The organism is Photobacterium angustum, from assembly GCF_002954615.1.
GTDB classification, from domain to species: domain Bacteria; phylum Pseudomonadota; class Gammaproteobacteria; order Enterobacterales; family Vibrionaceae; genus Photobacterium; species Photobacterium angustum_A.
Window position 1 is genome coordinate 1,211,103 of sequence record NZ_MSCJ01000001.1, and the last position, 230,686, is coordinate 1,441,788.

Annotated in this window: 193 protein-coding genes and 8 pseudogenes (1 of these 201 running past the window's edge); 105 read left to right on the plus strand and 96 right to left on the minus strand. The window is 38.3% G+C overall.

The features are described 5' to 3' along the window. Positions 1–25 precede the first annotated feature (25 nt). From BTO08_RS05240 to BTO08_RS05250, 3 genes are all read right to left on the minus strand, one after another. Positions 26–328, minus strand: a complete 303-nt coding sequence (locus tag BTO08_RS05240) for an antibiotic biosynthesis monooxygenase family protein (RefSeq protein ID WP_008987102.1) — start codon at positions 326–328, stop codon at positions 26–28. 114 nt (positions 329–442) lie between these two features. Then, positions 443–1,477 carry a HupE/UreJ family protein gene (locus tag BTO08_RS05245; RefSeq protein ID WP_105060178.1) on the minus strand — a complete coding sequence of 345 codons (1,035 nt, stop codon included), beginning with the start codon at positions 1,475–1,477 and terminating at the stop codon, positions 443–445. Then, positions 1,470–2,279: a peptidyl-prolyl cis-trans isomerase gene (locus BTO08_RS05250; RefSeq protein ID WP_105060179.1), complete on the minus strand. Its 810-nt coding sequence runs from the start codon at positions 2,277–2,279 to the stop codon at positions 1,470–1,472. The genes BTO08_RS05245 and BTO08_RS05250 overlap by 8 nt, the downstream gene beginning before the upstream one ends. 203 nt (positions 2,280–2,482) lie before the next feature. Between BTO08_RS05250 and BTO08_RS05255 the strand changes: the two genes are divergently transcribed. Then, entirely contained in the window at positions 2,483–2,890 is a 408-nt protein-coding gene (locus tag BTO08_RS05255) for a GNAT family N-acetyltransferase (protein WP_105060180.1), read from the plus strand. Positions 2,891–3,262: 372 nt separating this feature from the next. Here the strand turns inward: BTO08_RS05255 and BTO08_RS05265 are convergent, their stop codons facing one another. Then, positions 3,263–3,499: a hypothetical protein gene (locus tag BTO08_RS05265; RefSeq protein ID WP_105060181.1), complete on the minus strand. Its 237-nt coding sequence runs from the start codon at positions 3,497–3,499 to the stop codon at positions 3,263–3,265. 248 nt (positions 3,500–3,747) lie between these two features. Between BTO08_RS05265 and BTO08_RS05270 the strand changes: the two genes are divergently transcribed. After that, complete coding sequence (locus BTO08_RS05270) at positions 3,748–4,638, plus strand: LysR family transcriptional regulator (RefSeq protein ID WP_105060182.1); 891 nt, start codon at positions 3,748–3,750, stop codon at positions 4,636–4,638. Positions 4,639–4,809: 171 nt separating this feature from the next. Here the strand turns inward: BTO08_RS05270 and BTO08_RS05275 are convergent, their stop codons facing one another. Beyond that, entirely contained in the window at positions 4,810–5,379 is a 570-nt protein-coding gene (locus BTO08_RS05275) for a DUF2938 family protein (protein WP_105060183.1), read from the minus strand. 202 nt (positions 5,380–5,581) lie between these two features. On the opposite strand from BTO08_RS05275, the gene BTO08_RS05280 reads away from it, so the two are divergent. Continuing rightward, positions 5,582–6,472 (plus strand): LysR family transcriptional regulator, encoded by an 891-nt coding sequence (locus BTO08_RS05280; RefSeq protein WP_105060184.1) that lies wholly within the window; start codon positions 5,582–5,584, stop codon positions 6,470–6,472. A gap of 228 nt (positions 6,473–6,700) precedes the next feature. Here BTO08_RS05280 and BTO08_RS05285 read toward each other — a convergent pair whose 3' ends face one another. Then, entirely contained in the window at positions 6,701–7,177 is a 477-nt protein-coding gene (locus BTO08_RS05285) for a peroxiredoxin (RefSeq protein WP_105060185.1), read from the minus strand. Between the two features lie 530 nt (positions 7,178–7,707). Between BTO08_RS05285 and BTO08_RS05290 the strand changes: the two genes are divergently transcribed. Next, positions 7,708–7,968 (plus strand): hypothetical protein, encoded by a 261-nt coding sequence (locus BTO08_RS05290; RefSeq protein ID WP_105060186.1) that lies wholly within the window; start codon positions 7,708–7,710, stop codon positions 7,966–7,968. A gap of 200 nt (positions 7,969–8,168) precedes the next feature. Next, entirely contained in the window at positions 8,169–8,582 is a 414-nt protein-coding gene (locus tag BTO08_RS05295; RefSeq protein ID WP_105060187.1) for a GNAT family N-acetyltransferase, read from the plus strand. Between the two features lie 218 nt (positions 8,583–8,800). Here BTO08_RS05295 and BTO08_RS05300 read toward each other — a convergent pair. Then, positions 8,801–8,995: pseudogene (locus BTO08_RS05300) on the minus strand (redoxin family protein); the annotation flags it as partial. A 528-nt stretch (positions 8,996–9,523) separates the two neighbouring features. Here BTO08_RS05300 and BTO08_RS05305 point away from each other — a divergent pair. Then, the gene (locus BTO08_RS05305) at positions 9,524–9,889 is read left to right on the plus strand and encodes a cupin domain-containing protein (protein WP_105060188.1); all 366 of its coding nucleotides are present in this window, start codon (positions 9,524–9,526) and stop codon (positions 9,887–9,889) included. 260 nt (positions 9,890–10,149) lie between these two features. Here BTO08_RS05305 and BTO08_RS05310 read toward each other — a convergent pair whose 3' ends face one another. Next, entirely contained in the window at positions 10,150–10,440 is a 291-nt protein-coding gene (locus tag BTO08_RS05310; RefSeq protein ID WP_105060189.1) for a hypothetical protein, read from the minus strand. A gap of 394 nt (positions 10,441–10,834) precedes the next feature. Between BTO08_RS05310 and BTO08_RS05315 the strand changes: the two genes are divergently transcribed. The 5 genes and pseudogenes from BTO08_RS05315 to BTO08_RS05335 all read left to right on the plus strand — a co-directional run bounded on the left by BTO08_RS05315 (position 10,835) and on the right by BTO08_RS05335 (position 16,470). After that, a complete protein-coding gene (locus BTO08_RS05315) occupies positions 10,835–11,437 on the plus strand; it encodes a LysE/ArgO family amino acid transporter (RefSeq protein WP_105060190.1) in 603 nt (200 codons plus the stop codon). A 978-nt stretch (positions 11,438–12,415) separates the two neighbouring features. After that, positions 12,416–13,120 (plus strand): response regulator, encoded by a 705-nt coding sequence (locus BTO08_RS05320; RefSeq protein ID WP_105060191.1) that lies wholly within the window; start codon positions 12,416–12,418, stop codon positions 13,118–13,120. Between the two features lie 35 nt (positions 13,121–13,155). Further along, on the plus strand, positions 13,156–14,454 hold the full coding sequence (locus BTO08_RS05325; RefSeq protein ID WP_105060192.1) for an ATP-binding protein: 1,299 nt from the start codon (positions 13,156–13,158) through the stop codon (positions 14,452–14,454). A 103-nt stretch (positions 14,455–14,557) separates the two neighbouring features. Next, positions 14,558–14,837: pseudogene (locus BTO08_RS22520) on the plus strand (hypothetical protein). Between the two features lie 313 nt (positions 14,838–15,150). Then, positions 15,151–16,470, plus strand: coding sequence for a sensor histidine kinase (locus tag BTO08_RS05335; protein ID WP_105060193.1), 1,320 nt, complete (start codon positions 15,151–15,153; stop codon positions 16,468–16,470). An 893-nt stretch (positions 16,471–17,363) separates the two neighbouring features. Here BTO08_RS05335 and BTO08_RS05340 read toward each other — a convergent pair. The 3 genes from BTO08_RS05340 to BTO08_RS05350 form a co-directional block, all read right to left on the minus strand. Next, the gene (locus BTO08_RS05340; RefSeq protein WP_105060194.1) at positions 17,364–17,699 is read right to left on the minus strand and encodes a DMT family transporter; all 336 of its coding nucleotides are present in this window, start codon (positions 17,697–17,699) and stop codon (positions 17,364–17,366) included. 29 nt (positions 17,700–17,728) lie between these two features. Next, positions 17,729–19,027, minus strand: coding sequence for a hypothetical protein (locus BTO08_RS05345; RefSeq protein WP_105060195.1), 1,299 nt, complete (start codon positions 19,025–19,027; stop codon positions 17,729–17,731). Positions 19,028–19,386: 359 nt separating this feature from the next. Continuing rightward, a complete protein-coding gene (locus BTO08_RS05350) occupies positions 19,387–19,575 on the minus strand; it encodes a hypothetical protein (RefSeq protein WP_105060196.1) in 189 nt (62 codons plus the stop codon). Between the two features lie 551 nt (positions 19,576–20,126). Here BTO08_RS05350 and efpL point away from each other — a divergent pair. Further along, entirely contained in the window at positions 20,127–20,699 is a 573-nt protein-coding gene (gene efpL / locus BTO08_RS05355; protein WP_005367920.1) for an elongation factor P-like protein EfpL, read from the plus strand. 107 nt (positions 20,700–20,806) lie between these two features. Next, complete coding sequence (locus tag BTO08_RS05360; protein ID WP_105060197.1) at positions 20,807–21,286, plus strand: GNAT family N-acetyltransferase; 480 nt, start codon at positions 20,807–20,809, stop codon at positions 21,284–21,286. A gap of 79 nt (positions 21,287–21,365) precedes the next feature. On the opposite strand, the gene cspE (BTO08_RS05365) is transcribed toward BTO08_RS05360, so the two are convergent. Both cspE (BTO08_RS05365) and cspE (BTO08_RS05370) read right to left on the minus strand, forming a co-directional pair. After that, complete coding sequence (cspE, locus tag BTO08_RS05365) at positions 21,366–21,575, minus strand: transcription antiterminator/RNA stability regulator CspE (RefSeq protein ID WP_005367917.1); 210 nt, start codon at positions 21,573–21,575, stop codon at positions 21,366–21,368. A 483-nt stretch (positions 21,576–22,058) separates the two neighbouring features. Beyond that, positions 22,059–22,268, minus strand: a complete 210-nt coding sequence (cspE, locus tag BTO08_RS05370) for a transcription antiterminator/RNA stability regulator CspE (protein ID WP_005367915.1) — start codon at positions 22,266–22,268, stop codon at positions 22,059–22,061. Between the two features lie 518 nt (positions 22,269–22,786). Between cspE (BTO08_RS05370) and BTO08_RS05375 the strand changes: the two genes are divergently transcribed. Next, on the plus strand, positions 22,787–23,095 hold the full coding sequence (locus BTO08_RS05375; protein ID WP_105060198.1) for a DUF496 family protein: 309 nt from the start codon (positions 22,787–22,789) through the stop codon (positions 23,093–23,095). A gap of 357 nt (positions 23,096–23,452) precedes the next feature. On the opposite strand, the gene rsmF is transcribed toward BTO08_RS05375, so the two are convergent. The 4 genes from rsmF to BTO08_RS05395 all read right to left on the minus strand — a co-directional run bounded on the left by rsmF (position 23,453) and on the right by BTO08_RS05395 (position 30,787). After that, positions 23,453–24,883, minus strand: a complete 1,431-nt coding sequence (gene rsmF, locus BTO08_RS05380) for a 16S rRNA (cytosine(1407)-C(5))-methyltransferase RsmF (protein ID WP_105060199.1) — start codon at positions 24,881–24,883, stop codon at positions 23,453–23,455. 149 nt (positions 24,884–25,032) lie between these two features. After that, on the minus strand, positions 25,033–27,660 hold the full coding sequence (locus tag BTO08_RS05385; protein WP_105060200.1) for a PqiB family protein: 2,628 nt from the start codon (positions 27,658–27,660) through the stop codon (positions 25,033–25,035). Then, on the minus strand, positions 27,641–28,837 hold the full coding sequence (locus tag BTO08_RS05390; RefSeq protein ID WP_105060201.1) for a paraquat-inducible protein A: 1,197 nt from the start codon (positions 28,835–28,837) through the stop codon (positions 27,641–27,643). Before BTO08_RS05390 ends, BTO08_RS05385 begins: the two co-directional genes overlap by 20 nt. A gap of 117 nt (positions 28,838–28,954) precedes the next feature. Continuing rightward, positions 28,955–30,787, minus strand: a complete 1,833-nt coding sequence (locus tag BTO08_RS05395) for an ABC transporter ATP-binding protein (RefSeq protein ID WP_105060202.1) — start codon at positions 30,785–30,787, stop codon at positions 28,955–28,957. Between the two features lie 84 nt (positions 30,788–30,871). On the opposite strand from BTO08_RS05395, the gene BTO08_RS05400 reads away from it, so the two are divergent. The 4 genes from BTO08_RS05400 to BTO08_RS05415 all read left to right on the plus strand — a co-directional run bounded on the left by BTO08_RS05400 (position 30,872) and on the right by BTO08_RS05415 (position 34,968). After that, a complete protein-coding gene (locus BTO08_RS05400) occupies positions 30,872–31,330 on the plus strand; it encodes a GAF domain-containing protein (RefSeq protein WP_045084083.1) in 459 nt (152 codons plus the stop codon). Between the two features lie 109 nt (positions 31,331–31,439). Next, the gene (gene proQ, locus BTO08_RS05405) at positions 31,440–32,072 is read left to right on the plus strand and encodes an RNA chaperone ProQ (RefSeq protein ID WP_005367900.1); all 633 of its coding nucleotides are present in this window, start codon (positions 31,440–31,442) and stop codon (positions 32,070–32,072) included. A gap of 18 nt (positions 32,073–32,090) precedes the next feature. Beyond that, positions 32,091–34,094, plus strand: a complete 2,004-nt coding sequence (prc, locus tag BTO08_RS05410) for a carboxy terminal-processing peptidase (RefSeq protein WP_105060203.1) — start codon at positions 32,091–32,093, stop codon at positions 34,092–34,094. A 208-nt stretch (positions 34,095–34,302) separates the two neighbouring features. Beyond that, on the plus strand, positions 34,303–34,968 hold the full coding sequence (locus BTO08_RS05415) for a lipocalin family protein (protein WP_045129194.1): 666 nt from the start codon (positions 34,303–34,305) through the stop codon (positions 34,966–34,968). A gap of 143 nt (positions 34,969–35,111) precedes the next feature. On the opposite strand, the gene pncB is transcribed toward BTO08_RS05415, so the two are convergent. Then, a complete protein-coding gene (gene pncB, locus BTO08_RS05420) occupies positions 35,112–36,311 on the minus strand; it encodes a nicotinate phosphoribosyltransferase (protein WP_105060204.1) in 1,200 nt (399 codons plus the stop codon). Between the two features lie 651 nt (positions 36,312–36,962). Between pncB and BTO08_RS05425 the strand changes: the two genes are divergently transcribed. From BTO08_RS05425 to rmf, 11 genes are all read left to right on the plus strand, one after another. Then, the gene (locus tag BTO08_RS05425; protein WP_105060205.1) at positions 36,963–40,091 is read left to right on the plus strand and encodes an HD domain-containing phosphohydrolase; all 3,129 of its coding nucleotides are present in this window, start codon (positions 36,963–36,965) and stop codon (positions 40,089–40,091) included. 172 nt (positions 40,092–40,263) lie between these two features. After that, positions 40,264–42,888 (plus strand): aminopeptidase N, encoded by a 2,625-nt coding sequence (pepN, locus tag BTO08_RS05430; protein ID WP_105060206.1) that lies wholly within the window; start codon positions 40,264–40,266, stop codon positions 42,886–42,888. Between the two features lie 125 nt (positions 42,889–43,013). Next, a complete protein-coding gene (locus BTO08_RS05435) occupies positions 43,014–43,238 on the plus strand; it encodes a DUF2835 domain-containing protein (protein ID WP_105060207.1) in 225 nt (74 codons plus the stop codon). A gap of 112 nt (positions 43,239–43,350) precedes the next feature. Next, the gene (locus BTO08_RS05440; RefSeq protein WP_105060208.1) at positions 43,351–48,174 is read left to right on the plus strand and encodes an NAD-glutamate dehydrogenase; all 4,824 of its coding nucleotides are present in this window, start codon (positions 43,351–43,353) and stop codon (positions 48,172–48,174) included. Positions 48,175–48,520: 346 nt separating this feature from the next. Then, on the plus strand, positions 48,521–49,531 hold the full coding sequence (gene pyrD, locus BTO08_RS05445; RefSeq protein WP_105060209.1) for a quinone-dependent dihydroorotate dehydrogenase: 1,011 nt from the start codon (positions 48,521–48,523) through the stop codon (positions 49,529–49,531). 254 nt (positions 49,532–49,785) lie between these two features. Next, positions 49,786–50,325 carry a cell division protein ZapC gene (locus BTO08_RS05450; protein WP_105060210.1) on the plus strand — a complete coding sequence of 180 codons (540 nt, stop codon included), beginning with the start codon at positions 49,786–49,788 and terminating at the stop codon, positions 50,323–50,325. A 980-nt stretch (positions 50,326–51,305) separates the two neighbouring features. Then, positions 51,306–53,444: a bifunctional 23S rRNA (guanine(2069)-N(7))-methyltransferase RlmK/23S rRNA (guanine(2445)-N(2))-methyltransferase RlmL gene (gene rlmKL, locus BTO08_RS05455; RefSeq protein WP_105060211.1), complete on the plus strand. Its 2,139-nt coding sequence runs from the start codon at positions 51,306–51,308 to the stop codon at positions 53,442–53,444. Then, complete coding sequence (locus tag BTO08_RS05460) at positions 53,444–53,695, plus strand: glutaredoxin family protein (RefSeq protein WP_105060212.1); 252 nt, start codon at positions 53,444–53,446, stop codon at positions 53,693–53,695. The genes rlmKL and BTO08_RS05460 overlap by 1 nt, the downstream gene beginning before the upstream one ends. A gap of 5 nt (positions 53,696–53,700) precedes the next feature. Further along, positions 53,701–55,635: an ATP-binding cassette ATPase Uup gene (uup, locus tag BTO08_RS05465; protein ID WP_105060213.1), complete on the plus strand. Its 1,935-nt coding sequence runs from the start codon at positions 53,701–53,703 to the stop codon at positions 55,633–55,635. Next, on the plus strand, positions 55,635–57,608 hold the full coding sequence (locus tag BTO08_RS05470) for a DUF3466 family protein (RefSeq protein WP_105060214.1): 1,974 nt from the start codon (positions 55,635–55,637) through the stop codon (positions 57,606–57,608). Before uup ends, BTO08_RS05470 begins: the two co-directional genes overlap by 1 nt. Before the next feature lie 172 nt (positions 57,609–57,780). Further along, the gene (gene rmf / locus BTO08_RS05475) at positions 57,781–57,954 is read left to right on the plus strand and encodes a ribosome modulation factor (protein ID WP_005367875.1); all 174 of its coding nucleotides are present in this window, start codon (positions 57,781–57,783) and stop codon (positions 57,952–57,954) included. A 308-nt stretch (positions 57,955–58,262) separates the two neighbouring features. Here the strand turns inward: rmf and fabA are convergent, their stop codons facing one another. Continuing rightward, on the minus strand, positions 58,263–58,778 hold the full coding sequence (fabA, locus tag BTO08_RS05480) for a bifunctional 3-hydroxydecanoyl-ACP dehydratase/trans-2-decenoyl-ACP isomerase (RefSeq protein WP_005367874.1): 516 nt from the start codon (positions 58,776–58,778) through the stop codon (positions 58,263–58,265). A gap of 68 nt (positions 58,779–58,846) precedes the next feature. Further along, positions 58,847–60,580, minus strand: a complete 1,734-nt coding sequence (locus BTO08_RS05485; RefSeq protein ID WP_105060215.1) for an AAA family ATPase — start codon at positions 60,578–60,580, stop codon at positions 58,847–58,849. A 193-nt stretch (positions 60,581–60,773) separates the two neighbouring features. Between BTO08_RS05485 and matP the strand changes: the two genes are divergently transcribed. Genes matP through BTO08_RS05500 form a run of 3 tightly spaced genes read left to right on the plus strand, consistent with a single transcriptional unit; the run spans position 60,774 to position 62,051 of the window. Then, complete coding sequence (gene matP, locus BTO08_RS05490; RefSeq protein ID WP_105060216.1) at positions 60,774–61,238, plus strand: macrodomain Ter protein MatP; 465 nt, start codon at positions 60,774–60,776, stop codon at positions 61,236–61,238. A 53-nt stretch (positions 61,239–61,291) separates the two neighbouring features. Beyond that, positions 61,292–61,597 (plus strand): DUF3634 family protein, encoded by a 306-nt coding sequence (locus BTO08_RS05495; RefSeq protein ID WP_105060217.1) that lies wholly within the window; start codon positions 61,292–61,294, stop codon positions 61,595–61,597. A 55-nt stretch (positions 61,598–61,652) separates the two neighbouring features. After that, on the plus strand, positions 61,653–62,051 hold the full coding sequence (locus BTO08_RS05500; protein ID WP_105060218.1) for a PPC domain-containing DNA-binding protein: 399 nt from the start codon (positions 61,653–61,655) through the stop codon (positions 62,049–62,051). Between the two features lie 45 nt (positions 62,052–62,096). Here the strand turns inward: BTO08_RS05500 and BTO08_RS05505 are convergent, their stop codons facing one another. From BTO08_RS05505 to BTO08_RS05515, 3 genes are all read right to left on the minus strand, one after another. Further along, entirely contained in the window at positions 62,097–62,342 is a 246-nt protein-coding gene (locus BTO08_RS05505) for a hypothetical protein (protein ID WP_105060219.1), read from the minus strand. 114 nt (positions 62,343–62,456) lie between these two features. Then, positions 62,457–62,894, minus strand: coding sequence for a hypothetical protein (locus tag BTO08_RS05510; RefSeq protein ID WP_105060220.1), 438 nt, complete (start codon positions 62,892–62,894; stop codon positions 62,457–62,459). Then, complete coding sequence (locus BTO08_RS05515) at positions 62,887–63,678, minus strand: transcriptional regulator (RefSeq protein ID WP_105060221.1); 792 nt, start codon at positions 63,676–63,678, stop codon at positions 62,887–62,889. The genes BTO08_RS05510 and BTO08_RS05515 overlap by 8 nt, the downstream gene beginning before the upstream one ends. Positions 63,679–64,289: 611 nt before the next feature. Here BTO08_RS05515 and BTO08_RS22540 point away from each other — a divergent pair. Continuing rightward, entirely contained in the window at positions 64,290–64,400 is a 111-nt protein-coding gene (locus BTO08_RS22540) for a single-stranded DNA-binding protein (RefSeq protein WP_105060222.1), read from the plus strand. Positions 64,401–65,105: 705 nt separating this feature from the next. On the opposite strand, the gene BTO08_RS05525 is transcribed toward BTO08_RS22540, so the two are convergent. Further along, on the minus strand, positions 65,106–67,208 hold the full coding sequence (locus BTO08_RS05525; RefSeq protein WP_105060223.1) for a hybrid sensor histidine kinase/response regulator: 2,103 nt from the start codon (positions 67,206–67,208) through the stop codon (positions 65,106–65,108). A 12-nt stretch (positions 67,209–67,220) separates the two neighbouring features. Next, positions 67,221–68,384, minus strand: coding sequence for an FIST signal transduction protein (locus BTO08_RS05530; RefSeq protein WP_105060224.1), 1,164 nt, complete (start codon positions 68,382–68,384; stop codon positions 67,221–67,223). Between the two features lie 145 nt (positions 68,385–68,529). On the opposite strand from BTO08_RS05530, the gene BTO08_RS05535 reads away from it, so the two are divergent. After that, complete coding sequence (locus tag BTO08_RS05535; RefSeq protein WP_105060225.1) at positions 68,530–69,261, plus strand: SDR family oxidoreductase; 732 nt, start codon at positions 68,530–68,532, stop codon at positions 69,259–69,261. A 46-nt stretch (positions 69,262–69,307) separates the two neighbouring features. On the opposite strand, the gene BTO08_RS05540 is transcribed toward BTO08_RS05535, so the two are convergent. Further along, a complete protein-coding gene (locus tag BTO08_RS05540; protein WP_105060226.1) occupies positions 69,308–69,763 on the minus strand; it encodes a hypothetical protein in 456 nt (151 codons plus the stop codon). A 563-nt stretch (positions 69,764–70,326) separates the two neighbouring features. Here BTO08_RS05540 and BTO08_RS05545 point away from each other — a divergent pair. The 5 genes from BTO08_RS05545 (at position 70,327) to uspE (ending at position 75,672) form a co-directional block, all read left to right on the plus strand. Beyond that, positions 70,327–72,723, plus strand: a complete 2,397-nt coding sequence (locus tag BTO08_RS05545) for a heavy metal translocating P-type ATPase (protein WP_105060227.1) — start codon at positions 70,327–70,329, stop codon at positions 72,721–72,723. Next, complete coding sequence (gene ccoS / locus BTO08_RS05550) at positions 72,724–72,945, plus strand: cbb3-type cytochrome oxidase assembly protein CcoS (RefSeq protein ID WP_005367844.1); 222 nt, start codon at positions 72,724–72,726, stop codon at positions 72,943–72,945. Beyond that, complete coding sequence (locus tag BTO08_RS05555) at positions 72,938–73,621, plus strand: sulfite exporter TauE/SafE family protein (RefSeq protein ID WP_105060228.1); 684 nt, start codon at positions 72,938–72,940, stop codon at positions 73,619–73,621. The genes ccoS and BTO08_RS05555 overlap by 8 nt, the downstream gene beginning before the upstream one ends. 74 nt (positions 73,622–73,695) lie before the next feature. After that, positions 73,696–74,460, plus strand: coding sequence for an FNR family transcription factor (locus BTO08_RS05560; protein WP_105060229.1), 765 nt, complete (start codon positions 73,696–73,698; stop codon positions 74,458–74,460). A 270-nt stretch (positions 74,461–74,730) separates the two neighbouring features. Continuing rightward, a complete protein-coding gene (uspE, locus tag BTO08_RS05565) occupies positions 74,731–75,672 on the plus strand; it encodes a universal stress protein UspE (protein ID WP_105060230.1) in 942 nt (313 codons plus the stop codon). Between the two features lie 44 nt (positions 75,673–75,716). On the opposite strand, the gene BTO08_RS05570 is transcribed toward uspE, so the two are convergent. Continuing rightward, entirely contained in the window at positions 75,717–76,049 is a 333-nt protein-coding gene (locus tag BTO08_RS05570) for a hypothetical protein (RefSeq protein ID WP_242446235.1), read from the minus strand. Positions 76,050–76,182: 133 nt separating this feature from the next. On the opposite strand from BTO08_RS05570, the gene BTO08_RS05575 reads away from it, so the two are divergent. Continuing rightward, complete coding sequence (locus BTO08_RS05575; protein ID WP_105060232.1) at positions 76,183–77,913, plus strand: trypsin-like serine protease; 1,731 nt, start codon at positions 76,183–76,185, stop codon at positions 77,911–77,913. Between the two features lie 3 nt (positions 77,914–77,916). Further along, positions 77,917–78,675, plus strand: a complete 759-nt coding sequence (locus BTO08_RS05580; protein ID WP_105060233.1) for a hypothetical protein — start codon at positions 77,917–77,919, stop codon at positions 78,673–78,675. Positions 78,676–78,738: 63 nt separating this feature from the next. Here the strand turns inward: BTO08_RS05580 and ttcA are convergent, their stop codons facing one another. Both ttcA and BTO08_RS05590 read right to left on the minus strand, forming a co-directional pair. Next, positions 78,739–79,632 carry a tRNA 2-thiocytidine(32) synthetase TtcA gene (gene ttcA, locus BTO08_RS05585; protein WP_105060234.1) on the minus strand — a complete coding sequence of 298 codons (894 nt, stop codon included), beginning with the start codon at positions 79,630–79,632 and terminating at the stop codon, positions 78,739–78,741. A 198-nt stretch (positions 79,633–79,830) separates the two neighbouring features. Continuing rightward, on the minus strand, positions 79,831–81,006 hold the full coding sequence (locus BTO08_RS05590; RefSeq protein ID WP_105060235.1) for a D-alanyl-D-alanine carboxypeptidase family protein: 1,176 nt from the start codon (positions 81,004–81,006) through the stop codon (positions 79,831–79,833). A 358-nt stretch (positions 81,007–81,364) separates the two neighbouring features. Here BTO08_RS05590 and BTO08_RS05595 point away from each other — a divergent pair, with 358 nt between their 5' ends. Continuing rightward, on the plus strand, positions 81,365–82,849 hold the full coding sequence (locus BTO08_RS05595; RefSeq protein WP_105060236.1) for a carboxypeptidase M32: 1,485 nt from the start codon (positions 81,365–81,367) through the stop codon (positions 82,847–82,849). Positions 82,850–83,002: 153 nt separating this feature from the next. Continuing rightward, positions 83,003–83,674 carry a flavin reductase family protein gene (locus tag BTO08_RS05600; protein ID WP_105060237.1) on the plus strand — a complete coding sequence of 224 codons (672 nt, stop codon included), beginning with the start codon at positions 83,003–83,005 and terminating at the stop codon, positions 83,672–83,674. 65 nt (positions 83,675–83,739) lie between these two features. Here BTO08_RS05600 and BTO08_RS05605 read toward each other — a convergent pair whose 3' ends face one another. Then, positions 83,740–84,534 (minus strand): Cof-type HAD-IIB family hydrolase, encoded by a 795-nt coding sequence (locus tag BTO08_RS05605; protein WP_105060238.1) that lies wholly within the window; start codon positions 84,532–84,534, stop codon positions 83,740–83,742. Positions 84,535–84,793: 259 nt separating this feature from the next. On the opposite strand from BTO08_RS05605, the gene BTO08_RS05610 reads away from it, so the two are divergent. Further along, on the plus strand, positions 84,794–85,039 hold the full coding sequence (locus tag BTO08_RS05610; RefSeq protein WP_005367818.1) for a hypothetical protein: 246 nt from the start codon (positions 84,794–84,796) through the stop codon (positions 85,037–85,039). Positions 85,040–85,075: 36 nt separating this feature from the next. On the opposite strand, the gene BTO08_RS05615 is transcribed toward BTO08_RS05610, so the two are convergent. Then, positions 85,076–86,002, minus strand: coding sequence for a LysR substrate-binding domain-containing protein (locus BTO08_RS05615; RefSeq protein WP_105060239.1), 927 nt, complete (start codon positions 86,000–86,002; stop codon positions 85,076–85,078). Between the two features lie 218 nt (positions 86,003–86,220). On the opposite strand from BTO08_RS05615, the gene BTO08_RS05620 reads away from it, so the two are divergent. Both BTO08_RS05620 and BTO08_RS05625 read left to right on the plus strand, forming a co-directional pair. After that, complete coding sequence (locus tag BTO08_RS05620) at positions 86,221–87,396, plus strand: MFS transporter (protein ID WP_105060240.1); 1,176 nt, start codon at positions 86,221–86,223, stop codon at positions 87,394–87,396. Positions 87,397–87,655: 259 nt separating this feature from the next. Continuing rightward, positions 87,656–87,892 (plus strand): response regulator, encoded by a 237-nt coding sequence (locus BTO08_RS05625; protein WP_277949267.1) that lies wholly within the window; start codon positions 87,656–87,658, stop codon positions 87,890–87,892. 14 nt (positions 87,893–87,906) lie between these two features. Here the strand turns inward: BTO08_RS05625 and BTO08_RS05630 are convergent, their stop codons facing one another. From BTO08_RS05630 to BTO08_RS05640, 3 genes are all read right to left on the minus strand, one after another. After that, entirely contained in the window at positions 87,907–88,344 is a 438-nt protein-coding gene (locus BTO08_RS05630; protein ID WP_105060242.1) for a DUF4174 domain-containing protein, read from the minus strand. Between the two features lie 143 nt (positions 88,345–88,487). Further along, complete coding sequence (gene pepT / locus BTO08_RS05635) at positions 88,488–89,717, minus strand: peptidase T (protein WP_105060243.1); 1,230 nt, start codon at positions 89,715–89,717, stop codon at positions 88,488–88,490. 274 nt (positions 89,718–89,991) lie between these two features. Next, entirely contained in the window at positions 89,992–90,822 is an 831-nt protein-coding gene (locus tag BTO08_RS05640; protein WP_105060244.1) for a hypothetical protein, read from the minus strand. Between the two features lie 444 nt (positions 90,823–91,266). Between BTO08_RS05640 and potA the strand changes: the two genes are divergently transcribed. The 6 genes from potA (at position 91,267) to BTO08_RS05670 (ending at position 97,210) form a co-directional block, all read left to right on the plus strand. Next, on the plus strand, positions 91,267–92,385 hold the full coding sequence (gene potA, locus BTO08_RS05645) for a spermidine/putrescine ABC transporter ATP-binding protein PotA (protein WP_105060245.1): 1,119 nt from the start codon (positions 91,267–91,269) through the stop codon (positions 92,383–92,385). Then, complete coding sequence (gene potB, locus BTO08_RS05650) at positions 92,369–93,226, plus strand: spermidine/putrescine ABC transporter permease PotB (RefSeq protein ID WP_045128969.1); 858 nt, start codon at positions 92,369–92,371, stop codon at positions 93,224–93,226. The genes potA and potB overlap by 17 nt, the downstream gene beginning before the upstream one ends. Beyond that, the gene (gene potC, locus BTO08_RS05655) at positions 93,226–93,996 is read left to right on the plus strand and encodes a spermidine/putrescine ABC transporter permease PotC (protein ID WP_045084112.1); all 771 of its coding nucleotides are present in this window, start codon (positions 93,226–93,228) and stop codon (positions 93,994–93,996) included. Before potB ends, potC begins: the two co-directional genes overlap by 1 nt. 184 nt (positions 93,997–94,180) lie before the next feature. Then, the gene (locus tag BTO08_RS05660; protein ID WP_005367799.1) at positions 94,181–95,218 is read left to right on the plus strand and encodes an extracellular solute-binding protein; all 1,038 of its coding nucleotides are present in this window, start codon (positions 94,181–94,183) and stop codon (positions 95,216–95,218) included. A 304-nt stretch (positions 95,219–95,522) separates the two neighbouring features. Then, entirely contained in the window at positions 95,523–96,578 is a 1,056-nt protein-coding gene (potD, locus tag BTO08_RS05665; protein ID WP_105060246.1) for a spermidine/putrescine ABC transporter substrate-binding protein PotD, read from the plus strand. A gap of 185 nt (positions 96,579–96,763) precedes the next feature. Continuing rightward, complete coding sequence (locus BTO08_RS05670) at positions 96,764–97,210, plus strand: glycine zipper family protein (protein WP_105060247.1); 447 nt, start codon at positions 96,764–96,766, stop codon at positions 97,208–97,210. Between the two features lie 66 nt (positions 97,211–97,276). On the opposite strand, the pseudogene BTO08_RS05675 reads toward BTO08_RS05670, so the two are convergent. Continuing rightward, positions 97,277–97,725: pseudogene (locus tag BTO08_RS05675) on the minus strand (Sir2 family NAD-dependent protein deacetylase). A gap of 31 nt (positions 97,726–97,756) precedes the next feature. Here BTO08_RS05675 and potD (BTO08_RS22545) point away from each other — a divergent pair. Further along, positions 97,757–97,879 (plus strand): annotated as a pseudogene (gene potD, locus BTO08_RS22545) (spermidine/putrescine ABC transporter substrate-binding protein PotD); the annotation flags it as partial. A 138-nt stretch (positions 97,880–98,017) separates the two neighbouring features. Next, positions 98,018–98,488, plus strand: coding sequence for a glycine zipper family protein (locus BTO08_RS05685; RefSeq protein WP_105060248.1), 471 nt, complete (start codon positions 98,018–98,020; stop codon positions 98,486–98,488). A gap of 66 nt (positions 98,489–98,554) precedes the next feature. Here the strand turns inward: BTO08_RS05685 and cobB are convergent, their stop codons facing one another. The 10 genes and pseudogenes from cobB to BTO08_RS05735 form a co-directional block, all read right to left on the minus strand. Further along, complete coding sequence (cobB, locus tag BTO08_RS05690; protein WP_105060249.1) at positions 98,555–99,268, minus strand: Sir2 family NAD+-dependent deacetylase; 714 nt, start codon at positions 99,266–99,268, stop codon at positions 98,555–98,557. A gap of 549 nt (positions 99,269–99,817) precedes the next feature. Next, positions 99,818–99,911: pseudogene (locus BTO08_RS22550) on the minus strand (type IV pilin protein); the annotation flags it as partial. Between the two features lie 175 nt (positions 99,912–100,086). Further along, positions 100,087–101,157: a formate dehydrogenase subunit gamma gene (locus tag BTO08_RS05700; RefSeq protein WP_045128974.1), complete on the minus strand. Its 1,071-nt coding sequence runs from the start codon at positions 101,155–101,157 to the stop codon at positions 100,087–100,089. A gap of 95 nt (positions 101,158–101,252) precedes the next feature. Continuing rightward, a complete protein-coding gene (fdh3B, locus tag BTO08_RS05705; RefSeq protein WP_005367779.1) occupies positions 101,253–101,870 on the minus strand; it encodes a formate dehydrogenase FDH3 subunit beta in 618 nt (205 codons plus the stop codon). A gap of 11 nt (positions 101,871–101,881) precedes the next feature. Further along, the gene (locus tag BTO08_RS05710; RefSeq protein WP_105060251.1) at positions 101,882–104,740 is read right to left on the minus strand and encodes a formate dehydrogenase subunit alpha; all 2,859 of its coding nucleotides are present in this window, start codon (positions 104,738–104,740) and stop codon (positions 101,882–101,884) included. Positions 104,741–104,753: 13 nt separating this feature from the next. Next, positions 104,754–104,948 (minus strand): twin-arginine translocation signal domain-containing protein, encoded by a 195-nt coding sequence (locus BTO08_RS05715; RefSeq protein ID WP_005367776.1) that lies wholly within the window; start codon positions 104,946–104,948, stop codon positions 104,754–104,756. Between the two features lie 97 nt (positions 104,949–105,045). Next, positions 105,046–105,663 (minus strand): TorD/DmsD family molecular chaperone, encoded by a 618-nt coding sequence (locus tag BTO08_RS05720; RefSeq protein WP_005367775.1) that lies wholly within the window; start codon positions 105,661–105,663, stop codon positions 105,046–105,048. A 9-nt stretch (positions 105,664–105,672) separates the two neighbouring features. After that, the gene (locus BTO08_RS05725) at positions 105,673–107,328 is read right to left on the minus strand and encodes a 4Fe-4S binding protein (protein WP_105060252.1); all 1,656 of its coding nucleotides are present in this window, start codon (positions 107,326–107,328) and stop codon (positions 105,673–105,675) included. Positions 107,329–107,629: 301 nt separating this feature from the next. After that, entirely contained in the window at positions 107,630–108,325 is a 696-nt protein-coding gene (locus tag BTO08_RS05730) for a DUF3306 domain-containing protein (RefSeq protein ID WP_105060253.1), read from the minus strand. Continuing rightward, positions 108,315–108,809 carry a DUF3305 domain-containing protein gene (locus tag BTO08_RS05735; RefSeq protein WP_105060254.1) on the minus strand — a complete coding sequence of 165 codons (495 nt, stop codon included), beginning with the start codon at positions 108,807–108,809 and terminating at the stop codon, positions 108,315–108,317. The genes BTO08_RS05730 and BTO08_RS05735 overlap by 11 nt, the downstream gene beginning before the upstream one ends. Positions 108,810–109,119: 310 nt before the next feature. Between BTO08_RS05735 and fdhD the strand changes: the two genes are divergently transcribed. Together fdhD and BTO08_RS05745 are read left to right on the plus strand one after the other, a co-directional pair. Continuing rightward, positions 109,120–110,001: a formate dehydrogenase accessory sulfurtransferase FdhD gene (fdhD, locus tag BTO08_RS05740; RefSeq protein ID WP_105060255.1), complete on the plus strand. Its 882-nt coding sequence runs from the start codon at positions 109,120–109,122 to the stop codon at positions 109,999–110,001. After that, a complete protein-coding gene (locus BTO08_RS05745; RefSeq protein ID WP_105060256.1) occupies positions 110,001–110,912 on the plus strand; it encodes a helix-turn-helix transcriptional regulator in 912 nt (303 codons plus the stop codon). Before fdhD ends, BTO08_RS05745 begins: the two co-directional genes overlap by 1 nt. A gap of 125 nt (positions 110,913–111,037) precedes the next feature. On the opposite strand, the gene BTO08_RS05750 is transcribed toward BTO08_RS05745, so the two are convergent. Further along, on the minus strand, positions 111,038–111,496 hold the full coding sequence (locus tag BTO08_RS05750) for a hypothetical protein (protein ID WP_105060257.1): 459 nt from the start codon (positions 111,494–111,496) through the stop codon (positions 111,038–111,040). 595 nt (positions 111,497–112,091) lie between these two features. Here BTO08_RS05750 and pbpG point away from each other — a divergent pair. Further along, positions 112,092–112,988: a D-alanyl-D-alanine endopeptidase gene (gene pbpG, locus BTO08_RS05755; protein ID WP_105060258.1), complete on the plus strand. Its 897-nt coding sequence runs from the start codon at positions 112,092–112,094 to the stop codon at positions 112,986–112,988. Positions 112,989–113,412: 424 nt separating this feature from the next. On the opposite strand, the gene BTO08_RS05760 is transcribed toward pbpG, so the two are convergent. Then, positions 113,413–115,407 (minus strand): sensor histidine kinase, encoded by a 1,995-nt coding sequence (locus BTO08_RS05760; protein ID WP_105060259.1) that lies wholly within the window; start codon positions 115,405–115,407, stop codon positions 113,413–113,415. A gap of 59 nt (positions 115,408–115,466) precedes the next feature. Next, complete coding sequence (locus tag BTO08_RS05765; RefSeq protein ID WP_105060260.1) at positions 115,467–116,918, minus strand: sigma-54-dependent transcriptional regulator; 1,452 nt, start codon at positions 116,916–116,918, stop codon at positions 115,467–115,469. Positions 116,919–117,192: 274 nt separating this feature from the next. Here BTO08_RS05765 and BTO08_RS05770 point away from each other — a divergent pair, with 274 nt between their 5' ends. The 6 genes from BTO08_RS05770 to BTO08_RS05795 all read left to right on the plus strand — a co-directional run bounded on the left by BTO08_RS05770 (position 117,193) and on the right by BTO08_RS05795 (position 123,140). Beyond that, on the plus strand, positions 117,193–118,017 hold the full coding sequence (locus BTO08_RS05770) for a substrate-binding domain-containing protein (RefSeq protein ID WP_105060261.1): 825 nt from the start codon (positions 117,193–117,195) through the stop codon (positions 118,015–118,017). Positions 118,018–118,144: 127 nt separating this feature from the next. Further along, on the plus strand, positions 118,145–118,846 hold the full coding sequence (locus BTO08_RS05775) for an ABC transporter permease (protein ID WP_105060262.1): 702 nt from the start codon (positions 118,145–118,147) through the stop codon (positions 118,844–118,846). A 15-nt stretch (positions 118,847–118,861) separates the two neighbouring features. Then, positions 118,862–119,563: an energy-coupling factor ABC transporter ATP-binding protein gene (locus BTO08_RS05780; RefSeq protein WP_105060263.1), complete on the plus strand. Its 702-nt coding sequence runs from the start codon at positions 118,862–118,864 to the stop codon at positions 119,561–119,563. Next, positions 119,550–120,143: a molybdenum cofactor guanylyltransferase MobA gene (gene mobA / locus BTO08_RS05785; RefSeq protein WP_105060264.1), complete on the plus strand. Its 594-nt coding sequence runs from the start codon at positions 119,550–119,552 to the stop codon at positions 120,141–120,143. The genes BTO08_RS05780 and mobA overlap by 14 nt, the downstream gene beginning before the upstream one ends. Further along, on the plus strand, positions 120,130–121,908 hold the full coding sequence (locus tag BTO08_RS05790) for a bifunctional molybdopterin-guanine dinucleotide biosynthesis adaptor protein MobB/molybdopterin molybdotransferase MoeA (protein WP_105060265.1): 1,779 nt from the start codon (positions 120,130–120,132) through the stop codon (positions 121,906–121,908). The genes mobA and BTO08_RS05790 overlap by 14 nt, the downstream gene beginning before the upstream one ends. Before the next feature lie 506 nt (positions 121,909–122,414). Further along, the gene (locus tag BTO08_RS05795) at positions 122,415–123,140 is read left to right on the plus strand and encodes a DUF3581 domain-containing protein (protein WP_105060266.1); all 726 of its coding nucleotides are present in this window, start codon (positions 122,415–122,417) and stop codon (positions 123,138–123,140) included. A 54-nt stretch (positions 123,141–123,194) separates the two neighbouring features. On the opposite strand, the gene BTO08_RS05800 is transcribed toward BTO08_RS05795, so the two are convergent. From BTO08_RS05800 to nagE, 3 genes are all read right to left on the minus strand, one after another. Continuing rightward, the gene (locus BTO08_RS05800; protein WP_105060267.1) at positions 123,195–124,523 is read right to left on the minus strand and encodes a sensor histidine kinase; all 1,329 of its coding nucleotides are present in this window, start codon (positions 124,521–124,523) and stop codon (positions 123,195–123,197) included. Then, positions 124,504–125,181, minus strand: a complete 678-nt coding sequence (locus BTO08_RS05805) for a response regulator transcription factor (protein ID WP_005367748.1) — start codon at positions 125,179–125,181, stop codon at positions 124,504–124,506. The genes BTO08_RS05800 and BTO08_RS05805 overlap by 20 nt, the downstream gene beginning before the upstream one ends. A 184-nt stretch (positions 125,182–125,365) precedes the next feature. Beyond that, positions 125,366–126,751, minus strand: coding sequence for an N-acetylglucosamine-specific PTS transporter subunit IIBC (nagE, locus tag BTO08_RS05810; RefSeq protein WP_105060268.1), 1,386 nt, complete (start codon positions 126,749–126,751; stop codon positions 125,366–125,368). Positions 126,752–127,094: 343 nt separating this feature from the next. Here nagE and BTO08_RS05815 point away from each other — a divergent pair, with 343 nt between their 5' ends. Next, entirely contained in the window at positions 127,095–127,808 is a 714-nt protein-coding gene (locus BTO08_RS05815; protein WP_105060269.1) for a phosphatase PAP2 family protein, read from the plus strand. Positions 127,809–127,855: 47 nt separating this feature from the next. Here the strand turns inward: BTO08_RS05815 and BTO08_RS05820 are convergent, their stop codons facing one another. After that, the gene (locus tag BTO08_RS05820; RefSeq protein ID WP_105060270.1) at positions 127,856–128,215 is read right to left on the minus strand and encodes a helix-turn-helix domain-containing protein; all 360 of its coding nucleotides are present in this window, start codon (positions 128,213–128,215) and stop codon (positions 127,856–127,858) included. A 222-nt stretch (positions 128,216–128,437) separates the two neighbouring features. On the opposite strand from BTO08_RS05820, the gene BTO08_RS05825 reads away from it, so the two are divergent. Together BTO08_RS05825 and BTO08_RS05830 are read left to right on the plus strand one after the other, a co-directional pair. After that, entirely contained in the window at positions 128,438–128,875 is a 438-nt protein-coding gene (locus tag BTO08_RS05825) for a hypothetical protein (RefSeq protein ID WP_105060271.1), read from the plus strand. An 83-nt stretch (positions 128,876–128,958) separates the two neighbouring features. After that, complete coding sequence (locus tag BTO08_RS05830; protein ID WP_105060272.1) at positions 128,959–129,405, plus strand: DUF411 domain-containing protein; 447 nt, start codon at positions 128,959–128,961, stop codon at positions 129,403–129,405. A gap of 117 nt (positions 129,406–129,522) precedes the next feature. On the opposite strand, the gene BTO08_RS05835 is transcribed toward BTO08_RS05830, so the two are convergent. The 3 genes from BTO08_RS05835 to BTO08_RS05845 all read right to left on the minus strand — a co-directional run bounded on the left by BTO08_RS05835 (position 129,523) and on the right by BTO08_RS05845 (position 131,549). After that, positions 129,523–129,882 carry a hypothetical protein gene (locus BTO08_RS05835; protein ID WP_105060273.1) on the minus strand — a complete coding sequence of 120 codons (360 nt, stop codon included), beginning with the start codon at positions 129,880–129,882 and terminating at the stop codon, positions 129,523–129,525. Between the two features lie 439 nt (positions 129,883–130,321). After that, a complete protein-coding gene (locus BTO08_RS05840; protein WP_105060274.1) occupies positions 130,322–131,098 on the minus strand; it encodes an aminoglycoside phosphotransferase family protein in 777 nt (258 codons plus the stop codon). A gap of 133 nt (positions 131,099–131,231) precedes the next feature. Next, positions 131,232–131,549: a heavy metal-binding domain-containing protein gene (locus BTO08_RS05845; protein ID WP_105060275.1), complete on the minus strand. Its 318-nt coding sequence runs from the start codon at positions 131,547–131,549 to the stop codon at positions 131,232–131,234. 209 nt (positions 131,550–131,758) lie between these two features. On the opposite strand from BTO08_RS05845, the gene BTO08_RS05850 reads away from it, so the two are divergent. The 3 genes from BTO08_RS05850 to BTO08_RS05860 all read left to right on the plus strand — a co-directional run bounded on the left by BTO08_RS05850 (position 131,759) and on the right by BTO08_RS05860 (position 134,085). After that, entirely contained in the window at positions 131,759–132,028 is a 270-nt protein-coding gene (locus BTO08_RS05850; RefSeq protein ID WP_105060276.1) for a DUF3081 domain-containing protein, read from the plus strand. Positions 132,029–132,149: 121 nt separating this feature from the next. Further along, on the plus strand, positions 132,150–132,638 hold the full coding sequence (locus BTO08_RS05855) for a CIA30 family protein (protein WP_105060277.1): 489 nt from the start codon (positions 132,150–132,152) through the stop codon (positions 132,636–132,638). Positions 132,639–132,999: 361 nt separating this feature from the next. Beyond that, a complete protein-coding gene (locus BTO08_RS05860; protein ID WP_105060278.1) occupies positions 133,000–134,085 on the plus strand; it encodes a methyl-accepting chemotaxis protein in 1,086 nt (361 codons plus the stop codon). Positions 134,086–134,305: 220 nt separating this feature from the next. Here BTO08_RS05860 and BTO08_RS05865 read toward each other — a convergent pair whose 3' ends face one another. Continuing rightward, on the minus strand, positions 134,306–135,271 hold the full coding sequence (locus tag BTO08_RS05865) for a hypothetical protein (RefSeq protein WP_105060279.1): 966 nt from the start codon (positions 135,269–135,271) through the stop codon (positions 134,306–134,308). A 206-nt stretch (positions 135,272–135,477) separates the two neighbouring features. Between BTO08_RS05865 and BTO08_RS05870 the strand changes: the two genes are divergently transcribed. The 3 genes from BTO08_RS05870 to BTO08_RS05880 all read left to right on the plus strand — a co-directional run bounded on the left by BTO08_RS05870 (position 135,478) and on the right by BTO08_RS05880 (position 139,251). Further along, entirely contained in the window at positions 135,478–136,722 is a 1,245-nt protein-coding gene (locus tag BTO08_RS05870) for an NADH:ubiquinone reductase (Na(+)-transporting) subunit B (RefSeq protein ID WP_105060280.1), read from the plus strand. A 228-nt stretch (positions 136,723–136,950) separates the two neighbouring features. Further along, positions 136,951–137,649 (plus strand): DUF2786 domain-containing protein, encoded by a 699-nt coding sequence (locus BTO08_RS05875; RefSeq protein ID WP_045084145.1) that lies wholly within the window; start codon positions 136,951–136,953, stop codon positions 137,647–137,649. A gap of 297 nt (positions 137,650–137,946) precedes the next feature. Then, on the plus strand, positions 137,947–139,251 hold the full coding sequence (locus BTO08_RS05880; protein ID WP_045128996.1) for an inosine/guanosine kinase: 1,305 nt from the start codon (positions 137,947–137,949) through the stop codon (positions 139,249–139,251). A gap of 64 nt (positions 139,252–139,315) precedes the next feature. On the opposite strand, the gene BTO08_RS05885 is transcribed toward BTO08_RS05880, so the two are convergent. From BTO08_RS05885 to hrpA, 7 genes are all read right to left on the minus strand, one after another. Further along, entirely contained in the window at positions 139,316–139,747 is a 432-nt protein-coding gene (locus BTO08_RS05885; protein ID WP_105060281.1) for a PaaI family thioesterase, read from the minus strand. A 167-nt stretch (positions 139,748–139,914) separates the two neighbouring features. Then, a complete protein-coding gene (locus BTO08_RS05890; RefSeq protein ID WP_105060282.1) occupies positions 139,915–140,523 on the minus strand; it encodes an OmpA family protein in 609 nt (202 codons plus the stop codon). Beyond that, positions 140,523–141,893, minus strand: coding sequence for a TolC family outer membrane protein (locus tag BTO08_RS05895; protein WP_105060283.1), 1,371 nt, complete (start codon positions 141,891–141,893; stop codon positions 140,523–140,525). The genes BTO08_RS05890 and BTO08_RS05895 overlap by 1 nt, the downstream gene beginning before the upstream one ends. Before the next feature lie 26 nt (positions 141,894–141,919). After that, positions 141,920–143,302 (minus strand): HlyD family type I secretion periplasmic adaptor subunit, encoded by a 1,383-nt coding sequence (locus tag BTO08_RS05900; protein ID WP_105060284.1) that lies wholly within the window; start codon positions 143,300–143,302, stop codon positions 141,920–141,922. Then, the gene (locus BTO08_RS05905; protein ID WP_105060285.1) at positions 143,295–145,469 is read right to left on the minus strand and encodes a type I secretion system permease/ATPase; all 2,175 of its coding nucleotides are present in this window, start codon (positions 145,467–145,469) and stop codon (positions 143,295–143,297) included. The genes BTO08_RS05900 and BTO08_RS05905 overlap by 8 nt, the downstream gene beginning before the upstream one ends. 64 nt (positions 145,470–145,533) lie before the next feature. Next, positions 145,534–154,509, minus strand: coding sequence for a tandem-95 repeat protein (locus tag BTO08_RS05910; protein ID WP_105060286.1), 8,976 nt, complete (start codon positions 154,507–154,509; stop codon positions 145,534–145,536). A gap of 260 nt (positions 154,510–154,769) precedes the next feature. Then, complete coding sequence (gene hrpA, locus BTO08_RS05915) at positions 154,770–158,684, minus strand: ATP-dependent RNA helicase HrpA (protein ID WP_105060287.1); 3,915 nt, start codon at positions 158,682–158,684, stop codon at positions 154,770–154,772. A 291-nt stretch (positions 158,685–158,975) separates the two neighbouring features. Here hrpA and BTO08_RS05920 point away from each other — a divergent pair, with 291 nt between their 5' ends. From BTO08_RS05920 to BTO08_RS05930, 3 genes are read left to right on the plus strand one after another with little or no spacing between them, the layout of a single operon-like run. After that, positions 158,976–159,812, plus strand: a complete 837-nt coding sequence (locus BTO08_RS05920; protein WP_043128659.1) for an AraC family transcriptional regulator — start codon at positions 158,976–158,978, stop codon at positions 159,810–159,812. Positions 159,813–159,861: 49 nt separating this feature from the next. Next, positions 159,862–160,584: an AzlC family ABC transporter permease gene (locus BTO08_RS05925; protein ID WP_105060288.1), complete on the plus strand. Its 723-nt coding sequence runs from the start codon at positions 159,862–159,864 to the stop codon at positions 160,582–160,584. Next, a complete protein-coding gene (locus BTO08_RS05930; protein WP_105060289.1) occupies positions 160,574–160,897 on the plus strand; it encodes an AzlD domain-containing protein in 324 nt (107 codons plus the stop codon). The genes BTO08_RS05925 and BTO08_RS05930 overlap by 11 nt, the downstream gene beginning before the upstream one ends. Before the next feature lie 82 nt (positions 160,898–160,979). On the opposite strand, the gene BTO08_RS05935 is transcribed toward BTO08_RS05930, so the two are convergent. Then, complete coding sequence (locus BTO08_RS05935; RefSeq protein WP_105060290.1) at positions 160,980–162,377, minus strand: MATE family efflux transporter; 1,398 nt, start codon at positions 162,375–162,377, stop codon at positions 160,980–160,982. A gap of 124 nt (positions 162,378–162,501) precedes the next feature. Here BTO08_RS05935 and BTO08_RS05940 point away from each other — a divergent pair, with 124 nt between their 5' ends. From BTO08_RS05940 to BTO08_RS22300, 6 genes are all read left to right on the plus strand, one after another. Further along, positions 162,502–163,362, plus strand: a complete 861-nt coding sequence (locus tag BTO08_RS05940) for a helix-turn-helix transcriptional regulator (protein WP_105061312.1) — start codon at positions 162,502–162,504, stop codon at positions 163,360–163,362. A 128-nt stretch (positions 163,363–163,490) separates the two neighbouring features. Next, entirely contained in the window at positions 163,491–164,465 is a 975-nt protein-coding gene (locus BTO08_RS05945; protein ID WP_105060291.1) for a zinc transporter ZntB, read from the plus strand. Between the two features lie 120 nt (positions 164,466–164,585). Beyond that, positions 164,586–165,041, plus strand: a complete 456-nt coding sequence (locus BTO08_RS05950; RefSeq protein ID WP_105060292.1) for a TerB family tellurite resistance protein — start codon at positions 164,586–164,588, stop codon at positions 165,039–165,041. A gap of 493 nt (positions 165,042–165,534) precedes the next feature. After that, positions 165,535–167,721: an LruC domain-containing protein gene (locus BTO08_RS05955; RefSeq protein ID WP_105060293.1), complete on the plus strand. Its 2,187-nt coding sequence runs from the start codon at positions 165,535–165,537 to the stop codon at positions 167,719–167,721. Positions 167,722–167,736: 15 nt separating this feature from the next. Next, a complete protein-coding gene (locus tag BTO08_RS05960; protein ID WP_242446237.1) occupies positions 167,737–168,225 on the plus strand; it encodes a hypothetical protein in 489 nt (162 codons plus the stop codon). An 80-nt stretch (positions 168,226–168,305) separates the two neighbouring features. Beyond that, a complete protein-coding gene (locus BTO08_RS22300) occupies positions 168,306–169,019 on the plus strand; it encodes a hypothetical protein (protein WP_242446238.1) in 714 nt (237 codons plus the stop codon). A 40-nt stretch (positions 169,020–169,059) separates the two neighbouring features. On the opposite strand, the gene BTO08_RS05975 is transcribed toward BTO08_RS22300, so the two are convergent. Further along, positions 169,060–171,543: an ATP-dependent RNA helicase gene (locus tag BTO08_RS05975; protein WP_105060296.1), complete on the minus strand. Its 2,484-nt coding sequence runs from the start codon at positions 171,541–171,543 to the stop codon at positions 169,060–169,062. Between the two features lie 149 nt (positions 171,544–171,692). On the opposite strand from BTO08_RS05975, the gene BTO08_RS05980 reads away from it, so the two are divergent. After that, the gene (locus tag BTO08_RS05980) at positions 171,693–172,589 is read left to right on the plus strand and encodes a 1,4-dihydroxy-2-naphthoyl-CoA synthase (RefSeq protein WP_105060297.1); all 897 of its coding nucleotides are present in this window, start codon (positions 171,693–171,695) and stop codon (positions 172,587–172,589) included. 67 nt (positions 172,590–172,656) lie between these two features. Here BTO08_RS05980 and BTO08_RS05985 read toward each other — a convergent pair whose 3' ends face one another. Next, positions 172,657–172,842: a hypothetical protein gene (locus tag BTO08_RS05985; RefSeq protein ID WP_105060298.1), complete on the minus strand. Its 186-nt coding sequence runs from the start codon at positions 172,840–172,842 to the stop codon at positions 172,657–172,659. Between the two features lie 346 nt (positions 172,843–173,188). On the opposite strand from BTO08_RS05985, the gene BTO08_RS05990 reads away from it, so the two are divergent. From BTO08_RS05990 to BTO08_RS06000, 3 genes are all read left to right on the plus strand, one after another. Continuing rightward, positions 173,189–174,877, plus strand: coding sequence for an NAD-dependent malic enzyme (locus BTO08_RS05990; RefSeq protein WP_105060299.1), 1,689 nt, complete (start codon positions 173,189–173,191; stop codon positions 174,875–174,877). A 201-nt stretch (positions 174,878–175,078) separates the two neighbouring features. Next, on the plus strand, positions 175,079–175,825 hold the full coding sequence (locus BTO08_RS05995) for a SanA/YdcF family protein (protein ID WP_105060300.1): 747 nt from the start codon (positions 175,079–175,081) through the stop codon (positions 175,823–175,825). Between the two features lie 552 nt (positions 175,826–176,377). Then, positions 176,378–177,748 carry an SLC13 family permease gene (locus BTO08_RS06000; RefSeq protein WP_105060301.1) on the plus strand — a complete coding sequence of 457 codons (1,371 nt, stop codon included), beginning with the start codon at positions 176,378–176,380 and terminating at the stop codon, positions 177,746–177,748. 58 nt (positions 177,749–177,806) lie between these two features. On the opposite strand, the gene BTO08_RS06005 is transcribed toward BTO08_RS06000, so the two are convergent. Beyond that, positions 177,807–178,205: a hypothetical protein gene (locus tag BTO08_RS06005; RefSeq protein WP_105060302.1), complete on the minus strand. Its 399-nt coding sequence runs from the start codon at positions 178,203–178,205 to the stop codon at positions 177,807–177,809. Between the two features lie 816 nt (positions 178,206–179,021). Here BTO08_RS06005 and BTO08_RS06010 point away from each other — a divergent pair. Next, positions 179,022–179,981, plus strand: a complete 960-nt coding sequence (locus BTO08_RS06010; RefSeq protein ID WP_105060303.1) for a TerC family protein — start codon at positions 179,022–179,024, stop codon at positions 179,979–179,981. A gap of 48 nt (positions 179,982–180,029) precedes the next feature. Here the strand turns inward: BTO08_RS06010 and BTO08_RS06015 are convergent, their stop codons facing one another. The 3 genes from BTO08_RS06015 to BTO08_RS06025 all read right to left on the minus strand — a co-directional run bounded on the left by BTO08_RS06015 (position 180,030) and on the right by BTO08_RS06025 (position 183,325). Next, on the minus strand, positions 180,030–180,758 hold the full coding sequence (locus BTO08_RS06015; protein WP_105060304.1) for an HAD family hydrolase: 729 nt from the start codon (positions 180,756–180,758) through the stop codon (positions 180,030–180,032). Positions 180,759–180,921: 163 nt separating this feature from the next. Continuing rightward, positions 180,922–182,688, minus strand: a complete 1,767-nt coding sequence (locus BTO08_RS06020; RefSeq protein WP_105060305.1) for a L,D-transpeptidase family protein — start codon at positions 182,686–182,688, stop codon at positions 180,922–180,924. A 379-nt stretch (positions 182,689–183,067) separates the two neighbouring features. Further along, a complete protein-coding gene (locus BTO08_RS06025; protein WP_105060306.1) occupies positions 183,068–183,325 on the minus strand; it encodes a putative hemolysin in 258 nt (85 codons plus the stop codon). A 123-nt stretch (positions 183,326–183,448) separates the two neighbouring features. Between BTO08_RS06025 and BTO08_RS06030 the strand changes: the two genes are divergently transcribed. Both BTO08_RS06030 and BTO08_RS06035 read left to right on the plus strand, forming a co-directional pair. Continuing rightward, the gene (locus BTO08_RS06030; protein ID WP_105060307.1) at positions 183,449–184,993 is read left to right on the plus strand and encodes a YjjI family glycine radical enzyme; all 1,545 of its coding nucleotides are present in this window, start codon (positions 183,449–183,451) and stop codon (positions 184,991–184,993) included. A 14-nt stretch (positions 184,994–185,007) separates the two neighbouring features. After that, complete coding sequence (locus tag BTO08_RS06035; RefSeq protein ID WP_277949257.1) at positions 185,008–185,880, plus strand: YjjW family glycine radical enzyme activase; 873 nt, start codon at positions 185,008–185,010, stop codon at positions 185,878–185,880. A gap of 116 nt (positions 185,881–185,996) precedes the next feature. Here BTO08_RS06035 and BTO08_RS06040 read toward each other — a convergent pair whose 3' ends face one another. Next, the gene (locus BTO08_RS06040; protein WP_105060308.1) at positions 185,997–186,941 is read right to left on the minus strand and encodes a LysR family transcriptional regulator; all 945 of its coding nucleotides are present in this window, start codon (positions 186,939–186,941) and stop codon (positions 185,997–185,999) included. Positions 186,942–187,090: 149 nt separating this feature from the next. After that, entirely contained in the window at positions 187,091–187,744 is a 654-nt protein-coding gene (gene folE / locus BTO08_RS06045; RefSeq protein WP_006645734.1) for a GTP cyclohydrolase I FolE, read from the minus strand. A gap of 305 nt (positions 187,745–188,049) precedes the next feature. Between folE and moeA the strand changes: the two genes are divergently transcribed. The 3 genes from moeA (at position 188,050) to BTO08_RS06065 (ending at position 190,765) form a co-directional block, all read left to right on the plus strand. Continuing rightward, positions 188,050–189,285, plus strand: coding sequence for a molybdopterin molybdotransferase MoeA (gene moeA, locus BTO08_RS06055; protein WP_105060310.1), 1,236 nt, complete (start codon positions 188,050–188,052; stop codon positions 189,283–189,285). Between the two features lie 16 nt (positions 189,286–189,301). Continuing rightward, positions 189,302–190,072 carry a molybdopterin-synthase adenylyltransferase MoeB gene (moeB, locus tag BTO08_RS06060; RefSeq protein WP_105060311.1) on the plus strand — a complete coding sequence of 257 codons (771 nt, stop codon included), beginning with the start codon at positions 189,302–189,304 and terminating at the stop codon, positions 190,070–190,072. A 186-nt stretch (positions 190,073–190,258) separates the two neighbouring features. Further along, a complete protein-coding gene (locus tag BTO08_RS06065) occupies positions 190,259–190,765 on the plus strand; it encodes a DUF2059 domain-containing protein (protein WP_105060312.1) in 507 nt (168 codons plus the stop codon). A gap of 93 nt (positions 190,766–190,858) precedes the next feature. On the opposite strand, the gene BTO08_RS06070 is transcribed toward BTO08_RS06065, so the two are convergent. From BTO08_RS06070 to BTO08_RS06095, 5 genes are all read right to left on the minus strand, one after another. Beyond that, positions 190,859–192,067: a NupC/NupG family nucleoside CNT transporter gene (locus BTO08_RS06070; protein WP_105060313.1), complete on the minus strand. Its 1,209-nt coding sequence runs from the start codon at positions 192,065–192,067 to the stop codon at positions 190,859–190,861. A 654-nt stretch (positions 192,068–192,721) separates the two neighbouring features. Then, positions 192,722–193,252: a phage holin family protein gene (locus BTO08_RS06075; protein WP_105060314.1), complete on the minus strand. Its 531-nt coding sequence runs from the start codon at positions 193,250–193,252 to the stop codon at positions 192,722–192,724. A 647-nt stretch (positions 193,253–193,899) separates the two neighbouring features. Further along, positions 193,900–194,727 carry an NAD-dependent epimerase/dehydratase family protein gene (locus BTO08_RS06085; protein WP_105060316.1) on the minus strand — a complete coding sequence of 276 codons (828 nt, stop codon included), beginning with the start codon at positions 194,725–194,727 and terminating at the stop codon, positions 193,900–193,902. A 114-nt stretch (positions 194,728–194,841) separates the two neighbouring features. Then, the gene (locus BTO08_RS06090; RefSeq protein ID WP_105060317.1) at positions 194,842–195,420 is read right to left on the minus strand and encodes a hypothetical protein; all 579 of its coding nucleotides are present in this window, start codon (positions 195,418–195,420) and stop codon (positions 194,842–194,844) included. A gap of 142 nt (positions 195,421–195,562) precedes the next feature. Beyond that, on the minus strand, positions 195,563–196,036 hold the full coding sequence (locus tag BTO08_RS06095) for an AAA family ATPase (RefSeq protein WP_105060318.1): 474 nt from the start codon (positions 196,034–196,036) through the stop codon (positions 195,563–195,565). A gap of 802 nt (positions 196,037–196,838) precedes the next feature. Here BTO08_RS06095 and BTO08_RS06105 point away from each other — a divergent pair. Next, entirely contained in the window at positions 196,839–197,072 is a 234-nt protein-coding gene (locus tag BTO08_RS06105; protein WP_105061315.1) for a glutaredoxin family protein, read from the plus strand. 101 nt (positions 197,073–197,173) lie between these two features. Here the strand turns inward: BTO08_RS06105 and BTO08_RS06110 are convergent, their stop codons facing one another. Further along, complete coding sequence (locus BTO08_RS06110) at positions 197,174–198,016, minus strand: CvfB family protein (protein WP_005367598.1); 843 nt, start codon at positions 198,014–198,016, stop codon at positions 197,174–197,176. Positions 198,017–198,328: 312 nt separating this feature from the next. On the opposite strand from BTO08_RS06110, the gene BTO08_RS06115 reads away from it, so the two are divergent. Then, positions 198,329–199,738, plus strand: coding sequence for a hypothetical protein (locus BTO08_RS06115; RefSeq protein WP_105060320.1), 1,410 nt, complete (start codon positions 198,329–198,331; stop codon positions 199,736–199,738). 68 nt (positions 199,739–199,806) lie between these two features. Here BTO08_RS06115 and cfa read toward each other — a convergent pair whose 3' ends face one another. Then, on the minus strand, positions 199,807–200,949 hold the full coding sequence (gene cfa, locus BTO08_RS06120; protein ID WP_105060321.1) for a cyclopropane fatty acyl phospholipid synthase: 1,143 nt from the start codon (positions 200,947–200,949) through the stop codon (positions 199,807–199,809). A 263-nt stretch (positions 200,950–201,212) separates the two neighbouring features. Here cfa and BTO08_RS06125 point away from each other — a divergent pair, with 263 nt between their 5' ends. Together BTO08_RS06125 and BTO08_RS06130 are read left to right on the plus strand one after the other, a co-directional pair. Next, entirely contained in the window at positions 201,213–202,061 is an 849-nt protein-coding gene (locus tag BTO08_RS06125) for a hypothetical protein (protein ID WP_105060322.1), read from the plus strand. 51 nt (positions 202,062–202,112) lie between these two features. Further along, positions 202,113–202,622, plus strand: a complete 510-nt coding sequence (locus tag BTO08_RS06130) for a beta/gamma crystallin-related protein (protein WP_105060323.1) — start codon at positions 202,113–202,115, stop codon at positions 202,620–202,622. Between the two features lie 42 nt (positions 202,623–202,664). Here BTO08_RS06130 and BTO08_RS06135 read toward each other — a convergent pair whose 3' ends face one another. Then, positions 202,665–203,066 carry a hypothetical protein gene (locus BTO08_RS06135; RefSeq protein WP_105060324.1) on the minus strand — a complete coding sequence of 134 codons (402 nt, stop codon included), beginning with the start codon at positions 203,064–203,066 and terminating at the stop codon, positions 202,665–202,667. 16 nt (positions 203,067–203,082) lie between these two features. After that, positions 203,083–205,683, minus strand: coding sequence for a PKD domain-containing protein (locus BTO08_RS06140; RefSeq protein WP_105060325.1), 2,601 nt, complete (start codon positions 205,681–205,683; stop codon positions 203,083–203,085). 187 nt (positions 205,684–205,870) lie between these two features. Here BTO08_RS06140 and BTO08_RS06145 point away from each other — a divergent pair, with 187 nt between their 5' ends. Beyond that, complete coding sequence (locus BTO08_RS06145; RefSeq protein ID WP_105060326.1) at positions 205,871–207,334, plus strand: protein adenylyltransferase SelO; 1,464 nt, start codon at positions 205,871–205,873, stop codon at positions 207,332–207,334. 73 nt (positions 207,335–207,407) lie between these two features. Here the strand turns inward: BTO08_RS06145 and gpmA are convergent, their stop codons facing one another. The 3 genes from gpmA to BTO08_RS06160 form a co-directional block, all read right to left on the minus strand. Next, positions 207,408–208,100: a 2,3-diphosphoglycerate-dependent phosphoglycerate mutase gene (gene gpmA / locus BTO08_RS06150; RefSeq protein WP_105060327.1), complete on the minus strand. Its 693-nt coding sequence runs from the start codon at positions 208,098–208,100 to the stop codon at positions 207,408–207,410. 405 nt (positions 208,101–208,505) lie between these two features. Further along, entirely contained in the window at positions 208,506–209,693 is a 1,188-nt protein-coding gene (gene metC / locus BTO08_RS06155; RefSeq protein ID WP_105060328.1) for a cystathionine beta-lyase, read from the minus strand. Positions 209,694–209,808: 115 nt separating this feature from the next. Then, positions 209,809–211,707 carry an LTA synthase family protein gene (locus BTO08_RS06160; protein WP_105060329.1) on the minus strand — a complete coding sequence of 633 codons (1,899 nt, stop codon included), beginning with the start codon at positions 211,705–211,707 and terminating at the stop codon, positions 209,809–209,811. A gap of 266 nt (positions 211,708–211,973) precedes the next feature. Here BTO08_RS06160 and BTO08_RS06165 point away from each other — a divergent pair, with 266 nt between their 5' ends. The 3 genes from BTO08_RS06165 to BTO08_RS06175 all read left to right on the plus strand — a co-directional run bounded on the left by BTO08_RS06165 (position 211,974) and on the right by BTO08_RS06175 (position 215,745). Then, the gene (locus tag BTO08_RS06165; protein WP_105060330.1) at positions 211,974–213,590 is read left to right on the plus strand and encodes a phosphoethanolamine transferase; all 1,617 of its coding nucleotides are present in this window, start codon (positions 211,974–211,976) and stop codon (positions 213,588–213,590) included. 77 nt (positions 213,591–213,667) lie between these two features. Beyond that, entirely contained in the window at positions 213,668–214,339 is a 672-nt protein-coding gene (locus BTO08_RS06170; RefSeq protein WP_105060331.1) for a response regulator transcription factor, read from the plus strand. Positions 214,340–214,341: 2 nt separating this feature from the next. Next, entirely contained in the window at positions 214,342–215,745 is a 1,404-nt protein-coding gene (locus tag BTO08_RS06175; RefSeq protein WP_105060332.1) for a sensor histidine kinase, read from the plus strand. A 244-nt stretch (positions 215,746–215,989) separates the two neighbouring features. Here BTO08_RS06175 and BTO08_RS22305 read toward each other — a convergent pair whose 3' ends face one another. The 3 genes from BTO08_RS22305 to BTO08_RS06190 all read right to left on the minus strand — a co-directional run bounded on the left by BTO08_RS22305 (position 215,990) and on the right by BTO08_RS06190 (position 217,952). Next, positions 215,990–216,280: a hypothetical protein gene (locus BTO08_RS22305; RefSeq protein WP_198038417.1), complete on the minus strand. Its 291-nt coding sequence runs from the start codon at positions 216,278–216,280 to the stop codon at positions 215,990–215,992. 464 nt (positions 216,281–216,744) lie between these two features. After that, complete coding sequence (locus BTO08_RS06185; protein WP_105060333.1) at positions 216,745–217,518, minus strand: GNAT family N-acetyltransferase; 774 nt, start codon at positions 217,516–217,518, stop codon at positions 216,745–216,747. A gap of 116 nt (positions 217,519–217,634) precedes the next feature. Further along, positions 217,635–217,952 (minus strand): antibiotic biosynthesis monooxygenase family protein, encoded by a 318-nt coding sequence (locus BTO08_RS06190; RefSeq protein ID WP_105060334.1) that lies wholly within the window; start codon positions 217,950–217,952, stop codon positions 217,635–217,637. A gap of 430 nt (positions 217,953–218,382) precedes the next feature. On the opposite strand from BTO08_RS06190, the gene BTO08_RS06200 reads away from it, so the two are divergent. From BTO08_RS06200 to BTO08_RS22555, 3 genes and pseudogenes are all read left to right on the plus strand, one after another. Next, positions 218,383–218,511: a hypothetical protein gene (locus BTO08_RS06200; RefSeq protein WP_347337941.1), complete on the plus strand. Its 129-nt coding sequence runs from the start codon at positions 218,383–218,385 to the stop codon at positions 218,509–218,511. 390 nt (positions 218,512–218,901) lie between these two features. Further along, positions 218,902–219,693 (plus strand): 3-methyl-2-oxobutanoate hydroxymethyltransferase, encoded by a 792-nt coding sequence (gene panB, locus BTO08_RS06205; RefSeq protein ID WP_045147779.1) that lies wholly within the window; start codon positions 218,902–218,904, stop codon positions 219,691–219,693. A gap of 81 nt (positions 219,694–219,774) precedes the next feature. Then, positions 219,775–219,945: pseudogene (locus BTO08_RS22555) on the plus strand (IS91 family transposase); the annotation flags it as partial. Between the two features lie 222 nt (positions 219,946–220,167). Here the strand turns inward: BTO08_RS22555 and BTO08_RS06215 are convergent. The 3 genes from BTO08_RS06215 to BTO08_RS22310 all read right to left on the minus strand — a co-directional run bounded on the left by BTO08_RS06215 (position 220,168) and on the right by BTO08_RS22310 (position 222,180). Then, positions 220,168–220,416, minus strand: coding sequence for a DUF1272 domain-containing protein (locus BTO08_RS06215; RefSeq protein ID WP_045131763.1), 249 nt, complete (start codon positions 220,414–220,416; stop codon positions 220,168–220,170). 139 nt (positions 220,417–220,555) lie between these two features. After that, positions 220,556–221,407, minus strand: a complete 852-nt coding sequence (locus BTO08_RS06220; RefSeq protein WP_005367558.1) for a PhzF family phenazine biosynthesis protein — start codon at positions 221,405–221,407, stop codon at positions 220,556–220,558. 167 nt (positions 221,408–221,574) lie between these two features. Further along, a complete protein-coding gene (locus BTO08_RS22310) occupies positions 221,575–222,180 on the minus strand; it encodes a hypothetical protein (protein ID WP_198038468.1) in 606 nt (201 codons plus the stop codon). On the opposite strand from BTO08_RS22310, the pseudogene BTO08_RS06230 reads away from it, so the two are divergent. After that, positions 222,157–222,389, plus strand: a pseudogene (locus tag BTO08_RS06230) (site-specific integrase); the annotation flags it as partial. The gene BTO08_RS22310 and the pseudogene BTO08_RS06230 sit on opposite strands and share 24 nt — an antisense overlap. Before the next feature lie 30 nt (positions 222,390–222,419). Next, positions 222,420–222,624: pseudogene (locus tag BTO08_RS22560) on the plus strand (IS91 family transposase); the annotation flags it as partial. Positions 222,625–222,845: 221 nt separating this feature from the next. Here BTO08_RS22560 and BTO08_RS06240 read toward each other — a convergent pair. From BTO08_RS06240 to BTO08_RS06250, 3 genes are all read right to left on the minus strand, one after another. Then, on the minus strand, positions 222,846–223,031 hold the full coding sequence (locus tag BTO08_RS06240) for a hypothetical protein (RefSeq protein WP_105060336.1): 186 nt from the start codon (positions 223,029–223,031) through the stop codon (positions 222,846–222,848). Positions 223,032–223,784: 753 nt separating this feature from the next. Continuing rightward, positions 223,785–224,240, minus strand: a complete 456-nt coding sequence (locus BTO08_RS06245; RefSeq protein WP_045082884.1) for a YaiI/YqxD family protein — start codon at positions 224,238–224,240, stop codon at positions 223,785–223,787. A 126-nt stretch (positions 224,241–224,366) separates the two neighbouring features. Beyond that, the gene (locus BTO08_RS06250; protein WP_105060337.1) at positions 224,367–225,962 is read right to left on the minus strand and encodes an ABC-F family ATPase; all 1,596 of its coding nucleotides are present in this window, start codon (positions 225,960–225,962) and stop codon (positions 224,367–224,369) included. 331 nt (positions 225,963–226,293) lie between these two features. Between BTO08_RS06250 and BTO08_RS06255 the strand changes: the two genes are divergently transcribed. Beyond that, entirely contained in the window at positions 226,294–227,646 is a 1,353-nt protein-coding gene (locus BTO08_RS06255) for a phosphatidylserine decarboxylase family protein (protein WP_105060338.1), read from the plus strand. Between the two features lie 123 nt (positions 227,647–227,769). Here BTO08_RS06255 and BTO08_RS06260 read toward each other — a convergent pair whose 3' ends face one another. From BTO08_RS06260 to BTO08_RS06270, 3 genes are all read right to left on the minus strand, one after another. After that, positions 227,770–228,243, minus strand: a complete 474-nt coding sequence (locus BTO08_RS06260; RefSeq protein WP_005367537.1) for a VF530 family DNA-binding protein — start codon at positions 228,241–228,243, stop codon at positions 227,770–227,772. Between the two features lie 251 nt (positions 228,244–228,494). Then, the gene (gene tdh / locus BTO08_RS06265) at positions 228,495–229,526 is read right to left on the minus strand and encodes an L-threonine 3-dehydrogenase (RefSeq protein WP_105060339.1); all 1,032 of its coding nucleotides are present in this window, start codon (positions 229,524–229,526) and stop codon (positions 228,495–228,497) included. Between the two features lie 135 nt (positions 229,527–229,661). Further along, a protein-coding gene (locus BTO08_RS06270) for a glycine C-acetyltransferase (protein ID WP_105060340.1) crosses the window boundary here: on the minus strand, positions 229,662–230,686 show its 3' portion. It continues 169 nt past the right edge of the window; the window shows 1,025 of its 1,194 coding nt (coding positions 170–1,194); its start codon lies off the right edge, out of view; the stop codon is at positions 229,662–229,664.

Consider the following 230,686-nt stretch of genomic DNA (forward strand, 5'->3'; position numbering starts at 1 on the left):
GGAAGGTTAAGCTATTTATTACCCATTACAGGCAGCTTTCAAACCCTTCAAAGTTTGGTGCGCCTAAATAAATGTCTTTATTACCGCGAGCATTAGCATGAGCTTTACGGAATGCTTCTGATTGTGTCCAGTCTTCGAACGCTTGGCGAGAATCCCATACTGAGTGCGATGCAAACAGGGTGTACTCATCGTTTGATGTACCTTGAAGCAAGTTGAATGATTGAAAACCCGGTACGGTATCTAGGTAGGTATCGCGGTTCTTCCAAATATCGATAAATTCTTGCTCAGAGCCTAAACGGATTTTAAAACGATTCATTGCTATATACATGATGACTTCCTTTATTAACTTCAGTTTTTATTTTTGTTTTACCACTATTACAGTATTGGCTAATGCAAGCTAGCAGCAAAAATACAATATTTGTTTACGTATTATTAATGACCACTATAAAACATGGAACATAATGTACGCCCGTTGAATAAACCAAAAAGACGCCATGATCCCCATGGTATATAAAGGCACTTTTTGAAAGAACTTATGATGAAATACAGGCACTTTAGCGCACAACTTCAATAGCACGATAAGAAACGATAAGAAGATCAATTGCCCGATCTCAACACCAATATTAAAACAGGCGAGGGCTAATGGAATGCTGGTTTGGCTTAATCCTACTTCTTTTAATGCGCTGGCAAACCCCAAGCCATGTAACAAACCAAAGGAAAATGAAATTATCCACGGAAATTTTCGGCTTAATGTTGGATGTTCTTTGTCATAAGGGCGAGTAAGCTCATAACACAAAAACAAAATACTCAGTGCAATTCCCGTTTCTACTGGCGGCTCTGGAATGTGTACCAGATTAAGCGCAGATAAACTTAACGTAATACTGTGGGCTAAGGTAAAACAGGTAATGGCCTTTAAGAAGGTTTTAAAATCGCGCGTAAATAACAATAAGCCCGCCACAAACATTAGGTGATCAATCCCCGTTAATATATGGGTGATACCTAAGGTGACAAATAGCTTTATCGTTGTCCAAATCGAGATCTTATCGGTTAAATGAAGGCGGTTATGCCCTTTATACAGCGCAAGCGTACTGACTTGTCCGTCTTTTTGCGTTAACTGCGTGAGTAGCTGGCCTGTTTTTAGCCCGTTAAATACAAGAGTCGGTGATGATGTATTTGCTTTAAGTTGCAGCAAATAATCTTGTTCATCCATTCCGAAACCATTGTCACTTCGTTGTGATGACAATAAACGTATCGTACCGCCATTAGTTAAGGTTGGTGTTATTTGAGTATGTTCACCTGCAATTACTGGTAGTTTTAACGCCAACTTATATTGTTGATTATCTAGCTGTGTGATCAAACCCACTGAGGGCTGATAAGGATGCGCCATTGCTAGTGGTGCCATTACTACCGAAAGCAGAGCGCCAACGATTGTGCCAACAACTAAGCGCCACATAAAATAAGAGATGTGCTTATACATTGTTTAATAGTGTCTTTGTGTTAACAGTAAAGTCTGAGCCTGCGGGTAGTGCAATGTGATATTGCTTAATAACGGCGGCTATTTTGTTATTAACATCATCACGGGCAAAATCTTGTGCTAATTGTTGCTTGGCCTGTTTAAAACTCAGAAGGCCTGCTTTTTGATAATCGAGTACCTTTACTGCTATCGCGCCAAAGGGAGTATCAATCGGTGTTGACCATTGGTTTGGTGCCAGTGCGGCTAATGCGTCTACTGTTTTTGTACCCAACTTCGCCAGTAATGCCTGCTTACTTACATCACTTAAACATTGCTGAGAATCCATCGTAGAAATGGGGTGTTGCACTTCTTGTGGCGTTAAAAAGTGATAGCACAATGAGTACATATCGGGATGCTTATAACGCGCTTGATGCGTTAAATAGTATTGATGTAATAAGGTTGTGTTGGTGGCATTGATCTTAGCTAACTGTGAAACATAAGACAGGTAACGTTGCATCAACATTTCATTCAAGTTTGGATCGCCTTTCTCCAAGCCTAATTTTAATGCTTGTTGAGATAGCATCTGTTTTAACACTACATGGTTAATGTCTTTGTTTAGTGCAGTGCTCGACGGGGGGGAACCAAAATAAAGCGTATCGTCTTTTTTCTGTTGCTCAACTTGTGACGGTGTCACTGAAATAGTATTCACAGAAGTAGACGAGTAATACTGTGAATAACCAATAAACAGCACAGTGCCAGCGATAAGGAAATGCGAGAAGGGATCTTGAATGAACCGCTTAAGCCAATAGCAGACTTTTTTAAACATGTTACGGGATCTTTTTATATTAAATAATGCCCTATAAGAATACCCACGCTAACTGTATGAGTGTTGAATGTTTACTGCCTGTAGATTTTTACCTTTGGTGATGTTACGTTTTTTATCAATTGGATAAGGATGTTTTTAAAGCCGCATTCATATTGAATACGTTGATACAAACGGTTGGCATACAAGAAATTAGGAATACAGAGATGGATATTCAAGTCGAACTTAATGGAGAGATTGAAGAAACCGAAGTTATCGCATTGTACCGTGCGAATGAATGGTCTTCAGCAGATAAACCAAAACAACTCTTAGCTGCATTACGTAATTCTCATACCTTGGTTACTGCTCGTGCTAACGGTAAGTTAGTCGGAGTGGGGAACGCCATCACTGACGGTCATCTTGTTGTGTATTATCCTCATATGCTTGTCCACCCTTTACATCAGGGTAAGGGCATTGGTCGTAAAATGATGGAAGCAATGTTGTCTGTATACAGTGGATTTCATCAACAAATGCTGACTGCTGATGGTGAAGCCATTGATTTTTATCAAGCGCTTGGCTTTGAACGAGCAGGTAAAACAGAATCAATGTGGGTGTATGAAGGCACAGAGCATTAAATTTTAAGAGTGTCATTTCTACAACGGGAGAAACATGGAAGTACAGCTTAAACAAATCGAAGCCGGTTCTCGTCATATTTTGGAAAACACCTCTTCCAAATACCATGTTTCCATATTACTTGTATGACATGTTTGAGTTTATGGGGTGGAATCCAAACGCAGATAGCGTATACACGTTGGGCTTAGATTCTGGCTTTCAGCGGTAAAAAATATCATCGGTGTTAACTTCAATCTGGGGTTAGATATAGATATTGATTTAGAAATGCACTTCATACGGTTTGAAACAAAGAGCCAATAAGCGTCATTTATAGACGTTATAGAAATAAAGCCGCTATTACAGCGGCTTTATTTATTAAATGTATCGTGAGTTTATTAGCCATTAGAAGCTAACTTTTCAGCGAATGATGCCTGAGATGTTTTTTGTGTAAATACAATTTTTGAATCATGGTCGCCTGCAATTTCATTTTGTACGACACGTTGAGCATTGGTGGCATGCATGTGTGGCGCTTGAAAGGATACATTACCAGTAAAGTCACCATCTGCTGCAGCTACACCATAAGACGTTGATAAGATAAGAGCCATAGTGATAGTTTTTAGTGTCTTTTTCATTACTTAATACCTTTATTGATATCTGTACTGTTAGCCACGTGATAGTTATGCTAATTATCAATAAATACGTTACTACACGTACTTCTTACATAAGGTAAATCCATCTATTCATTTGGTTAACAGTAATTAAAATTAATTTGAGAAGGTGAATGCCTTTTCAGTATGTGTAGTCTATGGCAATGACACATAAGAATATATAAAGTATATTTTAGTTAAAATATCACTATTACTTATGTGTTGGGCGAGCTATGAAGTCAAAACTAGATTTGAATTTATTGGTGGTTTTCCTCGAAGTGTATCGGCTTCGTTCCATTACGTTAGCGTCAGAATCATTAGGTTTAACGCAACCTGGAGTAAGTGGTGCATTAAAGCGATTACAGTCTCAGTTAGATACGCCGCTTTTCATTAGGGAAGGGAGAGGAATTAGTCCGACGCATGCAGCAATACAATTAGCGAACGAGGTTGAACCTGCGTTAACTCAGGTAGAGAGTGCATTAGGAAATGTGTCGGGGTTTGATATTCAATCACACCGTTCTTTTACGGTATATGTAAATGAAATCATTATGCATATTGTGCGTTCTAAAATTGAAGCTGATACAACATTGGGTAATTGTTCGATTCACCTTCATATGACGCCCAATAGCGAAGATGAACTATTGCACCAGCTAAGTTTACATAAAGCCGATTTAGCGATTGATGTCGGTGTAAGGTCTAATTCGGCTTTCTTCTATCAGCCATTTGCTGATGATGATGTTGTGGTTGTTTGTCGTAAAGGGCATCCAAGAATTCATCAATCCATTTCTCGAGAACAATTTGAGTCTGAGAAAAGAATTTCGATCCAGCAAAGGCGATTGGACTTACTCGAAATGAATTACTTCACTGATGAAAGCTTAATGCCGAAAGAAATAACCTGTGAGGGAGCATCAACATTATCAATGTTGGCGTTGGTTTCAGAAAGTGATTCGATAGCGACGGTGAGCGCATTAATGGCGAAAAAATACGCGAAGCTTTTTAACCTACAAACAATGCCTCTTCCTTTTGTTTCAAAACCATTTAAACATTTTATGGTATGGCATAAGCGCAGTGATAATAACCCTGCAAATAAGTGGTTGAGAAATAAACTCAGCGAAATATTGTGACATTATATAGCAGCAAACAAGCGGCGTATTAAGCACTCAACATTCTTACTTTAGTTGCTGATGTTTGCTTTTTAGATAAACAACAATCACGCGACGCTATATAAAATATATCGCGTGATTGGCAATGCATTTAATCGAACAACTCAATGATTAAATTAGCTTTTCTTAATGTTATGTCGCATTGTTGACGATTATTGCATGATGTTCTTTCGCTTCTTTGAAAATCTCTAATCGACTAGCGTAAAGCACTTTCGTAGTGATATACAAACCAATACCGTAGCAAGAATGACAAAAAGTAGAGAACAAAATCGCATGGATCATATTGGGACTATTCACGTGGAAAAAGCCTTCGCCAAAGGCATAACTCACTACAACTAATGGAAAAAATAACAATGACCATGCATAAAAAAGTGATTTTTTAAGACTTGGTTTTAGAAACAACCCTTTCTCAACAAAGCTAATATAAATCACGGTATAAACTAAGCTAACGCTAAAGTGCACAATCCAACCGATAAGAACATCATGGGGAACGGCTGGCACTTGTTGTATAGCTTCAACCAGTGGATGCCCTTGAGTGATATAAACCAAATAACGGCCTAAACTCGCAAAGTTATTTAGTGGGTGATCACTGAATAATAGATATAAGTTGCTGCCTAAATCTAAACAAAGACCACTAAATACACTAATAAACAGAAGGTGAAGAAGGTAGGATGAACGTTGGTGATGGGGGTAATAGAACATAGAGCATCTCCTGATTAATTACGCTTTCATTGTGATAATGAAAAGGGTTTGTCATAGTCAGGTGTGGTTTATTAACACCGTGGCAATGGCTTTCATAAGTTCAATGATTTGCTGATGTTTATAGTCTAAGGCAATGAAAAATTGGGATATATAAAGTATGCTTTATGCCAAGCATTATGAATAGTTATGGGTGGGCTCAAGGATGAAACCAAATTTAGATTTGAATTTGCTGGTGGTTTTTTTAGAAGTATATCGTCTTCGTTCCATCACATTAGCATCAGAATCACTAGGTTTAACACAACCAGGGGTAAGTGGTGTATTAAAGCGATTACAATCTCAGCTAGGGACGCCTCTTTTTGTAAGAGAAGGGCGTGGGATTAGTCCAACACATGCCGCAATTAAATTAGTGAATGAAATAGAACCTGCGCTAACGACAGTACAAAGCGCGTTAGGTAATATCGCAGAGTTTGATGTGCAAAATCACCACACGTTTACGGTTTATGTAAATGAGGTGGTTATGCACACGATTAGAAATAAAATTGAGCTCGACCCAACAATGGGGAATTGTAAAATAAACCTCTATATGACGCCTAATACAGAAGAAGAGTTGTTATCCCAGCTGAGTTTACAGAAAGCAGATTTAGCCATTGATATTGGTTTACGCAGTAATCCGTCTTTTTTCTATAAATCATTTATCGATGATGAAATTGTCGTAGTCTGTCGGAAAGATCATCCCAATATCCAACAGACAATCACGCAAGCGCAGTTTTATGCTGAAAAAATAATCTTCATGCAGAAAAGGCGAATAGACTTACTTGAAATGAATTATTTCTCTGATGAACGCTTTCTGCCAAGAGATTTAGACTGTGAAACCGCATCTATTGTTTCAATCTTAGCATTAGTGTCAGAGAGCAACGCCGTTGCGCCAGTTAGCCGACTCATAGCTGAAAAATATGCCTCATTATTTAACTTACAAATACTGCCATTGCCATTTTCTTCCAAACCTTTCAAACACATTATGATGTGGCATAAGCGTGATGAACATAACTCAGCTAACCAATGGTTGAGAAATAAACTCAGCGAAATATTGTGACATTGTCACTAATTTAGTGAGCATTTCTTATTATTAGCAAATGTATGAAGACGTTCATATTCTTTGAAAATACAGCTACTCTTGATTTGGTTGATGCTATACACCCTCCCAAACCGAGCTATTAATCGTAGGGTGTCGCTTTCAAAGTTGGAAAGGTTGGGTAAGTATAAAATGGTTCAGTGAACACAGCACTGAACCATATCATTGATGTTTAAAGCCTCATTGCGGTTACTTCAAGCTGGCTAAAATCGTTTCCGCTTTACTCGCTTCAAATTGTTTTGGCTCTTCAACGTTTAGTTGAGTTACCACGCCATTATCAACAACCATTGCATAACGTTGAGAACGTATACCACCGAAGTTCTCGGTATCCATTTCAAGCCCTAATGCTTTAGTAAAGCTACCATCACCATCGCCCAACATCATAATTTCAGATGCGTTTTGCGCTTCGCCCCAAGCCTGCATTACAAAGGCATCATTAACAGATACACAAGCGATAATGTCGACACCTGTTGCCTTAATATCATCTGCTAGCACTACATAACCCGGTAAATGAGCTTCAGAGCAAGTAGGAGTAAATGCTCCTGGTACAGCAAACAGCACAACACGTTTGTTGGCAAAAAGCTCTGCGGTATCGTGTTTTACCATACCGTCATGTGTGAGTTCACTGAGCACTGCGGCTGGTAATGTTTGGCCTTTTTCGATCATCGTTTACTTTCCTTGTTGTATTAGTTTGCAACAGTGTAGCGAGGAATTTATCTCACGGCTAATTTTGCTGGTGGAATAGGGGGCTTAATTAGAACTGTTAGTGAAAAAAGTTATGTTGAAACACATGCCATATAACAAGGCAAATTAAAAAGGGTGGACAAAAACAGTTGGCTTTGTTCGTGACTAGCAAGTTTAGCCAACTAATCTTTGCCGTTTATTCTCAGCGTCATGGCTAGGTAGTATTTTGAACTCCATCGAAATATATCCTTATCGTTTTGCATAGGAAAATAGTCGGTGTTAGCTTGTTATTTATATGTGATCCAATTAAGAAAGCAAACTGAGAACAAGGCAGTAAATGGGATGCTTTGTTACTGAGGCTGCTTTTCAAAGTGTTGTGAATATAAAGAACTCAATATGTTTTTGGTGGTTTGATATACGCCCCTTATTGAGACGTTATATAGATTTGCAGTTGAGTACGTGTTTGTAGACTTTTGTATACGGCGCTTTAATTAAAACAATGGAATTTCGTAATGGATAATTTTGAGTATCAATTGAACTGCGATAATTGTGGAAAAATAACACGTCATACCCATCAAGCCTTAGGTGAAACCAATCAGGTTCAAAAGGCTAAAAGCGGCTTTATTTCTGGAGTTAAGCGGTTTCTCAATCTATGTTTCGGAGAGCCTTTAGAAAAAGCAGTGTTTGAAAAAAGCGAATACATTTGCTCCACCTGTGGGGCTTCATTCAATGAATCGACTGATATGCCGGATTTTTCTGGGCATGATGATTAGTAGTTCTTAATTCAGGAATAAATTAGAGCGAAAGTAATGTCGCAAAGTATTGGAGTTACGATATAACAAGGCTTTTTAAGGCGGATAAAAAACGTGGGCGAATTTTTTAAACCAGTCTCACTGATTATGGCTTTAATTTCGCTGAGGCGTGCGTTTATATGCTATAAAAATAACGTAATACAACTAAATGGAGTTAAGTATTGAATTTTGAAATTCTAAATGATGAAAATGCCTTAATTTTAGAAACACTTATTTCTGGTGTACGAAAGCATAATGAATCCACTTTAGGTTATGAGAAAAAGCAGTCATTATCTGTAATCTATCGTGATGAAGATAATAATCTCATTGGTGGCATTACAGGCTTTACTATTTATAAACATTTTTTAATTAATGTACTTTGGGTTGATGAAAAAGAAAGAAATAAAGGGATAGCTCGTAAGTTGATGGAACACTCAGAAATTGAAGCAAAGATGAGAGGGTGTATTGCTGCACAAGTTGATACTCTATCAATACAGGCTCCTAACTTTTATCAAAAAATGGGATTTGAGATTAAAGGTAAAATTCCTGGTTTTACAGAGAGTCATGATCGATATTTTCTAATGAAGAAATATTAGTTTAAACGGTGTTATCCTTAATTTTTCTAATACTTACAACCTTAATAAAGTAACCTGCTAACGCACTTCTATCTACAAATGAGCTTGCTATTTAATTAACTCAAATTCAGTTAGTTCACAATTGTCCTAATTATTTATTAGGTAGTAACTCTTGCACAAAAATACCGACCTACATCAGGTCGGTATTTTTATCAGGGTTTATTGCCCTGCATAATCGTTGCTTTGATCTCATCAGCTAACACCACATAACCCGGTAAATGGGCTTCAGAGCAAGTAGGAGTAAATGCTCCTGGTACAGCAAACAGCACAACACGTTTGTTGGCAAAAAGCTCTGCGGTATCGTGTTTTACCATACCGTCATGTGTGGGTTCACTGAGCACTGCGGCTGGTAATGTTTGGCCTTTCTCGATCATTGTTTACTTTCCTTGTTGTATTAGTTTGGAATAGTTTAGCCCTGAGATTTTATCTCAGGGCTAATTTTGCTGGTGGAATAGAAGACGTAAATGAGGATTGTTAGTGAAAAAAGTGATGATGAATAAACGAGGCTGGTTTGGGGGGTAATGAAGCAAGATGCCAAGAGCTCATTATGGAGCGTTTAGAAAGCATCATCAAAGAGTTAGGTTTGAGTTATAAGCTTTATAAAAGAATGAATCAAAGATTTAGGCTTTAAGGAAAGCAGGTGACTTTTTGTAAAAGTCGTTTACTCGTGGCACTGTCTCGCTCGAAAATGCCCCAAAGTTACTTAAAATTAATACTCATTTATATCGTCTTACCGTGATTTTTGATTTGTATTTAATACAAATTATTGCATGTAAAAATATGCTGGCAAGATCATAATATATAGAATTTATATTGATTATGATAAAGCTTCTTATGAGTATATTTTTGCGTGAAAGTAAGAATGCTTATTAATATAACTGTTATACGCTAAGCAGGGTTATATGAATAAAATTAATATTGCTGAAAAATTTACATTATTCACCGAAGAGTGGACTCCAAAGGTTATAGCCGAATCTAATGGTCAATTGGTAAAAATAGCTAAAGGAAGTGGCGAATTGGTTTGGCACAAACATGATCATGAAGATGAACTCTTTATCGTATTCAAAGGGCAACTTACTCTACAGTTAAGAACAGAAGATATAGTTCTTAACGCCGGTGAAATGTATGTTGTAACAAAAGGGATCGAACATTGCCCCAAAGCAGAGCCAGATACTCACTTTATGATGATTGAGCCTTCATCAACAGCACATACAGGTGAAACTGTAAGTGAAATTACTGTTTCATCAGAACAGCAGGAGAGGATTTAGCATATAACAGCAAATCAACTAGGATTAAAACAGTTGTTTATTGCTCTTGCTTCGCGATTTTAACCATTAATTTTTGGCCTGTTACTTGGGGGCTGTCTTTACTCATGCTAATACCAAAATATCTCAATCTACCTAAGAAGCTTTATATCCACAATGAGTTAGCAATTCAGTTAGTTCAGAATTAACCTTATCATTTACTAGCCAGCGACTCACATAAAAAAATACCGACCTGTCAGGTCGGTATTTTTATTTGTATTAGGTTATTGGCCTACACAATCAAGCGACATTTTACCATCAGCATCGCGAGATAGGGTGATAGTAGTACTTGCTTTTGATGCACCTTTAGGCAAGTAAACCGCACATTTGTCAAAGCTTGGTACAAGTGCTTTATTGATTGTTTTAACCGCTTGTTTTTGGCTATCAACATTGTCACCCGAATAAACGGTAATGCTATCTACTTGTGCCAGCATTTGCTCAGAATGTTTAGCTGGAGCTGCATGTGCGAAAACAGAAACAGAGCTAAGTGCAAGTAACAGTAAAACTTTTTTCATTATATACCTCTATAAATTTAATGAATCTTGTGCGTTGGTTCGGTTGCTAATATAGCCATAAAACAAAACTAAATAAATAAAAAATTATCGTAAAACGATAATTAATTGTTGTTAAGTTTGTTTTTGATTATGGCGGGATTAACTAATATCTTGATTATTATCAATAAATAGTGAATTAGAGTTTTTGAAGATAAAAATTAAAGAGGCATTTTTTTACATGTGTTTTTGCTTAAAAAGCATACTGATTTCTGTTTGAGTGTGATTGAAAGGTGATTATTGCTGTTATTTATGGGTAAAATTGATCATTCTTTGCTGAGTGATTAACTACTTTGTAACTTATGCAGACAAATGGTATTAACCTGATATTCGTCACTTTTTATATGGATGTGCTGTAATGACTACCTTTCTTGCTGGTTTTTCGCTTGGTTTGTCTTTGATACTGGCAATAGGCTCTCAAAATGCGTTTGTATTGAAACAAGGGCTTAAGAATCAATATGTGTTTATCATCTGTATTGTTTGTGCATTATCAGATGCATTATTGATTAGCTTTGGTATCGCCGGCTTTGGCGTTATTGTCAGTAAGTATCCGGATATTGAAACAGTGGCGCGTTACGGTGGCGCAATTTTTTTAACGGTTTATGGGTTATTGAGTTTTAAATCGGCATTGATGACGGATCATGCTTTGCTTACCGATCAAAAAACATCAGGTTCATTATTAAAAACGATACTGACTTGTTTGGCATTTACGTGGTTAAACCCACATGTGTATTTAGATACAGTTGTACTACTTGGATCTATTTCTACCCAATACCAACCTCATGTGTGGCAATTCGGTCTGGGGGCAATCACGGCATCTTTTGTGTTTTTCTTTTCACTGGGCTATGGATCGCGTTTATTAGCTCCATTATTTCAGCAGCCTAAAGCATGGAAGGTGTTAGAAATACTGGTAGGGGTAATTATGTTATCTATTGCAGCATCGTTGGTTCTTGGTATTTGAGTCGTTTGGCGCCATTCAAATCATAACGATAACAGTAACGGGAATAATGGTCGGGTATCAACGAGCCATATAAGTTCATGCTTGTTATGGCTGCTACTTTGATGTAGATGCGTTAAATTGAATAAATTTATTTTAATATTGGATTCATACGATTCCGTAGCTTTGTTCTGTAATCCGTTTTAAATTCCCCGTTTATATCTGTAGTTGCGATATAGCGGTTGATACTGGGACGATGAACATATGGTTTTTTCTGAACCCTATGGGGCTCATATATGTATTTTTAAAGGTTGCGTACTATTTCAATTTTCTGTGCTATTTGTCGATTATACATTTTAATTTATGGATATATATTAATTTTCAGTATTATTTAATAATCAGAAATAGGGCTGCTATTTTTAATTTGATAAAAATAATACTTCGCAGATTTCCTGTAATCATAATTAATCCAATAAAGGAAGAGGTAACATAAAGTCAACTTTTTCTGAAATATTATTTTTGTATATAAAGCAGGGGTATAAGGGATATTCATTGGTTTCTAATGTAGTCTTTTTTTTGTGCCAACTAGCTGATTTTTAGAGCTAAAGAAAGTACAACTCGTTTTGATTTATCTGCACTCTTAGTTATGGTGCTATTTAAGTAAGAAATTGAGTTACACCAAGACATCAAAATCGAGACAATCACAAGTATGGTATTTCTGTATATATCTATTTTGTATTACTATGATTAATGATGTTCACAATTAAAATTTTTGTGTTGGTATACACCCTCGTTACTCTGTAAGAGTATGTATTTATTTTTGGTTCTGATTTTGAAATTAACATTCAATTGTTAAAATTAACTATCAAAGTGCTTTTTAAATATACAAATAAATTGTTTTTTGTGAACTATCTTAATTAAATATGTAACAATAGTTGTCAGCAAGGTAAGACAAACTAAATCAGTCTTGATTGGTAAGAATACTGTAGGGCAGGTAATTGCATGACAAAACCAAAAATGATCATTGTAGAAGATGATTCAAAACTTCAAAAAATGTTGCAAGAGTACTTCGTATCACAAGATTTTGATGTCAAAACACTTGATGATGGTAGTAACGCAACACAAACCATTCTTGAAGATCAGCCTGATATTGTTTTGTTAGATCTTATGTTGCCTGTAACCGATGGTCTTACAATTTGTCGACAGACTCGTGCCCATTACAGAGGTAAAATTTTAATGCTCACTGCTAGCGATGATGATTTCGATCAAGTTGCGGGCTTAGAGACTGGTGCTGATGACTATGTTACTAAACCTATTAAACCAAGAGTGTTATTAGCAAGAGTTCGTTCACTGTTACGTCGGCAAGAGGCCATTGTTATTCCTGATGAGGATGCAAACAACCTACATTTTGGCCAACTTACATTGAAAAATACGTATAAGAAATGTGAGTTAGCAGGTCAGGTTTTAGCTCTTACAGACAGTGAGTTTGAACTCTTATGGCTATTAGCAAGTACACCGGATACAGCATTATCTCGCGATTATTTGACACAGACATTGCGAGGTATTGAGTATGATGGAATTGACCGTACCATTGATAACAAAGTCGTGCGGTTAAGAAAGTTACTAGGCGATGATAAAGTGCCAGCAGAAAAGATTCAAACCATTCGGGGTAAGGGCTATTTATTTGTTTCTAGTGCTTGGTCATAACTACGCTCAAACAATTATAATGAAAGAGATTAATTATGAGACGTATCTACTTAGAGTCCTTATTTGGACTTGTACTTTGTTTTATTCTTGGCGTCGTCGCTAATGAAACAATTGTTTATGGTCTGAATACTGATTATGAATTTGTACTAGAAGATAGTCAGGCAAGTGCCCATCAGAAATTAATGGCGTTCATTGCAGAGAACCAAGGGCTTGATGCTGCTCATAAGGCGATGAAGCAATATGTAGATACTTCACTACAAAAACTGACTATTTATAATCATGCGGATAAGATACCGACGACAGTTTCTGACTTTTTTAACACTCATCCAGAAAGTTTAATTTTTCATGATGAAGAAAGAGATCTTTGGTTTCGTTTAGCCGGTATCGATAATACATATTATTATGCGGCAGATTATGGCACGCTGGTTAGGCAAAAAGTTGATTTAGAAGATGACCTTGTTTGGCTATTTATTTTACTTAGTTTTATTGTATACACGCTAGGTTACCTCATGATTATTTTCCGTCGAGTCAAAAAACTTGAGGCTGCGACGTTACGTTTTGCTGAAGGTGACCTATCTTCAAGAGCTGATACTAAAAGTGGTAGTGCTTTAGGAACTTTGAATAAGTCATTTAATCTCATGGCTGATCGTATTCATAATCTTATTGAAAGCAATCGTTCGTTGACTAATGCAGTAGCACATGAATTGAGAACGCCAATATTTCGTATCCAGTGGCAAGCCGAAGTACTAAAAGATACCCCGTTAAATAATGAACAAAAATCAACCGTTGAAAGTATCGTGGACGATACGGAAGAAATGGAAAAAATGGTTGATGAGCTTTTGTATTATGCCAAACTCGATTGTATTGATTTAGAGCAAGCATACTCACCAATAGAAGTCTGTAGTTTTTTAGATTCTGCGGTGAAACGTTGGAAGAAAGAAACTGACATCAAAATTAAGCGTATATCGAAAAATCAACCATACATGATACTGGCAGATGAAACACTACTAAATCGCGCGCTAGATAATTTAGTACGTAACGCCATGAAATTCGCTTACTCACAAATTTTGATTATTGTAAAACAAGATCAAGAACAACTTCTAATAACGGTACATGATGATGGTGATGGAGTGGCAAAAGAACATCAATCCCGTTTATTTGAACCTTTCTATGTAGGGGACAAAGCCCGTAATAAAGCAAAAAGTGGGCATGGCTTGGGGCTCTCTATAGTTGATAAGATTTGTACACAACATGGCGCTGTAGTAAATGTTGGCGATAGCGAAATCTTAAAGGGGGCGGTGTTCACAATCACTTTTCCACTTTGTAATGATTAATCAGACAAACACTTACAGTAATGATAATTAAACTTTGTGATAATTTTCTGCGTGCTTATAGGCAATCTCTATTTAATAAATAAAAATTACTTTAAGGTGTATCATGAGAAGATTATTAACCTTGCTTGGTTTCGGTTTTGTTATACTGAGTTGTTTCGGTATTACTCACAATAAGGATGTTTATAAAGCCCATGCCGAAAGTTTTAATATAATTAGTTTTTTTAATTACCTGGAAATACAAATGAACGTGTGATGGAGCTTGTACCTGAAGGTGCAACTGTTGAAAATGTTCAATCAACAAACTCTTATATAACTTCTGTCTTAGGGGGCTTAATCGAATCATCTGTATTGATTACGTTCAAATTGGTGGAAAAATAATATAAAATAGCTTGTAAGTTATATATTCTTTGAAAGTTTAATTTTTCTTAAAACATGTCTATCTGTATCTCTCCCTTTTTCTAAAATAATAGCCTTAAGTTATTGTACTTAAGGTCTTTTATATATTATTTAAAGTATAAAAGATTGTTATCTGAAAATTATATACATATAAGAATTCGTTCGCTAATACGTCGGCTAGAAGTCATTGTTGATAAAGTGACTGTATAAAAATTCAACCATTCGAAGTAAGAGCAATGTATGTGCTTTTATTACTCGGTTCTAACTACGCTCAAACTACAATAATGAAAGAGATAAATTATGCGTCGTATTTATTTAGAGTCCTTATTTGGACTTTTACTTTGTTTTGTTCTTGGTGTTGTCGCTAATCATACAATTGTTTATGACCTTAATACTGATTATGAGTATTTACTTGAAGATTACGAGGCAAGTGCCCATCAAAAATTAATGGCGTTCATTGCAGAGAATCAAGGTCTTGATGCTGCTCATAAGGCGATGAAGCAATATGTAGATACTTCTCTACAAAAACTGACTATTTATAATCATGCGGATAAAATACCGAGCACAGTTTCGAAATATTTTGACACTCATCCAGATAGTTTAATTTTTCATGATGAGGAAAGAGATCTTTGGTTTCGTTTAGCAGGTAGCGATAATACATATTATTATGCGGCAGATTATGACACGCTGGTTAGGCAAAAAGTTGATTTAGAAGATGACCTTGTTTGGCTTTTTATTTTACTTAGTTTTATTGTATACACGCTAGGTTACCTCATGATTATTTTCCGTCGAGTCAAAAAACTTGAGGCAGCGACGTTACGTTTTGCTGAAGGTGACCTATCTTCAAGAGCTGATACTAAAAGTGGTAGTGCTTTAGGAACAATGAATAAGTCATTCAATCTCATGGCTGATCGTATTCATAATCTTATTGAAAGCAACCGTTCACTGACTAATGCAGTCGCGCACGAATTACGCACGCCCATATTCCGTATCCAGTGGCAAGCCGAAATACTTAAAGATACTCCGCTAAACAATGAACAAAAAGCAACTGTTGAAAGTATTGTAGATGATACGGAAGAAATGGAAAAAATGGTTGATGAGCTTTTGTATTATGCCAAACTCGATTGTATTGATTTAGAGAAATCATACTTACCAATCGAAGTCAGTGGTTTTTTAGACTGTGCAGCAAAACGTTGGAAGAAAGAGACTGATATCAACATTAAGCTTATATTGAAAAATCAATCATACATGATACTAGCAGATGAAACGCTACTAAATCGCGCGTTGGATAATTTAGTACGTAACGCCATGAAATTCGCTTACTCACAAATTTTGATTATTGTAAAACTAGAACAAGAACAACTTCAAATAACGGTACATGATGATGGTGATGGCGTAAAAAAAGAGCATCAATCTCGTTTATTTGAACCTTTCTATGTAGGGGACAAAGCACGTAATAAAACAAAAAGTGGGCATGGCTTGGGGCTTTCTATTGTTGATAAGATCTGTACACAACATGGCGCTTTGGTAAATGTTGGCGATAGCGAAATCTTAAAAGGGGCGGTGTTCACAATCACTTTTGCATTATGTAATGATAAAGAAGACAAACACTTAAAGTAATGTTTGTCGTTCGTTGCAAAAGGAGTGTGAATACACAAGACTAAAAGTAAACAGTGCTGGTGTTGCTGAAAGCGAGTTAAGGTCAAATAAGTTAGTCAAAAGGAAATGTTAGAAAGTACATTATTGGAAAAGGAATATCATCAAAGAGAATTAAATTTATCAAGATCAATACCTGATTAAAAAAACATAATGATTGATATTTCAAATACAATGCTAAAGAACAATTAAAAATAGATTTATAATACAATGCGGCCCATAATGATAAGAATAAATTACATTTTTATCATTGTGGGCTTTTTTAATTTACTAACTTATTTTCGTATAATACGTTATATTAAGGAATATTATATAGGTAATACTAAAATTAAATATGTGATGATGTAAGAGAATGTGTAGAGAAATTAGAGTCAGCAGGTCTGACTGTCGAAAGTTTTTAATATAACATCGGCCTTAGCTATTATTGAACGAATAAATGGTATTGATTGTATTTAATAGGATGATATTAATGACTATTATTTAGCTGGGGTATATGGCTTTATTAATGATAACGAATGTGAGTTTTAGTTTTATTACATGATTATAATTCTCAGTTTATATATACTTTTTTAGTAAGTTGAAGTCATTTAAGATGATTTAAATACTCTTCAATTAATAAAAGCTAATGTTTTATGAGTTAATATTTAATATGGTTTTAATTGATTTTTGAATTTATATTTAATGACGCTTGTGTTGATTATTAATCACTTGTGGTATGAGAAGTGTAATAGTATTTTGTAGAGGGATTATAAACTTAATTTTAAGTTGTAGATGATTTTTTCGATAGATAGAATATGTTTTATGAAAAAGCCGCACTCAGTTGTTAACTAAGTACGGCTATCAAATCGACTTTTTAATTAATGTACAACAGACTTAGAAAAAAGTTGAATAGTAATAATTCCAGCAGCAATAAGTACTAAACCAATCATTGCTGGAAGATCAAGTTTTTGCTGATATACAAAATATGAGAGTGCCGAGACTAAAAATATACCACTACCAGCCCAAAGCGCGTAAGCAATACCTACATTCATCGCCTTAACTACTTGAGATAAGCCATAAAAAGAAATTGCATAACCAACTAGAACGACAAGGCTTGGGACGGTTCGGGTAAAACCTTCAGACGCTTTCATCATGGTGGTTGCTAATGTTTCAGCAATAACAGAAATAAATAATATAAGATATACTTTAGTCATAAGATTGCTCGATAATTGTTTGATTTTAATTAATTACTTGCAAAGAAATCTCTAATTGTAATTTTTTCTAAAATACTTAATTTGTGCCATGGTTTTGATGTTGGTTGAACAATAGAGTGTAATGCTCGGGTATAATCCATCACTAAACCGGGTGTCCATGCCATCATGATTGCACGGTTTCGAATTTGCGCGGCAAGCCACACTTCAGGTTTTGTAATAAATTTAAAAAATGTAAATATGTTTGAATTTTCATTATGTAATACACCTTCCAGTGCAGCTTCTAATGCATAAGCAGTATTACTTGAGCAATTATTTGAAGTTAAATTATAAATTGGATTGTGATAATTTTTTTCCCAGAACTGCTTTAAAGCTTGTACATTATATTTTGTGAAGTTCATTTTTATATTTGATTCACACCATTCAGAAACCTCTGATTGATAGTCAGGTAAGTAGCGTCCTAAAACATTATTTTCTGGTGTTGCTTTTAAAGTACGAATAAACTCTTTAGGTGAACGATCAATTTCATGTTTTGGATATAAACTCATATATAGCTCATTACCTAGCTCGATTGCAGCATGCCCTGTTGAAATTATTCCTTTAATGTCTGTCGCAGCAATATAACGGTTGATAACTGGTCTAGGGATATAAGGGTTTTCGGCTGAACCTTCGGGTGTCCAAATATGAACAGTTAAAGGAATACTCACATTTTTACTTGAGCCTTGAATCTCTGTATCAAAATTATTTTTTGATTCATTATCTTCGCAAGAAAATTGGCTTGTTCTTGTTAAATAATTACAATTACTTTGATTTTTTTTGGTGAGCACAATAATACTTCTAACACTACTGGTCATCATAATAAAACCTAAAACATATGAAATAACATAGTTATAATTAAGTATTAAAAATAAAGAATATCCTATTTGAATAGATCCCCAAAGTATAACTCTTCGCCACATTACGAAACGTACTACAATAGCAGATGCAATATTAAATACACCGATAGAAAGATAAATTAAACCAAACGCTAAGGATAGTATGAAATTACTTCCTTTTACATCAATAAAGGCTAGTGTGATACTAAAAAGAAATAATAAGCCTTTTAATAAAAGTACTTTACGGTGAATGCCATGCCGATTGGGTGCAATAACTAATGTAGCAATACTTTCAAGAATTACAAAGTAGCAAAAAGCGTCAAAAACCTTTCCATCAAGACCATCAATAAAAGTAAAAAATCCAATGATGCCCCAGAACAATGAGAGTAATAATAGGTATGACCGTGTTTTTTTTACGAACTCTGTACCTAAAAGATGTAATGTTATTTGTAACATTTAAAAACCGTAATAAGCTATTAGTTATTAAGACGTTCAAATTAATAATTTAATTAAGATGCTAAATTATCATTTGAGGTTAAATGTCCTTAATTTTTACCATTGATGTCCATAATCAAATTGATTAGTTTTGATAAAAAGGTATCACTGTATTTTTGTATAAAATTATTTCAACTTATTAGTTTTTTTGAAATTTAATTTTATTTTCAAAAAACACCTTCTTTCTGATGTTGGGAATTATCACATACAAGTTTTGTAATTACTGTATGAGTTTGTAAGTGTACTCACTACATTATTGAGGAAAAACTTTTCATTATCGGATAACTACTTTAATAGAGAGTTAGCAATTAATATAACGATTATCTATTAAGATAGTCTTTTATAAATGGTGATGTCTCTATCATTTTTTCATGAGCTGTTATTTCAAAATCCTGCACATTATCTTGTAAGTCGTCATCAGGTTGGTTTTCATAAACTTCAACAGCCGTAAAGACCAGAAATAAGCAAACTAACACCGTAAAAAGTGTATCTAAAATTGTATCTCGCAAATTTATTCCTCTGTTTAGTTAGATAACAGCTATTTAACTAAGTGAAGTAATCTAAAGAATCCTACCAGTTCGTGTGGTTGAAACTATACATTTATAAAATGTATACGTCTGTCGACAAAGTGTCAGTGTTTTGATTACAGTAAAACTTAAAACTGTTCATAATGAGAGCAATAGCTTCTATAAGTAGGTGACTTGATGACTGATCTTTCGCTTGAAAATAAGGGAAAGAACTAAGTAATCTTGCTATACACTGACCCGTAAGACGTTAATATTTTGAGTGTTTATTGTTTTAATGTATGTAAAGTTAGTGGTTTAATCATTTACTAAAACTTATTAGTAATCATTGTTTAACTTCAGAGTTCATCGAACCTGATTTACAGGACATTTGAGTATAAAGCCGCGAATTAGCCGAAAGTTGAATGTTCTTGTTTAAGCCTTGAGCAAAGCTATGAGTAAACGCAAAAAAATAGGATTTGTACTACTATAACACTTGCTATAAATCTGTATCTTGGTGTAATTTCTCACAACTATTTTTATTTGGAATTATGATCATGCCAAAGGCTAGTGACATTAAAAAATTTGCTGCTGTTGAAATCAACGGTAAAGTAGGTCTTGTTAAAGAAATTAGTAAGCTAACGCCTAGTGGTCGTGCTGGCGCAAGTCTTTACAGAATGCGTATTTATGATGTAGCTACTGGTACTAAATCAGACGTAAGCTTCAAAGCTGATGAAATGGTTAACTTAGCTGATTTCCGTCGTACTAAAGCATCATTCTCTTACATCGATGGTGAAGAGTATGTGTTTATGGATGATGAAGATTACACACCATACTCATTCAACAAAGAAGCAATCGCAGAAGAACTACTATTCATCACTGAAGATACGAAAGGTATCGAAGTTCTTACTGTTGATGGCGCGCCTGTTGCAATCGAACTTCCAGCGACAGTTGAACTAACTATCGTTGAAACTGATCCATCAATCAAAGGTGCTTCTGCAAGTGCACGTACTAAGCCTGCAACACTTTCAACTGGCTTAGTTGTTCAAGTTCCAGAATACATCGCGAATGGCGAAAAAATTAAAGTTAACACGGCTGAACAAAAGTTCATGAGCCGCGCTGACAAGTAATAGATTACTCAAAATCTGTACTGCATAAAACCAGCTTTTATCTTGCTTACTTTTGTTAAGCAGGTGGGCTGGTTTTTTATTGGGTACAAGATGTCACGGAGCAATGGATGGTGCTATATCAAATACGACAAGCAGAAAAATCAGATATTAATGCAATATACCAATTAGAGCGTGAGCTATTTGGCGAGCATTGTTATCCCGATTTTTTCTTTCGCCAAGCATATGATTGTTGGACAAGTGGGTTATTGGTTGCCGTCTCAGAGTGTGAACATGTAGTAGGGTATGTATTATCAAGCCCTAGCTTTAATGCGCAAGCTGAAACAGAGCGTGAAGCGTGGATATTAGGTATTGCGGTTGCGAATAAGATGCAAGGGAAAGGTGTTGGAAAAGCGTTACTGCGTGAGACGTTAGCGCAGCTAGCTAATTACAATCGAATTCTATTAACTGTGCATCCAGAAAACAATGCAATGAAGCTATATCAGGCGCTAGGCTTTGTAGAAATGGAGCAAGAAGACGATTATTTTGGTTGTAGTTCACCAAGAATCAAAATGTGCTTGAACAGCAAAGAGCAGGCATATATTGCTTAAGTAGATTAATATTATTTTTCAGCGGAAATAAAAAAGGGCATCATAAGATACCCTTACTTCTTCAACTGATCGTTGTAGATTAGATGCGCTCAACGTTAGCAGCTTGAGGACCTTTTTGGCCTTGCTCAACGTCAAAAGAAACCTTTTGACCTTCTGCTAGAGATTTAAAGCCTTCACCAGCGATAGCACGGAAGTGAACGAATACGTCAGCACCGCCATTGTCTTGAGTGATGAAACCGAAACCTTTCTCATCGTTGAACCACTTAACGATACCAGTTGCTTTAGACATGTTATGTCTCCTGAAAATAAATTAATGTGTTACTTATGTACAAAAGAATATTGAAGCGCTTCAGGACAACTGTGTACGTTTGAACAGTGTAACGAAGTTTTTCTTTCACTTTGTTTCATAAATAGCCCTGTTATACAGGACGTTGATATTAAGCCATTTTCGATTTTAAAGAGCAAGTGAGTTACTTATTTATCGCGTTATAATGTGAGCCGTATTACAAAAAAAAAGCAAAGAATATTATGAAATAGGTGGCTTATTGGGCGGAGTGGTTAATTCTTATCAGGAATTTGAATAATAATAGGTCTATCAATATCTATAAGCGCGCTCTAATCTTGCACTTTTAACTGATAAAGTACTGGTATGCAGTCGATTTTGTGTGTTTAGTGTAAGGTGGGGAGATGAATCGTTGGCAAAAAAAAGGGCCGTGAAGACCCTTTTATCAAGTGCTATGTGAACTAACGCAAGCATTAGATAAGCTAGTACTTATGCTTTTTCAACATTTGCAGCTTGTAGACCTTTAGGACCTTGCTCTGTTTCGTAAGAAACTTTTTGTCCTTCAGTTAGGGTTTTGAAACCGTCGCCAGTAATCGCACGGAAGTGTACAAATACGTCAGCACCGCCGTTATCCTGAGTGATAAAACCAAAACCTTTCTCTTCGTTAAACCACTTAACGGTACCTGTTGCTTTTGACATGTTCTCTCCTGATAAACTTTACATCAAACACTGTGTTGCCAATATCGGGTTACTACGCTATTTGAGCTTGAACACTTCTAGGAAGCTATCCTTGTCCAGATTGCATTGTTGTAAACGAGTACTGGTCTATTTCAAGAGTAGGCGTTGATATGCCATTTGCAAATACAGGAAGGTTTTTTTTGTGGGAGAATTCACAAAAGATACCATTTTGTTATTGCACATTACATCTATTGTCTAATTGTCATAATTATTAATAAAAATAAGACGATTTATTGTAAAATATCAAAAAGTTGTTGAGCGGTTTGTGCGATATTTAAGCGAGAAACATAAGTTGATGTTCATAGAATCATCATTGAGCATTTAATCATGAGTATTGCTTGAGTTTACGAATGACTTTCTGATATAACGATTTCAGTAATAAACTGAGACTCGACGGTTATGTACTAGGAAGTGCATTATTTCTATCCCTTGCATTAAATCAGTTTCACAAGGTTTTATTTTCAGACTAAGGACTACACATGAACAACATCCTTGAACTCGTACGTCAAACACGTCGTAAAAACAAACTAAAACGCGAAATTCTAGACAACGATCGTAAGATTCGTGATAACCGTAAGCGTGTTGAGTTGTTAGAGAACTTGATGGATTACATTAAGGCCGATATGAGCCATGATCAAATCGTTGAAATCGTTGAAAACATGAAAGGCGACTACGAAGATCGTGTTGATGATCATATCATTATCAGTGCAGAGCTTTCGAAAGAGCGTCGTGAAGTAAGCAAAGCAGTAAAAGAGCTGAAAAAAGCTGAAATTGCACATAAACACTAATTCTCAGCACTAGAAAGTTGAGAGTGTGCAAAAGACATAGCATGCTTATATTAGTTAAATTAAACCGAGCGTAATGCTCGGTTTTTTTATATCTATCGTAAGTAATAACAATATCTATAGTGCTAAGTTTTTAAATTTTAGCGCTGAATGGAAATAGTACTTGAGGCAAAAAATAGCCCGAAACGACTCCTGTCTCGGGCCTAGGGGAATGGCTCTCGTAAGAGCCTTGCGCTAACTGGTTAGTAAATGGAGTTTGATTACACTTTCAATGTTAGTTGAATAATGTTTATTTTCCAGTTATTGCATTTAATAAAATTAACATTAATGAAGTTATAAGACATTAACGATATTTTTATCTTAAATATCAAATAGGTTCGTGTCGCGAACTAATTCACGAGGTAAACCGTTTTTAATACGGTTGCTTACCCATTTACCAATACCAACAGGGTAATCACGGTAAGTAACAATGACTTCGCCTTTACCTGCTGGTATTTCTGGACGAATATCGCGTCCCATGAACCATTCTTTAGCTTGTTCAACATTAAGTTCAATAGCTGTAGATTCTTTGCCTGTTGCCAATGTCATCACTGCTTCATGCTGCCAGCGATAGCCTTTCTTATGTTGTTCTGCGAGCTTAATGCCAATACGTTGGAAACGAATTTCACCAATTAACGTGCGCAGTTGAGAAGGGAATAGCCAAACTTCTTTATCACGTAACCAAACATCATGCTGTTCAGGTAAGGTTATATCTAAATCTTGTTTAAGCTGTTGGGCGATCTCTTGCTGCTCTTTTTCTTTAAGCAGAGTAAATGGGAATTTACCCATACGTTTTTTTACACTGTCGGTTTCAACGGGCGCAAGCTTACGAATACGTGCGACAAAGAACCCTTCGCTATCAAAAATCTGAGGGTAAACGTGTAGGAAACCGTCTTCAGTAAGTGATTTCTCTGCACCATCAAATAAGGTATTGAGTGGTTCAAATTCTACAGCTTCGCCAAACTTATCTTTTAAGAAATGACAAACGGCTTGGTTTTCACTTTGGTTTAACGTACATGTCGAATACACCATAACGCCGCCAGTTTTCAGAGCTTGGAAGGCGCTAACAATAAGGTTGCGTTGTACTTCGGCAATTTCATCAATAGAAGCTAGGCTCCAATTAGCCATAGCATCTTCATCTTTACGAATTGCACCCTCACCAGAACATGGCGCATCCAATAAGATCGAATCAAAAGATTCTGGTGCCCATGTGCCAAATACACAGCCATCAAAATGGGTCAGTGCCGCATTGTGAACACCACAGCGTTGTAAGTTTGAATGGAGTACTTTAATTCGGCTCGCGGCTAACTCGTTGGCAACCAGTGCGCCACGGTTTTGCATTGCAGATGCAATTTGGGTGGTTTTAGAACCTGGCGCTGATGCCATATCTAATACACAGTCTAATGCATCATTATCTTGTAACAATGCGGTTACTGGCATCATAGAGCTGGCTTCTTGAATATAGAAAAGTCCTGCCATGTGCTCTGCGGTATTGCCAAGAGAAACAGTATCTTCGTTTTCTCGTTCAATCCAAAAGCCAGTATCACACCAAGGAACAGGCGTTAATGTCCACCCTCGATTTGCAACACGCGCTAAGAAATCCTCAACACTAATTTTAAGTGTATTGACGCGAATGCTGCGACGAAGAGGTGTTTTACAACAAGCAATAAATTCATCGATATCTAAATGCTCAGGCATGGTTTGCTTGATTAAATCGATAAATGCGTCAGGGATGTGAATATTCGGATGCAAAGGAAGGATCTCTATTAACTAGCTAATGATGCTGATTTTATAACAGTTTGGTATGAATTGCAGTTTTTGCTAATACAAAGCGTAATAAAGGTTTTTTCTGAATAAAAAAAGAGCACCGAAGTGCTCTTTATTTTGTTTGATTTTAACTGTTAACGCTCAGGAATTGCAGTACGCCATGCTAACCATTTAGGGTTTGCTTCTTTGTGTAGTAAGAAGTGTGTCCCTGCTTTAACTTGTGGTTCAAGTGGTTGCTTTTCGGGTGTTGCAAAGGCAATTCCGCCACGTAATAGGCTATCAAATGTACCTGCTTTTATGTTGGCACCTGTAATACCGATATCAACATTCACACCAGAGGTATTCCAAAATACGGTATTTTTACGCACTAGATGGCGGTATTGCTTTTCAAGTTGGGCTTTTATAATAACGCGGTCTGCTAAGTCACCGAGTGAAACATCAACTACTTGTCCAACTTGAATATCACGGTAGAGAAGTGGTGTTCCTTCGCTAATCGAATCACGCTCTTCACTTTCTAACACGATCGTGACGCGGGAATTAAACAACTCTGCAGAGCCTAGCTTAAAGGTATCAGAAAAGTGACCTTTACCCGGTTGAACGGCAATGTAAGAGCTTAGTAACGAGTCCAAGTTTTCACTACCGCTTAAGCTGATTTTTGGTTTAACAACCCAAAAGTAGCTATCTGACTTTGCGATTTTTTGAGCGTATTTCGGGTACAAACGAGCCTGTATTTTCACGTTGTTTGTATGAAAATCGGGTTCGATGTTAATGATTTTACCAATGGTTACGCCTTGGAATTTAATTTCTGTATTGTTAGAGACAGACCTTGCATCATCGGCTGTTAAGGTGATCAACTGTCCGAAATGCTGCGCGGAACTTAAGCTTGGGTAAAGCTTGTATTTAGAGCCAATACGGTTGGTCACTTGCTCTATGTTATCAAATGCAATACCACCTTTGATAAGTGTGGATAGGGGGTCCGTGACTAATTTTACACCATTTAATCCTGCTTCTACTTCAATACCTGAACGGTTCCAAAAAACGGTGTGGTTAGTGATCAAATGACGGTATTTTTTCTCGATATTTAATTTAATGCTTACACCGTTATCTTTTAAGGAAAAATCACTCACTTCACCTACTTGTAAGTTACGGTAAAGTACTGGGCTACCCTCTGATACAGGAGGTAACTTATCAGCAAATAAGCTAATACTGCTATAGCCTTTCAGCTTTTCATCTGCAAGATCGGCAAGACTTCGGCTTTTAAATAGGGTATAGCTTTTGTTTATTTTTTTACTACCAATAGAGGTGAAGCTAATCGCACTGCTGATCAATTGATCAGCTGGCGGAATAGAAACATCAATACCTTTACTTGAAATGTTGGCATCGACACCACCATCAACGAAAAAGCGGCTGCCGCTTCGGATTAAACTGGTGTACTCAGGTTGTACTAGTACATCAAAGCTTACACGCTCACCAGATAACTCAACATTAGTGATTCGTCCAACGTCCAGTCCCTTAAAGCGTAATTTGGTGCCACGTTTAATACCAAAACTTTTATCAGCATATAGTTTGAAGGTTGCTACGCCGGGTTGCTGCTCTTCTAATGTGTCACGAGTTATTGCTGTAAATTGGCGTGAAGTTTCGCCTTTACCCGGTATTAAACGTAAGAAATTGCCTCGTACAAGATTGCCGATATTCTTAACACCATTAAGTGATACTTCAGCTTCTTCGAGTAATAAACGAGAGCCGCTATTTAAGTACTCACGCATGCTAGGTTCAATCGCTGCATGTGCGATAATCTTGTTGGTTTTTTCATCAAGGCTTACATCGGTGATTTTACCGATCTGTAAGCCACGATACATGATTGGTGAACCTGAATCGCTAATATCATTGTTATCTGGCAAGGTTATCGTGATAGCAATACCACGACCTGCCGTATTGATATCAGGGTAGAGCTTAAACAGATGATTTGCTTCAATGACTTTACCTTTATCTGGCGAATCAAATGCAATAGCACCTGCGATTAATGCTGATAGGCTTTCAAACTGCACATCAACACCATTAAAGCCGATATCTGCACGCATGCCACTAACATTCCAGAAACGGCTTTTATCAGTAACAAGGTTGGCATACTTGGGTTTGATTAGTGCATCAATAAGGACTTCTTTTTTGTTATCACTAAGGGTGTAATTGAAAACCTCACCGACTGGGATCTTCTTATAAAAAATTTGCGAACCAATACTGATCGATCCAAGATTCGGTGCTTTTAATTGCAGCTTTAAGCCATCTTCTAATGGCGTATCTGCAGGTTGGTTTTCTAATGCTGTAAATTTCGTAGCTTCAGGACCATCACCGGGTAATAACGCAATGTAGTTACCAGAAACAAGAGTATCTAAGCCTGATATACCCGTTATAGATGCCTTAGGTTTGACTAGCCAGAATCGGGTATTTTTACGAAGAATGTTTACCGCTTCAGGATAAATGTCGGCAGTAACGTAAATACTCTTAAGATCTTTTGATAGGCTGACATCACGTACAATACCGACTTCAAGTCCTTGATAACGAATAGTTGTTCGTCCAGCGACTAAACCCACGGCGTCGTTAAAGTGAATTTGAATACGTTCACCAGCTTCGTTAACTGATTTATACAGTAACCAACCAGCAAGTATTAATGCTAATAGCGGCAACAGCCACAGCGGTGATAGCCCTCGATCACGGCGAATTTTCACCTTCTTGGGTTGTTCGTTATTTGGATCGTTGTTCATAATTGTCCCATATCAGGCGAGAATCTAAACTTTCTGCTGCTAACATTGTTAATACTACCACGACGGCAAAGGCGATTGCCCCAGGTCCCGGCGTGAAATCAAGAACTTGTCCACGGTCGATTAATGTGACCATGATGGCGATAACAAAAAGATCCATTACCGACCATTTACCTATCCAGTGCACGGCACGAAATACTCGCATACGTAGTAGGTGGTGTGTTTTTCGTTTGAACTGTATGGCTAAAAGGATATAAGCCAAACTTAGAATTTTCGCTACAGGGACAACAATACTGGCAATAAAGATGATTGCTGCGATACCTGTCATTCCCGTTTTGACGAGCTCAGCGACACCTGAAAAGATAGTATCTTCAATACGCTTACCGTTATTCATAAAAATTGAAATGGGATAAAGGTTAGCAGGTAAGATAAAAATACTCGCTGAAATTAAATACGCCCATGTTTTTTGAATAGAATGTGGAATACGATCGTGTAATGGACTATTACAGCGGCGGCAATGGGTCAGGTGTTCTTGCGTTAAATGACATGTCGTACAAAGTGTGTCTAAGTCATCACTAATATGTTCATTTTCAGGTTGCCATGCATCCCAATAACGACGAACACTGATACGAGTTAGTAACACGAGAAACAATATCTGTAAGGTAATGAGACAGTACAGCCCGAGACCGATATTAATTTCAGCAACTTCTTGGACTTTAAAACATGCAATGGCGAGACTGACTAAAAAGACATCGAGCATCACCCATTGCTTTAAATGGTGAAGAATCCATGTTGATGTTTTAAAGAGGGCGAAATGACGAAATTTCAGTGAAAATTGGGCGCTAAAAACCGTCCCTATTACTAATAGAGGGGCAATAACGCTACAAAATAAGATCAATGCGGCAACGCCAGGGAAATTTTCAGAAAGTGTGATAGCGCCAGATGGAAGTGTCGCTGGGATCATCTGTCCGAATAATCGTATTGTGATTAACGGTAAAGTAATGGTTGGAATAAAAAGGATTAAACCAGCTGCGGCTATCGCTAGTTCCGCATTAAATCTTGCTGTACCCCCACGATATAAACGTGTTTGGCAACGGGGACAGTAAGCACTGTGTCCTTGTTGAGCCACCTCAGGGAGCACGAGTAAATTGCAACCGGGGCAGCGTCTGGCCGTCGACATAGTACGTTGTTTCCTTTGCAAAAGAGCGAGATATAAGAACGCTCACGAAATTAAAATTCACACGTTTGTTAAAACATAGTGAATGATAGCCCATGAGCGTCAAGGAGGGATACTATATTATTTTGTGCCGATTCTTGCTACTGGAAGTTGCTGATCTGTTTCTTCAATATCATTATTAGGTGATTGAATTGAACCGTAAAGTGTTTGATATAACCCATGTTGGCTCACTAACTCAGTATGTGTACCTGATTGACTCACTAATCCATCCTCTAAGACATAGATTAAATCAGCTTGTTTAACGGCAGATAAACGGTGGGCAACAATTAAGGTGGTTTTATCTTTTAAAAAACCATTCAGCGCTTTATGAAGTGCAGCCTCTGTTGAAGTATCTAACGCTGATGTTGCTTCATCTAAAATAACAAAGTCAGGGTTAGATAAGATCATACGGGCAATCGCCAAACGTTGACGCTGACCACCGGATAAACGAATACCTTGTCGACCAATTTCAGTTTCTAGGCCATGAGTTAAACGCTCTGTCATGTCTGTAAGTTGAGCAATGTTTAACGCATTCCAGAGTTCATCATCAGTAAAGTCACCACCTAATGTTAAGTTATGACGTAACGTATCATTAAATAAAACGGGCTGCTGGAGCACGACAGACATACGTTCACGAAGAGATTCATAACTAACCGCTTCAATCGGATGACCATTAATATAAATATCACCTGATTGTTTTTGATAGATACCAAGCAGTAATTGAATTAAGGTTGATTTACCACCACCTGATGCCCCTACAAGAGCAACACGTTTTCCTGCAGGAATATCAATATTTAAACCTCGTAGTACTTCTTTATCGTTATCATAAGAAAAATGGACATTTCTTACTTTAATATCCAGTGCTTCATTGTGATTAAAGGGATAAACGGTAGCGGTAGGGCGAATTTCTTCTTCTAAAGCTAACAGCGTATTTAAACGTTGCATGGCAGCAGACGCACTGTACCAAGAAAATTGAATCCCCAATAACTCTTGTACAGGCCCCAGCATGAACCATAAGTAACTAAAGACAGCTAGCATTTCACCGATAGATAAGCCACTGAAAAGCACCATTAGCATTGCAGCGGCGCGAAACACTTCAAAACCCGCTAAGAATAATAAGAAAGAGATGCGCCCTGCAGCTTCTGATTGCCATGCAAACTTATCAGCACTGTGGCGTATGTCATTCGCTTGTGATTTTAGTTGGGATAAAAATTCACGCTCACGATTAGATGCGCGTAATTGGTATATGCCATCTAATACTTCGACTAAACGTTGCTGGAATTTCTCATAAGATTGATTTTCTTGGCGCTTGAGGTTTTTAACACGGTTGCCCATCATCTTAGATGCGTAAACAACAATAGGGTTAATCACGAGAATAAATAACCCAAGTCGCCAATCTAACCATAATAAAACACCTGCCGTACCAACAACAGTGAGCAAACCGATAATAAAACGACTTAAGGTATCTCCGACAAATTTATCGATAGTCTCAACATCAGTGACAAGATGCGAAGTAATGCCACCGCTGCCTTTTTCTTCATATTGGCGCATACTAATACGCCCTAATTTATCCAATAAATGCTGACGTAAATTAAAGGTGATCTCTTTTGATACAAGCGTGAACTGGCGGCTTTGTAAAATGTTTAATGCTTGGCTTACGGTACGCATTAAGACAACTAAAAATAACACTAATAGGATATAGCCAGTTGGCGATTGCCATTGTTCGGGAAGAAGGTGGTTTAAATATTGGATCCCTTCAGCTGGCTTGTGCAGTAATACTTCATCAACCATTAATGGCATCAGCAAAGGAATTGGTACGCTAATCAAGGTGGCAATAACAGCAATGATATTCGCGGTGATAAGACGAGGACGATGTTTTTTAGCTTGAATAAAAAGCCAAGACCAATTAATCATAGTGGGGAATGAATGCTTCACAGTGATAATGATTCCTATTATTGTTAAGTGTTTTCATTTTAACGATTATGTAAGGCGTATGCTATGGAAAATACAGGTTCTTTTTATAACCGTCTGACACTTCAAGCTTTAGCGATAGTTGAAGGTGAATCAGATCTTATTGCCAATCTCTCCAATATTAGTGCGTTGTTGAATATGGAGTTAGAGAACATAAATTGGGTTGGCTTTTATTTATTAAAAAATGATGAGCTTGTACTCGGACCATTTCAGGGAAAACCTGCTTGTGTTCGTATTCCTGTTGGTAAAGGGGTATGCGGCACAGCGGTAAAAGATAACCGAGTAATGCGTGTTGATGATGTTCATGCCTTTCCTGGACACATTGCTTGTGACGCAGTTAGTCAGTCTGAAATCGTTATCCCATTAAATATAGGGGAAAAATGTATTGGTGTACTGGATATTGATAGCCCAGATTTGTCAAGATTTGACCAAAATGATGAACAAGGTCTAGTTTCTTTTGTTACAGAGCTACAAAAAGTACTCTAATTTCATGCTTTCGGTGGTTTTTCCTTATTAGGTAATTATAATAGCCCCACTATTTCTTTTTGAACAAAGCACTAATAACGAGCAAATCTCGTTTATGTCAGGAAAGTCCATGGAAAACTCTGAAAAGTTAACGAACAGTAAAGAAGTTATTGCATATATTGCTGAGCGTTTCCCAAAATGTTTTACTATTGAGGGTGAAGCTAAACCACTTAAGATCGGTATCTTTCAAGATCTTGCCGAACGCTTAAGTGATGATCCAAAAGTAAGTAAGACTCAACTACGTACAGCATTACGTCAATACACATCTTCCTGGCGTTACCTTCACGGCGTTAAAGCTGGTGTAAGTCGTGTTGATCTTGATGGTAATGAGTGTGATGTACTAGAGCAAGAACACGTTGATCACGCACTAAAAGCTTTAGAAGAAAGCAAAGCAAAAGTACGTACTCGTCGTAAAGAGCAGGCTATTGCTAAAGCTGCTAAAGAAGGCGATGCGAAAAAAACTCGCGCAAAAACTGCTAAACCTAAGAACATTAAGCCAAAAACGGCTAAAGTTAATAAGAAGCCAGTTGAGACTACACCTGTACTAAAAGCTGACGAAGTTATTGTTGGTAAGAACGTACAAGTGAATATGGGCTCAGGTAACATGCCGGCAACTATTGTCGAAATTAACAAGGACGATGTGCGTGTTCGCTTAAATAACGGCTTAGTAATGGCTGTTAAAGCGGAGCACCTGCGTTCATAAAGGGAGAATGCGCGACGCATGAATTGTCGATTCCGTTTCTCACTGATAGCTGCCGGCATGATGCTGGCAGCTTCAGCACAAGCCTTAGAGGCTAAATATTCATTAAGTGATTTGCCGCAACTTGCACCAGAGCAACAACATGCAACTGCGAGTAAGAGGGTAGCATCACGTTTTACCCGTTCTCACTACAAGCATTTTTCACTTGATGATAAATTCTCTAGTCAGGTATTCGATCGTTATATCGAAATGCTCGACTATAATAAAAGCTTTCTAACTGCTTCTGATGTAAAGCAATTCGAACGCTGGCGAAATCAGTTTGATGATCAATTGAAATCTGGTGATACATCGGGTGCATTTGATATCTTTAATAAAGTCCTTCAACGTCGTTTTGACCGTTATCAGTTTGCGATCTCGCAATTAGATACGGAGATTAAATTCGATAAAGATGAAGACTTTATAATTGATCGCTCTGAACTTGAGTGGCCAAAAAATCAAGCTGAGTTAAATGAAATTTGGCGTAAGCGTGTGAAATACGATGCGTTAAATTTAAAGCTGGCTGGTAAAGACTGGAAAGAAATACAAGAAACACTAGGTAAACGTTATAACAACGCAGTTAAACGTTTAACGCAAACCCATAGTGAAGATGTATTCCAGTTGTACATGAATGCTTTCTCGCGTGAAGTTGATCCTCACACTAGTTATCTATCTCCTCGAAATGCTGAGCAATTCCAATCAGAAATGAACCTTTCTTTGGAAGGGATTGGAGCAGTGCTGCAAGTGAAAGATGATTATACGACGATTCAATCCCTTGTTGCTGGTGGACCTGCGGCGAGCTCTAAAAAGCTAGCAGCGGGTGACCGTATCATTGGTGTTGGTCAAGATGGCGAAAAAATTGTTGATATTATTGGTTGGCGTTTAGATGATGTTGTCCAATTAATCAAAGGTCCGAAAGGCAGTAAAGTGATTCTTGATATATTACCAGAAGGTAAGAATAGCAAGAGTTACACTGTCACTATTGTTCGAGACAAAATTCGTTTAGAAGATCGTGCTGTTAAATCGGAAGTTAAAACTTTTGAAGGCAAGAAAATTGGTGTAATTGAAGTGCCAAGTTTCTATGTCGGTTTATCTGAAGATACCAAGAAAGAATTGGTTAAGCTAAACGATCAAAAAGTTGATGGTGTCGTTATTGATCTTCGTAACAATGGCGGTGGTGCATTAACTGAAGCAACAGCATTAAGTGGTTTATTTATTTCAAGCGGACCTGTTGTTCAAGTTCGTGATAGTTATGGTCGCGTAAAAGTAAACAGTGATTCAGATAATCAAGTTTTCTTTAATGGTCCGTTAACTGTTTTAATTAACCGTTATAGTGCATCGGCATCTGAAATATTTGCTGCGGCAATGCAAGATTATGGTCGAGCTGTGGTACTTGGTGAGCAATCATTTGGTAAAGGTACTGTGCAACAGCACCGTTCTTTAAACCATTTATATGATTTATTCGATAAGCCACTTGGCCATGTACAATATACAATTCAAAAGTTCTACCGTATTAATGGTGGTAGTACTCAGAATTTAGGTGTTGTGCCTGATATCTCTTTCCCAACAGCGGTTGATCCGTCTGAAACCGGTGAAAGTGTAGAAGATAATGCATTACCGTGGGATAGTATTAAACCGGCTAAATACCAACAACTTCATAATTATTCGTCAATTCTTCCTAAGTTAAATGAAGAGCACCTTGCACGAATTAAGAATGATATGGAGTTTGGTTTCATTAATGAAGATATCAAAACCTATAAAAAGGAAAAGGATATCAACAGTATTTCATTAAATGAAAAAACACGTTTAGCTGAGCAAGATAAAGAAGATGCTGATCGATTGGTACGTTTGAATAAGCGTCAAAAAGCATTAGGTAAAAAACCGTTTGCTGATTTAGATGCAGTACCAAAAGATTATGAAGCACCTGATGCCTATTTGGATGAAGCCATTGGTATTACGGCCGACTTAACTAAGATTAAATCATCGTAATTTGCTAATAGTATCCAGTATCCAGCAACACATAAATAAGCGCTCCTTCATGGGGCGCTTTTTTTATTTCTCTCTGTTACTGTAACAATCTCACAACTAAGACTTGTTGCATATTCAAGTGTGATCTACCGCATATTTTTCATCGCAAAATAGCTTTACCAACTAGTTTTAAAGTACATGCACTTTGTTCTAGTAACAGGGGAAGCCTATGAAAAAGCTATTCTTTATTATTGTGCTATTCTTTTTTAGCGCATTTAGCCGCCCAATTATTGCCGATGATATTACGGAGTTTGATTATCCATTTTTACTAGGTAATTGGTATTGGTTTAGTTCAACAGAAGCGGGCGTTGAAAGTGAAGGTGAAAGTTATCGTGCGATGCATGTAATGTTTAAATCCGACTATGCATTTGCAATGCGCTTGCTACGTACTGATGGAAAAATAGAACAATGGTCTGGCGAGTATAATATTGACGAAACCAATATTACTTTTGTCACTGAAGGCGAAGAAGATCAAATGCATACTTATATGCTTAGTTATAACCAGTTCGTGTTAGATGGCGCAAGATTTACGAAGCTAGCACCTGAAAATCTACCGGGTAATTGGAAAACTTCAACGATATCAGGTTCTGATGTTGATCACAGTATTTCAGAGCTTTCGCTCACGTTACGTCCTGATTTTTTATTCTCCGCTGAAGTTTCAAATGATAAGGGAAAATCAAAAGAGCATCGCGGTATTTATTACATTGAAGATAATCAACTGGTTTTACTATATGAAGATGGGCAACATGATTCTGAATTTGAATTAAGTAGCAATGACACGCTAACGTTAACTAATACTCATTTTGGAATGGAAGCGATATTGCAACGAGAATAATTAATGTAGAGACAATGCTAGTTATGAAAGGGAAGGTCATCCCATAATTTTATGATATCAAAAATTAGCATTGGTTATGATATACAACAAAAAGGCGAACAAGATAACTTGTTCGCCTTTCTAATTTGAATATAGATGAAGCTTTATTCGTTAGCTAGATTAAATGCAGTACGAAGTTGATCTAAATAGTCTTCATCTCGACAGATGCTTTTACCTGGTTCATCTGAAATTTTTGCTACAGGACGACCTTCACATTCTGTTAGTTTCAACACAACGTTTAATGTTTTTACATTTGGTAGATCACAGGTTAGTTGTGTACCAATACCAAAACTTACGTTTATTTGATGATTGAAATGCTTAAAGATATTTAGTGCTTTATCGAGTGTAAGGCTATCAGAAAACACCAGTGATTTTGTTTTTGGATCAATGCCTAACGATTTGTAATGTGCGATGGCTTTTTCACCCCACGAAATAGGATCACCACTATCATGGCGTAAACCGATGAAACGCTGAGATAAACGTTTATCAAAATCACGTAAGAATGCATCCATATTGATACAGTCGGTGAGCGCAATACCTAAATCATTAGGGTACTCTTGTAGCCAACGGTTCAATGCTAATTGTTGAGAATCAGCGAGTTCACCCGCTAATTGCTGATGCCCTTGGAACCATTCGTGAGCTTGTGTTCCAACCGGTGTTAAATTACGAGCATATGCAAGATAGTAGTTCGAAGTACCTTTGAACTCTGGCATGTTTTCTTTTAAGTAATCAACAACTTTATGATGAACGGCTTTAGAAAAACGGCGGCGAGTACCAAAATCTACCAGCGCAAACTCACTTAGATCTGTGTCTTGTGCATTGTGGTAGAAACGTGCAATTTTTTCTTGTAATTGTTTGATAGCATCTTCAGGCGTAGCATTTGGGTATAAGTGTGCACAGCGCACTTCACAAATAATCGCTAGAAGAGGAACTTCCCATAAGATCACATCCAACCATTTACCACGAATGGTAATAGATAGTTGTTCACCAGAATCATCAACACAAACATCATCTGCATTTAGTTGAAAATTGCGTAAATACTCAAGATAGTCAGCACTGAAAAAAGTTAATGTTGATAGATAATTGATTTCATCGTCAGCAAAAGAAAGCGCTGCGAGTTTTGCGATTTGATCTTTAATCTCTTGAGAGTACGGGCGTAGATCTTCTTCGCTTCGGCAGTGGAATTCAGCCACGGCTTCAACGTCTGGGTATTGATGAAAAATTGCCTGTTGCATATGCAATTTATACGCATCAGTATCAAGCAGGGAGTTGATAACCCCAATATTGTGTTGGTTATTATTCATATCTGACTGTAGATACTTAATTAGGATAAAAATGAATAAAAGAAAACATTCATTAATATGTAAGTTTTAGTAATTACTATATAAGTAAGTAACTGTAATGTTGATATATTGGACTAATACATGATTTTCGTCAAGATTTTACGAACTTATCGATTAAAATAACAACTATATCACGCATGAGTTCTATGATATTAATCATCTTATTTTTAGTGTTTCATGGAATTTAATTGTAACTATAAAGGTTAAATATCATTAGGTATGTATTTCTAATGATAATTATCTGAAATAAGAAACAAGTTAATTTAGTTGTTGTTTTTTTTCATAAATACAATATTGTTGTTGTATTTATGTAACAATCCTTGATCTAATAATTTTATTTATATTCTATTTTGATATTTCTTATTCATAAAATATAGTTTTATTACGATAAAAAATTAAAATATAAGTGAAAAAATGACGTTTATTTTAATAAATACATGTAAAGTTAAAAGTTAAATCTTAATAGAAGTTACTGTGCTTATCTTTTTTTATTAAATATTTCTCAGGTGAATGTTAATAAGTTTTATTACTTATGCGTGTTTTCTTGAATTAGTTGTTATATACAATACAACCAATTAATATTGAATATTAATTGAATAGGTTGGAGGGTTAATGAAGGCATCGTTTTCGTTAAGAAAAATTATTATAGGAACATTTTTAGCTACTTCTACATTAACAGCTTTACTAGCAATATTTTTACAGTATCAAAATTCTAAAGAAATAGTAAAAAACAATGTATTGATTCAATATAATCAAGCGGCTAACTCTATTTCTAATAAAGTGTCTGAGCTTCATTTAAAAGCGCAAAATAGTATTGATTTAATCTCTCATTATGCTGAGTTAACTGAAAGTATATCACCAAAAAAACTACTTCCTTTTTTTAGGAAAATGTTAGAACAGAATAAATATTTTTATCAGGTATACATAGCAAATAAAGATGCTGATTTTATGTTGATAAATTTAAAATCTTCTCAAGAGAATAGTGATGATTTTAGACTTGCTTATTGGAAAAGTGTATTAAGATATACAGGTAATAATAGATTTCAAATAGTTACTTATTACGATGAAAATATGAGAGTTATTGATTCTAGACATTCTATTATTAATGCAATGGATGCTGAAAATAGAGTTTGGTTTAAAAATGCCAATAAGAGTAAAGTTTTTAAAAGTGACCCATATTTATTTCTACCTATGCAACAACCGGGAATAACGTACGCTAGAGAAGTGAAAAATAAAAACACAAAAACAGTCGTTGGCATTGATATACTTGTTGCACGTTTATCAAATATGATTAAACAAGAAAATATGTTACATGGAATAGAAACCTACTTATTTAGTGATGCTAAAGTCATAGCTTCTAATAATAGTAAATATTTAGATCATGCCGATAAGTACTCTAATGTAAAAAAAATTGAATTTACAGAAAAAGAAAAAAAATACCTTAGATCTCATCCTATATTAAGAGTTTCTAATGAGGATGACTGGGCTCCTTATGATTATATACGGTCAGGGATACCAAGAGGGTATAGCATTGATTATATTAATATATTATCAAAGTTAATTGGAGTTGAAATCAACTACATCAATGGCAATAGTTGGAGTGAATTGGTCGCGCTTTTTAAACAGAATAAGATTGATGTACTTAACTCAGTTTCTAAAACAGAGCATAATAAAAATGTTGCCTTGTTTAGTGATCCTATTGGTATGACCCATCTTGGTTTAGCTTCACTTAAGAGTAATAATTATAAATCTATAGATGAAATTTTGAAAAATACTAAAAATGTAAATATTGCAATTCTTGAAGATTCATCTCTGCATAATATTTTAACTGATAAATACGCAAATATAAGTATTAAAGAGTATACCGATGTTAATGTTGCAATGGACTCCTTACTAAGAGATGAAATAGATGCTTATTTAGACGATATAAGTGTTCTAACATATGTTAAACAACAATATCATTTCTATGATATTACTAATAATAAAACAGATTTAGTCGGTTACTCTGGGGATAAGATAAGATTAGCAGTATCAAATAATAATGAGGTATTGCATGGTATTTTAAATAAGGCGATCAAAAGTTTTCCCATAACTATATTAGACAGGATTAATAAAGAATGGTTGTCCATGGATGCAACTGTTGGTAAAGATAGCGTTTTACCGTATAAAGAATTATCAGAGATGGCTTACAATAAATCATATTATGATCATTTAGAACCAAGGTTCATTGATGGAGAAAAATTATATTTTTATGTTACGCCGATAACTAATAAAAAAAATGACACATTTCTTGGTGTTGTCGCTCCTGCTGATGTTCTTTATTCAGAAGCTATTCATGATTTAAAAATGTCGGTATTAGTTATTTTAGGGTTATTGATATCAATCATATTACCAGTGGTTATGTTGATAGGATTTTATTTAACTAATTCATTAAATCAATTAAGGAATGAAACTAAAAAAATCACGCAAAAAAAATATGATGATGTGAAGTTAGTTCATTCTTACACAAAAGAAATTAGTGAATTGTCATCCTCGATATATTCGCTTGCACATGATGTAAAAAAGCATGAAAAAGAAATGAACTCTTTCGTTGATTCATTTATTCATGTAATAGCAAGTGCTATCGATGATAAGTCTCCTTATACAGCAGGGCATTGTAACCGAGTTCCTGAAATTGCAATACTTATTGCAGAGGCTGCTCATAATTATCCATCAGGATTATTTGCAGATTTTAAATTTAAAAATGATCAAGAAAAGCGTGAATTTAGCATTGCAGCTTGGTTACATGACTGCGGTAAGATCACCACTCCAGAATATATTGTTGATAAAGGCACAAAACTAGAGTCAGTTAATAATAGGATTCATGAGATACGTACGAGATTTGAGGTGCTTTGGCGAGATGCGGAAATTCAATACCTAAAAAACGTATTGTCGGATAGCTCACAAGAGAAAACGTTTGCTCAAGAGTTAAAATTGAAACGCCAACAATTACATGATGATTTTGCCTTCATTGCTCAATCAAATGTTGGCTCTGAGTTTATGTCGGATGAAGATATAGAGAGAATTTATCAGTTAGCTGAAATTTCATGGATGAGAAATTTTGACGATACTATTGGCTTATCTCCAGTAGAAGAACTTCGTGTTGGAAAGGTAAATTGTAATGTATATCCAATAGAAGAGAAATTATTGATGGATCGTCCAGATCACCGTATTGAGCGTATTCAAGAATTCTATGTTGATCCTGCTTTTGCAATTAAAATGGATGTCCCTGAATTACAATATGATCTCGGTGAGATACATAATCTGACAATTAGACGAGGAACATTAACCGCAGAAGATAGGTTCAAAATTAATGAACATATGATAAGTACAATCAAAATCTTAGAGAAAATTCCATTCCCTAAATCTTTAGCTAATGTGCCAAGGTATGCTTCCACTCACCATGAAACAATGAAAGGATCGGGTTATCCACGTAAATTATCAGCGGAAGATTTGTCTATACCTGAACGCATCATTGCAGTTGCCGATGTATTTGAAGCGTTAACTGCGGCTGATAGACCTTATAAGAAAGCGAAGCCGGTGAGTGTAGCGATTGATATCTTGCATAAAATGGCATTAGACAATTTGCTAGATCTTGCAGTGTTCAAGCTATTTGTAAAATCAGGCGTTTATAAAGTTTATGCTGATAAGTATTTACCTGAAGAACAAAATGATCTGGTTGATATAAGCAAGTATTTATAAATAAAAAAGCTGCATTCATTGCAGCTTTTTATATTTGCTCGTTATAGCACCAAACAGTCTATTTTCTTTTATTTTTGCGCGCATTCTTGCTACTGTAATATTTCATTACTAGGCGATATATTATTATATTTACTTAAAAAAATTATTAAAAATAGCACATGTAGGTGGAATAATGACGGAACAAAAGCACTCAGAACCAACAGCAAAACACCGTTCTGATTACCGTAAGCCAGATTATACGATAACAGATATCGATTTAACGTTTGATCTTCATGACACCAATACAACGGTGACAGCACAAAGCAAGGTTATTCGTGTTAGTGATAATAATGATGCCCAACTTGTACTTGATGGTGATGAACTTGCCATTGTGAGTATTTCTGTCAATGGCAAAGCATGGACGTCATACACCCAAGAAGGTAACCTCCTAACATTATCAGATCTGCCTGCTCAATTTGATTTGACGATCGTTACAACTGTGAATCCAGAAGCAAATACTGCATTAGAAGGGTTGTATAAGTCAGGTGGTGGTTTCTGTACTCAATGTGAAGCAGAAGGTTTCCGTCGTATTACTTATTATCTCGATCGTCCAGATGTACTGGCTCGTTTCACAACTAAGATCATTGCGGATAAAGCAGCATTTCCTTTCTTATTAAGCAATGGTAACCGTATTGCTGAAGGTGATTTAGACAATGGTCGCCACTGGGTACAATGGCAAGACCCATTCCCAAAACCTTCATATCTCTTTGCTTTAGTAGCAGGTGATTTTGACGTTTTACGTGATAACTACACGACAATGAATGGTCGCAACGTAGAACTCGAAATCTTTGTTGATAAAGGTAATCTTGATCGCGCTGATTACGCCATGACTTCATTGAAAAATTCAATGAAGTGGGATGAAGAGCGTTTTGGTCTTGAATACGATTTAGATATCTACATGATTGTGGCCGTTGATTTCTTCAATATGGGTGCAATGGAAAACAAAGGCTTGAATGTTTTTAACTCTAAATTCGTTCTCGCTAACCCTAAAACAGCAACGGATACTGATTACCAAGGTATTGAAGCTGTGATTGGTCATGAATACTTCCATAACTGGACAGGTAACCGCGTTACTTGTCGTGATTGGTTCCAATTAAGCTTAAAAGAAGGTTTAACTGTATTCCGTGATCAAGAATTCTCATCAGATCTTGGCTCTCGCCCAGTAAATCGAATTGCCAATGTTCGTATTGTACGTGGTCCACAGTTTGCTGAAGATCGTGGCCCAATGTCACACCCAATTCGTCCTGAAAAAGTTATTGAGATGAATAATTTCTATACATTAACAGTGTATGAAAAGGGTAGCGAAGTGATCCGTATGATGCATACCTTGCTGGGTGAAGCAAATTTCCAAGCAGGTATGAAGCTGTACTTTGATCGCCATGACGGAACAGCTGCAACTTGTGATGATTTTGTTCAAGCAATGGAAGATGCATCAGGTATTGATCTGTCTCGCTTCCGTCGTTGGTATAGCCAAGCAGGAACGCCAGTTGTTACAGTTGATACGTCATATGACGCAGATACTAAGTGTTACAACGTCACTATAAAGCAGCACACAGCCCCAACAGCTGGACAAGAAGAAAAGCTACCACTTCATATCCCATTTGATATCGAATTATACGATAGCAAAGGTGAGGTCATTGCATTGCAATCAGATGGTAAGCCAGTTCACAACGTATTAGATGTAAAAGAAGCAGAGCAAACTTTCGTATTTGAGAATGTTGCGGAACAGCCTGTGATGTCGATGCTACGTGAATTCTCTGCACCTGTGATCTTAGAATATGATTATTCAGATCAAGAGCTGATCTTTTTGATGATCCACGCTCGTAACGAGTTCGCTCGCTGGGATGCTGGCCAAATGCTATTGGCGAAATACATCCGTAAGAATGTGGCAGCAGTTCAAGCTGGTGAGTCTGTTCAATTACCTGAAGCGGTTGTTGATGCCTTCCGAGGCGCATTATTGGATGAAAACCTTGATCCTGCATTTATTGCTGAAATGCTGACTCTTCCGAGTGAGAATGAAATTGCTGGTTGGTACAAGCAAGTTGATGTTGATGCTATTAATAAGGTTGTTGGTGCGTTAACTCAAATTTTAGCGACAGAAATGGAAGATGAATTACTTGCGATTTATCGTAGCTTAGCACAAGGCGAATACAGCCTCGCTCATGATGCAATGGCTAAACGTGCACTGCGTAACAAGTGTTTATCTTATCTAGCACATACGGCTGAAGGTAATGATTTAGTGGCTGCGCAATATGCAGCGGCTGACAACATGACTGATACGATGGCTGCTATGTCTGCTGCAAATAATGCGCAATTAGATTGTCGTGCTGCACAAATGTCAGACTTTAGTGATAAATGGACGCATGATGGTCTAGTAATGGATAAATGGTTCATGTTGCAAGGTACAAATCCTGCTCAAAATGCATTGGAAAATGTACGTAATACCATGAATCATCCTGCATTTAGCTTAAAAAATCCGAACCGTACTCGTAGTTTAGTTGCGAGTTTCTGTGCCAATAACCCAGTACATTTCCATGCTAAAGATGGTTCAGGTTATGCGTTCTTAACTGAAATATTAACGACGCTGAATACTAGTAACCCACAAGTAGCTTCACGTTTAATTGAACCGTTCTTAAAGTATCGCCAATACGATGAAGCACGTCAGCAATTAATGCGTAGCCAGCTTGAGAAGTTAGCGGCATTAGATAACTTAGCAAAAGATCTGTTTGAGAAAGTGCACAAAGCGCTTGAACAATAAATCATAATTCGCTAAATAATAGAGCCAAGTACTTTATTACTAAACACTTTCTATGAGAGAGTATGTAATGGGGACTTGGCTTTTTCTATATTGGGCTATTGAACGAATAACGAGATAAAGGGATTATGCGAAGCTTTACTTTTCGAGTGAATATTAGTTACCAAGTTTTCTTACAACATTATTCTGGTGCCGCAAGTAGTGCTGTTGTGGTCACAGAAAGTGGGTTAAAACTCCAGTTGCCCGCTGTGCGTTTACGTCCGTTCTTGACGCAAATGGGTGTACGAGGGCGCTTTCAAGTTGCTGTCGATAATAATAATAAGCTGACTACACTGACGAAATTGTCGGATTAGTGTTTTTATCTCTTATCATAGCTAAATTGTTATCATGTATTTTATTTGAAACTCGGACAGAAAATTGCATATCTATACTTACCTAAGGTAGTAAAAGTTATGGGATTTTCTTATGAATGCACCAGACAATGTGGTTCCTGTATTACTTGAAAAAGTATATGGCTTAATAAAATCCAAAGTCGATAATACCCAGCAACCTTTAGTTGATGTGTTTGCTAAAAGTCTTTTAAATCAATTGGCTGAAGATGATTTATTACAACGTAATGAATCTGATTTATATGGTGCTGTGCTGAGCCTATGGCATCATCTGGTTAAAAATAATCCGCAACAAATATCCGTTCGTGTTTATAACCCCACATTAAGTCGCCATGGCTGGAAATCTACCCACACAGTGGTTGAGATTGTTATGCCTGATAAACCTTTTTTGGTTGATTCTGTTCGTATGACGTTAAATCGATTAGATATTACTAGCCATTTAATGCTGAATGGTCCTTATTATTTTGAGCGTGACAAAAAAAATACCATCGTTAAGGCGTGCAGTGATAAGGGAGATCTACAGACACTTTTTCATATTGAAGTTGATCGTCTGACAAAAAATGATGAAATGGCGATATTGCGAGATGAACTTGAAGCGGTGCTTAAAGACATTGAATTAGTGGTGAATGATTGGCAATTGATGCAAGATAAAATGCATCAAATACTCAAAGGTCTAAGAACAGAAAAATTACCTGTTGAAAATCAATACTGCGAGGAAGCGATTGAATTTCTTGATTGGGTTGCCAATCATAATTTTACCTTTATGGGTTATCACTGTTACGATCTAAATCCGATCAAAGGTGATTACCAATTGAGACCAACGCAAGAGGTCGGTCTTGGTCTACTTAAAAAGCCACGGCATGCAAGACCACTTAATTTATCCAGTTTACCTGAATCAGCACGTATTGAAGCGCAAAAGCCCGATCTTCTTATTCTCACCAAAAGTAATGCTAAATCTCGTATTCATCGTCCCGCTTACATTGATTATATCGGTATTAAACGATTTGACAGTAAAGGTAATGTCATTGGTGAACATCGCTTTATTGGTCTATATGCGTCAACTGCTTACCATCAAACAGCAATGAATATTCCATTGATCCGTAATCGGGTAAAACGAATACTCAAAGCCAGTGGGTATTCGGAGGGCTCTCATTCTTGGAAAGCGCTCAATAATGTATTAGAAACTTATCCCAGAGATGAACTTATTCAAGCGAAAGAAGAGGAAATGCTTGATGTTGGCGTAGGCGTAGTACGAATGCAAGATCGTGACATGCTGAGATTATTCATAAGGCGGGATCCTTTTGGGCGCTTTTTTTCCTGCATGGTCTATGTGGCCAAAGAACGTTATGACACAGAGCTTAGACGTAAGATCCAAAGTGTTTTAAAAGACTATCTTGGTTCATCACAAACTGTTGAGTTCACAACTTTTTTTTCTGTGAGTCCATTAGCTCGTACGCATTACATCGTTAGGGTAAAAAACAATAATTTCGATGTGGATGTTAAATCGATAGAGCATAATTTAGTTGTTGCTGTTGCCTCGTGGGAAGATCGTTTAACCCAGTCGTTAGTGGCTAACTTTGGCGAAAGCAAAGGGATCCCAATTGCCAAAAACTATGCGCGTGCTTTTCCTCGATCTTATAAAGAACAAATGCTACCTGGCTCTGCAGTAGCAGATGTTTTACAGCTAGAAGGGTTGAATGAAGATAACAAATTAGGCATGTTATTTTATCGTCCACAAGAGGAATCCGCCGACTCATCGATTGTAAAATTGAAGCTTTTTCATCGCGATGAACCGATTCATTTGTCTGATGTTATGCCTATGCTGGAAAATCTAGGTTTGCGGGTCATTGGTGAATCACCATATCAAGTAATCACTGCGGATGGTGTCGTTAATTGGATCTTAGATTTTGCGATGTTACATCATGTTAGAAATGGATTTGACCTATCAGAAGCAAGAGATCGTTTTCAAAATGCCTTTTCTGATATTTGGCATGGAGAACTTGAAAGTGATGGTTTTAACCGTTTAGTGCTGCGTTCTGGTTTGTCTGGTAGAGAAATTACCATATTACGCAGTTATGCTCGCTATATGCGGCAAGTTGGCTTTCCATTTAGCCAGCAGTATATAGAAGAGACACTGTCTAATCATTGTCAGCTGGCTTGTTATTTGGTGTCGTTGTTTAAATTACGCTTTGATCCCAAAGCGAAATATAGTGAGAAAGCAGAACAGTTATTGATCAAAAAGATCGTAGAGCGATTAGAGAATGTCGAGAGTTTAGATGATGACAGGATCATTCGTCGTTATATGGATATGATCTTAGCAACCCTCAGAACGAACTTTTATCAAAAATCAGATACCGGTAAGCCAAAATCATGGTTATCACTCAAACTCAATCCATCATCTATCCCTGAAATTCCAGCTCCAATTCCTCGTTACGAGATCTTTGTTTATGCCCCCGATGTGGAAGGTGTCCATTTGCGTGGGGGAAAAGTTGCGCGTGGCGGCTTACGTTGGTCAGACAGGCAAGAAGACTACCGCACAGAAATATTAGGTTTAGTTAAAGCACAGCAGGTTAAAAACACGGTAATTGTACCTGTTGGTGCGAAAGGTGGTTTTATTTGCAAACGGCAACCTCAATTAACAACACGTGAAGAGATAGCAGCAGAGGGATTGCATTGTTATCAACGTTTTATCTGTGGCTTGCTTGACGTAACAGACAATATCTTAGAGGGAAAACGGTATCCACCAGCAAATGTCGTTTGTCATGATGAAGATGATCCTTATTTAGTGGTTGCGGCGGATAAAGGCACGGCAACATTTTCTGATATCGCCAATTCACTGGCTGCTGATTATGATTTTTGGCTAGGTGATGCCTTTGCTTCTGGCGGCTCTAATGGTTATGACCATAAACAAATGGGAATAACAGCGAAAGGGGCTTGGGAGTCAGTTAAGCGGCATTTTAGAGAGATAGGTATAGATTGCCAAACAACAGATTTTAGTTGTGTCGGCATTGGTGATATGGCGGGTGATGTGTTTGGCAACGGGATGTTGTTATCAAAACATATTCGTTTATTAGCGGCCTTTAATCATCAGCATATCTTTATTGACCCAGATCCGGATCCTGCCGCAAGTTGGTTAGAACGCAAACGTCTTTTTGAACTTAAACGATCGAGTTGGGAAGATTACGATCGTAAGGTTTTATCTGAAGGCGGCGCGATATTTTCACGTAAAAGCAAAGCGATTAAGCTTGTTCCTATTTTGCAAACCTTACTGCGAACACGTAAGCAAAGTTGCACACCTAATGAGTTAATACACCTTATATTACAAATGCAGGTCGATTTATTGTGGAATGGTGGTATAGGAACATACATAAAATCGACTAAAGAGACTCACACCGATGTTGGTGATCGCGCTAATGATGCTGTTAGGGTTAATGGCTCTCAACTTGCGGCAAAAATTGTAGGTGAAGGGGGAAACTTAGGCTTAACTCAGTTAGGTCGAGTTGAATTTGCGAAAGCTGGTGGTCGAGTGAATACCGATTTTATCGACAATGTTGGTGGAGTTGATTGCTCAGATAATGAAGTGAACATCAAAATTTTACTCAATAGTCTAGTGACCGCTGATGAGCTGACATTTAAACAGCGTAATAGCATTTTAGAAAAGATGGAAGATGAGGTTGCTGACATTGTGTTAGATGATGCTTATCGCCAAAGTGAATCTATTTCAGTAACAGAGCAACAGCAAGTACAACTATTAAAAGAACAAACGCGGTTTATTCATTTACTGGAACGACAGGGTAAATTAGATCGAAGCTTGGAATGTCTACCTGATGATGAAACATTAGTAGAGCGTGAAAAGGCAGGGATTGGCTTAACACGACCAGAAATTGCGGTGCTGGTGGCTTACGGTAAAATGGTGTTAAAAGAAAAACTCGTCAATCACGATATAGCCAGTGATCCTTATCATTCCCGTCTTTTACCTGCTTACTTCCCCCAATTTTTACAAGATAACTACAGATCACAAATGGAAAATCATCCATTACGACGTGAATTAATCGCAACATCATTAGCTAATTTGATGTCGAATGAAATGGGATGCAACTTTGTTACTCGGCTGCAAGAAGAAACAGGTGCAACGATAAATGAAATTTCAGCCTCTTACTCAATAGGGCGTGAGATCTTTAAGTTTGAGCAGATCTTTAGTGAAATTAGAGCATTAGATAATCAAGTTTCAGCACAAACGCAATATGACATGCTTTATCGTTCAAGGCGTATGTTGCGTCGGGTCACACGATGGTTCCTACGCAATAGAGAACACAAGTTAGGTATAGAACAACAAATTTTATTCTATCAACCCTTTGTTGAGCAGTTACGAAATGAATTAGATAGTTACCTTGTAACTGAAGAAGTGGTAGAGCACGAAGAGCAAGCGAATGAAATGATCCGTAAAGGTGTACCTGAACGGTTGGCTAAAAACATTTCACGCTTAACTAGTTTATATTCAGCCATGGATATAGCGCAAATTGCAAAAGAGATGGAAGTGAACATAGCACATATTGCAAGAGTGTACTTTGTACTAGGAGCGCAACTGTCACTTCATTGGTTCTTAAAGCAAATTCAAAACCAAGCTGTTGAGAATAATTGGCAAGCATTAGCAAGAGCTTCATTCCGTGAAGATCTAGATTGGCAACAAAGACAATTGACAACAGCGGTTTTAATGACAAGTACTGCTAAGCCAGAAGAAAGTATATCACTATGGATGGAACAACATAAAAAAGCGGTTGATCGATGGGAGAGTGTGCTGGCTGAATTTAAAGTCGGTAATGCGCATGAGTTTGCAAAGTTCTCTGTCGCTTTACGTGAATTAACAATTCTAAATCTCAACTCAAGGCCGATACAGTAGTAAGTGTACTTATCGTCACCGCCTAATAAGATGGTATAAGTTACGGTGTAATATATATAGTGACAATGTAACTTTTTGCAATGTCATTATGTTACATTGTCACTATTTAAGTGTTAACAATAAGGTTATAAAAATAATACGTTACTTTTTTCAGAGCTAAAAAGAAAACGATTGCTTTTATATGTAATAATTTGTGAAACTACGAAACTATAACTTATTGTTAAACAAAGGTTTAATTTCTAAGTTACTGTTTTATTGACAATAATCAAAAAAATAACGATTGAAGTTAACAGAATAACTGTGAATAATACCATCCCGTTTATTCGGGACTTATTTTGGAGTTACAATGTTATACCGCATCGCACGTTCTGCTATTTTTCAGTTGGATGCTGAAAAAGCACACGACCTCGCTATTGAGAACTTTTCTCGCTTTACTGGCACTCCATTAGAACTTTTCTACCGACAAAATCTTCCAGCACGTCCTGTCGAAGTTATGGGACTTACATTCAAAAACCCTGTTGGCTTAGCAGCTGGCCTTGATAAAAACGGTGAATGTATTGATGCATTTGGTGAAATGGGTTTCGGCTTTGTTGAAGTAGGGACCGTGACACCTCGTCCACAGCCTGGTAACGATAAACCTCGTCTTTTCCGTTTGATCCCAGCTGAAGGCATTATCAACCGTTTTGGTTTTAATAACCTTGGTGTTGATAATCTTGTTGAGAATGTAAAGAAAGCAAAATTTGACGGCATCATTGGTATCAATATCGGTAAAAATAAAGATACACCGATTGAAAAGGGTGTTGAAGATTACATTATTTGTATGGAAAAAGTTTATCAATATGCCGGTTATATTGCAGTAAACATCTCGTCACCGAATACACCAGGATTACGTAGCTTACAATATGGTGAAGCTTTAGATGATCTGCTTTCCCAGCTTAAAGCTAAACAAGCTGAATTAGCGAAACAACATGATAAGTATGTTCCTCTAGCACTTAAGATCGCTCCCGATCTTGATGATCATGAGATTCAACAGGTATGTGATTCTTTGATCCGTAATAATATAGACGGTGTGATTGGAACAAATACCACATTGGATCGCTCTTTGGTTCAAGGAATGGAACATTGTGATGAAGCGGGTGGTTTAAGCGGTCGTCCTTTGCAAAACAAAAGCACAGAAGTCATTCGAAAAATGTCAGAAGCATTAAATGGAGCAGTACCAATCATTGGTGTTGGTGGTGTTGATTCTGCAATGGCTGCTCGTGAGAAGATGATGGCAGGTGCAAGCCTCGTACAGGTTTATTCTGGTTTTATTTATCATGGCCCACGTCTTGTTAAAGATATTGTAAACGGTCTTTAACTGTTGGCGAGCGCTCTATCAATGAAGTATTAAATTTAAATATTTTCTGACATACGAAAACCCAGCTTGGTGAATACTAGGTTGGGTTTTTAATTATGTGCACAATCTGTTTGTATTAAATAAACATCTTATTTACTTATGACAGAGCCACTATTTTCCCCTTTTATTTTATGAATACGCGAGTAGAATTAAGCTAAAATTTCAACATATGATCACAGATACAATATAAACCACTGTCTTTCAGGAGTAGGAACGTGTTAAAGCCAGATAATTCATGGAAATGGTATTTTGACGCTGAAATGAATTCACTCATGCTTGAATTGAATGACGATATGCTTTTTCGTGTATCGTTACCAAGTAAGCTGCTTACTCCAGAAGCGAAAGTAAGTGACATTTTTAATGTTGATGATATTGAAGCCTACCAAAACTTCCAAGAGCAGATTGCTCATCTACCAATTTCTGCAGCTAGAAAATGTGAATTAGCATTAAATGCTACAGCTGCACGACGTTTTCATAAACCTATGATGCCAAAAAGTTGGTATTTCGCACCTCAACAAGGTGTCGAGCCATCACAGGGGCAAGTTATTACTCTAATGACTGCGTCTTGTACTGCTCATTATGTTGTAATTGAAAATAGTGGGGTAGCGAGCCTCTGCATGCTTGCAGATGTTGCTACTGTTGATTTAGATGGCGTTAAAAGCATGGAGTTCTGTGAAACCATTAAGGTTATGAATGATCGAATGGCACCCTGTTTTGTAGAAACAGACCAGCAAAATTTTGCGCTTGTCGGTTAGTTTTTCTTCATTTTAGGTTGTGTCCTTACATCCTTACCCATCACCAATAGTTAACAGCATTTGTTATCTATTTTAGTAAACCCCCATTATTCGTAGCTTAATTTGCTATCTTTCTCCTGCTGCTGAGTACTGCCTCCCTAGGTGCATTTGCATGCTTTTCTCAATTAGATGATGAAAAAGATCTCATGTTTTATTGAGATGACTATCTTCCAAATCTCTCACTTTTATATCCATTTATTCATAACGAACTTCTATAACATAACTACGGTTGTCTACATACCACACATCAATTTTACAATGTGTGTTAGCTAAGCTTCCTTATAGGTATTCAAGATAGGTTAGAGCGTATATTTGTATTCGTTAACTGACTTAATCGCGACTTCATAAGGAATGCTTGCCACTTTCTTGGTTAAAAATTGCACTAAAAATATGTCATAGATCTCAAAATTTTCATATATAGCCAGACTATTCTTACTGCTTTACTTAGGTAATATCTGATGGTTTATGACGTTAATTTCTTTGTTACATTACGTTTTATTGATTGATCTTTCCTCTTTTTACAGCATTGATAGTGAAATAGTTACCATGTAATAGAGGTGGAATAATTTATTCCACCAAAGGATTGAAAAAATAAAAGATAGAATTTAACAATATTATTTTGGTTTTAATTGATTGAATAAAAAGGAATAAATTAAATGTTTTCGCTGGTGGATAATTGCTTTGTTGCTGTTTTAATTATTCCAGACAAATGATTTGTGTTTTGTTTGATGGGAATAGTTAAACATTACTTTTAGTTTCGAACTGGTCGCAAGTTTTGCAGGTAAGTTGAGATGTTTGTTGTTACATCATCTTTGATTGAGAACGTACTGATTGAATAATGAATTTTTTTTCTTAAATGAGCCATTTCATTATGGTTTTGACGAGGCATTTTTTGTGATTTCGGTTATAATTCCTCGCAATATTAGTGTGAAAAGAACTCCATGAATCAATATCTAGCGATTACTTCCCGCGGCCTTGAAAATTTGCTTGCGGATGAATTAGAACAATTAGGTGCACAGAACATTCAAGTTGTGCATGCCGGTGTCCGTTTTAAAGCAGAACAAGCAACAGCTTATCGTTGTTGTCTATGGACACGAATCTCATCACGTATCATTCAAGTACTGAGTGAATTTAACGTTCGTGATGATATGGACTTGTACTTAGGTGCAACAGCTATCAACTGGATGAACTACTTTGATAGCAATACACGTATTGTGGTCGATTTTAATGGTACTAACCGTGAAATCCGTAACAGCCAATACGGAGCAATGAAAATTAAAGATGCGATTGTAGACCGATTTACAAAAGCGGATTTACGTCGTCCTAATATCGACCGCGAGCGCCCTGATCTACGTATCCACATGCGTCTATCTGGTGAGAAAGGTATTCTTGGTCTTGATATGGCGGGTAGTGGTTTACACCAACGTGGTTACCGTAGTGAAGCGGGTAAAGCACCACTACGTGAAACTCATGCTGCCGCACTTGTAATGAAAAGTGGCTGGACACCAGAACAAGCATTGTTAGATCCAATGTGTGGTTCAGGTACATTAGTGATCGAAGCTGCGATGATTGCTGCTGAAATTGCTCCTGGTCTTAAACGTAAGCGTTGGGGCTTTGAATCTATCAAAGACTTTGACCAAGAAGCTTGGTTAGAGATCCATGCAGAAGCAACGGTTAAGTCTCGTCGTGGTCCAGCAAAAGTAACTACAAAGTTCTTCGGTCGTGAAATGGACCGTCGTGTATTAGCGATTGCTCGTGATAATGCGGGTCGTGCCGGTGTTAAAGACCTGATTGATTTTGAATATGGCGATGCAACACAACTTGTTCGCCCTGAAGGGTTCGAAACAGGTATTATTCTTTGTAACCCTCCATATGGTGAACGTTTAGGTACAACTCCTGAACTTATTGCATTGTACAAAGAGTTTGGTAACCGTTTAAAACTTGCTTTTGCGGGTTCTGTTGCTGCCATTTATTCAGGTTCGAACGAATTGTTAAGTTGTATGCGTATGCGTGCAGACAAGCAATTTAAGCTTCGTAATGGCGCATTAGACTGTGTGCTTAAAACTTACCTGATCACTGCGGGTAGTGTTCAGAAAGAAGAAGGTCAATCTGAAGGTGTTATCGTTCAAGAAGAGGTGGCGCCTGATTTTGCAAACCGTCTTAAGAAGAATATTACTAAGTTAGATAAATGGGCAAAACGTGAAGGTATCGAATGTTACCGTATTTACGATGCTGATTTACCTAACTACAACGCCGCGATTGATAAGTACAAAGATTACTTAATCATTCAAGAATATGCAGCGCCTAAATCCGTTTCTGAAGAAACAGCACGTCGTCGCATTATGGATGTGTTGCGTGCAACAATTGAAGTTACGGGTGTAGAAAGTAATAAAGTTATTCTTAAAGTTCGTGAGCGTCAAAAAGGTAAGAACCAATACCAGAAGCTATCAAGTGCAGAGCGTCACATGATTGTTGAAGAGTACGGTGTTGAACTTAAAGTGAATCTTTATGATTACTTAGATACAGGTTTGTTCCTCGACCACCGTATTACGCGTCGTATGCTTGGCCAAATGGCAACGGGTAAAGATTTCCTAAACTTGTTCTCATACACAGGCTCTGCAACTGTTCATGCTGCTGTAGGTGGTGCAAAGACTACCACAACCGTTGATATGTCGAATACTTACCTTCGTTGGGCTCAAGAGAATATGGAGCTTAATAATCAGGTAGGCCCACAACATGAATATGTTCAGGCTGACTGTTTACAGTGGCTACAAGAAGTTGATGATACTTTCGACCTGATTTTTATCGATCCACCAACGTTCTCTAACTCTAAGCGTATGAAGCAGACGTTTGATATTCAACGTGATCACATCATGTTAATGGAAAACCTAAAGCGCATGCTACGTCCTGATGGTCAAATTGTTTTCTCAAACAATAAACGTCAGTTCAAGATGGATTTAGATAAGATTAATGAACTTGGCTTACAGGCGAAGAATATCTCAAATAAAACACTGCCAATGGACTTTGCTAAGAATAAGCAAATCCATAACTGTTGGATTATTACTCACAAGGAAGACTAGTGTTAATCACACTTTATAGCACGGAAGGCTGCCACCTTTGCGAGCAGGCATATCGTCTGCTCGTAGAGGCTGGACTTAAAGATAAAGTAGATATTGTTGATATCGCATTTGATGATGCACTGTTTTCTCGTTACGGTGTAACTATACCTGTACTCTCTATTCAAAATCATGTTCGCAATGTTCCTGAATTGGGCTGGCCCTTTGATACAGATTCATTAAAAACATGGTTAATAACAAATAAGCTTGGTTAATTACGATGGCACTTATAAAAATTAGTAACGCTCAACTAGCGTATGGCGATCATGCTTTACTCGATAAAGCAGAATTTCTTCTTCAGCCACATGAGCGTGTTTGTCTTGTTGGTCGTAACGGCGCTGGTAAATCAACATTAATGAAAGTGATTGCTGGTGACGTATTACTCGATGACGGTAGTATTCAACGTCAAAATGAGCTGGTGGTTTCTCGCTTAGAGCAAGATCCACCGCGTAATGCGGAAGGGTCTGTATTTGATTATGTAGCGGAAGGTCTTGCTGATGCAGGTCGTGTTTTGCGTGAGTACCATCACCAATTGGATCTTGTCACCGCTGATCCTAGTGAAGCGAACATTAATAAACTATCGCGCATTCAGGAGCAGGTTGACCACCACAACGGTTGGCAACTAGATACGCGTATTGCTGCAGTACTTGAAAGCTTGAAGCTTGAACCGAATACACTTCTTACTGATTTGTCTGGTGGTTGGCAACGTAAAGCAGCACTAGCTCGTGCGCTAGTGTGTGATCCTGATATTCTGTTGCTTGATGAGCCAACAAACCACCTTGATGTAACAACGATTGAATGGTTAGAAGGTTTTTTAAAAGACTTCCGTGGTTCAATTATTTTCATCTCGCACGACCGTGCATTTATTCGTTCTATGGCAACCCGTATCGTTGATTTAGATCGTGGTCAATTAGTCTCTTTCCCTGGTGACTATGAAGGTTACTTAGAGGCAAAAGTTGAGTTATTGCGTGTAGAAGAAGAACAAAACGCATTATTTGACAAAAAACTAGCACAAGAAGAAGTGTGGATAAGGCAAGGTATTAAAGCGCGTCGTACTCGTAATGAAGGTCGTGTACGTGCGCTTAAGGCATTACGTAATGAACGCGCGGAACGTCGTGACGTTGTTGGTAAAGCAGATATGCAGCTACAAGACGCTAACCGTTCAGGTAAGATTGTCTTTGAAGCGAAGAATATCGGTTATAGCTATGGCGATAAGCGAATCGTTAAAGATTTCAGCTTTAATGTTATGCGTGGCGATCGTATTGCCTTAATTGGCCCTAATGGTTGTGGTAAGAGTACCTTAATTAAACTGATGCTTGATAAACTACAAGCAACAGAAGGTGACTTCCATTGTGGTACTAAGCTAGAAGTGGCTTATTTTGACCAGTACCGTGAAATTTTAGATCCAGAGAAAACCGTAATGGATAACCTTGCTGATGGTAAGCAAGAAGTGACAATCAACGGTAAAACTCGTCATGCGCTAGGTTATTTACAAGATTTCCTATTTCACCCTCGTCGTGCTCGTACACCTGTTAAAGCACTGTCTGGTGGTGAGAAAAACCGACTATTGTTGGCAAAACTCTTCCTAAAACCAAATAATTTGCTGGTTCTCGATGAACCAACGAACGATTTAGATATCGAAACCTTGGAACTTTTAGAAGATATACTTGCCAACTATCAAGGTACGTTACTTTTAGTAAGTCACGATCGTCAATTCGTTGATAATACTGTGACTACAAGCTGGATTTTTGAAGGTGAGGGCGTTGTTAACGAATACGTTGGCGGTTACCATGATGCACAATCTCAGCGTGCGAATTCTTATGCCAATCAAGCAAAAGAGCAGGCTGCAAAAATCGAATTAGAGAAGAGCAAGAAAGCTGCTCAAGCACAAAAGCAAAAAGACGTTACACCTAAACGCGCAGGTAAGAAGCTATCTTTTACTCTTCAACATGAGTTAGCTGGCTTGCCGCAAAAAATTGAAGACTTGGAAAATGAAATCGCAAAAATTCAGGAACAAATTAATGATCCTGCATTTTTCTCCGATCCAAAGAATGACACACAAGCAACTCTTACAGGCCTAGCTAAGCTTGAAGAAGAGTTTGAAGTTGCCTTTGAACGATGGGAAGAATTGGAAGCGATGCAAAAGGAATCCTAATGCCACATAAGATGTTAAAACTATCAACACTTGCAATCCTAGTTGCTGGTGCATCTCAAGCTAGCGCTGCTGTTTATGATATTGTTCCTGTTTCAACTTCAGGATCAGATCAACTAGCAGCTCAAGCATATTTCCCGAATGCACAGGCAAATGCAGATAGTACGCCTGTTTCAGCTTTTACTACGGGGATTAAACCGTCTGCTGAAGGTGACAATTGCTTTACAGGTAACAACTGTAATGCTGATTCATATGATGTTGCGGGAACCGTTCGACGTGGTACTCAAGGTGCGCCATTGTCTGATACCACAGCATATAATGAGAATCGTCAGTTCATAAATGATGTTAATGGGTTATATAGTTACTGTCGTGATAACTTAGGCTACAACATCTGTGATGTTTGGGCTAATAATGAGTATTACGGTTATGGCTATAATGTTGATGATGTTCAAGACGGTCAAGGTTTAGGTGGTCTGCAGCATATTCAACAGGCATGGTTAAATGGTTACCATTCAAATGCTCTTGCACTTAAAAATGGGGCATCTGTTACAACTAAAGCCGATGATGCTAGCGCATACTCTGAAACTGGCTTAGGAAGTATTCAAGAAAATACTACTGATGCCGTTCTTGAAGGTATCGTGGGTAATTACAGTTTTGGTACGTCAACTTCTGCTGTATTTAAGAATGGTTCTGTAAATCCTCGCGCTTTTGCTAAACGTGGTTTTGTAAATAATGATGGTACCCCAGTATCCTTATTAGCGCCTGTATCGGGCGATGCATTTGTTAAAAATATGGGGCAAACGACAGCGAATGGGGCAGTAGAAACGACTGACGGTAATTTGTTGGTTGTGGGTTCATCTTCTTTTGATCAAACATTTACTCAAAATCTTGATTCGCGAGAGCCAAATACAGATGACATTAATATAGGCTTAGGTTTCAACAAAGATACCTTCGCTCAATGTGCAAATAATCCTTCTAATCTGTACAGTACGTTTGAATGTCAATTTAGTACTTTTGCTAATGAAGCTGCTTTCTGGGTTGTTGATAATACTGGTAATCTTGTTAAATCAGGTGTTATTAGTTCAAATTTAGCAGCTGTTGACTCTGATCATGATGATGTTTCTGCACAGGCATCTGCTAATGCCGTTGCAATGGTTAATGATAAGCCTGTTGCTGTGGGTTACGCATCTGCCGATACAGATGATTCGTATGTAATGCAAGCCGCATATTTTGAACCAAATGCTGATTTAACTAAATGGACGCAAACTTTTGTTCCTGGCTTAACGATTACTACTGGTGATGATCGTAATTACCAATACACAATGGCTAATGACATTAACTCGAGCTTTAAAGTTGTCGGTATTGCAAAGAGTCATAATGCTGAAAACCGTTCGATTCCACAAAAAATGTTTATTTTTGATAAAGCAACGAATCAGACCAAGTTCCTTGATTCGTCAGTAAGCTCATTATTCTTCAGTGGTTCAAATGGTGATGCAACAGCAATTAATGATAATGATCAGGTTGTAGGTTGGGTTGATTCAGAAACGAAGAACCAGATTGATGGCTCTGAGCGTCGTCATCGTGCATTTACCTACATTGCTGGCTCTACAGCTCAAGGGCCGCTAAAGGCTGGTAGTGTATGGATGTTGGATGATTTAACCAATGATGGTGGAGCAGCGAATACAGTAGCAAACTCTTACCGTATTATCTCTGCAACCGATATTAATGACGCTGGTGTTATTTCTGCTACGGCAAATTACTGTGCTGGTGGTTATCAAAACTTAACTAAACAAGCGCAGTGTTCTGTGACGGAAAAGCAAGTTGCGATTAAGCTTGTACCTAAGGCAAATGCGACGGATAAAGATATTATTGTTCGTAAAGCAGAGGACGAAGAGCCAGTAAAACGTTCTGGTGGCTCACTTGGCATTTTGGCTTTGACAGCGTTAGGCTTTATTGGTTTCAGACGCCGTAAGTAATTTTTAAAATAAATTACGTTATACCAACAAGCTCACATTTTGTGGGCTTGTTTCGTTTTTAAATTTGATAAATTGTTCGAAATAACCCATTTTTATTAGTGGAGACACAAAAACTCCATCATTATTTAATCATAATGAAAAGTAATATAAAGATAAGGATGAGGACCGAACTATGAAGAGACAAAAGCGGGATCGTTTAGAACGTGCGCAGGCTCGAGGTTATCAAGCCGGATTAAATGGCCGTTCTACTGATGCATGTCCGTACCAAGGTACAGATGCCCGTACTAACTGGCTAGGTGGTTGGCGAGACGCAAGAGAAGAGTTACAACAAGGTCTCTACAAATAATAACCTCCCTCATGGTTAACCCTATTCTGCAGCCCCTTAGGAGAAGGGGCTTTTTTATACGTAATCATAATTGATAGCATTATTGGTTTATCTTCGTAATCTTCGCTGAAGAGTTTGCAATCAAATTCATGGCATTACTTATTTAGCTACCTTTATGATTGCAAATAAAGGTGGTCATTATTTTTAATTCGTTCGAGCTATATAACTGATAACCGCATAGAAGAAGTTGATGATTACTATGCTGGTGGATAAAAAAAAGCCCCGAAGCTTAATGCCTCAGGGCTGAATATTTAGATTAATCACGCTGATTAGAAGTTGTCTGTGTCTTTAAAAAGACCCACTTTTAAATCTTTAGCAACGTAGATTTCTTTACCGTCTACAAGTACACGACCATCAGCAACACCCATGATTAGCTTGCGGTTGATAACACGCTTAAGCTGAATTTCATAAGTTACTTTTTTGGCTGTTGGTAGAATTTGACCTGTGAATTTAACTTCACCCACACCCAGTGCACGACCTTTGCCTTCACCGCCTGACCAACCAAGGAAAAATCCTACTAGTTGCCACATTGCATCAAGGCCAAGGCAACCAGGCATAACAGGATCACCTTTAAAGTGACAGTTGAAAAACCATAAGTCAGGATTGATATCTAATTCAGCGACAATAAAGCCTTTACCGTGATCACCATCTTTATCAGTGATATTTACGATACGGTCAATCATTAGCATATTATCTGATGGTAATGATGGGAAGTCAGGACCGTGTAGTTCGCTGTTGCCACAAGCGACAAGTTCTTCGTGTGTATAAGAATGCTGGCGTGTCATTAGAATCAATTACTCCTTCAAAAGTATGGGAGCAATTTAGCTTACACGTGTAAGCTAAACAACTCGGATCAGTTCTGGACAAACCAGTTAGATATACGTAAACGTAGGCGATTTAACAGACCAATCTCATTTGAAAGGTCACCATGGTGAAAATAATCAATTCTTTCTTCAATCAAAGATAAAATAGTTTCATCTTCATCATTCTCGCTACGGAATGGCTTATCCGTTAAAAGAGGGATCGCTTCATCAACGTTCTCTATTGCCCAGATGTGGAACTGTTTGGCTTTGATTGCTTCAATGACTTCATCATTTAAACAAAGGTTGCTCAAGTTAGTCTTTGGTAAGATAACACCTTGATTACCAGTTAAACCACGATGAACACACACTTTATAGAAGCCTTCGATTTTTTCATTAATCCCACCAACAGCTTGTACACGGCCAAACTGGTCAACAGCACCGGTTACCGCTATTTGCTGATTAATAGGCTGTGAAGATAATGCAGACATTAATGCACAGAGTTCTGCAAGAGAGGCACTGTCACCATCTACTTCAGAGTATGACTGTTCAAAAACAATGGATGCTGAGTAAGGTAGGGCTTGATCTAAATCTAGCGCTGTTGCAACAAACGCTTGCATGATCATCATACCTTTCGCATGAATATTTCCGCCCAGTTCAACTTTACGTTCAACATCAGAAATATCGCCATCACCAAAGTGAACCACACAAGAAATACGAGCAGGTTCGCCATAAGCTGTTGGGTGTCCTGGCATTTCAACTACGGTTAAACCATTAACCTGACCGACTTCTTTACCTTCACTAGCAATAAGGACTTGGCCATGGTGAATATCAGCAATAGCGCGTTCTGGTAAATAAGACTCACGATACTCTTTAGCGCGAAGTGATGCTTTAATATTTGAAGCTGTTAAAACTTTACCGTCTGTCTCTATACTTGCTTCAGATAATAGATTTAGATGCCAAAGCAAACAAAGTGGTAAGCGTGTTTGATCTTCAGCATAACGAGCACCGGCACATAGCAGTGCAGTTACAGCGTCAGTATCAGCCAAGTCTGGTAGTTTATGATGGGTAATAATCGCCTTTATATAACGAAGATAATCTTCAAGATTGGATTCGTTTAATAAGAGATCTTGTTCAAATTCACCATACATAGCAAAACCAGCAGCAAGATCTGGTTCTGCCTGATCAAGTTCTGCCATTAAGTGGCGATCACCAATGATTACCAGTTTAACATTTACTTTTTCAGCTGCTGGTAATGGGCATAGTACTTTTTTGTTAGCCGCTTCCCAATCTAGCATGCCGTCCATTAGTACGCTTTTTAAACGCGGCCATAACGATGGATTACTTAGAAGGGCGGTGATTGATAAAATCAAGTACCCATTATTCGCTTGGTGCAGTAAACCATGTTTAACGCTTGGTTTTGCTAGACTATTTGACTCTAGAGCAGGATAGACAGCGCCAAATAGTTTTTCAGCAGTAATATCATCACCCGCGATGATGATGGGTTGCTCATTTTCACTCGTTTGTGAGCTAGATGTATTATTACTACTTTGAGATTGGTATTTTTTTATGAGTTCAATAATATAGTCACGATACAACGTGTTATCAGGCGCCGTAATACGTAGAATACGAGGCTGTAAATTAAGCGCGCTGAAGCGGCGTACGGCATCTGATAGTCGAGGTTGAAGAGTACCAACTGTCGCGGGTTCAAGATTACTATAATGATCTAGAGTTGTTTGGTACTGGCTATAATCAGGAAACATTGTACGCCAAGATTCTTCATGCATAAATTTAGCTTTCTATTGTTACTGTGAAAAGGTAAGCAGTATAAAACAATCAAAGAGCTCATAATAGAAACTTATGAGCTATATTTATGTTTCATAAAAACAATCGGTTATTCTATATAGATGATTGTTATTTAAGAATGCTAGGGTTACACTGTAACGCGTTTTTCGTTGACGATGAGAAAATAGTAATTTTATGAAATATCAGCAGCTTGAAAATCTTGAAGCCGGTTGGAAATGGGCTTATTTAGTAAAAAAACATAAGGAAGGCGAATCAATTACACGCTTTATTGATCGCAGTGAAGCAGAAGCTGCTGTTGAGGCTCTTTTAGATATAGAACATGAACCAACAAAAGTGATTGAATGGATAAGTTCTAATATGTCTCCGGCGCTTGAAAATAAACTAAAGCAAGCTATTCGAGCAAAAAGGAAACGCCATTTTAATGCAGAACAAGTACATACACGTAAGAAATCAATCGACTTAGATTTCCGTGTTTGGGAAAAGTTGGCAGAAAAATCGCAAGAGTTAGGTTCTACATTATCCGATACTATCGAATATTTGATCAGTGAAAGTAACCGAACAGAGCTAGCTAACAAACAGGTTAGTGATATCAAGAATAACCTGACAGAACTACTAAACATTGAATCCTTTGATAAATAACGTTTTTTTGGTGGTTGCTGTTCTTTTAAAGGTTACGTTTAAGGAGTAAGCAAATGGAATATGTACTTGTTTTAGCAGTAGTTGTTATTTTTATCGTCTTTAAAGATCGTCCTATTATGGTTTTGAAATTTGAAAATGGCGACCTAATAAAAACGAAAGGGAGTGTACCTACTGGCTTTCAAACAGCGTGTAAAGAAATCGCACATAAAACACCTTTTAGTGGCCATATCAAAGTTTATAAAAATCGATTCACTACAAAAATTGATTTTTCAAAGGATATTCCAAGTAAAACAAAGCAACGAATTCGTAATGTTTTCCCTCATAGCTCTCATTCAACTAAAAAGGGTAAACGTGCTTAATAGGAAGCAAGTGTAATAAAGTGTTTATTACACTTGCTATTTAAAAGAGTCAATTGTGATTATTCCATACGCATTTCGATTAACCCAAGGTGCAGATCTTAAAAAAAGTATTCTTCACTTTGTACAAGATAATAAGATCCAAGCAGGAAGTTTACTCTCTGGTATTGGTTGCTTGTCTAAAGTAGCTATACGTTTGGCTGATGAATCTAAGACAATAGAGGTTTTAGGCCCTCTAGAAATTCTTACCTTATCAGGGACATTAACATCACAGCATGTCCATCTTCATATATCAGTAGCCGACAAAAAAGGGCAGGTGATAGGTGGACATCTTGTTGATGGAAGTATTGTCTCTTATACTGCAGAAATTTGTATTGCGAGTTATACGAATTTCTCATTTAGCCGAGAATATGATGAATCAACGCGATTTGATGAGTTGAAAATTTGTGCGAAGTGAAGCGAATAATAACAAGTTAAAGGTTAGTTTAACTTGTTATTCAATCTATTTTAGTGCGTCTAATAACTCTTCTTTACTTTTGATATAAGATGAAAACTTTTGCTTTAATTCCTGAAGTTCACTCTCTGCCTTTATTCTTTTTAGACGTTCTTCTTCTAATTGTTGCCCTAGTTCTACGGCTAAATAGCCACCGTTTATGAGAGCTTTGGTCGTAACATTACTATTTGTTAATGATTTAAGAGACTCAATCATATAATAATGCTTATCGATATCACGGATTGTTATTGCCATTAGATACTCCTTAACTCTCTATAATATATCAACTTTTAATTAAAACCGCATTAATCTAACGCACTATAACTTTATTTTTTATCTAAAAATAAACCGGTTTACACCGGCTTACGTTTATCGAATCTTTTGACCAAGTAATAAGCTACTTAGATAAATAGACTTACCTGAATCTAACTCTAGAATGCCTCTGTCATCTGAGATATAAACAGCTTCTTTTGTTCGAAGAGAGTCAATATAAAAGTTCCTAAATGTAAAATCTACTTCACGACTTTTATTTAATCGCTTAATACCGAACGTGTAATAATGATTTTGAATTTTAAGAAATACACCGCTAAATAACGATGATGAAATAACTCTATTTTCTTTATTTTTTCGAATTACATTAATCTTAATGCGTCCATCATTTAGGTTAACTTTTATAATTTCAGAGCCAAAAGCAGGGTATTCCTTAGTAAACAAATATGTCGATTGTGTATTGATAGCATTAAAAATCGCTTGTGAAAAAATAAACAATAGAGCTAAGAATATACCAAGGAAAGCTTTTTTAAGCATCGCATTGCTCCTGGTTCACTTGTGAAGTTAAGTCAACATAGTGCTCATTATGCACACCTATTAATTTATAACGCTCACATAATCCACCGATAGGGAATGCGTACCATTGACTAATGTCGCCTGTTTTATGATCAATGATTGCCTGTATCACAGGGTTTGGTAATTCAACACCATTATAATTAACAGATATACCATCAACATCTGTTGTATTAACAAAAAATAAGTACTGGTAGCAGACAAATAAAGTTGCTAAAAAGAAAAAGGTAACAATCAGAAAATCAAATAGACTGAATGTATTTAATTTATTGAATAAGCTGTTTTTTTTCTTCTCAGTAATTACTTGTTTCTCAATGACGCTTTCTTGATGTTCTTGTAATTCTAACTTTTCTGCAATTTCATGTGCTTCTATATGTTTACTAATATCTTCTGCCAGAGGCGGGTGAGAACCATCGTCAGCTAGTGAGGTTTCCCTAATTGAGTAACCAAGTTTAGGCTCCGTTGTGATGATATTATGTTCACCGATTTTACTAAATGAGGTACGAAGGTTTTTTATCGCTACAGTTAACGAATTATTCGTGACTATTTTTCCTTGCCAACACTCTTTTAGTAATGTTTCTCTATGCACAGTATTGTTTGCGGTGTTTGCTAGTAAAGCAAAGATATGAGTCTCTGAGCGTGACACTTTTAAAACAGCATTATCACTTATACGAGTGATCGTTCTTCGCGAATAATCAACATCAAAACGACCAAAACGTTCGACTCCATTGTTTACTTCATCGTTCATTATTTACTTATCAATAATAGAGTTGTCAAAGGGGATAACTACTCAAAAGAGAGGCTATTTTATACAAAAAAGGTATCGAATTCTATATTGATGCAACTATATGCTTGGCATATTATCATTTGTATATAAATTCTTCTGTTTTTTAATCAAATTGATAGTGAAAACGACTAATTTAGAAGCATTAAAAGATACGAGTGACGGTGTAACTATTTTATTTGATGGTTATATCAGTGTAACTCTCTGTTTAATTAGCCATTAATCAGCTGAAAGAAGAAAGCTTGTTTTTATTCGTTGATAGTATTGAAACACATGAATTTAGCGACTACATGGTCGAACTGGTTGGAGAATTTAAACCAAGTAATTACAAAAAGCGACCAAGTTAAATAACATCGTAGTTATGTTTTCCTATTTCAAAATGTCCTCCTTATTCTCTAATTAAATGTCTCCTTTAAGGTAACTCTAGTTGGGATAAATTGAGTTATAGAGTAGGGAAGTCACGTTTTCTTTTGCTGGTTGTATTTCAGCTATTTCGTTTAAGAAAATTTCACTACCTTATCTAAGCGTTTGTTACTCACCATCAGACCTTGGGTTACATTTTCTAGTTTATCAAAATGAAATTAATCTTATCTGAAGAAGACCAAGCTTACAAAGCTGGACTTTATACATTAGATAGATCGAGCTTTACCGTTATTAATTTTTGGTCTCTAGAGCTTAAACGCTAGGGATTGATAATTGTTGTGGTGTTAATCGCTTGGTTTAACTCGGATATTATCATTAATAGATGCTGACCAAGAAATCATTGAAAACTACAAATCAATTCTGGTGAACTAACAATGACAACTAAAGTGTCCAATATTTTTCTTACGATAATCACAACCAAATCCAGGCGATGGTTTCAAATATCACAGCCGAGAATGTAGAAGATGTACAGCGCAGCACCAACGATACATTTAAAATCGGCATGTGGTTTTTATCAAAAGTTATCGAAGGACATCAGTTTGAGATTTAGGGGCTATTCGAGTCAGCCGAAGCAACAATGAAGTTTGCACATGAGCATCATGGAATTACAAGTTATCGAGGTGCACCTGAATTTGATAGTGGTATGGACGAACTGCTTGAAGCACTTAAAACTCAGTAAGCAACAAATCTACCAAGCCAAATCACCATTATTTCAATATTATACTTAAGTGCGCATTATGTATATTATGTTAAATAAGGTGTTATTGTAACTATATCTAATCTTATCTTACTTACCTCCATACCTGATATCTCTACTCTGCTGAGGGTTTATTGTTGTATTTAACAGTATTGGCTATTTACCATAAAATAGGTAATTAACATCAATTTTAAATACTGCTGCAAATGTTCAGTTTGCCTTGTACTTAAAGCTTGCTGTTAATTACTAGAGATTCGATTAATACGAATCTCTAGATCGTACTTTCTGACTGCTGGTTTTCTTTCAGTTCTTGGTATTTTTCCAGCAACGCATCTAGCTCGTTTGAACAGATTGGTTTTGCTAAAAAACCATCCATACCAATATCATGATAAATTTTCTGGTCGCTTTGCATCGCATTCGCGGTTAATGCGACGATTGGTATACTAATTTTTCTCTGTCTAAGCTGTTTTGTTGCTTCTAAGCCATCTAATATCGGCATAGATATATCCATTAGCACTAAATCAAACTTATTGTGACCCTGTAACAGTACATTTATCGCTTCCTTTCCGTTATTAGTTATCGCAACTTTATGTCCTCGTCGCTCTAACATCAACTTAGCAACCAACTGATTGGTATTACTATCTTCGGCTAACAAAATATTTAACGAGCAATCCGATTTGTTTTTAAATTTGATGTCGGCTTCGCAACTCTTTAATGATGGATAAATAATAGGAATAGAAATTTTAAAACAGCTTCCTGTACCTAACTCACTTTCCAGTGATATTGTGCCGTTCATCTTTTCGATTAAATGCTGGCTAATCGCTAGACCTAAACCTGTACCACCGTAACGACGAGTGATACTTCCATCCGCTTGATGAAATGGATTAAAGATATTTGCTTGCGCATCTTTAGCTATACCAATACCTGTATCGATGACTGCTATTTCAATATTGTCATCAACTTTACGAGCAACAACACGAACCGAACCGATGCTCGTAAACTTTACAGCATTACCGATTAAATTAAATAACACTTGAGCAATTCGATTTTTGTCACCGTAGATTTGTTTTGGGATTGCATCGTCAATTTCACATTGAAATTGGACATTATTTTTAGTCGCTTGTGGTGCCAATTGATCAGCGACAAGTCTTATACTTTCCACAACATTAATATCGCTATTGAAAAGCCTAAAACTCCCCGATTCTATTCTTGATAAGTCTAAGATGTCATTGATAATAGTCAGCAATAAATGTGCTGATTGGTCCATCTGTGATAACCAAAGATTTTGCTTATTATTCAAGCCAGATAAAGATAGCGATTCCATTAAACCTAATACTGCATTAAGTGGTGTTCGTATCTCATGACTCATCATTGCTATGAATTGAGATTTTGCTTTGTTGGCCGTTTCTGCTTGTTTTTGTGCTTCCTGTAAATCAAATAAACGTTTTTTTCTACTTGTTATATTTTTAGCAGTTCCTCGAAACCCTTGTAGTTTTCCATACTTATCAAAATAAGGTGTACCACTAAAGCTATACCACTGCTCTGTATTATCAACGCTAAGATTCCATTCTAAGTCTTCAAATACAACTTGCTGTGAGAGTTTACTCGTCAGTTTATTTTGGAATAATGGGTAGTTATTGAAGAATTCTATAAAGTTATCACAGGAAATTTGTGTATTAGCGACTTGAGGTTCTGAAATGTAAGTAAAGTTATAATCAACATCAATTTCCCAAAACCAATCACCTGCTGTTTTGGCAAAATCTTTAAATCGCTGCTGACTAAATGTCAGTTGTTGTGTTCGAGCTGCAACTAAGGATTGCAACCTTTCGCGATAATCTATATCAATGATCGCACGTGCAAGCAATGGTCTAAATCTATTAAGCACTCGCCTACATCTTGGTGTGAACTGACTTTTATCGTGGCTCATTAAAATCATAACAGCATCACTAGAGCTTACTTTTACTCCCGTTAATAATGCTGAACTGTAATCATTTAAGGCTTCAATCGATTGTGTACTAAATTCAACAATATCTTTAGGTGAATATAGCGCAATGCATTCACCATTGATTGCTCGTCTAAATGTACTTTCCATTAGCCAAGAGTTTGTACCAAAACGATTATCAGTACTGACCAGCACATCAAGCATTTCTTGTTCGTCTTCTCGAGTAAGAACTAGCGCTTGATCAAAACCTATAAACTTGCGTAGGACTTCTAATAAACTATTGAAAACTTGACGTTTATCATTCGCACCCGCCATTGCCGAGATGCCTTCTAAGATGGCTTCATTCTCATCTTGTAATTGGCTTTCTCGCTCTTGACTGCGTAATAAATCAATGACTGTTTCTTGTAGCTTTTCAGATTCAGAACTTATCATAGTATTAACAACCTACCCTTTATGAAAAATAGCTGCTGAAATCATTAAGTTACCGTGCGCATTTTCACCACTGATGAATTGCCCCTGCTCACCAAATGTAAATGGAGAAACATAAGGCTTATTTAACATTGCAATATTTACACCGATAGCAACATCATCCATGCGATTTTTTATTTTTAACATACATCCGGCACAAAAAATCGTAATTCCACCTATTGGGTTCAGCTTATTACCATTCGATGCTTTAACGACTCGACTAGCTCTAGAAATTAGTCGTTCATCAGTGCCGTTCATAAAGTACAAGCGTTCCCCCTGCTTTACTTCAGCAAACATTTCGATGCCCTTGCGCTGCGTAATATGTGCGGGATGAGCTAATTTAAAATAAGGTAAATCGAAATATTCTCCAGCAAAACGCCCTAAAGGGTTTAAACTGCTTTCACTGATTATATTGCTGTTAGTATCAAATGGAATCTTCATCCATTGCTGATAAACATCTGCTGCAGGTTTATTGTCTAGTTCTATAACTTCTCGATGTTCAACTTTGGTTGCTATCGCTGATAAACCAGTACTAGCATAGCCCGAATGAAATGATAGACTTACTTCGCATGTCGGATAAAAAACAGCGATACCTATTCCCTGACCCGTTTGTTGTTCAACGTTAAATATTTGCCATTTCTCTGCAATGAAATCATCAGCTGCTGATCCTCCAATAATAGGAACTGTACAGCCCAACTCTTTCTCTATACCTTGAATAACTTGTTCTTCATAACCCGGTGTTGCATGTAATAAAATTAGAGATGGTAACTCGCCGACTCGACCACTATTATGAATCGCTTTTAATGTTGCTTGCCTTGCCATTTCATAAGGCGTTTCAAAATTTGAAATTATAGCTGTGCCATATGCTCCGTGATAATCATTAATCGCCCATAATGCTAAACCTGTTCCGCTAAAGTAGCCCTCATTTGTCATAAAACCCTGACATGATGTACAACCTAAAATAGCTGTATTAGGAAATGATTTTTCAAGCTCAGCTTGGAAAATATTAATGTCATAATTTTCAGAATAATAGATAAGCAATAAAGAAGGCGTTGCAATTTTTAGATTAAGCTTATCAATAGCTTCATTAATAGCTTCGAAAGATGAAGATTGTATTGAGTAACTTGTTGTTATATCCATATCAATAGACTCATCCTTGAATTAATTCGTGATTAATATTATCAGTTATTTGCACATTTTAAGTCAGAATTTTACCTACCTCTTATTAGATTAGCTTATCTTGTCGTATCATGTTGCAAAGATTTGTAAGTAAAGGATTATTAAAGTGGATTTAAGCTCAAATAAAGTCGTTATTGTCACCGGTGGTGCTAACGGTATAGGCAAAGGGATTTGTAAATATTTGGCACAAAAAAACGTTATCGTCGTCGCGTTAGATATCAATGAGCAAGCCGGATATGATTTAGTTGATGAAGAACCACGTATTCGGTTTCGTTTAACAGACGTTACTCAAATATCTGAGATTAAAAACACGTTAGATTGGGTTAAATGTCAATTTGGACGGCTTGATGGTCTCATCAATAATGCCGCGATTTCCAATCCGTATAATACTCCTTTACACCAATTACCGTTAGATGAATGGCACCATATTTTAAATGTTAACTTAACATCCCCTTTAGTCATGAGTCAGCAGTGCCTACCTTTACTTATTGAAAGTAAAGGGCACATCATAAATATGAGTTCAACAAGATATGTACAATCTGAACCAAACACCGAAGCTTACGCTGCAAGTAAAGGTGGAGTGGTATCATTAACTCATGCACTTGCTGTGAGTTTATCTCCCAATATAAAAGTAAACTGTATTTCACCAGGCTGGATCAATACAGATACGAATCAATTACGAGATATCGATCATCATCAGCATTTATCCGGACGAGTTGGAAACGTAAATGATATTGCTGAAATGGTTGATTTTTTACTGTGTAGCCAAGGTTTTATAACGGGACAAAATTTTGTTGTGGATGGTGGGATGACAAAGAAAATGATTTATTGTGAGTAAATAGCACTTCAATAAATATTCATTTTAAGAAGTGCTATTTCTAATATTATTTAGTGACGGTAAATTGAGAGCTCATTGTCGTGTTTTTAGCCGTTATATCTACGGCCCAAACCATTGGGTTATGGGTGCATTCAGGAACGGTAAACTCTCCCACCCAAGTGTTTTTATTATGCTGCGTAAATACAATGGGTACCGTTCCCATATTCATTGAAACACCTGAAACAGTAGCTGACGGCTTAACATCTATGTTAGTTATTTGTAATTGAATAGGTGCTTGTGCAGATGGATCTTTTGTTAATAGCTGTACGTCCACGTTCTTATCATCTAACAAATACTGACAATTTGTTGTATCTAATTGACATATTTTTACTCCATCCTTAATATCATCTTCGCCCTCGGGAGATGTATATGTCACTGTTCTCCAAATAAAAGCTGAAATTAATATAGTCATCAATACTATTATTTGGATTAAACGACCACGGGTTAGTTTTTCTGCTGCCATTTTTACAAATATTCCTGTTTTACAGAGTTAAAAATATTCACATAATATTACTTAAGCGTAAATGTAATGTGGTCATCCCACCTGTAAAAATGTGTTAACTCAAGTATTATGCGCAATGAAAATGCCACTTTTACAAAAAAAAAGCAATTTTAATCTTGTTTAATGAGTCGTCAGTAAACGTTAGACCAACGCTTTGATAACACAATAAATATGATTGTATTCGTAAGATAAATGATCCCCTACCTAAGTCGTGGTTCTATATGTTCTAGGACATAATTATTGATGGTCTAGATTGCTACGTTCTATTTATAACGTAACGGCTGTTTATATTTTTCTAATAATCAAGTTGATTTAGTCGCTGATGATTACTATACAAAAGTAAAGCAATCATAGATCGTTCTCGTTTACGTGTGGCTTATGTTTTAAATATTGACGCGCACATATCTATCAATCAGGACATAAATGTCACTCTCAATTTAGATTGGGGGACTTGAAAAAACAACTCACTATTTGGTGGACCTTCTAACATCCCCCTCGATTTCGTTGTACGGACAGAGTAAGGAATGACAATAGACAAGCATGTGCATGATAAATGCTACCACTGTGGTGATCCCGTTCCTATCGGTAGCCAATTTGAAGTCGAGATATTAGGTAAACGTCGGCCTATGTGTTGTCTTGGCTGTGAAGCAGTAGCAACAACTATTGTTCAAAGTGGCCTTACTTCGTATTACGAGTACCGAACTGAGCCAGCCGAAAAAGCCGATTTAGTCCCCGAACAGCTTAAGTCTCTCTCCCTTTATGATCACGTAGATATTCAGCAAGACTTTGTACGGACGACAGATCAAAATTTCAGTGAGGTATCCCTTTCTGTTGAAGGTGTATCCTGTGCTGCTTGCGCATGGTTAATTGAAAAACAATTAATACGCGAAAATGGTGTTATTTCCATTCGTGTGAATACCACGACCCACCGTGCATTACTGGTGTGGGATCCAGAGCAAGTACAACTTAGCCATTTACTGTCTGTTATTCATAAAATTGGCTATCAAGCCTCTCCTTTTGAAGCTGATGCCCAAGAGCAGCAATACCACAACATAATGAAGCAATATTTGTATAAGCTAGGTATTGCGGGCATTGCTACCATGCAAGTTATGATGCTTGCATTTGCGCTCTATTTTGAAGTGTTTGGCGATCTAGATGCTGAGTTTAAAAACTACCTCCGTTGGGTAAGCCTGATTTTTGCCACCCCCGTTTTACTGTACTCAGCACTCCCTTTTTACATTAATGCGTGGAGAAGCCTAAAAGCCTTCACATTAGGCATGGATGTACCTGTTTCGATAGCATTATTGTTTGCTTACGGCGCCAGCCTTTACGCAACAGTGATGGAAAAAGGCGAAGTTTTCTTTGAATCAATTTCAATGTTTACGTTCTTTTTACTTCTCGGTCGATTCTTAGAAATGCGTGCCCGTCGACAAGCAGCGGCCGCCAGTGCAAATTTGTTAAAACTCATGCCAAATATGGCAACACTTGCTAATGGAGAGCAAGTTGTAGCAAAAACGCTTAAAATAGGTGACGTTGTCACTATATTGCCAGGGGAGCACTTCCCTGCAGATGGTGAAATAAATAAAGGATTAACAACCGTTAATGAATCCATGTTAACGGGAGAGTCAGTGCCTGTAACTCGCGCGATTGGAGATAAGGTGTATGCAGGGACGATTAACGGTGATGCCAATGTCACAATGACAGTTACAGTCAATAGAAATGACTCACTTATCTCTAATATCGTACGCTTACAAGATGAGGCTCAGCTCTCAAAACCTAAAGTGGCAGAGATCGCCGATAATGTAGCACGCTATTTTGTGGCCGCAATACTGATTATCGCAGCTAGCACTTGGTATTATTGGTATCAAAATCAACCTGATGATGCATTATGGATCACATTAGCTGTCTTAGTTGCCACCTGTCCGTGTGCCCTATCATTAGCCACACCAACGGCTATTACCTGTTCAACGTCTACACTTAGTAAATTAGGGGTATTGCTTCGTCAAGGGCATGTATTAGAAACACTATGTAAAGTTAATCGGCTGGTATTAGATAAAACAGGCACCTTAACTGAAGGTAATGTTCGTTTAATTGCAACACGTACGTTCGGAGACATAGATCAAGAAAAAACGTTGATGATTGCTGCGGAATTAGAGCGTTTCGCCAATCACCCAATTGCTCAAGCTTTTAGCCAACATCGCCAACAAAATGTACTTTTTGAAAATGTCGAAAATGTGATTGGCTGTGGTTTAAAAGCAACGCTAAATGGTGATGAGTGGCGCATTGGTAAATATGACTTTGCTACCGATATTGAAAATAGTAAATCGTTTAAAAATAGTAATGAATTCTCAGTATGGTTAACTTGCAACCAGCAACCTATTGCAGCATTTCAATTAGACGACCCAATCCGTCAAGAAAGTGCTCTTTTAGTTAAACAATGCCAGCAACATGGTATTAAAGTCACAATGTTAACAGGTGATAATACTATTCATGCTAATGGCGTTGCTAAACAACTGAATATTGATGAGGTTATTGCTAATCAAACACCACAAGGAAAGTTAGCATATTTAAATGAACTATCAGCAGATGACTTAGTATTAATGGTAGGTGATGGGGTCAATGATGCCCCCGTTCTCGCTGGGGCTCATCTTTCTGTCGCTATGGGAGGTGGGACAGATATAGCTAAATCTTCAGCAGATATGGTACTACTTGGCGATAAATTAGGACGTATTTTAGAAGCCCATACTTTAGCGTTAAAGACTCGAAAAATTATTCGTGAGAATTTATCTTGGGCGCTTGGCTATAACTTGATAATCCTACCTCTGGCTGTTTCGGGATTGGTGGCGCCCTATTTTGCCGTTGTAGGTATGTCAGCTAGCTCAATCATCGTTGTATCAAATTCTTTAAGGTTATTAAAATAAATGGAAAGTCTTTACATATTAATACCAATCGCCATTGTTTTTGTTTGTATTGCTATCGGTATATTTTTATGGGCAGTAAAAAGCGAGCAGTTTGATGATTTAGAACGTCGTGGGTACGATATTTTGTTCGATGAAGATGATACTAAACATAAAAATGCAGTTTCCAATTCTGAATCAATAGAAAAAAAAACACGTAACGATAAAGATAGCAGGAATGGTTAATTTAGATTTTTATGCTGCTTTTTTAATTGGCTTAATGGGAGCTGGCCATTGCATTGGTATGTGCGGTGGCGTTGCTGCTGCGATCACAATTGGTATGCCAGAAAACACAAAAAACAGTAAACGTTGGATTTATCTATTAAATTATAATTTTGGAAGATTAGTCGCTTATATAGTTGCGGGGGCAATTATAGGCGCAATGCTTGCGAGTGTTGCTACCATTAATGGCTCTAATAGCCCATTGATATTCATGCGCTTTTTAGCAGCAATTATGATGATTATTTTAGCGTTATATATTGGCCAATGGTGGTTTGGATTAAACAAACTTGAACGTATTGGGCAAGTTGCTTGGCGATATATTTCACCGCTAGCCACATCATTTCTCCCCCTTAAATCGCCGATAAAAGCTTTGCCTTTTGGTTTTCTCTGGGGCTGGCTCCCCTGTGGTTTAGTTTATTCAACTTTAACATGGGCAGCTGTTTCTGGAAGTGCTCTAAATGGTGCAATAGTAATGCTTGCTTTCGGGTTAGGTACATTACCTGCAATGTTAGCGGTTGGCGGTTTTGCGACACAGTTAAAAATATGGCTAAAGAACCTCTATTTTAGACGTGTTAGTGCATTATTATTAATGGCTTATGGCATTCAAACTGGTTATATAGCAATCAAACAAATATTGTGACCTTTTTATTACTCGTAATAATGCTTCATAATATGTTAAAATATTGACCTACATCAAATTGGTTAGACAGGCATATGATTTCAGACAAGCTTACAACAAAACGTATCCAATCAGGCGGGTGTGCAATTCACTGCCAAGATTGCAGTATTAGTCAGTTATGCATTCCTTTCACGCTGAATGAGTCTGAGCTAGACCAACTGGATCAAATCATAGAACGAAAAAAACCGATCCAAAAAGGTCAGGAGCTATTCAAAGCAGGTGACGAGTTAAAATCGTTATATGCTATTCGTTCTGGCACCATTAAGAGCTACACCATTACCGAACAAGGTGACGAGCAAATTACTGCCTTCCATCTTGCGGGTGATTTAGTAGGTTTTGATGCGATCAATGAAATGCAGCATCCAAGTTTTGCTCAATCACTTGAAACATCAATGGTGTGTGAAATCCCATTTGAAATCCTTGATGATCTCTCTGGTAAAATGCCAAAACTTCGTCAACAAATCATGCGCTTAATGAGCAATGAGATTAAAGGCGATCAGGAAATGATCTTGCTGCTTTCTAAAAAGAATGCTGAAGAACGTCTCGCCGCTTTCTTATATAACTTATCACTACGTTTTTCTCAGCGCGGTTTTTCTCCACGTGAATTCCGTTTAACAATGACACGCGGTGATATTGGTAACTACTTAGGCTTAACTGTTGAGACTATCAGTCGTTTATTAGGTCGTTTCCAGAAATCTGAGATGTTAAGTGTAAAAGGTAAATACATTACGATTATTGATCACGATGAGTTAGCTCGTCTTGCTGGTGTGGCTAAAAGCAACACATTACCTCCACAATAATCGTTTTAACCCTATCCTTTTTAAATTTAAAGCATCGTTTATACGGTGCTTTTTTATTTCGCTAATCCGCTATTTCTTATATTTATTTGTCCAGCGTATCAAAGTTTACATAATTTTCTCTATTATCGTTCCCATATCTTTCTATTCTAGGTTACAGTATTTATAAGGATTTATTTATTCTCTTGATATCTAAGTACATAGCCGTTGTTATACCTGTTTTAAATTAAACTTATCAAGAGATTGCCTACACAGTTGTGTAAAGGAGGCATTATGCAAAAGTATAAAAATATCTTAGTCGTCGCTGATCCTGAAAAAGAACAACAACCTGCGATCTCGCGCGCTGTTCATCTTGCCAAAATAAGCAAAGATGTAAAAATTATTATTTTCTTAGCTATTTATGATTTTTCTTATGAAATGACGTCAATGTTATCGTCAGCCGAGCGTGATGCTATGCGTCGCGGTGTGGTAATGCAGCGAGAAGAGTGGTTAAAGGAAATCGTTCAGCCTTATTTAGAACAAGGTATAGATATAGAAATTAAAGTGGTTTGGCATAATCGTCCTTATGAAGCCATCATTGCTGATGTATATAGCCAAGACATTGATCTACTCGTCAAAGCCACTCATGAACATGATCGTTTAGGCTCTGTGATTTTCACACCAACAGATTGGCATCTGCTTCGTAAGTGCCCTATTCCTGTTCTCTTAGTTAAAGGTAATAACTGGCCTGAACACGGCAAAGTATTAGGTTGCGTCAATATCTCTACCGATGATGAAACTCACGATGAGCTTAACGATAAAATCGTCAAAGAATCATTAGCGTTTGCTTCTATTGCTAATGCCGAAGTTAATTTAGTTAATGCCTACCCTGCAACACCGGTAAATATTACGATTGAATTACCAGAGTTTGATCCTGCGAGTTATACCGATGCCGTACGTGGTCATCACTTAACTACAATGAAAGCACTCCGTCAAAAATATGGAATTAGTGAAGAACAAACCCATGTACTTGAAGGTTTACCAGAAGATATTATTCCTCAAGTGGCTGAAGATATAAAAGCAGAGCTAGTTATATTAGGAACAACAGGTCGTACTGGTTTATCAGCCGTCTTTATAGGGAATACCGCTGAAAATACGATTGATAGTTTAAATTGTGATTTATTGGCTTTAAAACCTGATGGATACGTCAGTCCATTAGCACCCAATATCGATTAAGTAAAAAAGGCCTCAATTGAGGCCTTTCTCTTATAGAATACTATTTATTTTTTCTCAGTATCTTGTAGCGTTAGCCATTTTGCGAATTTGGTAAGATACCACTCATTGGCTTTTTCTTTACAATATGCTCGACTTAACCCGCGACGACTCCATTCAGAAGCAATAGCTGCTCGTGTTTGATTAGACGTCCGTTCTTTTAAATAAATGCTGCACAATTGAGCATTTGTCATATTTTGCGCATAGCCATTAACTTGCCCACCACCTAGCCCTAGTTCTTGTGCTTGATGAGAGCTACAACCCACCATAAATACGAAGACTGTTGTGATTAAAATACTGCGTAACATGAATGTCTCTATCGTCGAAATATTTCCAATCATGTTATCAGCTTCAAAACACAAAGAATATTGTTAGGCATGAGTTGTGCCACCGACAATGTCTTATTTTTGATAAAAATGACTCCTTATTAACAATCTACTCTTTAAGTTACACAGTTTTAGGCTGGTTAACGTCATGAATAGTTATCATTTTTTAAGTCGTTATATATGCTGTCTTACCCTGTTGTTTTCAACTTCTGCCTATTCATTAGGTATTAACGATAGCAAATACATTGAATTAGGAGGAAATTTAGATCCAACTGTCGCCAATAATGTTAGTAGCGTATTAGAACAAAATGCGAATGCTGAACAATTTCTCTCTGTTGGATTAGTGATTGGTAGCGGATATTGTTCAGGTACATGGCTCGGGAGTGATGATTCTCATAGTTATGTATTAACGGCTGCACACTGTTTATCAGGTTCTGATTCAACAGAGTATTCAGGTCAATATGTCTCATTTAAACAACAAGATGGGACGATTATTGCTGCAGGTATTTCAACTAATTATTTTCGTACCTTTACTGGATGCAGTAACGACATAGCGGTAGCAAAAATTCCAAAAGTCTCCGACCCTTTAGATGTAAATGGTGACGTCATTAAGCAGCCGTTTGTCGATAATAATTTAAATACAGATTTACTACTTAACCCTACTACCTTCACAGGATTTGGTATCTTCGGTTCACGTTCATTAGGTCAACTTGCCTATATTGGTAAGCGACATGGTGAAGGTCACATTCGTTATTATTATCAAGACTGCTTAATTAATCAGGCAGTTGAGAATACAGACTCATGGGCATTTGCAAGCCCAGGTGATAGTGGCTCTGCCATTTGGCAACAACGTAATGAACACCCTGTTGCTGTCGGTATTTCATCATGGTGGTATGGCTGGCAATATGGATATTCAGGTCACGTCCCTATTGCTTTACATATTGATTGGTTAAAAGGAGTCGTTCCTGTATTAAAAACCATAGATGACATTGAAGATGAACCGCCAATTGAAGAACCAGCATGGTTATTAACCCAAGAAGCACCGATAGAAACCGATCCTTTAGAACAAGATGTACGAGGTTCTGTTTATTATGTTAAGGGCGACAACGTTGTTTCTGGGCCGACTCGTTTTATTTGGCGTTATCCACGAAATATTACCAAATTTTCTGTTGTATTAACCCAAAGAGAAAATAATACAGAACATGAAGTTTGGTTGCGAGGTCAACGTAAAACCCACTGCGGCTGGGGACGTATTAATAACAGTGCATGGTGCTACCCTGCACCGAACTTAGGTCAACTTAAACTAGAATTTATTCAAGCAGATAATCCGAAATTGCCCATAGGTACTTACAGTGGTGATTTTAGTTTAATGGTAAAAAGTCTCTATAACCGCTCTTACTCTGATGAAGTAACCGTTGCAACAAATATCGCTATTACTTCTGCACTACCAAGTGACGGAGTCATTACTGATTCAACACCTTACGTCTCTCCTCGTTATGAAAAAGATGTTTACGGCACTGTATATTATCTTTCTGATCATAAAATGAGTCGTAACCGAGTGGTTTGGCGTCGTTATAATCGTGGTTACAGTCGTTTGAAAGTAGATGTGACCAATACTGAAACCGGACAACAACAAACTGTTATGTTGCGAGGTGAACGCTATATGGGATGTGGGTGGACAATAATGAACAATGCCGCTTATTGCCGTTATATGCGTCCTGTCTATGGCGAGTTACGTGTGAGTTTTATCGCTGATGATAATAAAGATTTACCTATTGGTGAATATACAGGATCTTTATCCGTTAACGTGAAAGGCTTACATAAACGAGATTTCACAAAAGACTTAAACCTTGATATTAAATTGAATATTACCGAGTAATGTATGAAAAGAGTAATCCAATATACTGGTTTAGCCCTGATTATTGGGTTGCTCTGTGTCTTTCTGTTTAAGCCCGACAAAGCAGCAGAAGAAATGCATACACCTGAACGAGTAAAAGAGACATCACATACAATAAATGCAAAAAAATTGGCAAAAAACTTTGATGAGGTTGCTGAAGAACCAAAAAATTTCAAAACACTGAGCATTGAAGAAGAAATAACGATTGATGATCCTTCTTATGTTGCTGAAGAGGATCTTGAGGGCAACCCACAGCTTAATCGTTATGGACATCAAGTAGCGGCAACAATTGATACACCTATTAATCTATTAACAGGCGAAGATCTCTGGCTTTACCGCCCCAATTTACTAGACAAAGTGAAACAAGAGCAAGGCATAGCAATGCTACCGATTGAAAGCATTGTTGAAATAAATGATGAGTTGCTAAGTGATTTAACTATTGGTGATAGCTTAGTTTTCACCATGCCAAATGGTGGTGAACAACAAATAATAGTGTCAAAGATAAATACAATAAGTGACAAGGTAACATCGTGGGATCTTCAAAACACACAACGCCAAGATATAGGGAAAATTACACAGATAAGTAACTTAACAGAAGGTTCGTTTATTACTGACAATAAAGACGAATACCACTTAAGAACCGTGAATAATAAAGGATGGATAACCAGTAAAAGTCAGTTGATGAGTAACAACGATAATGCAGTAAAAAGAAACAGTGAGGCGTTTTCTGAGCTTCTTAAATAAAGGGCTAAATTCTTTGTCGTATTTGGCAAAGATTATTAGCCCATTATTTCAACAGCGTAGTGACTAAACGTTAGTCACATCAATAAACAGAGACTCATCAATGTTTGTTGAAGAAACCGTCGCTTCAGTAAAAGCATACTCGGCCTTCTCACCTTCACGATCTAATGGCAAGTTAACAAAATCAAATAAATTCTTATCAGCTAACTGGCTTGGGCTGATGTTTTGGATTGATTTAAAGATAGCATCTACGCGACCCGGTGTTTTCTTGTCCCAATCAATTAACATCGCTTTAATACTTTGACGCTGTAGATTTTCTTGAGAACCACACAGGTTACAAGGAATAATTGGGAACGCTTTATGCTCTGCGTACTTAATTAAATCTTTTTCACGACAGTAACTTAATGGACGTATAACAACGTTACGGCCATCATCTGAACGTAACTTAGGTGGCATTGCTTTTAAACGAGAGCCGTGGAACATGTTTAGGAACAAGGTTTCAACGATATCATCTAAGTGGTGTCCTAGTGCAATCTTAGTTGCACCAATTTTCTCAGCAAAAGAGTACAGCGTACCACGGCGTAAACGAGAGCAAAGACCACAGGTTGTTTTGCCTTCTTCTACTTTCTCTTTCACTACAGAGTAAGTGTCTTTATCTACGATATAGTATGGGATATTTAAGCTAGAAAAGTACTCTGGAAGAATATGCTCAGGGAAACCTGGTTGCTTTTGATCTAAGTTAACCGCAACAACTTCAAAATTGATCGGTGCTGCTTTTTTCAGATTCAATAAGATATCCAGCATCGCAAATGAGTCCTTGCCGCCACTGATACATGCCATTACAACATCATTTTCTTCAATCATGTTGTAGTCAATAATGGCGTTACCGACATTACGACGAAGACGTTTTTGCAGCTTATTAAATTCAAGTACTTCTTTACGATTATCTGTCTGATTCATTACTACTTCTCTCACCATCGGTTATCCCGACAGTAGAATTGCTGGATAAGAATTTATAGGGCGTGAATTATACGGATTTTAGACTCAACAGGAAATAGTAAACTGCGGAAAAGCGTCGTTGGATAAATAGATACAAAAAAGCTCGGACAGAGAGCCGAGCTTTTAGTCTACAAATCTTTAACGTTAAAAATGATTAAATTAACTAAGTAATCCAGCAAAGAACTTCTTAACATGATCAACAAGGCGGCTGAAAATACTACCTTCTTCAACTGAATTTAGTGCAACAAGTGGTTGAGATGCCACTTCTTTACCATCGACCGAGTAAAGTACCTTGCCTACTACTTCACCTTTCGCGATAGGAGCATCAAGTTCACCGTTAAGCTCAACGCTTGCTGTCAACTTTTTAGTATCATTACGTGACAGTGTCACATAGCTTGAGCTATCAACACCCAACTCAACGTTTTCTTTATTACCAAACCAAACGCGCTCAGATAAGATTTTATCGCCAGCTTTATGCGGTACGACTGTTTCAAAGAATCGGAAACCGTAATTTAATAAAGCTTTACTTTCACTTTCACGGGTTTTGGTACTTTTTGTTCCCATCACAACCGCAATTAAACGCATGTCACCTTCAGTTGCAGAACTTGTTAAGCTATATCCTGCACCGCTTGTGTAGCCGGTTTTCATGCCATCAACATTCATGCTTTTATCATATAACAAACCATTTCGGTTGCGTTGAGTAATATTGTTATATGTAAATGATTTCTCACTGTACAGCGGATAAATTGACGGTAAATCGCGAATTAACGCTTGGCCTAATAATGCAATATCATAAGGCGTAGTATAAAGATCGCTGTGATCTAAACCATGAGGATTAGCAAAGTGTGTCGAATTCATTCCTAGCTTCTTAGCCCATGAATTCATTAACCCCACAAATGCTTGCTCAGATCCAGCTACGTGTTCAGCAAGTGCAACACTTGCATCATTACCGGATTGAATAATCAAACCACGGAACAAGTCCATTAGTGGTACTTCACTCCCTACTTCAATAAACATTTTTGAAGAATCAGGGAAATTACGTGCCCAAGCATTACGGCTAATCACAACAATATCATCTTTACTGATATTGCCTTGTTTTATTTCCTGACCAGCAACATAGCTCGTCATTAATTTCGTTAAGCTTGCAGGGTTTAATTTTTCGTTAGCATTCTTTTCAACTAATACTTGGCCTGTATTGTAGTCCATCAATACATAACCCTTTGCACTTAATGTCGGTGCATCAGGAATAACAGAAGGTGCTGCTAATGATGAAAACGACACAGTACAAAGCGCAGTTACACCAACGAGAGAAAAAAGCGGTGATGTCTTTTTCATTTGAGGCAAAATCCCTTAAAAATACGATAAAACAATCTAATATAACTATTTACAACATCATAAGTTCGAAAAATAGTTCAAATAGGTATATTGATTGACGGCCATTATAACGTTTGCAATATGAAAAACTTCCTTTTGTAACACTGTTTTACGATTTGCATGCCATCTTTACATTTATAGCGTTAATAAAAAAAAATATAAACGTTTAATACTGTATCTATAACGTTTTTTTATTCTTGCTCACGTTGTTATAAATTTTTCCCTCTTTTAGTGAACCTTTCTTTTTTTTTACTGGCTATTCAATAGGTAATACATAAGATAGATTTGTTTTTTAACAGCCAAATATTAGGAAAATTAAATGAGCTATTATCAAAAATTAGAACAGCATGCTCGTAAGTTATCGCGTTTAGACCATCTAAGTGCAATATGTGGTTGGGATCAAGCAGCAATGATGCCAAGTGGCGGTGCTGAAGCTCGCTCTGAAGCAATGGCTGAACTTGCCGTTATTACACATGAATTATCAACCGCTGATTACCTTGCTGATTGGTTTGAACAAGCAGAGCAAGAGCAATTATCTGATGCCGAGCGTATCAGCCTTGCTGCGTTAAAGCGCCAATGGATGATGCATAACATTTTGCCAGCCGAGTTGGTGGAGCAAAAATCCTTATTAGGCTCACAATGTGAACATGCTTGGCGTACCCAGAGAAAAGAAAATGATTGGGAAGGATTTAAACAAAATTTAGCTCCTGTCGTTAAACTCGCACGCCAAGAAGCGGCTATTCGCTCTAAAGCAACAGGATTAAGCCTGTATGATGCCCTGCTCGATCTTTACGAACCGGGAATGACATCTGAAATTCTTGACGGTATTTTTGCTGATGTAAAATCGTGGTTGCCGCATCTCATTCAAGATGTACAAAATAAGCAGAAAAATGAAGCCGTATTGCCTCTAAGTGGAACATTCCCGATTGCCGAGCAAAACGCACTTAGCCTAGACGTCATGAAATTATTAAATTTTGATTTTAATCATGGGCGTTTAGATATCAGTACTCACCCATTCTGTGGTGGTGTATCAACCGATGTACGTATTACAACGCGTTATGATGAAACTGATTTTACATCAGCGTTAATGGGCGTTATTCATGAAACCGGTCATGCACGTTATGAGCAAGGCTTACCGCATCAATGGCGAGATCTACCTGTAGGCCAAGCCCGCTCAATGGGGATTCATGAAAGTCAGTCACTGTTTTTTGAAATGCAGCTTTCACGCAATATCGATTTTGCAAGAAAATTGGCACCGTTAGCACAGAAAACATTTAACCGTGAAACCGATAGTGCGCTAACGGCTGAAAACCTCAACACTATTAATACTCGTGTTAAACCGGGTTTTATTCGTGTTGATGCTGACGAAGTGACTTACCCTGCCCACGTAATTCTGCGTTATGAAATTGAACGTGATCTTATTGAAGGCAATATCGAAGTTGATGACATTCCTGTTATTTGGGATCAAAAAATGCAGGCTTACCTTGGTATTGATACTAAAGGTAACTTCAAAGACGGCTGTATGCAGGATATTCACTGGACTGACGGTAGTTTTGGTTATTTTCCATCTTATACGCTAGGTGCAATGTACGCCGCACAATTTATGGCTGCAATGAAGAAAGTAGTAGATGTTGAAGCTGCAATCACATCAGGAGATTTATCCCCTATTTTCGCATGGCTTGAAACGAATATCTGGTCAAAAGGATGTACGCTATCTACAGACGAATTAGTTAAACAAGCGACAGGGGAAACATTAAATCCTCGTTTCTTTAAACAGCATTTAATAGCACGTTATAACCAGTAATGCATTAAGTCAGGATTAATATCAGCCATAGTGTTTTTTAGTTAAACAGAACTCACTATGGCTTTATAACTCTTTCATTTCTTTATTATTAAAGTGATCCGCACTCAGTGATTAAGCGTAATAAACTTTACGTTTAAAAACCTGAGGTAATATATGGATAATATTCGATTATCATCATGTGATATTCAAACAATGGAAAAACGCCAAAGAGTTCAACTAATAAACTCTTTGCCAGGTTTTAAAAGCGCCAACCTTATAGGAACTACTGATAATGATGGAAATGAAAATGTAGCCATTGTTAGCTCTGTTATCCATCTTGGATCATCACCTGCGTTATTAGGGTTTATATTACGTCCTGATACTGTCGAACGACACACTTATACAAATATCCAACAAACAGAACAATACACGATTAACGCTGTATCTGAAGAATTTTACCAACGAGCCCATCAAACATCCGCTCGCTATCCTAAAGAGGTGTCGGAATTTAGTGAAACGCGTCTCACCCCTTTCTATGACAATCATTTTGATGCGCCATTTGTATTAGAGAGCCCAATAAAAATAGGCTTGAGATTAGCTGAGATTATACCGATCCCATCGAATGGTACGCATATGATCATTGGAGAAATTGAGCGAGTTATTTTACCTAAATACGCATTACGGAAAGATGGCTATATCAATATTGAAAGCCTAGATTTAATGACGCTTTCTGGACTCGATAACTACCACGTAACGCAAAGTGTCGGACGTTTAAGTTATGCAAAACCCGATAAGCCTATCGTACCACTCGATATTGATGGCAATGCTTTTTTTATTAAAGAGTAAAAAGTAGAGCCTCAATGATTGTTTAAACAATATATTGAGGCTTATAACTTGAGATTAAGATATGACTATAATATTTTTTGCTTAATAACCGCCATTACACCTTGTTCGTTATTACTCGGCGCTTGAAATCGAGCTAATTTCTTAATCTCAGGATGTGCATTTTCCATTGCATAACTATGGTAGGTTTCTTTCAGCATTTCGACATCATTGAAGAAATCACCAAAGCTCATACTCTCTTCAAACGTAAAACCAAATTCTTTTTGTAAGTGCTTTATCGCGGTGCCTTTTGACGCTGTTTTGTGCATTAAATCAAGCCAAATCTTTGCACTAACAACAACTTGATGCGTTTCACCAAACACAGGCGCTAAAACAGGATAAATATGATCTTCAGTACCATTAAAGTTTAATACTGCAATCTTGATAAATTCATCATCAACAGAAAATAAGTTATCAACCAACTCTAAGTTATGATAATACTTGCGGATTTCGTTAAGTGCTCGTTCGCTGGTGGCTTCTGTATAAGCTGAGTTTTTACCGCACAACACGATGTCACAATCAGGTACTAGCTTAACAGATTTTAAAATGGTGTGGATTTCATCGGTAGGTATAGTAGAACTATAAATCTCTTTTCCTTTATACATCACCAAGGTGCCGTTTTCGGCAATAAACACCATCTCTTCTTTTACTGGTTCAAATGTATTAACAAGGCTTTGATATTGGCGACCAGAGGCAGCAGAGAATAAGATGTTTTTTTGTTGAAGCTGTTGAAATACTTCATAGAAATCTGAAGGTAACTGCTTATTATCACAAAGAAGCGTGCCATCCATATCGGTGGCAATAAATTTGATAGATGTTGTCATTAGGGTTACCACTTAATTATTATTACTGCATCTTACCTGTTTATTGCGCATTTATGAGTGATTAAAACAAAGTATTACCTAAAATTATGATCATTCATTTTACTGTAAATCTGCCACAAAACTGTTCTAGATAGTTCATATCACACTACGTATTAATAATTGGTTACATTCACTATAAATATTATACTTAGATCACGGTTTAGTGTACTGATTTTCTATATTGTTTTGAAATAACTGACTATAAAACAAAGGATAAAGTATGGCTTACCAAGCTAAAGATCTTAACTACCGTGGTGAAAACTGTGGTGTACACAATTGGATCACAGATGGCGGTCAATCTTTTTACTGGCATCCAGACTGGCTTCATATTGCTGAAGAAGAAACTGGCTTATACGGCAAACAGAAAATTGAAGTAGAGCAAGGCGGTGAGGTAACAAAAGGCCACGCCGTTCATACTATTTTGAAAAAACTAAATGAAATACTTAAAGGCACAGATCACGAGTAATCAATACGCCTTTTACGCATCCAAACTAAGGCGCAGCTATTTATTCTGCACCTTAGTTTGAATAATCTTTTTAATCTTTTCTGATAACCATACCTGCTTCGGGTGATGTTGATTACGCTTTAAACCTATCATTTCTACATCAAAATCAGGAATATCGATTGGTGGCTCACATAAAGTCAGTTGATCGTCAATCAAATCAGAACGCCCCACCATTTCAGCCATCACTGCAAGCATTTTTCTACCTGATAACATACGTCGAATTGTTAAGAATCTTGTTGTTCCTAAAACAACATTTCGCTCTACCCCATAACCAGCTAATGTTTCATCTACTTTTGTTGTTAAGCATTCATTTGCCGTGACAATGACTTGCGGAACTTGAAGATATGCCTCTAACGATATCGGTAGTTGAGCTTCTAATTCAGAATTATCAAAAGTACAAAGGTGTTTTTCACGATACAAGAAAGTTGATACTACACTGTCGGGTAGTGAGCTAAATACCCCAATACAAAGATCGGTATTATGCTCTTCGAGTAAATAAAGGCTATTTTCATTATCAACAGGCTTAAATAATATTTTAGCTTTAGGTGCAACCTGCTGTAGATAATCGAAAATATCGGGGCCGAATATTTGCTCGGCATAATCATTTAAGCCAACAATAAACATACCATCAAAATTTATTGGATCGAACTTAGATACTGGCAAAATATCTTGACGAATAATAGACAGAATAGCATCGACTTTAGGTGCTATTTCGTTTGCTCTTTTAGTGGCAACCATGCTATTTCCTACCCTTTCAAATAAAGGATCATCAAGTAACTCTCGTAATCGTTTAAGATTATAGCTCGTTGCAGGTTGTCCTAAATTCATATACTTAGAAGCAGCAGAAACACTTTTAAATTGAAACAAGGCATCAAAGGTCAAAAGCAGATTTAAGTCTATACCACGCCAATTTATATTATTCATTAAACCTAACCAGTCATTTTTCAAGGTTATCAATATTACTAATATACCTTATTAAAATGTTCAATTTCATTGATGTGTATTCTTTACCTAAAATAAAAGAAGAACTAATTATCAAATAACCAGCATCAACTTATTGGTTGTTGTATGAATTATTTTTGATGCGATGTGGCTTAACCTTGTACGGATCTCTCATGCAAACATGCCCCCATAACACTTCAATGTGGCACAATAAAAACTATATAAAATTACTATCAGCTCAGATCATTTCATTAAGTGGAACTGGGATAAGCTCTATTTGTTTAGCACTGCTCGCTTATAATTTAGCTGGTGATAATGCAGCAATGGTTTTGAGCATTTCTTTTGCTATTAAAATGTTAGCTTACATTGGTTTAGCTCCTATTTTTGGTGTCATTATTCATCGTTTACCTAAACAAAAAACCTTAATTGCACTCGATATTATCCGCGCCGTGATGTTTATTTCATTACCCTTTGTGACGCAAATATGGCAGGTCTATGTACTCATGTTTGTCATTAATGCATGCTCAGCAGGTTTTACACCATTATTTCAATCGACGCTGCCTACAATTTTGCCGATCAAGCATCAATACACAACAGCATTGTCTATTAGCAGAATGGCTTATGATTTAGAGCAGTTATTAAGCCCACTTCTTACCGCTCTTTTCTTATTTGTTGTTTCGTTTAAATCTTTATTTATATTTGATGCGGTAACATTCATTGTTTCTGCCGCATTAATCTTGACGTGTAAGCTTCCACAAGTCGTAAGCGATCGTTATGACACGGTTAGCATTTCATCCGTATTTGGAAACATTAAGAACTACATAAACCACCCCTCACTTAAATCATTGTGGTTTGCTTACCTATCAGCAGCGAGTGCATCAGCGATGGTATTAGTTAATACCGTGGTTTATGTGCATGAGGTTCTGAACGGCAACGAGGCACAAACGGCAATAGCTATGATGATTGTGGGTTTAGGCTCAATGGTAATTGCATTTCTGTTACCCAAGCTACTAGATAGATATCGACCACAGCGTTTTCATTGGCTTGGTATGTTTACTTTAATATTTGCCTTTGCACTTGGTTCGTTTACCCCGAGTTGGGTTGGCTATGCATTAGTCTGTTTCGCTATGGGAGTCGGTATGTCTTGTATTCAAACATCTGCAGGATTATTAATAACTGAAGCTTGTTCTGATAATGACAGCGGTCCTTTTTTTGCTGCACATTTTTCATTGACCCATTTTTGGTGGTTAATAACATACTTAGTTGCAGGGTTTAGTGTAACGGAATGGGGCTTATCTATAGGGTATTTAACAATGGGGAGTCTATGTTTAATGAGTTTGGCTAGTTACTTATATATCTCTATATATAAGAAATAATCTGATAAATTTAAAAGTCATCATTTAGTTCCTAAACACGCACAAGGTTATATTGATACAGTTAACGGGTCATTAGCTGTCGAGTGTTCACTAGAAGCCTAAATTTGCCCATTAGGAAATCTTAATGATAAAACGGTCCTAGTTTTTGACGATATACATGCTAATAGGTTGCTAGTGAAAGCATATCTATCTAAAGAAGGGATCAATGTTATACAAACTGCATCCGGATACGAGGCAATAGAACAAGTCAAAAAATAATATTGACCTCATTTTTATGGATATTCATATGCCGGGAATGAATGGAATTGAAACGGCTAAACAGTTAAAAGAATCAGATAGCACTAAGCCAATCATTGCAGTATCAGGCGAATATGGAGAAAAAATCATCTCAGACATACATGAGATAATAGATGACTATATTGTTAAACCAATAGAGAAATCAATATTAGTTTCGTTAACGTCTAAATGGTTGAAAATCAATAAAGTGATGGAATGACGTTTATACGTACTTTAAATCACACAACGGCTTTTTTTCTTCGCCATCTCTGCTTTTCTTAAGGGCATATCATCAACGAGCAACATCAATGAAGACCAGTCAAGATCACCTGACCAACGATGTTTCTCTTTACCATCTTTGCCAATAAGAATGCCAATATGGTTACCATCTTCCAAGTTATAATTCTTAAGCATGTTTTCAGTTTGTTGTTGATTGAACACGTGATTTGGTAGCTGGTAACCATTTCGGGTAACAACCAAAGTTTTAATATCACGCTCGTCTAATAAACACTTATTTTGGTTTAATTCATTTATAAATTTCTCAACCCTTTTATCTTTTATATCAGCAACATAAAAAATACTCCGATGGTTTTTAAACTGGCTATATTCTGGGTAGGCTGAAGCGTTAAAGCTTAACAAACCACTAATAAATAATAAGTTAATATATTTCATAGCATTATCCTAAGTTATCACTTTTATACGCTATAAACTTAAGTTTAGATTGCTACTTTTTGTCAGGAAAAGCTTTTAATTTGGCTTCGTTAATTTCATACATATAAAAGCCCTTTGATTAAAGGGCTTTTATTGATGGTAAATCAGCTATATTTTTCTGTTGTTTTTTCAACCAGTTTTATAATCACATTTACTGCCTTTTCCATCCCTTCGACAGTAATGAACTCATGAATACCATGAAAATTATATCCGCCAGTAAAGATATTCGGGCATGGTAAGCCTTTAAATGACAAACGCGCGCCGTCTGTACCACCTCTAATCGGTTTGCTCTCTGGCTCTACGTCGCATTCAATCATCGCGGCTTTCGCTAATTCAATGATATGTGGGTATGGCTCTACCATTTCACGCATATTGAAATATGAATCGGTTAACACCAACTCTACACGCCCTTTTTCAAGTTGTAGATTTAGTTCATCAACTTTCTGCTGCATAAAGGCTTTACGTTGTTCTTGCCCTTCACGGCTAAAATCACGAATGATATAACCTAACTCTGTTTTAGCGACAGATGGTTTCATTGATTTTAAATGGTAGAAACCTTCATACCCTTCTGTAGCTTCTGGCGTTTCATTGCTGGGCATCATTAACTGAAACTGCGCGGCAATGTTCATTGAGTTCACCATCTTACCTTTCGCAGTTCCAGGGTGAACATTGGTTCCATGACAAATCACATCAGCAGAGGTTGCATTAAAGTTCTCGAACTCTAACTCACCTATAGGACCACCATCTATGGTATAAGCCCATTGTGCATTGAATTTCTCAACATCAAAGAGATCAGCCCCACGTCCGATTTCCTCATCAGGTGTAAAACCAATACAAATATCACCATGTTTAATTTCAGGGTGTGCCACAAGATACGCAATGGCTGTCATGATTTCAGCAACACCGGCCTTATTATCCGCACCTAGCAGTGTTGTACCATCGGTAGTGATAATATTGTGACCGTGTAACTTATTTAAGTCGGGATATTGAATTGGAGATAGCACTTCATCACCAATGCCTAATGCAATATCACCACCTTGATAGTTTTCTACAATTTGTGGTTTAACATTTAGACCTGAAGCATCAGGTGCTGTATCCATGTGAGCAATAAAACCAATAGCTGGAATATCAGCAGAAACATTTGAAGGAAGACGTGCCATTAAATAGCAATGTTCATCTAATGAAATATCAGATAAACCCAACTCTTCCATTTCAGATTTTAGTTGTTGTGCAAGGTTAAATTGCCCTGCAGTACTCGGACATGATGCAACATCACCATCAGATTGTGTTTCGATGCGAACATATCGTAAAAAACGTTCAAGTAACTTATCCATCATTAACCTTACATAGCTTATTTATTTGCGTAATAAATTATGACAGATAAGTTAATTACTGTTTTTGCGATGTATCAGTTTTAATATGAATAGACGGGTATTTAGGCCATCAGGCCCTATTAAAGCTTTTATAATGATTGAATCACGATTTTTATTGGTTACTGTTTGTTATTTTATTAACTAACAGTAAAGTTATAGTGCGTTAGGGTGTTATTTAAGTTTATTCCAATAATAAAAAAGCCCCTAACCTAGGAGCTTTTTTAAAACTTATGCTTTACGCATTAAAGACATCTTTATCTATCTTATCAACTGGTGGCTCACCGCCATCTTGCGGAGGTTGCTCATCATCACTTTTTGCCACAGAAGTAACTTGTAATGTTACGCCAAACATATTTCGGTAGATAATACCTTTAACGTTAAAGAAGAAAGGTAATGTCCAAATCAAACCGATACCTGCAGTAGCAATTGAGATAAAGAACATTAGCATGATCACAATATAGATTGCCGTCATTGGCAATACTTTACGGATCGTTGCCATGAAAGAGTATTGGATCGCTTTTATTGGTGATACTTTCTTTTCACACACTAATAAAATAGCCATGCTTAATGCCATTGTGAGGAACAAGCCAATTAATGGGAAAACACTGCTGCCCAACCCTTGAATTGAAGAAAGCAGTAACATGGTAATTAATGAGACAAGGGTAAAAGAAAACCCTTTAACTATCTGGCTTGGTTTACTTGGTAAACCTACTGCATGGTTTAATGCCATTAAGCTAACACCCACATAAAGTGGTGCAATAAGCACATCAGACCAAAAGTTAGCCATAAAGCCCGCTTTTAGTATTTCTGGTGTAAAGCCCTGCCCTGTAATGAAAGCATCAAAAAATACCGTTGGGCTACCTAATTGAACTTCGAGCCCTAAAAGTAACAATGCAACTTGCGCAAGAAACAAACAAATGACCGCAGGTAAAAAACTAAAGATGTTTTTCCCTGTGATTTTCCATGCTTCAGCTAAAACGGTGACAGGTTGTAATTCAACCTCCCCCTTCAATGCTTTTTCAATAGACCCACCAATGTGGAAGCTTCGATTAATTGGCTCTTTCATACTCATGTCAGTTATTGGTGTAATGGCGGCATTGTACGTCAGAGAAGATAAGACAAAAACATTTCTAAGATAAAAAATCAGTCGAACTGACTAATTTGTGTGTTTTTCATGCAAAAAATTCAAAAAAGCTGATAATAAAATCGTCTTTCACTTAAAGATCTACTATTAAGACTAAGCTGTAATAAGGATTTTTATTATAAGTATAGTTTTTTGAATAATCATATTACCTACATGTTAGTAAAAGATTGTTTATAAAATCGATAAAGTGACTGACACCATATAAGGGATTTCACTACTTAACGATGAAAAATATTACATCTTTGCATTAAATTTAGTGAAAAAACGCTTTAATTTGAAAGACTACAGGTCTATCATGCGCCCTTTATTTTTAAGCCAAAATGTTGGGATTTAACCAAATAATCCCAGGGTGGAGATAACGTAGAATTGAACGCTGAAAAAACATCTCAGAAACCTGTCATTCAGCTGAAGGGTCTTAGCAAAAGCTTTGACGGTAAGCAGATCATTTCAGGTTTGGACCTAAACGTAAACAATGGTGAATTTCTAACCATTCTAGGTCCATCAGGCTGTGGTAAAACCACAGTACTTCGTCTAATTGCTGGATTTGAAACTGCCGATGATGGGCAGATCACTATTGATGGCAAAGATGTTACAGACATTCCTGCTGAACAACGTCTAGTAAACACGGTGTTTCAGAGTTACGCACTGTTCCCACATATGACAGTGTTTGAGAACGTCGCGTTTGGTTTACGCATGCAAAAAGTACCCGCGAGTGATATTGAACCGCGTGTAATGGAAGCATTGCGTATGGTGCAACTTGAAAAGTTTGCCCCTCGTAAACCTCATCAACTATCAGGTGGTCAGCAACAACGTGTTGCGATTGCTCGAGCTGTTGTAAACAAACCAAAAGTTCTTTTACTTGATGAATCACTGTCTGCACTTGATTACAAATTACGTAAACAAATGCAGCTTGAGTTGAAACAACTACAGCGTAAGTTAGGCATTACCTTTATTTTCGTAACACACGATCAAGAAGAAGCCTTATCTATGTCTGATCGCATCATTGTTATGCGCGATGGTTACGTTGAGCAAGATGGTTCACCTCGTGAAATTTATGAAGAACCAACTAATTTATTTGTTGCCCACTTTATCGGTGAAATCAACGTATTTGATGCAACAGTTAAAGAGCGTTTAGACGAAAAACGTATCATGGCTGATGTTGAAGGTCGCCTCTCATTGATCCACTGTGATTTAGATGTGACTGTTGGTGATAAGGTTAAAGTATTACTTCGACCTGAAGACATTCTTATCGAAGAGATCCATAACGGTGACGAAACTAACGGCATCGTTGGTTATGTTCGTGAACGTACCTATAAAGGTATGACATTGGATTCTGTGGTGCAGTTAGAGTCTGGCAAGTCTGTGATGGTTAGCGAATTCTTCAACGAAGATGACCCTGACGTAGACCACTCTCTTGACCAAAAAGTTGCCATTACTTGGATTGAAAGTTGGGAAGTGGTACTCGCTGATGAGCAAGAAGTTTAATTTACAGAATTTCATTATCGCGTTAGTTGTTAGTTGGTTAGTACTGTTTGTATTTGTACCTAACTTAATGATTATAGGAACCAGTTTCCTAACTCGTGATGATGCAAATCTAATCAAAATGGTCTTCACGTTTGATAACTATGAAAGACTGTTTGATCCACTGTACGCAAAAGTACTTTGGCACTCTTTTTACATGGCAATCACAGCAACCATTCTGTGTTTAGTAATTGGTTACCCTTTTGCTTATGCCATTGCAAAAATGCCAGAGAAATGGCGTCCATTTATGCTGTTTTTGGTTATCGTACCATTTTGGACTAACTCTCTAATTCGTACATATGGCCTTAAACTGATGCTAGGTACGCGTGGTATTTTAAATAACACATTAATGTACCTCGATATTATCGATAAGCCACTGCGTATTATGTACACCGAGTACGCAGTAATGATCGGTTTAGTGTATATCTTGCTACCTTTTATGGTGCTACCACTCTACTCCGCTATCGAAAAGCTTGATAATAACTATATTGAAGCAGCACGCGACTTGGGCGCAAATAAAGTTCAAACCTTTATTAAAGTGATCTTCCCACTAACCATGCCTGGTGTTATTGCAGGTTGTTTATTGGTATTACTGCCTGCTCTAGGTATGTTCTATGTTTCTGACCTTTTAGGCGGCGCGAAGAACTTACTGATTGGTAATGTTATTAAGAGTCAGGTTTTAAACGCGCGAGATTGGCCATTTGGTTCTGCAACAAGTATTGCCCTTACGTTAGCAATGGCAATTATGCTGTATGCCTACTACCGTGCAGGTAAGTTGCTGAACAAAAAAGTGGAGCTTGAATAATGGGACGCTTGTTTAAATTTAGCTTTATGTCAGTGGTATATGCATTTTTATATACCCCTATCATTATCCTGATTGTTAACTCATTCAACGAAAGCAAATTCGGTATGAAATGGGGTGGCTTTACTACTAAATGGTATGAGCAACTGGTTAACAATGACAGTTTAATGCAAGCGGCAGGACACTCGATCACTATCGCAGTGTTCTCTGCAACAGCAGCATCCCTCATTGGTAGTTTAACGGCCGTTGCTCTGTTTCGTTATAACTTTAAAGGTAAGAAGTTTGTATCAGGTATGCTATTTCTCGTTATGATGTCTCCAGACATCGTAATGGCAATCTCGCTACTTGCACTGTTCTTACTACTGGGTGCTAACTTAGGCTTCTTAACGCTATTGCTTTCTCATATCACATTCTGTTTACCTTTTGTTGTTGTAACAGTCTACAGCCGATTAAAAGGCTTTGATGTGAAAATGCTTGAAGCAGCACGTGACTTGGGCGCTAGTGAGTGGGTTATCTTAAAGCAGATTATCCTACCATTGGCTAAACCCGCAGTTGCTGCTGGCTGGCTACTAAGCTTCACCCTATCGCTAGATGATGTAATTGTAAGCTCGTTCGTAACGGGTCCAACTTACGAAATCTTACCATTGAAGATTTACTCAATGGTTAAGGTCGGTATTTCACCTGAGGTGAACGCCCTAGCGACAGTGATGTTGATTGTTTCTCTTGTTCTGGTTATTTGTTCACAATTACTGGCTCGAGACAAAATAAAGTAAGCATCAACAACAGCTCATACTAAATGGCTAACTGTATTCAGTTAGCCATTTTTTTTACTTATGATTCAATGACCTTTAAACATATTCCCCTGTAACATTTTTAAACACTTTTTTGCTATCTAAAAACGGAAACTTGCTCTAAATTTCGGCCACTTTTTATCGCATTCACTACGAAGACACTCGAATGAAAAAATGGTCATCTCTTGTTATTAGTACAGCCCTACTTTCAGCAAGTTTTAATGCTTTTGCTTCAGAAGAAGAGAAAGACAAACAGTTAGTATTTATGAACTGGGGGCCGTATATCTCTACTGAGCTTCGTGAACAATTCACGAAAGAGACAGGTATTAAAGTGATCTACTCGACTTACGAGTCGAATGAAACCATGTATGCAAAACTTCGTGCCCACCCTGAAGGTTACGATCTGGTTGTTCCATCAACTTACTTTGTTGCGAAAATGCGCGATGAAGGTATGTTGCAAAAAATTGATAAATCAAAGCTATCGAACTTTACTGAACTTGATAAGAACTACTTAGATAAACCTTTTGATCCAAATAACGATTACTCAATCCCACACGTAATCGCAATGACAGGTCTTGCGGTTAATACTGATATGTATGATCCAGAAGATTTCGACAGCTGGGCAGACTTATGGAATCCTGAGCTTAAAGGTCAATTAATGCTAATGGACGACACTCGCGAAGTCTTCCATATTGCATTACGTAAGCTAGGTTACTCTGGCAACACCACTAACCCAAAAGAAATTGACGAAGCAAAAGCAGAGCTTGAGAAACTAATGCCAAACGTACTGGTATTTAACTCAGACAACCCTGCTGCGCCTTATCTTGCCGGCGAAGTGGGTCTAGGTATGCTGTGGAATGGTTCAGCAGCTGCTGCACAGAAAGAAGGTTTACCAATTAAACTTGTTTGGCCAAAAGAAGGCGGGATTTTCTGGGTTGATAGTTTAGCAATAGCTAAAAACGCAAAGAATGTAGAAGCAGCACATAAGATGATCGACTTCCTACTTCGCCCAGATATTGCCGCTCAAATTTCAGAGCAAACTGGTTACCTCACGGCAGTAGAAAAATCTAACGCTAAATATAAAGATGACCCAACTTTATTCCCGCCACAAGCTGATTTAGATCGTGGTGAGTGGCAAGATTCAGTCGGTGACATGAATATCCGTTACGAAAATTATTTCCTTGAATTAAAAGCGGATCAATAAACAAATACGAAGCTGCCATCGGCAGCTTTTTTTATATTTGGTATTTATTAACAAACATGGTTAGTTGTGTTCTTTTCTAAGGTTTTACTTATCATGTTTGTTATTAATCAATACGATAGCGGAATTTAACAGACAAATTTCTGTTGTTTTGTGATGCGGTCGACGAATATTCTCTGCTATAATAACTCTGTTTTATGACCAACAACTGTTTATGCATGTCTAATGCGTTGACAACCAATTAGGAGAAGCGGTCAATACCGCTAGAGAACACTCTCGATATCCTGTTTAGTTAGGAGCTAACACAATGAAAAAATGGTCTTTATTAATGGCCGGTGCTGCATGTGCAATGTCAATGTTTTCGAACGTTGCGACTGCTGATGATAACAATAAATCTAATGAGCTGTACTTTTACAACTGGTCTGAATACATCCCATCAGATGTTTTAGAAGAGTTTACAAAAGAAACAGGCATTAAAGTTATTTATTCGACTTACGAGTCGAATGAGACGATGTACGCCAAGCTAAAGACCTACGATAAAGGTTATGACCTTGTCGTTCCTTCTACTTACTACGTAGCAAAAATGCGTAAAGAAGGTATGCTTCAAAAAATCGACCATTCGAAAATTCCAAACTTCGCAGGTCTTGATCCTAACTTTTTAAATAAACCTTTTGATCCTAACAACGACTACTCTATTCCATACATTTGGGGTGCGACTGGTATCGGTGTTAACACTGACATGATCGATAAATCAAAAATCACAAGCTGGGCTGATTTATGGGATCCGAAGTGGCAAGGTCAGTTAATGATGATGGATGATGCGCGTGAAGTGTTCCACGTAGCGCTACGCAAGCTTGGTTATTCTGGTAACACTGAAGATCCTAAGCAAATTAAAGCAGCATATGAAGAGTTGAAGAAACTAATGCCAAACGTATTGGTATTTAACTCAGACTACCCTGCTAACCCATACATGGCTGGTGAAACATCACTTGGTATGCTTTGGAACGGTTCTGCGTACATGGCACGTAAAGATGGCGCACCAATCGATATCGTATGGCCGAAAGAAGGCGCAATCTTCTGGATGGATAACATTTCAGTACCAAAGAATGCAAAGAATGTTGATAACGCGTACAAGATGATCAACTTCCTACTTCGTCCTGATATTGCAGCTAAGATCGCATTACAAATTGGTTACCCAACACCGGTTGCTGCTGCTAAGAAGTTACTTCCAGCAGACTTTGTTAACGATCCAAGCATTTACCCACCACAATCTGTAATGGATGCTGGTGAATGGCAGAACAGCGTTGGTCCTATGACTGAAGTTTACGAAGAGTACTTCCAAAAGCTGAAAGCTGGCGAATAATAGTTACTATTAACTAAATTAAAAAAACCGAGCCTAGTGCTCGGTTTTTTATTATCAATCACTTACGAATTAACATTAATGCGCATTAACCATTCATGAACTGTAACATTTCATTCATACAGTAATGATTCAGTTTACTTATATATTCTATAACAACCATTTCAGATATAAGTTATAAGATTATAATGTCCAAAAAATTAAAAGCGCTAATCCCCGTTTTATTCGTATCAACCCTTTCGGCTTGTAGCGCCCCAATGACCCGTGTCGATAAAGAACTCGTCGTTGACATGAAGGGTGTTGATACTGCTCAATATCAAAAAGATTACGATTACTGCAACCATTTTGCTGATAGTGTTACAACACCTGAAATGACGTCAGCAACAAAAAAGAGAGATGTAGTAATTGGCACTCTAGCAGGTGCAACAGCGTTTGGTGCAGGCGCTTACGATTCGGATAATTACGATACGATAAAACACCCAGGAGCTGTGACTGCATTAGGTGCTGTTGTTGGTGCGGCTGGCGGATACGTAGCGGGCTCTAATGAAGCATCTAAAGATGAAAAACACAAAAAGTCATCCGTGATTCGCCAATGCTTATTACAAAAAGGTTATCACGTTTACGATATATCTTAATTAGTCGATAAAGATATTCACTTTTTGTTCTCATAACAAAAAAGCCTCAAATTTGAGGCTTTCTTATTAAGCAGATAATATTTCTTCTACATAAGCTGGCACTAATTCAGAAGCTTTACCATAGCGTTTCTCTTCAAATTCGTTTTCTACGTTGCTTGGCTCAAGGTTTAATTCAATCGTATGAGCGCCCTGTAAAGCAGCCTCATGTACAAATCCTGCCGCTGGATATACATTGCCAGATGTACCTATAGAAATGAATAAATCAGCCTTCACAATCGCATCATGAATTCTATCCATTCCTATTGGCATCTCACCGAACCATACAATATCTGGACGCATCGGTGCAGGAATTTGACAACAATGACAATGCTCACTGGTCGTTAAATCACCGTGCCATTCAACTGTTTGTCCTGATTCACAGCATCGTGCTTTTAATAGCTCTCCATGCATATGAAGACATTTTTACTCCCAGTTCTCTCATGCAAATTATCAATGTTTTGCGTAACAATGGTCACGTTACCATCTTAATTATTTAGCCGAACAATTTTTGCTAACGATCCAAACATCTACCCACTACAGTCTGTAATGGATGCTGGTGAATGGCAAAACAGTGTTGGTCCTGTGGCTAAAGTGCACGAAGAGTACTTACAAAAGCTTAAATCTGGCGAACAATTATTATCAATCACTACCGAATTCATAACAATTAATACTCATCAATCGTTCTTTGTAACATTTTATTCATACAGGTTGGATTCAGAAGTATACCTATAGGCTATAACAACAGTTTAAGATAACCCTTGTAAGACTATGAGATCCTTTAAATTCAATGTTTTAATCCCTGTTTTATTTGTTTCAACTCTTTCAGCTTGTAGTGCTCCATTGACCCCTGTCGATAAAGAGCTTGTCGTTGACATGAATGGTGTCGATACAGCTCAATATCAAAAAGATTACGATTACTGCAACCGTTTTGCTGATAGTGTTATAACACCTAAAATGACAGCAGCAACACAAAAGAGAAATGTAATAATAGGTACTCTAGCAGGCGCATCAGCGTTTGGTACATCTGATATCGATTCGCGTGATCACTTAACGTATGGTACATCTGATATCGATTCGATTGATCCCGTAACAGAGACTGTAGTAGGTGCTGCTGTTGGTGCAGCTAGCGGGTACATAGTAGGAAATAATGTAGCAGCAAAAGACGAAAAACACAAAAAGTCATCCGTGATTCGCCAATGCTTATTACAAAAAGGTTATCACGTTTACGATATATCTTAATTAGTCGATAAAGATATTCACTTTTTGTTCTCATAACAAAAAAGCCTCAAATTTGAGGCTTTCTTATTAAGCAGATAATATTTCTTCTACATAAGCTGGCACTAATTCAGAAGCTTTACCATAGCGTTTCTCTTCAAATTCGTTTTCTACGTTGCTTGGCTCAAGGTTTAATTCAATCGTATGAGCGCCCTGTAAAGCAGCCTCATGTACAAATCCTGCCGCTGGATATACATTGCCAGATGTACCTATAGAAATGAATAAATCAGCCTTCACAATCGCATCATGAATTCTATCCATTCCTATTGGCATCTCACCGAACCATACAATATCTGGACGCATCGGTGCAGGAATTTGACAACAATGACAATGCTCACTGGTCGTTAAATCACCGTGCCATTCAACTGTTTGTCCTGATTCACAGCATCGTGCTTTTAATAGCTCTCCATGCATATGAATGACATTTTTACTCCCAGCTCTCTCATGCAAATTATCAATGTTTTGCGTAACAATGGTCACGTTACCATCTAATTCTTGTTCAAGCTTAGCAAGTGCAATATGTGCAGCATTTGGGGCTACAGAGCCATTCTCGATCTGAGATCGACGAGCATTATAAAAACGTTGCACAAGCTCAGGGTCACGTAAATATCCTTCTGGTGTTGCAACATCTTCAACACGATGTTCTTCCCATAAGCCATCAGCGGCACGGAAAGTTCGGATGCCCGATTCAGCCGAGATACCTGCACCCGTAAGTACAACGATATTTTTGTAGGGGAAAAGCATATGAACATCCTTTATTTCGGTATTTATAGTGCCTTTATAGCACTGAAATACATAGAATTTAACCCTAACAATCTAGGTTCTTAATTATGCGTGATTTCGCCCTACAAAACCGTGTAATAGAACTATCATTGTCAGTTATAAATCAACAACCTGAATCGATTATTTTAATAATAGGCTCATCACCAGTGTTATTTTCTTTGTAACTTAAATAACAATTGGTTGCTTTGATTTTTTCAACACTATCAGACTCATCTTTCGGCACTTTTTTCATAAATGTCATGACATAAGTCCGATACCCTGGTTGATTTGATATCGAGGTATCTTGATTAGCAGCCCAATTCTCTTTCAGATCAACAATTGTCTTACCAATACCGGCATAATTACCTTTCGGGTAACCATTCCAGATAGCTATCCCCTCTACCTTTTTACTGCCAGTAATATCATTTTCATCGCCTTGCATTACAGCTTTTCCATAGATAATTCGTGATATTTCAGTCATCGAACCTTTAAGCTCATGTAGCTTGGCGCGATACGTATCTGAAGAAATATTGAGGAATTTGGGAGCCGCAGTAACAGCAAGGATACCGAGAATGACGATAACAATAACAAGTTCAATCAGGGTAAATCCTGCTTTATTCCTCATCAATTTATCCTTTTCAATGATCAACTATTGATATGATTGCTAGTAGTATTTTACTTTATTGTTGAAATACTTAACAGGATGAATGAATAGCGATAAGTAACATAAACAAATGAACACGAATTTTAGGTATAAAAAAACCGACACGAATGTCGGTTTTAAAAATCACTAACTATGATTATGCATTAGACGAAGGTTTACTCTTCACTTCATGCTGTTGTGATTCGCTGTATCCTGGTTGGTTTTCTGGTAGATCTTTAACTTCTTCGTACCATTCGCTGTGGTGTTCACGTGCCCACGTTTCATCAACTTCACCAGTTACCATGCCGTCAAGACCCGCTTCCATACCAAATAGACCAATATAAATATGGAAAATGAAACCACAGATCAGAATAAGTGCTGAAATCATGTGAACGAGATTTGATAATTCCATATGACGACGTGTTTGATCGAAAATAGGAAAATCAAGAACAAAGCCACTCACTACAATGAAGACACCAAAAAAGGCTAGTAGCCAGAACAGTGCTTTTTCACCACCGTTTGAGAAGCCAGCTTTAGGGTGTGAGCCTTTATGCTTGCCCACCATACCGCCCATTTTCTTAAACCAATCAATATCAACTTTATTGAAGATACTCTTACGCCACCATTTAACGACAACGAAAAGAAGAATGATTGCAAACAATGGCCCCATATAGTTATGGTATTGTTTCGCTGCGTAAATGATCCAGCCCCACACTTCTGTTGGTACGATAGGTTTAATAAAATGTTTACCGTAAACAAGAGTTAAACCGCTAAAACCTAACGTTAAAAATGTGAATGCTAAACTCCAGTGTAGAGCACGATCCATCCGGCTCCAACGCTGAATTTTACGACCTGTTTTAGGCTTACTTAATTTAAGAGGACCTACAACAAAGTATGCTAGCGTCACCATCACAAGGCTACCAAAAATAGCCATCGCACCAAGTGGTGACATCCACTTTTCTTTTAAGATATACCATGTTTGACCCGGTACACTGATCAACACATCGTGCTCAGGCCAACCTGATGTTGTATACCCTTTTTCGCCATCCTTGACCGCTCGCCAATAATCAGCACCCGCAAAACCTATGACTTCTTTTTTTACCATAGATTCGCCAAGTTGCTCGCTACTGGTTGTTGTAGTGGCTTCATTTGCCATCACTTGGACAGAAAACGCAACCATTAATGCGGTAACGAATACCGTTAACCAGCGTTGAATTCGCTTAGTCATTAAAGCTCCTGCCTGCTCAATTTGAACAGAAATTTTGTTACATCCGAGATCTAATATTTGAGCTCGACACTTATGTTGAGCCCAAATAAAGACAATTACGCTTTACGTACTTTTGCTGCGTCGTACGCTAGATCTTCAGTACTTGCCCAACCTGCATCTTTTGCACCACGAGCAACAACGCGCTTGCTGAAGATTTCAGAAATCTTCTCAGCATCACCTGCAAGTAGTGATTTAGTCGAACACATAGATGCACACATTGGTAACTTACCTTCTGCAATACGGTTTGCGCCGTAAAGTACACGCTCTTTTTCTGAACCAGGTTCAGTATTTGGACCGCCAGAACAGTAAGTACATTTATCCATTTTGCCACGCTCTGCGAACGCTTCCTGTTTAGGGAACTGAGGCGCTCCAAACGGACAAGCAAATAGACAGTAACCACAACCAATACAAAGATCTTTATCGTGCTGAACGATACCGTCTTCTGTTTGACTGAAACAATCTGCTGGACAAACCGCCATACAAGGCGCATCACTACAGTGCATACAAGCAACAGAAATAGATGTTTCACCTGGAAGACCGTCGTTTAGTGTCACAACTCGACGACGTTGAATACCCCAGCCTACTGCTTCTGAGTTAGCATTTTTACAAGCTGTCACACAACCGTTGCATTCAATACAACGCTTAGAGTCACAAAGAAATTTCATACGTGCCATTTGATGACTCCTTACGCTTTAGTGATGTTACAAAGGGTGACTTTTGTTTCTTGCATCTGAGTTACTGGATCGTAACCGTATGTCGTTGCTGTGTTAGCAGCTTCGCCAGAAACATAAGGAGCACAACCTTCTGGGTAGTGACTACGGAGGCTTTCACCTTCGAATTCACCACCGAAGTGGAATGGTAAGAATGCTAAGCCTTCACGAACACGTGGGGTTACCATCGCTTTCACTTTAATACGGCCTTTTTCTGCACCTTCAACCCAAACCATCTCGCCATCTTTAATGCCACGATCGTTTGCATCTTTTAAGTTAAGTTCTACAAACATTTCCTGTTGTAGCTCTGCAAGCCATGGGTTTGAACGCGTTTCTTCACCACCACCTTCGTACTCAACCAGACGACCAGACGTTAGAATAATTGGGTATTCTTTCGACATATCTTTGTCTTGAATTGACTTGTACAGTGTTGGTAAACGGAACAAGTGCGCCTTATCATCCCAAGTTTGGTACTCAGGAAGAAGATCACGACGTGGTGTGTATAGTGGCTCACGGTGAATAGGTACTGCATCTGGGAATGTCCAAACAACAGTACGTGCTTTTGCGTTACCGTAAGGAATACAACCGTGTTTAATCGCTACGCGCTGAATACCACCAGAAAGGTCAGTTTTCCAGTTTTTGCCTTCAGCAGCCACTTTTTCTTCTGCTGTTAGATCGTCCCACCAACCAAGTTGCTTCAGCATCTTAGCGGTAAACTCTGGGTAACCATCTTCTAGCTCACAACCTAATGAGTAGCTATCGTCAGCGAGTAGGCTTACACCATTGTGCTCAACACCGAAACGTGCACGGAAATTACCGCCCCCCTGTGCCACAGTCTTAGATGTATCATAAAGAATGTGTGTACCTGGGTGTTTCATCTCAGGCGTACCCCAACAAGGCCAAGGTAGACCGTAAGTTTCACCGTTCGCTGGGCCACCAATCGCTTCAAGAGAAGTACGGTTGAATGTATGCCAGTTTTGTTGGTGTTCTTTTAGACGCTCAGGGCTTTGACCTGTGTAACCAATCGTCCACATACCTTTGTTGAATTCACGTGTGATGTCTTCAATGTGTGGGCGGTTGTTTTCAACTTTAATGTTCTTAAATAATTGATCCGCAAAACCAAGACGCTTAGAAAGCAGGTACATGATTTCGTGGTCAGGTTTCGCTTCAAATAGCGGTTCAATAACTTGGTCACGCCATTGAATAGAACGGTTAGTTGCCGTTACTGAGCCGTATGTTTCAAACTGCGTAGTCGCTGGGAATAGGTATACATTGTCTGTACGACCATTCATTACAGCAGCAACACCTGGGTATGGGTCAACGATAACCATCATATCCAGTTTTTCCATCGCAGTTTTCATTTCAGGACCACGAGACTGTGAGTTTACAGCGTGACCCCAGTAGAACATGGCGCGGATGTTATCGCGCTGCTCAATCTTATCTTTGTTTTCTAAAACACCATCGATCCAACGAGAAACAGGAATACCTGCACTGTTCATTGGTTTTTTGCCGTTGTAAGTGTTTTGGTCGAAACGACCTTGTAGCCACGAGTAGTCAACATCCCACACTTGTGCCCAGTGTTTCCAAGCACCTTCAGATAGACCGTAGTAACCAGGTAGGTTGTCAGAAAGTACGCCAAAGTCTGTTGCACCCTGTACGTTATCGTGACCACGGAAGATGTTTGCACCGCCACCTGATTTGCCCATGTTGCCAAGTGCAAGTTCAAGAATACAGTAAGCTCGTGTGTTGTTGTTACCTGTCGTATGCTGAGTACCACCCATACACCAAACAACACAGCCAGGACGGTTTTCAGACAGCATTTTGGCTGTTTGGTAAACTTGATCTTCTGGCACACCCGTTACGCGCTCAACTTCTTTTGGATTCCATTTCGCCACTTCTTCGCGAACTTCGTCCATACCGTAAACACGTTGACGGATGAATTCTTTATCTTCCCAGCCATTGTTGAAAATGTGGTATAGCACACCCCAAACAAAAGCAACGTCAGTACCCGGACGTAAAGAAACGTAGTGATCTGCTTTTGCCGCAGTACGTGTACGGCGCGGATCGACAACCACAATCTTACAGCTGTTAGTTTCTTTCGCGATAAGGATATGCTGCATTGCTACTGGGTGAGCTTCAGCTGGGTTTGAACCAATGAATAACATCGACTTACAGTTATGCATATCGTTTAACGAGTTAGTCATTGCACCGTAACCCCAAGTGTTCGCTACACCTGCCACTGTTGTTGAGTGACAAATACGCGCTTGGTGATCTACGTTGTTAGAGCCCCACATAGAAACCATTTTACGGAACATGTAAGCTTGTTCGTTGTTATGCTTCGCAGAACCTAGGAAGTAAACAGAATCTGGACCTGACTCTTCACGGATCTTAAGCACTTGCTGGCTAACTTCATCTAAAGCTTGTTCCCAGCTCAGTTTCTTCCACTTGCCATTAACAAGTTTCATTGGGTATTTTACGCGACGTGCACCGTGACCATGTTCACGAAGTGCTGCGCCTTTCGCACAGTGTCCACCAGCATTAAAAGGGTGATCGAAAGCGGGTTCCTGGTGAGTCCATACACCGTCTTGCGTCTCTGCGTAAATACCACAACCCACTGAACAGTGTGAGCAAATAGTACGTTTAACCACTTTAGGTGCGTCATATACATCTTCAGATGCAGCTTCTGCTTTTTTCATCATACCTGGGGCAAACATGCTTGCCCCAGCAACGCCACCAGCCGCAGCTAGAGATGTATTACGAATAAAAGAACGTCGAGAAATACCCAGTTGGTTTTCTACCTTGCTCACTTTATCGGAACGTTTAGTAAGTTTCATTTAGAGCTCCGCCTTACAAAGTGTTGTAGTAATCACGAATGTGTTGGGTCTCGTGATAACCTTTAGTTGTTTTTGTTTTTTTCTCTTCTGACTTTTCAGCAGCTTGAACTGCTGTTGTCGTTCCAGCAGCAACAGCACCAGCAGCCACAGTTAAGCCAATGTTTTTCAACAATTGACGACGGCTTTCATTGGTTTTTTGCTCACTCATAAAGTTTGCTCCTTTATCGTCACTAAAATAAGTTACGATGGGTTTTTGCCTTAGTTTTATTGCTTTGAATCAAACCGTTGCAAGCAACGTATAGGGATTATTTTGATTCTAAAAAGCGTGTTTTCTCTACAGTTAAAAACTGCAAAGCGAGCTCACCAACAGCGGTATAAAAAACAGCACTGTTAGCAGCTTTAACATCGGTACAGAACTTTTCACACCACTCAGCTAAGTGACGATTAAAGAACGTTTTTTGAAGGTGCTCATCGCCGCCTTCAACTAGCATTGCCATAACTTCAAGCAAAGCCGCAATATGATCTTCCGGTTCTTTCACTGACTCATCACGTTCAAATCCTAATTGCTTAAGATCTCGTCGAAGATAAGCCAGAGGCATTTCCATTAATGAACCTGTTAAATACCATGATCCAAAAGGCACAACTTCACCGCGACCAATACCAATAAAGACATCTTGATATTCTTCTTCAACTGCAAGTGGCATGCTCTTTTGTGCTGCAAGTTTCAGTAAAGGCCAAGCAGCAGACATAGTAGATTGTTGAGGTTTATTCGCCGTATCAACATCTATATCAGCCAAAAAATTCAATACATTTTGATCAGGCGCTTGACGAAATAAATGTGCAAGCATGTTATAAATTTCAATACGAAGTACTGCGTCTTCATTCAATGACGTTTGAGCTGGGCTCATAGCAATTGTTTCCATCTTCGTTCCTTAAACTCGAGCCTGACTTTCTGGATCTTTTTCCATTTGTTCGAAAATATCGCGAACACGACAATCTTCACACATGGATAAACGACGAATAGCATCACCTTGGAAGTGAGAATGTCCTTGAAGTTTTTCAGTTAACATTTTCACCATAGATGCTGGCGCAAATGCATTTCCACAACTGATACAACAAGCAGCAGGCTCTTCATGAACAAGACGTGCTTCTTTACGAGCATGCCAATCCCAATTAAAACGTGGTTCTAATGAAATAACTTTTTCAGGACATGCTTTTTCACACATACCACATTGAACACAATCCTCTTCAATAAATAGAAGTCCTGGACGATCACCAATGGCATGTAAAGCGCGAGTTGGACAAACTGCTACACAACTCATACATAACGTACAATCCGTTGTGTCACATGAAACAGAACCATAAGGCGCTTTTTCTACAACGGAAGATTGTTCTGGTTTTGTACTCGCTTCGGTGTAAAGCATTTCAAGTGAAGAAAATAGTTTTTCACGTTTAGAGCCAGTTAAAGCCTCTGTAACAGGAGAAACTAGTGCATCGTCATAAGAAACAAAGTTTTCAACATCACTAAAATCAAACAGGCAAATACGATCAGCGTCATAACCCATTTCCGTTAAGAAACGTTGAGCCATAGCAAGCTCATTCGATAAAACGCGATCAATCGTGGCAGGAATATATTTTGTGTTAGTCGCAAGAAGAACTTGATGCGCACCATAAACCAATGCACTAAACCATGTATCAACACCAACAGTTGCAAGCTCTTCTAAGGCAATCGCAATAACTGAACTTGGAAACGTTGCTAATGCATCAGTCACCGCTTTTTCATCACGATTACCGTACAAAAGTAATGTTGGTTTCTCACCGCCCTCTTGCTTATAACGAGTAAGAACACGATGAACAAAGTTTTGCGTATTTTGAGGCTCAGGTAATGCGTATGTGATCGCCTCTGTTGGACAAGCTGTAGCACACGTGCCAACACCCTGACAAAGGTAAGGATCAATCGCAATTTCTACCCCATCACTGCTTAGTGCACCAGCAGGACATGCATCTAAACAACGATCACAACCTGAAACACCACGCGATGAATGCGCACAGAGATCAGGATTTAGGCGAAAGTATTTAGGTTTATCAAAAGTCCCCATCATAGCCGGTAAATCGTCCACCAGCTGAGCCAGTTTATCTTTACGACTACCTACCGCGTAATAACCCGGAGCAGGAATTTCTAACGACATAATGCCGTTTTCTGTCATATCTAAGATCAAATCAAAGCAATCACGACCAATAGCCACTTTTGCTAAATTCGCTTTGGTTAATTGACCTGCAACCTGACATGTCACTTCAAACGCGCCAAGGTAACCTTTTGCTGATATGTCTTGGCTAAAGTAAAGATTAGACAAACCTAATTTTTTGCCTGTTGCATCAGTTGACAGCAAAGTTACGCTATTAAGCTCTGAAAACTGTTCAGCAAGTGCAATGATGTTTTCCTGAGTACCCACGATCAATAAATCCCCACGGCTTTCATAAGTAACCGTAGGTGGGATTAAATTTGTTAGCTCTACTGTGCCATTAATTGCAGCAGCACGTGCTTTACCGTTTGTATCAGAAAATGCTTCTAGTGTACTTTTTAACATTCTTATTCCTGTTTGCCCGTCACCGCTAGTCAGTGCCGATTGAAGAAGTAACGAAGTTATGCTTTAAAGTTTTTCTACAATAAAATCTGACTTTCGTTTTTTTGCTTCTTCTTCTCTATATAGAGCAATAACCGATCCAACTTTTCACGGAATAAAATGACTTAAAAGGAACTAAAGTCGGAGGTGGATAATTACACCCACCCGCATTGAGACATTTTGTCCTAGCACAAAAGACCCATCGCGCCAAAATGTCCCAACAATTAATAAGGTTTTAGTTCCCTTTTTGTCTCACTCTATAAATTTAAATGTCTTGTGCTGAATTTTTCTCTGGAGAAACCGTTGTAGGGTTAGTTTCATCCTCAGCACCATTATCCGTAGATGAAGGTATTGTTGACTGGAGAGTATCTTGAGAAGTTAAGGATGTTTGCTCTGTTGCTGTTAGTGCTAATTCAGACTGTTCAGCCTTATTGTCTAACTCAGAGTTGTTCATCGTTTCACTGCTTAAATCTTCAACCATATCAGTTACTTTCTCTACCGCTTGATTTACCCAACCGCGCATTTGAGAAGCAATGGCAGGATCTAACGTTGGGATGTTGCTAAAGTCTTCAGTGCAATCATCCATGTCACTGATATAATTAAATTCTTCTGAATGAAATAACTTACGTAATGCTGCTTTCTTAACTGATTTTTCAACCGATTCTTTCATAAACGATGCAACGCCAGAATCATAAGTCACGGTTGATACATCATCATGCGTCAGTGCAATATCAGGGCGATCATCAGCGACCAAATCAGTTTTATCTAATTGATTATCTAGAGCTTTATCCGTTTCAATAGGTTCAATAACATCTGCATTTAAAGCCGTATTTTCGGTAACAACTACATCTTGTTCAGGGGCCGTTTCAGCACTTTCGAGAGTTAATGTCTCACCTACAGATTCATCTTCTGTCTTGGTTAATTTTCTTTGAGACCAACGTTGAAAAAAATTAGTAGCCACTTGAACGTCCTTTCTGCTTTTTACCTTTACCACCGCCTCGACGTTTACACTCTTCTAATTCACCGTGTCTCCCAAGATACGCTTCCATCCAGACTTGAATAGGTAATGGGATTTGAATGTGAAGTACAACATAATCTCCATCCATATAACGGGCTGCAACCCCTTGAGCTGCCGTCATTAATACAGGTTTGAGTTGTTCATCTTCTTCAGCACAAACAAAAAATAAATGCGGATCTTGTGCGTTTAAGTTAAAGCGATATTCCATACGTTCATCACGAAATAATTCTAGCGGCAGCATGTAATGACCAGCACCGATTTCCGAAAGTGCTACGTTTGAGTCTTCTTCACCATTCAAACAAAGATCTTCAATCGTCCATGCGTATGTCGTCCAACGCCCAACTTGTCTCTCTTCTGCTTGAAGTCGAAAATAAATAGGCCAAATACTTTCATCTTTCTTTATTTCTAGCTTTACTTGTTCTGGCACAATGACTCCTTACATCTTGCTTTTACACACTCGTCTATCGCGGTATGTTGAGAATATTCGTCCGTATTAAGCAAAATTTAGACCAAGTGCGAAATATAAATCAAAACATAGCCAATAATGGCAACCAGTAGCCTCTTTCAATCTGTAAATAGAATTTATGGAACAATATTTGCTTTATGGCGTTAGAGACAAACTTATTTGCCTTAATACATGTCATTTAACGCTACCTATTGAGCTTAGTATCATTGTGTGTATTTTGACGGACTTATTTGAAATCTCGATACGTTTCTTGTAACCACTGGATATCCTAATGAGCCAACTCCCTAAAATTATAAAAACTAAATCCGCCGTTAAGCAGACAATGTCTGTGGAGATCATGGATGAGTACGGTGATCTTCAAACCAAAGAAATTGCGTGTGAGCATCCCCTAACGGTTTATTTAAATTGGATTGAGATCGTTACCCTGATGACTCTAGGTGAACGACCTTCTGCACTTGTGCTCGGTTATCTAAAGAACCAAGGTTTTATTGAAGATATTGATGCCATTGAATCTGTAATTATTGATTGGGATACCAATTCAGCTGCGGTGATCACCCGTGAAAATACCCATGGCTTAGAAAAGAAATTAGAGAAAAAAACCGTTACCTCTGGCTGTGGTCAAGGCACTATGTTTGGTAACGTCATGAAAAAACTAGAAAACGTGACACTACCGCAAGTACAAATAAAGCAATCTATGTTGTATGGGCTTCTTGAAGCGCTAACTCACCACAATGAAACTTACAAAGCTGCAGGTGCCGTTCATGGTTGTGCCGTTTGCCGTAATACAGAGATCTTATCGTTTGTCGAAGATGTAGGTCGCCATAACGCCGTTGATACCCTAGCCGGTGAAATGTGGCTAAAAGGCGAAACTGGCGAAGATAAGATTTTCTACACCACTGGGCGCTTAACCTCAGAGATGGTGATTAAAGTCGCACAGATGGGTATTCCCGTTCTTCTATCCCGCTCTGGTGCAACACAAATGGGTTATGAGTTAGCGCAAAAGCTCGGTATTACTATGATTGCCCGCGCTAAAGGTCATCGTTTCCAAGTTTATAATGGCGGTCAGAATCTTATTCTTGATGTGAAAGGTGCGAATGCCTCTCAGCAATCACATAAAACAGAGCAACCTTCTTCTAATAATGAGCAAAACTAATGGCTGACTTTCCAGAATTCATGAACGCGAAGCTTGTCGCGGAATATTTAGATCTTAATGAGAAGAAAGTCTATGCCCTTGCTAACGATGGCTTACTTCCAGCAACAAAAGTGACAGGTAAATGGTTATTTCCTAAAGCAATGTTGGATAAATGGCTATTAGAATCTTGCCATAACGGCGTGTTAACCGATCGCTTATTAATTGCAGGCTCAGACGATCCACTATTACAAATGGTGGTAGGTAAGATGGCGAACCAATTAGGCAGTACCGCATTAGTTGGTTATACCTCAACGGGCACACGACAAGGCTTAGCCATGTTAAGTAAAGGCCACGTTGATATGTGTGCCATTCACTGGGGAAATGCTGAAGAAGCTAGCCTGCGTCACCCCGCGCTATTACAACAATACCAAGGGCATAAGAACTGGGTATTAGTCCATGCCTTTGAACGTGAACAAGGCTTAGTGGTCAGTAAAGAGTTAGCAGAAGCGGTAAATTCAAAATCTATCCAACTGCCTGAATTGCTGTCTTCTCGCTGGCGCTGGGCACTACGTCAAGAAGGTGCAGGTAGCATGCGTGCGTTAGAAGAGTGGTTACACGGTCACGCTTATAACCTCTCAATGCTTAATCAATCAGATGTGTGTAACAGTGAACGTGAATTAGCTTCATCCATTGCTCGCGGTCAAGCTGATGTGGGTTGTGCTAGCCAAAGTACAGCGGGTGAGTTTGGTTTAGGCTTTATTCCTCTATGTACTGAAGCGTTTGAATTGGTGATCCCAAAAAACATTTACTTCAGAACGCTTCAACAACAATTACTGCAAGCGATTTCAGAGGAAGATGTTCAAGCTCATGGTAAAGAACTCGGTGGTTATAACTTCGCTCGTACAGGAAAACAGGTATGGAGTGCTAACTGAGTCAGTCACCCGCTAATAGCCCATCCTTGAAATAAGATGGATAATAAAAAGCCCTGATAATACATGATGATTATCAGGGCTTTTTTCATTCAGTTTAAAACCGCATTACTATTAGCTTAAGAGAATTAATAAGAGCGAGTAAGCAAACCAATAATAGAAGCGTCTGTTTCACCAAAATACAAGGTCACTGACTTTGTTTCACCTTGCGCAAATTTACCCTTTTGCTCAATTCGTGTCGGTTCAACATAGGTATTATTACTGAAATACGCTTTGATCTGCTTCGGTTTTAGTGCAATACCACCACCGGAATGGTTTGTGATTACCGCTTGGATCATACGCTTTCCACCTTGACTACTATAAATGTCATAAGAGACGATTTCATAGTAACTATAAGCTGGTTTATCTTCATTATGTTTGGGCATAGGTACAGGAATTGAACCAGATACAGTACGAACGTAATGCATTGTATCTTGTGACTTTTCAATACTGTTTTTAATATCATTTAAATCTGAATCGTCTATTTTTGCGTAAGATGATAATGACATCATTGAGACAGAAGCGATAAGTAAGCAACGAGCAAGCATAGTTAGTCCTATTAATCTAATTTTCAAACATCTTAACTAATTGAACGATGTTTTTCACCCTTCGAGTGTTAATTTTATTTCAGAAGATATATATCATCTACAGATCACATTCCTTTATATTATTTCAGGGATGTCGATGTAGATCTTTATGTCCTACACAACACTCTTCAAATTTACACTTCAGACAATAAACCTAATAGCTCACACCATTACCCTCTGCTTAATGTGTATCTACTTTTAAGAAACCACACAAATGCAATCAAAAACACAAGGACATAGTTATTCCGTCACAAATATTAACCATCTAAATTAAAGAGACCCAAAATAACAAACAACAATATGCCATCATAAATTAAGACTTTCTCACTCAAAACTGATAGCCATTATCTTATTTACAACTATCCTCTGTATTACTCAGTCATTTTTTATTTTATTGAATAATGTTTAATTACAAATGTTCACTCATTGATAATTTTTGGCGCAAATAAATGACCTATTTACATAAACATGACTTGCCTAACAGTACAGGTTAAGTCGACAATAGCGACATTAACAATACTGTTATTATTTCCCTTTGCATTATCAAGGAGCCGTTGTGCGTAACGCTTTCATTCTGTTTTTTACTCTTGCTAGTATTAGCTTCTCTTCCATGGCTAGCATCAACACCAGCAAGCTAGATCCTAATAAGTTACAAACGGCATCAGTCAGTAATTATGTGATAGACCTTAGTACAGGAAAGACGCTGTACAGTAAAAATTCAAATGTCAAAATGCCAATTGCTTCATTGACTAAGTTAATGACAGCGATGGTAACACTGGATGCAAAACTCCCACTTGACGAAAAACTAACGTTTACTCCCACTGATAAAGAACGCATGTACAATACATACACACGTATTCGCATGGGCTCTACCCTAAGCCGTGGTGAGACTATTCATATTGCTTTAATGTCATCTGAGAACCTAGCAGCAGCAACACTTGCAGGAAACTACCCTGGTGGTTACAAGGCATTCATTAAAGCGATGAACCGCAAAGCTAAATCTTTAGGCATGACCAATACGCATTTTGTTGATAGCTCAGGCCTTGACCCTCATAACCACTCGACAGCATCAGATGTCGCTAAGATGGTACGCGCTGCTTACAAATACCCTGAAATTCGTAAGTACAGTACAACACCTGTGCATACCGCTTACTTTGGTAAACCTAATTACAAACTTGGCTACACCAATACAAACGCCCTAGCGCGTGGTAAGAAGTGGACGGTTAACTTAACCAAAACAGGTTTCCTTGATGAAGCTGGTCGTTGCTTAGGTATGGTAACAACGATTGATGGTAAGAGAATCCTAATGGTTATGTTAGATTCTCAAGGCAAACTAACACCTATTGGTGATGCTGGCCGTATTAAGCAATGGCTACAAACGGGTAAAAGCAAACCAATTAGCGCTGATGCAAAATACTACCAGCAACAGAAACTAAAAGAATTAACGAAATAATCATTTCTGTTAATTGATATAAGTAAAAGCCAGCATATATTGCTGGCTTTTTGCTTTTAGAACTATCATGAACGTAACTTTTAAAAACCTTCGTTGTATTTGGAAGTACGACTTTTTAAACCAGTAACAGGTATTTTCCTTACAAATTACCTAGCCTTTTATTTTTTAACAAAAAACTCACACCTACGGCACTCTTCAACTATGCTTAAATTAGAGTAAATAAAAGGAGTGTCTATGCAGCATCAAGAAATGATTAACCCTACCCACCTTAGTTTAATAACTCGTATCTCTCTTACCTCTCTAGCCATTCTAGTGATTGGTTTGTCGTTTATGTAATTCCTGAAATATACATATAACAAAAAGCCCCTTGGTATTTTCTCTCACTTAAATGAAAAAATACCAAGGGGCTTTTGTTGTAATAAAGCTAAGACATCATCAATAAATCTAGCTCATTGCTTGTTGACGCTTTTTGTCTTAAATAGACAGAGAACGTTGTACCTTGACCCACCTCAGATTCAACCGTTATCTCTCCACCAATATCTTCAATTAAACTTTGACTAACAGATAGACCAAGCCCCGTACCTGAACGACGAGTGGTAAAGAATGGATCAAATATTCGCTCTAAGTTTTCTTTCGCAATACCACAGCCATGATCAATGACACGAACAATTGCCCCAATCGACTGCCCCTGTTCATCAATCCAATCTTCAGTTCTAATGATTAATTGCCCTTTATCGTCCATAGCATGAATACCATTCATTTGAAGATTCACTAACACTTGCAATAATTGATGGCGATTAACTTCCACACTGCATTTCGCATTAAGTTCAACAACAAAAGTGACTGATAGTTTTTTTGTTCCAGAGCGAACTAAGGTTAAACTCTCTTCAACAATCTGGTTCAGGTGATGCCATGTCACTTCATTTTGTACGCCACCCTGACGACTGTATTGCAACAAGCTTCGAGTAATATTACGTATACGATCAATTTGAGTATGGATTGCATCTAACTCTTCTTGAACTTGAGCCGTATTATCCCCTAACTCAAATTGGATCAATTCCACATTACCCAAGATAACCCCTAGAGGATTATTTATTTCATGGGCGATACCAGCAGTCAGCTCACCTAATGCGGCTAATTTTTCACTCACCACCAGCTTAGATCTTGCTTGATTAAGCAATTTAATATGTTGTTCTAATTCTTCAGTTTTATAGTGCAAACTATGAGTACGCTGCTCGACCTTTTCTTCTAATTCCACAGCGGCCTGCTTTATCGCTTGATTACGCTGTTCGAGCTGATCCAGCATGGTATCAAACTGATTACCCAAAATTTGCAGTTCGTGATCGGGGTAGACATCTAATTTACCCACTCGACGATCAAATCCCATCTGAACTAATTTGGCTACCTGATAGATTTTTTCAATCGGTAAAAACAAATCACGAGAGCCTCGATAAACTAAAATACCAGAGATTATCAGTACCAATATAATACCGACGCTAAGCTCTATAATATTAGTTAAAAAGGTTTTGATCAGCGGCCATTGTAAATAGCCGGTATAAAGCATACCTATCACTTTACCGTTTATATCATGTAGCGGTTCATAAGCAGAAACATACCAACTATCATAGACATAAGCTCTATCAACCCAAGTTTTCCCAAACGTAAGCACTTCGCGGCTCACTTCATCTGATACCCGAGTACCAACCGCTCGCCCAACCAAGTTTTTACTATCTAATGGTACATTCGTACTAATACGAATATCATTCATAAAGATAGTAACAGTACCAATACTGCCAGTCGGTAAGGTATCAGACGCAAAGACTAAATCACGAATTCGATCAACCAGTTCCGTACTATTATTGAGTAATATACCGCCATCAAGAATCCATTGAAGTTGCCCTTCATTGTTAAAAATGGGGATCAAGCTCCGACTCACTAACCCTTTCTGTTCTATTGTGTATTCTTTGAGTAATGGCACTTGCGCACGAGCTGGTAAATCGCTATTTAATGCCGCTAGTTCTCTACGATTTAGTACCTGAAAAAATGTTTGTTCTTTTCCTTCTTGTAACAGACGCCGTTCTTGCTTAGAGAATTCGCCCAATGCTGATGCAGGATGAAGAACAATAAAGTCCAGTTTATATTGATGGTTTTCAGAGCGTACCCAGTTACTCAAGGAAGATTCATTAAAACGTAATCGATATTGAAAATCATAAGAGTCTGCCATTGTCTGTAATTGCATTCGCTGCTCTTTTTGGAGTAACACCATACTATGGTGAGCAACAGCTAAATCTGCTCTTACGTTCATCAACGCATTTTGCCAAGTGTAAGTGACTGTCCAATAAAAAGTTAAACCAATTAACGCAAATAATGTGATGATAATTGGAACAGACGTTAAGACTAATAGACGATAACGAACCATAGTTCGAAACCGCCTAAGCCATAACAATATAAAAGCTTTAGGGTGCATTAACGCTTTGGTTATTCGCATGATGCCGACTCTTCAGCCCATTCTTTATATTTACGTTCTAACGTTTTACGCGCTACACCAAGCTGACGAGCAGCCGCAGACTTATTACCCTCGTTAGAATCTACTACCTGCATAATATGGGCTTTTTCAACATCTTTTAACGTCCAATCTACTGGGTAACAATATTGCTCTTGTTCACCGTCGTGACACTGACATGGTCGTTTCTCATCACTATTCAATATGGTCGACGTTTTCTCGGGCGATGATATTACAGGTACATCCCCATTTAATTCCTGCCAATACTCAGAAGGTGATTTACCCAATAAAATACAACGCTCCATCATATTACGTAATTCACGAATATTACCCGGCCATTTATAGGCTTGCATCGCTAGTATATCTTCATGAGCCCAGCTGATTGGCTTCATTCCTAAATCTTTCGAAAGTTGCTGAGTAAAATGGTGCGCTAACGCTGGAATATCTTCTATGCGCTCACGTAATGCAGGTAATTCAATAGTAAGGACATTTAAACGATAATATAAATCTTGACGAAAACGTCCCTCTTCCACTTCTTTTTTCAGGTTTCTATTCGTTGCAGCCACAATACGTACATCGACATTCACTTCTCGCTCAGCACCTACAGGGCGTATTGCTTTTTGCTCAAGCGCGCGTAATAACGAAGATTGCATGGATAACGGCATTTCACCAATTTCATCTAAAAACAGTGTGCCGTTATTTGCTACCCGAAATAGACCATCACGCCCTTTTTTAGCACCTGTGAATGCACCAGAAACATGACCAAACAATTCACTTTCCAATAAATCAGGTGCAATCGCGCCACAGTTTAGAGGTACAAATGGTCCTGTACGTTTACTTAGCTGATGAAGCGCACGTGCCACCAGCTCTTTACCTGTTCCAGATTCACCTTCAACCAATACAGCAGCAATAGATGGCGCTAGTTGGGTGATCAGCTTTTTCATTTTTTGGGTGCTTGCCGCATCCCCGATAATATCAACGGGGTAACTGCGCTCTACATCGCGTTGGAGTGCAAAGTTTTGACGTTCAACTAATCGACGTTCAATACAACGGCTAACTGACTGCATCATTTGTTCTAAATTAAACGGCTTTAAGATGAAGTCTGATGCCCCTGCACGCAGTGCTTGAATCGCCATGTCTAAATCTGCATAGCCTGTCATAAAAATAACATCACTACGACGCGTATTTGGATCAAACGCTTCATGCCATTCAATACCTGAGCGCCCAGGTAGATTTATATCTACTATTAATAAATCAAAATGACAGCGTTTTCTTATTTCTTCGGCTTCTTCAATACTGCCAGCGGTATCAACCTGAGCGAACTTTTTACTTAATGCTTTTTTTAAGATGGCACGCATACCCGGTTCATCATCGACAACCAATACAGAAACGGCAGTCCAAGGTGTATTTAATTCAAGATCAGACATAAAGGGACATTATTACCCATGAAAAAGATGCGACATTTTGTCCCACAGTGAAGATAAATGTCAAAACAGATTTGAAGCATAAAAATGACGCAGCGCAAAAAAGAAAAAATAACACTTTATAATCAACAAATTACGGAATAAATATTCACATAATATAAATCTTATCGCTTCTGGCATTTTATTTGCTTATAGGCGCATAAGCTATTTATTGAGGCGGAATGTCTCAAATCATCTCTTTTTAATTTTATGTTGAGTCTGTAAATCAAGGAATCTTATGAATTTTTTCAAGACGAGTTTAGTTGTTTTAAGCTTAGCCGCAGCAAGCCTTAGCCATGCTGCAACCGATAACCAAGAAAACAAAACAATTCGTTTAGCAACGACAACCAGTACTTACCACTCAGGACTTCTTGACTACCTTTTACCAGCATTTAAAAAAGACACTGGCTACACTGTTGAAGTTCTAGCTGCAGGTACAGGCAAAGCATTACGCATGGGTGAAAATGGTGATGTTGATTTGGTAATGACTCACGCCCCTAAAGCCGAAGCTAAATTTGTTGATGACGGTTTTGGTATCCTTCCTCGCAAGCTAATGCACAACGACTTCGTACTTGTTGGTCCAAAGGCAGATCCTGCAAAGATCAAAGGTGATAAAGACGTTGCTAATGCACTGGTTAACATTGCCGAAACAGATTCTGTGTTTGTTTCTCGTGGTGATGATTCTGGTACCAATAAAAAAGAACTTAACCTTTGGGCACAAACAAAAATGGAACCTAACTTCGGTGGTTACAAAGCTGTTGGTCAAGGCATGGGTCCTACATTAAACATGGCGTCTGAATTACAAGCGTATACTCTAACTGACCGTGGTACATGGCTTGCTTACCAAAATAAACTGCACCTAGAAATCATGGTTCAGGGTGACAAACGTCTATTTAACCCATACCAAGTGATCTTAGTGAACCCTAGCCGTTACCCTGACATTAACTACCAAGGTGCAAAAACATTCAGCGATTGGTTAGTTAATTCTAAAGCACAAACCATGATTAATGATTACCAACGTCATGGCGAACAACTATTTGTTGCAGATGCAATCACACAATAAGTAATCAGCTTCATTTGATTTTGTAACATTTTGCGCCGAACACTGCCTCTTCTCTAATTAACACTTCTGTTATAATGAAATGAGGCCATGTTCGGCGTAACCAATTAAATATTAGATAAAAATAACAATGAATATTTGGCAAACAACGCAACAAGCAATCCAACTTCTATTTAGTGGTGATAGTTCGCTATGGAGCATTGTTGGTGTTTCTTTTTCAGTTTCTCTGTTAGCCATTGCTATTGTATTAATTCCCTCTTTATTAGTTGCTTTCGCCCTTGCTTATGGAAAGTTTCCAGGTCGATGGCTAATCCTTTCTTTTGTTAATACACTGCAATCCGTTCCGACTGTTGTTATTGGATTATTGTTATATATGTTGCTATCGCGCTCAGGACCTTTGGGTGACTGGCAAATGCTGTTTACTCAGCGAGCTATGATTCTTGGACAAATACTAATTTGTTTTCCAATCTTAATATCTATGATGCATGCCGCCTTTCAAAATAGTGACCGTCGCGCATGGGAAACCGCAATCTCATTAGGTGCAAGCTACCCTCGTGCACTAATGAGCCTTATGTGGGAAAGCCGTTTTCCACTATTAGCTGCCATTGTTGCGTCTTTTAGCCGTATTATCACTGAGGTGGGCTGCTCAATGATGGTGGGTGGTAACATCTTAAATTCAACCAGAAATATTCCGACAGCCATTGCATTGGAAAGCTCTAAAGGTGCGTTTGCACAAGGTGTCGCCTTGGGAATGGTCTTATTAATTCTCGCTCTCGGACTAAACTTTATTTTATCGATCTCTCGTGGCAAAGCCCACTTGCGTACGAACTAAGCTGAGGGCATTGATATGACGCATATTTCAATTGAGGCAACAGATCTTTCTGTTCGTTTTAAACATCGCCTACTTTTCCATATTCCTCAGTTAAAGTTAGAGCCGCAAGATGCGATTTATCTTACTGGTGATAACGGTGTGGGAAAAACAACGCTATTAAAAGTACTTGCGGGATTACAAAAGCCGACCACTGGAAAAATCAATACTCAGCACCATTGGTTGAATAGACTATTTGGTGGATGCTATCACAATGGCATAATCTACATGCATCAAACCCCTTATATGTTTGATGCCACAGTGTTTGATAATGTTTGCTATGGCTTAAAATATATTATTAGAGATCGTCAACAACGTCGCAATGAAGCCATCAATGCCTTAAGAATGGTTGGGTTAGAAACCCTTGCCGATGAACATGTCTCTGTGTTGTCTGGCGGTGAGCGCCAACGTGTAGCAATGGCACGAGCATGGGTATTAAAGCCAAGTGTATTACTGATGGACGAATCAAGTGCAAGTATGGATAAAGAATCCATCAGCCGCCAAGTTATATTGGCAAAAGATTTATTAGAACGAGGCTCTAGCCTTGTCATCACTAGCCACCAGCATAATGAACTCACCGACTTATGTCGTCGCCAGTGGACAATCAATGACACAAAATTAATTGAGCGTGCAGATTTGCAGCTTGTTAAAAAAGATAAGGATAACTATGCCTACGCCTGAGCAAACTCAGTGGGTTATTTTGGCTGGTGGACAAGCCAGCCGTATGGGAGGCAATGATAAAGGTTTAATTAAATTGGCTGATAAGCCATTAATTCAACATGTTATCGATACGCTGCGCCCACAAACACCACATATCACCATCAATGCAAACCGCAACCATGAACGTTACGCGGAGTTTGGTGAAGTCTTTGGTGATACCATTAAAGACTACCCCGGCCCTTTGGGGGGGATGCATGCCGCACTTTCTCATATCGATAACGACTGGATTGGTTTTGTGCCTTGTGATTGCCCACAGCTTCCGCATGATTTAGTCGCAAGAATGGCAAACGCTTGTACAGAAGAAACCGATATTGCTGTTGCTCATAATGGTGAGCACATTCAACCAGTAGTCACGCTTGTTCACCGTCGCATTTTACCTAAGCTTGAAGCCTTTCTCGCTAATGGTGATAGAAAAATCATTCTGCTTTACCGTCAATGTAATATGATCACGGTTGATTTTAGTGATCAAGCAGATGCTTTTGTAAACCTTAATACCCCTGAAGAACTCTCTCAATTTGGAGTGCTACATGAGTCAAATTAACGCTTCTTTACCGCTACTTGGTTTCGCTGCATTTAGTGGTACAGGTAAAACCACTTTACTTGAAGCAATGTTGCCTAAACTTGTAGAGCGAGGACTTCGTGTAGCCGTGGTAAAACACGCTCATCATAATTTTGATATCGACCAAGAAGGTAAAGACAGCTATCGCCTTCGTAAAGCTGGCGCAAGCCAAATGCTAATATCTTCTCGTTACCGTCGTGCACTGGTGACAGAAACACCGGAAGAAGAAGCCCAACTTCCCTATTTACTCAACCAATTAGATCAAACCGAACTCGATCTCATTTTGGTGGAAGGTTTTAAAAAGCTCGATTTCCCTAAAATTGAATTACACCGCAAAGAAGTCGGCAAACCTTGGCTACACCCAGAAGATAACAACATTATTGCTATCGCTGCGAACATCCCTGCTGAAAGTGCATTGCCACAAATGGATATCAATAATCTTGATCAACTTACTGACTTTGTTATTGATTACGTGAAAAACAGTGCGTTTACTGAAGCGCAAACATTAAGCTGTAGCGATATCAATCCAGCAGGTATGTTATCGGTTGCTCAAGGTCGAGAAAAAATTCTTGAGCAGATTAAGCCATTAAATAACAGCGAGTCAGTGAATCTACATCAAGCGCTAGGACAAATTGTCGCACAAGATATTTTATCGCCAGTCAATGTGCCTCAACATACTAACTCTGCAATGGATGGTTATGCTATTTCTGGTGATGATATAGAGCGTGAAAGCTATCATGTTGTTGGTCAAGTGCTTGCCGGACACAGTTACGATAAGTCACTACAACATGGTGAAGCTGTTCGTATCATGACAGGTGCACCAGTTCCGCAAGGTGCCGATACCGTCATTATGCGTGAGCAAGCAACCCAGAAAGGTGACACGGTCACGTTTGATAAATCAATGGGTAAAATCAATGCTGGTCAAAACGTACGTCAAGCAGGTGAAGATCTGGCATTAGGTCAAATTGCCGTTGCTGCAGGAACAACCATCACAGCGCCAGAACTTGGTATGGTAGCCTCACTAGGTATTGATAAAATTGTAATCAACAAGCCTATCCGTGTTGCGATTTTCTCTACCGGTGATGAAGTTCAGCAACCAGGTGAAGCGCAGAAACAAAACTGCATCTATGACTCAAACCGCTATACATTATACGCCCTACTCACTCACTTAGGCTGTGAAGTTGTTGATCTCGGCATTATTGATGATAACGAAGCGTCGCTTGAAAAAACGTTAACACAAGCAAGCACGCAAGCTGATTTGATCTTATCTTCTGGTGGTGTATCTGTCGGCGATGCGGACTATATAAAGGCCGTTTTAGATAAGTTAGGTAAGATTAACTTTTGGCGTATCAATATGCGCCCAGGTCGTCCTCTTGCTTTTGGTACGATTAGTAACGTGCCATTCTTTGGATTACCGGGTAACCCTGTCGCGGTAATGGTTGCGTTCTTACAATTTGTTGAACCAGCGATTAGAAAGCAGCAAGGTATTATCAATTGGCAGCCGAAAACGCATCAAGCTATCGCGATTAAAAAACTTCGTTCCCGCTCAGGTCGTACTGAGTATACTCGCGGTATTTCGAGTTTTGATGCTAATGGTCGTTTAGTAGTGAAAAGTACAGGCTCGCAAGGTTCAGGCATACTTCGTTCGATGAGCGAAGCAAACTGCTTGATTGAAATAGCACCAGAGCAAGTAAATGCAGAAATCGGTGATAAGGTTACCATCATTCCATTAGATATACGTATGTAACGTTTTAGCTTTCCATTGTATAAAAAGCCAAGTTACTTAAAGTAGCTTGGCTTTTTGTTTTTAGATGTAGCTTCCGTGCCACTTTTTTATTTCCCGTCTTCTACACGTTAGAAGTCGACAAAAACCTTTCATTATATGTTAAGTTGTAACAAAAGATTTCTTTATTCTTTAGATTGATGATAATACCGAATAATTTATTGAGATCCACGCCAATCATCAATTTCATAAGAAAAACATTAAAAAAATAGTGGTTAAGTATATTACGCAATCAATATAATAATTATGTTGAAAATATCAAAAAAAACTGCAAATATTTCCATATATTTAACATCTGAACAACTGTGATATTGATCGCAATAAAAAACCATTAAGTGTCAATTGTGAATAGAAACTCTTGCATTTATACATAAGTTAAGAGCTACTCGTTTTTCATCTGGCTAGACCATTACACAACACTTTATGTTGTAGAATAGGCGCAGTCTCTATTTTAGGTATTCATACGTAACATGTTTTTAGATACATACTATTCAGATAAAAGTGGTCAGTTTTCTTTTACTCGTGAACAAGCAAGTGATTTTGCAAAACGAATTGCGGGTGATTTCAACCCTATTCACGATCCAGACAATAAGCGCTTTTGTGTTCCTGGCGATCTACTTTTCTCGGTCTTACTTGCCAATGTTGGTATCAGCCAAAAGATGCGTGTGACGTTTGCAGGTATGATAAATGAGAGTACAGAACTGAGTATTTCAGCTGAATCCGATACCGATTTATCATTAATCGATAGCAAAGGTAAGGAATTCCTTCACCTTGCACGTTCAGGTGAAGTAACCCATGACCAAGATTTAATTGCTCAAATAACTAAAAGTTACGTTCAATTTTCAGGAATGAATTTTCCTCATATCATGGTGCCTTTAATGAAATCTAAAGACATGATGATCAACCCTACTCGACCATTAGTTATTTACGAAAGCATGGAACTTGAGTTCTGTCGACTAGATTTAACAGCACCTCATGTAGAGCTAACAAGTTCAAATATTGATGTTGATGGAAAGCGTGGAAGCGTGACACTGAATTTCTGTTTTAAAGAAAATGGAGAGATTGTGGGTACTGGACGTAAGCGTATGCTGATGAGTGGCTTAAAACCTTATTGCCAAGATGGTATCGATGATTTGGTTTCTCGTTTTAACGCTAAAAAAGAACACTACAATAATCTTCAAACAGAAGAAGTTTAAACAGAATAAGTAATATTTAGTATTCTAAAAAGCCCGCATCAAGCGGGCTTTTTATTAGATCTCATTCATTCTATGATCGTGTTTTAAAGGAAAATATAATCGCGCCCGTAAACCAGGATTATTATCACTAAACGCTAAATCGCCACCATGACTTTTCATCACAGCTTCAACAAGCGATAACCCTAAGCCAAAACCTTGATGCGTCCTGCTTTTATCAGCACGGTACATCGGCTCTTTAATGCGACCTTTATCTTCATCCGATACGCCAAGTCCATTATCAATCACTACCACACCAAAATGATCAACAACAACGTCTATAGTTCCCTCATCAGGAGTATATTTAATCGCGTTTTCAACTACATTGTATATGGCTCGAAAAAGTAAACTAGGCTCACCTTTTATCTGGTATGGCTCATCCTCACGAAATGATAAAACTTGTTTCTTTTCATCCGAAATAGGTAATAGGAAATCAACAACATCTTGGCAAACTTGAGATAAATTAACCCATTGCTTATCAATTTTATGTTTACCCGTATTGATATGAGAAATTTCTAACATGCCATTGAACATACTCAGCAGTACTTCCAAATCATCATGGCAAGCTTCTAAGTCTTTGGTAAACGGCGCTGTGTCTTTTGTAAGTAAACTTTCGAGTCGAAGTTTCATTCTCGCAATTGGTGTGCGCAAATCGTGCGCCATACCAACCGAGAGTTCCTTTAATGACTCTTCTTTCTTTTCGACTTGTTCAATAAGAAAGTTAAGGTGGATTGTCAGTACATCAAATTCATCATCATTTTTACTGACCGGGAGTTTCACCCCTTTCTCGCCAAGGCTAACTCGGTTCATACCATGATTAACACGTTCTAATTTCTTTAAAATAGAAATAGCAAATAATAGAGCGCCCGCAAGCATCAAGATCACGGGGACAACAATGCCAGAAACTAGCATTGGTATCATATTGTCTCGGTATGAACGCATTAATTCAGGATTAATACCAATAATAAGCATATTATTATTCGGTAAATTTAATGTCCTTTGAAAGCGATTAACACGTAGTTCTGTATCTGATAATGCTGCAGGGTACGTTAGCGTAGTATTTGCCTCTGGTCTCTTGGTGATCCTATACTCAAACACATTTTGGATTTGCTGATGCTCTTTAACAAGATCAGGTATCTCATTAATATGACCTTTTTGAACCATACGCTCAAACAGTGCCATTTCATTACTTAATTCTTGTGCTAACTGTTTATGGTAAAACATTTCTGAATTAACAAAAACTTGGTTAATAAACAGTATAAATATAATGGCAACACAACTAATAAAATAGAGTAGAACTTTAAAAGTACTCGAACGCGATAATCGATCAGAGCCTGCGTAAGACATAACCTGCACCTCTTACGGTATGGATTAAACTGGGCTCTCCGCCTTCTTCTAATTTTTTTCGTAAGTTTGCGATATGTACATCGATAACATTCGTTTTAGGATCAAAGTGGTAGCTCCATACCGACTCAAATAAGCTCATCCGCGAAACTACACTTTCAGCATGCTCCATTAAATACTGCAGTAGTAAGAACTCTTTTTGCTGCAAATTTAATTCACGAGATCCGCGCCATACCCGATGAGATTTAATATCAAGCCGTAAATCGTCATAGCTATATTCAGATGAAATATTCACACTAGACTGATGGCGCTTAACTAATATATTGGCGCGAGCAATGAGTTCAGCTAAGGCAAAAGGTTTTGTTAAGTAATCATCACTGCCTGCAGTTAATCCAGCAACACGATCTTCTACACTATCCATGGCACTTAAAATTAGGATCGGGGTTTCATTTTCTGTTGCTCGTAATGCTGCAAGTACTTTTAAGCCATCAAGTATCGGTAACATCCGATCTAAAATAATCAGTTGATATTCACAACTTGTAGCCATCATTAACCCTTGATGACCATCCTCTGCTTCATCAACCACAAAGCCATGCTCTCGCAATCCTTGCGCAATAAATTCACGCGTAGTGACATCATCTTCAATAACGAGAACTTTCATTTAATACCTAATCATTTTCTTCTCAGCGCTTATTCTCGCATTATATACATAAGAGATATAATTTTCAGGTAATAGGATCATAGCTTTACCTTTTAAAGACAAAAAAACGGCCTACCAAAAGGTAGGCCGTTTAACGTGACCATAGGGGGAATTATGAAATCACGAATCTCTTTGTGCTAACGTCTTAAAGTGACTTCATCTGGTTAGCAATAATTTCAGCTTGTGGGCCAAGGATAACTTGAAGGTTATTAGAACCTACATTCACTACACCTTTGGCACCAAGTTGCTTAAGTTTTGCATCATCGATAACTGAACGGTCAACAATACCTAAGCGTAAGCGAGTGATACAAGCTGAAATATCAGTTAAGTTATCTTTACCACCTAATGCTGCTAGGTAAGATTTAGCTAAATCCGCTTTGCTTGCAGCATCGTCTTCTGGGTTTGAGTTTTCAGCTGGTGTATCTTCACGACCCGGTGTTTTAAGATTAAACATCTTAATTACTGCAACGAAGATTACGAAGTAGATTGCGCCAACTACAAGACCCATTGGGATAATTTCCCATGAGTTGTGTGCTGCAGGTGCATTGTAGTTCAAGATGTAATCAATCAAGCCTGAAGAGAAGCTAAATGCCATGTGAATATTCAGGTAAGACGCCACAACAATACTCACACCCATTAAAATAGCGTGTACTAGATATAAAGCAGGCGCTAGGAACATGAACATGAATTCGATTGGCTCTGTAATACCAGTTAAGAATGCAGTTAATGCAACACTTAACAACATACCACCAACCACTTTCTTGTTTTCTTTCTTCGCTGTTACATAGAACGCAAGCGCAGCACTTGGCAAACCAAACATAACAACTGGGAAGAAACCACTTAAGATTTGTCCAGCAGTAGGGTCACCAGCAAAGAAACGAGAGATTTCACCAGTTACAACATGACCATCAGCGGCTGTGTAGCTACCGAATACAAACCAAACCATGCTGTTTAGGATATGGTGTAAACCAAGTGGAATTAATAGACGGTTAGCAACACCGTAAACGAACTCACCAGGTACGCCACTAGTTAGGATCCATTGACCAAGATGGTTGATACCATCTTGAATTGGAGGCCAAATAATACTGAATGCGTAAGCAAGTACTAAAGCAACTAAACCCGTTACTATAGGTACAAAACGCTTACCACCAAAGAAGCCAAGGAACTCTGGCAATTTGATTGCATTGAAGCGGTTATATAAAAGACCTGCGCAAACACCAATAATGATACCGCCAGCAACACCTGGATCAACATCTGGATTTAACGTTTTAAGTGCCGCCATCAGGATGAAATAACCTACGGCTGATGCAATCGCTGCTGCTGCTGAATTATCTTTCGAAAATCCGGCCCCAACACCCATTGCGAAAAGTAGTGCAAGATTCGTAAATACAGCCTGACCACCAGCTGCAATAAAAGGGATATTTAATAGATCTGGTTGTCCAATACGCAGCAAAATACCGGCAATCGGTAAAACTGCAATAGGAAACATAATTGCGTTTCCTAGCTTTTGGAAATGTCCGAGAATGCTCATCCTCTTCTCCACGTTAAAAGTTAAAATTAAAGTAAATTGTTTTAATAACTTAATGATACGCTTTGATTCTTAATTGGAATTAAGCAAAAGATTAAGGATTCTTAATGTTTGTTTCTAAAAGCACAATCCTGAGTGATGGATATCACAGTTTTATAAATTCTCCGATTTAACACGTTTAATATGAAAATAAACTAACAGCAAAACATCATCCCTTAGCAGTATTAAACATTCCCTTTAACGTAAGAAATGATCGTATTTATGAAAATAAAATGTCATTACTATGGCACTTTCAGTAGAATTCGCGGTCAACCTACTCATACCCTATTACTGACTGACTTTAACCATGATGTTTTTTATCTCTCAAAAACTTGTTAACTATTTAGCATTAGCTTTTTTTGCATTAGCACTTTTTATCGCTATTTCTATATTCCCTGTACCTCTGTTAAGCGATCCCATTAATGATGCGGCTGGTTTATCATTTTCTTTATTAACGGATACGGCAGGTAAACCCTTCTTCCTTATCACAACCGTATTACTGTGTTTATTACCGGTATTTTTCCGCTTACCTAAAAAACAAATCATTAAATTGTGGATTCAATTCGCTATTTTGCTGGTATTAAGTTTTGGCGCGAAAACAATCTTAAAGCATGAAACTGCGATCCCTCGTCCTTATACTTATGAGCTACAGCGTTTAAACCTAATCCCATCGCCTGAAAACTTTTATCAGCTAAATAAAAGTGAAAAAGAAAACGTGGTTAAAAAAGCATCTGACTATATTAGCCAATGGCGTATTCGTAGTTGGGAAGGTGAAACTAACTATTCTTTTCCATCAGGACATACAATCTTTGCTGCGATTTGTATTCTGTTTTGGGGCGGCTTCTTATTACGTACTCGCCACTATTTATTAGCTGGCGGACTTGTAGCATGGGCTGTGGGTGTGGGTATTAGCCGTTTATGGCTAGGTATGCATTTCCCATCAGATGTAATGGGATCTATCTTATCTGCAGCAGTGTTATATTTATTTATACCCGAGTGGCGAGTAGATTCTGAGAAATAATAAAAAGGGCTCACAAGAGCCCTTTTTTACATCCAAACGATATTAACTTACTGTACAGGTGTCGCTTTGTGTTCATATTCAACAATCAATTGATTACCCGAATAAGTTACATTCGTAATTTCACCATCAAAAATAAACGTATTCTTAATAGACGAATTAGCGCTTTGTCCTGAAGCCATTTGCTCTCGCAGTGACGGTAAAATCAAAATAGGGTCAACATTTAATAGACGGCAAAACTCATTGACGAACTGCTGCTCTATCGGTTTAGATCCTCGTAAAATATCTGAAAACTCCAGTTGCGTTAAGCCTAGCTTTTTAGCCATTTCAATCTGAGTTATACGCATTTTTGCTTTATAACTCATCCATGTGTCATGCAAAATTTGACGATCTTTTTCGGTATACAACATAATTAGCCCTAACAGCGCATTTTTTATTTTAAAACAGAGTAATTTCCTCTAGTCAGAACAGTTTACGCCTAGTTACTAGGTATTAATGTCAAAATCGCGTTAAGCTCTGCTTCAATAAACAACTCGTTACAACCTCGTCATTGTACTTACATTATGTTCATATATACTTATTAGCAGTTAATACCTATAAGCTAATGTTATGTAAGGAATGCCTGCTTTTATATGATTACGTTGTGTCGTAGTTCAATCCTCACACTATTTATCATTTTCAGTGTTTTTACTAACGCTGTAATTGCGCGCACCATTAGCTTTGATCAAGTACCTCAAACACATTGCCTTCAAATGACAACAGCATTAATAGAAACCATCCATCCAGAGCAATGCTGCGATGAAGGTATGCCTATGTTGTCAACGAACATCACAACGCTTTCCTCTTGCGGTATGAAAAATATCGATGATTCATCACTGGCTCATAACGATACTGTTAAAGAAAAATCACCATGCTGTAATGACGATGATTGCAAGAGCAAACAAACACAAGCCGCACTGTTAACTTGCTTTGCGTTTTCTGCGATTGTTAATGATGTTCAATTATATGCTAGTCAAACAAACACACCTGTTTATTTTAGTGAAACACAACTAAGACCTCCTCTCGTTTAACGAAATAACTAATCGGCATTTTGCCACCACTTTATTTTGTTATTTAGCGCGATAATATTCGCGTAACTTGAAGGATTTTACAGATGAAAATTTCACATATCTTTGCTGCTGCATGTTTATTTGCTACCTCATTAGCTCAAGCAAGTACGCCTATTTCTGGCACTAACTACCAATCACCTTACTGTGGTTGTTGTAAAGAATGGGTTAAGCACATGGAAGATAATGGCTTTAAATTAGATATGGTGTACGAGGAAGACTTAACGCCTATTAAAATTAAATTAGGTTTACGTCCTGAATATGCGTCATGCCACACTGCACAAATTGAAGGTTACACTTTTGAAGGACATATTCCAGCAACTGAAATTAAGCGTTTCTTAGAAAGTAAGCCTGAGCGTATGATTGGCCTTGCTGTAGGTGGTATGCCAATGGGCTCACCTGGTATGGAATATGGCGATAAAAAAGATGCCTATGAAGTGTTAGCATTTGATAAGGATGGCAACACCATGGTTTGGTCACGCCATAACCAGTAATCTAAACAAACATAGATACATGTAACAAAAAAAAGCCCGTTCTTACTAGCGGGCTTTCTTATCACTTTTTTCACTCTATGATAAATAGTAAGTTAATGCTTTGTTGATCTTAAATCATTATTTTTTCTTCGACGTCATCAGAGATACGCCTTTATTAACACTTAATACTTCACCATTTTTATCCATCCTAACAGTAAAGTTATTACTGGTGATCTTTTCATACCCATTCGCTAATTGTTCTATAGATTCTTGTTGGGTAAATTGAACTTGTAAATGCTCCGATTGTTCAACCGGACTCTTAAAATGGTGTTGGACTAAAATAGGCTCTTTATGATTTGTAGTTACCTCACCATACTTTTCAGTTATCGCTGATTCCGCTATAACAATGGCTCGTGACTTATCAACAAAGAAAAGCTCACTTTCGCCACTGTGAACATTGACACTCAATAACAAGATTAAAAATAACAGATTTTTCACAAGCCCTCCTATGGCATAACGAAACATATATAGTTTCAGTCATCATTTTATATTGACGACCTAGTACACTAAAACATCAAAATATTTAATCGTATTCACCTCACACGAGACAATCTTGAACACTTTATTGATACATCTCATTAAAGTAATTTGCTATCAACACGTAGAACTTTCAATTGCTAGATATTGATATATCTAAACACTACATTCTTAAATAGATAAATATCTGTATAGATAAGCAGGAATATAAACTGATTGAATAAAAGTATAATTAGCCGAGTTAGCAGAGCAAATGAGATTAATCAAAATGCGATAAGTAACAAAAACAGGGCTGAAATAATGATTATTTACAGCACAATCAATAAACGTTCTATATTTAAAATAAAAGACCAAGATAATACATTTACCTAGGTCTTTTAATTAATAACAGTCTTAACTTTTACTTATATAAACTATTCGTTATGTATTGAGAGTTTGTTTTCAAATATTCAATATCGCTAAGATAAGCGAGATGGTGACCATTGTTAATATTCTCAATAAAGGCAGCATTACCCTTGTTGGCTTCACTTTGCATAAAATCAACTAAGGTTTGAACCCTATCAATCATTGTTTCAACTAACTTTCCACGCTCTTTATTTGATAAACCATAACCATCACAAAAGAGACGAGCTCTAACGGATTGAGCTGCTAAATCTCCTAAAGCATCATATTGATTGGTTTTAAATGGCGCCCAACAATAAATAGCATAGGCAATATCCCAAAGTCTTGGAGCTGGATGAGCCGTATCAAAATCAAAAATGCCGATTGTTTTAACACCATCTAAAGCAACATTGTAAGGTGCAAAATCACCATGACAAATTACCTCATACGGTGATCTACTTGGTAGCATCCATTGCGAATGTTCAAATGATGGGCTAGTGATAAATGAAGCTGTAACATCATGGTATTGGCGTAAAAGCTTACTTGCAGAAATTAACGCATCATATGTGGCAATATTTCCCTTTAACGGATAATTGTAAACATCCCCAGAGACGATAGACAATATCTCCTTTCCATCGCAGTCGAAGCCAATAAACTTTGGCGCGTTATAAAAGCCTTTACTTTCAAGATGGAACAACAACTTATGAACGGACTCTGACCAGAAACCACTTGGTCGATACACTTTGTCTTCAGTAAGAAAAATTTGACCTTCTCGCCCACCTTGAAGCTCTTCCATCCTAGTTCCTTTCATTAAAATCCATGTAATAAGAATGTATTTATAAATAAACAGCGCCAATAGACAATTTTAACAAGTCTATTCCAACACTTCAGTTAACGTATAAAGTGACAAAAGTGGATAACTCTTATCTTTATGTTCGTAACTTAACAGCAGTACCAAATGCCATAATCTCAGATGCGCCATCAGTAACAGAGCTAGTAGTAAATCTCACGCCAACAATGGCATCCGCACCAAGCTTTTCAGCCTCTGCCACTAATCGCTCCGTCGCGATAGTTCGAGCTTCAGTCAGCATTTCGGTGTAACCTTTCAATTCACCACCAACAATACTTTTCAAACCCGCCATTAAATCTCTGCCAACATTCTTAGATTGAACAACATTGCCATTAACAACACCTAATACCGCTTCAATTTCCCGACTTGGAACTGTTTCTGTTGTTGTAAAAATCATGACTTGCCTCTTGATCATAGTTAAAAAATTATCGCCGCAGTATCAAAGTAACATTGCTATTAATTTAATATGTCATATTTTAAAAAATTTATCTCATTACTCTTAAAATTCTCATTAATAATTTTTGAGTGATCAATTAACATCCTAAAATCGTATTAAATTAAATTATATTTAAAATTAATTTAATCATAAACATAACTAGGATAACAATGGAGAGAAAACTGACTATTAAAGAGTTTCTCAGAGTGTTTGACTATATTCGCTCAACAGGAGAACGACTCAATAATAAATATAAATTAGGCGATGTATACGCATGGCATGATTATGATGGTTACACCTGCTGGCTCAATTATAGGGACGTTACGGTAACACTTATGTTTCATGGCTCTCTTAACGTTGAGTACGATAAACTTACAAATTATTCTGATTTTACTCATCAATGCTTGGCTATGCTCGACAAGAACGATAAAGATAAGTAGGTTTTCTATGAAATTGTTCAATATTTATCGATATAATTTATTTAAACACTTTTTATCACTGCTGGTATTGATCGTTACTTGTATTATTTTTTCTAAACACACTTTTGCATCAAGGCTCAATATGATTGATTTTACTCAACCTAATGAACATCAATACTGGACTGCTGTAAATGATAATGTAATGGGCGGTATTTCTTCAGGGCACTTCATTTATGATGGAAGCGTAAGTCAATTTACAGGTGAGCTATCATTAGCTAACAACGGCGGATTTAGCTCAGTAAACCGTTCAGTATCACCATTAACTAATAATATTAACGCTGTAAGCCTAACTTATATTGGTGATGGTAGAACATATCAATTACGGTTTACGACTTGGAAAGATGGCTACCGTATTAACTACAAACATGAATTTGAAACGATTAAAGGACAACAACAAAGTAAAACTTTTAACTTTAATGACTTTAAAGCTGTTTTTAGAGGAAGGTTACTGAGTGGCGCCCCCGAACTTGCCGCACAAGATATCAAACAAATAGGCTTTTTAATTGCAGACAAAACACCACTCCCTTTCGTGCTAAAAGTTCATAAGGTTGAATTTCTTAATTTAAGATAAAACTATATTTATAGATAATAAATATAGGAAGTGAATTAACTCATCTTCTCCTACCACTTCATGACTGATTAATACCAAAGACCCTTTCCTGAAAGTACTTGGATGACCTCAGTAGACTTTTAATTAGGCTGATCTATTTGATTGCCTATAAAGCATTTACAACCCCTCACTCGATTGTTAACTGGTTAACAACATATTATTTTGTTTTTTATTAATAACCTTTAAATATTTGTAACAAGTCACGGTATAAAAGTCATCTTTCTCAGATAATGCTCTTAATTTTATTATTAGTATTCAGTATTACTTTCACTATGGAAGATCCATTGTATTTAGCGGCTTAATAAAGAAAGGTTTTATAACGATGTTTGGACGAAAACGAATAGAAACAGAAAATAAATCGCTAAAGCAAGAATTAGCAGAGCTTAAAGAGAAGTATCAATCTGATGTCACCGCCTTAGAAGAGCAACTTCAAGAAGCACAACAATTAGTTAAATCGACTAAGCAGGATAACCATAAAAGTGATGAGTTATTGTCGAGCAGTTTAAAAGGTGGCGACATGCTTACAACTATCCGTAATGAGATGGTTGAAAGTGCTCAATCAATGGAACATGAAAATCATCAGCTGCAACAACTAGACGAAATGTTTGCACAAACCCATCAGGCACTTTCACGCCTTGATAATCGTGCTATTAACATCAGCTCTCAAGCGACTCAAAGTACTGACTCTGTAAAAATACTCGATACCACCGCCACTTCTATTTCTCACCTTGTGTCGACGATTAAAGAAATTTCTGACCAAACAAATTTGTTAGCGCTCAATGCTGCTATTGAAGCCGCCCGTGCGGGTGAAGCTGGACGTGGATTTGCAGTTGTTGCTGATGAAGTTAGAAATTTAGCAGGTAAAGCGAGCGAAGCCAGCGAGCAGATCGACACACTTGTTAGCCAAGTGCTCAAGCAGGTTAATGAGATAAAATCATCGATTGATGAGAACCAGTCGTGTGCTGAAGAAGTATCAGCTTCTTCCTCTCAAATCGGTACCATTGTTAATGAAGTGGTTAGCCAATCTGAGCATATGCAGCGGGTTATTCATATTGCATCGACGCGTGCTTTTTTAGATACGGTTAAGCTCGATCATGCTATCTGGAAAAATAATATTTACAGCTTCCTACAGCGTGGTGCGTTTAATGAAGTTATTAATAACCACTCGGAGTGTCGCTTAGGTCAATGGTATTACCATGGTGAAGGTAAAGCATTTAGTCATCTAAGAAGCTACTCATTAATGGAAGAGCCTCATAAAGCAGTGCATGAAATGGGACGAGAAGCGATGAGCCAAGCAAAATCTGGCAATATGTCAGAAATGGTAACGGCAATAAACGCTATGGAAGAAGCAAGTAAAAAAGTGGTTAACCAAATCGACAATTTGATGCACGAAATAACGCAAATTTAGTTGATTGGATTATTTTAATTACACTCTTCTGTCTATACCGAGTGTTAAAAATTACTCAAATATAAACGGTGTATAAATCAAGTATTTGTCATGCGCTATACACCGTTATTCTGAAAGGTTAAGGACAATTTCCACCATTGAAGCACTGAAACTTACTTAGTAAGAGCGCAACAATGCCCTCTCACCATTACAGCACTTTGATGGGAAATCATTTACTCAATTAAGATTCAAATAGCTGCTTATTTGGATCAGAATTAACGACCCATTCAGGATCGTTCTCTCGTTGCTCAAGGTAAATCTGCAATCCATTGAAATACGTAAAGGCTGTTAGTTCAGATTCTTTATTAAAATGCTCGAAAAACGCATCTTCTTGTTCAGCTAATAATTGCAGTGTGGTTGCACCATGTTCTAGCGCCCATTGAATGGCGTAAGGTGAAATCATCGTTCGATGTAAGATCAGCTCTTTGATCTCCGAAATAGCGACTTTTTTATTTTTACGACGATTACTACTAGTTTCAATCTGTTTGTTGGCTTTTTCTTCCGCTAACAATGCTCGTAAACTCGCTAAACTTGCCGCAATTTCAGCACTTGAATAACCGTAGCTTGTTTTACAAAAACGTAAGGCATACGCCATTTTATCGCGTCCAACTAATTCAACGACCTGTTCCAAATAGGGTTGTGGGATCGCATACGCCGTCGCCAGTTGGATCACAGCATGATTTAAACTGGTATACACTATGCCATCAAATTCAAATTGGAATGCTGTTGTTAGCCCTTCAACAGGAATGCCATCAATACTTACCGCCCATCCACGGTAATTGACTCGCTCTTTGGCAATTTCAAACATTGCCCAACCGCTTTCACGAAAACCTTCAAGTGCTTTGCCTTCAAATTCACACTCTTCAAGCTCTTGCTTTGTCCAATTAACACCAATCTGTAAATGCTTTTGATACTTTTTATGCAGTTTCTCTTTCACTTTATCTCGCAAAAGATCAAGGCTGCTTACTTTAATCTCTTTTGTAAAACCAAAACACTCTTGGCAGCAAGGCACCATGATCGGTGCAGATTGGCCATCATAATTAGGCTTTGCCATAAAAGCATGGCTTTCATAATAAGGTTCGCCACAAAACCAACAGGTATGACGAAACTCAAAAGGCACATCAATCGACACATAATCGGTCGTCATATGGGAGTACTCATTGTTGTGGTTATTAGTAAGGTTGACACGCTCTCAACCTGATATGCCTATTTATACTTAAAGTCTGTGTTTATGGCTAATCTGATTTTATCTTTCATTACATATATAGGTGCTAGATAAAAGAAAGGCACTAACTTGCTTAAAAAGCGATCTATTTTAGCGTGCGCTCGTAATACTAAATAGGAGGATGTGTTATGAGTCTTAAAAGTTTCTTAGATAATCAATCACCAAAGTTCAAACCTGGTGGACGGTACCAAACCTTTTATCCTTTGTTTGAGGCGGTTGAAACTATTTTTTACACCCCGGGACAAGTTAATAAAGGTATTACTCATGTTAGAGATAGCATTGATTTAAAACGTATTATGATCATGGTTTGGTTAGCTGTTTTTCCCGCCATGATTTGGGGTATGTACAATATAGGGCAACAATCTAGTAATGCTTTGTTATACGGACTTGATGCGACGGCGGCTCAGCAAGCATTGGATTCCTCATGGCGACTTAGTTGGGTGTGGGGGTCTCTTGACGCCGTTCAGCAATCAAGTTGGATAAGTGATCTTTTAGTCGGTGCCAGTTACTTTTTCCCTGTTTATCTTACTGTCTTTATCGTTGGTGGCTTTTGGGAAGTGTTATTTGCCATTATTCGGCGGCATGAAGTGAATGAAGGCTTCTTCGTCACCTCAATTTTGTTTGCGCTTATTCTTCCTCCGACTATTCCACTTTGGCAAGCTGCGCTAGGTATTACCTTTGGTATTGTTGTCGCAAAAGAGATCTTTGGTGGTACTGGTCGAAATTTCTTAAACCCAGCTCTCGCCGGTCGTGCTTTTCTATACTTCGCCTACCCTGCAAATATGTCAGGCGGCGCTGTTTGGGTTGCAGCTGATGGTTATTCAGGGGCGACACCACTCAGTCAGTGGTATGAAGGTGGACAGAATGCACTGACGAATAACATGACGGGGCAATCTATCTCATGGTTTGATGCTTTCATTGGTAATATTCCCGGTTCAATGGGAGAAGTATCAACCTTATTTATCGCGCTAACAGGCCTAATCTTAATCTTTATGAGAATTGCATCCTGGCGAATTGTACTAGGTGTTTTCATCGGCCTCGCAGCTACCTCTTTACTACTTAACACCATTGGTTCAAATACCAATTACATGTTTTCAATGCCCTTCTATTGGCACTTTGTTATTGGTGGTGTCGCTTTTGGTACTTTCTTTATGGCAACCGATCCAGTTTCTGCCGCATTTACCAATAAAGGGAAATGGGCATACGGTATTTTAATTGGTGTGATGACCATATTTATTCGCGTACTTAATCCTGCTTACCCAGAAGGTATTATGCTCGCTATTTTATTTGCCAACTTGTTTGCGCCACTGTTCGATTTTATGACCAAAACAGGAAATATTAAACGCCGTGCTAAACGGGCGGCATTAAAATAGATACCTTCACTGACACCCTTATCAACTATCTGATTACACGATAATCTTTCGTTTCGTGTAATCGGATAATAAGAAAAATATATCAACAGAAATTATCGTTACAGTATGTTGTTATAATAAATATTCGATTCATAGTATTAATTCCCCCTATTAAGAGCCGTTACGCTTGATGTAGTAGCAACTAAAGCGGTAAAATACGCGCCCTGTTTTAAATCGTGAGTATGTTGAATGTCTGAACAAAAGCGAAAGGCGCTAAAGAAAATAGCAAAATGCCTTGAGTTAGGTAACTCGGCTAACGTTAATGAAGCCGCGCAAGCTATTCGTATGGCCCATCGCCTCATGCTCAAATATGGTCTTGAAAAAGACGATATTGAATTCATCAAAATGGGCAAAACAAAATCTCAGACCTTACTCCCAAGTGATATTAGTGCACAGATTTTAAAAATCATTCGCGGTATTAATCGTCGATTCGGTGTGGAATGTGTACTAACCAATTACAAAGGTTTAAAAAAAGCTGAGTTCATTGGCATGGCTGAACGTGCAATTTTCGCCGCTTTTGCTTTTGATGTTGTATATCGTGAAATGAACCAACAAACAGGTCAATTCAGAAACAGTTTCGCAGGTACTGGTACTAGCACACAAGAAGTAACACGACGTGTAAATTCTTTCTTAGCGGGTTGGCTTGAAGGTGCATTGGAAAAACTACCGGAGTTAACGACAGACGATGACCATGATCAACGTATGGCTAACTACATTGATAAACAATTTGAAAACCTTGATCGTGAAACGTTTAAAAAACAGCTTCAAGAAGCAATGAAAGCACTTACCGATGATTATGAAAAAGGCATGAAAAAAGGCCGCTCTATTTCGGTCAGTCGCCCTGTTGGTGGTAAATCAGCACAAGAAGAATTAAAAAGACTTAACTGATTCTATCCTTTTCTCGTAAAAAAGCCGCTAATGCGGCTTTTTTTATAACTTTATAATTTATAAATTACAGTAATAGCTAATATAACGGCTATTTCATGCCTATCAAAAACCAATGCACAACACTGATAAATAGCTTAAAAGCATAGTTATTAGCCTCTTTTTGTGTAACTTTATTTGACTCGTTTAAAAAAACAGCAAAAGAACAACTATAAACACGATATTTCAAAGAAATGAGATTCCAGTCGCGTTTTTATGTTAGAATAAATCAAAATCCCTTAATTCCATAGCCATCAAGACATGAAATTTCCAGGTCAACGTAAGTCAAAGCATTACTTTCCTGTCAATGCCCGCGATCCATTAGTTGTTCAAATTCAACAAGACAATCCATTAGCAAAATCACATCTAATTGGTGTTGGTCAAACCATAGTTGATATTGAAGCTCGCGTTGACGATGACTTCTTAGCCAGACATGCTCTTACTAAGGGACAATCTGTCGTTCTTGATGAAGATAAAGCTGAACTACTTTATAAAGAATTAAAAGATCGTAAGCTTATCAGCCACGAATACCCTGGCGATACCATTGGTAATACATTGCACAACTACTCAGTATTAGCTGATGATAAGTCAATTCTGCTTGGTGTAATGAGCCAAGATCTAAAAATCGGTTCATACGCATACCGCTATTTATGTAACACCTCTAGCCGTATGGATTTAGATTATCTACAGCCTGTAAATGGTCCTATCGGTCGTTGCTACACACTTATCAGTGAAGATGGTGAACGTACTTTCGCGATAAACGAAGGTCAAATGAACCAGCTTCGTCCTGAAAGTATTCCTGAATCTGCATTCAAAAAAGCCTCTGCATTGGTGCTATCAACTTACCTTGTTCGTGGTAAGCCAACAGACCCAATGAAAGATGCAGCACTTAAAGCTATCGAATACGCGAAAAAGTACAATGTGCCAGTAGTACTGACTATGGGTACTAAATACGTTATCGAAGATAAGCGCGAGTGGTGGATTGAGTTTCTAAAAGAGCACGTAACCTGTGTTGCGATGAACGAAGAAGAAGCTGAAGCATTAACGGGTGAAGCAGATCCACTGACTGCTGCTGATAAAGCACTTGATTGGGTTGATATGGTTCTGTGTACTGCCGGTCCTGCTGGTTTATACATGGCGGGTTACACCGAAGATTCATTAAAGCGTGAATCATCACTGCCGCTTCTTCCGGGTAAGATTCCAGAATTCAATAAATACGAATTCAGCCGCCCAATGGCCAAAAGTGCATGTGAAAACCCAATTCGTGTTTACTCTCACATCGCCCCTTACCTTGGTGGCCCTGTTGAGATCAAAAACACAAACGGTGCAGGTGATGCTGCGCTTTCTGCGCTTCTACACGATATGTCTGCTAACCGCTTCCATAAGGTTAATGTACCTAATTCTGCGAAACACACTGCGAACTTCTTGTCGTACTCGTCTTTCTCTCAGATTTGCCAGTACTCTAACCGTGTTAGCTATGAAGTATTGATCCAACACGCACCTCGCCTATCTCATGGCCTACCAGAGCGTGAAGACTGTTTAGAAGAAGCATACTGGGAACGTTAATTCCAAGTTTGTAGCATTATAAAAAGGAGCTGATTAGCTCCTTTTTTCATATTTGTCATATGGATTAAACACCATAACCATTTACATCAGCAAGTCGCTGTTTACTGCGAACGAAAACACCATTACCTCGCCCTATTTCTCTGTTTTCGGCATCATAAACCACCGCCTCAACAATAAATTGGGATTTATTTTTGTTTACCACCCTCCCCACTGACCGCATTGCCCCCTCTGAAATTGGTCGGGTTAAATAAGTTGTAAATGACGTTGTTAATACAAACACTTCGGTTTCTAGTGAGCTCGCAGCAAAAAAAGCAGCATCATCAAGCATTTTAAAATACACCGAGCCGTGAACAGCCCCCGCAGAATGATGTAGCGATGAGTTAGCATTAATTTCAATCTCCGCCATCCCTTCACTAACAGTCATCGTGGGGGAATAAAACTGATTGATAGGCGCTGCGGCATACATGTTTTCAAGTTTTCTATAATGCACATCCATGTTGAGAAAACGCTCCTTTTGCTAGGGTTTAAGGCTTATTTTTCTTATTAATTCTCCTCAGTATATTCAATCACAGCTTTTACTGATGTGATGAATATAAAAAAGCCGATAGTGCTTTAACACTATCGGCTTTTTACCAAAACTCGTTAATTACTTATCTGCGGTATTTAGTCAGTATCTACCGAATAAATATCCCACTTCATATCAATTGTTTTATCCGTACCTGATACCGCAGCAATAACACGTCTATTTCTCTCAGCGGCAATCTCAGTTTCACTATCATCAATAGGCTTCGTGTAACCATAACCTATTGCTTGCAGACGATTAGCGTCAATAAAGAATGTATTTTTCAACATATCAACCACTGCTTCAGCACGAGCCTGAGACAGTGCCATATTCAACTCATAGCTACCGGTCTTGCTACAGTGTCCTTCAATCGTCACAGACGAATCAGGGTACTGATGCATAAAATTAGCAATGGCCTCAATTTCACGCTGATACACAGGTTTAATAACGGCTGAATTATTAGCAAAGTTTAATTTAAGCTCTACACGATCGGAAATTTCTTTCTCTTTTCCACAGCCAACATTATTAACGAATGAACCTGCCACACTGTTTGGGCATTGATCGCGAGCTTCAATCACGCCATCACCATCTAAGTCACGTAGATCGTATTGCTGTGTTGTTGTTTGTGATTCAGAACCGTCAGATGAAGCACAACCGCTAATCATTGCAGACATAATGACTAACGAACTTAATAGTATATTTTTTTTCATTATTCACTCTCTCCTTGACGAGTTGCTTCACTGCTCCAGTTCTCGGGCGTTGTTACACGTAGTGATGAGATTAGCTGCCCTGTTGCATGTAATATACGGTATTGTGAAACAAGCTCATCAAACTCAGCACGTAAATAACTCTTACGCGCTTCAAACAATTCGTTTTCAGAATCTAACAAGTCTAATAATGAACGTTGACCTAATTTAAATTGCTGCTCATACGCTGATTGGGTTTCTTTAGAAGCCTCAACATGCGTGCGGATAAAGTCTCGTTGCTTTGCCAAAAAGGTATTGGCATTCCAAGCGAGTGTTGTACCATCTCTTACATCACGGGATGTATTTTGATGAATACTTTTTGCTTCATCAATTTTGTATGCGGCTTCTCGAACACGTGAAGTGTCTTTGCCACCATTAAAGAGGTTATAACGTAACTGAATCCCTGCTTGTAACTCTTTATCTTCCCCTTCAAGCGCATTTTCATAATCAAACTTTTCATCTGACCATTTACCACCAAGCTCTAAAGTGATTTCAGGGTAATAGTTAGATTTTAAAGCCTCTCTCTCTGAACGTGCTGCAGAAATATCACTGTTTGATGATTTCAATATAGGATTGTTTTTTTGTGCTATTTCAATTGCTTGTTCTAGTGATGACGGAATTTTTTCTTGATCGGCCATTGGTATAATCACATTCTCTGGCGATTCATTAACAACTCTAATAAATTCACTTCGTGCATCAGCGGCATTATTTTGTGCTGACATTAAATTAGAATTAGCACGTGCTAAACGCCCTTTACTTTGTGATAAATCAGCACTTGAACCTAAGCCAGATTCTGTTTTCTCTTTTATTTGGTCAAACAAAAACTGATGCTTTTCAACATTGTTTTCCGCTAACTTTACAATCTGCTCTTCTACTAAGTAATTAATGTAGACTTTTACCACCGAAAGCGCGATATCTTCCGCTGTAGCAAAAAGCTTTAGTTGATCCGCTTTTGCTTCATAGTCTAAACGTGATAATTCATGTCCTGTTAAAAAGCCATTAAATAATACTTGTCGGATACTAATTCCAACTTCTGGTGTTTCTGAATCGACCATGTCTTCAGTTTGTAATCGACTCTGAGGAGTAGAGCTTTGTTTGAAACCATAACTCGCCGTCAAATCAACAGTCGGTAAATAGTCACCAAACACTTGTGTGCCTTGCTCCTCTCGGGCTTTAAATTGACTTAAAGCCTGCTGTAACTGAGGATTAGTATCTAAAGTAACCGCAACAGCTTGCTCTAATGTTTGGCTCATGACTGTAGCTGGATATAACGATGAAACAATAGCTGTTGTAATCAAGCTCTTCTTAATACAATCGCGTATTCCATGACGCATAAATGAATATCCTTATCTTTTATGGTTTAGCGCTCTCTGAGCGCCATTTCTTTAGCTCTTAAAATCGGGTTGAGTATGTATTCTAAAACAGTTCTTTTTCCTGTAATTACATCAACAGATGTCAACATGCCGGGAATAATTGGCAAAGGTGTCTTATCTGATTTCATTAAATGTGAGTGTGTTGTGCGAACCTTTACTAAGTAATAACTATTGCCCTCTTCATCTTGCGAGGTATCTGCACTAATATTCACAACAGATCCTTCAAGCCCACCATAACGAGTAAAGTCATACGCTGTTACTTTCACAACAGCCGGTAACCCTGGGTGCAAGAATGCAATATCTTTAGGCTGAATCTTTGCTTCAATTAATAAGTTATCTTCCGTTGGTACGATATCTAATATAGCTTCACCAGGTTTAACCACCCCACCAATAGTTGTTATATTGATACTTTTGATTGTGCCATTTACAGGTGAATGTAATACCGCTTTATCAACTTTGTCTTGCGAACCAACTTGCGCTTCGGTTAAACGTGAAAGTTTGGCTGTCATTTCATTAAGTTGAGCTCGTACATCTTTTTGATAATTCAACACTGCTTCACGTCGCTTTAAAATTGACTCATCTAAAGCGGCTTTTAGCTTAGGTTGCTCAGCATAAAGTGCCGAAAGTTCACCTTTGGTTTCATTGACTTTACGTTCTAGCTGCAACAGTTCAACTTCCGAAACGATGCCCTTTTTAGCTAAAGGCTTTGTCATTACTAATTCTTTATTAATCAGTTTTAAGCTACTTTTCAGTGTTCGGATGCGAGAAGATAATGAGTAACTTTCTTGTTGTTGTTGAACAATTTGACGAGCAAGGATCGCCAATTGATTTTGAAGCTCTTCTAACCGCCCTTGATATTCATCCTGCTGGCGAGCTATGAGCTCAGGCTCTTTTTGTACAAGTTCTTGAGAGAAAACAAGCGGTGCAATATTTATCTTAATCCGTTGTTTCCAGTCTTTAATATCATCATCAATTACAATGCTTTTAAGTTCTTGCCGAAAACGGATAATATTTGTATTAAGGCTATCTTCTTCATCTTCTTGCTGAGCTAAATCAGAGCGAAAACGAGTGTCATCAATACGCACAAGGGGTTGACCCTTTTTAACTGTCATTCCTTCTTCTACGTATAGCGCTTGCAACAAACCACCATCGTAGCTTTGAATTACTTGTACTTGTGATGATGGAATAACCTTACCTGAGCCTCTAGTGACAAGTTCCAATTGAGCAAAAAAAGCCCAAATGAAAAAGCATATCAACATAAAAAAGAGTGCCCATACCATATAGCGATGCTTCCTTGGCGAATCAATCATCATCGCGTTGTAGACATCATCCATCATCTCTTGATCTTGGTCGGAAAAAGGCTTATTCATTCCGGCCTCCCGATACACCTTGCTGTAACTGTTTCAATACTTTTTCACGTTGATCATCTAAAACGATCTTACCGTTATCAACGACGATAATGCGATCCACAAGCGGTAGTAATGACATTTTATGGGTGATAATTAATAGGGTACGATTTGTAGCAACATGCTGCATTGAATGCATAAAACGCTTCTCTGCATGTGCATCCATACTTGCTGTTGGCTCATCCATTAATAAAATTGGAGGATCATTTAATATCGCCTGAGCTAGTGCGACTGCTTGACGCTGCCCTCTCGACAATGCGTTTCCTAACTCTCCAACTTGTTTATCTAAACCTTCTGAATCACTATCCGTAAAGCTGCTAACACCTGAAAGTTGAATAGCACGCAGCAACTGATGTTCAGTGACTTGTCTCGTTCCAAACATAATATTGTCACGAATAGTGCCATGAATAAGCGTAATATCTTGTGGCATGTAACCAATATTTCTTCGCAAATCCGCCGGGTGAATTTGTTCACGATCAATGCCATCAAAACGTAAACTTCCTTCTGTTGGGCAATATAGCCCCGCTAATAACTTCGCTAATGACGTTTTACCTGAACCATTCTTACCAAGAATCGCAATTTTCTCACCCGGTTTAATTGAAAAGTTCGCAGAGTCAATCGTGCATTTTTTCTGATTCGGATACGAAAATTGGACATTTTCTGCCTTAATAGCACCTTTCATTCTGTGGCGACTGATCAAATGTGCTTTGTCTTCAAATTCACTTTCTTCTTGCATCAGTTGATCTAATTGACGCAGAGAACTTGAAGTTTGATTGGCTCTTGTTAGTAAATTTGCTAACTGAGCCATAGGAGAAACAACACGACTTGATAGCATAACAGCAGCGATAATCCCACCCATGGATATATCGACCGTTGATACACGATAAACGCCTAAAACCACAACACCAATAGCCGTTAACTGAGTAACAAAGGTGGCAAAATACGAAACAGAGTTAGAGATTTTTTTAACTTTTAACTGCCAATTAGCAGTATGTGCAATCATCTGTTGCCAGTGCCGTTGTATCATCCCTTCTGCACTATTTGATTTAATCGCCTCTATCGCCGTTAAACTTTCAATTAAATGTCCATGTTTTAGCGCTGAAAACTTATTAGATTCCTCAACTGCTATTTTTAATTTAGGTTGAACCAGTAATGTATAACCAATAATTAATAAGCCCGCAATTAATGGAATAACAGCAAGGTCACCAGCAACAAAATAAATAACCAATAAAAATAATAAAGCAAAAGGTAAATCAATTAATGTCGTTATCGTTGCTGAAGTCAACATGTCACGAATACTATCAAATTCACCTAATTGTTTTGCCATTCCACCAACTGAAACTGCACGTTTTGATAATGGAATTCCAATCACTTTTGCAAATAGACGAGAAGAAACGACAATATCAATTTTCTTCCCTGCTAAATCGATTAAATACCCTCTAATATGACGCATTAAAAAATCAAAGATAAAAGCGACGACCGCACCGCTTGCTAAAACCCATAATGATTCAAATGCTAAATTAGGCACGATTTTATCGTACACATTCATCATAAATAAGGGAGAAATTAAAGCAAAAACATTCACTAATATCGAAGCAATTAATACGTCTCGATAAATAGGACTGGCTTCTTTAATCATATTCCATAACCAGTGACCGTAACTAACATGTTGATGAACATCAACACTCTGGTCACCTCGGTATTGCTTCTTAATAAAGAAGCAATACCCCGTATAGCAACTTTCTAACTCTTCTAATGAAATTTCAGATTCACCGCCATTATCAGAAAACTGAATCACAGCAAGGTTATTTGCTTGATCTATTTCCCTTAAAATACATGCTTGCTTATCTTTTAAAAGTAAAACACAAGGCAAAACAAGTGGCGTTATATCTGACAACAATTTACGTAATAATTTTGCGGTTAAACCTGCTCTTGCTGCTGCCTGAGGAAATATATCAGGCGTGACTAAAGCACTTTCAAGAGGAAGCCCTGCAATTAACGCATCTCCAGAACAAGGGTTTCCATAATATTCAGACAAAATAACAAGACTATCCAATAATGGATCATCCGTTGTTTTTAATGAAGCAGGAATACTCCAGTATTCCTGCCTATTTTCAGGTGTGGATATCATGAATTATACGTCCTTGTTACTTTTTATTTTTACGAACAGGAATATCCTTTATCTCTATTCATATTTAATTATCATCTTGCTGTGATGGCAATATCATTGGCTTATCAATCGAAATAGTATCGAGCATCTGAGTATTTAAAATGATTTCGCCATTATCATTGCTTAATAAATTACTGGTGATAACACCCAGATTATCTTTCAAGCTATTGGAATCGATATCTTCAAGAATAATGTTTACTGACTTATCATTCCCAGTTTTGATAGAAATAACGCTATCATCATTATTTTGACTAATAGATAAGAATTCATCTAACGTTTCTGCTGTTGCATCTTTTAATAAATCACTGAGGTTTAATTTATCTTCCGCTAAATCAAAATCTCGAATGGTATCTATATCGCTAATAGACTCACTTTTACTCCAAGTAAATGTATCAGCACCGATTCCGCCATTAAGCAAATCATTGCCTTGACCACCAATTAGAAGATCATCACCCTCACCACCATTTAATGTATCGTTACCCTCACCACTAGAAAGTTTATCATTACCTAGCAAGCCATTAAGAATATCGATACCGGTACTACCGACAAGGTCATTATCAACATCAGAACCATTGACAATATTATTATCAAATAACACGCTATCAGAGCCAAAATTTTCACTGCTACTACTATTTTCTTTACCAATAGCCGTTACCGTTAACTCAATTGAATCAGCAGACTCTGCTGGCACGGTAATTTGTAAACCAGGAAGTGAAACCTGTGTATCCGTGTTTTGCCATAACCCCGTTAGTTCAATCTCACCAGCAGCATTAGCAATACCGAGAACGGTTGTACCATCCGCGCTAATTACTTTGGTATCTTTAGGTAATCCTGACAATAATATTTGGCTAATTGACTCGCTACCATCTGTATCCGTTAGCATAACGTTAATATCTAACGTATACGTATAAGTTGGTTGCTCTTTGATCCAGCTACCACCATCCCAATAGTATGTGCCATCAGCAAATTGAAGACGTTCAATGTTGTAGAGATCATCATCACCTTCACCGGCATACACCTCTTGGTTAATAGAAACACCCTTGTCGGTAACGGTAAATTTAGTTTCATATTGACTAACAATAACTAAATCTGAAACATCATAATCTGAAAAATTACCTGAATATACAGCAGTATCAGTGCCTGAACCGCCAAATAAGGAATCGTCCCCTTGCTCGCCAATTAAAATATCATTTCCATTTCCACCTCTTAATGCATCACCAACAAGTGGTATACCTTTTTTCGGTGCAGGACTTCCATCATCAGTCATATCTAAGCGGTTATTAGCTAACACCCCATCTTCACCAATAACAATAATATCTCTGTCAGTGCCCCATCCACTGATATTATCAGCATTACCTTGACCGCGGATGGCAACACTTCCATCACTTAATTGGCGAGTATATCCATCACCACTTAATTCAGTCACAGATATTTTATCACCTGAAATTGAGGCATCACTTGTTCCATTTTCAAGAGAAATTGCATTAGTTCCTAATTCAGAAACCGTATCATCCCAACTTATATAATCCTTTCCATCTTTATAGATACTCCCCGAATTATAAATAGGGTCAGAAGATAAATTAATCGTTACAAGAATTGGATCTGCAACAGCAGCAACATTGACTTTAACGGTGATGATGTCTTTACCGCCGTTGCCGTCACTGACTTCAACCTTAAAGTTATCTTCACCATGGAAATTAGTCTTAGGTGTGTAAGTCCACGTACCGTCAGTTTTAACCGTCACTTGACCATTGGTCGGGTTAGAACTTTGCGTGAAGGTTAAGTTATCACCATCAACATCGGTCGCGGACAGTTTACCGCTCACTGCGACTTCTTCATCGGTCGTGACAGCAATGTCATTGCCCAGTGGATTATTGTTATCATCAACCAATACTGGCGCATCATTGACTGGATTCACGGTCACATTAACAGTGATCGTATCGGTGCCACCTTTGCCGTCACTGACGATAACATCAAATTTGTCGCTACCATTAAAGTCACTGTTTGGTGTGTAAGTCCACGTACCGTCAGTGTTAACCGCCACTTGACCATTTGTCGGGTTAGAACTTTGCGTGAAGGTTAATTTATCACCATCAGCATCTATCGCGGACAGTTTACCGCTCACTGCTACTTCTTCATCGGTCATAACGGCAATATCCGTGCCCAATGGATTATTGTTATCATCAACAATCACTGGCGCATCATTGATTGGATTCACGGTCACATTAACGGTGATCGTATCGGTGCCACCGTTGCCGTCACTGACGATAACATCAAATTTATCGCTACCATTAAAGTCGCTGTTTGGTGTGTAAGTCCACGTACCGTCAGTGTTAACCGTCACTTGACCATTTGTCGGGTTAGAACTTTGCGTGAAGGTTAAGTTATCACCATCAACATCTATCGCTGACAGTTGACCGCTCACTGCTACTTCTTCATCGGTCGTGACGGCAATGTCTGTACCCAGTGGATTATTGTTATCATCAACCAATACTGGCGCATCATTGATAGGCTTCACGGTCACATTAACAGTGATGGTATCGGTGCCACCTTTGCCGTCACTGACTTCAACGTTAAAGCTATCTTTACCATTAAAGTCGCTGTTTGGTGTGTAAATCCACGTACCGTCTGTGTTAACCGTCACTTGACCATTGGTCGGGTTAGAACTTTGCGTGAAGGTTAATTTATCACCATCAGCATCTATCGCGGACAGTTTACCGCTCACTGCTACTTCTTCATCGGTCGTGACGGCAATGTCTGTGCCCAGTGGATTATTATTATCATCAACCAATACTGGCGCATCATTGACTGGATTCACGGTCACATTAACAGTGATTGTGTCGGTGCCGCCTTTGCCGTCACTGACGATAACATCAAATTTGTCGCTACCATTAAAGTCGCTGTTTGGTGTGTAAGTCCAAGTACCGTCAGTGTTAACCGTCACTGTACCGTTCGTTGGGTTCGTCGATGAAGTGAAGGTTAAGTTATCGCCGTCAACATCGGTCGCGGACAGTTTGCCGCTCACTGCTACTTCTTCATCGGTCGTGACAGCAATGTCTGTGCCCAATGGATTATTGTTATCATCAACAATCACTGGCGCATCATTGACTGGATTCACGGTCACATTAACAGTAATAGTATCGGTGCCGCCGTTGCCGTCACTGACGATAACATCAAATTTGTCGCTACCATTAAAGTCACTGTTTGGTGTGTAAGTCCACGTGCCATCAGTGTTGACGGTAACTGTACCGTTCGTTGGATTCGTCGATGAAGTGAACGTTAAGTTATCGCCGTCAACATCGGTCGCGGACAGTTTGCCGCTCACTGCTACTTCTTCATCGGTCGTGACAGCAATGTCTGTGCCCAATGGATTATTGTTATCATCAACAAGCACTGGTGCATCATTGATTGGGTTCACGGTCACATTAACAGTAATAGTATCGGTGCCGCCGTTGCCGTCACTGACTTCAACGTTAAAGCTATCTTTACCATGGAAATTAGTTTTAGGTGTGTAAGTCCACGTGCCATCAGTGTTGACGGTAACTGTACCGTTCGTTGGATTCGTCGATGAAGTGAACGTTAAGCTATCGCCGTCAACATCGGTCGCGGACAGTTTGCCGCTCACTGCGACTTCTTCATCGGTCGTGACAGCAATGTCTGTGCCCAATGGATTATTGTTATCATCAACAATCACTGGCGCATCATTGACTGGATTCACGGTCACATTAACAGTAATAGTATCGGTGCCGCCGTTGCCGTCACTGACGATAACATCAAATTTGTCGCTACCATTAAAGTCACTATTTGGTGTGTAAGTCCACGTGCCATCAGTGTTGACGGTAACTGTACCGTTCGTTGGATTCGTCGATGAACTAAACGTTAAGCTATCACCATCAGCATCTGTCGCGGACAGTTTACCGCTTACAGCTACTTCTTCATCGGTCGTGACGGTAATGTCTGTACCCAATGGATTATTGTTATCATCAACAATCACTGGCGCATCATTGATTGGATTCACGGTTACATTAACAGTGATCGTATCGGTGCCACCCTTGCCGTCACTGACTTCAACCTTAAAGCTATCTTCACCTTGGAAATTAGTTTTAGGTGTGTAAGTCCACGTACCGTCAGTGTTAACCGTCACTTGACCATTGGTCGGGTTAGAACTTTGCGTGAACGTTAAGCTATCACCATCAGCATCTATCGCTGACAGTTTGCCGCTCACTGCTACTTCTTCATCGGTCGTGACAGCAATGTCATTGCCCAATGGATTATTGTTATCATCAACCAATACTGGCGCATCATTGATTGGATTCACGGTCACATTAACAGTGATCGTATCGGTGCCACCCTTGCCGTCACTGACGATAACATCAAATTTGTCGCTACCATTAAAGTCACTGTTTGGTGTGTAAGTCCACGTGCCATCAGTGTTGACGGTAACTGTACCGTTCGTTGGATTCGTCGATGAAGTGAACGTTAAGCTATCGCCGTCAACATCAGTCGCGGACAGTTTGCCGCTCACTGCGACTTCTTCATCGGTGCTTACAGTCATGTCATTGCCCAATGGATCATTGTTATCATCAACAATCACTGGCGCATCATTGATTGGGTTCACGGTTACATTAACAGTGATCGTATCGGTGCCGCCGTTGCCGTCACTGACCTCAACCTTAAAGCTATCTTCACCGTGGAAATTAGTCTTAGGTGTGTAAATCCACGTGCCGTCAGTGTTAACCGTCACTTGACCATTGGTCGGGTTAGAACTTTGCGTGAAGGTTAAGTTATCACCATCAACATCAGTCGCGGACAGTTTACCGCTCACTGCTACTTCTTCATCAGTCTCAACACCAATGTCTGTGCCCAATGGATTATTGTTATCATCAACAATCACTGGCGCATCATTGATTGGATTCACGGTCACATTAACAGTGATGGTGTCAGTACCACCCTTGCCGTCACTGACCTCAACCTTAAAGCTATCCTCACCGTGGAAATTAGTCTTAGGTGTGTAAGTCCAGGTACCGTCAGTGTTAACCGTCACTTGACCATTGGTCGGGTTAGAACTTTGCGTAAAGGTTAATTTATCGCCGTCAACATCGGTCGCGGACAGTTTGCCGCTCACTGCGACTTCTTCATCAGTCTCAACAGCAATGTCATTGCCCAATGGATTATTGTTATCATCAACAATCACTGGCGCATCATTGACTGGATTCACGGTCACATTAACAGTGATCGTATCGGTGCCACCCTTGCCGTCACTGACGATAACATCAAATTTGTCGCTACCATTAAAGTCACTGTTTGGTGTGTAAGTCCACGTGCCATCAGTGTTGACGGTAACTGTACCGTTCGTTGGATTCGTCGATGAAGTGAACGTTAAGCTATCACCATCAGCATCTATCGCTGACAGTTTGCCGCTCACTGCTACTTCTTCATCGGTCGTGACAGCAATGTCTGTGCCCAGTGGATTATTGTTATCATCAACCAATACTGGCGCATCATTGATTGGATTCACGGTCACATTAACAGTGATCGTATCGGTGCCGCCGTTGCCGTCACTGACCTCAATCTTAAAGCTATCTTCACCGTGGAAATTAGTCTTAGGTGTGTAAGTCCACGTGCCGTCAGTGTTAACCGTCACTTGACCATTGGTCGGGTTAGAACTTTGCGTGAAGGTTAATTTATCACCATCAGCATCTATCGCGGACAGTTTACCGCTCACTGCTACTTCTTCATCGGTCGTGACGGCAATGTCTGTGCCCAGTGGATTATTGTTATCATCAACCAATACTGGCGCATCATTGACTGGATTCACGGTCACATTAACAGTGATCGTATCGGTGCCGCCATTGCCGTCACTGACGATAACATCAAATTTGTCGCTACCATTAAAGTCGCTGTTTGGTGTGTAAGTCCAAGTACCGTCAGTGTTAACCGTCACTGTACCGTTCGTTGGATTCGTCGATGAAGTGAACGTTAAGCTATCGCCGTCAACATCAGTCGCGGACAGTTTGCCGCTCACTGCGACTTCTTCATCGGTCGTGACAGCAATGTCATTGCCCAATGGATTGTTGTTATCATCAACAATCACTGGCGCATCATTGATAGGCTTCACGGTCACATTAACAGTGATGGTGTCGGTGCCACCTTTGCCGTCACTGACTTCAACGTTAAAGCTATCTTTACCATTAAAGTCGCTGTTTGGTGTGTAAGTCCACGTGCCGTCAATGTTAACCGTCACTTGACCATTGGTCGGGTTAGAACTTTGCGTGAAGGTTAATTTATCACCATCAGCATCTATCGCGGACAGTTTACCGCTCACTGCTACTTCTTCATCGGTCGTGACGGCAATGTCTGTGCCCAGTGGATTATTGTTATCATCAACCAATACTGGCGCATCATTGACTGGATTCACGGTCACATTAACAGTGATCGTATCGGTGCCGCCTTTGCCGTCACTGACGATAACATCAAATTTGTCGCTACCATTAAAGTCGCTGTTTGGTGTGTAAGTCCAAGTACCGTCAGTGTTAACCGTCACTGTACCGTTCGTTGGATTCGTCGATGAACTGAACGTTAAGCTATCGCCGTCAACATCAGTCGCGGACAGTTTGCCGCTCACTGCGACTTCTTCATCGGTCGTGACGGCAATGTCTGTGCCCAGTGGATTATTGTTATCATCAACAATCACTGGCGCATCATTGATTGGGTTCACGGTTACATTAACAGTGATGGTATCGGTGCCGCCTTTGCCGTCACTGACGATAACATCAAATTTGTCGCTACCATTAAAGTCGCTGTTTGGTGTGTAAGTCCAAGTACCGTCAGTGTTAACCGTCACTGTACCGTTCGTTGGATTCGTCGATGAAGTGAACGTTAAGCTATCGCCGTCAACATCGGTCGCGGACAGTTTGCCGCTCACTGCGACTTCTTCATCAGTCTCAACAGCAATGTCATTGCCCAATGGATTATTGTTATCATCAACAATCACTGGCGCATCATTGACTGGATTCACGGTCACATTAACAGTAATCGTATCGGTGCCGCCGTTGCCGTCACTGACTTCAACGTTAAAGCTATCTTTACCATTAAAGTCGCTGTTTGGTATGTAAGTCCATGTGCCATCAGTGTTAACCGTCACTTGGCCATTGGTCGGGTTAGAACTTTGCGTAAAGGTTAAGTTATCGCCGTCAACATCGGTCGCGGACAGTTTGCCGCTCACTGCTACTTCTTCATCGGTCGTGACGGTAATGTCTGTGCCCAATGGATTATTGTTATCATCAACCAATACTGGCGCATCATTGATAGGCTTCACGGTCACATTAACAGTGATGGTATCGGTGCCGCCGTTGCCGTCACTGACTTCAACCTTAAAGCTATCTTCACCGTGGAAATTAGTCTTAGGTGTGTAAGTCCACGTACCGTCAGTGTTAACCGTCACTTGACCATTTGTCGGGTTAGAACTTTGCGTGAAGGTTAATTTATCGCCGTCAACATCGGTCGCGGACAGCTTGCCGCTCACTGCGACTTCTTCATCGGTCGTGACAGCAATGTCATTGCCCAGTGGATTATTGTTATCATCAACCAATACTGGCGCATCATTGACTGGATTCACGGTCACATTAACAGTGATAGTATCGGTGCCGCCGTTGCCGTCACTGACGATAACATCAAATTTGTCGCTACCATTAAAGTCACTGTTTGGTGTGTAAGTCCACGTGCCATCAGTGTTGACGGTTACTGTACCGTTCGTTGGATTCGTCGATGAAGTGAACGTTAAGCTATCGCCGTCAACATCGGTCGCGGACAGTTTGCCGCTCACTGCCACTTCTTCATCAGTCTCAACACCAATATCTGTGCCCAGTGGATTATTGTTATCATCAACCAATACTGGCGCATCATTGACTGGATTCACAGTCACATTAACAGTGATGGTATCGGTGCCGCCGTTGCCGTCACTGACTTCAACCTTAAAGCTATCTTCACCGTGGAAATTAGTCTTAGGTGTGTAAGTCCACGTACCGTCAGTGTTGACGGTAACTGTGCCGTTCGTTGGATTCGTCGATGAAGTGAACGTTAAGCTATCGCCATCAACATCGGTCGCGGACAGTTTACCGCTCACTGCCACTTCTTCCTCGGTCGTGACGGTAATGTCATTACCCTGTGGATTATTGTTATCAACAATCACTGGATTCACAGTCACATTAACGGTGATGGTATCGGTACCACCTTTGCCGTCACTGACTTCAACCTTAAAGCTATCTTCACCATTAAAGTCGCTGTTTGGTGTGTAAGTCCACGTACCATCAGTGTTGACGGTAACTGTGCCGTTCGTTGGATTCGTCGATGAAGTGAACGTTAAGCTATCGCCATCCGCATCGGTCGCGGACAATTTGCCGCTCACAGCTACTTCTTCATCGGTGCTTACAGTAATACTGTCACCTTCTGGGACACCATTTTCATCGACAATAACAGGCTTGCTGTTTATTAAAATACTTGATTTATCATCATTTTGCGGAGTTTGTGGCTCTAGTGGGCTTGAAGGGCTATAAAAATCATCACTATCATTATAAGGAGATGCTGGAGGACGAGGACTGGTATCACGACTATCATATCCAGATTCAGCTATGATTTCTTTTGCGTTTCTTTCTATGCTATTAAAACTAAAACCACCACTATTGCTAATGCTTTGAATACCTGCAGCGGTAGCTTCCGCAATAAGGGTTGGATCTTCTCCGGAAGCAATTAAAGCTTGAAGGTTAGCAATCTCATCAGGAAGCTCTTCTTTAGCACCATTAGAATTAACATTAGAAAACACGACTTCTGTTCCATCGGATTGCTCTAACTTCACCGTTGCATAATCAGGCAGTATCAATGTGTCACCAACTGACAACATAAGCTGTTCAGTAACAACCTTGTTACCCCGTTCATTACTCAATTCAACATTGCCAGAGAATGACAACACTTTACTTGTTTGAACAACCGCAATAGATTTCATGGAATAAACAGTCCTTGTTTAGTTATAAAATCAGATAGATACATTTTCAACAGCATTATCACCTGATAATAAGCGGTACAAATCACCACCAATAAATTCACATTTAATTTACAAAATATATAGTGTCATTATTTTGGCACTACCTCAACCAATTATATAAATCTTTTATAAATACTGTCGTAAATACCGTTTTTTATGCATAAAAAAGCCGATAATATTATATACATCATCGGCTCTTTATAATTTCGCTACTAACTAAATCAACATTCGTTAATCGCGTTGCGAACACGTTTATCAGATACAGGATATGGTGTACCCAACTGCTGAGCAAAGTAACTAACACGTAGTTCTTCAATCATCCAGCGGATCTCTTTTACCTTATCAGGTACTGGCTGCCCTTTCGGGATCTTATTCAGTAGCTCTTTGTACTCATTAACTACAGACTCAATCTTCAGAATATGCACACGATCTTTATTTGGATCGATTGGCAGTTTTTCCATTCGACGCTCAATAGCACGCATGTAACGCAGAATATCAGGTAGGCGTTTCCAACCACATTCTGTTGCAAAACCTTTGAAGATCAAGCTTTCAATTTGTGCTTTGATATCAGACATCGCAAATGCCATGCTTAAATCAATACGTCCTTTCAAACGCTTACTGATGTTAAATGCTGTGGTTAAGATTTCTTCTACTTGTTTGGCAATATCAACCACGGTGTCACCAAGCTCAGCACGAACAAACTCTTTCAACGCTTCAAATGATTCAGGCTGCCATGCTAATCCGCCTTTCTCTTCAATTAGCTTATCAACACCACAAGCAATACAATCATCAATCAGATCAAGTACACGACCATACGGATTAAAGTACAAACCTAGCTTCGATTTGTTTGGCAAGTTTGAATGAAGGTACTTAATTGGCGATGGTACGTTAAGTAAAATCAAACGACGTTGACCCGCCTGCATCGCATTGTTTTGCTGCTCTTCAGTTTCAAACAATTTGATACCAACAGAATCTTTGTTATCCACCAGCGCAGGATACGCTTTTACTTCAAAGCCACCGCGTTTCTGTTGGTAACGTTCAGGTAGCGTACCAAAACTCCATGTTTTCAAACCATCTTGCTCGATATCATCATCAGCAACTTGTGACAAAGTTTCTTGAACCTTCTCTTTTAAGTTGTCTTTCAGACCATAGATATCTTTGCTTTCACGTAGTTTACGATTGCGGTGATCAACAGCACGATAAGTGATTTTCAAGTGATCAGGGATCTGATCTAAGTTCCAATCTTCACGCACAATTGTCACGCCACTCATACGCTTCAATTCTTTTTCTAGTGAATCTAGCAATGGCGCTTCCATTGCCTTAACACGAGCTAAGAACGCATCAGCATAGTTTGGCGCCGGCACAAAGTTACGGCGTAACGGTTTTGGTAATGATTTGATCAAAGCAACAACCAACTCATGACGTAAGCCTGGAATTTGCCAGTCAAAGCCGTCAGGTTGAACTTGGTTTAAGATAGCCAATGGCACGTGAACGGTTACACCATCGTTATCTTCACCCGGTTCAAACTGGTAGCTTAGTTTTAGCTTCAAGTTACCTTGATGCCAGAAGTTAGGATAATCTAAATCAGTGACATGACTTGCATCACCACGGAATAGCATCTCACGTTCAAAGTTTAATAACTCTGGATCTTCTTTCGATGCTTTCTTCCACCATGTATCAAAGTGGCGACCTGACGTTACTTTCAAATCAATACGTTGATCGTAGAAATTAAACAGCTCGTCATCATCGATCAGAATGTCACGACGACGTGATTTGTGCTCAAGCTCTTCAACTTCGCGCAATAGCTTACGGTTTTGTTGATAGAACTTATGGCGCGTATCCCAATCCCCTTCAACCAATGCTGAGCGGATAAAGATTTCCCGTGATAACGTTGGATCAATATTGCCGTAGTTAACTTTACGTTTGGCTACAACAGGAATGCCATACAGCGTAACTTTTTCAAACGCATGAACAGCAGCAGACTTCTTCTCCCAATGCGGTTCGCTATAACTACGTTTAATCAAATGACCAGCTAATGGCTCAACCCACTCCGGCTGAATTTTTGCACCAATTCGCCCCCATAGACGTGACGTTTCCACTAGCTCCGCAACCATCACCCACTTTGGCTGTTTCTTGAAAATGCCAGAGCCAGGGAAGATATTAAAGCGAGCGTTACGCGCACCTTGGTATTCATTTTTCTCTTGGTCTTTCATACCAATATGCGAAAGCAATCCGCTTAGTAGCGAAATATGAATACTGTCATAGCTTGCTTCGTTGCCATTCATTTTCAACTCAAGCTCTTTAATCACTTGATTGACTTGGAAATAGATATCTTGCCACTCACGAATGCGTAAGTAGTTTAAGTATTCTTTCTTACATAAACGGCGGAATTGATTACTAGAAAGCTCTTTTTGTTGTTCTTGGACGTAATTCCATAAATTAACGAACGCAACAAAGTCAGAATCTTTGTCGTTAAATCGGCGATGTTTCTCATCAGACTGTTGCTGTTTATCTGATGGACGCTCACGTGGATCTTGAATAGATAGTGCCGATGCAATAATCATCACTTCACGTAATGCACCTAACTTAGGCGCTTCAAGTACCATACGAGCTAAACGCGGATCAATAGGAAGACGCGCTAATTGGCGCCCCATTGGTGATAAACGTTTACGCGGATCTGTGGCTTTAGAGTTAATCGCGCCTAACTCTTCCAATAATCGAATACCGTCTTGAATATTGCGATTATCGGGCGCTTCTACAAATGGGAAAGCTTGGATATCCCCCAAACCAATCGCAGTCATTTGAAGAATAACTGACGCTAAGTTAGTACGTAGAATTTCTGGATCGGTAAATTCTGGGCGCGATAAAAAATCTTCCTCAGAATATAGACGAATACAAATACCTTCTTGAACACGACCACAACGCCCCATACGCTGATTGGCGCTGGCTTGTGAAATGGCTTCAATCGGTAGACGCTGTACTTTAGTACGGTAACTATAGCGACTAATTCGGGCTGTACCCGGATCAATAACGTATTTAATACCCGGAACAGTCAGTGAGGTTTCCGCTACGTTTGTTGAAAGTACAATACGGCGACCAGAGTGTGATTGGAATACTCTGTTTTGCTCACCCGCCGATAGACGTGCGTACAAAGGTAGAATTTCAGTATGGCGTAATTTACGCTTTTCTAACGCATCTGCAGTATCACGAATTTCACGCTCACCGTTTAAGAAGATCAGGATATCACCCTCACCCTCATCACACAGCTCATCGACCGCATCAAAAATTGCATCTAACTGATCACGATCGGTGTCATCACCGTCTTCAACCACAGGGCGGTAGCGAACTTCTACTGGGTACGTTCGGCCTGACACTTCAATAATAGGTGCATTATTAAAGTGCTTAGAAAAACGCTCAGGATCGATGGTTGCTGAAGTAATTATGACTTTTAAATCTGGGCGCTTTGGTAATAACTCACGCAAATAACCCATTATGAAATCAATATTTAAGCTACGTTCGTGCGCTTCATCGATAATGATAGTGTCATATTGACTTAAGAAACGATCGTGTTGAATTTCAGCCAATAAAATACCGTCTGTCATTAACTTTACGTGGCTATGCTCTGAGACCTGATCGTTAAATCGGACTTTATAACCTACGTGAGAGCCCATTTCACATTCCATTTCTTCTGCAATACGAGAAGCAACAGAGCGTGCAGCCAGACGACGAGGCTGAGTGTGGCCTATCATACCGTGGGTACCACGACCGATTTCTAAACAGATTTTAGGTAGCTGAGTAGTTTTACCTGAACCCGTCTCACCCGCCACAATAACCACTTGGTTATTTAAGATCGCTTCAGCGATATCATCTTTCTTCTGGCTTACGGGTAACTGTGCTGGGTATATGATTTTTGGACGCTGAGTACGGCGACGTTCCACCGTTTGCATTGATTTCGCAATCTCTAATGCAATTTCGTCAAATACAGCGTGCTTGGATTTTTCGTTTTTAATTCTTGATGCGCCTTGTACACGTTTGTGTAGACGAAAACGATCGCGCATCATGCAATCTTTAATAGCAGACTTTAATGTTTTTTCGTTATTCAACACGTCTGCTTGAGTTTGATTCGACTGACTCAATGTAATTCCTGTCTTTCAATGACTAATGGATACCGAGAACATCTGATGAAAACTCGCTCAGTATCACTTGGCGATTCGAAATTTTCATTAATTCTATCACAAATGAAATAATCTGAGAGCCGCTTAAAAGACAATTACTAAGGTGTAATGATAGGTTCAGACTGAGATAGTATAAAATTGCAACTAGCTCAGCTTCTAAATGGAGTAGGTGTTTAATTTTACAGTCGAAAAATAGTCAACAGAACTATTTATACAATTGAGCAATATTTTACAATACTTAAGATAAGGAGGTTGGGATTGGACAAAGAAAAAGCAGATTACATCACTTCCAACGCATTCAACGGTATTGAATATGTGAATGCCGATTTCACTAAACAAACGTTCTCTAAACATGTTCATGAGGGCTACACCATAGGCGTTATAGAGCAAGGTGCGCAACGCTTTTTTCGCAGCGGTGCTAATCATATTGCAGGTCAGGATAGTATTATTTTGGTCAACGCTGATGATGTACATACCGGTGAATCAGCAACCACAGAGGGGTGGCGCTATAAGGCCATTTACCCAACGCCCGATCATTTTGAGAAAATATCCCAAGATTTATTGGGTAGCGCTTCCCTAACCCCCTATTTTCGAGATTCTGTGATTAATGATAAGAAGATTTCCAGCCAACTGCGTTTGATCTTTGACCAGATTGAAAACGGTGCATCAACGCTGCTTATAGAAACGTTGATTTATAGTACGCTTCTCTCACTATCCAGTACGTATGGTAAATCAGTTTCTTTACCTAAAGACTCCCAAACTAATCGTAGCAAATTGTCTTTAGCAAAAGCGTATTTAGATGAATACCCAGAGCACGATGTAAGTTTAGAAAGGTTGGCACAATTAGCTGGTTGCACCAAGTTCCATTTTGTTCGCCAGTTCGGAAAAACATACGGAATATCGCCTCATGCATATCAAGTTCAAGTGCGCTTGATAAAAGCAAAACAGTTATTAAAAGCTGGCTCCTCGGTTGTAGATACCGCCATTGACTGCGGGTTTCACGATCAAAGCCACTTTTCTCGTCATTTTAAACGTGCGTTAGGCACGACGCCGAAACAGTTCCAGCAAGCAATTTTATACAATCATTGATGAGCCATCATTTCGTAAACTAACCCTATCGTTAATCAGAGGTTAGTTTATGGATATACCAACATCACCCCAACATATATCTCCCCAAAAAATCATTTTTAGGGCTACGTTAGATATATTCCCCTTATGTGCCGCTGTCACCCCTTGGGGGATCCTATGCGGTTCTTTGGCTATTCAAATAGGTCTTACCGCTTTACAAGCACAATTATTATCATTGATGGTATTTGCAGGAGCTGCACAATTAGCTGCGACTTCTCTCCTTGGTACAGGCGTAAGTTATTCCCCGATTTTCTCATCCACATTTGTTATTAGTTCTCGGCATCTTCTTTATTCAGCTGTTTTCCAAAAGTACATCAAGGATCTATCACTTCCCCGTCGACTTTGCTTTGCTTTTTTTCTAACCGATGAAATGTTTGCTTTAACTAGTGCCTATATAGGAAAACATAAATCTTTTAATTATTTATACGCTATAAGTACTGGAATTGTTTTTTATCTTATGTGGAACATAGCCACTTTTGCGGGGATTGTTGTAGGTAACAACATCACAAACTTCGACGCTTTGGGTTTAGAGTTCGCCATCGCAGCAACTTTTATTGCTATCGTTATTCCCTCTATAAAAAATTCACCAATCCTAATATCAGTACTAACAAGTGGTATAACAGTATTAGTTTTAGAGTTATTTGAGTTCTCATTTTCTTTAATCGCATCAACTGTAATGGGTATGTTGGCTGGTTATTTCACACAACTTAAAGGATTAAAAAATGAGCCTTAATATAGAATTAATAATTGTATTGATGGCTGCTATCACTTTTAGCTGTCGTTATATTTTCTTTATGAAGTGTTTCCCCGTTCGTTTAAACCACACAACGAAAAAAATCTTGGAATTTACAGCACCTTCCGTACTAACAGCCATGTGGGTGCCAATAGTGTTTCTGGGGCATAAGACAACAGAAAATAGTTTACTGACAAGTCCATTTTTATACGCAGGATTAATCACTCTACTGGCTGCTTACAAATTAGAAAGTACACTAAATATTGTGGTCGTTGGGATGAGTACTTTTGTTGTTATAAGTTGGCTTATATAAATGAATGATTAAAATAAACAAAAAAGAGAGCTAACGCGTATGTTGCTCTCTTTTTTATATCATGAAGCGCTTATTGCTTAAGTTAAATTAATGATACTGGTTGTACTGAATCATCATCATTGACTAAATTTTTAAGCCACTTACGACCATAAATACGATAAGTTGTCAGTCCAACTTTAACGACTTCTTCTGCCAATATAGCAACAAGCACCCAGTGTAATGGCCAGCCTAAAACAATACCCGTGAGTATGGCTAAAGGAATACCTATTGCCCATTGGCCAAATAAATCAATAAAAATGCTGTATTTAATGTCGCCACCGCTACGTAATACCCCACCAATACCCACCATATTGAACACTTTTAGGAACATACCTAACGCCATCACTAAGGTAACATTCAGCGACATTTCAAGGTTCGGTGCTTGAGCCTTTGCCAACCACTCTCCAACAAGCCCACTCGATAGCCAAATAGACACACCTAACACAAAAGCAATAGACACACTCAAAGCTAGAAAGAACCACGACTGATGAAACGCTCGTTGATAATTTTCAGCGCCTAATTCGTGTCCCAAAATCGTTGAGGCAGCAACAGCAAAACCAATAAAGGCTGAAATTAATACCGCTTCTATCGGCGATAATAAGCTAATGATGGCAAGTTCTGTCACACCTAATTTGGCAAAAATAACGCTATAAACAAGTATTCCCATCGCCCATGCCCCGTCATGAACAATCATAGGCCAGGCGACATTAAAATAACGTTTCCTTGCTTTGGCATTACTTGCTGGCTCTATATCTTCATGTGTTGGTAATACTTTTTTATAGGTTTTATAAGTAATAAACAGCAAAATAGCTGTTTGTGCACCACGCGAAATCGTTGTCCCCAGCGCGGCACCAGCAACCCCCATTTCAGGAAAACCATATAATCCGAAAATTAATAGCGCATTAAGTACGCCATTAATAATGACAGCCACCAGCCCAACATACGTAGGCATTTTAGCTTCGCCTACTGCACGTAAAGCAGATTCAAGCGGTACGACAATGGCTGTAAAAATAATGCTCCAGCCGCAGACATATAAATAATCTCGTGCATAGTGAATAAAGTCGGCTTGATCATTAACCAAAGCAACAATTTGCTCAGGAAAAACACGGTATGCGACAGCAAAAGGTAATGTTAGAAATATTGCGCATACCCAAGATTGTAACAAGGTGCGCCTCACCCCTTCCATTTTCCCTGCACCAAAATATTGTGCCGCAAGTACACCGACAGCTCCACTGACACCGACAACAAGCAATAAATTAAAGAAAAATATGCGGTTACCAATACCTACAGCGGCAACTTGTGACTCACCGAGTTTAGAAACCATGATGACATCGACTAAACCAAGTAGTGAAAACAACATAGATTGCATTGATACTGGCAACGCTAAACGCCATGTTTTTTGCCAAAAAGTTTTATCTGCTGAGTATCGCCAGTGTTGCATGACCGCCACCTATTTATTGTTATCTTACTGTGAAGCAGATCATACCTATGTTTACTCAAACACGTTTATTCTAAGCAATCAAAAAGCTTTGCCAAACTATCATTTTAAATTTTGGAGCTCTGTGATGGGGTATATTGATACTTTTACTATTTCACCAAAATGCCAATCTATTATTATTGATCAAGTACAATCGATTGAACTTGAAAAGCAAAAAATTCTTCAATGTGGCATCAATTATGGCAAAGAAGCATTCAGTATTTATCGAAGAAGCCCAGACATGTATATGCTGCTCTATACAACGGGTGGCAAGGGGTTATTAAAAACATCAAACGGTGAATGGGCATTAGAAACCGGCAGTGTTATTTATGTACCGCCCGGTTATGAGAATGGCTTTGTTATTAACCCAGATGATAACCCTGATCTTATTTGGGATGTCGCATGGGTTATGCTTGAAAAACATAAGCGTTGGGATGAGAGCTTACCTCATGATATTACCTATCAAGATTCACAATCAGGTTCATTACTATTTAAGACTATCATTTGTTTAAGCGAATCTTTAAGTTTCAACTATCCATTGGGCGATGCGCTATGTAAGAGTATTACAGAACAAATTTGTTTATTAGTGAACACCCAAACCGCCCCTCACTCTCCTAAAGCACTTACCCGTTTAGAGCATGTTTACCAGCATACGAAAAGTCAGTTACACCACCCATGGCAAGTCTCCGATCTGGCTGCCTTATATCCATGCTCTGAGCCGCATTTTCATCGATTATGTCAACAGTATTACCAACAATCTCCTATTGCCTATTTAACTCAAATTCGAATGGAACATGCTGCTGGGTTGCTGACTACCACCACTTGGCCAATTCAACATATTAGTGACTTGTGTGGTTACCCAAACCCAACCAACTTTAGTACTCGATTTAAAAATTGGAGTAGTTTTACGCCTCGACAATTTCGGACGAAGTTTCAGCCACAACTTTAAAACCTAATTACTTTGGCATGATTAAATAATTTTTCTCTCTAAGATGTTATCAGTTAAGCTAGTAAATAAACAAAGTGATGATTAATCTTATTAGATATAAACGCCTTTAACGATGAAAGGATCACCAGATGCAAAACTGCTTTACATATAGTTATCAACTTGATGCGAGTAATGGTTCTTCACCGCTCTCACTTGATCAAATAAATAACTGGAGCAGTAATGATGGGCTACTGTGGGTCCATTTAGACTATACTGATGAAAAAGCACTAGCATGGATAAACAATAGCCATTTGCCTGATGTAGAAAAAGAAGCCCTTACTACTCAGCGTATTCGCCCTCGTTTAAATCAAACGAAAGAAGGTTTTTTCTTGTCATTACGAGGAATAGATTTAGATTCTGATAATCAATCTGACAAGCCATCAGAAATGGTCTCTATTCGAGGTTACTATAAACACAACACCATTATTACTACTTCAGACCGACCGGTTAGAGCACTTGATCGTGTTGCGGCACATATTAATGGCGGCTTTGGACCAAAAACTATTGGTGCATTCATTCTCTGTCTTTGCGATCACCTAACGAGCCATAAAATAGAAGTGATTGATTCCATTGATGACAGGTTAACCCAGCTTGAAGATCAGGTTATGAATAATAGTGATGACGACCTCCGCAATAACATTGCACAATTAAGACGGGAAACGGTTTATCTACGTCGCTATGTCACTCCACAACGTGATGCAATCGCTAAATTACTCACTATTGATACTCCACTGCTTTCACTATCAGACAAACAAAAAATACATGAAGTAAATGAAAAACTGCTCCATGTTATCGATGACTTAAACGCTATTCGTGAACGTGCTAATGTGACGCAAGAAGAACTAATGAGCTTACAATCTGAAGCATTAAACCAGCGTTTATATTTTCTGTCTTTAATTACCACTATCTTTTTACCACTAGGTTTTTTAACCGGTTTACTGGGTGTTAATTTAGGAGGTATTCCCGGCTCTCAAAACCACTGGGCATTTTATATATTCTGCAGCCTGTTATTCGCTGTATTAATACTTCAACTTATCCTTTTCTATCGTAGAAAATGGATATAAAAAATTAAAATAGATAAAATAATTACATATATGTAATCCAATATTGTTATTTTTAATGTTGATTTATTAAAGACATTATTAATATTATTAACTTAAACTGGAAAAATAATAAGGGAAATAATGTTCAAATCGCTACGTACACTATTTCGACAACTGACAAATGATCCTAATAGTAATGAAGCCGTAGATACTCCAACGCTTCATTTAGCTATGGCTTCTTTATTATGTGAAGTAGCTATTGCCGACCACGATCAGGATCCAAGAGAAGAACAAGCTAAAATTCAACTTCTAATGAAATTACTTGAAGTTGATGAAATCACTTCAAAACAACTACTTGAGAAAGCTCAACGACAAGCAGAGGCGTCTGTTTCTCTTTATGATTTTACTAATAAATTACGTTCACTTGAGCAACCAGAACGCTATCAATTAGTTGAAGCAATGTGGCAAGTCGCCTACGCTGATGGTGTGATAGACCCACAAGAAGAGGCTGTCATTCGCCAAGTTTCTGATTTAATATATTTAGATCATTCTGCATTTATAAAAGCCAAAATCAGCGCTAAAAATACTGCAAGCTAACCTATTTAAGAGCTATAACTATAGCTCTTTTCTTTATCACTCCTTTCTTGATAGTTTTAATATCAACACCTATCCTATATATAGAGTGCAAACTGAAACATATACTAATATTTATGCACCTTTACATATTTTACTAGACAATTAAAGCAATCATTTAATAGGCATCGTTTAATAACACTATTAAGTTATTAACATGGAGGCACTAATGGCTCATGTAGCTATTTGTGCTTTTTATTTAGAAAAAATACAGGTGTAAATACATAGACACTCCTGTCTATATTATATTTTTATATTGATACTTATTTTTATAAGTTCGCTATATGCTACAAACAATGGAAAAGTATAAAAAAACTTTCCATTAATAATCATATAGATATAAACACTGATATTACCGCCTTATTAAATATTTGTTGGCTTGAAACTTGTACATTTTATCAATGATGAACAAAACAATGAATGTCCATAAGTATTTTTAACTGAGTGAGGCAAAGATATGAAGTGTTTACGACACTCTTTACTAGCATGCTCGTTAGCCTTAGTTTCTAGCTCGGCCTACAGCATCATCCCCCACGCTTTTACGGATAATGGGGGGTGTCCTAGCGATGCCTTCTTATTCCAAGGTAATCCATCCACCATTTACAAAGTTGATTTATCTTCTGGGTTCTATCAAGCATCAGATCCCATGAGTACTACCGTTAATGGAGTTGGTTTTAACGAAAGTGATTCCTACATTTATGGTTACGACAATACCAACTTAACTGTTGTACGTATTAACCAACTCTTTGATCATGAAGCCGTTGCAGTAACAGGCCTTCCTGGTTCAGTTACGTTTCCAACAGGCGATGTATTCAACAATAAATACTATCTCTACAAATCTGGCGTAGGTATGTATGAAGTTGATCTAACAACGCTTGTTGCTACTCAAGTAATGACTGCAGGTAATGCTTCATTTGGTTTGACCGATATGGCTTTCCACCCTGATGGTTCTGGACGTTTATTTGCTGTTGAAAATAGTAGTAAGAAGCTTTATGAAATTACTAACTATGATTCATCTGCCAATTTTTTTGAAATCGGTGATACAGGGATAACTGGCTCATCAACGTTTGGTGCTCAATATTTTGATGCTAATGGTTATTTATATCTAAGTCGTAATCAAGATGGCTTAGTGTTCCAAATTGACATTAGTGACTTATCAAGTATTTCAGCGACAGCCGTACAATACTCTTCAGGACCAATCTCTGGTACTAATGACGGTGCGCGTTGTGCAAATGCTGCCATTGTTGCCGCTAATACCGACTTCGGTGATGCGCCTGATACTTATAAAACAACGCTTGCAGCCAATGGTGCTCGTCATTACAACATATCAGAAGTAAACTACTTCTTCGGCTCTGCTGTTGATACTGAAGGTGATGCTCTTGTATCACCAGCCTCAGATGATGCAGATGGAACACCTAATGATGAAGACGGTATTTCATTCCCAGCCAACTTTAAGCAAGGTTCTGATGCCTTGATTCAAGTTACTGTCGGAGGGTCTGCTGCAGGTTACGTGAATGCATGGATTGATTGGAATAATAATGGTGTATTTGATGAATCAACCGAGCACGCTGTTACCGATGAACTCTTAGCAGGTGGTGATGGCGTAACACCAGCGACTTATTTACTAAAAGTTAGGGTACCGGATGATGCAGCTACGGGTCAATTATGGGCTCGTTTCCGTATATCTAAAGATACAGGTACCCTCTCGTATGGTGGTGTTTCGTATGGTGAAGTCGAAGATCATCAGGTAACTGTTGATGCTCAAACCGTTACTCATAACTGGTATCCATCATCGAGTTCTTGGGTCACTTTAGTGTATGAAGATGACTGGCCACAAGCAGGTGACTTTGATTTCAATGATGTTGCACTTTACTACCGCGTTGATACGGTAAAAGATGCCGCTGGTGATATTCTTCGTTACGATATTTACGGTAGTCTCCGTGCTTACGGTGCTGATTTTGCCAACGGTTTTGCTGTTAAATTAGATGGTATTGCGACAGGTGCTGTTGATTCAGACCGCACAAAACTGGTTGTTAACGGTTCTACATTGCATACCACTCAAATACTAGAATCAGGCACTACAGATGCTGTTGCTATTATCAGTAATAATTTGAAAACTGAAATAACAGCACCAACATGTTCAGGCACATTAGGTGATTACTATCGTGTATGGACAGGCTGTAGCGATGATGCCACTGACCAATTTGTCTTTGAAGCCAGTATCCCATTCACTTCTCCAGTTGCAGCTGCAAGTGGACCAAGTATGCCTCTTAACCCGTTCATCTTTGGTACACCTGGAATTGATCACGGTGACGGCACTCGAGCCAGTGATGGTCGTGCAATTGAAATCCATTTGAAAAATCATGATGTTACCAGCAAAGCAAATACCGCTTTATTTGCCACAGATGATGATACATCAGCTTATGTCGATGGTGATTGTCCAGGAGTAAGCTGTGACACATACCATAATACAAATGGTGTGCCATGGGCTATTGCTATTGATATTCCTTGGGATCACCCAAGTGAAGGTACCAATATTCTTGAGGCTTATCCTGATTTATCTGCATTTGCAACTTCTGGTGGTTCAACAAACACTGACTGGTATTTGCGTGCAAATTCCGTTGTTAGCAAACTCTTTGAATAATGGTGAGGAGTATTAATGATGAAAAGTTTATATGTAACACTTTTTAGTGCTGCTCTCCTGTTTGGTTGTGGTGGCGGCGGTGGTGACGGCGATGGCGCAAGTACAGACGTAGCAGCAGCAGATACACCAGTAGCAGTGTCTCCTCCTATAATTGATGTCGCAACAGGTGGCAGTAGTGCGAAATTTGAAGATCTAGTTATTCCAGATAATTTTGATTTAAGTACTACTTATGATATGCCAATTAAAATTAACTTAGATACCACAGAGTCAATGAGTCTAAGCGTTTATGGTGATTTTACCGTAGCAGATGATGGTTCAATTACTCCTGTAGCAGGTAGTCGTATTATCTCAGGTCAAATTGCTAATGGTGATTTTAATGGTGTTATTGCAGCAACTGGGACTCTCAAGAACTTATTAATAGAAGCTTGGTATCCCGATCCAAACATACCACCGTTTCAAACTGTAGTTCCGGTAAATGCTGATGGCATTAATATTAGTAACTAAATAAGACAAAATCGGCTTATACAGTTCTCACTAGAAACAGTGTTGTATAAGCCGATTATATTTCTGCCATGAAACCTATATTGACAATATCTTTCGCATGTTTGCTGCTTACTCAAATTGCTTGTAACGGTCAAGATACCGCTGAAGAAAATAGTACTATTGAAAGTTCGATTGTAAATAACGAATCCAGTAGTGAAGCGACTCTACTCCCCATCGAACCATTACCAATAACGACGCCTGATAGTGATACAAACAACACGAGTAATGACACTGAGAAAATTATCGAACCAGAATCAGATCAGGTTACACCAACTATAGATCCAATAGATGAAAACAACGCGCAACGTGAATTAGATGAAGTCAATCTCCCCCCACTGGAACCTGAACCTGAACCTGAACCTGAACCTGAACCTGAACCTGAACCTGAACCTGAAAAGCCTACGCCACCAGCATCACCGGATGCAAATAATGGTTGGGGTGATTTAGTCGTTCCTGACGATTTTGATTTCAATACTTCTTACGATATGGCAATCACCATCAATTTAAAAACAGCAGAAACATTGAGTATCGCTATTTACCATGATTTTAATCAGCTAGATACTGGTGATATTGTTCCTATCGCTGCAAGCCAACTTGTATCGGGTACTATTTTAAATGGTGATTTTAACGGTGTCATAAGAGTAACAAGTTCGATGAACTCAATTTTAATCCTCTTATTTAACAACAACGGTAATGCGTTATTTTATAGTTCAATTCAACCAACAACACCGGATGGTATTACCATCGTCGAATGAAGTATTATTAGTACTGAGTACCTCAACACACTACATCATACTATTTAATATCAATCGTTCGACTAACTTTTTTATATTGTACTCGCCACCCTTGCCATCGTGGTAATTCCCATCGTTTTGGATCTGGTTTACGGTTGCCAGACTGATAATTTGCAACAACAAGTTTACGGTGAATATCATATTCTATAGCCATCACAAGATCAGTGAGTTTAACTTCACGCGGGTAACGCTCATCAAACTCCTGTCGTTCCCATTCAGGGATCCCCTCAAAGGTAAAATCTGAAGGTTCAAAGAGCTCGAGATCATCAATATGTTCAATCCCTAAATCTTCAATTTGTTGCGATAGCCATCCAATGGCATCAACCGGCTCAGGTGCACGTTTAACAAAATCTGCATTATATAAACCCAATGCGAGATATAAATTCCACTGCGAGATATCTGAGATAATTCGAGGTGCAAGATCTGGCATTACTTCACTTGCAAGTAGCATATCGACAATAGCAAAGCGTGCTGATTGCCCTTCAGGTTCAATCCATTGAGTATCAATAACCCGTCCAGCATAGATCCGCTGGACAGCCGTTTTAAAACTGCCATCCTGTTGTTCAACGGTATCACCTTGAACCAACTCACCTAACTCAGCATTATTTATTTGTGACAAGGTAACGGGGGAGCTACACGTTGCCAAAATGCGGTTTTGTTTAACCCCTCTTCCTGGTAAGGCAAATTGATCAAATACGATCACTGCTTGAGATAATGATCCATCTATCGGCGGGTTATCAATTAATGAATCTTTCGCACTACTGACTTCAATAATACTGTTACTCATTGCCTGCTGACGTTTTTCTCGACGAAGAAAAACCAATTCAGGTGCCGCCTTAATTACAGTATCTTGCCATAACTCTCGTTTAAATCGGCTAGCAACAGACAGCTCTGGAAGTTCAAGTAACTCTCGCATTTGAACTGACAACAAACGTGCTTCTGCTAGCATATTGTCATCTACCACAAGCCATTCTGGACACTCATCCATGCGTACCATTTTTATTAATGCTGTCGCATCACAAAATACATTACCCAGCCATCGATACAATTGTTCAATATTTTCTTCTGATCGCGGTGACTGCCATAACCGTTGCGGAATAGTCAATGCAGCAGCAAGATCGACCATTGCTTCTTTATTTGCTCGGGTATCCATCGCTGTTATTAAGTGGGCAAATAAAGTATCGATAGGTAGTTGATATAAACAACGACCATAATCAGTAATAACTTCATTTTCAGTCATAGCTCCCATAGACAACAAAGCCTGCTGCGCTGCGACAAAGGTTTTTTCAGGTAGAGGGTCAATAAACGAAAGTTGGCTGAGTTTTGCGTTACAACATAAAGCAGCCAAATAGGCTTCTACCAACTCTTCGCGCTGCAACTCTGGCGGTGTTAATAACTCTAACGCTGCGGCTTTACCATACAAGCGAATACAAACACCATCCGTTACGCGTCCTGCACGCCCTTTCCGCTGCTCTGAGCTTGCTTTGGAAATAGCGTGTAATGATAATACTGTTCGACCGTTTCGCTGGTGGGTACGACGTTCTAAACCAGAATCAATGATCAACGTAACCCCTGGGATAGTTACCGAGGTTTCAGCCACATTTGTCGCAACAATAATGCGTTGCTTATCACTTTGTGTTAGAGCCCGCTTTCTTTCATCATCGGTAACGGAAGCGTGTAATGGAATAATATCCATTAATCCTGCTTGTATTTGCTCACTAAACTGTTGCGTTAGTGCATTTTGCGTTGACGCTATCTCTTTTCTTCCGGGTAAAAAGATCAAAATGTCTTGGTGGCTATCAATATGCGTTTGAACCAAGCTAGTTATCCGCTTATCGATATTCATCACATCGGGCATATCTCGACTATCAGAGGCATGATGCAATACATTCACCGCAAAATTACGCCCTTTAGCTTGTAAGTGCTGTGCTGATAAATAGTTAACTAATCGTTGGCTATCAATCGTTGCAGAAGTAATAACTAAACGATGAGATTGTTGCTGTTTGAGTAACGCAAGCAGAAGATCAGTATCCCAACGTCTTTCATGAAATTCATCAATAATAATTGTTGAGAACTGAGCTAAATTACCTTCACTTAACCAACGTAATGCAACACCGGGGGTCGCGTAAATAATATCCGTATTTTCATCAAAGTGATGTTCAAAACGAATCGCATAACCAACGGATAACTGATCTGGGTTTGCGTCTTCTGTTAATAAATATTCAGCTAGCGATGTACAAGCAACCCGTCTAGGCTCAACCACCAGTACTTTCCCATAAATAGCTGACCATAGTGGCAAACGGGTTGATTTACCCGACCCCGTTTCTGCTTCAACAACAATATGTTCATCACGTAACAAGGCTTTAAATTGTTGCTCAATGCTATCTATAGGTAAATTGTTCTGCATATCCAATATATCTTTAATGAATTCAAAGCTATTTTCGCAATTATTACCTACATTGTCAGTGAGAATCATAATATTCATTAAACTTGCTATTCATATCTACCTAATTGTTTATTCCATCATCACTTAGGTTTTATTTCTTTGTGTAAACGCCACTAATTTCATCGAAAAATTGACTTTTTTTTGTAACTCCCTAGCCTTACAGCATCAACTTATGGAGGCAACGCCACATGACAACGAAAACCATATTTAATCCTGAGCTTTGGAACGAAGTTGAAGGCTTTGATTTTGAAGATATTACTTATCATCGCGCAAAAGATCAGGGCACTGTTCGTATCGCAATTAATCGTCCAGATTGCCTTAATGCATTTCGTCCAAAAACAGTTGATGAGCTTTTCACTGCACTCGATCACGCTCGTCAATGGTCAGATGTGGGCTGTGTATTACTAACGGGTAACGGCCCTTCTCATAAAGGCCAGTGGTCATTCTCATCGGGTGGCGATCAACGTATTCGTGGTAAAGATGGCTATAAGTATGAAGGCGAAGAAGCAGGTACTGCTGACATTGCGCGTATGGGTCGACTTCATATTTTAGAAGTACAACGTATGATCCGCTTTATGCCAAAAGTGGTTATCGCGGTTGTTCCGGGTTGGGCTGTTGGCGGTGGTCATAGCTTACACGTTGTTTGTGATTTAACGCTAGCGTCTAAAGAACATGCCGTATTTAAGCAAACAGATCCTGATGTAGCATCATTTGATTCAGGTTACGGCTCTGCATATCTCGCTAAAATGATCGGTCAAAAACGTGCCCGTGAAATCTTCTTCTGTGGTTTTAATTACAGCGCACAAGAAGCCTATGAAATGGGCATGGTGAACAAGGTTGTTGATCACTTTGAACTAGAAGAAGAAGCGCTTCGTTGGGGTAAAGAGATCACAAGTAAATCACCAACAGCAATGCGCATGCTAAAATATGGTTTCAACCTTCCAGATGATGGTTTAGTCGGTCAGCAACTGTTTGCTGGTGAAGCAACACGTCTTGCTTACGGTACTGAAGAAGCACAAGAAGGTCGCGATGCATTCCTAGAAAAACGCGATCAAGATTTCAGCCGCTTCCCTTGGCATTACTGATCGGCTCAATTTATAGATAAATAAAAGCCACTTACTGATTATCAATAAGTGGCTATATCCATTTCACTCATTTATTTTCGCTATGAATCCTTGACGTAGAGTAATCAATCGAAACAACACTATCTCGAGGACCAAGATCTTCTTGAAGCCCAGCTACCTTCATATCACGTTCCAAAAACGATTCTGCTTTAACATCTGAAGAGTAAACATTACCATCGACTAACACTGAAACCTTGGCTAAATAGTACTTCATGACACACCTCCTTGCGTGAATGTATTGTTACTCTACTCCATGTCTGGTTAATTTTATTCAATTTAGTATGAAGTCGTGACAGAGACTGTATTGCTCAATAGAAAAAATTTATAAAATATTATATTGGTTCACAAATTTAAAACTAATTACATTATTAACTTGCCCAAAAACGTTACAAACAAAGAATCAGTTAAAAAAACAGCATTTTCACAAATAATATTACCCGACTTGCTAAATAAGTGATCATACCCTTTGTATTCTTATCTTTGACGTTCTAGCATTAGTGACCGACTGAAAACTCGCGCTTGTTTTCAATTTTAATCTTCTAGCTACAGAGTCTATTTGCATGAACAACGATAAAAGACCTTTATATATCCCCTATGCAGGTCCTGCACTACTTGAAACACCTCTTCTGAACAAAGGTAGTGCATTCTCTGTCGAAGAACGTATGTTCTTTAACCTTGAAGGGCTTCTTCCTGAAGCTATTGAATCTATTGAAGAACAAACAGAACGTGCTTATCAACAATATCGTAAGTTTGAAAACGATATGGATAAGCATATCTACCTTCGTAATATCCAAGATACTAACGAAACACTTTTCTACCGTTTAGTTGAAAACCATATTACCGAAATGATGCCAATCATTTATACACCAACAGTTGGCTCAGCATGTGAGGACTTCTCTAACATTTACCGTCGTGGTCGTGGTCTGTTTATCTCTTACCCTAACCGCGATCGTATTGAAGACATGTTGAATAATGCTTCTCGTCAAAACGTAAAAGTTATCGTAGTAACCGATGGTGAACGTATTCTTGGTTTAGGTGACCAAGGCATCGGTGGTATGGGTATTCCAATTGGTAAACTATCGCTATACACAGCATGTGGTGGTATTAGTCCTGCTTATACTCTCCCAGTCGTTCTTGATGTTGGTACTAATAACCCACAACGTTTATCTGATCCTATGTATATGGGATGGCGTCATACTCGTATTTCCGGTAAAGAATACGATGCATTTCTTGAAGAGTTTATTCAAGCCGTTAAACAACGTTGGCCCGAAGCATTAATTCAATTTGAAGATTTTGCGCAAAAGAATGCAATGCCACTGCTTGAGCGTTACAAAAATAAAGTATGTTGTTTTAATGATGATATTCAAGGTACAGCAGCGGTAACTGTTGGTTCTCTACTTGCAGCATGTAAGGCTGCAGGCACTAAACTGTCTGAACAGCGTGTAACCTTCCTTGGGGCTGGCTCTGCAGGATGCGGTATTGCAGAAGCAATTATTGCACAAATGGTGTCTGAAGGTATTTCTGATGCACAAGCACGCAGCCAAGTTTTCATGGTTGACCGTTGGGGTTTATTAATCGACAAGATGCCAAACCTGCTTAATTTCCAACAGGCACTTGTTCAGAAAAAAGAGCAATTAGTCGATTGGGATGTCACAGAAAACAACATATCTTTACTTGATGTTATGCGTAATGCTAAACCGACAATTTTGATCGGTGTTTCAGGTGTACCAGGACTATTTAGTGAAGAAGTGATCCGTGAAATGTACGCGCACTGTGAGCGCCCGATTATCTTCCCACTATCTAACCCAACTAGCCGTGTTGAAGCAACGCCATTTGATATTATTCGTTGGACGGATGGTAACGCATTAGTTGCAACAGGTTCACCATTTGAGCCTGTTATATATGAGGGTAAAACCTACCCTATTGCACAATGTAATAATAGCTATATCTTCCCGGGTATAGGTTTAGGTGTATTGGCTATTAATGCACGCCGTGTAACCGATGAGATGCTTATGGAAAGTAGCAGAGCGCTTGCTGAATGTTCTCCACTTGCTATTCACGGTGATGGCGCATTGCTTCCACCATTAGAAGATATTCAGAAAGTTTCGCGTAAAATTGCTTTTGCCGTTGCAAAGAAAGCAGTTGAACAACATAAAGCACCGAAAAACTCCGATGAACGTATTCGTGAAAAAATCGATGCTAACTTCTGGAAATCAGAATATCGTCGTTACAAACGAACTTCGTTCTAAAACTCAATTTAAAAAGGTGCCAATCAGGCACCTTTTTTTATGAAAGTAATACTTCTCTTTTACTTGTTATTATTGAATATTATTTCAGCAGTCATAAGATAAAATGACAAAACGCAGACATTTATCCCTTAATTAATAGACATTTTATTAAATGATTAAGGTAAGATATAAGTTAAGAACTTTGTACTTTCGTGGATAATTATGAAACTGCTCAATCTAATCCGTATTTCTGCAGTTATCTGTATCTTATTTGTTTCAACATTATTGTTATTTGATCGTTGGGTTTCAGCTCGTACATCTGATCGCATTTATCATGATATCTCTGCAGTACCCAAACATTCTGTGGGATTAGTTCTTGGAACAAGTAAATATATAGCTAAGACACTAAACCCATATTATGAATATCGTATTACAGCGGCATTAGATTTATATAAGCAAGGTAAAATAGATTACTTTTTGCTCAGTGGTGACAATGCGCACCGCTCTTATAATGAGCCTTGGACGATGAAGCGAGACTTATTAAAAGCAGGTGTTCCTGACGACAAAATTGTTTTAGATTACGCTGGGTTTAGAACGCTTGATTCTATCGTCCGCGCAAAAGAAGTATTTGAAACGGATAATTTTACAATTATTACCCAACAATTCCACTGCGAACGCGCCCTATTTATTGCTGATAGTTATAAAATTAAAGCAACATGTTTGGCAGTACATGAGCCCAACGGTACTGCACAACTTAAAATTCGTATTAGAGAAGTACTTGCTCGCGTTAAAGCATTAAGCGATCTGTTTATATTGAATGTTCAGCCTAAGTTTCTAGGCCCTAAAGAACCTATCATTAAACCCGCACCTGCTACTGTTATCAATGAAGATACAGCGCCGTCTTCTGCTATTAATAATCAAAAGCAGTTAGATAATTTGACACCAACAGAAAGTAACACTTCAAAATGAAACATAAAGCCAGTGATTTTCACTGGCTTATACTGTTAGCCTATCTTTAACTTTTCTCTTTCATCGTCTTCATAAACCTTTGCTTTACATCTTTCATATGATGAAGAACGTCAGCTTTAATTTTCTTATTTAACTCTGCACTTTTCGTTTGTTTCTGCATCCTAGCCATATTGCCGCCATTTTACCGTCTATTTGCAAGTCAATAATTTATCGTTGAATATACTAACATAAGCAACGAAGCTTTTGGCGGCCGTGTTTTGCGATCAACACCCAAATTGTTACTCGTTAAAAACTTTACAACTCAGTAAGTAATATACATTCCAAAGCGTAATCGCTCATTGAAAAAATGAAGTTGCTCTATTTTCTTAATATTTCGAATAGAAAGTAAAATATCATTTTATTTCAATAGTGTATAAACAACAAAAACACTTAATTATCACCAAAAATTAACCGATTATATACATAAGTCTCAAATTCTACCGCTAACAAACCTTATATTATCAGCGAAACTAGATGCATTAACTACTGGCCTCTTGCTATTGGAGAAACGCTATGACAGCGCTCACACTCACGATTAAACAATGGATATTGAATCGTAATAGTTTAATTATCATTGCTGATATACTTTTATTTTTTACGCTACTCAACACGCTACCATTTGAAGCCAATGTCACATTAGGACTTAGTATATTAAGCTTTATCGCTGTACTTTGGCTAACTGAAGCATTACATGTCAGTGTCACTGCTATTCTTGTTCCCTTACTCGCCGTATTCTTTGGTGTTTTTCAAACTCAGCAAGCATTAGCAAATTTCTCCAATCCAATCATATTTCTCTTTCTAGGAGGCTTCGCGTTAGCTGCGGCATTGCATAAACAGCAACTCGATCAAGTCATTGCCGATAAAGTATTAATAGCAGCAAAAGGTAGAATGTCCGTCGCGGTATTAATGCTATTTGGTGTAACGGCTGGGCTATCAATGTGGATAAGCAATACAGCCACAACCGCGATGATGCTGCCATTAGTTCTAGGCGTATTAAATAAGGTTAACAGTAAAACAGGTCATAACACCTATGTGTTTACCCTACTTGGTATTGCTTATTGTGCAAGTATTGGTGGTATTGCCACGATTGTCGGCAGTCCTCCTAATGCCATAGCAGCAGCAGAGGCGGGATTAAACTTTACCGAATGGATGTACTTTGGTGTACCAGTGGCTCTTTTCTTGCTACCGCTAACCGTCGGCCTATTATATGTTCTTCTTAAACCAAATTTAAATCATACCTTTGATATTGACCACACACCTGTATCTTGGACAAAAGGAAAATTTCTTACTTTAGCGATCTTCCTTTTAACGGTTAGCTGTTGGATTTTCAGCAAACCAATTAACGCATTTTTAGGTGGGTTCGCTAAATTTGACACGCTTGTAGCCTTAAGCGCCATCGTATTATTATGTGTTTCACGAGTCGTTAGCTGGAAAGATATTCAAAAATCAACAGACTGGGGTGTACTTATTCTATTTGGTGGCGGTATCTGTTTGAGCAATATACTAAAAGCCACAGGAACAAGTGTCTTCTTAGCACAAGAATTAAGTACGTTTTTAAACCAAGCAGGTTTATTCCTTACTATTTTAGTTGTTGCTATCTTTGTTGTTTTTCTCACAGAGTTTGCAAGTAATACAGCCAGTGCTGCACTGTTAATCCCAGTATTTGCCACCGTTGCAGAAGCATTAGGGGTATCACCTGTTGTATTATCAGCACTTATTGCTATCGCTGCTTCTTGTGCCTTTATGCTGCCTGTTGCGACACCACCTAATGCGATTGTATTTAGTACAGGCTATATAAAACAACAAGAAATGATGCGCGTAGGTATTTATCTCAATATATTGTGTATTGCATTTCTAACAATGTTTACTTGGTTATTCTGGTAATTTTAATAACAAACACATATAAAGAAGGTGCCTAGCAACACCTTCTTTATATATTATTTCACAATAAGGTAATGAGTAACCTTTCACTATTTCCGTTTTCTTTTTCTAATTTACACTTTCCTTTTTTTTCTATTTTTCTTAATTGTTCTTCTTCTAATGCAAAAGGTAATAATAACAAAATACTTTTTATGTCTTCATTTCGTGATAATAGTAATAATCGAATAATATTCTGTGTATCACTGGCACTACTTGATAATACTTTCAACGCCTGTTGATGTAACTTTTCTGCGGGGCTTATTTGTGAATATACGCCTTTTTTAATATTTAACTCGAAAGATGGAATGATATTTTTTACAACATCAATAAATGTCCATTTTTGATTGCAAAGAAGTGAAAGGAAATGCGTATAATCAAATATGATTTGCTCTTTTTCTGATGTATTCAACATTGTTTCCATAACTATCCTTAGGTAGAAACATAACATCTTCTATCATTAACTGAGTGTCGCTATGACTATACGACTACTTTAATAACAAACTAAGTCATCCAAATTGTATTTGTGAGCAATATCACATCAAAAAATTGATTTAACATTATAAAAAACACATTAAAAACAAATATTTAACAATATAAAACCTTTTATTATCACTACAAAATTACGATTATGCATGTTACATAACCATTTATTCTTTAATTGCAATCTCTCTCCTCCCTACTCGTTTAATACAAAAAAATATCTTTAGTCATTTTATCAGATTATTGATAATGACAATCAATCAATACATTTAAGATCCCAATCTTACCTATAAAAACGCCGTATCATTATATAACTGCTTTATATGGTGATCATTTTGAAAAACGACTGGAAAATTTGTCAATACAAGATTAAAATCGCCTTGTTTTGGGGAGTAGTCACAATTGTTCGTCTGTCGTCATCTCGAAGTTTACACTTCCGGCAGCCGTGAATGGATTTGCATTATTATTCATGCACCATTTTGACGAGACCAATGCCATTATCGCTTGCACATATTAGTGCAGTCATACTCAAGCACTCAGAGGTTTGGGTTTTTAATGCGCGTAAGGTTGATTGTGAAACACCCTTTTACCCTGCCTTCCGCGTTTTTAATCTTTATGCGATAACATATTGTTGCCAAATTATATTGCCTTTTATATAGGCATATAACTTTATACTTATAAAAAACTTATATTTATTATTGAGTTTATAAAATAGCAATACGTTATCGCTTTAAGGTCGATTTTTAGGAGAGACTCTATGAGCCTTTTTAGCTATGAAGGGTTCGCTGTATTAACAGTGTTAATGTTTGCGTTGGATTTATATCAAACACGTGGTGGTAAGGTTTCCATCAAGAAAGCAGCTATCTGGAGTGTATTCTGGGTTTTTCTCGCCTTCTTATTTGCGGTATTTATCTACTTCAATTGGCAGTTGATGGCACCAGAGAGTACCTACAGCAATTCAAAAGCAGCAACCGCTTTTGTCACGGGCTACTTGTTAGAAAAATCATTAAGTGTTGATAACTTATTTGTTTTCGCACTAATTTTTGGCCAATTTATGGTACCAGAGCGTTTACGTCCGCGCGTATTAATGCTCGGCGTTGTCGGTGCGCTTATTTTACGTGGCGGTATGATCGCAGTCGGTGCTCAACTATTGGATGACTTCCATTGGGTTATGTACATCTTTGCCGTTTTCCTTCTTTATACTGGTTTCAAACTCTGGAAAGAAGATGAGGAAGAACAAGAAGATTTCTCAGATGCGTTACCTGTGCGTATTGTAAAACGCTTCTTTAAAGTCACTGATGATTATCACGACCATAAAATGTTCGTTAAAGGGGAACATGGTTGGTTAGCTACACCATTACTTGTTGTAGTTGCAGTGATCGCTCTTACCGATGTCATGTTTGCACTCGATTCTATTCCTGCGATCTTTGCGGTAACTCGTGAGCCTTTCTTGGTGTTTACAGCTAATGTATTTGCATTATTAGGTTTACGTTCACTGTATTTCGTACTAGAAGGTATGCTGACCCGCTTCTGCTACCTACGTGTAGCCTTAGCGTTTATTCTAAGCTTTATTGGCTTGAAGATGCTTTTAGTAGGTACTGCTTGGGCTATTCCAACAGCGGTATCACTGTGTGTAATAATTCTTACTATTTCCATCGCTATCGGCGCATCGCTATGGAAAACACGTAACGACGAACATACACCTGTAAATCATTAACAAAAATAGAAAAACGCCACAAAATCTGTGGCGTTTTTTCGTTATTGCCTAAACCAATTTCGCAACAATGGCTTGAATATCAACAGGGTTAGTAACAATATAGTCAGGTTTAATAATCGCTAATTGCTGATGGTCGCTATCTTTTTTGGTATCGACCCATATACTCTTAATGCCTGCATTTTTAGCACCGGCTATATCTGCCGCTAGTGAATCTCCCATATGGATAACTTCTTCAGGTTTACAGTTCACCAAGTCTAGTGCTTTTTCAAAAATACTTAATGCTGGCTTTTCCTCAGGCTCTTCCCCACCTACAATAATATGATCAACATATTGCTGCATTTCTGTTGTTGCTAACTTTGGATGTTGTGAAAAAACAGGACCATTGGTAATAACAACCAATTGGTATGACTTGCGCAATACCACCAGCGTTTCTTTCATCTGAGGGAAAAAGTCAAAGTTAGCCATACGTGATTGATCAAAGCATGCTTGAATAGCAACGGCTTCTTCAAAAGACAACTCAATGCCCTGCTCTTTAAATAAAAGAAGAATAAGGTTCTGACGGAAATAAAGTTCATCGGTTAATAGTGGCAATAATTCTGGTAACTCATCATTGAGTTTTTTATATACTCCAGCAATATAGCGATCTAAAAACATGTCTGCATTTAATTGTGGGTACAAATTACTGACATATAATTTCAGTTCATTCGCGGCATGTTTGTCAGCTAAAGACGTTGCACACAAGGTTTCATCCATATCGAGAAAAATAGCTTTTAACACGTTAACCTTCTTTATTATTGATTACAGGCACACTTATAGTAACGAGGATGGTACGCTTAACCTAGTATTTATCATAATTTCATTACCCAAACCGATGCGTATCACGTATTTTAAGTATAAAAAAACCAGCAACCTAGTGCTGGTTTTTATCTTTAATTACGACTTAATTTTTAACAAAATCTTTCATCGTAATAAATTTAGTTTTAATTTTATTAGCGCTTGGTGAATCATAGCCATAGATATCTTCACGCATTTGTACTTTACCATCATGATCAACCCATGCTGTTAGATATACAAAATCAACATCAATACGCTTAGATAAGCTCACTGTTTTTTGCTTTTGCGCATCTAACATTTGCTTAAATTCTGGAATGTTGCCACGATTTTGGTACTCAATCACATAGTTAGCAAGATCATAAGCGCGTTCAACACGTACACAACCAGAGCTTAAATCACGCTTGGTTTTGCTAAACAACCCACGAGAAGGTGTGTCGTGCAAGAAAATCGCGTAATCATTTGGCATAAGGAACTTAACACGACCAAGAGAATTACGAGGGCCAGGACCTTGCTGGAACTCGTGCGGAAATGTTTTTGGATTCACCGTCGCCCAATCAATACTGCTTGGTGGAATCACAGTGCGATCACGCCAGCTATTTAAAATCTGCATATTATGCTGCTTTAAATAATCGATGTTGTGCTTCACTTTAGGGATAACATCATGTTGCTTGATTGTAATAGGTACATTCCAGTATGGGTTTACAACCATGGTAGTAATCGCAGATGAGAATAAATTTGTAGGGCGGCTATCACGACCAACAATCACTTTAGATTCAAATACGACGTTACCTTTATCAAACACTTCTAACTTATAGTTAGGAATGTTAACCCAAATATGAGGGCGATTTTCATTATGCTTATTTAAGGTAGCCACACGTAGCGTATTCAATGCTAAACGACGCGCAATATCCGCATAAGGCATAACAAGTTGCTGAACAGTTGCCGCACCAATGATACCGTCACTTGCTAAACCATGACGTTTTTGGAATGCTTTTAAGCTTTCAAAAACAGCACCTGTATTCGAAATATTGTGTTCAACAGATAAACGGTCGTAATCAGCCTGATCCATATCACCAAGCGTATACAATACCTTAATCAGCTCATGCCCATTAGGCAGTGTTGCCCCTTTGCGATAAACCTGCTTAAAGTTTGATGTTGTTAATGTGTGAGCGGGTAAATTCTGATATTTGGCAATCGCATCCATTGTTGGTTTAAATGCAATATAACTAGGACGGAATTGTTCAAGTCTAGCAAGTGTCATTGGATAAGCATCAACGCCATCGGCGTATTTGATCATCGACGACTTACTCATTTTAATAGGCTTAGACAAGAACAATACATCACGGTGAGTTGCAATGTAGTTTTGGAATGCGCGATACACATAATAGGTATCAGTGGCTAACAAATCATAAGCTTGATCGTTATGTTCACTCTCAAGCTTATTCAGCTCAGAAAGACGTTGCGCTAACCCCGGTAGCATTTTGGTATCTGCAACAGCTTTTAACTGTAATTCAAACTCATCGCGCAGTGCTTTGTTTTGCCAAAAAGGATAGAACTTGTTCTCAGTATACGCTTGTTCAATCTGAGGCTTAAAACAAACTTTATTAACGGAGTCTGCACAAAGTGTATTGGTGCTAAACACTGTTTGGTTATTTAAAGAAGACCAATCAACAGTACCTGTACTCGTTACAGGAGCTTCTCTATCATTTACAGGAGGAAATACGACAGAATCTTTATCCGGCCCTGTAATGTTCACATAGCTATGTGGTGCAATGGGTGCCGGTTCAACAGCAAAAGCACTACTCGGAAGAATCAAAGATAAAACAAGAAGCTTGCTGAAACGTTGAGTGACAACACGCTGAGGATTAAACATCTTCAAAGCGATCCCTATCTAATAAAAGAAGAAAGATATCCGTATTAAAGTAACCAAACGTACATTTACAACCATGTAACGCTCATATATACGGTACACAAACAAAATAGCCTGTATAAAGGCCAATATCGGTATATTTAGACAAATTTTCAATCACGATACAATTCAAATAACGCAACTTTAAACGTTAAATATACCCTATCAAGATTTTTTATATTGAATAACACACATTAAATGCAAATATCACATTGATTTTAAAGATAAAAAAAACGTCATTTGAAATGGTGTTCATAAAAACACCATTTATCTAAAATATTTATTAGTGCGAGTTAATCGGCATTTTATAGTGAGTTCGTCTCTATTTTGCTCAAAAATAAATCTACTTATTGTTTTCGCGGTAAAAAGCCCACTCTTCTACAACCTTACCATCCGCTAAATGACAATATCCCACCTCACCTTTTTCTTCTTTTTTAATTTCAAGTTTTCCGCCCTGCTCTTCACAGTAAACAGAAGCTGGATTAGCCATACCAACCGCTTCTTTTTTAGGTTGTTCTGGTTGTTTTGGCTCTTCTTTATTACACCCAACTAATGCGATACCAAAACCAATAACGGCGAATAAAACTGTCCACTTTTTCATATTGTTCCCTTACTATAATTCGCTTTTCCATTTTGGAAAATACACATTAATTCTTTTTCACTTCTGGAAATAACTAATCTCATCTAAAGTGCCGCCAAACTATAACAATGCACGGTACGAGCAATGTCATTACAATCCAAAATGAAACAGATTATTACTTCTTCTACATTAAGCCCGAAACAAAAAACATTATTTCTCTCTCTCGAGGCTGAAGCAATTGTAGACTATATGTCAGTGAGTGACGAAATTTTAGAAGCAAAAAATGAAGGTATTATCTGTGATATGTTCGAAGGTAATGCGCCTTTTAAGCCTCGCTACGTATTACCCGACTATGCTAAATACTTACAGAATGGTTCCAGCTATTTAGAGCTAGAGCCCGCAAAAAACCTAGATGATGCACTCAATGCGCTCACCATTATTTATCATCACGTACCTTCTGTAACTAACTATCCCGTTTATATCGGTCAACTTGATGATTTATTGTTACCGTTTGTAAATAGTGAACCTGAAACTGATATTTACAACAAGTTAAAACGTTTTTGGATTATGCTCGACCGCACCCTACCCGATGCGTTTATGCATGCCAATATTGGTCCAACTGATAACATTATTTGCCGTACTATTTTAAAGATTGATGCAGAGCTTAAGCAGGTCGCACCTAACCTTACTTTTATGTACGACGCTGAAATATCGCCAATATCTTTACTCGAACAAGCTTGCCAAAATATTTGTGAATGCAGTAAGCCCCATATTGCCAACTACCCAATGTTTAAGGATACGTTTGGCAAGCAAGGCTTTGGTATTGTTAGTTGCTACAACTCACTGCCATTAGCAGGCGGTGCAAATACTCTTGTACGTTTAAACTTGAAAGCGGCAGCAGAAAAAGCAACTGATGTAGATAACTTCATCAACCAAGTGCTACCGTATTATTGCCAAATGACTTTCGGACTCATTGAAGCACGTTCAGCATTTCTTCATGAAGAATCAAACTTCTTTAATAGCTTTTTAGTACAAGAACAATTAATTGATGAAAACCGTTTCGCCCCAATGTTTGGTATCTATGGTATGGCTGAAGCGGTCAATTTATTACTAGAAAAATCAGGATCAACGGAAAAATATGGTCACAGTGATTCAGCCAATGCATTAGCATTATCTATCACCCAACTATTAAGTGACATTGTCACGAATACACCAGTAAAATATGGTTATAACCAGCGAGCGTTATTGCACTCGCAAGGTGGTATTAGCTGCGATAAAAACGTAACGCCAGGGATCCGTATCCCTTATGGCACAGAGCCTGATCCTGTTTTACACATTAAAGCGCTGGCTGCGCATCATCAGTATTATCTAGCAGGGATCAGCGATATTTTAACCATTGATGAAACTATTAAACAGAATCCACTCGCCATGGTTACCTTATTTAAAGGCGCGCTAAGTATGGGATTTCGTGAATTTACTGCAAACGTCCACTCAAACGATCTTGTTCGAGTAACAGGCTATATGATTAAGCTGTCTGATGTTGCTAAATTCAAAGAGGAAGGATCACGCACCAATACGACATGGTTAGGCTCAGAAGCCAGTGAGCAAACCGACATTTTGAAACGTCTACCTCGTGTATTAAGTCACGAGCAAGCACCTCATTATTCACATCTCTCTATTGAGATTTAAGAGTTAACAATTTAATGATTTCAGCCACTATTAGTAAGATACTTAATTTTTCGTGTGTTGATGGACCCGGCAACCGAATGGTGATTTTTTTTCAAGGATGCAACTATAACTGCAAAAATTGCCATAACCCACAAACCATCGGTGTTTGTAACCATTGCGCAGACTGTGTAGAGCATTGCCCAACACAAGCATTACAAACTATTCATACGGAAAATGAAAAAACTAAAGTGGCATGGAATCAAGCCTTATGTACTGAATGTGATAAGTGTATTGAGGTTTGCCCTCGGCAAGCAAGCCCCAAAACCATGACGATGACTGTTTATGAATTAATTGAAAAAATTCATGAAAATAGATTATTTATTAATGGTATTACCGTTTCAGGTGGCGAGGCATCACTTAATTTACCTTTTATTATTTCGCTATTTCGTTTGATCAAAACGACTGCATCACTGAAACATTTAACATGCATGATAGACAGTAATGGCAGTTTAAGCGTAACAGGTTGGAAACACCTTACCCCCTACCTTGATGGCGCGATGATTGACTTAAAAGCATGGCACGATGAAACGCATAAATGGTTAACTAACAGAAGTAACTACCGGGTTTTTGAAACGATGAACTTTCTTCATGCTCAAAAAAAATTACATGAAATAAGGCTTCTGCATATTCCTAATAAAACAGACTTTATGGAGCAGATAGAAAAAGTGGCGTATTACTTAAGGCCATTTTCAAGCACTGTAAAAATAAAGCTCAATGCTTTTAGGCATCATGGTGTGGTAGGTGATGCGCTCAACTGGGATGAGTGTAACCAAGAAGAAATAAATCAATTAGCTAACGGGTTATCAGAGCGTGGTGTGAAAAACCTGCTTACTTCTACTCTTTATTAAATCAAAAATTAAGATATTCCGCCTGCTGATAAAAGTGACACAATTAAATCACTCAGCAGTCGGAGTCTCTTCTTTAGGTACTAATTACTCAAAATATCTTTTGAAGTGAGCCTTAATTAATCAATATCTGCACTTTTATCGTCAACGCCACAAAGAAGCAAAATTTGTTGATGTAACCAACGAACAGCGGGATCATTCATACTCGGTTGATGCCATACAAGGCTGTAAGCTACCTTGCCATAATTAAACGGTAACGGCTTTTCAACAAGTGCTTTAGACTGTAATGCGGTACTTGCCCAACGTTTAGAGCAAGTAAATAACAGATTGCTGTTATGGCACATCGTCGCTGCGCCACCAAAATCCGCGACATTCACAACTACTTTTCTTTTGTGGTGCTGTTGCGTTAATTGCATTTCAAAAAATGGCACACTTAAATCGCTATCTAAAATACCTATATGACCACAATTTAAATACTCTTCAACCGTTAGTTCTTTATCAACTAAAGGATGGTCATGCGCCATTAAGCAAACCATCTCGTCGGTAAACAATGTCTGCCATACTAAGTTATTTTGCACCAATGGTGGTTGACTCAGATCATGTGGCAAAATTACAAAATCCAACATGCCTTTGGTTAAACCATCAAAACCAATACTGTCTTTCGACCAAATATCAAAACGGACATTCGGCGCTTTTTTTAAGACATGAGCATAAAGACCACCGGCTATTAATTCAAAAGTACTTTCACGCATCGCAAGTGAGAAACTGCCTTCATACACCTCAGGCTGAAACGCTTCTTTAGTCATGATCTGATTCATATCACTGATCATTTGGTGGACAGTAGGACCTAAACGTCGAGCTAAAGGAGTAGAAATTAGCTTATTGCCATGACGATAAAAGAGTTCGTCATTGAGGTTATCTCGTAATTGGCTGAGTGTTTTACTGACAGATGAAGGGCTTACACATAATCGCTCTGCACATGCCGTAACACTTAACGTATCTAGCATTACGTGCAACGTAATTAAGTGTTTCATACTTATACGAGAAAGTTTAATTAAATCCATCTGCGACCTTTAATATATAAGCCATAAAATCGATAATTCAGCAGCATGAGATAAAAAAATGCTAGTCAATAAAGGACTAGCATTTCTGTTCATTTATTAATAGCACATGCTGTTTTTATTTTAATTTCAACAATAGCGAAAACTATTATTTATCGAATACCGTTTAAAAACTCTGCACGCGTCGCTGAGTTTTTCTTAAAAATACCGCCAAGCGCTGTGGTTGTTGTTACGCTCGTTGCATCCATTACACCACGCGCTTTTACGCAATAATGCGTTGCATCAATCGTTACTGCGACATCATCACTTTCTAATAATGTTTGAAGTGCGACTAACACTTGTTGTGTTAAACGCTCTTGAACTTGTGGGCGTTGAGCAAAGAAACGAACAATACGGTTAATTTTGGATAAACCAATAATTTTCCCACGCGGAATATAAGCAACCGTCGCTTTACCATCAATCGTTACTAAATGGTGCTCACACGTACTGGTTAACGTGATGTCTTTAACTCGCACCATTTCATCACACTTCATTTTATTTTCAATAACTGTGATTTTAGGGAAATTGGCATAGTCTAAGCCAGAAAATACTTCATCTACGTACATTTTCGCAATACGATGCGGGGTTTCAACCAAGCTATCATCAGTCAGATCTAGCGCGAGCAACGATAAGATCTCACGCATGTGGTATTCAATCTTTTCTTTTTTCTCTTCGCGGCTAACATTTTGCTCAACCATTGGGGTTTCAAGACCACGGGCTGCTAATGCATCACGAACTAGTACTGCAGATTCACTTAATGCTGTCATTCTTTTCCTCCAACTGGCACAGGCTGAAATGCAATAAAACAAGCCTGTTTTCGCTCGCCAGCGCTAAAAACATACGCAGAATACCTCCAAATGAAAATAATTACACCTCCCATTTATTAGGGATTAGTCCAATTGGCCTAATTTTGGCATAATCAATCCCTTACAGCCCTTAACAATAAAGGGTAAAATCATAATTAAGCGATTTAATACGTGGTTTGAAGGGCTATTAATATTTATCATTTTACTAATGCTCTTGCTTCAAAGCCACTATGATTCAAATTAACAATAACGAGATGGATACCATTATGGGATGCTGCGACGTACCTGGCCTTATGCCCGTTGAAACTGCCATTGAAAATATTCTTGAGCAAGTTTCCTCTACAACTACAACATCAACGGTAGCATTAGCCGATGCAATGGGATTAGTGCTAGCGCAAGATATTCTTTCGCCTATCAACGTACCACCATTTGCGAACTCGGCAATGGATGGTTACGCGCTTCGTGCTGAAGACTTAGCAAATACAGATACATTGATTTTAGCGGGTAAATCTTTCGCTGGTGTTCCATTTGAAGGTAAATGTCAGCAAGGTCAATGTATACGTATTATGACGGGTGCTGAAATGCCTGCTGGTACAGATACCGTGATTATGCAAGAGGAAACGTCTGTTGATGGTGAGAACATCACTTTTAATATCAAGCCAAAAGCGAATGATAACGTGCGCCCAATTGGTGATGACGTAAGCCTTGGTGAAACTGTGCTAGTAACAGGTACACGTTTAACTGCGCGTGAAATGCCTTTACTTGCATCACTTGGTATTGCAGAGCTTGAAACGTACCACCGCCCGAAAGTGGCTTTCTTTTCTACTGGTGACGAATTACGTCCAGTAGGCGAAACACTAGAAGCTGGTCAAATCTACGACAGCAATCGCTACGGTATTCGCGCTCTACTAGAAAAATTTGGTTGTGAAGTACTAGATTTAGGCATTATTCCGGACTGCCCTGAAAAACTGCGTGACGCATTTTTAAAAGGCTCAACAGAAGCCGACGTATTAATCACATCAGGTGGCGTTAGTGTCGGTGAAGCGGATTACACCAAAGATATTTTGGATCAAGAAGGCCAAATCGGTTTTTGGAAAATAGCGATGAAACCGGGTAAACCTTTCGCGTTTGGTAAAATTAATAATGCTTGGTTCTGTGGCCTACCGGGCAACCCAGTATCAGCAATGCTGACTTTATACCAACTAGTACAACCTATGCTGGCGAAACTAGCAGGTAACAGCCAATACCAACCGCCTGTTCGTGTAAAAGCAAAAGCGACAACAATGTTTAAAAAACGCCCTGGTCGTACCGATTTCCAACGTGGTATTTACAGCATTAACGTTGAAGGTCAATTAGAAGTAGCAACAACAGGCAATCAAGGCTCTGGTGCCTTTAGTTCAATGCACCTTGCTAACTGCTTTGTGGTACTAGAGCAAGATCGTGGTCGCGTTCAAGCGGGTGAAGATGTGACTATCGAAATATTCAACCACACCTTGTACTAAGCAAACGGTATTTCTAATGACAACAGAAAACACAAATAACGTTGAACTGACAGATGATGAAATGCTGCGGTATAACCGCCAAATAATTTTACGTCAGTTTGATTTTGAAGGCCAAGAAGCATTAAAGTCTTCTTCTATGCTTATCCTTGGTGCTGGAGGCTTAGGCTGTGCTTCTACGCAATATTTAGCCGCTGCTGGTGTGGGTAAATTAACCCTGATTGATGATGATAAGGTTGAAGTTTCTAACCTTCAGCGTCAAGTGTTACACCATGATGCTACGGTTGGCCTATTAAAGGTCGATTCTGCAAAAGAAGCGTTATGTCGTATTAACCCATATCTTACGGTAGATACCATAGCCAAACGCTTAACCGATGAAGCGTTACTACCACTCATTGCAAGCCACGACATTGTTTTAGATTGTAGCGATAACGTTGATACCCGTAACCAACTTAACCGCCTATGCTTTAAAACCAAAACGCCGCTTATCTCTGGCGCAGCAATTCGTATGGAAGGTCAAATCAGTGTTTACACTTACCAAGATAACGAGCCGTGTTATCAATGTTTAAGTGCCCTATTTGGTCAACAAACATTAAGCTGTGTTGAAGCTGGCATTATGTCGCCCGTTGTCGGTATCGTTGGTGCAGTTCAAGCAATGGAAGCAATCAAAGTGGTTGCCAACATGGGTACGCCATTAACTGGTAAACTGCTCATGCTAGATGCGCTTACAATGAGCTGGCGAGAAATGAAGTTAATGAAACAACCCACTTGCTCAGTTTGCGCTAATTGATCATATCCGCTGTATATCTCATCCATGAAATATACAGCGGTAATTCCTTTCACCCATCACTGCTTTACTAACGACTACCGCTAAGTCCCCTAGCCGATCGGTTTCACACAACTCAAGCTCAAATTTATATATCGAGCATTTTTTTGCTAAAACACCTTAATACAAAAAATAAATTACGGGATAAACATGTTTAGTAAAAAGATCTTAGCAGCAGCCTTGCTTGCGTTGTCATTTAATGTCTCTGCAGCCACTGGTGACATTCCAGTCTCAAAAAAACTACTGATAGATAAACTATTAGCACAAACGGGGCAATCTGCCGTTGCTGTCGGTAGGCAATATTCAGATTTATTCACCCAGCAAATGACATTGATCTTAAAGCAATCTAAGCCCGATATTAATCCCAAAGCGTTTGACATTGTAGAAGAAGAGATCAGTGCCATCATGGATGAAGAGTTTGTGATCAACGACAGCTTCAAAACCATGATGTACCCAATCTACAATAAGCATTTCACTGAAGATGAACTGCGTAAAATGATTGAAATTAACGATACCGAATTTGGCAAAAAGTTAATTCGAGTAATGCCGCTTATCAATCAAGAAGGCATGTTAGTTGGACAAGAATTTGGACAGAAATTAGGTCCGAAAATTCAAAAACGTATAACCAAGCGTTTTAAAGAAGAAGGGATAAAGTAAACCGTTTACTCTTCAGGTATTAAAAAGCCGACTGTGACTATTTTTCTAGTACTCAGTCGGCTCTCTTATCCAATACTATTTTTCACTCTGCTACTAGAGCAATAAAATAATACTCACAATCGCTGCACTCATTAAGTTTGCCAGTACACCAGCCGCAACTGCGCGGATACCGTATTTCGCAATAAATGGACGGCGCTCAGGAATTAAGCTTCCCATACCACCAATCAAAATAGCCAGCGTTGTAATATTGGCAAAGCCACATAATGCAAAAGTAACAACAGCAAGGCTGTGTGGCGATAAGGTATCCTGCACTTTAATCATATCAATGAAAGCAACAAACTCGTTCATCACTACTTTCTGACCAATTAACGAACCCGCCGTTACCGCCTCGCTCATTGGAATACCCAGTAAAAGTGCAACTGGTGCAAACAGGTAACCAATCAACATTTGGAACGTTAAGCCATGAATACCAAAGAATTCACCAATATCGCCTAACAAGCCATTAAATAATGCAATAACACTGATAAAAGCAATCAATGTTGCACCAATAGTCACCGCCATACGCAAGCCAGACATTGCACCATCAGCCAACGCTTCAACTACATTGGTTGCTTTAGGAATTTCAACACTGGTAATTTCATTCGCTGATAGCTTATTCTCGCTTGGCGGCATAATGATTTTTGACATTAATAAACCAGCAGGCGCAGACATAAACGCAGCGGCAATCAAGTAATTTAAATCAACACCAACAGCGGCATAACCCACCATCGTAGAACCTGCAACAGAAGCCAAACCACATGTCATCACCGCAAAAAGTTGTGAATCATCCATAGATTTTAAGTACGGTTTAATAACCAGTGGGACTTCAGACATGCCGACAAAAATGTTGGCACCAGCAGATAATGATTCAGCACGACCCGTACCTAAAATACGTTGTAGCGCGCCACCAAAAATATTAACGACTTTCTGCATAATACCTACGTGATACAGCATAGAAATCAGTGCAGAAAAGAAAATAATAATACCAAGTACATTAACGGCAAATACAAAACCGATACTACCTGTTGCCAAACCACCAAATAAAAATGACAAGCCATCTTTACCATAATCGGTGACGTACGTTACGCCATTGCTGACAGCTTGTAGTGCTGTTTTACCCGCAGGGATATATAAAACAATTAAGGCAAACAGTACTTGTAACGCAAACGCGATAGACACCATTTTTACAGGAATACGCTTTTTATCCGTTGAGATAAGAAACGCGAGTAAAAGTAGAACGAATATACCTAATAAAGCAATCATGAGATCTTTGTTGTTACCCAAAATAGAGTTGCATTGTATTTGCACTAAAAATACAAGCAACATCACATTGTTAGTAAGTTGTTACACCAAGAGTGATACATCTAAACTTATTGAGCTAATAACAAAGCGAACCCATAAAAATCATAACATTAGCTTTAAATGCTGTCTTATTGTTTCCATATAAAAAAAATAATTTGCTTTAACGCAATAAAATCGAAAATATCAGCCTATTTAACAAGCATATATGTGCTGATATTTTCAACAAAAAATACTAATTCATTGCACGACAATCTATCAATTACGCCTATTTAACTCATACCAAGTGTGCATCACCTCTTTTATTGCTGATAGGAAATAGTAAGATCTGCCTCCATTACTCAGCCTCAATGCTGTTTTGCTCAAAAGAGGTGTAACACATGATGATTATTGAGTTATCAGTTCGTATCGTTTTGCAAAGAAAGCATATAAATAGTGAGATTTAGAGGGTGAAAGCTTAATTTTGCATGCGCACTTTTGGATAAAATATTATTTAAAGTTGTTCTATATAGGCTGTTAGGTATTAATAAAAGTATGAGGAGCGTTGCACGAAGTGGTGAGAAATTGTTGGCTAAATAGTGAATGCAGTGAACAATCGCCAACTGTTTTTGTCCATAATTATATATTTTTACATTTTATATCAATAAGTTGATTAACGACATCTGGTAACTTTTGAAAAGAATTATTAGCATATGCAATCACAAAGTATTCACCTCTCATTTGATTAAAACCCAATATTTTTTTTGCTTTAGCTACATTACTGAAATAATCATCAATCTCCAATTGAGAAATTTTCAACTCAATTGAAATCCCATATTCACCACCATAAAGCTTTTCATGTTTTATGTTGCCAACATTATCCCAACTTACATCAAGGACTGTAGGCTCTTCACTTGGTGAAAGAGACGATGGGAAATGTATTCCGTTATCATCAGCGGTGAAATATACCCAACCTTTCCAATTTGATGGCTTGAGCGCCACAAGTAAGAATACCAAACCTAAAATCAAGAAGGCATAGCTCAAAAGCCATGGAGAATTGTCAGCCCAGGAACCATAAGCTAATAAAAATATTCCAGACACTAGAGCATAAAATGAGCATATTAACTTAGCTCCCCATGCCGGTGTTTCGTATTTAAAGACTCGATTCATATATAGATAACACCAATGTGAAAGAAACATATAACGTTTAATAACGGGCATTTACTACCCCAAAAGGTTTGAAACACCTAAATAACAACACTTCAATGATAAATGGCAGCGCGAGTAAACGTCCTATTCAGGCTCTCGTTATAATTAACTAATCCTCGTACCGAAGAAATCTATACTTCTGTGTACCCGAGTCATCATAAACGTTTTTTTGCAGCATTACTTTTGAGCCAACTCTTATAGGATAACCTTGGGGTAACCTGACTTTTATTGTCTCTACCTCTATAGGTATAAATACAAGTAACCAATGTTTATTCCCTACTACTGTATGCGTCGTGACACGATCCACAATCTTTCCACTAATCAATTCAACACTGTGTTGTTTGGTTCGATTTGTATATATCCCATATGCAATCGATAAGAATACAGTTAGTAATAAAGTAGCCAAAAGCAACCTTTTCGTTTGATGGATTGCGATACTTCTAGCTACTTTTTCCTTAAATTTCATCCTATAAACCTAAGCCAAATATAATGCTAAATTACACGGGGATTACCACAGTACCAATCGGCGTATTTACTAAACTGATTAACTACTGCAATCACTATAATTTATTAAAAAAGTTTTAACGTGTCCGCTTAAAACGCATGAGTTACATGAGTTGTGCAATATAGTCTGCAATCTTGTGGCTAGCTGAGAAGTATTGGCTTATGGGTAAATCCAAACTTAGCTTTTCAACATCAACGGACAATGAATCATACTTTTCTTCATACTCCTGCCAGCTGACTTTAACAGTGTGTTGAACTACACCATGAGTGACTAATAAGCTTGCGAACTGTTCTGGAGTATATCCTCTGGCCTCTGCAATAAAATGCTGACGACCTGATACTTTAGTATTTTGTGTTAAGAACAAATAATAATTTGCTACATCTAAAACATGTACATACTGGTTATACCCCGTACTTGGAATAGCAACGTCTATTACCGAATTAGATTTTTCTGCAATTATTCGTTTGAGTTGGCAGGACTCGCCACCGTAAATAATGCTGGGACAGTAGACAATATGCCAGTTGTCAGATAGCGCCTTTTCTAATGTTTCAACGTCCAATTTAACACTATCGAACGGCTTAAAATTAAACTTAACTAAATCCCTTTCATTAGAGTAACCAAATAACCATACACCTGATGTATGTATCTTAAGAGAATCTCTTGAAGCAAACCTATTCAAATCGGAAAACAATTTTTGTTCGATCGATAAAATTTGTTCACTATTGAATTCAGACCAGTGCGGACGCGCACAATTTATAACAACACCAAATTGTCCATACATTTCACGATTTGTTGGTGTAACACTGCTGATTTCACCTTTGAGCTTTGAGTTTTCACGTTGATAGGTGTAAACATCAAAACCTTTGTCCCTAAACAATCTAACTACATGACGCCCCACATAACCATTTGCACCAGCCACTAGTACTTTCATGCTACCTCGAAGTTTAATTTACACGTAACGCTTTGCTAAGCGACAAAATAGTGTTGTTTAAAATGTTGAACGAAGTAAAACAACCAACTGTATTTTGTCCGTTTGAGAAACCTGTTATATTTTTACTGGAATTTTCCAAGTTCTTTTTATGGCATCCATATTTTCTACAAATTCTAATCTAATCTCCCAATGGTATTTATTCTGGGATGCAAACCATTCATTAGTCGGTTTCTTTCCTTCAGGGATAACAAACTCAAAATCTAATGTTGTTTTAGACTCAACAAATTTTATAGTTGGAGTAATTGTTGTTTGCCAAACTTTATTATGCTGCCCAGAACCAGCTTTACTTGTTTTCCAACAGGTCAGAAATAATACTTTGACTTTATTGAATTGATTTCGCTCTATTAATATTGAACCACTCGCCCTTCTTCCGATAGAACAATATCTAGGTGTTAAAATTAATGGCGTTTTACCTAATTTTTTATATTTTTTATTTTGAAATGAGCCGAGCACATATAGCAGCAGAGTAAATATAAAAAATACAAAACCTACTATAACTGCTCCTGCTGATGCATTCTGTATCGATGAATAAATAACGCCTAATGTTGGCACTAAACAAAGTATTGATCCTATATATAACCCTTTAGATTCACTTTTTTCTTCGCTATGTATAACAGATTTAAATTCGTCCATGATGATCATCCGTGTAACTTATAAATCAAGCTGAATAAAAATATAAGGCCGCATTAAGGAATGAGCAGACTTGTCTATCCTATGAGCGAAAACAGCAATCGTTGCAAATCACTCTTAAATGCTTTTTATAAGGTGCCTTCAGCTACTGACTAACCCAAACAACCTTCTCATCTTTAGCTGGAACTTCAAACCAAGACCAGAACATTTTCATCATTTCTGGAGTCATTTCGTAAGATTTACCTTTTGGATCGGTGTTACGCTCAAAAGCTCGCTGACAGCAAGTTTCGTATAGAACATCAAGGTAATGCATTTCACAGGTATAACCTTGTTCTGAAGCCCAAGATACAATCCGCTCTCTATCCGCCAGTGTCCAATAACCAAAGTCGAAAATAACAGGAATACCGAGCTTAATAAGTTGAAATGAGGCTTCTTGGAACAACTCTTCCAACGTCCTAATACGTAGATTGAATAGCTCTCGCTCCATGTGCTCACCAAAGAGTGGAATCATCCATTCATCTATCGAGAAACGAAAACCTTTTGTGCTCTCTGCTAATTCCTTGGCGTACGTCGTTTTTCCAGAGCCAATAAAACCGCTAATAAAGTACAACTGAACCATCTAATTCCCTTTAGCTTATAACAATGTATTAATAAGCATTCTTACTTTTACGCAAAAATATACTCATAAAATACCTCTATCATAATCGATATAGTTTTTATATATCATTAGCTTGACTGCATTATTTACGTTCAATGTTATTTGATAGGATGTAGTGCTTAACTCAAAGTAGAGTAGCAGTATATTGAAACTTTTTAATACTGAGTATTTCAAAGAAAAGCCTCGACAATATCGAGGCCGAATAGATTTACTTATAGAACTGATGACGTCTTTTGGAGTTATGTTTCCAACATTTTGCAAGATCATAGACATATGCAGGGTAATCATCCCATGGGGTCGCTAAAGCTCGTCCTCTAGCTGCTCTAAGCCTCATTGGATACCCTTTGTACTCAATTTCATGAAGAAAAAAGTAACTCTTTTCCTGCTTAGTTGAGAACTGCTTATGGATCCGACTGCGAATACAAGGATATGCATTCCAGCAATATAGACCATCAGTTTGAACTTGTTTTCGGTACTGTTGCTTTAATTTTTTCATTTACCCTCCAGGCTTACATTACCTAGAAGGGATCCTCTGCGAAGTAGTTCATTCCTACACCTGTATATGATGTATAACGCTTTTAGCCTAGCAAATTAGTCGCTGTATATAATGAGATATATGCCAAAACACAGTACAAAACCATTAACAAACCTTATCGACGAAGAAAATAGCTTTAAGCCATTTCTTAACCACCAATCTTTCTCTACTGACTTCGCTATTATTTATGCTAGTGTTACGAAAAATAGTAAAAAGAAGCACCATTTAATGAAACGTATTGTCTTATTTAGCCAGAAAAACTGCTCAAACTGTAAAGATGCACAACAATATATGACAAGTAAAAACTACAGTTATCGTTTGGTTGATATCAGCTCACCAAAAGGAAGAAAGGAATTTAATAGTACTGGCGCTAGATCTGTCCCTGTTTTAAAAATTGGTGATCAGGTGTTAATTGGCTGGAATATTACCAAGTTTGAAAAAGCATTAAAGTCAAAAGACTAAGAAAGCATTTCATACTACTTTTCAGTGAGTTATTATTTTTTAGATATAAAAAACCGACAGCATGTGTCGGTTTTCTTTTACTCGATTTATCGAGCAAGTTGTTAGTCATTGTCGTTTAAGCGGATACCTTCACGCTCAATAACAATTAACCCTTTCTTGTATAAGCCACCAATCGTTTTCTTAAAGGTTGCTTTACTTGTACGGAAAACTTGGAAGATTTCATCAGGCGTTGATTTATCACTTACTGGGATAAAACCACCTTTACGCTCTAACGAGGTTAAGATTTTATCCGCTAGATCGTCAACACGATCTTTACCCATTTTCTGTAGTGAAAGGTTTAATTTACCATCTGGACGAATTTCTTTAATGTAAGCTTTTAATGCTTTACCAATAAATAGCTTACCAAATGATTCAGTTTTAAAGAAAAGTCCCCAGTGTTTACCTTCAACCACCGCTTTAAAACCAAGATCTGTTACTTCAGCAATAATTACCTGCACTTCTTGACCGATCTGGTAAGTTGCCGGTGTTTTATCTAAGTAACGGTTAAATTTGGTAGTCCCCACAATACGACCAGACGCTTTGTCTGTATATACGTGAATAACTACTTCCTGACCTTCTTCTAAACGACGGCGTTGCTCACTAAATGGAATAAGCAAATCTTTCGTTAAACCCCAATCAACAAACGCACCAATGTTGGTTACACCCACTACACGTAGTTTTGCGAAATCGCCAACTTGTGCATAAGGTTCCGTTGTTGTAGCAATGACTTCGTCATTCGAGTCGAAGTAAATAAATACTTTTAACTTATCGCCTAGCTCGGTACCTGCTGGAACTGAGTTCTTAGGTAACAGGATATTACCGAAGTCTTCACCACCATCAAGAAATACGCCAAAATCTACTAGTTTGACGACTTCTAGTGTGTTGTATTTTCCAATTCTAATCATGTATCAGGTACTCTCTGCGTAGGCAACGACACGCGTTTGGTGATGTTGCTTCAATATCTTTATCAATCAATTTATTAGCTGCATGATGAATTAGCTATATCTCGCTAATCAATCGGCTATAATGCACGTGTTGTGCTTAGATTGCTGCATTATACGTGATGTTGGTTCGCAACGCCTGACCTATCTGCATTTATTTGATGATTTTTCATGCTATCAGCGCAAACTTATATAGTTAACAGTAATATTTAAAACCAACTTATTCTAAAATTAATAGATTAAGTTATTGTTGTAGATCTTGGAGGATATCAATAAGTGATCACTGTCGATAAAAAAGATGGGCATAAATTAAAAATATCCCATGTTATTCAAGAAACAACCAATCGGCAGCTCGATATGTACATCTTCATTCCCGGTGAGCTTGGCTTAAATGCCAATATCATTTCTGAAGAAGAGTTCTATCATAACGCTATCCACGGTAAACGTACTTATTTCAGTGATATTAATCACCTTCCTCTTGTTCATAGTCGCCTTGCCAGCCGTGGAAAATTATCTATCGAACAATACCGTTTAAGCTTAAGCCTTTACGCTTATCAGTATGCACTTGCGCTAGAAAAAGCGACCAATGATTTATTAAATCAAAATGATAACCTGACATTTGAAGATGTTGAAGAATCTGCCAATATCTCTGTTCGCATTTTAAAGCGTTTACGTCGAAATATTCCAACCGACAAAAAGTTGCTTAAGTATTACGAGAATATTGATAACTATCTGTCTTGGTTTACAGAGCAGCGTTTCCTTCAGTTAATTTCTCATCTTCCACGAGGCAACGATTACAACGCTATTAAAGCGACATTACTTGAAATATGTGAGTCTGAAACACAACACCGCATTAAGCATAATTACAACTCAGCTAAAGCGATGGAAGATCCAACCCGTATGTCGAATAAAATGCGGCTATTACGACGTTTGATTGAATACCCTGTCACAATGAGTGAGAAGACCATTGAGCTGGGTAAAAGCACAAAAAAAGTAGTGACAGGCGCTGCTGCCGGCATTGTGATGATTTTTGTCACCATGATGCTGATAAAAGCACGCGGTATGCTCGGTGATATTACTGCATCATTTATTTTGGTGTTATCGCTAATTTATGCCGCACGTGAAGTGTTTAAAGATGACTTAAAAACCATGCTTTGGCGTTGGTTACGTAAAGGAAAAGCACGTTGGCGGAAGCAGTTCTTTGATGCCAATACAAGCCATTTAATTGGTCGACAGCTCGAATGGCTTGAATATATTAGCTTCGACAGTTTACCTACTGATATTCGTAAAACGCGTAAACATAAGGTGTCTCATCGTGAAGAAACCATTCTTCACTATAAAAGTACCAGCCGTATGTCGCCAACAAAGTTTTTAAGTGGTTATGAGCAAACGCGAGAATCGATTATTTTAGATTTACGTACTGTTGCAGCCTTAATGGAAAAAGGCTCTCAGCGTCTATACCAACTTAATGATGGTCAAGTAACAAAAGAGTCAGTGGAAAAACGCCACCTATTTAACTTAATTACCAAAGAAACAGACGAAGATAAAACAGTGCGTATTCAGCGTTGGAAAATTATCATGAGTCGTTCCAAAATTGTGGATATTGAGCCAATTCTCCCTCCAGAGAAAAAGCCAGTTGCGGAAGCTCAAGCCGTGAAGGAAAGTGAAAAAGCGCAAACAGCCTAACGCTCAAAAAGCTCACTGTTGACGATATTAATCGCGCAATAGTGAGCTTTTTACTGTGACATTGAAAATTATGCTGCGCGTACAGAAACCGGTAATTCTGCACCTTTTTTGGTTAAACCAAATTGCCACACATTTAAGTCACGACAACGGAATGCACCAGCGCAAGATAATAAGTAATAACGCCACATACGGTAAAAACGCTCACCATACTTCTCTGCTAATGTCGGCCAAGCTGCTTCAAAGTTGTCATTCCAAGCAACGAGTGTTGTATCGTAATCAGGGCCAATATTCTGTACATCTTCAATATTGAAATAATCTTCAGCTGACGCACCAATTTGCATCATTGATGGAATCACACCGTTAGGGAAAATATACTTATTGATCCAAGGATCGACTGAGTTTTTTGATTTCGGACTACCAATGGTGTGAAGTAAGAAAATACCGTCTTCAGCAAGAAAACTGTACGCAGATTTAAAGTAGTCTTCGTAGTTTTCAGGACCAACGTGCTCCATCATGCCAATAGAGACAACGCGATCATAAGGCTGTTCTGGTTGATATAAGCGGTAATCTTGAAGAATAAAGTTAACTGGTAAGCCTTTCTCGTCTGCTCTCGCCTGACCAAGTGCTGCTTGTTCTTTTGATAAAGTTAAACCATCACAAATAACACCATACTTTTCAGCAGCAAAGATCATAAAGCTGCCCCAGCCACAACCAATATCAAGTAAACGCATACCCGGTTGTAAACCCATTTTGCGGCAGACTAAATCTAGCTTGGCTTCTTGCGCTGCTTTCAGGTTGTCACTGTCTTTCCAATAAGCACACGTATAAGTCATACGTGGATCGAGCATCGCTTCAAACAAATCATTACCTAAGTCATAATGAAAAGGTACATCCTGAGTTACACGCTCAACACTTTGTGGATTAAATAATTGCTTAAGTTTAGAAGCGCCGGCTTTTAACCCTAATTGTATTTTTGTTGTGGTAGTTAATCTATCTTCGATGCCAGCATGTAATACACGAGAAATCATTTCATCAATAGCGTCACAATCCCACATGCCATCCATATAGCTTTCGCCGAAGCCTAAAGAGCCATCTTTTAATACGCGCTCAAAAACACGTTCATCATGAATTTTAATATCCCAAGGACGATTACCATTAATTTTCACATCAGCAAAATCTAAAATGTCTTGAAAAAATTGATTGTTTGTCATTCTGTATACCACTACTTTTATTTGTATGACAAATTGCCTTTTTGTATTTAGATTCACAATATTAAAAATCAAAAACTAATTTTTAGTTAATAATATCAATAAGTAAAATAATAATATTACAGAAAAACAGTTTAACGATTTTCTAATTAAGAATTGAATGATATTTCTTTCCAATTAACGCTCATCAACGTATATTTAGCTCAAAATATTTCCATTATTTCGACATAATCATGTCAAGCCCAAAAAGCATAAAGGAGCATGCAATGCGTCTACCAATGACGTCTTTACTTATCATTGATCCTCAATATGACTTTTATGATGTTCCCATTAATGAACAATTCACATTAGGTTCAGCATCTCAGAAGACTACTATTTCGCCAGCACTTCCCGTTCCTGGTGCGTGGGAAGACGCTAACAAACTTGCTGCATTTATTACAAAGCAACAAAAGAATATTAATCAGATTATTGTTACAATGGATAGCCATCATGAATACGATATTGCTCATGCTCCCTATTGGAAAAATGAAGCAGGCGAACACCCAGCCCCATTTACTCTAATTAGCCATCAAGACATTGTGGATGGTATCTGGCAGCCTACTGATCCAACGCTTTTAAATCATGTCCTTAATTACACCCAATCATTAGAGCAAACGGGAAAATATAGCCTTCTTATCTGGCCGACTCATTGTGTGATTGGCTCTGTTGGACATGATATCGTTAAACCTATTCAGGCTGCTATTCATACTTGGGAGCAGCAAGCTAATACACAACATATCAGTATTGCTAAAGGCGAGAACCCGCATACGGAGCATTATGGTGGTTGCGAAGCTGAATATCCGTTAGAAGACGATAGAAATACCCAATTTGATCCTCAACTAGTAGAACTAGTTAAGCAAAATGATCGGGTTTATATTTCAGGCCAAGCTCTTTCCCACTGTGTTGCTAGTACGGTTGAACAAATAGTAGAAAAGCTCACAAGTGAAGAGATTAAAAAGCTAACAATTTTAATCGATACCACCAGCCCTGTTGCTGGATTTGAACAACAAGCAAAAGATTTTATGAATAGAATGTCATCTATTGGTGTGAGTTTTGTAACCTCATCGAATTTATAAGACTATCATTGGTCTGGTAAGTATATGAGTTTTTAATATTTAAGGTGCAAAATGAAAAAATTACTGTGTTTATCTCTTATGATTGGTTGTGTTTCTCCTGCGTTTGCAGCCAAACATAATAATGATGAAATTTATGTCTGCACCCTTTCTCCGTTTACCGACACGTTTGCAGATGCAGCAAGAACTGAAGATGCAGCCCGCTATAAAGTTTCACAGCGTTGCTTAAAATCGCAAAGTGATATGTTTTGCCGAGCACAAGAAGCTAATTGCTTTACAACTTCGCTATCAGCAAATAATGACCACAACTCGAATAAATCAGTGAAGCTATTTAGTAAAAAGAATCAAAAAGGCCATTCCATTGATATCAGTCGCGATAAACCTAACTTTTTCGACACTGATTTTAACGACAAAATGGTGTCATTTAAGATCCCTTCTGGCTGGAAAGTTCGCTTTTACGAAGATATTAACTATCAAGGCAAATCTTATACTTACAATGGTGGTAAAGATAATGCCGATGGTTTTGAGCACGCTATCAGCTCAATGAAGATTTTGAAAAAGTAATATAAAAATATAAAGCCCCATAATCATTAGTTATCATGGGGTTTATTTGCATAATTGACGAAACACTTTCGGATATTTAAATACGTTAACGGTGCCATTAACATTTACGAAAATCCATTCACTGCCTTTTGTTAATGGGATATACCATTTTGCATCATTTTTAATAATGACTAATGCAGGCAATGTTTTTATTTTCATAATAAAAGCATCATTTTCTTGGTACGTAGCCTTTAATGGCAGTAACTCTCTTCTTTCAATTTGTAGATAGAATTGAGCGATATTTTTATCTACTGCTTCTAAATCACAACCATTATTATCTTTATATTGATACAAGATTTTGCCTAAATCTTCTGACTGGTACACCACATCAGATTTCACATTACAACCGTATGTAAGCATCAATAAAAATAATAATGGTGCGCACGAAGAAAACATTTTCAGCATATGCGCACCTCTCTAATTATTTAACTTCTATGTTATCAATCAATATCGCACTATCGTATACTGTATCACCTTTATCGATCGCCTCTATTGTTAGCTTCACGCGTTTGTTGGCCAAAGCAGAGACATCTAACTGCTCTTTTATCCAAGGAGTGTTATACACACCTCCTTGATCAAACGATACATCAGACTCCACCAATACCTCCTGATTCTCACAAAGTTTATTAACACTGGTTTCAAAAGATGCACAATTTGTTGTGTCTTCCTCACATACGTTTAAAGTAAATGAATCATCAAAACCAGTACCACAATATTCTAAAAATTCTTCTGAATAGAACTTCCAATCAAAACTTAATGTTGTTACGTTTTTATCTAAACAAGCGGATTGTTCGATACTACCTAGCTCATTGGTATAGCCTAATCCCGTTGATACAACACCAACAAATTGACCATCTAACGGTTTAGTACCACCTAGATTTGTAATGATGCGCCCATCACCATTTTTCGCCCAAGCATTCAGTTCACCTTGTTCAAAACTGAGATTATCAAATGAGCCACTTGATAGTTTTAAATCTTCCTCGCCTCTCATACGAATAAATGCTTCATCACTGCTGTTATCACTTATACCATGTTTATTAACAGCAACATCAAAGGCTTCCTTCAATGTCGAATCATTTTCAAGCATGTCATTAATAATGGCATTCGTAGTATCTTGAGCATAAGACGAAAGGACATAGTCATCATAGCCAATCACCGCCCCTGCGCCTTTGGATAAAAAGACATTGGCAAGTGAATTGTTGTAAACAGACCGACAGGCTGACAGTACAACTAAGCTCTTAGGCATAGTGGAAAGATAATGATCAAAGAACGAAGGAAGAATAATCAACGCACCACCAGCACCAATGGCTAGGCGCTTCATATAAAGATCGCTTTCATAACCTTCAAGGTTGTAAGTGCCATCCTCATTTTTAGGTAATACTATGCCTGTATATAAACCAGAAACCGATAAATACCCTTTTAAGAAGTCGCTCGGCCCCCACTTCTCATCCCAGATTTTAAATAATCCATTGAAATAATTATTACCGTGGGTAGAAAAATGAATATATCCAAAAGTAGTAAAATCTTTAAAGCTATCAAGCGAAACACCCACAGTTTCGTTATTCACAAACTCACTATCAGGGAATAATTTACATGATTGACTATCTTTAATCGTTTTCCAAACACCATAGTAATCATCCGCTTTAAAGAAGTTACTAAACTCAGACACATCAGGATTATTAATGTACGGGCTGATAATCACAGCTTTAGAGCTTTGAATTCGGTTTACCGCTGCTACTGATGAATAGCTTGTGGGCTGATTTTTAAATACATCATCATAATAACGCGTTTCAAATTTCGCTTTCACAACAGGTGTTGGCGCAACAGTCCCACTACGAGCTGCTGACTTTGAATTTTCAACCAGAGGATTATGAAGCCCTAAAATACCATCTTCATTTACCCACCAAATGCCACCTTCATAGGTATACCCAGCAGAACCTACATCTTTATGAATCTTGAGTTGCTCAACCACCGCTTTAGCTGAAGCATGAACATCTTTTCCTTTATCTAATTCTGAGGTTAACCATGTTTCAACACTGTCAGCAATATCAACAGATTTAGCGACTTGATCAGAGGTGTATTTTTCAGCCACCCAAATACAGGCCGGCTCTGATTGATATAGATTCTTCTCACTATCAGAGACTTGTGCTTGATAGCAAAATTTACCTTCTTTACTAGGGCTAAAAGAGAAAGAGGTCGCATAAATACCATCATCATCGATTCCATCAGCACCTTCATCAAAACTAATGCTACCGCCAGAGCCGATCAGTGTGACCTCAGGATCCTTATTATTTGATGTGCCAATATTAGCGTAAATCGTTACTGCATCTTCGTTTAACACAAAAGAACGTTGGCTTAATGTTAACGGCGTAGTGAAATCCATCGCTGGGTGATAGTTAATAGTTGAAACAATCTCAACCTGCGCCTCATCAGCGGTTAACGCCATTACGGTGATTTTATTTTTACCTTTTACCAAATCAAGTGTTGCTGACCACATTTCATCAACTTCAGCATTCACTGAGAGACTGGTAGCGCCATTAGTCACTAAGATCTGTTTAATATCATGATCAGAAACTACATTTCCTTTTAAAGTCACCTTTGCTTCATTGGTTACCTTCTTGGTATCACCTAAGCCAACAAAAGAAAGGGATAAGGATTTTTCCGCAGGTTTTGCATATACACTGATGTCATCAGTTGCTGTATCACCGTCGTTATCAGTGACCGTAACAGTAAAATTAAACACTTCATTGTCTTGAATATCAGGAACAGTAAACGTAGCGCTATTGTTTACTTTTATCAGTTCGACTTTTGTTGCATCTGCGTCTGATTGCGCCCATGAAACATCCACAATCGTCCCGTTAGGATCAATATTATTAGATGAAATCACCACACTTTTATTGGCATAGGTATAAATATCATCACCAGCTTTAGCTTGTGGTGTTGACTCACCACTTCCACCGCCACCACAACCCAATAGCGCTAAGGCCGTACCGACAAAAAGTATGTTCCTTGTTAAGTTCATTGTATTCCCTTCAATAACAAACTAGTAGAAATGAACAAAGGATCATATTGGTAAGCTGGATACTATTCTATTAAGCGATACCCCTACTCGATACACTTCATGATTAGAAATGTAATAGATGTAAGTACTTAACTATAATATATGGTTAGATCTATAATCCCTGTTAAAGCCATCGAATACCTTTGTTATGAAATCATTACAACAGCTTGTTTTTAATAATACTTACTGCCAACTCCCTTCTCTGTTCGGCACCTTCGTTACTCCGCAACCGCTGAGTAACCCTTACTTAATAAGTGTGAATCCACACATTGCGAAATTATTAGAACTCGATATAAACGCCATTCAATCTGATGATTTTGTTAATATATTTAGTGGTAACGACACCTTAGCTGGGTTTGATCCCATTGCAATGAAATACACTGGGCACCAATTCGGGCAATACAACCCCGATCTTGGCGATGGTCGGGGTTTATTATTGGGGGAAGTACAAACCAGTCATGGTAAAAAGTGGGATATTCACTTAAAAGGCTCAGGACTTACACCTTATTCGCGTATGGGCGATGGTCGTGCCGTTATTCGTTCAAGTATTCGAGAATATTTAGCTAGCGCAGCGATGGCAGGTCTTGGCATTCCTACCTCACATGCGCTCGCGGTTATTGGTAGTGATACTCATGTTTACCGTGAAAAACAAGAATTTGGCGCAACCCTGATCCGAGTATCAGAAAGCCATATCCGATTTGGCCATTTTGAATATCTGTTTTATACCCAACAACACGATCAATTACGCTTATTAGCAGATTACGTTATTCAGCATCATTTCCCTGAATGCCAACAAGTCGAAAAGCCTTACGCTGCCCTGTTTGAGCAAGTTTGTGAAAATACAGCTAAGATGATCGCCCATTGGCAAGCGGTAGGATTTGCTCATGGCGTTATGAATACCGACAACATGTCGATTTTGGGCTTAACGTTCGATTATGGCCCTTATGGTTTTCTGGACGATTATAATCCGGGTTATATTTGCAATCATTCTGATTATTCTGGTCGTTATGCCTTCAATCAACAGCCATCCATTGGATTATGGAACTTATCAGCACTAGGTTACGCCTTAGCACCCATTATAGATAAATCTGATATAGAACATGCATTAGAAATTTATCAGCACCAACTACAAATGCATTACAGCAAACTTATGCGTCAGAAATTAGGTTTGTTCGATAGCCAAGAACAAGACACTGAGTTATTTCATCAGTTATTTAATTTACTCAAGCAACAATCGGTCGATTACACCCAGTTCTTCCGCACACTTTCGACGCTTTCCCAAGACGAACTCGATAACGCCAGTTCACACTTTTCATCCCTCTCTGAAAATACAACAGCAATTGATGAATGGTTAACTGATTACAAAAAACGTATCTCAAATATCGATGATCAACAACGTTTGGCATTAATGCTTAACAGTAACCCAAAATATATTCTTCGTAACTATTTGGCACAGCTTGCTATCGATAGTGCCGATCAAGGGAATTTCACATTTATAGAGAATCTATTAACAGTTTTACATGATCCTTTTGATGAGCACCCTCACCTTGAAGATCTTTCCGATCTTCCACCTAGATGGGGTAAAGAATTAGAAATTAGTTGCTCTTCTTAAATCATTATTTTGTTTTTGTAATAAAAAATGCCCTATTGAATAGGGCATTTTTATATATTTCATTTAATTCACATTACAAATAATAGCTCTGTACAGGTTTCATCTGCTCGTTAAATTCATAAACTAATGGTGCACCTGTTGGTATCTCTAATTCTGTAATTTTGTCATCAGGAATATTATCTAAATATTTAATCAAAGCGCGTAAGCTATTACCGTGAGCGGCAATTAAAATATCAGAACCTGGTTTAACATTAGGAACAATATTCTCATTCCAGAATGGTATTACCCTATCATAGGTATCTTTCAACGATTCACCATGTGGAAGTTGGTTATGTTTTAACTCTTGGTAACGTCTATCGTTACCTGGATAAAAAGAGCTATCTTCACTCACTTGTGGTGGCTCAATATCGTAACTACGACGCCAAATGTGCACTTGTTCGTCGCCAAACTCTTCTGCTGTTTCTGCTTTATTCAATCCTTGAAGGTCACCATAATGACGCTCATTCAATTGCCAGTCGTGCTCAACAGGGATCCATAAAGAATCAAGCTGTTCTAATGCTAAGTTGGATGTTTTGATTGCACGATCAAGCATTGAGGTATAGCAAAAATTAAAGTTGAAACCATTCTCTTTCAATTTAATACCTGCATTACGCGCTTCGTTTTCGCCTAATTCAGAAAGAGAGACATTCGCCCAGCCAGTAAAACGGTTTTCTTTGTTCCAAACACTTTGACCATGACGAAGTAAAACAATACGTGTATTTTTCATAACAGCCCCTTGAAACTCAACATCATGAGTTAAGTAGATTCGTATTTTTAATCGCTGTCATTTCCATATGGCATTTAACAATTATTTTCTAATTGATAATCATTATCATCTTTAGTTGTAGATTAAATCCATTCCACATCGATTACAACACTGACTATAAAGAAAAGTTATTAAATAAAAGTGCTACATACCGTCATTATGTGTATCTATAGCGTCATTATAGAGTTTGAGCAGAGTAACAATAGACATTAACCAGTTGATAAAATTGATTATTTTTAACTTCAAGGGTGTAATTGGAAGAATAGACCGTAAAGTATAATTTACATATATAAGAAAAAATCGCTTCTTCAAATGCCATAACAGATGAAAAAAGCGATTTAGTTTGTAGGATATATTTAAGCTTTATTAAGCGATGCGGCTAAAGCCATTGGCTAAATCTTCAATTAGATCGTCGCAATCTTCTAAACCAATATGTACACGAATAAGCGTGCCATCAAAATCTACTTTGCCCACAGGACGAATACGATTTAACTCTTCAGGTTGGCTGGCCAAAATCAGAGACTCATAACCCCCCCAAGAATACGCCATACTAAAATGCTCAAAGTTATCTAAGAAATTAGCAACTTCTTCATTCGATAACCGTTTATTAAGGACAAATGAAAACAAGCCACAGCTTCCTGCAAAATCACGCACAAAGAATTCATGGCCTTTACAACTTGGTAGTGCTGGATGATTAACGGTTGCAACTTCCGGGCGCTCTGCCAGCCATTCCGCTACTTTGATACTGCTTTCATGATGTTGTTTTAAACGAACGCCCATAGTGCGCAATCCGCGAGCAGCCACATACGCGGTATCAGCATCAACCATTTGCCCCATTAAATAAGAACGTTCACGTAGTTGTTCCCAGCAACGTTCATTACTAACTGCCGTCCCTATCATCGCATCAGAGTGGCCAACAATGTATTTCGTACCGGCTTGAACAGATATATCAACACCGTGATCGAGGGCTTTAAATAGCACCCCAGCCGCCCATGTGTTATCCATAATGATCACTGCATCAGGATTAACAGCACGCACTGCTTTCACAATTGCAGGAATATCTTGCACTTCCATTGTAATAGAGCTTGGTGATTCTAAGAAAACAACCTTAGTATTTGGCTGCACAAGTTCTGCAATACCCTCACCAATCAAGGGATCGTAATAAGTAGTACTAACCCCTAATCCTTTAAGGACAATATTGCAAAACTCTTGGGTAGGCTCATAAGCTGCACCTGTCATCAATACATGATCGCCAGAAGCAACAAATGCTAAAATACTGTTAGATACCGCTGCCGCACCGCATGGATATAAATAACAACCAGCACCGCCTTCTAATTCCACCATCGCATCTTGAAGCGCAAAGTGGGTTAACGTGCCACGACGTCCGTAAAACAACTCGCCTTTCGCACGGTTCTTAATAGCATGTTTTTTATCTGCAACCGTATCGAAAACTAATGATGATGCACGTTGAATAACACTGTTCACCGCACCGTGAGTGTATTTTTTCTTTCTTCCTGCACTCACTAATGCAGTATCAATTTTCTTACTAGACATAACTTCGTGATTCCCTTACTCGTCTATCTATTCTGTTTCTTGTATAACATGAATAAACACAACAAACTAGCAAGTTATCATAAGTATCAAGCACTAAACTGATGAACAATTACCCTTAAAGTTTGGTATTTACTTTTCGGTATTGTTGCGTTTTTCCCTCAAACAACAACTGCTGTGAAATAGCATTAAAATAACTTCCCTCGGCAAAAAGAGATTTGCTCCAAGCTTGCTCTGAACAATCTAATAGTTTTTTAGTCACAACATCCTTATCAATATCAAAACAAGAACGTAACTCACCAGTCGCACTATCTATCGCAACACCATGATTTTTGGTTAGCCAAAAGAAATTCGTGCCATACGAAAAGCTTGAGCGGCCATCATAGCTATCATCAAATAGCGAATTGCCAGTAAACCATGGAACATAACCACCAAGCCAATCAATAATAGTGGGTGCAATATCTCTCTGAGATGAAGTGATCGACCTATTTTTATTAGGGATAGATTGATCGCTTGCATAGATAAGAAGTGGAATAGAATTTTTAACTAATCCTCCAGTTATCGTTTTTGCCGTGTGGTCTGAGAGCAAAATAACTATCGTGGGCTTATCTAGCTGAGCGAGCTTCGCATCCAATTTAGGAATAAAACGTTTCAGTGCATCATCAGCGTACTTCATCACACTTCTACGCTCATTAATTACGTTTTCACGACCAAAAACATAATTAACGTTATCTGGTAAAAAAGAACCATGGGTGGTACCCGTATTGATGGTAATAAGAAATGGTTTACCCGTTTGGCTGAATTTATCGATTTGGTTTAAAGAAAAACGATAGATATCATCATCCATAAACCCCCATTCATTGTGCATCGCTTTGAATGGGTAATCATACTTACCGTACGACTGCTTAAAACCTAATGTTTGTGCAAAAGCTCCAACAGATCCCCTCCCACTTCCCTGAATAAACGCTGTTTGCCAGCCTCGCTCAGCTAAAATATGTGGCAAACATGAATAAGAAGCATTCTGTAACTGGCTATTTGCCATAAAGCCATTTATCGGATTTGGGTAAGAACAAAATGTAGAAAACGTCCCTTGTACTGTTCGATAAGCATCGGCATAGGTTGAGTACGTCGAAAAAGAACGTGCTCTTAGTTGATCAAAAAATGGGGTGGCATTCACAACACCCGAGTAACTTTGCATATCAAAAGCCAGCCAACTCTCTAGCAAAACGACAATAACATTGGCCGATTTAAGTGATTGAAGCTGTGCAGGAGAAGCTGTTTTTTGTGTATGTTCAAAAAACTTAACTTGCTGTGACGTTGGATTTTTAGTTATTTTTTCTATAGGCGCAAGATCACCTTTAGAAAGATAGTAACCAATGCTATAGGGAGCATTCCAAGCAATAAACGCTTTCTCTGAATCACCAATAGTATAAACACTCATCGGACTCTGAGGTGAGTCTTTCCAGCCTCCACGAACAATGATTAGTGTAGTAACTAACCACAAAAATATAAACAGACTATTAAAATACCAACGGGGTTGTTTTCTATTAGATAGTGGCAAATATTTCCAAATAAAAAACAGTGATACTAATAAACATGCAATACCAAGCGCGACTGTTCCAAAGTAACTTTTAAACGCAGTCAGAATAAGTGAAACTTCCATCCCTTGCGTATTAAACAGTTCAAATGTGACATGCTTACTGGCTTCTTTTGCATAAATTGCATCGGCGAAGGTAGTAATAACAACCCAAAAAATCGCAATGCTGAGTATGAATCGAATTAATTTATTGGTTGCTCGTTTAAATAAACTAGCAATAATCAAACTAAGGAAAATTGGGATAGTCAGCAACACAGCAGCACTAGCATCAAAGTTAATACCAAAAAGCAAAGCATCGATGCCATCATGCGAGCTAAGCTCGATGGGAAGTTCAACAAAGCTTAATAGAGCAAATAACTTAGTAATAAAGATCGCTACTATTAAAAAGACAAAAGATGTAATGGTATTTATGGCAAGCACAGCTATTCCTTGCTAATGAATGATCCCTTTAAGAGAAGCAAGAAAACGCATCAATGTCCACTTTATTCGCAGTCTTGATTTAGATTAACGATATCATTTTCTTCATTTCTTATATCTGTTGAAAGTTAATACAGTATTGATAATCAATTTTGTTGAATATGAGGTGAGTATTTTTGAAAATAATAGTGATTTTAATCCAAATATTAAGTAAGCCTTAAGTTATAAAATGGATGATATGGCTATTCGCTAATTCATAAGAGCCCGTAATGCGTCAAATTTTCCAAATTAAGATGACAAGCTTCATCGTGGTGATGTCAGCATACTTCACCCTATGCTTTAACTACCCAATCCTCGCTAAGATTTTCGATTTAAGCCATTCAGTATCTAATGTCTTTTTTCCATATACTGCACCTATAGTATTAATGGCAGCATTTCTGATTATCTTTACGGTGTTATGTTGGCCATACCTGTTTAAACCAGTAATGATTTTCTTAACCGTTACTTCATCGATGGCTCTCTATGCAGAAGTGAATTATCACACCTTATTTAATAATGCCGTAATTGAAAGTATTTTCGAAACACGTTCAGATGAAGCGCTGTCTTATATTAATGCAGATTCTATTATCTATGTCATCGTATTTGGTATTGTGCCAAGTATCTGGATTGCAATGGTAAAAATCACCAAGCGAGAGTCTTTTATTAAAGATATCGTTGCTCGTGTCGCGTTAATCGGTATCGCCTGTACAGCGATTTTGCTCGTCGGATTAACGACGTTTAAAAGCTATGCTTCTGTGGGTCGAAATAACCATTTTTTAAACCGTATGATCATTCCAGGTCATGTATATGCGGGTGGTAAATACCTCTATAAGAAGTTTATTTACAAACCACTACCATTTAAACAACAAGGGTTAGACGCAAAACTAAGCCCAAGTAAAAACCATAAACCTACTTTATTTGTGATGATCTTAGGCGAAACTGCACGTACTTATAATTACGCCTATAACGGTTACAACAAAGACACCAATCCGTACACCAAAAATGAAGGCATAATATCGTTCAAAAACGTTGAATCTTGCGGTACCTATACTGCCCTTTCTGTACCTTGTATGTTCTCGAATTTAACCCGCGCTCACTACAATCAAGATCGCGCATATTCTCAAGATAATGCTGTTGATATTATTCATCGCGCTGGGGCAAAAGTACTGTGGCTTGATAACGATGGCGGTTCAAAAGGCGTAGCTGATCGCGTTAACTATCAAGCGATCGATCCTTCCCAGCATAATCAATTCTGTAATGGTACCAGTTGCTACGACAGTGTAATGCTAGATAAAGCCCAAAGCTTTATTGATAAAGGCGATACAAATAAATTTCTGGTACTGCATTTAATCGGTAGTCATGGACCGACTTATTTCAAACGCTACCCTAAAGCGTTCGATAAATTTAAGCCATCATGTAATCGCAGCGACATTGAAAATTGCACTGACGAAGAAATTAAGAACGTTTACGACAATACTATTCTGTACACCGACTTCGTGACAGAACAAATGATAAAAATGCTGAAAGCCAAAGAAGATAAATATAATGTTGCTTTGTTATATATGTCAGATCATGGTGAATCTTTAGGTGAGAACGGTTTCTACCTTCATGGTGCGCCCTTCTCTATTGCACCTAAAGAGCAAAAACACGTGCCTTGGCTACTATGGCTACCAGAGCAATACGCTCAACAAAAAGGAATTAACAAAGCATGTTTAGTTGCTAAAGAATCGCAACCCGGACTTTCACAAGATAACTTATTCCCTAGCCTACTGAGCTTATATGGTGTGAAATCAAAAGTGATTAATCCAAAGCTAGATATCACAGCAAGCTGTCGAGCCAAACCATAACCATTCAATGATCCCATTAACTTAATGTATACTTGTAAGATATTGCAGGTATACATTTTTATTTGAGCTCTCATTCCATGAAAATACTGATTATCGAAGATTCCTCGGCATTACGTCGTAGTTTAGCTGTGGGGTTTAATAATTTAGGCTTTTCCACTGACGAAGCAGAAAATGGTAATGAAGGGCTCACTTTAGCATTAGACAATAATTACGATATTATTATTTTAGATCTCATGCTCCCTGGAATTGACGGTATGACGATTTTAAACAAATTGCGTCAAACAGGCATTGAAACTCGTATTATTATTCTTTCAGCCAAAACACAAAGCCAAGATCGTATTGATGGCTTAATGCAAGGTGCTGATGATTATGTCACTAAACCTTTTTCATTTGATGAACTCCATGCTCGTGTGGTTGCAATTTCCCGTCGTTGCCAACCTGTAAGCATTACCAATACCATTGAAATTGATGGCTTTCTGTTAGATCTTAATAAAAAAACGTTATTCTATGGTAACAACGATTTAGAACTCACACCGAATGAATTTAAGATCATCAATTATCTCTTCGCTCACCGAGGTCAAATCCTTACCGCTAGTATGATCAGCGATAACATTACTAATAACTTCGACTATATTTCGAAAAATACCATTGAAGTACATATTTCTACGATGCGTAAAAAAGCAAAAAATATTGAGGCTGTATTGCCAATAAAAAATAAACGCGGTTTTGGATATTACGTAGAGAGTTAAACATGACGAATCCTCGTTCAATTAAAAAGAATTTAATTAACGCGATCAGCGCCGTATTTGGCTTCTTTATTATTATTGTTTTTACCTTCGTCGATTTCAGTGTGGATAATTGGGTTCAAGAACAATTTGAATTAGAGATCCAACAAAAAGCCGGACAGTTTAAAACCATCACCAATATCCAAGATTTTGCACAAACGATTAAAAGCGATAAAGATTATGCCTATTATCAGATCTGGAAGAATGATGATGTCATTTATCGTTCTACATCGCTCAATGATTATCCCAACATTAATTTACTCCACAAGAAGTTACCACTAAATAGCTATCAAATTGTCGATGTCACTTTACCAAACCATGAGATAGGTAAGGCATTTCTATACTCTTATCTCGCAAAACCTAAAGATAAAAAGCCAACCCCTATTTATTTAACCATTTATGCATCAACGACAGGACTTGATAAAGTTACGGGCATTCTCGATATTTTACTGGTTGGTAGCTTTTTACTCTCGATGATCATTATGCGTGTAGTCGCTAAAATCATTGTGACTAAAGGGCTTGATCCTCTCGTAAACTTAAACGATCAAATAAAACTGTTTAACGAAAATAAACAGCAACGACATAATCACACCTTTGCGTTTAAAGAAAATGTATCCTCTTATATTGAGATTGATTTAATCCGCAAAGAGCTTAATAACTTCCTCGAAACTAACCGTAAAATGGTCGATAACGAAAAACGGATCACCTCTGATATCGCCCACGAAATCAAAACGCCTATTGCAGAACTCATCACCCTAACCGAAGTGCATCAACGCTTTCCAGATGATGAACGTTTAGCGGAAACCTTTACCTCGGATATTCTCCAAATATCGAATCGAATGAAAGTAATAGTAGAAAACCTATTATTGCTACAACGCACATCTCATTCGCTTTCTATTTATAAAGAGCCGCTTGAAATCACAACCTTATTAAGTAGCGTGATTCACGATTTAAACTTTAAATATGACGATATTAAACAGCGTATAGTTTTAAATAACACACTTCAGCAGCCTATTATTGCTGATGAGTTTTGTTTAAAAACCATTATCACCAACTTATTAGATAACGCACTGTTTTACAGCATGCCTAATACAGCTATTAATATTGCGATTAATGATGATGCTCAGGATGTGGTATTCACTATTACCAACCCATCCTCAATTAATTACTCACCGCAGGTAGTCGATAAACTAGTGCAACCGCTATTTCAGCATGATGATTCTCGCTCCAATAACGACCGCTATGGTTTAGGATTATCTATCGTTGATAACATCTGCAAAATCAACGAATACGAGTTATCAATAAACCAGTTAGATCATGGGGATTTTCAGGTACAGGTACGGATACCAAAGAAAAATTGCAGCGAATAAAGCTAACCAATGGGATAAAAAAAGCAGCAATTAGGATTCTTTATTACTGCCTTATTAAAGACAATCTAATTATAAATCATAGCGTTAAAAATATTTAGTCACACCAAGGAAAACGCTCGACTTTTTTGAGTATCCCCCTTCATGATATTTTCAATATTTACTTATATAAGGTGGCTTGGGCTTGGCCAACCCTTCGGATAGGTGTCGGCTGCGCGACACATATCCTTATTTGCTATAAAGCAAATTACTGCTCCGCAACATCCATAGACTTAGGTGTCGGTATAACACCAATAAATCGCGCTAAACTCAACAATGTCATGAACAAACCTATCATTGCTTGCCCAATAACTAGTGAGTAAGCTAACCCCCCTAACGGTGTCACGTTGTAAAACCCGAAGCTAGTCATTACAACAAAACTCGTGTAAACCGCTCCTAAAACACTTTCGTGAGATCCATCAACTGCGAATGAGAAGATGTTTTGAAAGAAAATATATTGCGCTGCAAACCAGAAAATAATCTCGAAATAGTTCTGCATTAACAAAATCACAATTCGTCTATAACCATGCAATTTGTATTCTTTACCAGCCTTGATCGCTCGATATTCATCAAACAAAAGTACATTTGTTTGATAAATTACAACCTCATAAACCCGTAATAATGCATAAGAAGCTATAGCAAAGCCGATATATTGATGTATAAGACAGCAGGCACAGACACGATAGATAAAAACACATGACTTAAAGCCCATATTTCAGAAAAACGACCAGTTCTAGCTTTAGGGCATAGCTTTCTGACTAAGTTGAAAAATGAAATTTTGCCAAGCATTTTGAATACAAATGCCCAAAAATCAACAATAAACGAATCTGACTTTTCCGTAAATCACTCTTGTTTTATAACGTCACAATAACGGTATTTACTAGCCCAAACTGATTGAAACGCATGAATCACTACGTTTCTATAAAAGTTGCGCTACGAGTATATGTCCCGTTGATTATTTTGTTATATTTCCTTACACCAAACGTTCCTTACGCCAACACTAGTAAAGCCAAAAGACTTGCAATTACGACTGCTAGTGCTGTTTAATTCCACATCCGTTAGGACAACTTCAATACCGTTGTCGAAAGCATCCTTTATACGCGCATCAAGCAATGCTGTTTGGCAACCTCGGCCTCGAAACTCTTCTTGTGTATATGCGTTAGCTAAAATTGCATGCTTACTTTCAAAAAAGCTTGTAGCCCATGCGCAAAGCATGCCATTAACGAATGCTACATAGCTACGAAACTTATCAGTACAATATAGCGAACGCTTTTTTAACCAAATTTCGTCTGAACAACTTACCCCAGACGTTTTTAACAGAGATAGAAAATCGTCAACTTTACTATGTCCCCATACTTCTACATTAATAGCATTTGATGAGTCATTAGAGGCCAGCAGATTCTCTTGCGTTAGTTTAAGAAATTCATGTTCAAACACTTTAGTAAAGTCGTGACTTGATAGCCATGAATTGAGTTCGGGTGTAATAGCTTTTGGTTCAACACTGATTTCTATTGGCAAACTAATATCGAATAGCTCAAGGCTATTATCCAGTGATTCTAAATTGCAGACATCTCGAACAATTATTTGATTGTCGTATCTACGCGTTTTATCAGCATAAATAGTGTAAGAAGTTAAATCTGTAACGGAAAGCTCACTTGGTGTATCAGTAGACAGAGCCCGCTCGTTATTGAAGATAAAGTAAGAGTTGTATACTTCCTGTACTCTTTTGTCCTGCATTCATCTCTCGTCTTTTAATGTATTCTAACACCGCGCTAAGCGGAAAAATTGTAGGCTAAAATAATGAACGTATTGAACAAAAGCCAAGCGTTTTCTGTCCGTTCTTTAGCACCTTGTTACATGCCATAGTCTCGTTCCACTCTTGAAATACGAACCTTAAATGACTCATACCATAACTTACGACCAGTTTTTTGAGCTTCTTGATGCTCAGTATTAGCTTTCCAATTTTTAATAGATTCCAAATCAGCCCAGTAAGAAACTGTAATACCTACATCTTCTCTTGCTGATTCTGAACCTAAATACCCTACTTGCTGTTCAGCAAGCTCTATCATCCTATTTGCAGTTTCTCCATAATCATTATCGCCCGCAGTACGGACTGAAGTAAAAATAACAGCATAATATGGTGGTTTTGGGGTATTAGCTAAAAGAGTCATCAAAAATCCTTGGTATATAACGCCGTATTATGTTGTAAGTTATGGTGCCATCATTTCTATGTTTAACTGTCCTGCCAAACCTGCCTCTCGATTAACGCTTAGAGCCTTGAACTCTTACGATGACCTAATTTCAATGAGATCTTGTCGAGATGGATCTTTAACGATTACAAATATATTTAACCAGAATCAGGTGAATGCTTCAGTCTGACAATCTGATTGGTTACGTTGATTAAGAACTTCCATTTTTCCTACTTCAACAGAACGCCGCAATAAAAGGAAACAAGTAGTTGGCTTAAATTGTGAGACACTAACAAAGCCAAGCGTTTTCTGTCCGATTTTAATTGCCTTATTGAACGTAGCCGCTGCACGTGGAGTGAAAACCCGCAACCTCAACTACGGTAAATACACCTTTCCAAAAGGAATATTTACCATGAATAAAGCACAGTATCATCGTTCAGATTATCTTTATGAACAACACCTTATCCATCCCACCTTGCAAGGTAAACGTCGCTCTACGATTGATGCTTATAGCCGTGAACTACGTCGCATTACACATTAACAGGATACATCGCCAGACAATTTAACTACCGAAAGGATTTCGTCGGTACGTAATTATGATTTGTTGCGGGGTCATGAAAAGAAGTAGCTTAAAGCGATCCAATCTATGTTCATTTTAGCCGGGCAACTGATGTTGTCCTCACCGAATAAACGGTACCTATAAAAGCCCAATCTTTTGCCCCTACTGCCAACATGTCATGCAATTAATAGGAATTTTCGGCCTAGATAACCGACGTTCAATCATAAGGATAATGATATTGACGCTTGAGCTTTGAAGAAGATTTTATTGTAAATCAGAGTGTCACATAAGAAGGATTTAATGTCTTTTTAGCAATATGTATACATTTAAGGTCATGTTAGCATCGTTTTTTTTACAAAAATCGAATGACTAATGAAAAAAATAACCATCGCAGATTTAAATAACTGGAAAAAATTAGGCGAAAAATTTGCATCAATAACTGCTTATGATGCGAGTTTTGCTAAAATATTTGAAGAGCAAGGCCTACCTGTCATCGTTGTCGGAGATTCACTTGGTTCAGTCATACAAGGTAAACCAACAACTTTGGATGTGAGTATTGATGAATTGGTATATCACACAAAATGCGTTAGAGCAGGAAGCCCAAATACTTTCATTATTTCAGACCTTCCTTTCATGAGTTACCACACCCCTGATGCAGCATGTGAATCAGCAGCTAAGTTAATGAAAGCTGGTGCAAATATGGTAAAGATTGAAGGCGGTAGTTGGTTAACCGGTACTGTTAAAATGCTAACTGAACGTGCAGTTCCAGTTTGTGCTCATTTAGGTTTAATGCCACAAGCTGTAAATCTATATGGCGGATATAAAGTTCAAGGTAGAACAGAAGAACAAGCTACAGAAATGCTTGAAACTGCCAAAGAACTTCAGCGCGCAGGAGCTCAGACACTGGTCCTTGAATGTATTCCTGCGAAATTAGCACAACAAATCACATTAGAATTAGACATTCCAGTAATAGGGATTGGTGCAGGTAATGATACCGATGGTCAAGTTTTAGTTATGCACGATATTTTAGGTGTATCAGCCAATTATATTCCAAGATTCTCTAGGAATTTCCTCGCTGAAACCGGGTCGATTGAAGCCGCTGTGACTAAGTATATAGATGAAGTCAAACAACAAACCTTCCCAGAGGAAAAACACAGCTTTTAATGTCAATAAAAGAAAACCGATTAACTAGATCGGTTTATGGTTTAAACGTTAATAAATTTGTATAACTATTTTGCGAATTGCTTGTTGCGTGGTAATGGGAAGAAGCAGCTTCAAGCTATCCAATTTATGTTCATGTTAACTGGGCAACTAATGTTGCCCTCACCGAATAAAACGGTACGTATAAAAGCCCAACCCTTTTGCCCCTGCTGCCAACATGTGATGCAATTAACGGGGATATTTCGACACAGATAACCGACGTTTAAGAATAAGGATAATGGCATTCACGCTTCAGAATTAAAGAGGATTTTATTATAAATCAGTGTATTAAAATTACTGGTTTACACCAAGGATAACGCTCGACTTCTTTTTGGCATCACCCTTCATTATCTTTCCAATATTTACTTATTATTAAATGGCTTGAGCTTATCCAACACTTCGGATAGGTGTCGGCTTCGCGACACATATTCTTATCTGTTATATGTTTGTAACGCAACCCTTTTCTTTTAACACGCGCTTAGTTGATGCAGGGTTATTTTTTAATGCCGATAAAGGACGAATTGGTCGTTGAACCAAATTACCTGAACAATTTGGGCACACATGGTTTAAAACGGACTCTGCACAGCTAAGGCAAAAGGTACATTCGAATGTACAAATTACTGCTTCCGTAGATTCTGGAGGTAAATCTTTATCACAGCATTCACAATTAGGTCTCAAATCTAACATTTAGAACTCCTTTCTAGAGAAACACATCACGCCGCGTTAAGCGGACAAAAATTGTGGGTTATAATGTGTAGCGAAGCGAAACGTAACCCACTGTTTTTTTGCTCCGTTTAAACGCCTTGTTATGCCTTAAATCATGAAATTAAACAAAATTTATGTTTGCAACTTTCACAACATCTCCAGATACCCAAATATTGGATACTGTCGTTTCATTTGTTTCAACGTAAGCTTCAATTTCACTTGGTCTACCTAAAAACCTACCCTGTGAAATTATTATAGGTGTATTACAAAAGGCTAACTTATGCTTCACAAGGAATGTAGCAGTTGGACCAGCGGCACTTCCTGTTGCTATATCCTCTACAGAACCATCGTTATCCCAAGTTCTACCTTCAAAGTTTAATATATCGATAACATACACAAATTTTGCACCAAAGCTTTCTAATAAATTTTCGAAGGCTTCGATACAAATATTAGCATTCTCTATCCCATTAGTTATCGGAACAATAAGATAAGGTAAACCAGTGGAAATTACTTCTAATGGATAATTTGCCAAATTTTTTGAGCTTAAATTTAATGCTGATAGCGCTTTTTCTGTTTCATTCTGAGTCAGGGTATGGATATACTCCGGTTTTCCTTGCTCCATCGACGAATAAAAATATTTATCTGTTTTTTTAGTTTTTACAGTGACAGTTTTTTTGTTTAACTCTATTTTCCACTCTCTGGGCTTGAGATCTCTAGATTCTTCATGGAGGTGAGCAGCTAAACCAATTATTGGATGTCCAGCAAAATCGAGCTCTTCTTCTACAGTATATATCTTTGCCCTTACAGATAAGTCATGTTCATTTACTTTAACGAAAATTGATTCAAACTGACGCATCTCTTGCGTCAGCGATAACATTTCATTGTTATCTAATGAATCGTAATCATAAAATATTGTTAGTCCATTGCCTGAAAGCTTCTCTTTAGCAAATACGTCCACTAGTTTACATTTCATAAATTATTACTTATTCCTTTAAGATTTAAATAGATAACACTGCAAATTACAAAGAGGCATAACGCCCGCTTAAGCGGACGGAGATAGTTGGCTATACTGTGAAGTGAAGCGGAGCGAAACGTAGCCAACTGTTGACGTTCCGTTTAAAGCGCTTGTTAAATGGCAATTCAGCTTAGGTCGCGCCCAAACATTCGAGCAAAATACCCAACAAGAGTTCTTTCTGAATACCCTGTGCGACTACCAAAAAAGTAATTTCTAATGCAAAAAAACAAGCCTATTAATCCACAGGTAATCCCTACCCATTCAAACCAATGAATTCTGCGACCAAAAATAGCTTCTAGCAAAGGATAAAACATGTTCTGAGACTCAGATGCTAATTTTGTTTCAAGCCAACTTGGAATTATAAAATAGAAAAGAAAAAACGATATACAGCCAAATATTAGTGATCCCCACCAAGGCAAATGTGCACCTATGGAAACGGAATCTGAAACGATTGAACTACGTTTTCTATATCGACGTCCCATACGTATCCCTGTGCCATTTAACGCCGCGCTAAGCGGCAAAAAGTTGTTGGCTAAAATAAGTGAGGAACGAACAAAAGCCAACTGTTTTTTGTCCGTTCTTGAGTGCCTTGTTGAACGAAGCAGCTTCGCGGCAAAGTGAAAAACCATAAGCTCAACTACGGTAAATACACCTTTCCAAAATGAGTATTTATCATGAATAAAGCACAGCAACATCGTTAATTTTATCTTTATGAACAAAACCTTACCCATCTCACCTTGCAAGGTAAACGTCCCGCTACGATTGATTCTTATAGTCGTGCACTACGTCACATCACACATCAACTGGATACATCACCAACAATTTAACTACCGACGATCTTAAGCGGTATTTTACACAACTGATCAAATCACATTCATGGAGTACAGTGAAAATTGATCGCAATGACTTACAGTTTTTCTTTAAGCATGTGCTTCAACGTGATTAGAAATGGATATTGCAGTGTATATGACCGAAAGGATTTCGTCGGGAACGTGATTATGGTTTGCTGCGGGGTCATGAAAAGAAGCTACTTAAAGCGATCCAATTTATGTTCATGTTAGCAGGACCAACTTACGTTGCCCTCACCGAATAAAGCGATACGTATAAAAGTCCAACCCTTTTGCCCCTGCTGCCAACATGTCATGCAATTAACGGGGATATTTCGACCCAGATAACCGACGTTAAATAATAAGGATAATGGCTTTAACGCTTCAGAATTAAAGAGGGTTTTATTATAAATCAGGGTATTAATATTATTGGTTCACACCAAGGATAACGCTCGACTTCTTTTGGACATCATCCTTCATGATATTTCCAATATTTACTTATATAAGGTGGCTTGGGCTTCTCCAATACTTCAGATATGTGTCGACTTCGCGACACATATCCTTATTTGTTATATTTCCATAGCAAACATTACAATTAATGTTAATAGCACCCCCACAAGTGTAAACATAGCTGTTAAATAGATAACCAATGCCCCGTAATATATACTCTTACTGACAGACTTTATTCTTTTATCTAAATAAATGTCTTTTGCAATTTCTATTAGCCCTAAAACATAATCAAGCTTTAACGCCAACGCTGATCCCTTATATAATTTATGTTTATAGCGACACAGCGTAGGAATACGATAAATAAATGCACGAGTAAGTAACCCCCCAGTAACATTGTTACAGAGATAAAAGCCATTAGTAACATAAAAGGTTTACATGTATTACTACTTTCTGAGCAAACGTCAGATAAACTATTCGTAAAACCTATAATTATAAATGCAGGGCTACCAACTAAAATACTTAGTATAACGACAAAGTTAGTGACAGTGATTATTATCTGTTTCATGCTTATAAAAATATTTTTCATCAAGAACAATTTCTCTATAGATAAATCACAAAAAATATAACAGTATATTAATAATCATTCTTACTTTTACGCTTTATTAATACAGCAAATATTCAACATTCTAATAAAAAATATTTATTTTCATTGCCTTGGTCGCAAAAATTAGCATCCACCCGATATATTTACGTTGGTAAAAGTAAGAACGGTATTTTGTTCATCGGATTAAATACACAAACAGCAAAGCTAGTTATTTAATATCAATAAGTTAAAAGCACCTACTGAGGTAATTAAGCATTTTTTCTTATTTAAAACGAAGCATAATCGGAAAAATTTGCGCTTTTCATTATAACTGGGTAAATACACAGGTAGTCTCATGACCAGCAAACAAAAGCATTTCGCCTAAATTGGAATAGGAATAACAGAAGTACTAAAAGAGAGGAAATAGAGATAAGAAAAATGGAGACAAAGCAGTGTTCATCTCCATATTGAGGGATTATTGTGGCTTGTGATTTTTAGCTAAAAACGTATCCAGTTTGTTAGCGAAGTTCTGGCGATCAGCTTGGCTCAATGGTGCTGGGCCGCCCGTTTGTACGCCACTGCTGCGCATAGTTTCCATGAAGTCACGCATTTGTAAACGCTGCTTAATGGTGTCTTTAGTATACATCTCGCCACGAGGGTTTAATGCATGTGCGCCTTTGGTGATCAGTTCGTCTGCTAATGGGATATCAGCGGTAATCACCAAGTCCCCTGCTTCGGCTTGTTGTACAATATAATTATCAGCAACATCAAAGCCTTGTTCCACTTGAATCGAACGTAAAAACGGTGAAGGTGGCGTGCGAATGTATTGGTTAGCCACCAGCGTTACGTTCACTTTTGCGCGATCAGCAGCGCGAAATAGAATCTCTTTTACGACGTTTGGACATGCATCAGCATCTACCCAAATTTTCATAGATAATCCTTTCATTCTTTCTCTACGTGCCATAAAACACGTAAGATTTATTTGTAAAAAAGCCGCCCTATCTAAAGGCGGCTTTCAATTAACTTTTTGGCTTAGCCTGTTTTATTAAGTAAAAACTTAACCAACAAGACCTTTCTTCGCGATGTACTCATCGTAAGTACCGTGGAAGTCTTCTACGCCGTCTTTAGTGATCTCAAGAATACGTGTTGCAACCGATGTTACAAACTGGCGATCGTGAGATACGAACATTAATGTACCTTTGAAGTTCTCTAACGCAAGGTTAAGTGCTTCAATAGATTCCATGTCCATGTGGTTTGTTGGTTCATCCATAAGTAGGATGTTAGGACGTTGCATGATTAACTTACCAAACAACATACGACCTTGCTCACCACCAGAAATCACTTTAACTGATTTCTTAATGTCGTTTTGTGAGAACAGCATACGGCCTAGGATACCACGAACAGTTTGCTCGTCATCACCTGGCTTTTTCCACTGGCTCATCCACTCAAGCAATGTAATATCTTCTGCGAAATCAGCACTGTGATCCTGTGCGTAGAAACCAATGTTATTGTTTTCAGACCACTTAACCATACCCGCCATCGGCTCCATTTGACCCGCTAGCGTGTTTAGGAATGTTGATTTACCGATACCGTTCTCACCGATAATCGCGATGCGCTCACCTACTTCTACCAGTAAGTTAACACCGTTGATTAGGATGTTTTCACCGTAACCTTGCTTCAAACCTTCCACTTCTAATGCGTTACGGAACAGTTCTTTTTCCTGATCGAAACGAATGAATGGTGTTTGACGGCTAGATGCTTTTACTTCTGTTAATTGGATTTTATCCAATTGCTTTTGACGAGACGTTGCTTGCTTCGCTTTAGATGCGTTAGCAGAGAAGCGGCTTACGAACGTTTGTAGTTCAGCCATCTGTGCTTTCTTCTTCGCATTATCTGCATGTAACTGCTCACGAGCTTGCTCTGCAGCCATCATGTATTCGTCGTAGTTACCAGGGAATAGACGAAGCTCACCGTAATCTAAGTCAGCCATGTGTGTACATACGCTGTTTAAGAAGTGACGGTCGTGCGAGATGATGATCATAGTGCAGTTACGCGCTAGTAGGATCTGCTCAAGCCATGCAATGGTGTGAATGTCCAAGTTGTTCGTTGGTTCGTCAAGTAGCATGATGTCTGGGTTAGCAAACAGTACCTGTGCAAGAAGCACACGAACTTTAAGACCCGGAGCAACGGCACTCATTAGACCGAAGTGCTGATCTTCTGGAATACCAAGACCAAGTAGTAATTCACCTGCACGTGCTTCTGCTGAGTAGCCGTCCATTTCTGCAAATTCTACTTCTAGATCCGCAACACGCATACCATCTTCTTCTGACATTTCAGCCATTGAATAGATGCGATCGCGCTCTTCTTTAATCGTCCATAGCTCTTTGTGACCCATGATCACAGTGTCTACTACGCTGTAGTTTTCGAATGCAAATTGATCCTGACCTAATTTAGCCATACGCTCATTAGGATCAAGTGAAACAGTACCTGCAGACTGCTCTAGCTCGCCACCCAAGATTTTCATGAATGTCGATTTACCACAACCATTCGCGCCGATTAGGCCGTAACGGTTGCCGCCACCAAATTTTACTGAGATGTTTTCAAACAATGGCTTATCGCCAAACTGCATTGTGATATTAGCTGTTGAAATCAATGTACTGTTCCAAAATTTATGAATATATCAAGCATTAAAAAAGCCGCCTACTACAAGCGACTTTTCTCTAAATTGGCGCGGAGTATAACAGATTTAGTGACTTACATCACCTTTAAATTAACAACAAAATTGTAACTAGTAATATTGCTCGTGACTGCCCTTTTTTCTTATTTCATAGTTACCTTATTTTAATTAAGTATTTATTTACATTGAGTTAATAAGATTTGAAAAAAGAATAATGAAATATGAAGTTATGTTTTTGTGTGATGATTATATTTATTCAAGGCGTATAGTAATTTTCAAACATTAGGTTAATAAATAGAGAGTTATTATGAATATCCATTCTTTCGGTAACTGGCTACCAAAAAGCAAAGCACATGTTAATGCTTGGATCCAACACTTAAAAGCACACACTAAGCAACATCCAGCAGAGCTTGTTCAACCTATCCAAGAATTTAAAGATTTGGTTGATAATGATGAAAGCCTAAAAGAACTCGCTGAACGTATGTTTAGCTATGCGGGTAATCAAAAAGAATTAACGCCGCTAGGTACACCAGAAGTCATGAGTTTTGATGAATTTATTGTGCTATTAAACGCAATTATGACGCAAGCGCCTGAATGTACTGAATATACCGACCCTAAAAGTGGCGAACTCAATCCTTGCGGTTTAATTGGTTTTCCTATTAATGCGTTATTAGATTGGCCGATGGCAACACCTGCTGGCTACACATTCTTCTCAAATGCATTAGTAAATCAGCAAATTAAGAAAATATTAACTTACTGGTCTTCTTTCCTTTCAAGCTCTGACTCCCGTTACGTATTAGTAACCGATGATCTTAATCGTACACCGAAGGTGTTAGGTTGGTTAAATCCAACAGCTAAACGTGAAATGGTCGGTGTCGCTTGCCAAGCCACTTCTGATCCTGCACTAAAGGCATTACCGTTTGAGCACTTTTTCCAATGTGATCCTGATGATAAGTATTATGGCTTTAAATCATGGGATGACTTTTTCACTCGTGAGTTCGTAAAAGGTGTTCGTCCAATTGCTGAAGGTGATGACATTATTGCTAATGCATGTGAATCAGCACCGTTGCAAGTGGCAGAAAACGTAGCTGAAACATCTGAGTTCTGGCTCAAAGGTCAACCTTATTCACTACAAAATATGATGGATTTTGATCCACTCGCGAAACAATTCGTGGGCGGTACAATTTATCAAGCATTCTTAAGTGCATTAAGTTACCACCGTTGGAATAGCCCTGTTTCAGGGACAGTAAAAAAAGCCTTCATTGTTAACGGTTCATATTACTTAGGTAATAAATACCAAGGCTTTGGTAATCCAGAAGGAGCTGATGACAGCGCGCCGAATAACTCTCAGCCTTTCTTAACCGCAGTTGCAACTCGCGCAGTGATCTTTATTGAATCAGACAATCCAAAGATTGGCTTAATGTGCTTTATTGCGGTAGGTATGGCAGAAGTGTCATCTTGTGAAATTACAGTAAAAGAAGGTCAACACTTAAATAAAGGTGATGAATTAGGTATGTTCCACTTTGGTGGTTCTACACATTGCCTTGTCTTTGGACCAGATGTGAAGTTAGCGTTTGACTTCCACAATACAACACCAGGTTTAGATGCAACCAATATTCCTGTTTGTTCACGTATTGCAACCGTCTTATCCGATAAATAATACCAAGACTTAAATTAGCTGATCACTAAATACAACAACGCCTTATTACAATGTCACTTTGTAATAAGGCGTTTTTTTATTGCTTAAATATCAGCTTATTCGTAACTAATACTTAATAAAAAATTATCGACGGTTACGACCACCGCCACGGCTATTACTACGACCGCGAGAAGCACGTTCTTTGTAAGCTGAAGCCGCTTTTGCTTGCGATGCTAGAATTGATTCAACGGTTAGTTCCATTGGCTCTTTGGGTACAATGCCATCAGCAAAGGTACGCATACGTGGTGGAATTTCTAATTCAGCGGCTGTTGCACGTGGCATACGCTTAAAGCGTGATAGGTAGAAAGCTTCTAGTTTCTCTCTCGCCCACTCTGTTTTCTTCAAGTATTTCACACTACTCGCAATAGACGGTTTAGTATTGAAACAGTTAAAACGCATTGCCGTGTCTAAAATTTCCCAACCGTAGTGATCGACTAATTCGGTTAGCATTTTTTCAAGGCTCAAGCCATGAAGCGGATTATTTTGTAAAAGTCGCTGCTCTAGCGTTAATTCTTTTTCTTTTTTTGCTGGTTGAGCAGGTTGTTGTTGTTCTTGCATTGCCATTCCTAACGGATATTTACAGATATCTTTGTAGTATAAAGGCTACGAGCAAGAAGTTATAAACAATTTAATTTGTAATGGAATGATATTTTTAAAACGGAGGACAGTATGGCGAATAGTTTAAGCTATAAACAGTCAAAAATATGTCTGTGATGTTCAATTTAAATAGCACCGTCAATTCAACCTATTAATGAGATATCGCTGACGGTGCAGTTTTTATTATGCAGATTAAAAAATAACGTTAATTGTTATTCCCAATCAAGAATAACCTTACCTGACTGACCAGAGCGCATGACATCAAAGCCCTGTTGGAAATCATCAATCTTGTAATGGTGAGTAATGATTGGTGATAGATCTAAACCTGATTGGATCAAGGTTGCCATCTTGTACCATGTTTCAAACATTTCACGGCCATAGATACCTTTGATGATCAAACCTTTGAAGATCACTTGGTTCCAATCAATTGCCATGTCTGATGGTGGAATACCTAGCAGTGCAATTTTACCGCCGTGGTTCATGCTTGATAACATGCTGTTAAATGCCGCAGGGTTACCCGACATTTCCATGCCCACGTCAAAGCCTTCTTTCATGCCAAGCTCTGCCATCACATCGGTCAAGCTTTCTTTAGCTACGTTAACCGCACGGGTTACGCCCATTTCACGAGCAAGATCTAAACGGTATTCGTTCACATCCGTGATCACTACGTGACGCGCACCCACATGTTTTGCTACAGCCGCAGCCATAATACCGATTGGGCCTGCACCTGTGATCAGCACATCTTCACCCACTAAGTCGAACGACAGTGCTGTGTGAACAGCATTACCGAACGGGTCGAAAATAGACGCAACATCATCTGAAATATCATCAGGAATTTTGAATGCGTTAAATGCAGGGATCACTAAGTATTCCGCAAATGCACCTTCACGGTTTACACCCACACCAATGGTGTTACGGCATAAGTGGGTACGGCCACCACGACAGTTTCGGCAGTGACCACACGTGATATGGCCTTCACCCGAAACACGATCGCCAATATCAAAGCCACGTACTTCCTGACCCATCCCAACCACTTCACCGACATATTCATGACCAACAACCATAGGTACAGGGATCGTTTTTTGTGACCACTCATCCCAATTGTAGATATGAACGTCAGTACCACAAATTGCTGTTTTCTTGATGCGGATAAGCAGATCGTTATGACCAACCTCAGGCTTATCTACTTCAGTCATCCAGATGCCTTCTTCAGGCTTTAATTTAGAAAGAGCTTTGATTTTCATTATATTATTCGCTTATTTCTTTAGGATACAACATGCTTTTCAGCGTCCATCTACTACTGCATGTTATTAAACCTTTGCCTTACCATGCAGTAGTAGCTATATATTTTCGTCACATTTAATAACGTGATGCTTTAATTAGATAATGCCCATCTCTTTACCTACTTCGATAAAGGCATCAATCGCTTTATCCAATTGCTCTGGTGTATGTGCTGCTGACATTTGTGTACGAATACGTGCTTTGCCTTTTGGTACAACAGGGAATGAGAAACCAACCACGTAAATGCCTTTTTCTAGGGCGCGCTCGGCAAACTCTGCCGCAATTTTTGCATCACCTAACATGATAGGAATGATCGCGTGATCAGCCCCAGCCATCGTAAAGCCAGCTTCTGTCATGCGAGTACGGAAATGCGTCGAGTTACTCCATAAACGATCGCGAAGTTCGCCGCTTTCCGCTAATAAATCAATAACGCGATTTGAAGCAGAAACAATTGCTGGCGCGACTGAGTTAGAGAACAGGTATGGACGTGAACGTTGACGTAACCAGTCAATCACCTCTTTCTTACCTGCTGTATAACCGCCTGATGCACCACCCATCGCTTTACCTAATGTACCGGTAATAATGTCGATACGATCCATAACATTATGGTATTCATGCGTACCACGACCATTTGCGCCCATAAAGCCAACCGCGTGAGAGTCATCAACCATCACAAGTGCGCCGTATTTATCCGCTAAATCACAAATCGCAGGTAGGTTCGCTACGACACCGTCCATTGAGAACACGCCATCAGTTACGATTAATGTATTACGCGCACCAGCTTCTTTTGCTGCAATTAATTGTTGCTCTAATTCTGCCATATCATTGTTGGCATAACGGAAACGCATCGCTTTACATAAACGTACACCGTCAATGATTGACGCGTGGTTTAAAGCATCAGAAATAATCGCATCTTCTGCACCTAAAATCGTTTCAAATAAACCCGTATTTGCATCAAAGCATGAGGTATAAAGAATCGTATCTTCCATACCAAGGAAATCAGACAATTTACGCTCTAACTCTTTATGCGCATCTTGCGTACCACAAATAAAACGTACAGACGCCATACCAAAACCGTGCTCATCCATCCCCTCTTTAGCCGCTTTTATCAACTCAGGGTGGT

What these genes read in the sequence shown, in the direction of transcription:
- BTO08_RS05240 (WP_008987102.1), bottom strand. Translation starts at nt 328, where the DNA reads ATGTATATAGCAATGAATCGTTTTAAAATCCGTTTAGGCTCTGAGCAA.
- BTO08_RS05245 (WP_105060178.1), bottom strand. Translation starts at nt 1,477, where the DNA reads ATGTATAAGCACATCTCTTATTTTATGTGGCGCTTAGTTGTTGGCACA.
- BTO08_RS05250 (WP_105060179.1), bottom strand. Translation starts at nt 2,279, where the DNA reads ATGTTTAAAAAAGTCTGCTATTGGCTTAAGCGGTTCATTCAAGATCCC.
- BTO08_RS05255 (WP_105060180.1), top strand. Translation starts at nt 2,483, where the DNA reads ATGGATATTCAAGTCGAACTTAATGGAGAGATTGAAGAAACCGAAGTT.
- BTO08_RS05265 (WP_105060181.1), bottom strand. Translation starts at nt 3,499, where the DNA reads ATGAAAAAGACACTAAAAACTATCACTATGGCTCTTATCTTATCAACG.
- BTO08_RS05270 (WP_105060182.1), top strand. Translation starts at nt 3,748, where the DNA reads ATGAAGTCAAAACTAGATTTGAATTTATTGGTGGTTTTCCTCGAAGTG.
- BTO08_RS05275 (WP_105060183.1), bottom strand. Translation starts at nt 5,379, where the DNA reads ATGTTCTATTACCCCCATCACCAACGTTCATCCTACCTTCTTCACCTT.
- BTO08_RS05280 (WP_105060184.1), top strand. Translation starts at nt 5,582, where the DNA reads ATGAAACCAAATTTAGATTTGAATTTGCTGGTGGTTTTTTTAGAAGTA.
- BTO08_RS05285 (WP_105060185.1), bottom strand. Translation starts at nt 7,177, where the DNA reads ATGATCGAAAAAGGCCAAACATTACCAGCCGCAGTGCTCAGTGAACTC.
- BTO08_RS05290 (WP_105060186.1), top strand. Translation starts at nt 7,708, where the DNA reads ATGGATAATTTTGAGTATCAATTGAACTGCGATAATTGTGGAAAAATA.
- BTO08_RS05305 (WP_105060188.1), top strand. Translation starts at nt 9,524, where the DNA reads ATGAATAAAATTAATATTGCTGAAAAATTTACATTATTCACCGAAGAG.
- BTO08_RS05310 (WP_105060189.1), bottom strand. Translation starts at nt 10,440, where the DNA reads ATGAAAAAAGTTTTACTGTTACTTGCACTTAGCTCTGTTTCTGTTTTC.
- BTO08_RS05315 (WP_105060190.1), top strand. Translation starts at nt 10,835, where the DNA reads ATGACTACCTTTCTTGCTGGTTTTTCGCTTGGTTTGTCTTTGATACTG.
- BTO08_RS05320 (WP_105060191.1), top strand. Translation starts at nt 12,416, where the DNA reads ATGACAAAACCAAAAATGATCATTGTAGAAGATGATTCAAAACTTCAA.
- BTO08_RS05325 (WP_105060192.1), top strand. Translation starts at nt 13,156, where the DNA reads ATGAGACGTATCTACTTAGAGTCCTTATTTGGACTTGTACTTTGTTTT.
- BTO08_RS05335 (WP_105060193.1), top strand. Translation starts at nt 15,151, where the DNA reads ATGCGTCGTATTTATTTAGAGTCCTTATTTGGACTTTTACTTTGTTTT.
- BTO08_RS05340 (WP_105060194.1), bottom strand. Translation starts at nt 17,699, where the DNA reads ATGACTAAAGTATATCTTATATTATTTATTTCTGTTATTGCTGAAACA.
- BTO08_RS05345 (WP_105060195.1), bottom strand. Translation starts at nt 19,027, where the DNA reads ATGTTACAAATAACATTACATCTTTTAGGTACAGAGTTCGTAAAAAAA.
- efpL (WP_005367920.1), top strand. Translation starts at nt 20,127, where the DNA reads ATGCCAAAGGCTAGTGACATTAAAAAATTTGCTGCTGTTGAAATCAAC.
- BTO08_RS05360 (WP_105060197.1), top strand. Translation starts at nt 20,807, where the DNA reads ATGGTGCTATATCAAATACGACAAGCAGAAAAATCAGATATTAATGCA.
- cspE (WP_005367917.1), bottom strand. Translation starts at nt 21,575, where the DNA reads ATGTCTAAAGCAACTGGTATCGTTAAGTGGTTCAACGATGAGAAAGGT.
- cspE (WP_005367915.1), bottom strand. Translation starts at nt 22,268, where the DNA reads ATGTCAAAAGCAACAGGTACCGTTAAGTGGTTTAACGAAGAGAAAGGT.
- BTO08_RS05375 (WP_105060198.1), top strand. Translation starts at nt 22,787, where the DNA reads ATGAACAACATCCTTGAACTCGTACGTCAAACACGTCGTAAAAACAAA.
- BTO08_RS05385 (WP_105060200.1), bottom strand. Translation starts at nt 27,660, where the DNA reads ATGAACAACGATCCAAATAACGAACAACCCAAGAAGGTGAAAATTCGC.
- BTO08_RS05390 (WP_105060201.1), bottom strand. Translation starts at nt 28,837, where the DNA reads ATGTCGACGGCCAGACGCTGCCCCGGTTGCAATTTACTCGTGCTCCCT.
- BTO08_RS05395 (WP_105060202.1), bottom strand. Translation starts at nt 30,787, where the DNA reads ATGATTAATTGGTCTTGGCTTTTTATTCAAGCTAAAAAACATCGTCCT.
- BTO08_RS05400 (WP_045084083.1), top strand. Translation starts at nt 30,872, where the DNA reads ATGGAAAATACAGGTTCTTTTTATAACCGTCTGACACTTCAAGCTTTA.
- proQ (WP_005367900.1), top strand. Translation starts at nt 31,440, where the DNA reads ATGGAAAACTCTGAAAAGTTAACGAACAGTAAAGAAGTTATTGCATAT.
- prc (WP_105060203.1), top strand. Translation starts at nt 32,091, where the DNA reads ATGAATTGTCGATTCCGTTTCTCACTGATAGCTGCCGGCATGATGCTG.
- BTO08_RS05415 (WP_045129194.1), top strand. Translation starts at nt 34,303, where the DNA reads ATGAAAAAGCTATTCTTTATTATTGTGCTATTCTTTTTTAGCGCATTT.
- pncB (WP_105060204.1), bottom strand. Translation starts at nt 36,311, where the DNA reads ATGAATAATAACCAACACAATATTGGGGTTATCAACTCCCTGCTTGAT.
- BTO08_RS05425 (WP_105060205.1), top strand. Translation starts at nt 36,963, where the DNA reads ATGAAGGCATCGTTTTCGTTAAGAAAAATTATTATAGGAACATTTTTA.
- pepN (WP_105060206.1), top strand. Translation starts at nt 40,264, where the DNA reads ATGACGGAACAAAAGCACTCAGAACCAACAGCAAAACACCGTTCTGAT.
- BTO08_RS05435 (WP_105060207.1), top strand. Translation starts at nt 43,014, where the DNA reads ATGCGAAGCTTTACTTTTCGAGTGAATATTAGTTACCAAGTTTTCTTA.
- BTO08_RS05440 (WP_105060208.1), top strand. Translation starts at nt 43,351, where the DNA reads ATGAATGCACCAGACAATGTGGTTCCTGTATTACTTGAAAAAGTATAT.
- pyrD (WP_105060209.1), top strand. Translation starts at nt 48,521, where the DNA reads ATGTTATACCGCATCGCACGTTCTGCTATTTTTCAGTTGGATGCTGAA.
- rlmKL (WP_105060211.1), top strand. Translation starts at nt 51,306, where the DNA reads ATGAATCAATATCTAGCGATTACTTCCCGCGGCCTTGAAAATTTGCTT.
- uup (WP_105060213.1), top strand. Translation starts at nt 53,701, where the DNA reads ATGGCACTTATAAAAATTAGTAACGCTCAACTAGCGTATGGCGATCAT.
- BTO08_RS05470 (WP_105060214.1), top strand. Translation starts at nt 55,635, where the DNA reads ATGCCACATAAGATGTTAAAACTATCAACACTTGCAATCCTAGTTGCT.
- rmf (WP_005367875.1), top strand. Translation starts at nt 57,781, where the DNA reads ATGAAGAGACAAAAGCGGGATCGTTTAGAACGTGCGCAGGCTCGAGGT.
- fabA (WP_005367874.1), bottom strand. Translation starts at nt 58,778, where the DNA reads ATGACACGCCAGCATTCTTATACACACGAAGAACTTGTCGCTTGTGGC.
- BTO08_RS05485 (WP_105060215.1), bottom strand. Translation starts at nt 60,580, where the DNA reads ATGCATGAAGAATCTTGGCGTACAATGTTTCCTGATTATAGCCAGTAC.
- matP (WP_105060216.1), top strand. Translation starts at nt 60,774, where the DNA reads ATGAAATATCAGCAGCTTGAAAATCTTGAAGCCGGTTGGAAATGGGCT.
- BTO08_RS05495 (WP_105060217.1), top strand. Translation starts at nt 61,292, where the DNA reads ATGGAATATGTACTTGTTTTAGCAGTAGTTGTTATTTTTATCGTCTTT.
- BTO08_RS05505 (WP_105060219.1), bottom strand. Translation starts at nt 62,342, where the DNA reads ATGGCAATAACAATCCGTGATATCGATAAGCATTATTATATGATTGAG.
- BTO08_RS05510 (WP_105060220.1), bottom strand. Translation starts at nt 62,894, where the DNA reads ATGCTTAAAAAAGCTTTCCTTGGTATATTCTTAGCTCTATTGTTTATT.
- BTO08_RS05515 (WP_105060221.1), bottom strand. Translation starts at nt 63,678, where the DNA reads ATGAACGATGAAGTAAACAATGGAGTCGAACGTTTTGGTCGTTTTGAT.
- BTO08_RS22540 (WP_105060222.1), top strand. Translation starts at nt 64,290, where the DNA reads ATGAAATTAATCTTATCTGAAGAAGACCAAGCTTACAAAGCTGGACTT.
- BTO08_RS05525 (WP_105060223.1), bottom strand. Translation starts at nt 67,208, where the DNA reads ATGATAAGTTCTGAATCTGAAAAGCTACAAGAAACAGTCATTGATTTA.
- BTO08_RS05530 (WP_105060224.1), bottom strand. Translation starts at nt 68,384, where the DNA reads ATGGATATAACAACAAGTTACTCAATACAATCTTCATCTTTCGAAGCT.
- BTO08_RS05540 (WP_105060226.1), bottom strand. Translation starts at nt 69,763, where the DNA reads ATGGCAGCAGAAAAACTAACCCGTGGTCGTTTAATCCAAATAATAGTA.
- BTO08_RS05545 (WP_105060227.1), top strand. Translation starts at nt 70,327, where the DNA reads ATGACAATAGACAAGCATGTGCATGATAAATGCTACCACTGTGGTGAT.
- ccoS (WP_005367844.1), top strand. Translation starts at nt 72,724, where the DNA reads ATGGAAAGTCTTTACATATTAATACCAATCGCCATTGTTTTTGTTTGT.
- BTO08_RS05555 (WP_105060228.1), top strand. Translation starts at nt 72,938, where the DNA reads ATGGTTAATTTAGATTTTTATGCTGCTTTTTTAATTGGCTTAATGGGA.
- BTO08_RS05560 (WP_105060229.1), top strand. Translation starts at nt 73,696, where the DNA reads ATGATTTCAGACAAGCTTACAACAAAACGTATCCAATCAGGCGGGTGT.
- uspE (WP_105060230.1), top strand. Translation starts at nt 74,731, where the DNA reads ATGCAAAAGTATAAAAATATCTTAGTCGTCGCTGATCCTGAAAAAGAA.
- BTO08_RS05570 (WP_242446235.1), bottom strand. Translation starts at nt 76,049, where the DNA reads ATGATTGGAAATATTTCGACGATAGAGACATTCATGTTACGCAGTATT.
- BTO08_RS05575 (WP_105060232.1), top strand. Translation starts at nt 76,183, where the DNA reads ATGAATAGTTATCATTTTTTAAGTCGTTATATATGCTGTCTTACCCTG.
- BTO08_RS05580 (WP_105060233.1), top strand. Translation starts at nt 77,917, where the DNA reads ATGAAAAGAGTAATCCAATATACTGGTTTAGCCCTGATTATTGGGTTG.
- ttcA (WP_105060234.1), bottom strand. Translation starts at nt 79,632, where the DNA reads ATGAATCAGACAGATAATCGTAAAGAAGTACTTGAATTTAATAAGCTG.
- BTO08_RS05590 (WP_105060235.1), bottom strand. Translation starts at nt 81,006, where the DNA reads ATGAAAAAGACATCACCGCTTTTTTCTCTCGTTGGTGTAACTGCGCTT.
- BTO08_RS05595 (WP_105060236.1), top strand. Translation starts at nt 81,365, where the DNA reads ATGAGCTATTATCAAAAATTAGAACAGCATGCTCGTAAGTTATCGCGT.
- BTO08_RS05600 (WP_105060237.1), top strand. Translation starts at nt 83,003, where the DNA reads ATGGATAATATTCGATTATCATCATGTGATATTCAAACAATGGAAAAA.
- BTO08_RS05605 (WP_105060238.1), bottom strand. Translation starts at nt 84,534, where the DNA reads ATGACAACATCTATCAAATTTATTGCCACCGATATGGATGGCACGCTT.
- BTO08_RS05610 (WP_005367818.1), top strand. Translation starts at nt 84,794, where the DNA reads ATGGCTTACCAAGCTAAAGATCTTAACTACCGTGGTGAAAACTGTGGT.
- BTO08_RS05615 (WP_105060239.1), bottom strand. Translation starts at nt 86,002, where the DNA reads ATGAATAATATAAATTGGCGTGGTATAGACTTAAATCTGCTTTTGACC.
- BTO08_RS05620 (WP_105060240.1), top strand. Translation starts at nt 86,221, where the DNA reads ATGTGGCACAATAAAAACTATATAAAATTACTATCAGCTCAGATCATT.
- BTO08_RS05630 (WP_105060242.1), bottom strand. Translation starts at nt 88,344, where the DNA reads ATGAAATATATTAACTTATTATTTATTAGTGGTTTGTTAAGCTTTAAC.
- pepT (WP_105060243.1), bottom strand. Translation starts at nt 89,717, where the DNA reads ATGGATAAGTTACTTGAACGTTTTTTACGATATGTTCGCATCGAAACA.
- BTO08_RS05640 (WP_105060244.1), bottom strand. Translation starts at nt 90,822, where the DNA reads ATGAAAGAGCCAATTAATCGAAGCTTCCACATTGGTGGGTCTATTGAA.
- potB (WP_045128969.1), top strand. Translation starts at nt 92,369, where the DNA reads ATGAGCAAGAAGTTTAATTTACAGAATTTCATTATCGCGTTAGTTGTT.
- potC (WP_045084112.1), top strand. Translation starts at nt 93,226, where the DNA reads ATGGGACGCTTGTTTAAATTTAGCTTTATGTCAGTGGTATATGCATTT.
- BTO08_RS05660 (WP_005367799.1), top strand. Translation starts at nt 94,181, where the DNA reads ATGAAAAAATGGTCATCTCTTGTTATTAGTACAGCCCTACTTTCAGCA.
- potD (WP_105060246.1), top strand. Translation starts at nt 95,523, where the DNA reads ATGAAAAAATGGTCTTTATTAATGGCCGGTGCTGCATGTGCAATGTCA.
- BTO08_RS05670 (WP_105060247.1), top strand. Translation starts at nt 96,764, where the DNA reads ATGTCCAAAAAATTAAAAGCGCTAATCCCCGTTTTATTCGTATCAACC.
- BTO08_RS05685 (WP_105060248.1), top strand. Translation starts at nt 98,018, where the DNA reads ATGAGATCCTTTAAATTCAATGTTTTAATCCCTGTTTTATTTGTTTCA.
- cobB (WP_105060249.1), bottom strand. Translation starts at nt 99,268, where the DNA reads ATGCTTTTCCCCTACAAAAATATCGTTGTACTTACGGGTGCAGGTATC.
- BTO08_RS05700 (WP_045128974.1), bottom strand. Translation starts at nt 101,157, where the DNA reads ATGACTAAGCGAATTCAACGCTGGTTAACGGTATTCGTTACCGCATTA.
- fdh3B (WP_005367779.1), bottom strand. Translation starts at nt 101,870, where the DNA reads ATGGCACGTATGAAATTTCTTTGTGACTCTAAGCGTTGTATTGAATGC.
- BTO08_RS05710 (WP_105060251.1), bottom strand. Translation starts at nt 104,740, where the DNA reads ATGAAACTTACTAAACGTTCCGATAAAGTGAGCAAGGTAGAAAACCAA.
- BTO08_RS05715 (WP_005367776.1), bottom strand. Translation starts at nt 104,948, where the DNA reads ATGAGTGAGCAAAAAACCAATGAAAGCCGTCGTCAATTGTTGAAAAAC.
- BTO08_RS05720 (WP_005367775.1), bottom strand. Translation starts at nt 105,663, where the DNA reads ATGGAAACAATTGCTATGAGCCCAGCTCAAACGTCATTGAATGAAGAC.
- BTO08_RS05725 (WP_105060252.1), bottom strand. Translation starts at nt 107,328, where the DNA reads ATGTTAAAAAGTACACTAGAAGCATTTTCTGATACAAACGGTAAAGCA.
- fdhD (WP_105060255.1), top strand. Translation starts at nt 109,120, where the DNA reads ATGAGCCAACTCCCTAAAATTATAAAAACTAAATCCGCCGTTAAGCAG.
- BTO08_RS05745 (WP_105060256.1), top strand. Translation starts at nt 110,001, where the DNA reads ATGGCTGACTTTCCAGAATTCATGAACGCGAAGCTTGTCGCGGAATAT.
- BTO08_RS05750 (WP_105060257.1), bottom strand. Translation starts at nt 111,496, where the DNA reads ATGCTTGCTCGTTGCTTACTTATCGCTTCTGTCTCAATGATGTCATTA.
- BTO08_RS05760 (WP_105060259.1), bottom strand. Translation starts at nt 115,407, where the DNA reads ATGGTTCGTTATCGTCTATTAGTCTTAACGTCTGTTCCAATTATCATC.
- BTO08_RS05765 (WP_105060260.1), bottom strand. Translation starts at nt 116,918, where the DNA reads ATGTCTGATCTTGAATTAAATACACCTTGGACTGCCGTTTCTGTATTG.
- BTO08_RS05770 (WP_105060261.1), top strand. Translation starts at nt 117,193, where the DNA reads ATGAATTTTTTCAAGACGAGTTTAGTTGTTTTAAGCTTAGCCGCAGCA.
- BTO08_RS05775 (WP_105060262.1), top strand. Translation starts at nt 118,145, where the DNA reads ATGAATATTTGGCAAACAACGCAACAAGCAATCCAACTTCTATTTAGT.
- BTO08_RS05780 (WP_105060263.1), top strand. Translation starts at nt 118,862, where the DNA reads ATGACGCATATTTCAATTGAGGCAACAGATCTTTCTGTTCGTTTTAAA.
- mobA (WP_105060264.1), top strand. Translation starts at nt 119,550, where the DNA reads ATGCCTACGCCTGAGCAAACTCAGTGGGTTATTTTGGCTGGTGGACAA.
- BTO08_RS05790 (WP_105060265.1), top strand. Translation starts at nt 120,130, where the DNA reads ATGAGTCAAATTAACGCTTCTTTACCGCTACTTGGTTTCGCTGCATTT.
- BTO08_RS05795 (WP_105060266.1), top strand. Translation starts at nt 122,415, where the DNA reads ATGTTTTTAGATACATACTATTCAGATAAAAGTGGTCAGTTTTCTTTT.
- BTO08_RS05800 (WP_105060267.1), bottom strand. Translation starts at nt 124,523, where the DNA reads ATGTCTTACGCAGGCTCTGATCGATTATCGCGTTCGAGTACTTTTAAA.
- BTO08_RS05805 (WP_005367748.1), bottom strand. Translation starts at nt 125,181, where the DNA reads ATGAAAGTTCTCGTTATTGAAGATGATGTCACTACGCGTGAATTTATT.
- nagE (WP_105060268.1), bottom strand. Translation starts at nt 126,751, where the DNA reads ATGAGCATTCTCGGACATTTCCAAAAGCTAGGAAACGCAATTATGTTT.
- BTO08_RS05815 (WP_105060269.1), top strand. Translation starts at nt 127,095, where the DNA reads ATGATGTTTTTTATCTCTCAAAAACTTGTTAACTATTTAGCATTAGCT.
- BTO08_RS05820 (WP_105060270.1), bottom strand. Translation starts at nt 128,215, where the DNA reads ATGTTGTATACCGAAAAAGATCGTCAAATTTTGCATGACACATGGATG.
- BTO08_RS05825 (WP_105060271.1), top strand. Translation starts at nt 128,438, where the DNA reads ATGATTACGTTGTGTCGTAGTTCAATCCTCACACTATTTATCATTTTC.
- BTO08_RS05830 (WP_105060272.1), top strand. Translation starts at nt 128,959, where the DNA reads ATGAAAATTTCACATATCTTTGCTGCTGCATGTTTATTTGCTACCTCA.
- BTO08_RS05840 (WP_105060274.1), bottom strand. Translation starts at nt 131,098, where the DNA reads ATGGAAGAGCTTCAAGGTGGGCGAGAAGGTCAAATTTTTCTTACTGAA.
- BTO08_RS05845 (WP_105060275.1), bottom strand. Translation starts at nt 131,549, where the DNA reads ATGATTTTTACAACAACAGAAACAGTTCCAAGTCGGGAAATTGAAGCG.
- BTO08_RS05850 (WP_105060276.1), top strand. Translation starts at nt 131,759, where the DNA reads ATGGAGAGAAAACTGACTATTAAAGAGTTTCTCAGAGTGTTTGACTAT.
- BTO08_RS05855 (WP_105060277.1), top strand. Translation starts at nt 132,150, where the DNA reads ATGATTGATTTTACTCAACCTAATGAACATCAATACTGGACTGCTGTA.
- BTO08_RS05860 (WP_105060278.1), top strand. Translation starts at nt 133,000, where the DNA reads ATGTTTGGACGAAAACGAATAGAAACAGAAAATAAATCGCTAAAGCAA.
- BTO08_RS05865 (WP_105060279.1), bottom strand. Translation starts at nt 135,271, where the DNA reads ATGACGACCGATTATGTGTCGATTGATGTGCCTTTTGAGTTTCGTCAT.
- BTO08_RS05870 (WP_105060280.1), top strand. Translation starts at nt 135,478, where the DNA reads ATGAGTCTTAAAAGTTTCTTAGATAATCAATCACCAAAGTTCAAACCT.
- BTO08_RS05875 (WP_045084145.1), top strand. Translation starts at nt 136,951, where the DNA reads ATGTCTGAACAAAAGCGAAAGGCGCTAAAGAAAATAGCAAAATGCCTT.
- BTO08_RS05880 (WP_045128996.1), top strand. Translation starts at nt 137,947, where the DNA reads ATGAAATTTCCAGGTCAACGTAAGTCAAAGCATTACTTTCCTGTCAAT.
- BTO08_RS05885 (WP_105060281.1), bottom strand. Translation starts at nt 139,747, where the DNA reads ATGGATGTGCATTATAGAAAACTTGAAAACATGTATGCCGCAGCGCCT.
- BTO08_RS05890 (WP_105060282.1), bottom strand. Translation starts at nt 140,523, where the DNA reads ATGAAAAAAAATATACTATTAAGTTCGTTAGTCATTATGTCTGCAATG.
- BTO08_RS05895 (WP_105060283.1), bottom strand. Translation starts at nt 141,893, where the DNA reads ATGCGTCATGGAATACGCGATTGTATTAAGAAGAGCTTGATTACAACA.
- BTO08_RS05900 (WP_105060284.1), bottom strand. Translation starts at nt 143,302, where the DNA reads ATGAATAAGCCTTTTTCCGACCAAGATCAAGAGATGATGGATGATGTC.
- BTO08_RS05905 (WP_105060285.1), bottom strand. Translation starts at nt 145,469, where the DNA reads ATGATATCCACACCTGAAAATAGGCAGGAATACTGGAGTATTCCTGCT.
- BTO08_RS05910 (WP_105060286.1), bottom strand. Translation starts at nt 154,509, where the DNA reads ATGAAATCTATTGCGGTTGTTCAAACAAGTAAAGTGTTGTCATTCTCT.
- BTO08_RS05925 (WP_105060288.1), top strand. Translation starts at nt 159,862, where the DNA reads ATGGATATACCAACATCACCCCAACATATATCTCCCCAAAAAATCATT.
- BTO08_RS05930 (WP_105060289.1), top strand. Translation starts at nt 160,574, where the DNA reads ATGAGCCTTAATATAGAATTAATAATTGTATTGATGGCTGCTATCACT.
- BTO08_RS05935 (WP_105060290.1), bottom strand. Translation starts at nt 162,377, where the DNA reads ATGCAACACTGGCGATACTCAGCAGATAAAACTTTTTGGCAAAAAACA.
- BTO08_RS05940 (WP_105061312.1), top strand. Translation starts at nt 162,502, where the DNA reads ATGGGGTATATTGATACTTTTACTATTTCACCAAAATGCCAATCTATT.
- BTO08_RS05945 (WP_105060291.1), top strand. Translation starts at nt 163,491, where the DNA reads ATGCAAAACTGCTTTACATATAGTTATCAACTTGATGCGAGTAATGGT.
- BTO08_RS05950 (WP_105060292.1), top strand. Translation starts at nt 164,586, where the DNA reads ATGTTCAAATCGCTACGTACACTATTTCGACAACTGACAAATGATCCT.
- BTO08_RS05955 (WP_105060293.1), top strand. Translation starts at nt 165,535, where the DNA reads ATGAAGTGTTTACGACACTCTTTACTAGCATGCTCGTTAGCCTTAGTT.
- BTO08_RS05960 (WP_242446237.1), top strand. Translation starts at nt 167,737, where the DNA reads ATGATGAAAAGTTTATATGTAACACTTTTTAGTGCTGCTCTCCTGTTT.
- BTO08_RS05975 (WP_105060296.1), bottom strand. Translation starts at nt 171,543, where the DNA reads ATGAATATTATGATTCTCACTGACAATGTAGGTAATAATTGCGAAAAT.
- BTO08_RS05980 (WP_105060297.1), top strand. Translation starts at nt 171,693, where the DNA reads ATGACAACGAAAACCATATTTAATCCTGAGCTTTGGAACGAAGTTGAA.
- BTO08_RS05985 (WP_105060298.1), bottom strand. Translation starts at nt 172,842, where the DNA reads ATGAAGTACTATTTAGCCAAGGTTTCAGTGTTAGTCGATGGTAATGTT.
- BTO08_RS05990 (WP_105060299.1), top strand. Translation starts at nt 173,189, where the DNA reads ATGAACAACGATAAAAGACCTTTATATATCCCCTATGCAGGTCCTGCA.
- BTO08_RS05995 (WP_105060300.1), top strand. Translation starts at nt 175,079, where the DNA reads ATGAAACTGCTCAATCTAATCCGTATTTCTGCAGTTATCTGTATCTTA.
- BTO08_RS06000 (WP_105060301.1), top strand. Translation starts at nt 176,378, where the DNA reads ATGACAGCGCTCACACTCACGATTAAACAATGGATATTGAATCGTAAT.
- BTO08_RS06005 (WP_105060302.1), bottom strand. Translation starts at nt 178,205, where the DNA reads ATGGAAACAATGTTGAATACATCAGAAAAAGAGCAAATCATATTTGAT.
- BTO08_RS06010 (WP_105060303.1), top strand. Translation starts at nt 179,022, where the DNA reads ATGAGCCTTTTTAGCTATGAAGGGTTCGCTGTATTAACAGTGTTAATG.
- BTO08_RS06020 (WP_105060305.1), bottom strand. Translation starts at nt 182,688, where the DNA reads ATGTTTAATCCTCAGCGTGTTGTCACTCAACGTTTCAGCAAGCTTCTT.
- BTO08_RS06025 (WP_105060306.1), bottom strand. Translation starts at nt 183,325, where the DNA reads ATGAAAAAGTGGACAGTTTTATTCGCCGTTATTGGTTTTGGTATCGCA.
- BTO08_RS06030 (WP_105060307.1), top strand. Translation starts at nt 183,449, where the DNA reads ATGTCATTACAATCCAAAATGAAACAGATTATTACTTCTTCTACATTA.
- BTO08_RS06035 (WP_277949257.1), top strand. Translation starts at nt 185,008, where the DNA reads ATGATTTCAGCCACTATTAGTAAGATACTTAATTTTTCGTGTGTTGAT.
- BTO08_RS06040 (WP_105060308.1), bottom strand. Translation starts at nt 186,941, where the DNA reads ATGGATTTAATTAAACTTTCTCGTATAAGTATGAAACACTTAATTACG.
- folE (WP_006645734.1), bottom strand. Translation starts at nt 187,744, where the DNA reads ATGACAGCATTAAGTGAATCTGCAGTACTAGTTCGTGATGCATTAGCA.
- moeA (WP_105060310.1), top strand. Translation starts at nt 188,050, where the DNA reads ATGGGATGCTGCGACGTACCTGGCCTTATGCCCGTTGAAACTGCCATT.
- moeB (WP_105060311.1), top strand. Translation starts at nt 189,302, where the DNA reads ATGACAACAGAAAACACAAATAACGTTGAACTGACAGATGATGAAATG.
- BTO08_RS06065 (WP_105060312.1), top strand. Translation starts at nt 190,259, where the DNA reads ATGTTTAGTAAAAAGATCTTAGCAGCAGCCTTGCTTGCGTTGTCATTT.
- BTO08_RS06070 (WP_105060313.1), bottom strand. Translation starts at nt 192,067, where the DNA reads ATGATTGCTTTATTAGGTATATTCGTTCTACTTTTACTCGCGTTTCTT.
- BTO08_RS06075 (WP_105060314.1), bottom strand. Translation starts at nt 193,252, where the DNA reads ATGAATCGAGTCTTTAAATACGAAACACCGGCATGGGGAGCTAAGTTA.
- BTO08_RS06085 (WP_105060316.1), bottom strand. Translation starts at nt 194,727, where the DNA reads ATGAAAGTACTAGTGGCTGGTGCAAATGGTTATGTGGGGCGTCATGTA.
- BTO08_RS06090 (WP_105060317.1), bottom strand. Translation starts at nt 195,420, where the DNA reads ATGGACGAATTTAAATCTGTTATACATAGCGAAGAAAAAAGTGAATCT.
- BTO08_RS06095 (WP_105060318.1), bottom strand. Translation starts at nt 196,036, where the DNA reads ATGGTTCAGTTGTACTTTATTAGCGGTTTTATTGGCTCTGGAAAAACG.
- BTO08_RS06105 (WP_105061315.1), top strand. Translation starts at nt 196,839, where the DNA reads ATGAAACGTATTGTCTTATTTAGCCAGAAAAACTGCTCAAACTGTAAA.
- BTO08_RS06110 (WP_005367598.1), bottom strand. Translation starts at nt 198,016, where the DNA reads ATGATTAGAATTGGAAAATACAACACACTAGAAGTCGTCAAACTAGTA.
- cfa (WP_105060321.1), bottom strand. Translation starts at nt 200,949, where the DNA reads ATGACAAACAATCAATTTTTTCAAGACATTTTAGATTTTGCTGATGTG.
- BTO08_RS06125 (WP_105060322.1), top strand. Translation starts at nt 201,213, where the DNA reads ATGCGTCTACCAATGACGTCTTTACTTATCATTGATCCTCAATATGAC.
- BTO08_RS06130 (WP_105060323.1), top strand. Translation starts at nt 202,113, where the DNA reads ATGAAAAAATTACTGTGTTTATCTCTTATGATTGGTTGTGTTTCTCCT.
- BTO08_RS06135 (WP_105060324.1), bottom strand. Translation starts at nt 203,066, where the DNA reads ATGCTGAAAATGTTTTCTTCGTGCGCACCATTATTATTTTTATTGATG.
- BTO08_RS06140 (WP_105060325.1), bottom strand. Translation starts at nt 205,683, where the DNA reads ATGAACTTAACAAGGAACATACTTTTTGTCGGTACGGCCTTAGCGCTA.
- BTO08_RS06145 (WP_105060326.1), top strand. Translation starts at nt 205,871, where the DNA reads ATGAAATCATTACAACAGCTTGTTTTTAATAATACTTACTGCCAACTC.
- gpmA (WP_105060327.1), bottom strand. Translation starts at nt 208,100, where the DNA reads ATGAAAAATACACGTATTGTTTTACTTCGTCATGGTCAAAGTGTTTGG.
- metC (WP_105060328.1), bottom strand. Translation starts at nt 209,693, where the DNA reads ATGTCTAGTAAGAAAATTGATACTGCATTAGTGAGTGCAGGAAGAAAG.
- BTO08_RS06165 (WP_105060330.1), top strand. Translation starts at nt 211,974, where the DNA reads ATGCGTCAAATTTTCCAAATTAAGATGACAAGCTTCATCGTGGTGATG.
- BTO08_RS06170 (WP_105060331.1), top strand. Translation starts at nt 213,668, where the DNA reads ATGAAAATACTGATTATCGAAGATTCCTCGGCATTACGTCGTAGTTTA.
- BTO08_RS06175 (WP_105060332.1), top strand. Translation starts at nt 214,342, where the DNA reads ATGACGAATCCTCGTTCAATTAAAAAGAATTTAATTAACGCGATCAGC.
- BTO08_RS22305 (WP_198038417.1), bottom strand. Translation starts at nt 216,280, where the DNA reads ATGCAGAACTATTTCGAGATTATTTTCTGGTTTGCAGCGCAATATATT.
- BTO08_RS06185 (WP_105060333.1), bottom strand. Translation starts at nt 217,518, where the DNA reads ATGCAGGACAAAAGAGTACAGGAAGTATACAACTCTTACTTTATCTTC.
- BTO08_RS06190 (WP_105060334.1), bottom strand. Translation starts at nt 217,952, where the DNA reads ATGACTCTTTTAGCTAATACCCCAAAACCACCATATTATGCTGTTATT.
- BTO08_RS06200 (WP_347337941.1), top strand. Translation starts at nt 218,383, where the DNA reads ATGAATAAAGCACAGTATCATCGTTCAGATTATCTTTATGAACAACAC.
- panB (WP_045147779.1), top strand. Translation starts at nt 218,902, where the DNA reads ATGAAAAAAATAACCATCGCAGATTTAAATAACTGGAAAAAATTAGGC.
- BTO08_RS06215 (WP_045131763.1), bottom strand. Translation starts at nt 220,416, where the DNA reads ATGTTAGATTTGAGACCTAATTGTGAATGCTGTGATAAAGATTTACCT.
- BTO08_RS06220 (WP_005367558.1), bottom strand. Translation starts at nt 221,407, where the DNA reads ATGAAATGTAAACTAGTGGACGTATTTGCTAAAGAGAAGCTTTCAGGC.
- BTO08_RS22310 (WP_198038468.1), bottom strand. Translation starts at nt 222,180, where the DNA reads ATGGGTAAGGTTTTGTTCATAAAGATAAAATTAACGATGTTGCTGTGC.
- BTO08_RS06245 (WP_045082884.1), bottom strand. Translation starts at nt 224,240, where the DNA reads ATGAAAATTTGGGTAGATGCTGATGCATGTCCAAACGTCGTAAAAGAG.
- BTO08_RS06255 (WP_105060338.1), top strand. Translation starts at nt 226,294, where the DNA reads ATGAATATCCATTCTTTCGGTAACTGGCTACCAAAAAGCAAAGCACAT.
- BTO08_RS06260 (WP_005367537.1), bottom strand. Translation starts at nt 228,243, where the DNA reads ATGCAAGAACAACAACAACCTGCTCAACCAGCAAAAAAAGAAAAAGAA.
- tdh (WP_105060339.1), bottom strand. Translation starts at nt 229,526, where the DNA reads ATGAAAATCAAAGCTCTTTCTAAATTAAAGCCTGAAGAAGGCATCTGG.